At 53.7% G+C, this 230,686-nt stretch carries 203 protein-coding genes, 3 tRNA genes and 2 pseudogenes (2 of these 208 only partly in view); 135 read left to right on the forward strand and 73 right to left on the reverse strand.

What is annotated here, in order from left to right:
- From BLR00_RS02400 to BLR00_RS02415, 4 genes are all read left to right on the forward strand, one after another.
- Positions 1-480, forward strand: the end of a protein-coding gene (locus BLR00_RS02400) for an MFS transporter (RefSeq protein ID WP_074630639.1). The gene continues 750 nt to the left of window position 1, outside the view; only the last 480 of its 1,230 coding nucleotides appear in the window; its start codon lies off the left edge, out of view; the stop codon is at positions 478-480.
- Between the two features lie 138 nt (positions 481-618).
- Positions 619-1,275 (forward strand): REP-associated tyrosine transposase, encoded by a 657-nt coding sequence (locus tag BLR00_RS02405; protein ID WP_256324029.1) that lies wholly within the window; start codon positions 619-621, stop codon positions 1,273-1,275.
- Positions 1,276-1,327: 52 nt separating this feature from the next.
- Entirely contained in the window at positions 1,328-1,855 is a 528-nt protein-coding gene (locus tag BLR00_RS02410; RefSeq protein WP_081346621.1) for a peroxiredoxin, read from the forward strand.
- 73 nt (positions 1,856-1,928) lie between these two features.
- A complete protein-coding gene (locus tag BLR00_RS02415) occupies positions 1,929-2,324 on the forward strand; it encodes a TraR/DksA family transcriptional regulator (protein WP_074630641.1) in 396 nt (131 codons plus the stop codon).
- 35 nt (positions 2,325-2,359) lie between these two features.
- On the opposite strand, the gene BLR00_RS02420 is transcribed toward BLR00_RS02415, so the two are convergent.
- From BLR00_RS02420 to BLR00_RS02455, 7 genes are all read right to left on the reverse strand, one after another.
- Positions 2,360-2,959 (reverse strand): Smr/MutS family protein, encoded by a 600-nt coding sequence (locus tag BLR00_RS02420; protein WP_074630642.1) that lies wholly within the window; start codon positions 2,957-2,959, stop codon positions 2,360-2,362.
- A gap of 35 nt (positions 2,960-2,994) precedes the next feature.
- On the reverse strand, positions 2,995-3,945 hold the full coding sequence (gene trxB, locus BLR00_RS02425; protein ID WP_074630643.1) for a thioredoxin-disulfide reductase: 951 nt from the start codon (positions 3,943-3,945) through the stop codon (positions 2,995-2,997).
- Positions 3,946-3,994: 49 nt separating this feature from the next.
- Positions 3,995-6,598 (reverse strand): alanine--tRNA ligase, encoded by a 2,604-nt coding sequence (gene alaS, locus BLR00_RS02430; protein WP_074630644.1) that lies wholly within the window; start codon positions 6,596-6,598, stop codon positions 3,995-3,997.
- A gap of 47 nt (positions 6,599-6,645) precedes the next feature.
- Complete coding sequence (locus BLR00_RS02435) at positions 6,646-6,993, reverse strand: hypothetical protein (RefSeq protein ID WP_074630645.1); 348 nt, start codon at positions 6,991-6,993, stop codon at positions 6,646-6,648.
- On the reverse strand, positions 6,990-7,454 hold the full coding sequence (gene recX / locus BLR00_RS02440; RefSeq protein ID WP_074630646.1) for a recombination regulator RecX: 465 nt from the start codon (positions 7,452-7,454) through the stop codon (positions 6,990-6,992). The genes BLR00_RS02435 and recX overlap by 4 nt, the downstream gene beginning before the upstream one ends.
- Positions 7,455-7,475: 21 nt before the next feature.
- Positions 7,476-8,495, reverse strand: a complete 1,020-nt coding sequence (gene recA / locus BLR00_RS02445) for a recombinase RecA (RefSeq protein ID WP_074630647.1) — start codon at positions 8,493-8,495, stop codon at positions 7,476-7,478.
- Between the two features lie 220 nt (positions 8,496-8,715).
- Positions 8,716-10,083, reverse strand: a complete 1,368-nt coding sequence (locus tag BLR00_RS02455) for a tetratricopeptide repeat-containing S1 family peptidase (protein WP_081346622.1) — start codon at positions 10,081-10,083, stop codon at positions 8,716-8,718.
- Positions 10,084-10,208: 125 nt separating this feature from the next.
- Here BLR00_RS02455 and BLR00_RS02460 point away from each other — a divergent pair, with 125 nt between their 5' ends.
- Complete coding sequence (locus tag BLR00_RS02460; protein WP_074630650.1) at positions 10,209-10,847, forward strand: TIGR00645 family protein; 639 nt, start codon at positions 10,209-10,211, stop codon at positions 10,845-10,847.
- Positions 10,848-10,861: 14 nt separating this feature from the next.
- Here BLR00_RS02460 and BLR00_RS02465 read toward each other — a convergent pair whose 3' ends face one another.
- The 7 genes from BLR00_RS02465 to BLR00_RS02495 all read right to left on the reverse strand — a co-directional run bounded on the left by BLR00_RS02465 (position 10,862) and on the right by BLR00_RS02495 (position 15,871).
- A complete protein-coding gene (locus BLR00_RS02465) occupies positions 10,862-11,371 on the reverse strand; it encodes a CinA family protein (RefSeq protein ID WP_074630651.1) in 510 nt (169 codons plus the stop codon).
- 31 nt (positions 11,372-11,402) lie between these two features.
- The gene (locus tag BLR00_RS02470; protein ID WP_074630652.1) at positions 11,403-11,906 is read right to left on the reverse strand and encodes a phosphatidylglycerophosphatase A family protein; all 504 of its coding nucleotides are present in this window, start codon (positions 11,904-11,906) and stop codon (positions 11,403-11,405) included.
- Positions 11,887-12,858, reverse strand: coding sequence for a thiamine-phosphate kinase (gene thiL, locus BLR00_RS02475; protein ID WP_074634088.1), 972 nt, complete (start codon positions 12,856-12,858; stop codon positions 11,887-11,889). The genes BLR00_RS02470 and thiL overlap by 20 nt, the downstream gene beginning before the upstream one ends.
- Before the next feature lie 113 nt (positions 12,859-12,971).
- Complete coding sequence (nusB, locus tag BLR00_RS02480; protein WP_074630653.1) at positions 12,972-13,481, reverse strand: transcription antitermination factor NusB; 510 nt, start codon at positions 13,479-13,481, stop codon at positions 12,972-12,974.
- A gap of 10 nt (positions 13,482-13,491) precedes the next feature.
- Positions 13,492-13,974 (reverse strand): 6,7-dimethyl-8-ribityllumazine synthase, encoded by a 483-nt coding sequence (ribH, locus tag BLR00_RS02485; RefSeq protein WP_074630654.1) that lies wholly within the window; start codon positions 13,972-13,974, stop codon positions 13,492-13,494.
- 39 nt (positions 13,975-14,013) lie between these two features.
- Positions 14,014-15,135 carry a bifunctional 3,4-dihydroxy-2-butanone-4-phosphate synthase/GTP cyclohydrolase II gene (gene ribBA / locus BLR00_RS02490; RefSeq protein WP_074630655.1) on the reverse strand — a complete coding sequence of 374 codons (1,122 nt, stop codon included), beginning with the start codon at positions 15,133-15,135 and terminating at the stop codon, positions 14,014-14,016.
- A gap of 124 nt (positions 15,136-15,259) precedes the next feature.
- Positions 15,260-15,871 carry a riboflavin synthase gene (locus BLR00_RS02495; protein ID WP_074630656.1) on the reverse strand — a complete coding sequence of 204 codons (612 nt, stop codon included), beginning with the start codon at positions 15,869-15,871 and terminating at the stop codon, positions 15,260-15,262.
- 156 nt (positions 15,872-16,027) lie between these two features.
- Between BLR00_RS02495 and BLR00_RS02500 the strand changes: the two genes are divergently transcribed.
- Entirely contained in the window at positions 16,028-17,293 is a 1,266-nt protein-coding gene (locus BLR00_RS02500; protein WP_074630657.1) for an ATP-binding protein, read from the forward strand.
- Positions 17,290-17,859: a response regulator transcription factor gene (locus tag BLR00_RS02505; protein WP_074630658.1), complete on the forward strand. Its 570-nt coding sequence runs from the start codon at positions 17,290-17,292 to the stop codon at positions 17,857-17,859. The genes BLR00_RS02500 and BLR00_RS02505 overlap by 4 nt, the downstream gene beginning before the upstream one ends.
- Before the next feature lie 62 nt (positions 17,860-17,921).
- Here BLR00_RS02505 and ribD read toward each other — a convergent pair whose 3' ends face one another.
- From ribD to dnaA, 7 genes are all read right to left on the reverse strand, one after another.
- Entirely contained in the window at positions 17,922-19,019 is a 1,098-nt protein-coding gene (gene ribD / locus BLR00_RS02510; RefSeq protein WP_371130365.1) for a bifunctional diaminohydroxyphosphoribosylaminopyrimidine deaminase/5-amino-6-(5-phosphoribosylamino)uracil reductase RibD, read from the reverse strand.
- Positions 19,020-19,250: 231 nt separating this feature from the next.
- Positions 19,251-19,730: a transcriptional regulator NrdR gene (gene nrdR, locus BLR00_RS02515; protein ID WP_074630660.1), complete on the reverse strand. Its 480-nt coding sequence runs from the start codon at positions 19,728-19,730 to the stop codon at positions 19,251-19,253.
- A gap of 1 nt (position 19,731) precedes the next feature.
- A complete protein-coding gene (glyA, locus tag BLR00_RS02520; protein WP_074630661.1) occupies positions 19,732-20,982 on the reverse strand; it encodes a serine hydroxymethyltransferase in 1,251 nt (416 codons plus the stop codon).
- A gap of 150 nt (positions 20,983-21,132) precedes the next feature.
- Entirely contained in the window at positions 21,133-21,591 is a 459-nt protein-coding gene (locus tag BLR00_RS02525) for a hypothetical protein (protein WP_074630662.1), read from the reverse strand.
- Between the two features lie 353 nt (positions 21,592-21,944).
- Positions 21,945-24,371 carry a DNA topoisomerase (ATP-hydrolyzing) subunit B gene (gene gyrB, locus BLR00_RS02530; protein ID WP_074630663.1) on the reverse strand — a complete coding sequence of 809 codons (2,427 nt, stop codon included), beginning with the start codon at positions 24,369-24,371 and terminating at the stop codon, positions 21,945-21,947.
- 120 nt (positions 24,372-24,491) lie between these two features.
- Positions 24,492-25,601: a DNA polymerase III subunit beta gene (gene dnaN, locus BLR00_RS02535; protein ID WP_074630664.1), complete on the reverse strand. Its 1,110-nt coding sequence runs from the start codon at positions 25,599-25,601 to the stop codon at positions 24,492-24,494.
- Positions 25,602-25,801: 200 nt separating this feature from the next.
- Positions 25,802-27,175: a chromosomal replication initiator protein DnaA gene (gene dnaA / locus BLR00_RS02540; protein ID WP_074630665.1), complete on the reverse strand. Its 1,374-nt coding sequence runs from the start codon at positions 27,173-27,175 to the stop codon at positions 25,802-25,804.
- A 189-nt stretch (positions 27,176-27,364) separates the two neighbouring features.
- Between dnaA and rpmH the strand changes: the two genes are divergently transcribed.
- From rpmH to BLR00_RS02625, 17 genes are all read left to right on the forward strand, one after another.
- On the forward strand, positions 27,365-27,499 hold the full coding sequence (rpmH, locus tag BLR00_RS02545; protein WP_004175644.1) for a 50S ribosomal protein L34: 135 nt from the start codon (positions 27,365-27,367) through the stop codon (positions 27,497-27,499).
- Positions 27,480-27,884: a ribonuclease P protein component gene (gene rnpA / locus BLR00_RS02550; protein ID WP_256324030.1), complete on the forward strand. Its 405-nt coding sequence runs from the start codon at positions 27,480-27,482 to the stop codon at positions 27,882-27,884. Before rpmH ends, rnpA begins: the two co-directional genes overlap by 20 nt.
- The gene (yidD, locus tag BLR00_RS02555) at positions 27,872-28,081 is read left to right on the forward strand and encodes a membrane protein insertion efficiency factor YidD (RefSeq protein WP_074630666.1); all 210 of its coding nucleotides are present in this window, start codon (positions 27,872-27,874) and stop codon (positions 28,079-28,081) included. Before rnpA ends, yidD begins: the two co-directional genes overlap by 13 nt.
- Before the next feature lie 70 nt (positions 28,082-28,151).
- Entirely contained in the window at positions 28,152-29,861 is a 1,710-nt protein-coding gene (gene yidC, locus BLR00_RS02560) for a membrane protein insertase YidC (protein ID WP_074630667.1), read from the forward strand.
- Positions 29,862-29,952: 91 nt separating this feature from the next.
- Entirely contained in the window at positions 29,953-31,308 is a 1,356-nt protein-coding gene (mnmE, locus tag BLR00_RS02565; RefSeq protein WP_074630668.1) for a tRNA uridine-5-carboxymethylaminomethyl(34) synthesis GTPase MnmE, read from the forward strand.
- Between the two features lie 277 nt (positions 31,309-31,585).
- Complete coding sequence (gene mnmG, locus BLR00_RS02570; RefSeq protein WP_074634090.1) at positions 31,586-33,496, forward strand: tRNA uridine-5-carboxymethylaminomethyl(34) synthesis enzyme MnmG; 1,911 nt, start codon at positions 31,586-31,588, stop codon at positions 33,494-33,496.
- Positions 33,493-34,122 carry a 16S rRNA (guanine(527)-N(7))-methyltransferase RsmG gene (gene rsmG / locus BLR00_RS02575; RefSeq protein ID WP_074630669.1) on the forward strand — a complete coding sequence of 210 codons (630 nt, stop codon included), beginning with the start codon at positions 33,493-33,495 and terminating at the stop codon, positions 34,120-34,122. Before mnmG ends, rsmG begins: the two co-directional genes overlap by 4 nt.
- 174 nt (positions 34,123-34,296) lie before the next feature.
- On the forward strand, positions 34,297-35,079 hold the full coding sequence (locus BLR00_RS02580; RefSeq protein ID WP_074630670.1) for a ParA family protein: 783 nt from the start codon (positions 34,297-34,299) through the stop codon (positions 35,077-35,079).
- Between the two features lie 47 nt (positions 35,080-35,126).
- Positions 35,127-35,966 (forward strand): ParB/RepB/Spo0J family partition protein, encoded by an 840-nt coding sequence (locus BLR00_RS02585; RefSeq protein ID WP_074630671.1) that lies wholly within the window; start codon positions 35,127-35,129, stop codon positions 35,964-35,966.
- A gap of 486 nt (positions 35,967-36,452) precedes the next feature.
- Positions 36,453-37,265, forward strand: a complete 813-nt coding sequence (locus tag BLR00_RS02590) for a methane monooxygenase/ammonia monooxygenase subunit C (RefSeq protein ID WP_074630672.1) — start codon at positions 36,453-36,455, stop codon at positions 37,263-37,265.
- 234 nt (positions 37,266-37,499) lie between these two features.
- Positions 37,500-38,324, forward strand: coding sequence for a methane monooxygenase/ammonia monooxygenase subunit A (locus tag BLR00_RS02595; RefSeq protein ID WP_074630673.1), 825 nt, complete (start codon positions 37,500-37,502; stop codon positions 38,322-38,324).
- The gene (locus BLR00_RS02600; RefSeq protein ID WP_074630674.1) at positions 38,324-39,571 is read left to right on the forward strand and encodes a methane monooxygenase/ammonia monooxygenase subunit B; all 1,248 of its coding nucleotides are present in this window, start codon (positions 38,324-38,326) and stop codon (positions 39,569-39,571) included. The genes BLR00_RS02595 and BLR00_RS02600 overlap by 1 nt, the downstream gene beginning before the upstream one ends.
- 164 nt (positions 39,572-39,735) lie before the next feature.
- Positions 39,736-40,311, forward strand: a complete 576-nt coding sequence (locus BLR00_RS02605) for a hypothetical protein (protein WP_074630675.1) — start codon at positions 39,736-39,738, stop codon at positions 40,309-40,311.
- Positions 40,312-40,419: 108 nt separating this feature from the next.
- Positions 40,420-40,959 carry a hypothetical protein gene (locus BLR00_RS02610; protein ID WP_074630676.1) on the forward strand — a complete coding sequence of 180 codons (540 nt, stop codon included), beginning with the start codon at positions 40,420-40,422 and terminating at the stop codon, positions 40,957-40,959.
- Positions 40,960-41,062: 103 nt separating this feature from the next.
- Entirely contained in the window at positions 41,063-41,473 is a 411-nt protein-coding gene (locus tag BLR00_RS02615; protein WP_074630677.1) for a copper resistance CopC family protein, read from the forward strand.
- On the forward strand, positions 41,470-43,566 hold the full coding sequence (locus BLR00_RS02620) for a CopD family protein (RefSeq protein WP_074630678.1): 2,097 nt from the start codon (positions 41,470-41,472) through the stop codon (positions 43,564-43,566). The genes BLR00_RS02615 and BLR00_RS02620 overlap by 4 nt, the downstream gene beginning before the upstream one ends.
- 91 nt (positions 43,567-43,657) lie before the next feature.
- A complete protein-coding gene (locus tag BLR00_RS02625; RefSeq protein WP_074630679.1) occupies positions 43,658-44,158 on the forward strand; it encodes a hypothetical protein in 501 nt (166 codons plus the stop codon).
- Positions 44,159-44,366: 208 nt separating this feature from the next.
- Here the strand turns inward: BLR00_RS02625 and BLR00_RS02630 are convergent, their stop codons facing one another.
- Complete coding sequence (locus BLR00_RS02630) at positions 44,367-45,686, reverse strand: MFS transporter (protein WP_256324031.1); 1,320 nt, start codon at positions 45,684-45,686, stop codon at positions 44,367-44,369.
- Between the two features lie 671 nt (positions 45,687-46,357).
- On the reverse strand, positions 46,358-46,729 hold the full coding sequence (locus BLR00_RS02640; protein WP_074630681.1) for a thiol-disulfide oxidoreductase DCC family protein: 372 nt from the start codon (positions 46,727-46,729) through the stop codon (positions 46,358-46,360).
- A 193-nt stretch (positions 46,730-46,922) separates the two neighbouring features.
- Here BLR00_RS02640 and BLR00_RS17150 point away from each other — a divergent pair.
- The 4 genes and pseudogenes from BLR00_RS17150 to BLR00_RS02655 all read left to right on the forward strand — a co-directional run.
- Positions 46,923-47,237: pseudogene (locus BLR00_RS17150) on the forward strand (phage integrase central domain-containing protein); the annotation flags it as partial.
- Between the two features lie 259 nt (positions 47,238-47,496).
- Positions 47,497-48,585 (forward strand): phospholipase D-like domain-containing protein, encoded by a 1,089-nt coding sequence (locus tag BLR00_RS02645; RefSeq protein WP_074630682.1) that lies wholly within the window; start codon positions 47,497-47,499, stop codon positions 48,583-48,585.
- 199 nt (positions 48,586-48,784) lie between these two features.
- The gene (locus tag BLR00_RS02650; RefSeq protein ID WP_074630683.1) at positions 48,785-49,147 is read left to right on the forward strand and encodes a toxin-antitoxin system TumE family protein; all 363 of its coding nucleotides are present in this window, start codon (positions 48,785-48,787) and stop codon (positions 49,145-49,147) included.
- Positions 49,144-49,497 (forward strand): HVO_A0114 family putative DNA-binding protein, encoded by a 354-nt coding sequence (locus BLR00_RS02655; RefSeq protein WP_074630684.1) that lies wholly within the window; start codon positions 49,144-49,146, stop codon positions 49,495-49,497. The genes BLR00_RS02650 and BLR00_RS02655 overlap by 4 nt, the downstream gene beginning before the upstream one ends.
- A 28-nt stretch (positions 49,498-49,525) precedes the next feature.
- Here the strand turns inward: BLR00_RS02655 and BLR00_RS02660 are convergent, their stop codons facing one another.
- Entirely contained in the window at positions 49,526-49,795 is a 270-nt protein-coding gene (locus tag BLR00_RS02660; protein ID WP_074630685.1) for a hypothetical protein, read from the reverse strand.
- Positions 49,796-50,072: 277 nt separating this feature from the next.
- On the opposite strand from BLR00_RS02660, the gene BLR00_RS02665 reads away from it, so the two are divergent.
- The 6 genes and pseudogenes from BLR00_RS02665 to BLR00_RS02695 form a co-directional block, all read left to right on the forward strand.
- Entirely contained in the window at positions 50,073-50,594 is a 522-nt protein-coding gene (locus BLR00_RS02665) for a DUF3883 domain-containing protein (RefSeq protein ID WP_074630686.1), read from the forward strand.
- A 153-nt stretch (positions 50,595-50,747) separates the two neighbouring features.
- On the forward strand, positions 50,748-51,695 hold the full coding sequence (locus tag BLR00_RS02670; protein ID WP_074630687.1) for a hypothetical protein: 948 nt from the start codon (positions 50,748-50,750) through the stop codon (positions 51,693-51,695).
- 395 nt (positions 51,696-52,090) lie between these two features.
- Positions 52,091-53,047, forward strand: coding sequence for a hypothetical protein (locus BLR00_RS02680; protein ID WP_074630689.1), 957 nt, complete (start codon positions 52,091-52,093; stop codon positions 53,045-53,047).
- 395 nt (positions 53,048-53,442) lie between these two features.
- Positions 53,443-53,637, forward strand: coding sequence for a recombinase family protein (locus tag BLR00_RS17155; protein WP_371130394.1), 195 nt, complete (start codon positions 53,443-53,445; stop codon positions 53,635-53,637).
- Entirely contained in the window at positions 53,607-53,711 is a 105-nt protein-coding gene (locus BLR00_RS16795) for a recombinase family protein (protein WP_074634092.1), read from the forward strand. Before BLR00_RS17155 ends, BLR00_RS16795 begins: the two co-directional genes overlap by 31 nt.
- Positions 53,712-53,963: 252 nt before the next feature.
- Positions 53,964-54,287 (forward strand): annotated as a pseudogene (locus BLR00_RS02695) (replication endonuclease); the annotation flags it as partial.
- A 306-nt stretch (positions 54,288-54,593) separates the two neighbouring features.
- On the opposite strand, the gene BLR00_RS02700 reads toward BLR00_RS02695, so the two are convergent.
- Positions 54,594-54,669: transfer RNA gene (locus tag BLR00_RS02700), tRNA-Thr, on the reverse strand.
- A gap of 388 nt (positions 54,670-55,057) precedes the next feature.
- Between BLR00_RS02700 and aroQ the strand changes: the two genes are divergently transcribed.
- The 13 genes from aroQ to BLR00_RS02765 all read left to right on the forward strand — a co-directional run bounded on the left by aroQ (position 55,058) and on the right by BLR00_RS02765 (position 64,914).
- The gene (aroQ, locus tag BLR00_RS02705) at positions 55,058-55,513 is read left to right on the forward strand and encodes a type II 3-dehydroquinate dehydratase (protein ID WP_074630691.1); all 456 of its coding nucleotides are present in this window, start codon (positions 55,058-55,060) and stop codon (positions 55,511-55,513) included.
- A 199-nt stretch (positions 55,514-55,712) separates the two neighbouring features.
- The gene (gene accB, locus BLR00_RS02710; RefSeq protein ID WP_074630692.1) at positions 55,713-56,165 is read left to right on the forward strand and encodes an acetyl-CoA carboxylase biotin carboxyl carrier protein; all 453 of its coding nucleotides are present in this window, start codon (positions 55,713-55,715) and stop codon (positions 56,163-56,165) included.
- 86 nt (positions 56,166-56,251) lie between these two features.
- Positions 56,252-57,607: an acetyl-CoA carboxylase biotin carboxylase subunit gene (accC, locus tag BLR00_RS02715; RefSeq protein ID WP_074630693.1), complete on the forward strand. Its 1,356-nt coding sequence runs from the start codon at positions 56,252-56,254 to the stop codon at positions 57,605-57,607.
- A 46-nt stretch (positions 57,608-57,653) separates the two neighbouring features.
- Entirely contained in the window at positions 57,654-58,571 is a 918-nt protein-coding gene (gene prmA, locus BLR00_RS02720) for a 50S ribosomal protein L11 methyltransferase (RefSeq protein ID WP_074630694.1), read from the forward strand.
- A 28-nt stretch (positions 58,572-58,599) separates the two neighbouring features.
- Positions 58,600-59,322 carry a DUF3426 domain-containing protein gene (locus BLR00_RS16580; protein ID WP_074630695.1) on the forward strand — a complete coding sequence of 241 codons (723 nt, stop codon included), beginning with the start codon at positions 58,600-58,602 and terminating at the stop codon, positions 59,320-59,322.
- Positions 59,323-59,416: 94 nt separating this feature from the next.
- Positions 59,417-60,229 carry an ABC transporter ATP-binding protein gene (locus tag BLR00_RS02730; RefSeq protein ID WP_074630696.1) on the forward strand — a complete coding sequence of 271 codons (813 nt, stop codon included), beginning with the start codon at positions 59,417-59,419 and terminating at the stop codon, positions 60,227-60,229.
- On the forward strand, positions 60,222-61,019 hold the full coding sequence (mlaE, locus tag BLR00_RS02735; protein WP_074630697.1) for a lipid asymmetry maintenance ABC transporter permease subunit MlaE: 798 nt from the start codon (positions 60,222-60,224) through the stop codon (positions 61,017-61,019). The genes BLR00_RS02730 and mlaE overlap by 8 nt, the downstream gene beginning before the upstream one ends.
- Positions 61,019-61,519: an outer membrane lipid asymmetry maintenance protein MlaD gene (gene mlaD / locus BLR00_RS02740; RefSeq protein WP_074630698.1), complete on the forward strand. Its 501-nt coding sequence runs from the start codon at positions 61,019-61,021 to the stop codon at positions 61,517-61,519. Before mlaE ends, mlaD begins: the two co-directional genes overlap by 1 nt.
- 80 nt (positions 61,520-61,599) lie before the next feature.
- Positions 61,600-62,238, forward strand: a complete 639-nt coding sequence (locus BLR00_RS02745) for an MlaC/ttg2D family ABC transporter substrate-binding protein (protein ID WP_074634093.1) — start codon at positions 61,600-61,602, stop codon at positions 62,236-62,238.
- 110 nt (positions 62,239-62,348) lie between these two features.
- Positions 62,349-62,639, forward strand: coding sequence for an STAS domain-containing protein (locus BLR00_RS02750; protein ID WP_074630699.1), 291 nt, complete (start codon positions 62,349-62,351; stop codon positions 62,637-62,639).
- A gap of 145 nt (positions 62,640-62,784) precedes the next feature.
- A complete protein-coding gene (locus BLR00_RS02755) occupies positions 62,785-63,708 on the forward strand; it encodes an ABC transporter ATP-binding protein (protein ID WP_074630700.1) in 924 nt (307 codons plus the stop codon).
- Positions 63,705-64,460 (forward strand): ABC transporter permease, encoded by a 756-nt coding sequence (locus BLR00_RS02760; protein ID WP_074630701.1) that lies wholly within the window; start codon positions 63,705-63,707, stop codon positions 64,458-64,460. Before BLR00_RS02755 ends, BLR00_RS02760 begins: the two co-directional genes overlap by 4 nt.
- 205 nt (positions 64,461-64,665) lie before the next feature.
- Positions 64,666-64,914, forward strand: coding sequence for a BolA family protein (locus BLR00_RS02765; RefSeq protein WP_074634094.1), 249 nt, complete (start codon positions 64,666-64,668; stop codon positions 64,912-64,914).
- A 94-nt stretch (positions 64,915-65,008) separates the two neighbouring features.
- On the opposite strand, the gene rpoH is transcribed toward BLR00_RS02765, so the two are convergent.
- The 4 genes from rpoH to ftsY all read right to left on the reverse strand — a co-directional run bounded on the left by rpoH (position 65,009) and on the right by ftsY (position 68,833).
- Positions 65,009-65,854 carry an RNA polymerase sigma factor RpoH gene (gene rpoH, locus BLR00_RS02770; protein WP_074630702.1) on the reverse strand — a complete coding sequence of 282 codons (846 nt, stop codon included), beginning with the start codon at positions 65,852-65,854 and terminating at the stop codon, positions 65,009-65,011.
- 92 nt (positions 65,855-65,946) lie between these two features.
- On the reverse strand, positions 65,947-66,855 hold the full coding sequence (gene ftsX, locus BLR00_RS02775; RefSeq protein WP_074630703.1) for a permease-like cell division protein FtsX: 909 nt from the start codon (positions 66,853-66,855) through the stop codon (positions 65,947-65,949).
- Positions 66,852-67,505, reverse strand: coding sequence for a cell division ATP-binding protein FtsE (gene ftsE, locus BLR00_RS02780; RefSeq protein WP_074630704.1), 654 nt, complete (start codon positions 67,503-67,505; stop codon positions 66,852-66,854). Before ftsE ends, ftsX begins: the two co-directional genes overlap by 4 nt.
- A 341-nt stretch (positions 67,506-67,846) precedes the next feature.
- On the reverse strand, positions 67,847-68,833 hold the full coding sequence (gene ftsY, locus BLR00_RS02785) for a signal recognition particle-docking protein FtsY (protein WP_074630705.1): 987 nt from the start codon (positions 68,831-68,833) through the stop codon (positions 67,847-67,849).
- 345 nt (positions 68,834-69,178) lie between these two features.
- Between ftsY and BLR00_RS02790 the strand changes: the two genes are divergently transcribed.
- The 5 genes from BLR00_RS02790 (at position 69,179) to BLR00_RS02810 (ending at position 73,356) form a co-directional block, all read left to right on the forward strand.
- A complete protein-coding gene (locus BLR00_RS02790) occupies positions 69,179-70,594 on the forward strand; it encodes a M16 family metallopeptidase (protein WP_074630706.1) in 1,416 nt (471 codons plus the stop codon).
- A gap of 127 nt (positions 70,595-70,721) precedes the next feature.
- Positions 70,722-72,032, forward strand: a complete 1,311-nt coding sequence (locus tag BLR00_RS02795) for a M16 family metallopeptidase (RefSeq protein WP_074630707.1) — start codon at positions 70,722-70,724, stop codon at positions 72,030-72,032.
- 43 nt (positions 72,033-72,075) lie between these two features.
- The gene (gene rsmD, locus BLR00_RS02800; protein WP_074630708.1) at positions 72,076-72,621 is read left to right on the forward strand and encodes a 16S rRNA (guanine(966)-N(2))-methyltransferase RsmD; all 546 of its coding nucleotides are present in this window, start codon (positions 72,076-72,078) and stop codon (positions 72,619-72,621) included.
- A complete protein-coding gene (gene coaD, locus BLR00_RS02805; RefSeq protein ID WP_074630709.1) occupies positions 72,614-73,093 on the forward strand; it encodes a pantetheine-phosphate adenylyltransferase in 480 nt (159 codons plus the stop codon). Before rsmD ends, coaD begins: the two co-directional genes overlap by 8 nt.
- A gap of 14 nt (positions 73,094-73,107) precedes the next feature.
- Positions 73,108-73,356 carry a YfhL family 4Fe-4S dicluster ferredoxin gene (locus BLR00_RS02810; RefSeq protein WP_074630710.1) on the forward strand — a complete coding sequence of 83 codons (249 nt, stop codon included), beginning with the start codon at positions 73,108-73,110 and terminating at the stop codon, positions 73,354-73,356.
- A gap of 45 nt (positions 73,357-73,401) precedes the next feature.
- Here the strand turns inward: BLR00_RS02810 and BLR00_RS02815 are convergent, their stop codons facing one another.
- The 4 genes from BLR00_RS02815 to BLR00_RS02835 form a co-directional block, all read right to left on the reverse strand.
- Entirely contained in the window at positions 73,402-74,142 is a 741-nt protein-coding gene (locus BLR00_RS02815; protein ID WP_074630711.1) for a YggS family pyridoxal phosphate-dependent enzyme, read from the reverse strand.
- A gap of 388 nt (positions 74,143-74,530) precedes the next feature.
- Positions 74,531-78,085, reverse strand: coding sequence for a DNA polymerase III subunit alpha (dnaE, locus tag BLR00_RS02820; RefSeq protein ID WP_074630712.1), 3,555 nt, complete (start codon positions 78,083-78,085; stop codon positions 74,531-74,533).
- Between the two features lie 275 nt (positions 78,086-78,360).
- Positions 78,361-79,401, reverse strand: coding sequence for a YheT family hydrolase (locus tag BLR00_RS02825; RefSeq protein ID WP_074634095.1), 1,041 nt, complete (start codon positions 79,399-79,401; stop codon positions 78,361-78,363).
- Between the two features lie 332 nt (positions 79,402-79,733).
- Positions 79,734-80,867, reverse strand: a complete 1,134-nt coding sequence (locus BLR00_RS02835; RefSeq protein ID WP_074630714.1) for a PEP-CTERM sorting domain-containing protein — start codon at positions 80,865-80,867, stop codon at positions 79,734-79,736.
- Between the two features lie 678 nt (positions 80,868-81,545).
- Here BLR00_RS02835 and BLR00_RS02840 point away from each other — a divergent pair.
- The 3 genes from BLR00_RS02840 (at position 81,546) to BLR00_RS02850 (ending at position 86,617) form a co-directional block, all read left to right on the forward strand.
- The gene (locus tag BLR00_RS02840) at positions 81,546-82,673 is read left to right on the forward strand and encodes an efflux RND transporter periplasmic adaptor subunit (protein ID WP_074634096.1); all 1,128 of its coding nucleotides are present in this window, start codon (positions 81,546-81,548) and stop codon (positions 82,671-82,673) included.
- Between the two features lie 21 nt (positions 82,674-82,694).
- Positions 82,695-85,844 carry an efflux RND transporter permease subunit gene (locus tag BLR00_RS02845; protein ID WP_074630715.1) on the forward strand — a complete coding sequence of 1,050 codons (3,150 nt, stop codon included), beginning with the start codon at positions 82,695-82,697 and terminating at the stop codon, positions 85,842-85,844.
- A 452-nt stretch (positions 85,845-86,296) separates the two neighbouring features.
- Entirely contained in the window at positions 86,297-86,617 is a 321-nt protein-coding gene (locus BLR00_RS02850; protein ID WP_107797701.1) for a hypothetical protein, read from the forward strand.
- Positions 86,618-86,853: 236 nt separating this feature from the next.
- Here BLR00_RS02850 and BLR00_RS02855 read toward each other — a convergent pair whose 3' ends face one another.
- The gene (locus BLR00_RS02855; RefSeq protein WP_074630717.1) at positions 86,854-87,198 is read right to left on the reverse strand and encodes a GrlR family regulatory protein; all 345 of its coding nucleotides are present in this window, start codon (positions 87,196-87,198) and stop codon (positions 86,854-86,856) included.
- 423 nt (positions 87,199-87,621) lie between these two features.
- Here BLR00_RS02855 and BLR00_RS02860 point away from each other — a divergent pair, with 423 nt between their 5' ends.
- The gene (locus BLR00_RS02860; protein WP_074630718.1) at positions 87,622-88,422 is read left to right on the forward strand and encodes a type I restriction enzyme HsdR N-terminal domain-containing protein; all 801 of its coding nucleotides are present in this window, start codon (positions 87,622-87,624) and stop codon (positions 88,420-88,422) included.
- Positions 88,423-88,480: 58 nt separating this feature from the next.
- Positions 88,481-88,897 carry a nuclear hormone receptor DNA binding domain-containing protein gene (locus BLR00_RS02865; RefSeq protein WP_074630719.1) on the forward strand — a complete coding sequence of 139 codons (417 nt, stop codon included), beginning with the start codon at positions 88,481-88,483 and terminating at the stop codon, positions 88,895-88,897.
- Positions 88,898-89,635: 738 nt separating this feature from the next.
- Here BLR00_RS02865 and BLR00_RS02870 read toward each other — a convergent pair.
- Positions 89,636-89,711 (reverse strand) — tRNA-Lys (locus BLR00_RS02870).
- A gap of 142 nt (positions 89,712-89,853) precedes the next feature.
- Between BLR00_RS02870 and thiO the strand changes: the two genes are divergently transcribed.
- The 16 genes from thiO (at position 89,854) to BLR00_RS02950 (ending at position 102,734) form a co-directional block, all read left to right on the forward strand.
- On the forward strand, positions 89,854-90,969 hold the full coding sequence (thiO, locus tag BLR00_RS02875; protein ID WP_074630720.1) for a glycine oxidase ThiO: 1,116 nt from the start codon (positions 89,854-89,856) through the stop codon (positions 90,967-90,969).
- A 127-nt stretch (positions 90,970-91,096) separates the two neighbouring features.
- Positions 91,097-91,822: a YebC/PmpR family DNA-binding transcriptional regulator gene (locus tag BLR00_RS02880; RefSeq protein WP_074630721.1), complete on the forward strand. Its 726-nt coding sequence runs from the start codon at positions 91,097-91,099 to the stop codon at positions 91,820-91,822.
- Between the two features lie 35 nt (positions 91,823-91,857).
- A complete protein-coding gene (gene ruvC / locus BLR00_RS02885) occupies positions 91,858-92,376 on the forward strand; it encodes a crossover junction endodeoxyribonuclease RuvC (protein ID WP_074630722.1) in 519 nt (172 codons plus the stop codon).
- 119 nt (positions 92,377-92,495) lie between these two features.
- Positions 92,496-93,089, forward strand: coding sequence for a Holliday junction branch migration protein RuvA (gene ruvA, locus BLR00_RS02890; protein WP_074630723.1), 594 nt, complete (start codon positions 92,496-92,498; stop codon positions 93,087-93,089).
- A gap of 123 nt (positions 93,090-93,212) precedes the next feature.
- Entirely contained in the window at positions 93,213-94,256 is a 1,044-nt protein-coding gene (ruvB, locus tag BLR00_RS02895; protein ID WP_074630724.1) for a Holliday junction branch migration DNA helicase RuvB, read from the forward strand.
- Positions 94,257-94,373: 117 nt separating this feature from the next.
- Positions 94,374-94,823, forward strand: coding sequence for a tol-pal system-associated acyl-CoA thioesterase (gene ybgC / locus BLR00_RS02900; RefSeq protein ID WP_371130366.1), 450 nt, complete (start codon positions 94,374-94,376; stop codon positions 94,821-94,823).
- Positions 94,820-95,506 (forward strand): protein TolQ, encoded by a 687-nt coding sequence (tolQ, locus tag BLR00_RS02905; RefSeq protein ID WP_074630725.1) that lies wholly within the window; start codon positions 94,820-94,822, stop codon positions 95,504-95,506. The genes ybgC and tolQ overlap by 4 nt, the downstream gene beginning before the upstream one ends.
- A 21-nt stretch (positions 95,507-95,527) precedes the next feature.
- A complete protein-coding gene (gene tolR, locus BLR00_RS02910) occupies positions 95,528-95,947 on the forward strand; it encodes a protein TolR (RefSeq protein ID WP_254773464.1) in 420 nt (139 codons plus the stop codon).
- Positions 95,948-95,955: 8 nt separating this feature from the next.
- Entirely contained in the window at positions 95,956-96,816 is an 861-nt protein-coding gene (locus BLR00_RS02915) for a cell envelope integrity protein TolA (RefSeq protein ID WP_074634099.1), read from the forward strand.
- Between the two features lie 49 nt (positions 96,817-96,865).
- Complete coding sequence (gene tolB / locus BLR00_RS02920) at positions 96,866-98,164, forward strand: Tol-Pal system beta propeller repeat protein TolB (protein ID WP_074630726.1); 1,299 nt, start codon at positions 96,866-96,868, stop codon at positions 98,162-98,164.
- 39 nt (positions 98,165-98,203) lie between these two features.
- A complete protein-coding gene (pal, locus tag BLR00_RS02925) occupies positions 98,204-98,722 on the forward strand; it encodes a peptidoglycan-associated lipoprotein Pal (RefSeq protein ID WP_175443959.1) in 519 nt (172 codons plus the stop codon).
- A 2-nt stretch (positions 98,723-98,724) separates the two neighbouring features.
- A complete protein-coding gene (gene ybgF / locus BLR00_RS02930; RefSeq protein ID WP_074630727.1) occupies positions 98,725-99,579 on the forward strand; it encodes a tol-pal system protein YbgF in 855 nt (284 codons plus the stop codon).
- A 42-nt stretch (positions 99,580-99,621) separates the two neighbouring features.
- The gene (gene queE / locus BLR00_RS02935; RefSeq protein WP_074630728.1) at positions 99,622-100,314 is read left to right on the forward strand and encodes a 7-carboxy-7-deazaguanine synthase QueE; all 693 of its coding nucleotides are present in this window, start codon (positions 99,622-99,624) and stop codon (positions 100,312-100,314) included.
- Positions 100,315-100,356: 42 nt separating this feature from the next.
- Positions 100,357-101,043 (forward strand): 7-cyano-7-deazaguanine synthase QueC, encoded by a 687-nt coding sequence (gene queC, locus BLR00_RS02940; protein ID WP_074630729.1) that lies wholly within the window; start codon positions 100,357-100,359, stop codon positions 101,041-101,043.
- A 262-nt stretch (positions 101,044-101,305) separates the two neighbouring features.
- On the forward strand, positions 101,306-102,004 hold the full coding sequence (gene aat, locus BLR00_RS02945) for a leucyl/phenylalanyl-tRNA--protein transferase (RefSeq protein WP_074630730.1): 699 nt from the start codon (positions 101,306-101,308) through the stop codon (positions 102,002-102,004).
- A complete protein-coding gene (locus tag BLR00_RS02950; protein ID WP_074630731.1) occupies positions 101,988-102,734 on the forward strand; it encodes an arginyltransferase in 747 nt (248 codons plus the stop codon). Before aat ends, BLR00_RS02950 begins: the two co-directional genes overlap by 17 nt.
- Positions 102,735-102,782: 48 nt before the next feature.
- Here BLR00_RS02950 and BLR00_RS02955 read toward each other — a convergent pair whose 3' ends face one another.
- A complete protein-coding gene (locus BLR00_RS02955; RefSeq protein ID WP_074630732.1) occupies positions 102,783-103,718 on the reverse strand; it encodes a tetratricopeptide repeat protein in 936 nt (311 codons plus the stop codon).
- 267 nt (positions 103,719-103,985) lie between these two features.
- On the opposite strand from BLR00_RS02955, the gene BLR00_RS02960 reads away from it, so the two are divergent.
- The 4 genes from BLR00_RS02960 to BLR00_RS02975 all read left to right on the forward strand — a co-directional run bounded on the left by BLR00_RS02960 (position 103,986) and on the right by BLR00_RS02975 (position 106,914).
- Entirely contained in the window at positions 103,986-105,032 is a 1,047-nt protein-coding gene (locus BLR00_RS02960) for a quinone-dependent dihydroorotate dehydrogenase (RefSeq protein ID WP_074634101.1), read from the forward strand.
- Positions 105,029-105,709: an electron transport complex subunit RsxB gene (gene rsxB, locus BLR00_RS02965; protein ID WP_074630733.1), complete on the forward strand. Its 681-nt coding sequence runs from the start codon at positions 105,029-105,031 to the stop codon at positions 105,707-105,709. The genes BLR00_RS02960 and rsxB overlap by 4 nt, the downstream gene beginning before the upstream one ends.
- 50 nt (positions 105,710-105,759) lie before the next feature.
- The gene (gene nth, locus BLR00_RS02970) at positions 105,760-106,392 is read left to right on the forward strand and encodes an endonuclease III (RefSeq protein ID WP_074630734.1); all 633 of its coding nucleotides are present in this window, start codon (positions 105,760-105,762) and stop codon (positions 106,390-106,392) included.
- 93 nt (positions 106,393-106,485) lie between these two features.
- Positions 106,486-106,914: a DUF1841 family protein gene (locus BLR00_RS02975; RefSeq protein WP_074630735.1), complete on the forward strand. Its 429-nt coding sequence runs from the start codon at positions 106,486-106,488 to the stop codon at positions 106,912-106,914.
- An 83-nt stretch (positions 106,915-106,997) separates the two neighbouring features.
- Here BLR00_RS02975 and BLR00_RS02980 read toward each other — a convergent pair whose 3' ends face one another.
- The 9 genes from BLR00_RS02980 to ppc all read right to left on the reverse strand — a co-directional run bounded on the left by BLR00_RS02980 (position 106,998) and on the right by ppc (position 117,355).
- A complete protein-coding gene (locus tag BLR00_RS02980) occupies positions 106,998-107,324 on the reverse strand; it encodes a c-type cytochrome (protein WP_041513966.1) in 327 nt (108 codons plus the stop codon).
- A gap of 26 nt (positions 107,325-107,350) precedes the next feature.
- Complete coding sequence (locus BLR00_RS02985; RefSeq protein ID WP_074630736.1) at positions 107,351-107,680, reverse strand: c-type cytochrome; 330 nt, start codon at positions 107,678-107,680, stop codon at positions 107,351-107,353.
- Positions 107,681-107,771: 91 nt separating this feature from the next.
- Positions 107,772-109,697 carry an ATP-binding cassette domain-containing protein gene (locus BLR00_RS02990; RefSeq protein ID WP_074630737.1) on the reverse strand — a complete coding sequence of 642 codons (1,926 nt, stop codon included), beginning with the start codon at positions 109,695-109,697 and terminating at the stop codon, positions 107,772-107,774.
- Positions 109,698-109,810: 113 nt separating this feature from the next.
- Complete coding sequence (locus BLR00_RS02995) at positions 109,811-110,284, reverse strand: inorganic diphosphatase (protein WP_074630738.1); 474 nt, start codon at positions 110,282-110,284, stop codon at positions 109,811-109,813.
- A 72-nt stretch (positions 110,285-110,356) separates the two neighbouring features.
- Positions 110,357-111,199, reverse strand: a complete 843-nt coding sequence (locus BLR00_RS03000; protein ID WP_074630739.1) for an HlyC/CorC family transporter — start codon at positions 111,197-111,199, stop codon at positions 110,357-110,359.
- 86 nt (positions 111,200-111,285) lie between these two features.
- Complete coding sequence (ybeY, locus tag BLR00_RS03005) at positions 111,286-111,780, reverse strand: rRNA maturation RNase YbeY (protein ID WP_074630740.1); 495 nt, start codon at positions 111,778-111,780, stop codon at positions 111,286-111,288.
- Positions 111,764-112,744: a PhoH family protein gene (locus BLR00_RS03010; RefSeq protein WP_074630741.1), complete on the reverse strand. Its 981-nt coding sequence runs from the start codon at positions 112,742-112,744 to the stop codon at positions 111,764-111,766. Before BLR00_RS03010 ends, ybeY begins: the two co-directional genes overlap by 17 nt.
- Before the next feature lie 353 nt (positions 112,745-113,097).
- The gene (gene miaB, locus BLR00_RS03015) at positions 113,098-114,441 is read right to left on the reverse strand and encodes a tRNA (N6-isopentenyl adenosine(37)-C2)-methylthiotransferase MiaB (RefSeq protein WP_074630742.1); all 1,344 of its coding nucleotides are present in this window, start codon (positions 114,439-114,441) and stop codon (positions 113,098-113,100) included.
- Positions 114,442-114,541: 100 nt separating this feature from the next.
- Entirely contained in the window at positions 114,542-117,355 is a 2,814-nt protein-coding gene (gene ppc, locus BLR00_RS03020; protein WP_074630743.1) for a phosphoenolpyruvate carboxylase, read from the reverse strand.
- Between the two features lie 122 nt (positions 117,356-117,477).
- Between ppc and hemC the strand changes: the two genes are divergently transcribed.
- From hemC to BLR00_RS03040, 4 genes are all read left to right on the forward strand, one after another.
- Entirely contained in the window at positions 117,478-118,443 is a 966-nt protein-coding gene (gene hemC / locus BLR00_RS03025) for a hydroxymethylbilane synthase (protein ID WP_074630744.1), read from the forward strand.
- Positions 118,440-119,243, forward strand: a complete 804-nt coding sequence (locus tag BLR00_RS03030; protein WP_081346625.1) for a uroporphyrinogen-III synthase — start codon at positions 118,440-118,442, stop codon at positions 119,241-119,243. The genes hemC and BLR00_RS03030 overlap by 4 nt, the downstream gene beginning before the upstream one ends.
- Positions 119,240-120,301 carry a uroporphyrinogen-III C-methyltransferase gene (locus tag BLR00_RS03035; RefSeq protein WP_074630746.1) on the forward strand — a complete coding sequence of 354 codons (1,062 nt, stop codon included), beginning with the start codon at positions 119,240-119,242 and terminating at the stop codon, positions 120,299-120,301. The genes BLR00_RS03030 and BLR00_RS03035 overlap by 4 nt, the downstream gene beginning before the upstream one ends.
- A gap of 111 nt (positions 120,302-120,412) precedes the next feature.
- Complete coding sequence (locus BLR00_RS03040; RefSeq protein ID WP_074630747.1) at positions 120,413-121,618, forward strand: heme biosynthesis HemY N-terminal domain-containing protein; 1,206 nt, start codon at positions 120,413-120,415, stop codon at positions 121,616-121,618.
- A 29-nt stretch (positions 121,619-121,647) separates the two neighbouring features.
- On the opposite strand, the gene BLR00_RS03045 is transcribed toward BLR00_RS03040, so the two are convergent.
- A complete protein-coding gene (locus BLR00_RS03045; RefSeq protein WP_074630748.1) occupies positions 121,648-122,697 on the reverse strand; it encodes a CDP-6-deoxy-delta-3,4-glucoseen reductase in 1,050 nt (349 codons plus the stop codon).
- 59 nt (positions 122,698-122,756) lie between these two features.
- On the opposite strand from BLR00_RS03045, the gene BLR00_RS03050 reads away from it, so the two are divergent.
- From BLR00_RS03050 to BLR00_RS03065, 4 genes are all read left to right on the forward strand, one after another.
- Positions 122,757-123,662, forward strand: coding sequence for an SDR family oxidoreductase (locus BLR00_RS03050; protein WP_074630749.1), 906 nt, complete (start codon positions 122,757-122,759; stop codon positions 123,660-123,662).
- 68 nt (positions 123,663-123,730) lie between these two features.
- Complete coding sequence (cutA, locus tag BLR00_RS03055) at positions 123,731-124,060, forward strand: divalent-cation tolerance protein CutA (protein WP_074630750.1); 330 nt, start codon at positions 123,731-123,733, stop codon at positions 124,058-124,060.
- On the forward strand, positions 124,057-126,024 hold the full coding sequence (gene dsbD / locus BLR00_RS03060; protein ID WP_176759926.1) for a protein-disulfide reductase DsbD: 1,968 nt from the start codon (positions 124,057-124,059) through the stop codon (positions 126,022-126,024). The genes cutA and dsbD overlap by 4 nt, the downstream gene beginning before the upstream one ends.
- Before the next feature lie 227 nt (positions 126,025-126,251).
- A complete protein-coding gene (locus BLR00_RS03065; RefSeq protein WP_074630751.1) occupies positions 126,252-126,785 on the forward strand; it encodes a TlpA family protein disulfide reductase in 534 nt (177 codons plus the stop codon).
- Positions 126,786-126,805: 20 nt separating this feature from the next.
- Here BLR00_RS03065 and BLR00_RS03070 read toward each other — a convergent pair whose 3' ends face one another.
- The 3 genes from BLR00_RS03070 to BLR00_RS03080 form a co-directional block, all read right to left on the reverse strand.
- Entirely contained in the window at positions 126,806-127,345 is a 540-nt protein-coding gene (locus tag BLR00_RS03070) for a hypothetical protein (protein ID WP_074630752.1), read from the reverse strand.
- A 201-nt stretch (positions 127,346-127,546) separates the two neighbouring features.
- Positions 127,547-128,314: a DUF2490 domain-containing protein gene (locus tag BLR00_RS03075; RefSeq protein WP_074630753.1), complete on the reverse strand. Its 768-nt coding sequence runs from the start codon at positions 128,312-128,314 to the stop codon at positions 127,547-127,549.
- Between the two features lie 377 nt (positions 128,315-128,691).
- On the reverse strand, positions 128,692-129,672 hold the full coding sequence (locus BLR00_RS03080; RefSeq protein WP_074630754.1) for a sulfite exporter TauE/SafE family protein: 981 nt from the start codon (positions 129,670-129,672) through the stop codon (positions 128,692-128,694).
- Positions 129,673-129,996: 324 nt separating this feature from the next.
- Between BLR00_RS03080 and BLR00_RS03085 the strand changes: the two genes are divergently transcribed.
- Together BLR00_RS03085 and BLR00_RS03090 are read left to right on the forward strand one after the other, a co-directional pair.
- Entirely contained in the window at positions 129,997-130,386 is a 390-nt protein-coding gene (locus BLR00_RS03085; protein WP_074630755.1) for a DUF2784 domain-containing protein, read from the forward strand.
- 387 nt (positions 130,387-130,773) lie between these two features.
- A complete protein-coding gene (locus BLR00_RS03090) occupies positions 130,774-133,902 on the forward strand; it encodes a DUF748 domain-containing protein (RefSeq protein ID WP_074630756.1) in 3,129 nt (1,042 codons plus the stop codon).
- Positions 133,903-133,996: 94 nt separating this feature from the next.
- On the opposite strand, the gene BLR00_RS03095 is transcribed toward BLR00_RS03090, so the two are convergent.
- Entirely contained in the window at positions 133,997-135,670 is a 1,674-nt protein-coding gene (locus BLR00_RS03095) for an OprO/OprP family phosphate-selective porin (protein ID WP_074630757.1), read from the reverse strand.
- Between the two features lie 311 nt (positions 135,671-135,981).
- On the opposite strand from BLR00_RS03095, the gene BLR00_RS03100 reads away from it, so the two are divergent.
- The 7 genes from BLR00_RS03100 (at position 135,982) to prsR (ending at position 144,232) form a co-directional block, all read left to right on the forward strand.
- Positions 135,982-136,239, forward strand: coding sequence for a DUF2024 family protein (locus BLR00_RS03100; protein WP_074630758.1), 258 nt, complete (start codon positions 135,982-135,984; stop codon positions 136,237-136,239).
- Between the two features lie 63 nt (positions 136,240-136,302).
- On the forward strand, positions 136,303-137,094 hold the full coding sequence (locus BLR00_RS03105) for a S1 family peptidase (protein WP_074630759.1): 792 nt from the start codon (positions 136,303-136,305) through the stop codon (positions 137,092-137,094).
- 237 nt (positions 137,095-137,331) lie between these two features.
- Positions 137,332-137,817 carry an ANTAR domain-containing protein gene (locus BLR00_RS03110; protein WP_256324032.1) on the forward strand — a complete coding sequence of 162 codons (486 nt, stop codon included), beginning with the start codon at positions 137,332-137,334 and terminating at the stop codon, positions 137,815-137,817.
- A 25-nt stretch (positions 137,818-137,842) separates the two neighbouring features.
- Positions 137,843-138,508, forward strand: a complete 666-nt coding sequence (locus BLR00_RS03115; RefSeq protein WP_074630761.1) for a response regulator transcription factor — start codon at positions 137,843-137,845, stop codon at positions 138,506-138,508.
- 710 nt (positions 138,509-139,218) lie between these two features.
- Positions 139,219-140,574: a TIGR03013 family XrtA/PEP-CTERM system glycosyltransferase gene (locus tag BLR00_RS03120; protein ID WP_256324033.1), complete on the forward strand. Its 1,356-nt coding sequence runs from the start codon at positions 139,219-139,221 to the stop codon at positions 140,572-140,574.
- A gap of 22 nt (positions 140,575-140,596) precedes the next feature.
- Positions 140,597-142,681 carry an XrtA/PEP-CTERM system histidine kinase PrsK gene (gene prsK / locus BLR00_RS03125; protein WP_074630763.1) on the forward strand — a complete coding sequence of 695 codons (2,085 nt, stop codon included), beginning with the start codon at positions 140,597-140,599 and terminating at the stop codon, positions 142,679-142,681.
- Positions 142,682-142,858: 177 nt separating this feature from the next.
- Entirely contained in the window at positions 142,859-144,232 is a 1,374-nt protein-coding gene (gene prsR, locus BLR00_RS03130) for a PEP-CTERM-box response regulator transcription factor (RefSeq protein ID WP_256324034.1), read from the forward strand.
- Positions 144,233-144,277: 45 nt separating this feature from the next.
- Here prsR and BLR00_RS03135 read toward each other — a convergent pair whose 3' ends face one another.
- Positions 144,278-144,553, reverse strand: a complete 276-nt coding sequence (locus BLR00_RS03135) for a hypothetical protein (protein WP_074630764.1) — start codon at positions 144,551-144,553, stop codon at positions 144,278-144,280.
- Between BLR00_RS03135 and BLR00_RS03140 the strand changes: the two genes are divergently transcribed.
- From BLR00_RS03140 to BLR00_RS03240, 20 genes are all read left to right on the forward strand, one after another.
- Entirely contained in the window at positions 144,553-146,139 is a 1,587-nt protein-coding gene (locus BLR00_RS03140; RefSeq protein ID WP_074630765.1) for an acyl-CoA ligase (AMP-forming), exosortase A system-associated, read from the forward strand. The genes BLR00_RS03135 and BLR00_RS03140 overlap by 1 nt on opposite strands.
- Positions 146,136-147,371: a pyridoxal-dependent decarboxylase, exosortase A system-associated gene (locus tag BLR00_RS03145; RefSeq protein WP_074630766.1), complete on the forward strand. Its 1,236-nt coding sequence runs from the start codon at positions 146,136-146,138 to the stop codon at positions 147,369-147,371. Before BLR00_RS03140 ends, BLR00_RS03145 begins: the two co-directional genes overlap by 4 nt.
- 141 nt (positions 147,372-147,512) lie before the next feature.
- On the forward strand, positions 147,513-149,369 hold the full coding sequence (locus BLR00_RS03150; protein ID WP_074630767.1) for an asparagine synthetase B family protein: 1,857 nt from the start codon (positions 147,513-147,515) through the stop codon (positions 149,367-149,369).
- Positions 149,370-149,821: 452 nt separating this feature from the next.
- On the forward strand, positions 149,822-150,526 hold the full coding sequence (locus BLR00_RS03160; RefSeq protein WP_074630769.1) for a TIGR04282 family arsenosugar biosynthesis glycosyltransferase: 705 nt from the start codon (positions 149,822-149,824) through the stop codon (positions 150,524-150,526).
- Entirely contained in the window at positions 150,513-151,199 is a 687-nt protein-coding gene (locus tag BLR00_RS03165; RefSeq protein WP_074630770.1) for a TIGR04283 family arsenosugar biosynthesis glycosyltransferase, read from the forward strand. The genes BLR00_RS03160 and BLR00_RS03165 overlap by 14 nt, the downstream gene beginning before the upstream one ends.
- Before the next feature lie 22 nt (positions 151,200-151,221).
- A complete protein-coding gene (locus BLR00_RS03170; RefSeq protein ID WP_074630771.1) occupies positions 151,222-152,277 on the forward strand; it encodes a methyltransferase domain-containing protein in 1,056 nt (351 codons plus the stop codon).
- 9 nt (positions 152,278-152,286) lie between these two features.
- A complete protein-coding gene (locus BLR00_RS03175) occupies positions 152,287-153,234 on the forward strand; it encodes a radical SAM protein (RefSeq protein WP_074630772.1) in 948 nt (315 codons plus the stop codon).
- 39 nt (positions 153,235-153,273) lie between these two features.
- Positions 153,274-155,412 (forward strand): FAD-dependent oxidoreductase, encoded by a 2,139-nt coding sequence (locus tag BLR00_RS03180; protein WP_074630773.1) that lies wholly within the window; start codon positions 153,274-153,276, stop codon positions 155,410-155,412.
- Between the two features lie 12 nt (positions 155,413-155,424).
- Entirely contained in the window at positions 155,425-156,258 is an 834-nt protein-coding gene (locus BLR00_RS03185) for a phosphate ABC transporter substrate-binding protein (RefSeq protein WP_074630774.1), read from the forward strand.
- A complete protein-coding gene (pstC, locus tag BLR00_RS03190; RefSeq protein WP_074630775.1) occupies positions 156,212-157,105 on the forward strand; it encodes a phosphate ABC transporter permease subunit PstC in 894 nt (297 codons plus the stop codon). The genes BLR00_RS03185 and pstC overlap by 47 nt, the downstream gene beginning before the upstream one ends.
- Complete coding sequence (gene pstA / locus BLR00_RS03195; RefSeq protein ID WP_074630776.1) at positions 157,098-157,967, forward strand: phosphate ABC transporter permease PstA; 870 nt, start codon at positions 157,098-157,100, stop codon at positions 157,965-157,967. The genes pstC and pstA overlap by 8 nt, the downstream gene beginning before the upstream one ends.
- Positions 157,968-157,990: 23 nt before the next feature.
- Positions 157,991-158,845 (forward strand): phosphate ABC transporter ATP-binding protein, encoded by an 855-nt coding sequence (locus BLR00_RS03200; RefSeq protein WP_074630777.1) that lies wholly within the window; start codon positions 157,991-157,993, stop codon positions 158,843-158,845.
- A 365-nt stretch (positions 158,846-159,210) separates the two neighbouring features.
- Complete coding sequence (gene nirK / locus BLR00_RS03205) at positions 159,211-160,311, forward strand: copper-containing nitrite reductase (protein ID WP_074630500.1); 1,101 nt, start codon at positions 159,211-159,213, stop codon at positions 160,309-160,311.
- 320 nt (positions 160,312-160,631) lie between these two features.
- Positions 160,632-162,341 carry a multiheme c-type cytochrome gene (locus tag BLR00_RS03210; protein ID WP_074630778.1) on the forward strand — a complete coding sequence of 570 codons (1,710 nt, stop codon included), beginning with the start codon at positions 160,632-160,634 and terminating at the stop codon, positions 162,339-162,341.
- Positions 162,338-163,534: a hydroxylamine oxidation protein HaoB gene (gene haoB, locus BLR00_RS03215; protein ID WP_074630779.1), complete on the forward strand. Its 1,197-nt coding sequence runs from the start codon at positions 162,338-162,340 to the stop codon at positions 163,532-163,534. The genes BLR00_RS03210 and haoB overlap by 4 nt, the downstream gene beginning before the upstream one ends.
- A gap of 172 nt (positions 163,535-163,706) precedes the next feature.
- Positions 163,707-164,414 carry a cytochrome c-550 CycA gene (gene cycA / locus BLR00_RS03220; RefSeq protein WP_074630780.1) on the forward strand — a complete coding sequence of 236 codons (708 nt, stop codon included), beginning with the start codon at positions 163,707-163,709 and terminating at the stop codon, positions 164,412-164,414.
- A complete protein-coding gene (locus tag BLR00_RS03225; RefSeq protein WP_074630781.1) occupies positions 164,414-165,019 on the forward strand; it encodes a NapC/NirT family cytochrome c in 606 nt (201 codons plus the stop codon). The genes cycA and BLR00_RS03225 overlap by 1 nt, the downstream gene beginning before the upstream one ends.
- Positions 165,020-165,321: 302 nt before the next feature.
- A complete protein-coding gene (locus BLR00_RS03230) occupies positions 165,322-166,107 on the forward strand; it encodes a hypothetical protein (RefSeq protein ID WP_074630782.1) in 786 nt (261 codons plus the stop codon).
- Positions 166,108-166,468: 361 nt separating this feature from the next.
- Entirely contained in the window at positions 166,469-168,007 is a 1,539-nt protein-coding gene (locus tag BLR00_RS03235) for a DEAD/DEAH box helicase (protein ID WP_074630783.1), read from the forward strand.
- Between the two features lie 47 nt (positions 168,008-168,054).
- Positions 168,055-168,621: a cob(I)yrinic acid a,c-diamide adenosyltransferase gene (locus BLR00_RS03240; RefSeq protein WP_074630784.1), complete on the forward strand. Its 567-nt coding sequence runs from the start codon at positions 168,055-168,057 to the stop codon at positions 168,619-168,621.
- Between the two features lie 148 nt (positions 168,622-168,769).
- On the opposite strand, the gene lspA is transcribed toward BLR00_RS03240, so the two are convergent.
- The 3 genes from lspA to BLR00_RS03255 are packed head-to-tail and all read right to left on the reverse strand — an operon-like array spanning position 168,770 to position 173,097.
- Positions 168,770-169,231, reverse strand: a complete 462-nt coding sequence (gene lspA, locus BLR00_RS03245; protein WP_074634104.1) for a signal peptidase II — start codon at positions 169,229-169,231, stop codon at positions 168,770-168,772.
- 25 nt (positions 169,232-169,256) lie between these two features.
- The gene (gene ileS, locus BLR00_RS03250) at positions 169,257-172,082 is read right to left on the reverse strand and encodes an isoleucine--tRNA ligase (protein WP_074630785.1); all 2,826 of its coding nucleotides are present in this window, start codon (positions 172,080-172,082) and stop codon (positions 169,257-169,259) included.
- 25 nt (positions 172,083-172,107) lie between these two features.
- Positions 172,108-173,097 (reverse strand): bifunctional riboflavin kinase/FAD synthetase, encoded by a 990-nt coding sequence (locus BLR00_RS03255; protein ID WP_074630786.1) that lies wholly within the window; start codon positions 173,095-173,097, stop codon positions 172,108-172,110.
- Between the two features lie 328 nt (positions 173,098-173,425).
- Between BLR00_RS03255 and BLR00_RS03260 the strand changes: the two genes are divergently transcribed.
- Positions 173,426-173,501: transfer RNA gene (locus tag BLR00_RS03260), tRNA-Phe, on the forward strand.
- Between the two features lie 286 nt (positions 173,502-173,787).
- Here the strand turns inward: BLR00_RS03260 and BLR00_RS03265 are convergent.
- Positions 173,788-174,855 carry an acyltransferase family protein gene (locus BLR00_RS03265; RefSeq protein WP_256324035.1) on the reverse strand — a complete coding sequence of 356 codons (1,068 nt, stop codon included), beginning with the start codon at positions 174,853-174,855 and terminating at the stop codon, positions 173,788-173,790.
- Positions 174,856-175,149: 294 nt separating this feature from the next.
- A complete protein-coding gene (gene epsA, locus BLR00_RS03270) occupies positions 175,150-175,953 on the reverse strand; it encodes an XrtB/PEP-CTERM-associated transcriptional regulator EpsA (RefSeq protein WP_081346627.1) in 804 nt (267 codons plus the stop codon).
- Positions 175,954-176,440: 487 nt separating this feature from the next.
- On the opposite strand from epsA, the gene hemA reads away from it, so the two are divergent.
- The 4 genes from hemA (at position 176,441) to grxD (ending at position 180,088) form a co-directional block, all read left to right on the forward strand.
- Positions 176,441-177,694: a glutamyl-tRNA reductase gene (gene hemA, locus BLR00_RS03275; RefSeq protein WP_074630788.1), complete on the forward strand. Its 1,254-nt coding sequence runs from the start codon at positions 176,441-176,443 to the stop codon at positions 177,692-177,694.
- On the forward strand, positions 177,691-178,767 hold the full coding sequence (gene prfA, locus BLR00_RS03280; RefSeq protein WP_074630789.1) for a peptide chain release factor 1: 1,077 nt from the start codon (positions 177,691-177,693) through the stop codon (positions 178,765-178,767). Before hemA ends, prfA begins: the two co-directional genes overlap by 4 nt.
- A 54-nt stretch (positions 178,768-178,821) precedes the next feature.
- Entirely contained in the window at positions 178,822-179,682 is an 861-nt protein-coding gene (gene prmC, locus BLR00_RS03285; RefSeq protein ID WP_074634106.1) for a peptide chain release factor N(5)-glutamine methyltransferase, read from the forward strand.
- Between the two features lie 97 nt (positions 179,683-179,779).
- Positions 179,780-180,088 (forward strand): Grx4 family monothiol glutaredoxin, encoded by a 309-nt coding sequence (gene grxD, locus BLR00_RS03290; RefSeq protein WP_074630790.1) that lies wholly within the window; start codon positions 179,780-179,782, stop codon positions 180,086-180,088.
- Between the two features lie 117 nt (positions 180,089-180,205).
- Here the strand turns inward: grxD and BLR00_RS03295 are convergent, their stop codons facing one another.
- Positions 180,206-180,628, reverse strand: coding sequence for a YqaA family protein (locus tag BLR00_RS03295; RefSeq protein ID WP_074630791.1), 423 nt, complete (start codon positions 180,626-180,628; stop codon positions 180,206-180,208).
- 408 nt (positions 180,629-181,036) lie between these two features.
- Between BLR00_RS03295 and BLR00_RS03300 the strand changes: the two genes are divergently transcribed.
- The gene (locus BLR00_RS03300; protein WP_074630792.1) at positions 181,037-181,780 is read left to right on the forward strand and encodes a 4-aminobenzoate synthase; all 744 of its coding nucleotides are present in this window, start codon (positions 181,037-181,039) and stop codon (positions 181,778-181,780) included.
- 123 nt (positions 181,781-181,903) lie between these two features.
- On the opposite strand, the gene BLR00_RS03305 is transcribed toward BLR00_RS03300, so the two are convergent.
- On the reverse strand, positions 181,904-182,818 hold the full coding sequence (locus BLR00_RS03305; protein ID WP_074634107.1) for a LysR family transcriptional regulator: 915 nt from the start codon (positions 182,816-182,818) through the stop codon (positions 181,904-181,906).
- A 164-nt stretch (positions 182,819-182,982) separates the two neighbouring features.
- On the opposite strand from BLR00_RS03305, the gene metE reads away from it, so the two are divergent.
- Both metE and BLR00_RS03315 read left to right on the forward strand, forming a co-directional pair.
- Positions 182,983-185,289, forward strand: a complete 2,307-nt coding sequence (metE, locus tag BLR00_RS03310; RefSeq protein ID WP_074630793.1) for a 5-methyltetrahydropteroyltriglutamate--homocysteine S-methyltransferase — start codon at positions 182,983-182,985, stop codon at positions 185,287-185,289.
- The gene (locus tag BLR00_RS03315; RefSeq protein ID WP_074630794.1) at positions 185,286-186,029 is read left to right on the forward strand and encodes a 4-aminobenzoate synthase; all 744 of its coding nucleotides are present in this window, start codon (positions 185,286-185,288) and stop codon (positions 186,027-186,029) included. The genes metE and BLR00_RS03315 overlap by 4 nt, the downstream gene beginning before the upstream one ends.
- Before the next feature lie 46 nt (positions 186,030-186,075).
- Here the strand turns inward: BLR00_RS03315 and BLR00_RS03320 are convergent, their stop codons facing one another.
- The 3 genes from BLR00_RS03320 to BLR00_RS03330 all read right to left on the reverse strand — a co-directional run bounded on the left by BLR00_RS03320 (position 186,076) and on the right by BLR00_RS03330 (position 190,426).
- Positions 186,076-188,721, reverse strand: a complete 2,646-nt coding sequence (locus BLR00_RS03320; protein WP_074630795.1) for a [protein-PII] uridylyltransferase — start codon at positions 188,719-188,721, stop codon at positions 186,076-186,078.
- A 5-nt stretch (positions 188,722-188,726) separates the two neighbouring features.
- On the reverse strand, positions 188,727-189,527 hold the full coding sequence (gene map / locus BLR00_RS03325) for a type I methionyl aminopeptidase (RefSeq protein WP_074630796.1): 801 nt from the start codon (positions 189,525-189,527) through the stop codon (positions 188,727-188,729).
- A gap of 266 nt (positions 189,528-189,793) precedes the next feature.
- Positions 189,794-190,426: a hypothetical protein gene (locus BLR00_RS03330; RefSeq protein WP_074630797.1), complete on the reverse strand. Its 633-nt coding sequence runs from the start codon at positions 190,424-190,426 to the stop codon at positions 189,794-189,796.
- Between the two features lie 111 nt (positions 190,427-190,537).
- Here BLR00_RS03330 and BLR00_RS03335 point away from each other — a divergent pair, with 111 nt between their 5' ends.
- On the forward strand, positions 190,538-191,191 hold the full coding sequence (locus tag BLR00_RS03335; RefSeq protein ID WP_074634108.1) for a c-type cytochrome: 654 nt from the start codon (positions 190,538-190,540) through the stop codon (positions 191,189-191,191).
- Between the two features lie 74 nt (positions 191,192-191,265).
- Here the strand turns inward: BLR00_RS03335 and hemL are convergent, their stop codons facing one another.
- The 3 genes from hemL to thiD form a co-directional block, all read right to left on the reverse strand.
- The gene (gene hemL / locus BLR00_RS03340) at positions 191,266-192,549 is read right to left on the reverse strand and encodes a glutamate-1-semialdehyde 2,1-aminomutase (protein ID WP_074630798.1); all 1,284 of its coding nucleotides are present in this window, start codon (positions 192,547-192,549) and stop codon (positions 191,266-191,268) included.
- A gap of 104 nt (positions 192,550-192,653) precedes the next feature.
- Entirely contained in the window at positions 192,654-193,322 is a 669-nt protein-coding gene (gene thiE, locus BLR00_RS03345; protein WP_074630799.1) for a thiamine phosphate synthase, read from the reverse strand.
- A complete protein-coding gene (gene thiD, locus BLR00_RS03350; RefSeq protein WP_074630800.1) occupies positions 193,319-194,161 on the reverse strand; it encodes a bifunctional hydroxymethylpyrimidine kinase/phosphomethylpyrimidine kinase in 843 nt (280 codons plus the stop codon). The genes thiE and thiD overlap by 4 nt, the downstream gene beginning before the upstream one ends.
- Positions 194,162-194,242: 81 nt before the next feature.
- Here thiD and BLR00_RS03355 point away from each other — a divergent pair, with 81 nt between their 5' ends.
- A complete protein-coding gene (locus BLR00_RS03355) occupies positions 194,243-194,395 on the forward strand; it encodes a rubredoxin (protein ID WP_004178808.1) in 153 nt (50 codons plus the stop codon).
- Positions 194,396-194,785, forward strand: a complete 390-nt coding sequence (gloA, locus tag BLR00_RS03360) for a lactoylglutathione lyase (RefSeq protein WP_074630802.1) — start codon at positions 194,396-194,398, stop codon at positions 194,783-194,785.
- Positions 194,786-194,981: 196 nt separating this feature from the next.
- Here the strand turns inward: gloA and BLR00_RS03365 are convergent, their stop codons facing one another.
- Positions 194,982-196,247: a mechanosensitive ion channel family protein gene (locus BLR00_RS03365; RefSeq protein WP_074630803.1), complete on the reverse strand. Its 1,266-nt coding sequence runs from the start codon at positions 196,245-196,247 to the stop codon at positions 194,982-194,984.
- A 451-nt stretch (positions 196,248-196,698) separates the two neighbouring features.
- Here BLR00_RS03365 and BLR00_RS03375 point away from each other — a divergent pair, with 451 nt between their 5' ends.
- Complete coding sequence (locus tag BLR00_RS03375; protein ID WP_074630804.1) at positions 196,699-197,268, forward strand: PEP-CTERM sorting domain-containing protein; 570 nt, start codon at positions 196,699-196,701, stop codon at positions 197,266-197,268.
- A gap of 839 nt (positions 197,269-198,107) precedes the next feature.
- Here BLR00_RS03375 and BLR00_RS03385 read toward each other — a convergent pair.
- From BLR00_RS03385 to purM, 4 genes are all read right to left on the reverse strand, one after another.
- On the reverse strand, positions 198,108-199,388 hold the full coding sequence (locus BLR00_RS03385) for an RsmB/NOP family class I SAM-dependent RNA methyltransferase (RefSeq protein WP_074630806.1): 1,281 nt from the start codon (positions 199,386-199,388) through the stop codon (positions 198,108-198,110).
- A gap of 223 nt (positions 199,389-199,611) precedes the next feature.
- Positions 199,612-200,367: a DUF3108 domain-containing protein gene (locus tag BLR00_RS03395; RefSeq protein ID WP_074630808.1), complete on the reverse strand. Its 756-nt coding sequence runs from the start codon at positions 200,365-200,367 to the stop codon at positions 199,612-199,614.
- Positions 200,364-201,002 (reverse strand): phosphoribosylglycinamide formyltransferase, encoded by a 639-nt coding sequence (purN, locus tag BLR00_RS03400; RefSeq protein ID WP_074630809.1) that lies wholly within the window; start codon positions 201,000-201,002, stop codon positions 200,364-200,366. The genes BLR00_RS03395 and purN overlap by 4 nt, the downstream gene beginning before the upstream one ends.
- 44 nt (positions 201,003-201,046) lie before the next feature.
- A complete protein-coding gene (gene purM / locus BLR00_RS03405; protein WP_074630810.1) occupies positions 201,047-202,105 on the reverse strand; it encodes a phosphoribosylformylglycinamidine cyclo-ligase in 1,059 nt (352 codons plus the stop codon).
- Between the two features lie 115 nt (positions 202,106-202,220).
- On the opposite strand from purM, the gene hda reads away from it, so the two are divergent.
- From hda to BLR00_RS03425, 4 genes are all read left to right on the forward strand, one after another.
- Positions 202,221-202,904 (forward strand): DnaA regulatory inactivator Hda, encoded by a 684-nt coding sequence (gene hda, locus BLR00_RS03410; protein ID WP_074630811.1) that lies wholly within the window; start codon positions 202,221-202,223, stop codon positions 202,902-202,904.
- A complete protein-coding gene (locus BLR00_RS03415) occupies positions 202,901-203,563 on the forward strand; it encodes a histidinol-phosphatase (RefSeq protein WP_074630812.1) in 663 nt (220 codons plus the stop codon). The genes hda and BLR00_RS03415 overlap by 4 nt, the downstream gene beginning before the upstream one ends.
- Positions 203,564-203,650: 87 nt before the next feature.
- Complete coding sequence (locus BLR00_RS03420; protein WP_256324036.1) at positions 203,651-204,643, forward strand: FecCD family ABC transporter permease; 993 nt, start codon at positions 203,651-203,653, stop codon at positions 204,641-204,643.
- Between the two features lie 62 nt (positions 204,644-204,705).
- The gene (locus BLR00_RS03425) at positions 204,706-205,479 is read left to right on the forward strand and encodes a 4'-phosphopantetheinyl transferase family protein (RefSeq protein WP_143007621.1); all 774 of its coding nucleotides are present in this window, start codon (positions 204,706-204,708) and stop codon (positions 205,477-205,479) included.
- Between the two features lie 33 nt (positions 205,480-205,512).
- Here the strand turns inward: BLR00_RS03425 and BLR00_RS03430 are convergent, their stop codons facing one another.
- Positions 205,513-206,145, reverse strand: coding sequence for a class I SAM-dependent methyltransferase (locus BLR00_RS03430; RefSeq protein ID WP_074630814.1), 633 nt, complete (start codon positions 206,143-206,145; stop codon positions 205,513-205,515).
- A 10-nt stretch (positions 206,146-206,155) separates the two neighbouring features.
- The gene (locus BLR00_RS03435; protein ID WP_081346628.1) at positions 206,156-220,549 is read right to left on the reverse strand and encodes a non-ribosomal peptide synthetase; all 14,394 of its coding nucleotides are present in this window, start codon (positions 220,547-220,549) and stop codon (positions 206,156-206,158) included.
- A gap of 219 nt (positions 220,550-220,768) precedes the next feature.
- Between BLR00_RS03435 and BLR00_RS03440 the strand changes: the two genes are divergently transcribed.
- From BLR00_RS03440 to BLR00_RS03460, 5 genes are all read left to right on the forward strand, one after another.
- On the forward strand, positions 220,769-221,314 hold the full coding sequence (locus BLR00_RS03440; RefSeq protein WP_074634110.1) for a chorismate--pyruvate lyase family protein: 546 nt from the start codon (positions 220,769-220,771) through the stop codon (positions 221,312-221,314).
- Positions 221,311-222,183, forward strand: coding sequence for a 4-hydroxybenzoate octaprenyltransferase (gene ubiA, locus BLR00_RS03445; protein WP_074630816.1), 873 nt, complete (start codon positions 221,311-221,313; stop codon positions 222,181-222,183). Before BLR00_RS03440 ends, ubiA begins: the two co-directional genes overlap by 4 nt.
- The gene (ubiD, locus tag BLR00_RS03450; protein ID WP_074630817.1) at positions 222,180-223,643 is read left to right on the forward strand and encodes a 4-hydroxy-3-polyprenylbenzoate decarboxylase; all 1,464 of its coding nucleotides are present in this window, start codon (positions 222,180-222,182) and stop codon (positions 223,641-223,643) included. The genes ubiA and ubiD overlap by 4 nt, the downstream gene beginning before the upstream one ends.
- A 338-nt stretch (positions 223,644-223,981) precedes the next feature.
- The gene (locus BLR00_RS03455; RefSeq protein ID WP_074630818.1) at positions 223,982-225,016 is read left to right on the forward strand and encodes a DUF4062 domain-containing protein; all 1,035 of its coding nucleotides are present in this window, start codon (positions 223,982-223,984) and stop codon (positions 225,014-225,016) included.
- 482 nt (positions 225,017-225,498) lie between these two features.
- Positions 225,499-226,029, forward strand: coding sequence for an REP-associated tyrosine transposase (locus tag BLR00_RS03460; protein WP_074630819.1), 531 nt, complete (start codon positions 225,499-225,501; stop codon positions 226,027-226,029).
- A 26-nt stretch (positions 226,030-226,055) separates the two neighbouring features.
- Here the strand turns inward: BLR00_RS03460 and BLR00_RS03465 are convergent, their stop codons facing one another.
- Both BLR00_RS03465 and BLR00_RS03470 read right to left on the reverse strand, forming a co-directional pair.
- A complete protein-coding gene (locus tag BLR00_RS03465) occupies positions 226,056-229,250 on the reverse strand; it encodes an error-prone DNA polymerase (RefSeq protein ID WP_074630820.1) in 3,195 nt (1,064 codons plus the stop codon).
- A 3-nt stretch (positions 229,251-229,253) separates the two neighbouring features.
- A protein-coding gene (locus BLR00_RS03470) for a Y-family DNA polymerase (protein ID WP_074630821.1) crosses the window boundary here: on the reverse strand, positions 229,254-230,686 show its 3' portion. 79 nt of this gene lie beyond the right edge of the window; 1,433 of the gene's 1,512 nt are visible here — the last part of the coding sequence; the start codon falls outside the window, past its right edge — the gene reads right to left on this strand; the stop codon is at positions 229,254-229,256.

Below are 230,686 nucleotides of genomic sequence, written 5' to 3' on the forward strand. Positions count from 1 at the left end.
TTGCTGGGGCACCAATTAGGCGTAGGAGTAGTCGAATTATTGTTGCTGTGGTCGGCCTTGAATCTTGCCAAGGCGGCCACTTCCACCTGGGGCGGGCAATTGGCCGATAGCTGGGGGCGCGGCGCGTTGATACTGATCGGATGGGCAACATTCTCGATCTCGTTTTTGCTGCTGGGCACCGTTACGGATAGCATCGGGCTATGGACGGTGAGCATTTTTTACGGCCTTTGCGCGGGCATGAGCGAAGGTGCGGAACGGGCGATTATCAGTGATTATGCGGAACCTCGCGAACGCGGAACGGCTTTCGGCTGGTACCATCTGATGGAGGGCATTGCGGCGATTCCGGCGGGGTTGCTATTTGGTTCCATCTGGCAATTTCAAAGTGCGGAAATGGCATTCGTTTTTGCTGGTGGGCTGGCGGCTTTTGCGGCGCTGTTGTTGCGGTTTTGGGCTTGGCCGGTCAGGAAGTTGAATGAGTAAATGATGGGTTGCGCTTTGCTTCACCCATCCTACGAGAAGGTATGGGGGATTTATGAGAGTACTTTCAACATTTGCAACGTTGGTAGATGAGGCTGATAGATAAAAGGACGAGGGATATTAAGACTAACGGGATGATTGATGGGTTACGCTTCGCTCCACCCATCCTACGGAAGCTATGAACGTTCTCGGTTTGGGTTCTCATGTAGGATGGGTGGAGCGAAGCGTAACCCATCAAAACCATACACGATCACATATCGAATCATGACTGAATACCGGCGCAATTTCGTCAAGGGTGGGAGCTATTTTTTCACAGTGACGCTGGCCGTCCGTAGTCAGAAACTGCTGGTGGATCATATTGATGCTTTACGTGAAGCTTTTCGCCATGTAAAAACTGAACATCCTTTCGTTCTTGATGCCATGGTTGTTCTACCGGAGCACTTGCACTGCATTTGGACGCTGCCAACTGGCGATGCCAATTATCCTGATCGCTGGCGGCGTATCAAAGCCGCGTTTTCCCGCAGTTTGCCAGATCGCTATCCTCGCTCTCCCAGCAAAATCCTAAAGGGTGAGCGCGGTATTTGGCAGCGCCGGTATTGGGAGCATACGTTGCGCGACGAGGAAGATTGGCAGCGGCATATGGATTATATTCATTACAATCCGGTCAAACATCAGCACGTTAAGCAGGTTGCGGATTGGCCGTATTCGACGTTTCATCGTTATGTTGAAACCGGCACATACTCCAGAAATTGGGCTGGAAACGGTGAGTCAGGCGAGGTGGAATTTGGGGAGATATGAATGATGGGTTGTGCTTCGCTTCACCCATCCTACGAAAATGTATGGAGGATTTATGAAGATACTTTCGATACTTGCAACGTTGATGGCAATCGCTCTGTTTTTTGGAAGTCAGTCCGCACGTGCTGAGCCGCTTAAAGTGGGCCAGCCGGCGCCGGATTTCAATCTCCCTGATCAGAGCGGAAAAACTCATAAGCTTGCGGATTATCGCGGCAAGTGGCTGGCGTTGTATTTCTATGTCAAGGATGACACGCCCGGCTGCACCGAGCAGGCATGCAAATTTCGCGATGATATCCACCAGCTAACGGATCTGGGTGCGCAAGTTGTCGGCGTGAGCGTGGACGATAGCGCCAGTCATGCCAATTTTGCCAAGAAATATAATCTGCCTTTCCCGCTTCTGGCGGATGGCAAGGGCGAGATCGCCGCGCGCTACGACTCGCTGCGGGGCGATGGCGGGATGGCCAAGCGCAATACTTTCCTGATCGACCCGCAAGGCAGGATTGCCAAAATTTATTTGTCGGCCAGCACTTCGCGCAATTCTGCTGAAGTGATCGAGGATTTAAAGAAACTGAAGGGTTTGTGAACGGGCTTTATAGCTGATAAACGGAGCTGTACGGCTTTAGATTTCAGGATTCAATCATAAGGAAATAATCATCATGGCAAAACTGACCGAAGACCAGTTGACGCAACTGAAAACATCGCTGCAACAACGCTATCTGGATTTGCGGGAAGAAGTCCGTGGTGAACTGGAACGTTCGGGCGAGCAGCGTTATATCGACCTGGCGGGGAGCGTGCGTGATGCCGGCGACGGCTCGGTGGCGGATATGCTGCTGGATATCAATACCGCCATGGTGGACCGTCAGGTGCATGAGATGCGCGAGGTGGAGGCGGCCTTAAAACGCCTGGCGGAATTGAGTTTCGGCGATTGTATCGATTGTAGCGGCGAAATCGGTTTTGACCGGCTGATGGCTTATCCCACTGCGCAACGATGTGTGCAATGCCAGAGTCTCCATGAGAAAACCTATTCCCACGAAGGAACTCCAACCCTCTAGCAAGCTTGCGGCGATGGCGTCATCGCTGCAAGGCATTATCTCGCGGGTGCCGATGCCTTGAGCAGTACCAGCACCGCGCCGCTGCCGCCATCTTCCGGTCTGGCCTGACAAAAAGCCAGTACGTCATCGCGCTGCGAGAGCCAGCTTCCAATCCTGACCTTCAACACCGGCTCGTGAGATTTTGAGCCAAGCCCCTTGCCGTGTATCACTCGCACGCAACGGAAACCGCGTTTGTTACTGGTATCGAGAAAAGTCACCAGTTCCCTGCGCGCCTCGTCACGGGTGTATCCATGCAGGTCGAGTTGCGCCTGAATCCCCCAATGGCCGCGCCGCAGCCGCCGCAAGGTCTGGCGTGAGACACCGGGACGCAGGAATGACCACTCATCGCCCGCCTCCATCTCCAGCGAGATATGATCGGATAGCGAGTCATCCAGCGCGGTTTGTTCGTCATGTGGAATCTGACGCGGGATGGGTGGGGGTGGATTACCGGTCTGGGGCGTCTGGCCGGATTTGGGCAACGGCGCTACATCCCGAACCGCGTTGCGGAACAATGCAGTGTCGTCATCGACAGTTCCGGATGCCGCCGCATTACCGGTTGGAGGCTCGGTTGCAGACTTCTTGACCCGCCGTTTCATATGAGCTTCTCAAGCCGTGGTTGCTCAATGGCTACTCAACTCGAAGCATCGAGATACTTTTCTGCATCCAGTGCCGCCATGCAACCGGTTCCCGCGCTGGTCACCGCCTGGCGGTAGACGTGATCCTGCACGTCGCCCGCCGCGAATACGCCAGGGAGGCTGGTTGCGGTGGCGTTGCCCTCGTTTCCGCTCCGGGTCACGATATAGCCGTTTTTCATTTCCAGTTGTCCCTGGAAAATATCGGTATTGGGCTTGTGGCCGATGGCGATGAATACGCCTTGCAGCGCCATGGTCTTGCCGGAGCTGTCCTGGGTACTTTTAATGCGCATGCCGTTAACGCCGGAAGTATCCCCCAGCACTTCGTCCAGCACATGATTGAGCTCCAGCTTGACGTTGCCGTTTTTCACCCTGTCCATCAATTTATCGATCAGGATTTTTTCCGAGCGGAATTTGTCGCGCCGATGTACGAGCGTGACATTCCGTGCAATGTTCGAAAGATAAAGGGCTTCTTCCACCGCCGTGTTGCCGCCGCCCACCACCGCTACATCCTGCCCCTTGTAGAAAAATCCATCGCAAGTGGCGCAACCCGATACGCCTCTGCCCATATACGTCTCTTCCGAGGGTAATCCCAGGTACTGTGCGGAAGCCCCGGTGGCGATAATCAACGCATCGCACGTGTACGTGCCTTGATCGCCGATCAGCGTGATGGGTTTATCGGTAAGTTTGGCAGTGTGAATGTGATCGAAAATGATCTCGGTATTAAAGCGTTCCGCATGTTTCTGAAAGCGTTCCATCAATTCCGGGCCTTGCACGCCCATGGCATCCGCCGGCCAGTTATCGACGTCGGTAGTGGTCATGAGCTGGCCACCCTGGGCCATGCCGGTGATGAGTACGGGCTTGAGGTTGGCGCGCGCGGCATAAACCGCCGCGCTGTAACCGGCGGGGCCGGACCCGAGAATGATAAGGCGGGAGTGTTTGCTTGTCATAGTACGGTATGTAAGATTTATTTTTAAAAAAACAAGTTCCTGCCAGACGCTACAGCCGTTGTTCAACCCACCCGGCCACGCTCTCCAACGCGGCAGGTAAATTATCCGGCTGGGTTCCACCTGCCTGGGCCATGTCGGCGCGGCCGCCGCCCTTGCCGCCCACCTGCAAGGCAACAAAATTAATCAGCTCGCCTGCCTTGATTTTCGTCGTGAGATCGTCGCTGACACCCGCGATCAGCTTGACTCTTTCGGCTTCTATCGCGGCCAGCACGACGACGCAGGATTTGAGTTTATCCTTGAGCTTGTCCAGCGTTTCGCGCAGCGTCCTCGAATCCGCATCTTCAAGACAGACTGTCAGGACTTTTGCGCCTTTCACCTCCCGCGCCTTGCCGGCAAGATCATCGCCTTGCGAGCTGGCAAGTTTCGATTTCATGCGCGCGAGTTCTTTTTCCAGCTGTTTTACGTTATCGAGGATTTGGGTAATGCGTGCAGCAGCTTCCCGCGGCTGCACCTTCACTGCATCCGCCACGTGCTGCAATTGCGATTCCTGTTGCTGAATATAGGCCAATGCGCCCTCGCCGGTTACCGCTTCCACGCGCCGCACTCCGGCAGCCACCCCGCTCTCGGCAACAATCTTGAATAATCCGATGTCGCCCGTGCGCTTGACGTGTGTACCGCCACATAGCTCACGCGAGGAACCAATATCCAGCACGCGTACTTCGTCACCATATTTCTCACCGAACAGCATCATCGCACCGGTTTTCTTCGCATCCTCTATCGCCATCATGCGCGCCCCGGTTGCCGCGTTGGTCAGTATTTCCGCATTGACCAGAACTTCGACCTTGCGAATTTCGTCATCCGTCATGGGCTGATTATGCGCAAAATCGAAGCGCGTTTTATCGGCGTCCACCAGCGAGCCTTTTTGCTGCACATGGGCACCCAGTACCTCGCGCAGCGCCTTATGCATCAGGTGGGTGACGGAATGATTACGCTCGGTGCGGGCCCGCGCCTCCGGATTCACCTTTGCCAGCACCTTGTCGCCGATCACCAGCCGCCCGCTGCGCAACAGCCCCTTGTGACCGAACACATCCGCCTGAATTTTTTGCGTGTCGGATACGGCAAAGGTACCGTTTGCCGTCAGCAGTTCACCGCAATCGCCTACCTGTCCGCCGGATTCCGCATAAAACGGTGTCTGATCGAGGACGACCACGGATTCATCACCCGCCTCGATAAAATCCACGCGGCTGCCCTGCCGGTAGATCGCGAGAACCTGGCCTTCGTATTGCACGTTCTCGTAGCCGTGGAATTGTGTCGGGAGACCGCTGTAGGCGATGCCATCCTGCATGGTGAATTTACTTGTTGCCCGGGCCCGCTCGCGCTGACGCGCCATGGCTTGCTCGAAACCGGCGTGGTCGATGGCGATACCCCGTTCGCGCGCAATGTCGGCGGTGAGGTCCAACGGAAAACCGAAGGTGTCATAGAGACGAAACAGGGTTTCACCATCCAGGATGCGGCTTTCCTGGCCCAGCGCTGCTTCCAGTATCTGCATGCCATTTTCCAGCGTCTCGGCGAAGCGTTCTTCCTCCTGTTTCAGCACGGCTGCTATGCGAGCCTTGGCTTCAACCAATTCCGGATAGGCTGAACCCATTGCTTTCGCCAGATCTTCCACCAGCGCGTAAAAGAATGGTTGATTCTGGCCCAGTTTATAGCCATGGCGTATGGCGCGGCGGATGATGCGCCGGAGCACGTAGCCGCGTCCCTCGTTACCGGGAATCACGCCATCGGCGATGAGAAAAGAACAGGCGCGAATGTGATCGGCGATTACCTTGAGAGAGTTGCTCGACAGATCCTGCGCGCTACTGCCGTTGCCAAAGCATTCCCGCGCCGCCGCTTGGATCAGATCCTGAAACAAATCGATTTCATAATTGCTGTGAACCTGCTGCATTACCGCGGATATACGCTCCAGCCCCATGCCGGTATCCACGGAGGGCTTGGGCAGCGGATGCAATGTACCGGCGCTGTCCCGGTTGTATTGCATGAACACCAGGTTCCAGATTTCGACATAGCGGTCGCCGTCCGCTTCCGGCGTGCCGGGCGGGCCACCCGCAATCTCCGGGCCATGATCGTAAAAAATTTCGGAACAGGGACCACAGGGACCGGTATCGCCCATCTGCCAGAAATTATCCGTGGTGGCGATGCGCGTGAAGCGCGCCGAGGCAATTCCCACCTCGTTGAGCCAGATATCGGCAGCCTCGTCATCCTCGGCATACACCGTGACCCATAATTTTTCCTGCGGCACCTTGAGGGTAACCGTAAGAAATTCCCATGCAAACTTGATGGCGTTGCGCTTGAAATAATCGCCGAAGCTGAAATTGCCCAGCATCTCAAAGAAGGTATGGTGCCGCGCAGTGTAGCCGACGTTCTCCAGATCGTTATGTTTACCGCCCGCCCGGACGCAGCGTTGCGAACTTGCCGCGCGCGCATAGGCTCGCTTATCCTGGCCGAGAAATACATCCTTGAACTGCACCATGCCCGCGTTGGTGAATAGCAACGTGGGATCGTTCGCGGGAACGAGGGGGCTCGACGCGACGACCGTGTGGCCATGCGACGCAAAGAACTCGAGAAATTTTTGTCTTATTTCGCTACTTTTCATATCGGGTTCATCTGATCATAAGTGGGTAGTAGGCGTGGGGGTAGCGGCTAACGCCGTGATAGTTCCGTTACCGTCATTCCCAGCGATTCACCATTGATAATCGCAATATTCGCCACCTTCACCTTGATGGTGATTTTTTCGTTCATTTTAGGCAGATCGGCTTCCGTCAGGATGGTAACCTCTCCGCTATCGTCCTTTAACACGTAGGCCTTTGTATTCAATAACGGAATCCGCGTGGGATCTTTTGCGATACCCCGGAGCGTAACTTCCTTGCCGTCGAAATTGGCAGGAGATATATTGATTTCGTTAATGGGGGTTGCATTGATGGCGTCGCAACCACCGAGCAGAATCCCTATAATCGCCGCCACTACCGCCTGAGCGAGGCAATTCCTCACGCTTCCTCCTTGTCGGCGTGGCGCAATACCTGACGTATCACTTCCGCCGTAAATCCCCGTCCCATGAGGAAACGCATTTGCCTGCCAAGCTCTTTCGCATTGGCAGGCATCGCACCAAATTTTTTCCGCCATACTTCGCGCGCATTTTCCTGCTCGGTTTCCCTGATATTGGGCAACGCCGCGGCGATTAAATTCTCCGCGATACCCTTTTCACGTAATTCATGCACAATCCGTTGACTGCCAAACTTGTTTTTACGCATGTGTATTACCTGCTCCACCATGCGCACGGCTGACAGAAAGCCGCGTTGTTCGAGTGTGTCCAGCAAGGAAGAAAGTTCTTCGGGAGTTTGAGCATGGGGCGCGAGCTTTCTTTGCAGCTCGAGCCGGGAGTGCTCCCGCCGCGCCAGATAACCCAAGGCGCGGGTTTTCAGGTTCGGCTCGATACGCCGCGGCGCTTTCACGACAACATCATGCCAGCGCGATTATTCCACGTCGGCGGTTTCGGCCTGATTGGCGACTCCCACGGCCGCGCGGATCTTCGATTCGATTTCCATCGCCACGTCGTGGTGCTCTTTCAGATACTCGCGGGCATTGTCCTTGCCCTGACCTATTTTGTCTCCCTTGTAGGCATACCAGGCGCCGGATTTCTCGATCAGCTTATGTTGCACGCCCAGCTCGACGATTTCACCTTCGCGCGAAATCCCTTCGCCATAGAGGATATCGAATTCGGCCTGTTTGAATGGCGGCGCAACCTTGTTTTTGACGACCTTGACGCGGGTTTCGCTGCCGATCACCTCATCGCCTTTTTTGATGGAGCCGGTCCGGCGTATGTCGAGACGCACCGATGCGTAGAATTTCAACGCATTGCCGCCGGTAGTCGTCTCGGGGCTGCCGAACATGACGCCGATTTTCATGCGGATCTGGTTGATGAAAATCACCATGGTATTGCTGCGCTTGATGTTGGCGGTAAGCTTGCGCAACGCCTGCGACATTAATCTCGCTTGCAGGCCCATTTGAGGCTCGCCCATCTCGCCTTCGATCTCCGCCTTGGGTGTCAGGGCGGCGACCGAATCCACCACCACCACATCAACCGAGCCCGAGCGTACCAGCATATCGGCGATTTCCAACGCTTGCTCACCGTTATCGGGTTGAGATATCAATAATTCCTGCACATTGACGCCGATCTTTTGCGCGTATTGCGGGTCCAGGGCGTGCTCCGCGTCAATGAATGCCGCAGTACCCCCCCTTTTCTGCATTTCCGCGATGACTTGCAGGGTAAGGGTGGTTTTGCCGGATGACTCCGGACCATAAATTTCAATGACCCGTCCTCGCGGCAACCCTCCCACACCCAGCGCGATATCGAGCCCCAGCGAGCCGGTAGAAATTACCTGGATGTCTTTGGCAACATCGCTGGCGCCCAAACGCATGATCGAGCCTTTGCCAAACTGTTTCTCGATCTGGGAGAGTGCCGCCGCCAGCGCTTTGCTTCTGTTTTCGTCCATGGATTTTCCTCTTAAGAATGGGGCTGATTATCGCATATGTGACTCAGCGCGGGAAGGCAAGGGAGAATGACAATGTGTTCGCAATGGTTCACGGGAACGTCATTTCCCATTTCTACCCAATGGGGCATCTTGTTGAAAGGCGATTGAACCGTGAGCGGATGCATCAGGAAATATCAGGAAGACAAGGCGAATTAATCGAGGCCATTTATTCCCTGTGTATCTAAGGCAAAATATAAGTGTTGAAATAACGCTCCGCCCTGGCTGGATCAAGCTTGCGCAGGGCGTGATAAATTCCCCTCATCTTGCCGCGTTCGTTCAGTAGTGCGTAGTTCACGCCCAGGTTATACCAGGCATCGGCATTCTCCGGCTGTATACGCACTGTTTCCTGATAGGCCAGAGCCGCCTCTCCATGCAGATTCAGATTGTCATAGGTACTGCCCAGATTGAACCAGGCACCCGAATTCTCCGGCTGTATGCGCAGCGCCTCCCGATAAGCATGAATGGCGTGGGCGTAATGCTTGAGTTCATAGTGAGTATTACCCAGGTCGTACCAGGCCTCTGCATTCTCCGGCTGTATGCGCAGAGCGTCCCGATAGGCATGGATGGCATGATCGTATTCTTTGAGGCTGGCATAGGCAACACCAAGTTTATGCCATGCCTCGTCATACTCGGCCTGGTTGCGTATCGCCTCGCGATAGGCTTGAACCGCCTGGGTGTATTGTTTAAGATGGGCGGAAGCCGCCCCCACGCTATACCATGCTGCCGCGTTTGCCGGATCGCGCTTGACTTCCTGCTGAGCGAATCTTAACAGCGTCTGCCAGTCGGCTTTCTTCTCCAGCGCCATGGCACGGTTAAGCCAAGCCAAGCCAGTTATGGTTGTTATCGTTTGAACAGGTTGTGCCCGTTTCGATAATTCGCCGATCCACTCCACCGGCAGCGCAAATGTGAAGTTTTGACGTTCTAAAGACTGGAGCGAAAGGAGTCCTATCAGCCGCCCCTGGTCATCGACCAGCGCTCCACCGCTGGAGCCTGAAGAGACAGCGACAGAGACATGCATATATTGTGATCCCCCATGCGGCCGCGTGTTGGACACAACGCCTTCGCGCAGCACCAGTTCATGGCCGCCGGATACACTGATGGCATGAATGCGCTGGCCGGCTCTGATTTTTCCGGCTGAACCCAGCGTAATGGGTGTGCCTCGCAAATGGGGTACATTCAACTGGCAAAGATCACGAGCCGGGTCAGCGTATTGCAGCGTGGCTTTGAAAGTGCTGCCTGATTTTCGCACCAGGGTACTTTTTCCTTCCTTGGCGAGTTCCTTGACCACATGGCAGTCGGTCACCACCTGATCCGCGCCAACCACTACGCCGCTGCCCTGGAGAATGGATTTACCATGGGTATCCACCACGTCTACTTCCACCACGGAAGGTGACACCCGCATAACCATACGTTCAGGGGTCAATGGGATATGGGGAACATGGAGAACATCGGCGGCGGCAAATGACGAAAGCAAGGCCAGTCCCAAACCTCCCATCTTTACTGGCAGGATATCCTGTTTTTTTTGCCGGTTATTCGGACTCACAGCCATATCAACCCGTCAATTTGAATACGCATCGTAGCGCATTGACTCGATTTATGTGCGTCAGCAACAATAATCGCGTGCAATAAAAAAGTGTAAAATGCCGGATTATTTACCGAAAGCTGCGGAACCATATGGAAATCAAGGAAATTAACAAAGAGTCCGCCAATTATCCTGCGAGGAAACCGATCCAGCCGCTGGCATATTTCATCTTCGCCACACGCTGGCTGCAATTACCGTTGTACCTTGGGCTGATTCTTGCCCAATGCGTATACGTGTACCACTTCTGGGTTGAATTGACCGATCTGATTGGCGCCGTCATGGGTAACGCGGCGTCGTTACAGCATATTCTGGACGCGGTGGCTATTGAAGGCGCGCCCAGGCCTACCAAGATCAGTGAAACCACCATTATGCTGGTCGTGCTGGGTTTGATAGACGTGGTGATGATTTCCAATCTGCTCATTATGGTAATTATCGGCGGCTATGAAACGTTCGTGTCGCGTATGAATCTGGAGGGCCATCCCGATCAGCCGGAGTGGCTGTCGCATGTCAATGCATCGGTGCTAAAGGTCAAACTCGCTACCGCCATTATTGGCATTTCGTCTATCCACTTGCTCAAGACCTTTATCAATGCCAACGCATATGACGAAAAAACCATCCTCGCTCAAACGGGAATCCATGTCGTTTTCCTGCTCTCGGCTATTGCAATCGCTTACAGTGACCGCATCATGTCGAGTACGAGCGCGCACAGGGAGGCCCAGGAATCCCACTGAGCGATAGTACGTCCTCAAGCGGTCACAGGCGGGATCCCGTGCAGTAGATCTATTACACCCTGCAGTGCTCCCGCCACCGCTTGCCGCCTTATTGCCTCGCGGCTGCCGCTAAAATAGCGGGTTTCGGTAAGAGCAAGACCCTCTTTCATTAGCCAGGCGAAACATACCATCCCCACGGGTTTTTCCGCTGTGCCGCCGTCCGGACCGGCAATGCCGGTAACGGAAACCGCAACCTGCGCATGGCTGCGCGTGACGGCACCTTCGGCCATTTCATATGCAACCTCCCTGGATACCGCACCGTTTTGTTCGAGCGTCTTGCTGCTCACACCCAGCATTTCGCGCTTTGAGATATCTGCGTACGTGATAAAACCGCGTTCATACCAGGCGGAACTTCCGGCGATTGACGTGATGGTTTGTCCCAGCCAGCCGCCTGTGCAGGATTCGGCACTGGCAAGCATCAATTCCTGCCGGGCGAGCGCCAGTCCAACTTGCCGGGCGAGATCTTCCAGTTCCGGATCATCCATGATTTGTCCATCCTGAAATTTTTACGTCTTACTATATTACAAATGCTTTCCACGCCGCCAGACACAAAAGCGTGAAAAATGCAGCCAGCAGGTCATCAAACATGACACCGAAGCCGCCACGCAATTTGTTGTCGTAATATCGGATCGGCGGCGGTTTGATAATATCGAACAGACGAAACAGCAGAAACGCAAATGCCTGCCATATCAAGCTATGGGGCGTGAACACCAGCACCAGCAGAAAAGCCACGATCTCATCCCAGACCATGCCGCCATGGTCATGAGCACCAAGCGCTTTGCCGGTAACATTGCAAGCCCAGATGCCGATAAGAAACAGCGCGGCAATCAGCCACAGAAGTTTGGCAGGATCAAGGAAGTAATCAAGCAGCCAGAATAACGGGAAGGCGGCAAGCGTCCCCGCAGTGCCGGGTGCAGCCGGACTCAAACCTGCGCCGCCACCGAATGCGATGAAGTGCGCAACATGACGCCGTACAAACGCTTTATCGGGATGAAAGTCCTCAGACGTGGAAGTGGTCATATCCCTTCGTCTCCAGTGTGATGGTATTGCCCGCGGCATCCAGCACGACCAGACCTTCTCCTTCGTCAATTTCGCCAATGCGGGTCAACGGAATCCGCTGTTCAAGAGAGAGCATTTCGATTTTTTTGCGCCTGGACCTGGGTACAGTAAAACAAAGCTCATAGTCGTCTCCGCCTGCCAGCAGGCATTCCAGCGCCAGCGCCCGGGGAAGACATCGCTTCATTGCCGCAGAGCAATTTATTTCACTTATATTAATGACAGCGGCAACTTTAGAACTTTTCAGGATGTGCCCCAGATCCGCCAGCAGCCCATCGGAAATATCGATGGCGCTATCGGCAAGGCCGATCAACCGCTGCCCTAATTCAACCCGTGCCGTCGGGGTATGCAGCGCGGACAGGCATCCCGTGATTTCGCCAGGTTCAAGCACCATACGCCGCTGCACGTGAGCAAGCGCCAGGGCAGCATCGCCTAGCTGGCCGGATATCCAGATATCATCACCCGGCCTGGCGCCGCTACGGCGCAACGCTTTTCCTGTTGCCACTTCACCTATGATCGTTACGCTGATAGCGAGCGGACCACGCGTTGTGTCTCCACCGACAAGGTCCACCTGATGCGCTTGAGCAAGCCCAAAAAAACCATCGGCAAATGCTTCCAGCCATTTTTCATCCGTACGCACCGTAGGTTCCGGCAGTGCCAGCGAAAGTATGGCCCACCGTGGCCTGGCACCCATTGCGGCCATATCGGAAAGATTCACTGCGAGGGATTTGTGACCCAGCTTGCGTGGATCGGCATCGGCGAAAAAATGCTGGCCAGCTACCAGCATGTCGGTGGAAACTGCCAGTTCCATTCCCCTTGCGGGCTTGATCAGCGCCGCGTCATCCCCCACCCCCAATACTGCGCCGGGGCTCGGGCGGGTAAAATAGCGATCGATAATGTCGAATTCGGAGAGCATGGATACTACGCGGATGATCAACCTGAATCCGGTAGCCGGGCAGGGTGGAGTACGCGGTTTTTGCGGATCATAGCCTCGACTGAAAAATGAGCAGTCAACTGCCGGATTTAGGATTATATTTTCGCATTGATCTCAACCGTTCGCAGCTTCGCCGCCAATTTATCCAGCACGCCGTTCACGTATTTATGTCCATCGGTACCGCCATAGGTTTTGGCTAATTCCACGGCCTCGTTGATGACTGCTCGATAAGGCATCTCCAGGTGGCTGGCAAGCTCGTGGGTACTCAACAGCAGAATGGCAACCTCCACGGGACTGAGCTCCTTCAACGGCCGGTCGAGATGAGGCTGAATTTCCTTCTCCAGTTCGGAGACATTCGCCAGCACGCCTCGCAACAGAACGGAAAGATACTCTTCATCTGTCCTGGGAAATTCGTTGGTTTCACGGAGCTGCGCTTCGATGGCCTCAACGGTTCCACCCGCCACCCGCCATTGATAAAGCCCCTGCAAAGCCAGTTCGCGGGATCGGCGCCGCCGGGTTTTACGGCCCGGTTTGCCCGCCGGATGGCCTGTTAACTGTTTTAATGACGGGGTGGATGATTTACTTGCCGGTTTAGTCTGCGTCATTGGGTCGATTTCATTGGGTCACTTCGTCGAGCTCTCTTAGCAGATTGGCCATCTCCAACGCTACTTGCGCGACCTCGGCGCCTTTCTGGCTCATGCGCGCCAATGCCTGATCGTCGGTATCGGCGGTAAGTATGCCGTTGGCGACAGGGATGCCGGTATCAAGCTGCACTGCAGCCACACCACTGGCCGATTGATTGGCTACAACCTCGAAATGATAGGTGTCTCCGCGGATCACCGCGCCTAATGCCACCAGTGCGTCAAACTGGTCGGTTAAAGCCATTCTTTGCAACGCGAGGGGAATTTCCAGTGCGCCCGGAACTGTTACCAGCAACATGCCTGACTCCTGCACGCCCCTTTTCACCAGTTCCGCGGTGCAAGCTCCCAGCAGCCCCTCGCTCACATTTGCGTTGAAGCGGCTCATAACAATGCCGATACGCAGCTCCGTGCCGTCAAGATCCGGTTCAACTTCAAGAATGTTGTCATAACGTGCCATGTGTACTCCTGTTACAAAATTGAATCGCAAACAAAGGATTCAGGAAAGCTGTTGTTTCTGGTTTTTGTCTTCTGGTTCCAGATATCCCGTTACTTCCAGACCGAAACCCGCCATGCTCGGCATTTTACGGGGAATTGCCAATAGCCGCATCTTGCCTACATTGAGATCTCTCAGTATCTGCGCGCCAATACCGTAATCGCGCAAATCCGCCCTGGCGATAACCGGGGGCCTGGATTTCGCCGGCATGACGCGCTCCATCAACTCCGCCGGGCTTTCCCTGCGGTGGAGCAGCACGATCACGCCGCACGCCGCTCCCGCGATTATACGGAGGGTGTCATTCACATTCCAGGAATGGGTGTCATCATTTATGTCAAGCAAATCAATGACCGAAAGGGGTTCATGCACGCGCACGAGGGTTTCGGTGCCAGGATCGATTTTTCCCTTCACCAGCGCCAGATGCGTGGCGTTGACCGTCTTATCGAGGTAAGCCACGAGCCGAAACTCGCCATGAATTGTCTGGATAGAACGCTCAGCCATGCGTCTCACCAGGCTTTCGGTGCGACTGCGATAATGAATCAGATCCGCAATCGCGCCAATTTTAAGTTGATGCTTTGCGGCAAATTCGATCAAATCCGGCAGCCGCGCCATGCTGCCGTCCTCGGTCAGGATTTCGCAAATTACGGATGCGGGAGTTAATTCCGCCAGGTTCGCTAAATCACAGCCGGCCTCGGTATGGCCCGCGCGTACCAGCACACCCCCATTTTGCGCCATCAGCGGGAAAATGTGCCCAGGCTGGACGATGTCTTCTGGCCTGGTGTCCCGGTTTACCGCCGCCTGAACAGTACGGGCACGGTCGGCGGCGGAGATACCGGTCGTGACTCCGCTCGCCGCTTCGATGGAAACCGTAAAATTGGTGCCCAGCGGCGAACGATTGGTGGACACCATCAGCGGCAGGTTAAGCTGCCTGCAACGCTCTTCGGTCAGCGTCAGGCAAATCAGCCCGCGTCCATGCGTAGCCATGAAATTGATCGCAGCCGGCGTGACGAAATCCGCTGCCAGAACCAGATCGCCTTCATTTTCCCGGTTTTCCTCATCCACGAGGATGACCATTTTGCCGCTCTTGATTTCGGCAATTATTTCCTGGGTTGAACTGATGATCATGTTAAATTTTACCTATTATCCTGAATCCGGAGTTGTAGCACACTCATCAAGCAAAGCGGGGATGAAAGCGCGCAAAAGGCTCTGTGAAACATAACGTCCGGCTGAAAAATAACTGAAAAATGGGTCAACCAGCGGATTGGGGATTCAAGCGATCACCCATCAATCGCTCCACATACCGCGCCAGCATATCCACTTCCAGATTCACCTTTGCACCGGCTTCCAGCGCGCTCAGCGTCGTGACGGCCAGCGTATGCGGGATGAGATTAACCTCAAACTCATCTCCCGTTATCGCATTTACCGTCAAGCTTACGCCATTCACCGTAATTGAACCCTTTTTAGCAATATATTTTAATAATGAAGCCGGCGCCTTGATCGCCAGCAGATAACTTTCCCCATCAGGCTTAAACGTCACCACTGCGCCGATGCCATCCACATGACCACTCACCAGATGACCGCCCAGCCTGTCCGACAGGCGCATGGCTTTTTCGAGATTGACCCTGCCGCCCCGCTTATCCAGGCCTTCGGTACAACTCAAGGTTTCTCGCGAGACATCCACGGAAAACATACCATCCACCAGAGTAGTGACGGTGAGGCACACTCCATTTATTGCGATGCTGTCCCCCGTATTAACGTCGCGTAAATCCAGCATGCCGGGCGCGATATTCAAGCGCAGCCCGCTCTCCTGAGATGCAACGTGCTTTAACTCACCGACCGCCTGGACGATTCCTGTAAACATCAAACCGCTCCCACTTTCCAATACAATAAACACTTATTGTATGCGCGTATTGAGGACATGCGGCAATTTGCCGCATAGTCGTGAGTTGCAATATACGCTAATGTTCAAGGCTGCTCGATGACTTGTAAGGAAATAAGGCACGGATGAGCAACGAAAATGTTCAGTGATCTCAGTCAGTCGCCGCTGAGCAAGAATTTACAACGCTTGTTTCTGCTCCGGAATATCGTGATTGCCGCTCAATGCATGACCTTCGCCCTGGCGTACTGGGTGCTTGAAATGCAATTGCAGTGGACGGAAATGGTCACGGTGACGGCGCTGCTCGCGGTGCTGAATCTGGCAACGTGGCTACGCCTTCGCCGTAACTGGCCAGTGTCAAGCATCGAATTTTTTGCTCAGCTTTTGATTGATGTTTTCGCATTGAGCGCATTGCTGTATTTCAGCGGCGGTTCCACCAACCCTTTTATTTCGCTTTATTTACTACCGCTCACGATTGCCGCTGCGGCGTTGCCCTGGGCTTATACGTGGTTAATGGCGGCGATCACGATAAGCTGTTACACGCTGCTGCTGTTTTATTATGTGCCGTTACCGCATGATCATGAAGAGCACATCAGTGAGTTTAACCTGCATGTTTCCGGCATGTGGCTGGCCTTCGTGCTCAGCACGGTCTTAATCGCCTGGTTCGTTGTCAAGATGGGCATATCGATCCGCGAACGCGACAAGGATCTGGCATTGGCGCGCGAACAGGCATTACGCAACGAGCAGATTATTGCGCTGGGAACACTGGCTGCAGGCGCGGCGCATGAACTCGGGACACCCCTGGCGACGATGGCGATCGTAACGGGAGAACTGCAAAATGACTATACGGAAAATAGCGAGTTTCAGAATAGCATCAGAATATTGCGTGACCAGATCACGCATTGCAAGCATACGCTGACGCAATTACTGGCCGATGCCGGCCAGGCGCGTGCCGAAGATGGCAGCGGGCAGGCAGCCGATCATTTCCTGAGTCAGGTATTGGACAAATGGCAATTGATGCGGCCCTCGGTAAAATTTACTTATCAGGGGAAAGGGGTGCAACCTGCCCCGCAAATCCTGAATACCCAATTATTGAGTCAGTCCATTTTAAATTTATTGAATAATGCGGCTGACGCGTCATTAAAACATATCGAAATAGAAGCCAACTGGAATGATCATGAATTGCAACTCGAAATCCTCGATTACGGCGAGGGGCTTACCGGCGAAGCCGCTCAACGGGCGGGCGAGGCTTTCTTTACCAGCAAAGCGCCAGGGCAAGGTTTCGGGATTGGTTTATTCCTGGCAAACGCGAATATTGAGCGCTTTGGGGGTAGCGTTCGTTTGACCAATCGGGAAGGCGGCGCCTGTACCAAAGTTATTTTACCTCTGATACGGCAATCGACATGACAGATATGACAACACTCCCGGCAATGGAAACCGATGATCATCCGACTTTACTGATTGTCGATGACGACGCCACTTTTTGTGGCGTGCTCGCTGGCGCCATGACCAAACGCGGGTTTGACGTAACATGCGCGCATACGGTTGAACAGGCGCTGGAATGCGCCGAGGCATGCACGCCTGAATATGCGATTATCGATCTCAGGCTGCCGGGCACCTCCGGTCTCACCCTGGTTGAAAAATTGAAAACGCTTGATCCCGGAACCCGCATTGTCATGTTAACGGGTTATGCCAGTATCGCTACCGCGGTGGAAGCGATCAAACTCGGCGCCACGCACTATCTCGCGAAACCTGTCGACATCGATGAAATCATGCTTGCGTTTGAACGCACCTCGGGTGATGTGGATGTGCCGATCAGCGCGCATCCTTTGTCGGTAAACCGGCTTGAATGGGAATATATCCAGCGCGTATTAACCGAGAACAAGGGGAATGTTTCCGTCACGGCGAGAGCACTCAATATGCACCGCCGTACGCTGCAACGCAAGCTTACCAAGAATCCCGCGAAAATATGATCTGGAGCCTGCCGGACTTAAAGAATCAGGGCGAAAAAGAACAAGTGGGACAGGTTGCCAGGTTATGGGATACGGGCGATAACGCGAATATCCGGTCCCACCATGCGCAAATCGTGAATCATGAGCGCGTGTTTGCCCGCGAGATCTGTTAATTCCGGCAGCTTCAGCATACCCCGCGCCACGTCACCGATCAGATACGGCGCGAGATAGATCACCAGTTCATCCACCAAGCCTGCGTGAATGAGCGCACCATTCAATTTGCTGCCCGCCTCAACCATCACTTCGTTGATCTCGAAATCGGCAAGTGTCCGCATCATTCCAACGAGATCGATATTGTCATTTTTATCCGGCATTACGATGGAACGGGCGCCCACATCACGTAATGCTTCAATTTTTTCCTCGCTGGCGGTAGCGGTGAACACCAACTCGCCATCGCCATGCAACACCCTTGCGTCTACTGGAATTTCCAGGCGACTATCCACTATCACGCGCAACGGCTGTCTGGATGTTTCCACGTGGCGTACAGTAAGCTGCGGATCATCCGCCAGTATGGTACCGATGCCAGTCAGGACAGCGCAGGAGCGGGCACGAAACCGGTGGCCATCGCGTCTTGCCGCTTCACCGGTAATCCACTGGCTGCTACCGTTACTAAGCGCCGTCTTGCCATCGAGACTCGCCGCGATTTTTACTCGCACCCATGGGCGCTTGCGCGTATGACGCGCGACGAAACCGATATTGAGCGCCCTGGCTTCTGCTTCCATCAAGCCCGTTTGCACTTCCATTCCGGCCTGTTTCAACAGCTCGCAGCCGCCACCGGCTACCAGGGGATTCGGGTCTGTCATGGCGGTTACCACTTTCGCGATGCCCGCTTTGATGAGCGCTTCGGCGCAGGGGGGCGTGCGTCCGTGGTGACTGCACGGTTCCAGCGTGACATAAGCGGTTGCGCCCCGCGCGGCTGTTCCGGCGGCGTTAAGTGCGTTTATCTCGGCGTGAGGCTGGCCGGCACGCTCATGCCAGCCACTGCCCACCACACGGCCATCGCGCACTATCACGCACCCCACGCGAGGATTGGGGCTTGTGCCATATAATCCCTTTTCGGCAAGTTGCAGCGCTTGGGACATATAGGCGTGATCGGCCGATGAGAACATATGGGGTCTCATAATTCCAGGTGGCCAATGATCCGGTGAGAAAACACAATGAATTTCGTCATTCCGGGCTTGACCCGGAATCCAGCTTAAACCGGCAATAGCGTGTTTTAAACACCATTGGATACCGGTTTTCATTGGTATGACGTTTGGATTGTTTGTTCACAGGACTCTTAATGTCTTTTGCGAGGAGATGCTTGCTGCATTATCCTGGTGGAAACATGAAGGGATGCCGAGGTTTGCAATTCAAGGCTTTTTTATTTCTCTTTTTCGCTGCGGCCTCTGCGCTTCCTTGATCGCACTATGGAAATCATCCGCATCCTGAAAACTTCGATAAACCGAAGCAAAGCGGATATAGGCAACCTTGTCCAGTTTGTAGAGTTCCTGCATGACCATTTCACCGATCTTGCGCGAAGGTATTTCGCGCTCGCCCAAGCTCAGAAGTTTTTGCACGATACGATCCATCGCCGCATCCACATACTCGGTAGGAACCGGACGCTTGTGCAGCGCGCGCATAAAACCCGTAAGCAGTTTATCGCGATTGAACTCGGAGCGGTTGCCGTCCTGCTTTATCACCTGCGGCAAACGTAATTCCACTGTTTCATAAGTCGTAAAACGCTTGTCGCAGGTGAGACAACGGCGGCGGCGGCGTATTCTGTTACCTTCCTCGCTGACGCGGGAATCGATCACGCTCGTATCATCTGCGTTGCAGAAGGGACATTTCATCCTAACCGTTATAAACCGGGAATTTCGCGCACAGCGTCTTTGCCTGATGCGCCACTCGCGAAAGTACCGCCATGTCGGTAGGCGCATCCAGCACATCGGCGATCAGATTCGCCAGTTGTTCCGCCTCGATTTCCCTGAAGCCCCGCGTCGTTATTGCGGGGGAACCGATACGGATACCACTGGTAACGAAGGGCTTCTGCGGATCGTTGGGTATAGCGTTCTTGTTTACGGTTATGTGCGCCATTTCCAGAGATTCTGCGGCCTGCTTGCCGGTAAGATCCTTGGCACGAAGATCCACCAGAAACATATGGCAGTCGGTACGACCGGAGACAATGCGCAGGCCGCGTTCCTGCAATACCTTGGCCATGACGCGGGCATTGTCGATCACCTGTTCCTGATAATCCCTGAACTCCTTAGTGGCAGCCTCTTTGAAAGCGACCGCCTTGGCGGCGATGACATGCATCAGCGGGCCGCCCTGAGTTTGCGGAAAAATCGCCGAATTGAGGGCCTTCTCGTGCTCCGGCTTGGCCATGATGATGCCACCGCGCGGGCCGCGTAACGTCTTGTGAGTGGTACTTGTGACAAAATCGGCAATACCGACGGGATTGGGATAAAATCCAGCGGCCACCAGGCCGGCATAATGGGCCATATCCACAAACAAATAGGCGCCCACTTCATCGGCGATCTTGCGAAAACGCTTCCAGTCTATGACCAGCGCGTAAGCGGAAGCGCCGGCGACGATCATTTTGGGTTTATGTTCGCGCGCCAGTTGCGCCACCTGATCGTAATCAAGCTCCTCAGTTTCCGGTTTAAGCCCGTAGGAAATCGCGTTGAAAATTTTGCCGCTAAGATTGACCGAAGCCCCATGAGTCAAATGGCCGCCATGGGCGAGTGACATGCCCAGAAGCGTATCGCCAGGCTTCAGGGCGGTCAGATATACCGCGGCGTTGGCCTGGGAGCCGGAATGCGGCTGGACATTGACATACTCGGCATTAAACAGCGCTTTCAGCCGGTCAATCGCAAGCTGCTCCACGATATCGACATATTCGCAGCCGCCGTAGTAACGCTTGCCAGGATAGCCCTCGGCGTATTTGTTGGTGAGTACCGACCCCTGCGCCTGCATTACTGCCGGGCTGGCGTAATTTTCGGAGGCGATTAACTCGATATATTCTTCCTGGCGTTGTACTTCGCCCTTGATCGCTTTCCATACTTCGGGGTCAACATTTTCCAGGGTCAGTTTCGGGGACAACATGGCGGTTTATCCTCTGAATAATAGTCAATAAATTGTGCATTCTACCATCATCAGCAGGGCTCGCAGCCCGATGCAAAATGAAGGGGTTTGCCTGCATCGGCGGAACATGTATTCGCATTAAAACAAGAAAGACACTGTTTAAACGGTAGGTTAACCTTTTTCACCAGTACGCTTCATATTTAACAACATTTTCTCGTTGATCTTCACTCGTGTAACAAGTTGTTTTTCTGATAGATTTCTTTTTCGCATGGTATCTATGGTGAATTTATATTCCCATTCATTTATCCAGCTTTTTTCATATGCATGCTGAATAGCCTCCGCGTTTAATGATTTCTCGTTATCTTTCCTAACTCTTTTGACAGCTTGAAATATTTGGTCGGAAGGAAGGCCTATAAATTTTTTTACACAGCAATTACCCACTATTGCCAATTGATGGTTTATTTTGTTTTTAAGTATGCATATTTCAATGATTGGAAAATGCCCACATAGGCAAGTTTCCGGATCGTCGACTTCATAGATTTCGCTAAGCCTCCATTCAAGCTTTGCAACATCCCAAATATCTGATTGAGACAGTTCGATTATTTCTTTTGTCAGTCTATACTCGGACATCTCGCCTCTTGATAACTAAAGTTTATGCAAGTAGCGAAGAGCCATAAGAGCAAACGTAATTGTAAGAAAATTGGACACCCCAGTTTGAGTAAACCTCATCATAGATAGCTGAGTAGCAGTTCCATATTATTTCACTGAACGGTGCCACATATCCTGAAATATTAATTATGCGTCTTTCCAGACATCTAGATTTTTTGAATTCTTAAAAAAATAATAAAATTACTTTTACTCAATACACGATTGGAAAGAATTTATCTATTACTTTAACAATGGATTTAAAAGTAAAATTCCCACAAAAAATTTCTCAATTGTGGGAATTTTTTTACGTAATGTGCGAACCTACAACGTACCAGCTATACATCGAGATTTCTAACCCCCAATGCATTGTTCTCAATGAACGCGCGACGAGGCTCGACCACATCACCCATCAACGTGGTAAAAATTTCATCAGCGGCGATACTGTCTTCTATCTGAGCACGCAGCAGTCGTCGGCTCTTGGGATCCATGGTGGTTTCCCACAACTGCAAGGGATTCATTTCACCCAGGCCTTTGTAGCGTTGAGTGCCGATGCCTTTTTTAACTTCCTGCAACAACCAGTCGAGGGCCTGTTTGAAGTCGCTGACGGGGTGTTTCTGCTCGCCGCGCTGGACGTACGCTGTCGGTCCCATCAGACCGTCAAGTACTTGAGCAGTTTGCCTGATTTGTGCATAGTCGCCACTTTGCAGAAAATCCTGATCGAGGTAACTGGCGCGGGCGTTGCCATGATGCATACGGGATATCTTCAGCCGGTGCTCCTCCGTGACGATGTCATATTCCGGTGTTATTTGTACCGTAGTAACGTGTGCCGCTAGTTTGGCGGCGCTTTCGGCGGCATGGTCTTCACTACTCAAATCCACGCCTGGATGGCGGAACAAGGCATGCATCACCTCGCTGTCGATGAGACGGCTCATGCGCTCAATGACAGCTTCCGCCAGCAAGTATTCATTGGCGATGTTTTCCAGCGTCTCCCCGGTGAGCGGCGGCTTGTCTTCATAGGTATGCAGCTCCGCATCGGTCAGCGCCAACCCCAGCAGGTATTGCTTAAGTTCGTGGTCGTCCTTGACGTAGCGTTCCTGCTTGCCATGCTTGACCTTATAGAGCGGCGGCTGTGCGATGTAGATATGGCCGCGTTCGATCAACTCGGGCATCTGCCGGTAAAAGAACGTGAGCAACAAAGTGCGGATGTGCGAACCGTCCACGTCCGCATCCGTCATGATGATGATACGGTGATAGCGTAATTTGTCAGGGTTGTATTCATCCTTACCGATACCGGTCCCGAGCGCGGTAATGAGGGAGATAATTTCCTGCGATGAAATGAGCTTATCAAAACGGGCTTTTTCGACATTCAGGATTTTTCCTTTCAACGGCATGATCGCCTGAAATTTGCGATCACGTCCCTGCTTGGCGGAGCCACCCGCTGAATCGCCCTCAACCAGATAGAGTTCACATAGCGCAGGATCTTTTTCCTGGCAGTCGGCAAGTTTTCCAGGAAGTCCCATGCCGTCCAGCACGCCCTTGCGCCGAGTCAGTTCGCGTGCTTTTCGCGCGGCTTCGCGTGCCCTTGCCGCATCGATGATCTTGCCGCAGATGGTTTTGGCATCCAGCGGGCGTTCCAGCAGGAATTCCGCCAGCTTTAACGCCACGATTTCCTCTACCGCTGGACGCACCTCAGAGGACACGAGCTTTTCCTTGGTTTGCGAAGAAAATTTGGGTTCGAATAATTTCACCGATAAAATACAGGATAAGCCTTCCCGCATATCGTCCCCAGACGTTTCAATCTTGGCTTTTTTTGCCAGCTCATTTTTTTCAATATAATTATTGAGCGTACGCGTCATCGCTGCGCGCAAACCGGTGAGATGAGTTCCACCATCTTTTTGCGGGATATTATTGGTAAAGCATAAAACCTGTTCGGAATAACTATCGTTCCACTGCATCGAAACTTCCACCACGATGCTGTCCTTCTCTCCGCTAGCGTAAAAAATATTCGGATGAAGCACTGATTTGGTACGATTGATATATTCGACAAAGCTTTTCACCCCCCCGCTGAAGGCAAAATTTTCTTCTTTGGCATTGCGTTGATCAACCAGATGAATTTTTACGCCATTATTGAGGAAGGAAAGTTCGCGCAAGCGCTTTGCGAATATGTCGTAATGATATTCGATGTCACCGAAAATTTCCTTGCTGGCCAGGAAATGTACTTCCGTACCGCGACGCTCGGTCTTACCGGTAACCCCCAGAGGGGCAACGGGAACACCCATGCGAAACTCGATCTGATGGGTCGACCCATCGCGGCGGATAGTCAGGCGCAGCCATTCCGATAAGGCATTGACCACGGACACGCCCACACCATGCAGACCGCCTGACACTTTATAAGAATTGTCATCGAATTTTCCGCCCGCATGAAGCTCGGTCATGACAATTTCCGCGGCGGAACGTTTCATTTCATCGTCATACTTGATACCGGTGGGAATGCCCCGACCATTGTCCTGTACCGTTATTGAATTGTCCGGGTGGATGATGACGGAGATTTCATTACAGTGTCCGGCCAGCGCTTCGTCGATGGCGTTATCCACTACCTCGAATACCATATGGTGCAAACCTGTACCGTCGCTGGTATCGCCTATGTACATACCGGGACGTTTGCGCACCGCATCGAGGCCTTTCAGGATTTTTATGCTGTCTGAACCGTAATCAGCTGAATCGTCGATTTTTTTCTGCCGGGAGGAGTCTTTTTCGTTCATTGTCTGGCTACTGTGGTTTCACGTGAAACTAGGATTTGTCGAAAGTCGTATTTTACTCGCGGACATTGCTTGCCCGGACGAAATAATATTTAGTAATTTTCTATTTCAATACGGCACTTTTTATATTCTCATTGGCATCACAACATATTTGAAATCCTCGTTTCCGGGAATGGTGATAAGTGCACTGCTATTCGCGTCGCCAAAAGAACATCGCACAGTTTCGCTGGTTAAATTGTTCAACACGTCCAGCAGGTAAGTCACATTGAAGCCGATATCAAGCGCTTCACCATCATACTGGACTTCCAGTTCTTCCTCGGCTTCTTCTTGTTCCGCGTTGTTGCAAACAATGCGCAGGTTCCCCGTGGTCAAAATCAGACGAACGCCACGAAATTTTTCGTTTGAAAGGATTGAGGCGCGCTGAAGGGTTTGCAAAAGCAATAGACGATTTATATCAATCTGTTTTTGATGGTCGACCGGAATCACGCGATTGTAATCAGGGAATTTCCCATCCACGACTTTGGATATCAATATGACATTTGAGAATGTAAAACGTATCTGATTTTGTAGAATTTCCACCGTTATCGGTTCGTCACTGTCATTGAGTTGCTTTGCCAACTCGAGTACCACCTTGCGTGGCAAAATGACTTCTCTTTTTTCCTGCGGTGTTTCCAGCGCAAGTAAAGCGAACGCCAGACGATGGCCATCGGTGGCCACGGCTTTGAGGTGATTTTCTTCCATCAACAAAAGCAGGCCATTCAGGTAATAACGAATATCCTGTTGTGCCATGGCATATTGCACCAGAAATAAAAGATGTTTCAGTTCTTTTTGCTTTACTGTTATTTTTGCCTGGGATTCTGTATTTTCAGGAAATTTAGGAAAGTCTTCGACAGGAAGCGTTTGTAAACTAAAACGGCTTTTTCCGGCTTTTCCCTGAAGCCGGTTTTCTTTGGTTTCCAGCGTTACTTCGGTTTTGTCAGGCAGTGCACGTAATATATCCTGAAGCTTTTTTGCCGCAACGGTAACTGAATGTCCTTCAGTTACCGTGTTGCTATCCCGCGTGGAAGTCGTTATCTGAATTTCGAGGTCAGTTGCGATGAATGAAATTTCGTTGTTTTTCCGTTCTATCAGCACATTGGAAAGTATAGGCAAAGTATGACGGCGTTCAACAATTCCGGTAACCGTTTGCAACGGTTTAAGCAAGATATCCTTATCGGCTTGTATTAGTTTCATTTATTTAGAATCCAGATAATCGTTAATAGAGGTCGGGTAAGTCCGGTATAAATTAAAAAATACAAATAATATGCGTGAGTTAGTGATTATTTTCTGTCTGTATCAAGAGAGTATTGCCTGTGGATAGTTTGTGGACATAAATTCGAGTCAGGTACAAACGGCGAGTTATCCCCAAATCATACTATTGTTGTTCGTGTTGTTTAGCCCCGGAGAATATGTAATAAGGTATTGAAGTCCCGGTTAATCGATGGATCGGAAGCCCGCAACTCGGCAATTTTGCGATAACCGTGCAGTACCGTCGTATGGTCTCTGCCTCCAAAAGCTTCACCGATATCAGGCAAACTCAGAGGGGTGAGTTCTTTGGATATGGCCATTGCCATCTGCCGGGGTCTTGCGACGATGCGCGAACGTTTTTTGGAATACATTTCGGCAACCTTGATTTTATAGTAGTCCGCCACGGTTTTTTGGATATTTTCAATGGAAATCTGGCGATTTTGCACGGCCAGCAAATCCTTTAGCGCTTCCCGCGCCAACTCCAGCGATAACGAATGGCCCGTGAAGCGCGAATAGGCGAGTACCCGTTTTAGCGCACCCTCCAGTTCACGCACGTTGGATCGAATATGCTTGGCTATGAAAAAAGCGACATTTTCATCCAGGACAATTTTTTCCATCAATGCTTTTTTAAGTAGGATGGCAACGCGCATTTCCAGTTCCGGTGGTTCAACCGCTACGGTCAAGCCCCAGCCAAAACGGGAAATTAACCGTTCTTCCATGCCGGAGATTTCCTTCGGGTAAGAATCGCAGGTGATAATGACTTGTTTATGCGCTTCGATCAGCGCGTTAAAGGCATAAAAAAATTCTTCCTGCGTCCGGTTCTTGCCGCCAAAAAACTGGATATCGTCTATCAGTAGGAGATCCAGGGAGTGATAGTACCGCTTGAAATCATCGAACGCTTTATGTTGGTAAGCCCTTACTACGTCTGAAACGTATTGTTCTGCGTGGATGTATCTCACCTTGGCGGTGCTGTTGTGCTCCAGCACGGAATTGCCGATTGCTTGAATCAGATGGGTTTTTCCCAAGCCCACGCCACCGTAGATAAAAAAGGGGTTGTATGCGACACCGGGACGCTCGGCTACCTGGATAGCGCCTGCACGAGCCAGCTGATTGGCTTTTCCGGTGACAAAACTGTTGAAAGTGAAAGATGGATTGAGGCGGCTTGGATTTTTTTCCTTCGAGGTTTTCGGGGTTAAACGCACGGGCGCGCTAATAGCAGCCGGGATTGGCGTCACTGCGGCATTATTCACCGCTGAAGCGGTTTCTTTCGTGGAATCCTGGTTAGCGAGTGTTAATTGAAAATGTATGCTGCGCGAAAAATGCTTTTCAGCCATTTCTTCGATACGCGATAGAAAATGGTCTTTGACCCATTGCTTGACAAACCGGTTGGGAGCAACGAGGATCGGTTCATCGGCACTATGCGACAAGTCCAGGTGAAGAGGTTTGATCCAGGTATTGAATTGCTGGGCACTCAGTTCTTTTTCAAAATATCCGAGACAGGAAAGCCAAAAATTTTGCATTGCCGATATGATCTAAAAATGCGTAAGCGGGGAAAAAGCGGAATTCGGAAGCAGCATTGAGTACCCTATTCTAGACGCTTCCTACCCAGTTATCCACAGGGCCGGGAAAAAATATAGGTTGACACCACCCGCCGTAAAGAGTTGTAATGCGGGGTTTTATTTACCAGTCTCAAGGGAAAAGGGAAAACAATGAAACGTACTTACCAGCCTTCCGTGACGCGGAGAAAGCGGACACATGGCTTTCGGGTTCGCATGAAAACCACGGGTGGCGCAGCTGTTATCCGGGCGCGTCGAGCCAAGGGGCGTGTCCGTTTGGGGGTATAGATTTAGCCAAGCGCGAGAATCCGTTATTGAGGAGTCGACTATTCGCTTTCCGAAAAGTCACCGGTTGCGCCAGGCGGATGAATTCTCGTCGGTACTCCGGTTCAGATGTTCAGCCAACGGCGAATTTCTTCAGGTTTTTGCTAAGCCCAATAATCTTGTACATTTAAGATTGGGATTGATAATCGCCGGCAAGGTCGAGCGGCTGGCGGTAAACCGCAATCGGGCAAAACGTCTGTTACGGGAGATATTTCGCGCACGGCAGCAGGAATTAGCGGGGTTGGATCTAGTGGTACGTTTGCGTTGCCGCGTGCCCCAAAGCAGCATTGTGCGAATGGCAAGAGAAGCGGAAATGCTAATGATTCAATTACAGCGATGTCGCGGATAATTATTGGTTTTATCAAGCTCTATCAATATTGCCTGAGTCCGTTTCTCGGGCCATCGTGCCGGTTCAGCCCATCTTGTTCGCACTATGCGTGTGAGGCGCTGGCAAGGCATGGACTGCTGCGCGGGATGCGCCTCAGTGTAGGGAGAATATTGCGTTGCAATCCTTGGGGCGGCGGCGGCTATGACCCGGTTCCATAGGAATTGATCCGACCTGAATTATTTCCGGTACGGTTTATGCGTATCATAAAAAATAAAATTGCGAAGCAAGATGGACACACAAAAATTTGTACTTTTCCTGATTTTCTCAACATCCATGTTGTTCCTCTGGGACGCATGGCAGAAAGAACAGAACCCGCCTCCTCCAGCAGCGGTTACGGCGCAAGGACCGGGAGGGGAGTCATCTGTCCGCCGTCAGGAAGATACTCCGGTTCCGGGAGAAAAACTTGTTTCGACACAGCCCGGCAAGAGCGAACCCTCTGCGGAGAGCGCCGATTCGGTGAAAATTTCCGGCAAACTGGAGTCGGGAGAAAAAATTGTAGTCAAGACCGACCTGGTAGTAGCGGAAATCAATACCGCCGGAGGGGATTTACGTCAACTCGAGCTATTGGATCATCCGGATAAAGAAGACAAGAATAAGCCTTTTGCATTGTTGCAAAGCCAATATGACCACGTTTATGTGGCCCAATCAGGACTGATTGGGGAGGGTCTGCCCAGCCACAAGACGCGTTATACGACTGAGTCACACGCCTATGAGTTGGCGGGAGGCCAGGATAAAATCGAAGTGCGACTCGTGGCGCCGGAGGCGGACGGAGTGCGGGTAACCAAGATTTATACCTTTCATCGCGGCAGCTATCTTATCGATGTGAGCTTTGAAGTTACCAATCAGGGGACAGCGGCAATTCAGCCGTTCTCGTACTTTCAAATGCTGCGCGACAGCAAACCCCCCGTTGGCTCGGTTTTCATGATCCCGACCTACACCGGTGCGGCGCTTTACACCGAAGAGGAGAAATTCAAAAAGATTGAATTTTCGGCGCTGGACAAGGGTAACGCAAGCTACCCGAAAAACGCCGATAATGGCTGGATAGCAATGCTCCAGCACTATTTTCTCACCGCGTGGCTGCCAACAGACAAATCACAGCGCGAATATTATGCGAAGCGCCTGGGCGAAAATGAATATACCGCTGGGGTAATTGTGCCGGTGGGGCAGATTGAACCAGGGAATACAGCAACGGTTACCGTACCCCTTTATGCGGGTCCCGAGGAACAGAGCAAACTCGCGGCGGTTGCACCGGGGCTGGATCTCACAGTGGATTATGGCTGGTTGACCGTGATTGGGGCGCCGCTTTTCTGGTTGCTGTCGTTTTATCATTCCTGGACAGGAAACTGGGGAGTCGCGATTATTCTTTTGACCATGTCGGTCAAGTTGGCGTTCTTTCCCCTGTCGGCGGCAGGTTATCGATCGATGGCGAAGTTGCGGGTTGTGACACCCAAATTGCAGCGCTTGCGCGAACAGCACGGTGCCGACCGCCAGCGTATGCACCAGGCGATGATGGATTTTTACAAGACGGAAAAAATCAACCCGATGGGAGGCTGTTTGCCCATTGTGGTTCAGATTCCGGTATTTATCTCGCTTTACTGGGTATTGCTTGCCAGTGTAGAGTTGCGTTATGCACCGTTTGCGCTGTGGATAGAAGATATGTCTTCGCCTGATCCCTATTATGTGCTACCCGTCATCATGGGAATTTCGATGTTTGTCCAATCAAAACTCAGTCCACCGGCGACGGATCCGATTCAAGCCAAGGTGATGCAGATCATGCCCCTTGCTTTCAGTGTTTTCTTTTTCTTCTTCCCTGCCGGCCTGGTGCTGTACTCGTTGGTGAATAACATCCTTTCCATTACGCAGCAATGGCAAATCACGCGCATGATCGAACGTGCGGCGGCTAAATCCTCCAACACGCCAGCACTCAAGAAGAAGTGATTCGGCTGGAAATACAGTAATTCGCCTGACGGCGAAAGGCCAATCTGGATACTTGCGAGTGACTGATCTCTTCTCGGTGCAATTTGCCTGAATGGGGAGTACGGACCTCATTGCGGCCATCGCCACGCCCCCCGGACGGGGCGGCATCGGTGTGGTGCGGGTTTCCGGTAAGAACCTGTCATCCCTGGCAGTAAGGCTTATCGGGCATATCCCGAAGCCGCGCCATGCCAGCCTCAGCAGATTTCTGGATGAAGATGGGTCGGTCATAGATCAAGGCATTGCGCTTTATTTTCCGGCTCCACATTCCTATACGGGTGAAGATGTCCTGGAGTTGCAGGGTCACGGCGGCCCGGCGGTCATGAATTTATTACTGTCCCGTTGTCTGTCCGCAGGCGCCCGGCTGGCACAGCCGGGGGAGTTTACCTTGCGTGCGTTTCTTAACGGCAAGCTGGATCTTGCCCAGGCAGAAAGCGTCGCCGACGTTATAGATGCCAGCACCAGCGAGGCTGCGCGCTGCGCTATGCGCTCGCTGCAGGGGGAGTTTTCCACGGTTATACATAGCTTGGTGCAAGCGCTTACCGATTTGCGCATGCTGGTGGAGGCGACCCTGGATTTTCCGGAAGAAGAAACGACTGTTCTGAAACAGGCGAACGTTTGCGGCAGGTTGGAAGCGATGCAATCGCGATTGGAAGATGTGCTTACCTCAGCCAAGCAGGGCAGTCTGTTGCGTGAAGGCGTGAGCGTGGTTCTGGTTGGACAGCCCAATGTCGGCAAATCCAGTTTGATGAATCAGTTAGCGGGGGAAGAAACGGCGATTGTCACTGAAATCCCGGGCACCACTCGCGATGCTATTCGCGAAATGGTGGAAATAGAGGGGGTTCCGTTTTATCTGACCGATACCGCGGGATTGCGGGAAACAGATGACCCAGTCGAGAAGATAGGCATCGCTCGTGCGCGTTCAGTGATAGAAAAAGCGGATCTGGCATTGTTGCTGATCGACTGCCGGTTGGGAACCGTATCTGACGATCGGGCGATAGTTGACAGTCTTCCGGCTGAATTACCGGTGATCCACGTATATAACAAAATAGATTTGCTGGACGGGATTCCACAGATCAGCGATGGTGAAGACGGATCGCTGATCTACCTTTCGGCTAAAACAGGTGCCGGGATCGATCTGCTTCGCCGGAAACTGCTGGAGATGGCCGGTTGGCAGCCGCATTCGGAGGCGGAAGGCATATTCATGGCGCGCCACCGCCATATGGAGGCGTTGACAGAAGCCGGCGAATATCTGCGGAATGCAACGGAGTTGGCCAGACAAGAGACGCAACTGGATTTGCTGGCCGAAGAGCTGCGGGCCGCCCAGCGAAGGTTGTCGTCTATCACCGGCGAATTCAGCGCCGATGACTTATTGGGTCAAATATTTTCCCGTTTTTGTATTGGTAAATAGATTCAGCCTGGTTGTTTTAGGGTATCCGGGTCGTATGCCTTTGAACTTGCCCTCCCCCGCAGAGCTCTTCCCGGCTGTATTTTGATGTTGTACATTCACCGCATTGTTTCACGTGAAACATTCCGCATCCATCGCGCCGGATAATGGGCGATGCGATCGGTGTTTTTCTAGTATGGTGGAAGTACGCGCCCTTACACAACCTTTCGTTTTGCCGTAGAATGCTTTAGTGCTTTTTCCCATGCGTCGCCCATCCGGTGGTAAGCGCAACGAGGCTCAAATGATTTTTTCCGAGGATTTTGATGTAATCGTGGTTGGCGGCGGCCATGCCGGCACCGAGGCGGCGCTTGCGGCCGCGCGCATAGGGCAAAAAACGCTGCTGCTTTCGCATAATATCGAAACACTGGGGCAGATGTCATGCAATCCTTCCATTGGAGGCATTGGTAAAGGACATCTCGTAAAGGAAGTAGACGCATTGGGTGGCGCAATGGCCGCGGCTGCCGACGAGGCTGGCATCCAGTTTCGTATCCTTAATTCAAGCAAGGGGCCGGCAGTACGCGCAACGCGTGTCCAGGCTGATCGCGTCCTTTATCGCCAGGCGATTCGGCGGCGCCTGGAAAATCAGCCTAACCTTTGGCTGTTTCAGCAGGCTGTGGATGACCTTACGCTTGAGGGTGACCGGATTACGGGAGTGGTTACCCAGTTAGGAATAAAATTTTCCGCGAGAGCGGTAGTACTTACCGCTGGCACGTTTCTCGGCGGATTGGCGCACGTCGGATCATCCAGTTTTCAGGCGGGCAGAGCTGGCGATCCGCCATCCATCAGTCTCGCTATGCGCCTGCGCGAGATGAAGCTCCCAGCCGGACGACTAAAGACCGGCACCCCTCCGCGCATAGACGGACGCACCATCGATTATTCGGTAATGACCGAACAACTCAGCGATACTCCGGCGCCGGTTTTTTCTTTTATGGGCAGCGCCGCTCAGCATCCCCGCCAATTGCCGTGCTGGATCACGCATACGAATAGCCGCACGCATGACATTATTCGTGGCGGCCTGGATCGTTCGCCGCTATTTACAGGTGTTATCGAAGGTGTCGGGCCGCGTTATTGCCCTTCCATCGAGGATAAGGTGGTACGGTTTTCCGCCAAGGAATCACATCAAATCTTTCTGGAACCGGAAGGACTCAGTACCCATGAGATATATCCTAACGGGATCTCAACAAGTCTGCCATTCGATCTGCAGATCGAACTGGTGCGATCCATCAAGGGGATGGAAAAAGCCCATATCACGCGCCCTGGATACGCTATCGAATATGATTATTTTGATCCGCGCGGCTTGAAAGGCTCGCTTGAAACTAAAATGATCGAAGGACTGTTTTTCGCCGGACAAATCAATGGCACCACCGGTTATGAAGAGGCCGCGGCGCAGGGGTTGCTGGCGGGCATCAATGCGGCGCTCAAAACACTGGATCGGGATGCGTGGTGTCCCCGGCGTGACGAAGCTTATCTGGGTGTTCTGGTGGATGACCTCATCACTCGTGGCGTCACTGAACCTTATCGCATGTTCACCAGTCGCGCGGAATACCGGTTGCAACTGCGTGAAGACAATGCGGATTTGCGCCTGACGGAAATCGGACGCAGGCTCGGTGTAGTGGACGACGCACGCTGGTCCGCATTCGAAACCAAACGAGAAGCCATTGTTCGCGAGCAAGACAGATTGAAAGCCATTTGGCTGAGCCCGAAAACGAATTCAAGCGCACCGTCAGAAGCAGATGTGCTGCGAGTGCTGGGGAAAACGATTGAGCGTGATTATTCGCTGAGTGAGCTGTTACGCCGTCCCGGGGTGTCCTATGCGAGCCTCATGAGTTTGCCGGGTGTGGGCGATGCTGTCGCTGACCCGCTGGTGGCGGAGCAGGTTGAAATCCAGGCCAGATATCACGGTTATATTGCCCGTCAGAAGGATGAAGTCGCGCGCAATGCGCATTATGAAGAAATTCGTTTGCCGCAAGATCTTGATTATGCCACTGTACGCGGCCTTTCCAGCGAGGCACAACAAAAATTGAATCAACATAAGCCGGAAACCGCGGGACAGGCTGCGCGAATTTCCGGTATAACACCCGCGACGATTTCGTTACTGCTGGTACATGTGAAGCGTGGGTTTTCCAGCCAGAATAAAAAGAAAAGCGCGTGAATCTTGCCACGCAGCTCGCTGATGGACTTGCAGCGTTGGGAGTGTCGCTTCCGGACGAAACCCAAGCCCGTTTATTGCAATACCTTGCGTTAATCAGGAAGTGGAACCGGGTACATAATCTGACGGCAATGCGTGAGCCCGAAATGATATTGATTCGTCATTTGTTTGACAGCCTTGCGATCCTGCCGCACATTGCCGGATCGCGTATCGTGGATGTCGGCAGTGGCGCCGGTTTGCCGGGCATTCCCCTGGCTTTGGTGCGCCCTGAATGGCAGGTGGTATTGCTTGAAAGCAATCATAAAAAAGCTGTATTTCTACAACAGGCGCGTATTGAATTGAAGTTGAACAACGTCGAAATAGTCGCCGAACGGGTCGAAAATTTTCGCTCGGCAAGCGGATTCGACACGGTCATTTCACGCGCTTTTTCGGACTTGGCGGACTTTGTCAAACTGGCAGGGCATCTGGCCATCGAAGGTGGAGGCAGGCTCGCTGCCATGAAAGGCGTTTATCCGCACGAGGAGTTGGCGCAATTGCCGCCACCGTTTGTTATTGAAAATGTATTCCCGGTTGTGGTTCCCGGACTCGAAGCAAAGCGGCATCTGGTCATGATTAAGCCCGGGGTATAAATGTATTTCCGGCAATATCCGAATATCGCAAGGCGCATATCGCAGTGAGCGCTCACTTTCACATAATCTGTTTCGCGGGGCTGTTATCATGTCGATGCTATCACAGCCGGGTACTGTTTCGAGGCTGCTTAAAGAGCAGTCTGTGTCATTATTTGATCACCTGGGAGTAGCGCGGTGGTGAAGATTCTAGCGATAACCAATCAAAAAGGCGGGGTGGGAAAAACCACCACCAGCGTTAATCTGGCTGCGAGCCTCGCGGCGGCAAAGCGGCGTGTATTGTTGATTGATCTGGATCCGCAGGGTAACGCTACCATGGGAAGCGGTGTGGATAAACGTACTTTGCAACACACGGTTTATCAAGTTTTGCTGGGTAGCCAACGTACCGCAGACGTGCGCGTGGTTGCCACCAGCGGCAAATACGATCTGATTCCCGCCAATCGTGATCTGGCCGGTGCTGAAATCGAGATGGTGAATCTGCTCCAGCGGGAAACGCGCTTAAAAGAAGCGTTGCGGGAGGTGGAAGGCGAATATGATTTTATCCTCATCGATTGTCCGCCGGCACTCAACCTGCTTACGCTCAACGGGCTGTGCGCAGCCCATGCGGTAATGATTCCGATGCAATGCGAATACTACGCGCTGGAGGGTCTGAGTGATCTGGTCAATACCATAAAAAAAGTGCGCGCCAACTTGAATCCGGTGCTGGAGATCGAAGGATTGCTGCGTACCATGTTTGACCCGCGCAACATACTGGCGCAACAGGTATCGGAACAATTACAGCAGCATTTTGGCGATAAGGTTTACCGCACCGTGATTCCACGTAACGTGCGGTTGGCCGAAGCCCCGAGCTTTGGCATACCGGCGCTATATCACGACAAGTTATCGAAAGGTACACAAGCCTATCTGGCGCTGGCGGGGGAAATGCTTAGCAGAGATTCGACCAACGCGGCGCCTGTCTGACAGATGGAAACCAGCGGAATAGACGACATGCAGCGAGGCGGGAGATTATGAAATTGAAGGGATTGGGAAGAGGATTGGATGCGCTCCTAGCGGGGAACGACGATGGCGCCAAGATCGGAGAGTCGCTGCGGAATTTGAAAATAGCGCAGCTGCAACCTGGCAAGTATCAGCCGCGTACCCACATGGATCAGGAATCTTTGGCCGAGCTGGCCGAATCCATTAAAGCGCAGGGTGTGATGCAGCCGGTGCTGGTGCGGCCTGTTTCTCCCGAAGGTTACGAAATCATAGCCGGAGAGCGGCGCTGGCGGGCAGCGCAAATCGCCGGGCTTTTGGAAGTCCCCGCACTGATCCGCGAAGTGCCGGATGAAGCCGCGCTGGCCATGTCGCTGATCGAGAATATTCAGCGCGAGAATCTAAACCCATTGGAAGAAGCGATGGGTATCCAGCGGCTCATCAAGGAATTCGGCATGACGCACCAGGCCGCCAGCCAGGCGCTGGGCAGTTCACGCAGTGCTGTTTCCAATCTTCTGCGACTGCTTAACCTGCCTCCCCCTGTACAGGAATTATTAATGCGGGGAAAAATCGATATGGGCCATGGACGCGCGCTACTCGCTCTTCCTCCAGCCAAGCAAATACAAACCGCAAATCTCGTGGTACACAAACAGCTTTCAGTACGCGAGACTGAAAAGCTGGTGCATCGGATGGAACGTCCGGTAGTAAAGCCGCAACATCCCAAACACGACCGGGATTTACTGCGCTTGCAGGAAAATATATCGGCCAAACTGGGTACGCAAGTGGTCATAAACCCGGGGAAAAAAGGCACCGGAAAAGTGATAATTCAGTACAGTAGCCTGGAACAATTAGATGGAATATTGTCCCGCTGGTGAGTTTAAATTAAGAGGTTCTGCCGCGTAACCGGTTTAAAAAATGCATGCAATGCGCTTTCGAAACGGGGAACCCAAAAGCGTATTGCTTATAGATTATGTAATAGATATCCGATAGATACGTTCGTCAGTGCCTCTATTCACCATTTCCTCCAGCGTCTTTCAAGGCCATTTCATCTGAGCGGTTTCGCAGTACGAAAAACCCGGCCGGATACTCCCCAGCGGCGAATTCAGGGCGGTTCAGGGGGTATGTGCATCAGCGTAATCCACCCGTTTTGCACTTGTGTTTTCCCGACAAACTGCTTGACTTGGCGCATCTTCGGGGATAGTCTTTACGGGGTTGTGGGTATGTAATGGTTTAGTAATATGGCGGCGGCGCATTCTGTCTTCGTATATCTTCGTGTAAGGAAGGAGACGGGGAAGCGGCGGTGTCAGCGAAAGCATAGAGCAGCAGCGGGTACTTGATTAACGTAAGAGGAGATAAAAGAAATGGCAACAACACTGGGAACATCAGGCAGCCATGCGGGGTCGAGCGGACGCGACTACGACATGTCGCTGTGGTACGACTCAAGGTGGTACAAATTTGGGCTGATCACCATGCTGGGAGTAGCGATATTCTGGATCTGGTTTCAGCGGACGTTTGCCTACTCGCACGGCATGGACTCGATGGAGCCGGAATTCGAGAAGGTATGGATGGGACTGTGGCGGGTGCACATGATCGTCATGCCGATCTTTGCGCTGGTCACCTGGGGCTGGATCTGGAAGACACGCGACACCAACCTGGACAACCTGGACCCCAAACTGGAAGTCAAGCGTTACTTCTACTGGATGATGTGGCTGGGTGTGTACCTGTTTGGCGTGTACTGGGGCGGCAGCTTCTTCACCGAGCAAGACGCCTCCTGGCACCAGGTCATCATCCGCGACACCAGCTTCACCCCGAGCCATGTGGTAGTATTTTATGGTTCCTTCCCGATGTACATCGTCTGTGGCGTGGCCAGCTACCTGTATGCCATGACGCGTCTGCCGCTGTACGCCCGTGGGACCTCGTTCCCGCTGGTGATGGCCATTGCCGGCCCGCTCATGATCCTGCCGAACGTAGGCCTGAACGAATGGGGCCATGCCTTCTGGTTCATGGAAGAACTATTTAGCGCACCGCTGCACTGGGGCTTTGTGATACTGGGCTGGTCGGGCCTGTTTGCCGGCGGCATCGCGGCACAGATCATCACCCGCTACTCCAACCTGACCGACGTCATCTGGAACGGACAGAGCAAAGTCATCCTCAACAACCGGATCGTCCCGTAAGCGGCAGATCCTGACAGACCTGGCCGGGCGGCCGCCCGCTCCCGCAACACCGGAGAGCGGGGGGCAGCACCGGCCAAACACCTTCGAACCTGCGGCGAAGACCGGAAAAGGCACCCGGAAGACAGAAGGCGGATCACAAACAGCGTGCCACGGCACTCGAGTGGCACCAGGATTGAGCAGCAGCGGCACCCATTTTTCACGTTAAAGATCGTACATATTTGAGGGGAGGGCACGATGAGCAGAACAGACGAAATATTAAAGGCGGCCAAGATGCCGCCGGAAGCGGTAAAGATGTCGAGGATGATAGACGCAGTCTATTTCCCGATTTTATGCATACTGCTGGTAGGCACCTACCACATGCACTTCATGCTGCTGGCAGGCGACTGGGACTTCTGGCTTGACTGGAAAGACCGCCAATGGTGGCCGGTGGTCACCCCGATCGTGGGCATCACCTACTGCGCCACCATCATGTACTACCTGTGGGTCAACTACCGCCTGCCGTTTGGCGCGACACTGTGTATCGTGTGCCTGCTGACCGGCGAATGGCTGACCCGCTTCTGGGGCTTCTACTGGTGGTCGCACTACCCGATCAACTTCGTACTGCCCTCCACCATGATACCGGGCGCTTTGGTCATGGACACCGTCATGCTGCTCACCCGCAACTGGATGATCACGGCACTGGTCGGCGGCGGCGCGTTTGGACTCTTGTTCTACCCGGGCAACTGGCCGATATTCGGACCGACGCACCTGCCGCTGGTAGCCGAAGGCGTTCTCCTGTCCCTGGCTGACTACACCGGCTTCCTGTATGTCCGCACGGGCACCCCGGAATACGTACGGCTGATCGAACAAGGCTCACTACGCACCTTTGGTGGCCACACCACCGTGATTGCGGCCTTCTTCTCCGCGTTCGTCTCCATGCTCATGTTCTGCGTCTGGTGGTACTTTGGCAAACTCTACTGCACCGCGTTCTACTACGTCAAAGGTCCTCGCGGCCGGGTCACCATGAAAAACGACGTTACCGCCTATGGCGAAGAAGGGTTTCCGGAGGGGATCAAATAATGAACGCAAAAAACCTGTTCAAACTAGGGGTCGTTGGCCTCTACGGCATGGCCACACTGGCGCTGAGCACGCTTGACATCTCGCCGGCGGCAGCGCATGGCGAACGCTCGCAAGAACCGTTCCTGCGCATGCGTACCATCCAATGGTACGACATGAAATGGGGCCCTGACACCACCAAAGTCAACGACTTTGCCACCATGACCGGCAAATTCCACCTGGCCGAAGACTGGCCGCGTGCGGTGGGCAAACCGGGACGCGCGTTCTTCAACGTTGGCAGCCCCAGCCCGGTGTTCGTACGGCTCTCCACCAAGCTGAACGGCGAACCGACCTACATCTCGGGCCCGCTGGAAATTGGCCGCGACTACGCCTTTGAAGTCAAGCTGAAAGCCCGCATCCCGGGTCGCCATCACATGCACGCCATGGTCAACATCAAGGACGCAGGCCCGATTGCCGGCCCTGCCGCCTGGATGAACATCACCGGCAGCTGGGATGACTTCACCAACCCGGTCAAACTGCTGACGGGCGAGACCATCGACACCGAGACCTTCAACTACAACAACGGCGTCTTCTGGCACCTGCTGTGGCTGGGCCTGGGCATCTTCTGGATTGGCTACTACGTTGCGCGGCCCATGTTCTTACCGCGTAGCCGGGTACTGCTGGCCTATGGAGACGAACTGCTGCTGGACCCGATGGACAAAAAGGTTGCCTGGATCGTATTGATCGCCACCTTCGGCATCGTCTGGGGCGGCTACCGCTATACGGAAACCAAACACCCGTACACGGTGCCTATTCAAGCGGGCGAATCGAAAGTGCAACCGATGCCGGTGAAACCCAACCCCATCGCGATCAAAGTGACCCACGCCAACTATGACGTACCGGGCCGGGCGCTGCGCGTGACCATGAACATCACCAACAGTGGCGACACCGCTTATCGCATAGGCGAATTCACCACCGCGGGTGTACGTTTCATCAACAAGGTGGGCCTCAAGCACCTGGACCGCAACTACCCGAAAGAACTGGTAGCCACGGGCCTGTCGATGGACAACGACGCGCCGATCCAGCCTGGCGAGACGCGTGAAGTCAAGATGGAAGCCAAGGACGCGCTGTGGGAAGTGCAGCGGCTGATGGCGCTGCTGGGAGATCCGGAAAGCCGTTTTGGCGGATTGCTGATGACATGGAGCGATGCAGGTGATCGCAACATCAACAGCATCGCCGGCGCAGTGATACCGGTCTTCACCAAGCTCTAAGCAACCAAAGCATGACACCGGTCCGCCGCCGTCGCCAGACGGAAGGGTGGATCGGTGTTTTTTAATGTGCCAGTGAAATGAAACCACCCAACCTTCGCATCGGCGTGGTCGGGGGACGAAAGAAAAAGTGAATCATCGTCATATCCAAACGGGAGGACCTGCTCGTGGTTAGGCAAGTGAGACAGGCGGGTACTGCGGCTCTCATCCTGGTGACGGCGCTTTACGCCGGCGCGGTGGCGGCGCATGGGAAAGTCTCATTGGAAGAGGACAACTGCGTGCGCCGGATCGGCGACAGCATGGTGCACTTAAGCGCCTACCAGCCCCAATTTGAACCGAGCGCGCAATACTGCACGGAAATACCCAAGAGCGGAGACACCTATCTGGTGGTGGACCTGGTGGACCTGGCGCTGCGCGACATGCCGATCGGCATGCGGGTAATCAAAGGCACCAGCGAGACCGACGATGAAACCGTGACCTACCTGCGCCCGAGCATCCACCCGGATGGCGTCATCAAGGGAGAAACCAGCCTGGACCAGGGACTGTACACGGTCATCATCATCGCGGAAGGGCAGCCCCCGCTACGCTACCAGTATCCCCTGCGGGTACAGATGATCAACTATGCACACATATTCCGCACCGCGGTGGGGCCCTTGATCGCCCTGCTAGTACTGACCCTGCTGGGGTACAAGCTCATGAAATCCAAGCGCATGCAGCGCTGGCGCGCTTCGCGCCGCTCCTAGGCGAAGAGGCGGACCCAGGCGGACGGCAAGAATACACGATTCAACATTCCTTTATAGGTGATTTTGATAATGTCCTTACAAACTCTGAAACCTGCCCTGATAGGGCTAATGCTCACGATGATCGGCCTGCCATTTTCCACCTCGGTACAGGCGCACGGCGGACTGTCCCTCGCGGACGACATCTGCAAACTCACGATCGGCCCGTTTACCATGCACTTTACCGGCTACCAGCCGGAAGCCACGCAAGAAAAAGAATTCTGCGAAGACATCCCGGCGACGGGACGCACCGTAGTCGCCCTCGACTATATCGAAGAAGCGCTGCGCCCCCTGCCCACGGAAGTGCGCATCATCCGCGATACCGGCGCGCAGGCGGGCGCCGAAGGCAACCTCGACGCCATCACCATCCTGCACATCCCGGCCAAGGTTTACCCCAATGGCTCGATCAACTTTGAATACGACTTCATGCAGCCTGGCAAGTTTGTCGGCCTGGTGACCGTACGCGACAAGGAAGAATATGTCTCGCGCTTCCCCTTCTCGGTGGGTGAGCCCAAAGGCACCTCGCCCTACCTGATCGTCGCCATCGCGGCCCTCATCGGTGCGGCGGCGGTGTTCTTTTTACGCGGCCGGCAAAAATCCACGCCTGCCTGAGTCCCGGCCGGGCCGGAGGTCAAGCCGAACCATACGCCGGCAATACAGTCAAATGAATACTGTCGCCCCCCTTTGGGGGCGACAGACTGAATGAGGAGTCAGAATGGAATCATGGATGGTTTCCGCCCTCAAGCGGATCATGGCAGGCAGTGTGCTGCTGATGGCCATGGCGGCGAGCCTGCACAGCGCGCCCGCCCTGGCGCATGCGATGCTGGTCAAGGCGGAACCGCCGCGCCGGGCGGTACTCACCGTCACGCCGGGGCAAGTGCGGCTCTGGTTCAATGAAGAAGTCGAAAAGGACTACGCGGCGCTGACCGTACTCGACGCCGGCAAGACCCCCGTCACCGACGCCAAGCCCACGATTGCGCCCGACGACCCCCGAGCCATCGTCCTGCCCCTGCCGGAACTGGCTGCCGGCAAGTACACGGTCAAGTTCCGGGTATTATCGGTGGACGGCCACGTGGTTGACTCGTCCTACGACTTTACCGTAAAGAGCAAAGCGCAAGAGAAATGATCGAGGTCATCGCGACGCTCCTGCGCTGGTTACAGCTTGCGTCCAACATGATCCTGGTCGGCAGTTGCATCTTCCTCGCCATCGCCGGATCGTTCCACTCCCCCTGGGTGACCCGGCTGCAACGCGCCCTGCCGTGGCTGGGCCTGCTGCTGCTGCTGGGCCTGCTGGGCATCCTCGCCACCACCACGGCGCAGGCCACCGGCATAACCGAAAATGCCTGGCGGCCGGATGCCTGGTTCGCCCTCCTGCAGAATACCCGTATGGGCCACATCTGGGTGGGCCGCGCGCTCCTGGCCCTCCTGGTTGCCGCCATCGCCCTCTACATCCGCTACACCCCCGCAGCGCGCTGGCGCTACCTCCTGTGCGCGACGGTCGCCTCCCTCACGCTGGTAGTGGGCTCACTCGCGAGCCATGCCGCGGCCGAAGAACTCTCGGTGGTATCGATCCTGCCCTACGCCCTGCACATCATCCTGGCCAGCGTCTGGTTCGGCGCCCTGCCGGCTTTCCTCGTCGTCTGTTTCGCCTGCACCGCCCCGGCGGCCCATGCGGCGGCCGCCCCCTCCGGCCTCCAGAGCGACGCCATTGCCCGCATCCACGAACTGTTCCAATCGCGCGAAGAAGCGGTGCAAGCCGGCGCCCAGGCGCTCAAACGTTTCTCGGTCATGGCGCTGCCGGTCATGCTGGCCGTCATCGCCACCGGCATCATCATCACCGACCGCATGGTCGACACCACCTACGCCGCCATGGTCTCCACCCAGTACGGCTGGCTGCTCAACGCCAAGATCGGCCTGCTCATCGTGGTACTGCTGATTGCCGCGCGCGCGCGCGCCACCTGGCTGCCGCTGCTCTCCCAGATCTCGCCGCAGAATACGGACAAGGCCCTGGCGGCGGGGCAACGCCTGCGCAAATGGGTCAGCTTCGAATTCGTCCTGGCGCTGGGCATCGTGCTCTTGGCCACCATCGTGGCCAATACCGTCCCGGCCAAGCACGCCATCATCCAGAACTGGCCCTACACCTTCCGCTTCTCCCTGGCCGCCACCTGGGGAGAAGAGAGCGTCATGCTGCGCGCCTGGGCAGGCATTGCCCTGCTGCTGCTGGCCGGCGGAGCGCTCGCTTACGGGCGCGCCCGGCACTGGGACAAGAAGCGGCGCATCGGCCTGCCGGCGCTGGCCGCGGTGCTGGCCCTGGCGGTGGGACTGCCGCCGCTGGCCATCGATGCCTACCCGGAAACCTACCGCAAGACCCCGGTCCCGTTCGACACCATCTCCATTGCCAACGGCTCGACCCTGTTCGCCGAGAACTGCGTGGCCTGCCACGGCCTGCAGGGCAAGGGCAATGGCGTGCTGGCCAAGACCTTTGCCAAGCCGCCGGTGGACATGCTGACCGAACCGCACACCGCCAAGCATACCGCGGGCGACTTCTTCCACTGGCTGACCTTCGGCATTCCCGATACCGGCATGCCGGTATTCGCCGACAAACTCTCGGAAGAAGAGCGCTGGGACGTGGTCAACTTCCTGCACGCCATGTCGCGCGGCTACCAGGCGCGCCTGATGAGCCCGCGCGTCGTGCCCGACCAGCCCCAGCCCTCCCTGGGCCCGCCCAACTTCTCCTACACCGCGCACGACGGCTCCAGCGGCACCCTGAAAGACTTCCGTGGCCAGAAGAACGTGCTGCTGGTCATGTTCTCCTGGCCGGCCTCGCGCGAACGGATGGAGCAGCTGAGCGCGCTCAACGCCCAGCTCAATACCGCCAACACCGTGCTGCTGGCGGTGCCGGAGGATGATCCGGATTCGCAGGAAATCGCGCAAATGACCGCCCAGGTTCCCTTCCCAGTGATCACCCAGGGTGCGGCCGAGATCGTGCGCAGCTACACCCTGTTCCGGCGCACGCTGAATAAGCCCGACCTGCTGGGCGAGGGCAGCCTGCCCCCGCACCTGGAATTCCTGGTCGACCGCTTCGGCTACCTGCGTGCGCGCTGGATCCCCGAAGCCGACGGCCCCGGCTGGGACAATACCGGCATGCTGCTGCAGCAGCTCGCCCAGCTCAATCGCGAAAAGGAAATCCTCCCCCCGCCCGGCGATCATGTGCATTGAAACGCTCAAGAGATATGGGTGGCAATATTGCTTGTAAGTCAGGTGTTGTTTTTGAAAAATTGGTTAACAGTCAGTTAAGGAGAGTTAAAAAATGAACAAATCGATGGCCGCCGTTCTAATTAGTGCTACGTTGGCCGTGTCATCGCCCGCCGGAGCGCATACCGAAGCATATTTCGATTCCATCGCTGCGCCGCATGGCGGCCAGATGCGCATGGCGGGACCCTACCACCTGGAGCTCGTCACCAAGGAAAATGAAATCGTGCTTTATGTCATGGATCACGCAGATAATAAAATCAGCGCTGAAGGTGGCATAGGCAAGGCAGCTTTTCAAGTTGGAAAGGCGAAGCCCAAAACCTCGATCAAACTGGAGTCAGGAGGAGATAACACGCTCAAGGGTGCCGGAGACTTCTCCATCACTCCCGAAACGGTAGTTATCGTATTCGTCAAGCTGCCGGATCAGGAGGCCCAGTCCGCCCGTTTTACCCCGCTCAAGCCAAAGTCCAAGACAACCGCCAAGAAACCTGCGGAAAAGACTGGAACCGGCAAGGAATCAGCGGGTGAACACGGTGGCCACCATCATCACGATCATTGAGGATACTCCGGTTAGAAAGGGGGCGTCGTAGTCTGGAAGGGGTAAAAACCGACGGTGCACCACGCACGCAATATCGAAATTGATACCCATTTATCCTGAATCCGCTCCCTAGCGAACTCACCAAAAGAATGAGGTCAGGTAGCGTAAAGAATCTTTGTGGGTCATGGAATTAAAGTGACAAATGAGCGATTAATTCCCGGATTCAGGTTTATCTTTCCGGAGCTGTTTCGCCTTGTAGTGCGGCTCGTCGTCCCCGCTTAACGTCTACGCCCATTAGTATTATCAGCCCGATAATAAAATAGATGCCGGTAATCAGCATGGCAAGACGATGATCGCCGCTTGAAATCCAGCTTACCAGGCCATATGTCACAGGGCCCAAAATCGACGACAGCTTTACCGCAAGTCCCCATAGTCCGAAAAACTCCGCGCGGCGGGGGCCGGGGCTGAAGTACCCCACCAGCGCCCTTCCCGCTGACTGGGAGGCGCCAAGGCACAGGCCTGCAATGTTGGCTGCCAGCCAGAACATAGCGCTGCTATCTGCCATCCATGCCACCAGCACCATGATAATCCAACCGATGAGGGTCAGCGCTATGGTGGGAATATGGCCCATCCTGTCCTGGAGACTGCCGAACGCGAATGCGCCCGCCGCGGCGGTGATATTGACTACCAGGACCAGAAGCATGGTATCACTCGTGCTGAAGCCCATTGCCTGCTGAGCGTATATCGCGGCCAGCGTAATTACCGTCTGGATTCCCGCCTGATAAAATACCAGGCAGGCAAGAAATCTCCCCAGGTCACGGTAATCCCGTACATGGCTGAACGTTTCGCCCAGGCGGGAAAATGCTTCGCGCACCACGCTGCGTCCGGCAAGATGCGCCTGAGGTTGGGCTCTTTCCTTCAGATAAAGAAAGGTGGGGACGCTGGAGATCGCAAACAATCCAGCGGTTATCAGCATGGTTATCGGCACAAACTGTGCAGCCTGCATTCCCTCCCCCTGTGCCCACGTCACGTACGCAAGCGAACAACCCAGGCTCACCAATCCGCCGATATAGCCGAGACTCCACCCCCAGCCGGACACCTTCCCCAGCGCTTCACCCTGTGCAAGTTCAGGCAGAAATGCGGCGATCAAATTCTCGCCGCAACCGAAGAAAAAATTGGTAAGAATGATGAGTACCACCGCCAGCCACAAATCCCCCGGTCCCACCAGCGAAAGCATCGCGGTAAAGACGACACAACCCATGGTCGTAAGGAGAAGCAGGCGTTTCTTTGCGGCATATGCGTCAGCATAGGCGCCCAATGCCGGCCCCGTTAGCATGATTAGCGCATACGAAACCGCCAGCGCCACAGTCCAGGCAAATGTTCCCCATTCCTGGTTACCTGTTACCACCCCAACAAAATAAGCATTGAAAATCGCAGTGATGACTACCGTTGTATAGCCCGAATTGGCAAAATCAAACATTGCCCACGACCAAACCTCACGCCGGCTGACGCCCGCCGCAAGGTGCGATGATTGATCCTCTAAGGGCATGAACGCAGCCCCTTCAATAATCTTATTATGTTATCCCCCCATTTCGAACAGATTCTCTAGTCAGGTCGTTTTATAAGTTCGCTTGATGATTGCGCAGGATTTTTATTTCCCTGGGATTTTATAAAAGAGGGTGTAGTTATTCATACGCCCGATTGAGCAAAATTTCCATAGAAAACGAAAGACCAACGAGGCTGCGCGCCAATTTATGAACATCCGGTTAGTACTACGGTCCAATAGGCAACGCTCACAAAACCCGTAAGATGCAATCATGGCGTAAACCTATTTCAGGCAAGAACGTTAATATCACAAGTAGCTTGATTCTTTCCTGGTATTTCTTTAATCGGTTCGCTGGCACAGACAGCGACTTAAAAAGGAAACCCGATAATGCATACAATTTTCGAGTCGGCAGCTTCATATACCCTCAGCTTTTTGACCCAATGCATCAATATGATAGTGATGTGCTTCTGGCGGGAACGGCGTCTGTCCGCGGCGGCGACGCAACGGAAGGAAAATCCCCCCGCATAAGCCTACCGCTGGACTATTACCCGTTTACTTACCCGCTTACGCACCGAAATCCGGAAGCGGCAATTCTGCCCTGCGTTTTTGTTGTTGGTTAAGATGTGGAGCATTCCATACCGCAACACATTAGCGCAGGGCGTTTCAGAACATCGCTATAGCCGTTTGTCGCGCCGAAGCCTTCGATTAACTTGCCAATGATAAAAACGGCTAAGTAACGGCCGAATGAAGGGCAATCCAATAAACCAGGCCAGCGGCTTCAATACCGAGACCTTGCTCATGAGGACAATATAGGCATCCAGCTCGGAAAAAACTTTCTGGTTTTCGTCTTTGACGTGCAGCTCCGTTAACGCCTTGTGAGGATCGATGCCACACTGGCGCAACTCGTTGTCTTTGCCGGTAATGTCGACCCAGACCACATCATCCCCATTTCTGCCCGCGAGCCGTTCATAACTCCGCCTGTCCTTGACACAACTTGGGCAGGCGCCATCATAATAAACAGTAACCTTTCCTCGTTCCGTACTCACAGATCCCCATAATATATAGTTAATGCTGCAGAGATATTGCTCCGCAGTTCACTATAGCTATCAGCAGTGGCTAGAAATAAGTGGATGTTTCCGTTCTGTTCGCTGAATATCTTGAACGGCATTCTAAAAGAAACAAGCGGGTATGGAAAGAGGATGAGCCGCGGTACGTCAACCACCTTGCAAACGCTTAGGAAACAAAAAATTGTCCGTCATTGACCGCGCACATGTTGTTTCGATACGCGGCAGCATAACTAGGGCAGGTCATCCAAGCACTGCAAACCGGGTTAACGCGTTGATATCGGGCATATTTGGATGGGCGATATCTGCGGGGCTATGGGAGAAAAACTCCGCAACCGGTATTAAGCTTAACAGAGAGCATTCGCGTGACAGGTTCATTCAACGCGATGAGCATAGCCCATTTAGATTATGTACATTTGTCATTAATAAGTGTAGCGTGAAAAATGTTGGATATGGTAGGTTGACAGTTAAGCAAGCTCAGTTCGGTTAAAATCGTCTATGCTCCAAATTCTATCTGGCGATTTTTTCCCGAATAGATCAAACATTATTTGTGCTGTTATTCTACGCAAGACAGAACCCCGTGCTTTTTTACCGAGCTCCCGATCCCGTTTATCCTGTTCCCTCTCGCGCTTGCGTTGCTCTTTAGCCTCTCATACAGGGTGTATCGCCTCGTTATGTGGCTTTGATAGAAGTGCACGCAGACAAGATCCGGATCAAATCCACATGATCCTGTTCGGTAAAAAGGACAAATGCCTTCAGAGTTAATTGTGGAGACAAAGTCTCTCTTCGAGACATATTTCGGCGGTCCCGACCAGCCTCCAGGTTACCTGCGCAATATATTGGCAGAGCGTATCGCTGCGGTTCCATGCGGCGGATCGATCGATTGGGTTACCTACTATTTTCGTGATCTGAGGCTGGCCGAGGCGCTCGTTCAGGCTCACAGGCGGGGGGTAAAGGTTGGTTTGACCCTGGCAGGCAGGCCACGCATCCCCACTGCCAATGACGCGGTGATCGCTATGCTCTCCGGCCCTGATGGTCTGGATGAAGGACTTAGCGTGGTAACTCTGCCGGGTATACCAGCACCGCGAGGCAGATCGTGGAAACCACAATTACATGAAAAACTCTACTGTTTCTCGCACCCCAAACCCATCGCGTTCATCGGCTCTTTCAATCCGTTAGGAAACATGTCGGATGAAAAGCGGGAGATCAACCGAGAGATAGGCGACCAGGACAGGGGCCATAACGTGCTCGTCGGGTTCACCGACCCTATGCTGATTGAGCAACTGGTAAAACATGCTCGGCAGTTACAGCGGTTCCCTCCGGGACTCACTTACCGGTTCTCCACAGAGGCAAATCGGACGGTTAATGGCCCAGACACCGCTATTTACTTCTGGCCCCGGGTGCATCCACATCCGGTGGTGAAGTTCTTGAGCCAGGTGGGCGACAATGCTCGTGTCCGTATCGTAGCATCCCACATTAGAACGGAGAGTGCTGTAGATGTTATGCTTCGACTCGCCCATCGAGGCGTGGCATTGGAGATATTCGCAGACGCAGCGCCAAAGCGAGTCACTGCAAAGGTGGAGCAGCGGTTGCTCGCCGCCAACGTTCAGTTCAGGCGAATCAGAGATCCTGAAGATCTTCCAATGCACCTCAAGTTCGTATTAGTGGAGGATAACGATGAGGTCTGGTCCATTTTTGGTAGCTTCAATTGGACGAGGCCATCATTCTGGCTCAACCATGAAATTGCCGCCATTTCAAGCAATCCCATGCTTTTTAAGGCGTTTTCTGATCGATGCGATGTATTGGAAAATAAAAGAGGCTTAACCCCGTGCCTATAATTCAAACGCATTAATTTGAAATTTTGGGGAAATATAAAAAATTCTGCCTCAACTCTTATTATTCCCGTAGAAAATCAAGTTCGCGAATTAGACGAAATGCATGGGAGGCAGACTATCTGCGGAAGTGGTAGAGCTTGAATCGAAACACTTCATGACGATATAACATACAAAGATTATCATCAGATGATATTATTAAGCCATGCAGTCTGATGCTGGACTTGAGGCTCTACTTGATCTTGACGGCTATGTCATTGCTCAGGATTTGGGATGCTGGGTCAAGGTCGAGGCATGGCGAGTCGTGGCAACCCCGGAAATTCCGCATGGTATCCGCTATTCGCTCATGCTTCATGAACCCTATGGAAAACGGATCATGGGGTACGACAACAGCCATGCCATAAAGCCGCCGAAGAAATTCAAGTATGCGGGTCAGCGGCTAGCGTATGACCATAAGCATCGTCACATTGCGGATAAGGGAGTCCCTTATGAATTCAGGGATGCCTACCAGCTGCTTGCTGATTTCTTTAAAGAAGTGGATCGTGTATTAAAGGAAATGGAGCTATGAAAAGAATTGTGATCGGCATCATGCCGCAAGAGAAAATCCGTGAACGCATGTTGGCAATAGCCAAAGGCGCGTACAAGCCCAAACCTGGGGAACCAAAGGTATGGTTTACCTCGATGAAATCCCTTGCCGAGGTCCTGAGTGACGACAACCGTGCCTTGCTTACAATCATTCACGAATCTCAGCCTGAGTCGATTACCGGTCTTGCAGCGATTACCGGACGAAAGCCCAGTAATCTCTCACGCACTCTGAAAACCATGTCTCATTATGGGATTGTGGAAATGCGGCGCGAGAACCGGCATGTGCGTCCTATCGTCAATGCTACTGAGTTTCAAATATTGACCGCTCAATAGATCGGTGTGAATTTGAATACATTATCTTTCAGGAATGAATTAAATCGATGGGAACTAATTCCAAACAAGGCAAGTGATTTTGAGCACTGAACATCGCTTTAACATTTGGGAAATCGCACATCGCTGGCAACCTTGATCCCGAATCCACCGATCCCCAAAAGCTATACTCCTTGCTGTGAAAGATACCTTGCGTTCGCTGGCTGGCGCCAATCATTACGATGGCCTGATGATTGTCAATAGTAATGGCGTAGAAGACAAAGGGACTTACCATGAGCCAACCCAACAGCGTTATAAACATGAGGAAATCGAAAAAAGGACTTGGAGATTGCAATCAAAGAAAGATTTTCAATAAACTGCTATTGGAGTCGGTACTGTCGCAAGAGGTAATGAGCCTTCCTGCGTTTGAAACACTAGTGCTAATGAGAACCATCTTGAAACGCCGATCCGTGCTAGAGCCGCCGCATGGTTTAAAGATGCAGTAATGAAAAAATGGGTCGAAGAATCGCTCAAGCTTTGTAGTCCGGTCCCGTAGAAAGGGCTAGGATCGATTATTTAGTGATAGTTAAGAGGTAAGGATGGGTACTGTAGGTCGAATTTCAAATGAAAGGAAAAACCTAAATCGTCTAACTGGCGAATTTTTGGTTGCGTCGAGGCTCGCGCAACGTGGTTACATGGTTACGTTACAGTGGGGCAATGCAATTAGCTATGACATTCTCGCGTTTGATAAGAGCGGCAATGTCGCTTTTATCGAGGTTAAGTCAACGGCTTCTTACTCCCGCCGATGGATGCTCCAGAGCAAATATGCTCACCCCAGAGAAGACACGATTCCAATTGATAGGCGTTTTGTGTGTTGCGTAGATATATCGAGCAAAGAAACTGAGCCAATCATTCATGTTTTTCCAGCATCGATAGTGGCTGAAGGACTTCATTATTACTTCAGCAGTAAATTTCCTAACAGCACAAGTTACCATCTCTCTCTTGATTTCAAGCCACAGGGAAAATCCAGGCAAGACGTTCAGACCGTAGGGGAATTTATCGACGCAGAGAAATATGTGGAAAAGTTTTCAAGTCTTGGTCTTATCCCAGTTCTAAATTAAGCTGCCGAGGAATTTCCTGATGAATTTTTCAAGATCATCCCTTCTACTTAGCTCGCACTCCCATATGTCCGGCACGAACGATGCATAATTAAACCCCGCGGCGGCACGAGAAAAAGCGATAAATGATATCAAAGAGAGTATTTTGGAGAATATATGAAGCGATTAATTTCGAGCCTAATTATTTTGCTCAACCTAGCGGGTTATGCCTCTGCTAACGAAAAACCCGTAGGCGAATATATGCGAAACGCCGCAGCTGCCCAGGACCGAGGAGATTGGGATGAAGCACGCCGCATTTATGTTCGTGCATTCGCTGAGGCCAATCTTGCCCAAGCCGATTCCCGCTTTAAAGCTGTTATCCACTATGGATATGGCCGGTCCCTCGGCGTGACGTGCTTCTTCGAGGAAGCAGAGCGCCAACTTAATCTTGCTAACGATTTCGATAAGCATACTGGGGGTGTATTCTATCTTTCCTTGACCGAATTAGCGCGCCTGAACCTGGATCAAAGAAAATTCGCTGAAGCGGTGTCTTATCTTGAGCGCATTTTGGCTGAATTGGACCCTATAATCACCGCCAGAAAGCGGAAATTAGCTCAGGCTATGGCTAGACAAGTTGATTTTGAAAATACATCTCTTAGGCTTTTAGATACTATAGTAAAAGAAGGGAAAAAAAGAGATTCTAAGTTAGAAGAAATTCAGAGAATAAATGAAGGTAGTTTTCTTGAGCAAGTAGTTGGAATGTTTACCATTCCAGGTATTGCTGTGGAAGCACAAGTAGCCGCTGAAAGGCAACAGAATGCTGCTGATACTTTAGCCAAGATAAACCAGCAACTACAAGAATCTGCTAAAACATCCGCTGGAGTACAGGAAAGAATTACAGAAAGTACCATACTTAGTATGAGTAGCGCTATCGAAACAGATGTGTCCGCCTTTTATGCTAATGTACTTGACGATTACGCTTTGTCCCTTTCCGGCGCAGGGCGCATGCAGGATGCTGAAGCGGCAGCGAAGCGAGCCGCAGAGACCAGAGCAACCATACCGAAGGAGCAATCTATCTCTGACCGAACACCCTACGGCAAACACTGTGCCAAACAGCGCCTTTGAAAATGATTATAAACTGTTGCATAAGGCTTCCCTTTCGCCACAGAACAATCGCGATCTAATCTGCTCATATCTGATCGGTAAGATGCCTGATGTGGTTTTGCGCTTCATTGATCACAATTGGTTTTACAAGTTGACTGTCACTAGTCAAGGGCCCGCGATGGCAAACGTCATGCAGAACTAGCCAAGTTGTTCGCAGGTTCGAAACCGGCCTTGTTTATGTGACCGCATTCCCAACCGTTCAATAATGGGGCGCTATATAGGCGAAATCGCATGGGAAATCGAGGTGTGAGTGGCAGATTCTTCCTTGCATCTCATTCACTTCAATGGGATAAGATTCCTTGGCTCATACCCACTGAGAATGAGGGACGTTAATCAACATTGCATGGACCGGAGGCATGGTTAAGAAGATTTTCTTGTATTTTGGATTATGGGCATTTCCCTTTGCCGTGTCTGCTCAAGTAGATTGTTCGCTTCTTGATCCACGCGTTTCCGTTTCCTCGGAAAAAGAAGGGAAGATTAGCGTAGCTCTGAATACGTTGTACAAGATTGCGAAAATCGATTCTGGAATAGAGGGAAAACTCAAGGATGAGATTAAGAATCTCCAACAAGGGTCGGACACCGTCTCGGAGAGCCTTGCAGTAAAAGCTAGGACGCTATATCTATTCTGTGGGATGGTGGCCAACGCGAAGGACTTAAGCACGGAGCGAAAATTTGAACTATTCACTATTCTTCAAGGGACCACTCAAGATTCCCGAAATGAGCAAATAGTACCGAAACCAAGTGTAACCTCCCGCCCCTCAACCAACCTGTCAAGTTCGAGCAGTACAAAGGGGAGCCCCATTGTCTCAGAATGGATATTTGGTACTTCTACACTTGAACGCAGCTGCTATTACAGCTGGGATATATTTCCGCAAGGTGGCGCGAAACTCCAACTCGAAGCTTCGACGGCTGTTGTGAAAGGGTGGAGCTTTGGGGTCGTATTCCAAAACTCTTCACTTTTTGCTGGAAAATTCTTCGACATAAGAGATCTTCAAGTCGTGCTATCCCTTGATGGAGTGCCAACAAAACTAAACTGGCGACACGGCATTTCAGACGAAAATGGAATTATTAGTTCGAAATTTGACTATATAGTGAAGTATGACTTTAAAAATAATGTAAGTGACCCAAGCCCGCAATACGAAGCCCGTCGACAGAAACTAACCTCAGCGAGAGAGCTTTCGATCAAGCTTTCGGGATTTGGGAAATCTTACCCTCCCGTTAAAGTGTCGGCGCAATCTTTAAAGGAGCGTATCAAACGACGTGAATGCCCTTATACGGATGTTTCTGAAATACTTAACACGTTTGTGCGTTAGATTTTATAGGCTGCCCATACTCCGAGAATATTTGTCTCACCCTACGCCTAGCCTTCGTTCTGCGGATGCTTCGCCCCCTTAACTCAAACGTTCCTGCGTCCGCTTCCGGAAAGTTTGATCACCAGCATCAGTCGCGCTGCTAACAGAAACATGGCCCGCACCAAGGGTGTTGCACAAGGGGTCCCTTTTGCAACACTAAAATGGACAATACTAACGTATTGTTTTTTTGTTTCGCAATGTGGTGAAAGGCTGTGGCGAAACAATTGGGGGGTCAAGCATGAAAATCGGCTATGCGCGGGTATCGACCGACGAGCAGAATCTGGATTTGTAAAGGGACGCACTGAATAAATAAACCCGAGTGCGAAATAATATTTACAGATCATGGCGTAAGCGGAATCGCTAATAATCGCCCTGGCCTTTTTCAAGCAATTGCGGCGGTTGGTGCCGGTAATGTTCTCGTAGTGAAACTCGACCGGCTAAGCCGGTCCCTGAGCTTTCTAATTGAGTTAATTGATAAACTACGAAAAGACCAGGCGGGATCTGAAAGTCTCTCGATGGTATCAACACCACGACCACAAGCGGGAAACTAGTTTTTCATATCATGGGTGCACTGGCCGAGTTCGAGCGCGCACTGATTTCCGAGCGGTCAAAAGCGAAAATGTGAGCTGCAAAGAAACGTGGGTACAGGAGAGCCAGCACCTGTAACAGGAACCCATACCCAGCCAATTCCTGTAACGGTAACAGGAAATACCAGCGCTCCTGTAACGGTAACAGGAAAGAATAACCCTCCTATTCCCGTAACAGGAATGGGCGCTCTCATTGATCCTGTATCGGTTACAGGAATCCTGGCGCGTCTTGCGGATGAGTATTGGTGGTGGCGGGCATTGCGTAAGCTTCATGTGTCAGACACCTCGAGCATGGCGCTATCCGCTTGGGACTGGTCCATAGCCGCAAGGGCAAGTACGTCAGTGATGAAACGCTGCAAAGAGAACAGAAACAAAATCGCCGTAACCGGATCATTCTCGAACAGTGCATCGCCACTAATGAGCTGGGGCAGGAATATACCCTCCAGCAATTAGCCGATCTTTCCGTATCTAATCCAAGGATTCGTCGTGCAGAGTTGATGACGCGCATTGCCGGGCTTGATGCGGTGGCGCAATCGCTAGGGCATACGGGCGTGTTCTATACTGTTATGCATCAGTTCTTTTCACATCGTTATGTACAAGGGACATCAGCCTAGCGATAATTTCTCCGTATAGCAAAAAAGCCAAAAAGAAAGATGAGCACTGGGATTTCGCCTCAGTAACGGGTTTAGCGCGATCCATCCTGGAGACGCGGCTAGCATTCTTACCGCGAACCTATCCTCTGTTCGCAACGTGCTCGCATGCCGATGAGTTAAGGCGCACTGGACTTTAAACCCTCGGTTTCTCGGATGTCGGGCGAAAGTAGTGCCATTAATAACCAATTTATAGCACCGTCCTGTCTACACCATGTCTACATGAGTAATTCATTCTCAGTAGACAATTTATTAATAGCCTGATTATATTGGTGCTGTTGAGAGGAGTCGAACCTCCGACCTACTGATTACGAATCAGTTGCTCTACCAACTGAGCTACAACAGCCTCGAAGAAAAAATCGAATTTACGATTATAGAGGTTTGGGAAACCGCGGGCAAATTGGTTGACATCTGAAATCAAATGCATGAATGGCGTGGACGCCAGAGAGGTGCAGCCAGTTCGCAAACCCCTGGCTCAATCCGCGGAGATACCGCGCGCGCACTCCCGAAACAAGCCCGTATCCTTTCATCACTGATCGGACTTATCACCCCGATTTATCGAGAAGACAGGAAAGGACGCGCAAGGCAGCATGCGGCGAAGCCTTAATGCCATAGTGGCCGGCTTTCACACCATTTCTTTTATCAGCACGGTCAAGTATAGATATTTTCCTCTATTTTCGTCGATTGTCATCTAACATCTGGACATTTTTTACCGGTTGCGGCACACTTATCGGATGAAAACCAAAGAATCTCGGCCAAAAAATATTTTAGTGCTTCATGGTCCGAACCTGAATCTTTTAGGCAAGCGCGAGCCTGAAGTCTACGGATCCGTGACGTTAGAAGAAATTAACGAGAATTTGCTGAATTTAGCTAAAGAATCTGACATAAAATTAGTTGCTTTCCAAAGTAATGCTGAGGGCGAATTAATTGATCGTATTCAGCAGGCAATGGGTGACAACGTCGATTTCATTATTATTAATCCAGCGGCTTATACTCATACCAGTATTGCCATGCGTGATGCGCTTGCTGCTACAAGGTTGCCATTCATTGAAGTTCATCTCTCCAATATTTTTGCTCGCGAGTCTTTTCGCAAAGAATCGTATTTTTCTGATCTGGCGCTTGGCGTTATTAGTGGTTTGGGCGCCAAAGGCTATGAGCTGGCCTTGAAATATGCGCTGACAGCCCGTTAGTGCGCATTCCTCAAAATCGAAAAATTCTCTATGTTTTGACGGGTGCCTGTGTTCACTGAATGAAATTGACAGAAGATAGGATCCATTCTCGCCGGCTTTCTGGCTGATGGAATGCTGCAAGTAGCAGAATCCTATATTGATGATGGCAGGATTAGATGGTTAAAGATGCCCAAAAGGGCAGCGTTCCGGGGAGGTCTTTATGGATCTGCGAAAACTTAAAAAACTGATTGAGCTGGTGGAAGAATCGGGAATTGGCGAGCTGGAGATTACAGAAGGCGAGGAAAAGGTTCGCATCAGCAAGTCCGCGTCCTCTACTCAGACTTATGTCACCGCGCCACCCGTCATGCAGGCGGTCGCTCCGGCTACCGCTGCCGAGTCCGTGGCATCCACCTCGGCACCAACCGAGTTATTGACGCAAGGCCATGTGGTGAAATCGCCCATGGTGGGAACATTTTATCGTACCTCCACCCCTGGGGCGAACCCGTTCGTAGAGGTAGGACAGACGGTGAAGGCTGGCGATACCTTATGCATCATTGAAGCAATGAAGCTGCTCAATGAGATTGAATCGGACAAGGACGGGATTATCAAAGCGGTTCTCGTGGAAAACGGCCAACCCGTCGAGTACGGCGAGCCGCTATTTGTGATCGAATGATTTTAAGCGCTATCTTCCATCTTTCTTTACAAGGGATACCAATAGAACAGATGGCAGGCGCCCCTGTCGTTTAATAGGGATATCCCATGTTTGAAAAAATTCTAATAGCCAATCGAGGTGAAATCGCTCTGCGTATTCAGCGTGCTTGCCGTGAGATGGGAATTAAAACAGTGGCGGTGCATTCCGAGGCAGATGCCAATGCAAAATATGTGAAGCTCGCCGATGAGTCCGTGTGTATTGGGCCGGCGCCGTCGGCCCAGAGTTATCTCAATGTGCCCGCCATTATCAGCGCAGCTGAAGTAACCGATGCGGAAGCGATTCATCCCGGCTATGGTTTTCTCTCCGAAAATGCCGACTTCGCCGAGCGTGTGGAAAGTAGCGGTTTTGTCTTCATCGGCCCTCGCCCCGAAACGATACGCATGATGGGCGACAAGGTCAGCGCCAAGAACGCAATGAAAAAAGCGGGTGTTCCCTGTGTTCCGGGGTCCAACGGCGCATTACCGGAATCTCTTGATGAGATCCGGGCGATCATCCGTGCGATTGGCTATCCTGTCATTATCAAGGCATCAGCGGGCGGTGGCGGGCGTGGAATGCGCGTGGTTCACACCGAGGCCGCGTTGTCGAATGCGGTCATAATAACCCGCAACGAGGCACAGGCGGCGTTCGGTAATCCAACGGTTTATGCGGAAAAATTTCTGGAAAATCCGCGTCATATTGAATTCCAGGTGCTGGTTGATGAACACCGCAATGCAATCCACCTGGGAGAACGTGAGTGTTCAATGCAGCGCCGCCACCAGAAAATCCTCGAGGAAGCACCCGCCCTGGGCATTCCCCCCAGATTACGCGACAGGATGGGTGGCCGCTGCGCCGATGCGTGCCGGCGTATCGGTTATCGGGGAGTGGGAACGTTCGAGTTCCTGTTTGAGAAAAACGAATTTTATTTCATCGAAATGAACACGCGTTTACAAGTGGAACACCCCGTTACGGAGGCAATTACCGGGATAGATCTGGTAAAAGCACAAATTCGTGTTGCCGCCGGTGAAAAATTGACCATTCGCCAACGAGATGTTACATGGAAGGGGCATGCCATCGAATGCCGCATCAACGCCGAGGATCCTTATAAGCTTACGCCTTCCGCCGGTCGTATCACTCAGTATCATGCTCCCGGCGGCCCGGGCATTCGGGTCGACTCTCATATTTATCATAACTACGTGGTGCCGCCCTATTACGATTCCATGATCGCCAAAGTGATTGCTTATGGGGATAACCGCGACCAGGCAATCGCCCGAATGCGCATTGCGCTGTCGGAGATGGTGGTTGAAGGCATCAACACCAATATCCCATTGCATCTCGATCTATTGTCGGACGCAGCGTTTTTGACGGGCGGTACCAGCATCCACTACCTTGAGCAAAAGCTTGCCAATTACAATAAGCCGGGCTAAAAGCGGCCAGCCGTATTGCGGCGAGTTTTCCTGAGTATTGCGATATATGTCCTGGATTTCTCTCACCCTGGAGACCGATGACACGCATGCCGAAGCCCTGAGCGATGCGATGCTTGAACTCGGTGCGTTATCAACGGACATACACGATGCGGCTGCGGGCACTGAACGAGAGCAGTCGTTATTCGATGAACCCGGTGAGTCGGCTGGGGAAATCTGGTCCGTGTCGGAACTTACCGCCCTATTCGAAGCGGATGCCGACATAACGTCCATTGTGCAAGCTGCGGCGCAAGCGGCTCAGCTTCCCATTCCGCCCGTCTACCACCTGACGCATGTGGAAGAGCAGGACTGGGTGCGGATTACGCAATCGCAATTCGATCCGATACAAATATCGTCACGGTTGTGGATTGTCCCCACCTGGCATCGGGCGCCCGATCCCGCCGCGATCAATCTGACACTCGATCCCGGACTGGCTTTCGGCACCGGCAGTCACCCTACCACAAAACTATGCCTTGCCTGGCTTGACGAAAACCTGCAAGGGGGCGAAGATGTTCTTGATTACGGTTGTGGCTCCGGCATATTGGCTATCGCCGCGTCGAAGCTCGGTGCGCACCATGCGGTGGGCGTAGATATAGATGCGCAGGCGGTTGCAGCCAGTCGCGAAAATGCCATGCTTAATCAATGTGACGAAACAGAAATGGAGTTTCATACGGCACATTTTGCGACTTGGACAGATCCGGCACGCGAAGCCTGGGCGGATGTGGTTGTCGCCAATATTCTTGCCAATCCTTTGATCATGCTGGCTCCGATACTGATGCGTGCTACCCGGCAAGGGGGCCATATAGTACTTTCCGGCATACTTATGGAACAGGCGGAGGAAGTCAGTCATGTCTATCAGCAATGGTTCAATATGCATATTGCCGGGGTGCGGGAGGGCTGGGTGTTGCTGGCCGGGACCAGGAAGTGAATTTGAATTTTCTTGAAAAATAACGGCTATGGCGCTTATAACCCGTTGTCCTGACTGTGCCACCGCTTTTCGTATAACCCCCTTGCAGTTGCAGGCGCACGGCGGGGATGTGCGCTGTGGACACTGCGCGCATGTATTTAACGGTTTCGCCACACTGGCGACAATGCAAGAGCTGGAAGCTGTTGATTTATCCAGGAAGACGGTGCCGGACAAACCGGAAAGCCCGGAGATTCCATCCATAGGTGATTCGCCCATCACGGCTTTGACTGATCAAGAAGTGTCCTCTCAAGCGACCGGTAACGAAACAGTGCAGACCGAAGCAGCATTGGAGAGCCCACCTACTGAGGCGCCAGAACCGGAAGCGTCGGTGGTGAAAGAACCGGTCCTGCAAGTACCGCACGTAACCAGCGCACCGGAGAGCAACCCGGCAGAAAATTACCCACCGGACGACTATACGGATGAGTATGCCTTCAATGCGGCACCGCCGCGCAAGACTTCCCTCACATGGGGCTTTGCGAGTCTGTTTTTGCTTGTTGTGCTGGCCGCTCAGGCCATTTATTTTTATCGCGCCCAGCTTTCTGTTATCACGCCCGCTGCCAGGCCGTTTCTGGAACAATACTGCGAGCTATTGGGATGTACCATTCCACCGCCGCAAAAATCAGCATTGCTGAATAGCGGGTCAGTTCTTGTTTTATCCGGGATTGGTTTATACAACTTGAATCCACCGGAATCAAACGGTTTACGCCGATAACGGGATTGGACTCCATAAAATTATGGGCTGTATTCGCAGTGCATTTGAATTAAAATTGAAATCCCGTCAAATCCAGTAGTCGCCTTCAAGCAAAATGATCCCTGAGACGTTAATTGAAATCAAAGGTTTGAACTTCTCCTATGGGGAGCGTTCCATCCTGAAGGGGATCGACATGACGATGTCACGTGGTAAAGTCATCGCCATCATGGGCGGCAGCGGTAGCGGCAAGACCACGCTGTTGCGTCTTATCGGTGGAGCGGTTCGCCCATCCTCCGGCTATGTCAAGGTTGCCGGCAAAGTAGTACATGAGCTCAAAAGGGATGAGCTTTTCCAGATGCGCCGAAAAATGAGCATGTTATTCCAGTTCGGCGCGCTGTTTACCGATTTGTCGGTATTCGACAACGTAGCTTTCCAGATGCGTGAACATACCAATTTACCCGAATCGATGATTCGTGATCTGGTGCTGATGAAACTACAAGCTGTCGGTTTGCGTGGGGCGCACGATCTGATGCCCGCGCAACTTTCGGGAGGAATGGCGCGGCGGGTGGCGTTAGCTCGCTCGATTGCGCTGGATCCGCTACTTATCATGTATGACGAACCGTTTACGGGGCTCGATCCAATTTCATTGACTGTCATCGGAAATTTGATCCGTCGCTTGACCGATGCGCTCGGTATGACCTCCATTGTGGTAACCCACGATGTGCAGGAGTCCTTGAAAATTGTGGACTATGTTTATTTCATTTCAGGGGGCGTGATCGCGGCGCATGGTACACCGGACGAAGTGCGCGAATCGATTGCGCCTTTTGTCCATCAGTTCGTGCATGGCGAAGAAGACGGCCCTGTTTCGTTCCACTACTCTGCGGAAGCTTACGCGAGCGATCTGAAACTGGAGGGTAGTTTTGCCTAGGCGTATCGTTGTCGGTATTCGGGGTGTGGGTCATCGCGTGATAGACAGTATCTGGCGGCTGGGCTACGCCAGCCGCTTTTTTCTGTTGACACTGCTGAAGTCGGGTACCAGCTTTCGACGTTTTGGCCTGATTATCCGTGAGCTTTATTTTACGGGCGTGCTGTCGCTGATTATTATCGTTGTGTCGGGATTGTTCGTCGGCATGGTGCTGGGTTTACAGGGCTATGAAACGTTACAGAGATTCGGTGCAGAATCCGCTGTCGGTACAATGGTTGCGCTGTCGCTCGTTCGGGAACTGGGGCCTGTTGTGGCGGCGCTATTGTTCGCCAGCCGTGCCGGGTCTGCCATTACCGCTGAAATCGGCTTGATGAAGGCCACGGATCAATTGGCGGCGATGGAAATGATGGCGGTGGATCCGATTGCCCGGGTGGTGGCTCCCCGGTTCTGGGCGGGTGTAATTTCGATGCCGTTTCTGGCGGCGCTGTTTTCGGTGGTTGGCGTATTTGGGGGTTATCTGGTAGCGGTGGTACTTATCGGGGTGGATGAGGGTTCATTCTGGTCGCAGATGCAAAACGCGGTGGATTTCCGGTACGACATCGTCAACGGTGTCATCAAGACCTGTGTTTTTGGTGTAGCCGTAACGGCAATTGCGGTGTTCGAGGGTTATGATGCATCGCCCACGGCTGAAGGGGTGTCCGGCGCAACCACCCGCACCGTGGTGACTTCCTCGCTGGCGATTCTGGGATTGGATTTTGTTTTGACCTCGGTCATGTTCAGGGGAATGAGCTGATGCAGCGAACAACGATGGATTTGTGGGTAGGTGTATTTGTCATGGCCGGAATCGGCGCATTGCTGGTTTTGGCTTTGAAAGTGGGAAATCTGGGTACTTATAGCGAAGCAGAGAGCTATACATTGATTGGAAATTTTGAGAATATCGGCGGTTTGAAAGTCAGAGCCCCGGTAAAAAGCGCAGGTGTGGTAGTGGGACGTATAACGGATATTCAGTTCAACACCGAGACCTACGATGCCGCGGTGACCATGAACATAGACCGTCGCTATCAATTTCCCAGAGACACTTTCGCCAGCATTCTTACATCGGGTCTTTTGGGTGAGCAATACATTGGCCTGGCGGCGGGTGGCGACGAGACAGTACTGAAGAATGGCGATAAAATCATGAAAACCAACTCTGCAATGGTTCTGGAAGAAATGATCGGGCGATTCCTATTCGATAAAGCATCGGAGAACAAGGCGTCAGAAGACGGCGATAGCGACGATGACGGCAAGAAATAGCCATATATTCGCGGTGAGGCATGCGTTGGCTTATGATGCAGTTTAAAATGGATAGTTCAACTAATTTTAATGAGGAAATCATGAAAAAATACCTTGGTATCTTTGTATTGCTGGCGGTGTGGTTGCCTGCGCTGCCTGCATGGTCAATGGAGGCCACCAGTCCCGATAAGCTGGTGGATAACACCGCTCAGGAGGTGCTTACAATTGTCAGGCAGGACAAGAGCTTGCAAGGCAGTCACGCCAAGATTCTCGATTTGGTGGAGGCCAAGATACTGCCTCATTTCAATTTCAACCGGATGACCCGGCTGGCGATGGGCAAGAATTGGTCCAAGGCCTCGCCTGATCAACAGGAGCAATTGGTGAAGGAGTTCCGTACCCTCCTGGTTCGCACCTATTCCAACGCATTGACTGATTATCGTGACCATACTATCAAGGTTGAACCGCTCAAAGTCGCGGCGGATGATACCGATACCACGGTCAAAACGAAAGTGATGCAAGATTCTGGTCAGCAGCCGGTTCCCATCGATTACAGCATGGAAAAAACCGGCGATGGCTGGAAAGTGTACGATGTAACGGTTGCGGGAGTCAGTCTGGTAACCAATTACCGCAGCACCTTCAACAACCAGGTTCGCGACGGTGGAGTGGATAAACTACTTAAAACCCTGGTAGATAAGAATCGTTCGTTGATAGCTGCCGATAAAAAGGCCGATGCGCGGTAATCCGTGATCCTGATCCCGCCCGTTGACTTGCTCATTTTTCAGATGGGCGCCATGATTTACACCGATGTTTTGTACCATTTTGACTTTAAACTTCAACTACTGGATGCAGCATGGCCGAAGTAGTTCTGTCCAAGGACGGCGAACTGAGCGTCGAGGGATCAATCACCTTCGATAATGTGGTTGCGGTGGTCGAGCGGGGCATTGCGTTGTTTAATCATGATGATCTGGTAATTGATCTAACGCGAGTGGCTGAAGTGGACTCGTCAGCTGTCAGCCTGTTGCTGGAATGGCAGCGCGAGGCGGGCCGCCGCCACCACCGAATGTGTTTTGCCAACATGCCGCAAAACCTGCGAGGTTTGACTCAGCTGTATGGCGTTTCCGAATTGATCCTTCAAGCGTAATCATAAATGGGTGATGGCGGAATGAAGTGCCAGAAACTGGCGCTTTCCGGCCAATCGAGGGTAACTCACATGGGGCATACTTAAAAATCCCCTATCCAAGCCCGTTACGCATGCCCCTGATACTCCTTATCCTTGTTTCTTCCCGATGACACTGGCAATCGAAGTCAAGCAGATGCACAAACGCTTCGGCGCATTACAGGCGTTGTGCGGTGTCGATCTTGAAATCGGCACCGGTGAATTTTTTGCACTGCTCGGTCCGAATGGCGCGGGCAAGACCACTCTCATTAACATCATAGCGGGGCTGACTCTTGCGAGCAGCGGCAGCGCCAGAGTGATGGGATATGATGTCGTTGCCGATTACCGTGAAGCGCGGCGTATGCTGGGTGTGGTGCCGCAGGAACTCGTATTCGATCCATTCTTTACCGTCAGGGAAACGCTTGCGATCCAGTCGGGCTATTATGGCCTGAAGAATAACGGTTCCTGGATAGAGGAGATCATCCACCACCTGGATCTCACCGACAAGGCCGACGCCAACATGCGTACGCTGTCCGGTGGCATGAAGCGGCGCGTGCTTGTGGCCCAGGCATTGGTGCACAAGCCACCGGTGATCGTTCTGGACGAACCCACCGCGGGAGTGGATGTGGAATTGCGCCAGGCGCTTTGGCATTTCATCAAACAGTTGAACCGCAATGGCCACACCATCGTGCTCACCACGCATTATCTTGAGGAAGCCGAAGCTTTATGCACCCGCGTGGCGATGCTCAAACAAGGGAATATCGTCGCGTTCGACAGTATCAAAAATCTCGTCAATAGTATTTCCGGATGTTCGGTGCGATTGCGGTTGTCGCCCGATACACTCCCTTTGCCGCTACAACCCTTATTGAGTAGCCATGAGGACGGATACTGCATCCTGGCAATCGGGGAATATTCCCAGCTCGAAAATGTCATGGCGGCGCTGCGCATGGCGGACGTGCAAGTCCTGGAAATGCAGGTGTTGCAACCTGATTTGGAAGAAGTGTTCGTGAAAATCATGGGCCATACCGAAAATCCGCAGCCAGTATCCCGATGACCGGGTTCTTTACTCTGCTCCACAAGGAGCTGCTGCGCTTCTGGAAAGTCGGGTTACAAACCGTATTCGCGCCAATGCTTTCCACGCTGCTCTATCTGCTGATTTTTTCTCACGTGCTGGAAGAACACGTACAGGCATATCCGGGCGTGGCATACACCGTCTTTCTGGTTCCGGGTCTGGTGATGATGGCCATGTTGCAGAATGCTTTTGCCAACTCGTCATCCAGCTTGATTCAATCGAAGATCTCAGGCAATCTCGTCTTTGTCCTGTTATCCCCGCTTTCTTACCAGGAAATATTTTTGGCCTATGTACTGGCATCCGTCGTACGCGGCCTGGCGGTGGGGTTGGGGGTCTACCTGGTGACGCTCGGATTTTTCGAAATACCGGTAAGCTCATTTCTATGGGTATTCGTGTTTGCCCTGATGGGCAGCGCATTGCTGGGGGCGCTAGGCATTATTGCCGGTATCTGGGCGGAAAAGTTTGATCAGCTGGCCGCTTTTCAGAACTTTGTCATTCTGCCTCTGACATTTCTATCCGGGGTGTTTTACACGATCCACTCGTTGCCTCCCTTCTGGCAGGGATTGTCGCACTTGAATCCATTTTTTTACATGATTGACGGTTTCCGCTATGGTTTTTTCAGCGTGTCGGATATTTCACCCTATGCCAGCCTTGGGATTGTGGCGGCGTGCTTTTTGGCGGTATCATGGCTGACATTGCGGATGCTTAGGGCAGGTTATAAGATCCGCCATTGAGGCATCATAAAATCCAATTGTTGTGACGATCCGTTTCGCAGATTGATAAATCGCTTGCTTAGAGTGCGCACAGTCCACGGATCGAAGACGCATCACCAGAGTCGCAATTATTCGAAATCGGAATAATTGCCGGCATTGAACCCGAATCATCTTGTCTGCCTGCCGGATTTGGGTTGAAGAAATTATTAATATAAAGGAAGAAAAAATGGTCACATCGGAAAGCATAAAAAATCATATTGAAACCTCCATGCCATGTGAGCTGGTGCATGTGGAGGGCGATGACGGTCGTCACTTCAGCGCCATCATTGTCAGCGCTGAATTCCGCGAAAAGAATATGGTGCAGCAACACCAACTGGTTTATCGCGCACTTGGCGACAGGATGAAGCAGGAGATCCATGCCCTGTCCATGAAAACCTTGACACCGGAACAGTGGGCAGAAAATAGCCAGGCGTAGTATTACACCTGGCTGGCGTGTAGAGCACGGGCTTACCGGAAAAATGGCGGTAAGTTTTGTCGAGTAGATATTAGTTCCGCAAGCTTGCGCCGGTTTATGCGGCCGTTGCCATCGCCCCCCGCATTTTCTCCATTGCCTTGGCTTCAATCTGGCGAATGCGTTCGGCGGATACGCCCAGCTCGTCGGCAAGATCATGCAGCGTTGCGGTATCGTTTTCCCGCAGCCAGCGCGCTTCGATGATGTGCCGGCTACGTGCGTCCAGGCTCGCCAGCGCTTGTTCCAGCCCTTCTCCGCGCAAGCGTGTGGTTTGTTCGGCTTCCAGCAATTTTGGCGGTTCTGAGCCGTCGGTGAGATAAGCGATAGGGCTGAATGTCTCGTCCTCGTCTTCAGATAGCGGTTCCAGCGAAATATCACGTCCGTTGAAACGGGTTTCCATTTCTACCACTTCCTCGGCCTTGACGCCCAATTGCTTGGCCATGGCGTTAACTTCCTCAGGATTCATGGTGTCCAGAACCGGCTTCATACTGCGCAGGTTAAAGAACAATTTGCGTTGCGCCTTGGTCGTGGCGATCTTTACCAGCCGCCAGTTGCGCAGTATGAATTCATGAATTTCCGCCTTGATCCAGTGCACCGCGAACGATACCAGTCTTACACCGCGCTCAGGATCATAGCGTTTGACCGCTTTCATAAGGCCGATGTTGCCCTCTTGAATCAGATCTGCCTGGGGCAGACCATAGCCTTTGTAACCGCGAGCAATGGCGACCACTACGCGCAAGTGCGATAAAACCAGTTGGCGGGCCGCGTCGATGCTATCTTCATCCCTCAGGGATCGTGCCAAACGGACTTCTTCTTCCTGAGAAAGAATGCGAAAGCGATTAACAGACTGAATGTAACTTTCAATGCTGCCGCCAGCTGAGGGTATGGCTAAAGCAAAAGTCATATGTCCTCCTTGGATCCTATAAAAAATAACCTTTCCTGATAAGAAAGTCAATCGCCTGAAAAGTTCCCTGCGAAAATTCCTAACCTTATGAATTAACTTGGTTCTATCTGCCACAGATGGTTTGCCACCGACAACCACGCCCCCAGCCAGCCAAGACATGCCGACAGTAATAACAGAGTCAGGCTGTCCTCCGGGGAAAGATGATAGAGAGGAAAATCCACCACATAGAGCCGCGTCAAATTCCTCAGTTCATCATCTATCAGGTGGATTCCAAGGGAGATAATAAGCCATGCTGCCATCCCCCCGGCCATTCCCTGAATAGCGCCGAAGTACAGAAAAGGACGGCGGATGAAACCGTTAGTCGCACCGATCAACTTCGACACCTCTATTTCATCCCGTTTGGTGAGAATCTGCAGACGTATGGTGTTGAAAGTCACGGCGACCAGCGCGAAACTCAGTAATGCGGCGAGCATCAGCACCGCCAGACGACCCAGATTAATCAGAGCGTCCAGCCGCTTTGCCCACGCCGAGTCCAGTTGCACGTGTTCGATCCGGGGCCATTTTTGCAATTCCGCATGGAGTTCTTCCAGCGCCGCGGGCGAGAGGCTTCTGGCATTTATCACGAAAGCGTCGGGTAGCGGATTTCGTTCAAGACTATCCACGAGATCCGCCAATCCATTACTTTGCTTGAGCTGCTCCAAAGCGCTGTCTCTGGGAATGAACTCGAAGCTCGCTACCTGCGGATGCTCCTTAAGGCGTGCTGCAATTTGTGCCACCTCATCGCCATTCGTATCCAGCTCAAGAAACAGGCTCAGTTGCGGCGCACCCGAAACCTGAGTGGAGAATGCCTGAAGATTTCCCAGCAGCATGTAAATTCCAGCGGGCAGGCTGAAGGCAATCCCGATCACGATAATACTGAGCAGGTTTCCGATGGGTGCGCCCGCCAACCGCTTAAGCGCCAGGACGAAAGCGTACCAGTGATGAGCCAGCCACACGCTCATACCGTCAGTTCGCCGTGATTGAGCGCGAAAATACGCAGTGGCGTGTTGCCCAGCAATTCCACATCATGGGTGGCTATGAGGACGGTTACGCCCACTTGATGAAATGACTTGAACATCGTCATGATGTCTCTTGCATAATCCGCGTCAAGGTTGCTGGTTGGCTCATCGGCAATCAGTATGGAAGGCCGGTTTACGATAGCGCGGGCGATGCAAAGGCGTTGTTGCTCACCCCCGGAAAGTGTAATGGGCCGTGTTTTTTCCCTGTCCAGCAATCCTACCTTATCGAGCGCGGCGCGTACCCGTCCGGTTGCCGCTCGGGAATCAAACCCGCTGATTTGTAGAGGCAGCAGCACGTTATCGAATACGGAACGGTCAAACAGGATCTTTTGATCCTGAAATACCAGACCGAGATTACGCCTCAAAAATGGGATGGCGCCGCTCTTGAGCGCACTGACATTCTGGCCGTTAACAATAATACTGCCGGAAGTAGGGCGCTCGATAGCTGCAATGAGCCTCAATAGCGTACTTTTGCCCGCACCCGAATGGCCGGTGATTAATGCCATCTCGCCGGCCTCGAGCGTAAACCCGATATTCTTGAGCGCATTGAAACCATTGGGATAACGCTTGCAGACCTGATTAAAGCTGATCATGGAAAAGCCTTCACCGCAAAGGACTCATTTTAACCCGTCAAGCGTGCTTGCGTCCCTTGAGGATTGAACCTAAATCCGGCAATTGACCGGTCATTTTTCAGTTGGCACCATGATTCACCAAGATTTCTTGGACCCTTTGATCCTCACCTTTTATGGGGAGTGAGCTATAAGGCGGATCGAAAGGTTTTTGTGGCACAGGGCTGCGTTGTTCGTAACGCCTTGGAATGGGATGGCGATTGCAGTCATTGCGCCCTGCGCCGCACCCAAGAACCATGCACTCCATCCTGTCCAACTGCCGATTTCAGGTTGAAACAAATCCATGGCGTCGAGCCATATCGCGCTCAGTCAAACAGCGCCTCGACAAACTCACTCGCGTTGAATGGCCGCAAATCATCGATGCCTTCGCCTACCCCGATGAAGCGTATGGGTAATGACAGTTTTTGCCGGCGTTGTCTGGCAATCGCGGCAATCACCCCCCCCTTGGCAGTACCGTCAAGCTTGGTAATAATGAGGCCGGTAAGACCGAGCGCGTCATCGAAGGCCTGCACCTGATTGACCGCATTCTGTCCGGTGTTGGCGTCGAGCACCAGCAGCACTTCATGAGGCGCATCCGGCTCGGCTTTGGCGATTACGCGCTTCACCTTTTTAATTTCTTCCATCAAGTGCAGTTGAGTGGCGAGCCGTCCGGCGGTGTCCGCCAGTACAATATCTATCCCGCGTGCTTTAGCGGCGCTTACTGCATCGAATATCACCGCCGCGGGATCCCCCTTTTGCTGATTGCCGGTTTCCTGCGCGATAACGGCAATGTTGTTACGCTCACCCCAGGCCATGAGTTGTTCGCGCGCGGCGGCGCGGAAGGTGTCGCCCGCAGCGAGCAGCACCGTTTTCCCTTGTGACTGAAAATGATGGGCGAGTTTGCCGATTGAGGTGGTTTTACCCGCCCCATTCACACCTGTCAGCATAATAATAAAGGGTTTATTCGTGTCCGTAGCAAGGGGCTGCGCCAGCGGCGTAAGCAGGTCGACGAGTGCTTGCTGTAGCGCGCCCTTGAGTTGCGCCGCGTCAGTCAGGCCATCGCGTTTGACTTGCCTCCTCAGTTCGTCAAGCAGCCAGGTGGTCGCATTTACGCCGGTATCGGCTGTCAGCAGTATGGTTTCCAGTTCCTCGTAGAGAGCTTCATCGATCTTACCCCCGCCGAATAACCCGGATAACTGTTTGCCCAGATTATTTCGGGTGCGGGAAAGGCCTTGTCGAACCCTGGCTGTCCAATTCGCTGGCTGCACGCTGGCGGGTGCAGCACTATTTTTGGATTTGAAGAAACTTGGCATTCTGTTAGGCTGTCTACCTTTGTCGAAACACGTGGCGAAAACTTGTGAGCGGAATACTATCCTAAATCCGGTAGTTGACCGCTCATTTAATGGATCGGTGTTATGATCAATAACAATATTTCGTATTATTTAACGCTCACCTTTCGGACGAGGCTGCTGCGGGGTGAATAGCACCGTTTTTAGGCACATGACTGCGTTGTTCGCAACGCCTTGGAATGAAATAGTCATTCCGCGTCGTTGCGTCTTGTTCTGCATCCCAAACCGCGCATTTCACCGTCCAACTACCGGATTTAGGATTGATTCCGGAATTTTATTCCGTTTACCCGGATTTAGGTTATTAAAAAAATGAGAGTTCATTGTCGTGACGCCGCTCCTTCTTCCGTTTCGCGGCCGGTTGCAAAAATAGTAGCGCTACTAGCGTTCCTGGTTGCTTCGGGAGCCTCCGCCACTACACATGAGTTCACCCTTGCCAACGGGCTCAAGTTGATCGTCAAGGAAGATCATCGCTCTCCCGTGGTCATTTCACAGATCTGGTACAAGGCGGGCAGTATTGATGAGCTGAATGGGGCCACAGGGGTCGCCCATGTATTGGAACATATGATGTTCAAAGGAACTCATAAAGTTCCTGGCGGCGAATTCTCCAGGCGTATCGCGGCGGCGGGCGGGCGCGAAAACGCATTCACGAGCCGTGACTACACCGCTTATTTCCAGCAATTGCAAAAATCCAGGCTACCGCTGGCAATGGAACTGGAGTCCGACCGGATGCGTAATCTGGTGTTGACGGAAGGGGAGTTTGCCAAGGAAATCAAGGTAGTGATGGAGGAGCGGCGCCTGCGCACCGATGACCAGCCTCGCGCGCTGGTGCATGAGAAAATGACCGCCACGTCCTTTCAATCGCATCCCTACCGGCATCCCGTCATAGGTTGGATGAACGATCTGGAAAACATGAGTTTCCGGGACGCCAAGGAATGGTATGACCGCTGGTACGCGCCCAATAATGCCGTGCTGGTGGTGGTGGGTGATGTAAGCCCGAAGGAAGTATTCGTTTTGGCGCAAAAGTACTACGGCGCTATACGGTCTCGCCCGCTATTGCCGCTGGATAAGCGCAAGCCGCAGACCGAACCGCCACAAATCGGCATCAAGCGGCTGACGGTGAAAGCGCCCGCGCGGTTACCGTATCTTGCAATGGGCTATCATGCGCCGGTAGTACGCAATCCCGGCACGGACTGGGAGCCGTATGCGCTGGAAATGCTTGCAGGGGTGCTGGATGGCAACGAATCCGCCCGGCTCAATAAGGAACTGGTGCGCGAGCAACGCATTGCCAGTTCGGCAGGCGCGGGTTACGACTCCACCGCGCGCGGCCCGGGCATGTTTTATCTTGACGGTACGCCCAGTGAAGGAAAAACGGTGGGCGATCTGGAAACCGCGTTACGTGCGGAAGTGGAAAAACTCATACGCGAGGGAGTCACTGAAGAGGAGCTTGCGCGAGTCAAGGCACAGGTTGTGGCTGGGCATGTCTTTCAGCTCGACTCGATGTTCTATCAAGCGATGCAGATCGGCCAACTGGAAAGTATTGGTATGTCCCACCGCGATGTGGATACGATGTTGAAAAAACTACAAGCCGTTACCGCCGAACAAGTGCGCGAGGTGGCAAAAAAATATTTGAAGGATGACAGTCTGACGGTTGCGGTACTCGATCCGCAGCCGCTGGAACAACAGAAAGCCCCTTTTGCCGCGCCTCCTGGTGGACTGCGTCATTGAGCGGCATGATCCTGGCCTTGATTACGATTGATTGGAAAAGTATTTTCTTCTGTCGCCTCGATCGACAAGTAACGCCAATCGATCATCAAGTTCGAAAGGTAATTCAGAATTGTTCGGAGAGGTTTTAATGCAAGTGATACGTTGCGTATTTATTCTGCTTTTGGGCACCTGCTCCCAATGGGCATTTGCTACCCTGCCGATCCAGCATTGGCAGGCGGCCTCGGGTGCACAAGTGTATTTTGTCGAAAGCCGTGATTTACCGATACTCGATGTCAGCGTGGATTTCAGCGCGGGCAGCGGTACCGACACGCCGGATAAATCCGGCCGCGCCGGCCTCGCGCTGTATCTGCTGAGTCTTGGTGCGGGAGGGCTGTCCGAAGATCAGATTGCCAAAGCGATAGCTGACATCGGTGCCCAATTGGGCGCCCATTTCGATCAGGACCGCGCGGGTGTTACGCTACGTACCCTGAGTAGCGCGCGGGAACGGAAACAGGCACTCGATATACTCGGCCGTGTCATACAGCATCCTGAATTTGTAGTCACCGTACTGGAGCGGGAGCAGCAGCGGATAATTGCCGGGCTGAAGGAAGCCGACACCAAACCAGACATCATCGCTGATCGTGCGCTGATGAAGATGCTCTATGGCAGCCATCCTTACGGATTGCGAGGTTCGGGCGAGATCGAGACGGTGGGTGCATTGCGGCGCGATGATCTGATGGATTTTTACCGGTCTCGTTATTCCGCGCCGGGCGCGGTCGTGTCCATCATGGGCGACGTAAGCCGTGCGGAAGCGGCGGCTATTGCTGAATCACTAACGAGCGAACTGCCACAGAGCGTGCCCGCGTATGTTATACCGGCGGTGACGGAACCCGTTCCGGAAACCAAAAGAATTACTCATCCCGCAACACAAAGTCATATTCTGCTTGCCTATCCGGGACTGCGCCGCGATGACCCTGATTATTTTCCCCTGCTCGTCGGTAATTATGTGCTGGGTGGTGGTGGATTCACCTCGCGTCTAATGGAAGAGATTCGTCAGAAACGCGGACTGGCTTACAGTGTTAACAGCCATTTCTCGCCGCTCAGAGAAAAGGGGCCGTTTGAAATCAGTTTGCAGACCAGAAAAGAGCAGTCGGAAGAGGCGCTGGTACTCACGCGAAAAGTTCTGGCGGACTTTGTGGCGGGTGGTCCCACAGAAAAAGAACTTGTGGCGGCCAAACAGAATATTATCGGCAGTTTCCCATTGCGCCTAGACAGCAACAGGAAAATTCTCGGATATCTCTCCGTGATCGGGTTTTACGATCTGCCGCTCACCTATTTGGATGATTACCTGAAAGCGGTGGGGAATGTAACGGTTGCTCAGATCAAGGATGCTTTTCAGCGCCGTATCAAGCCTGAAGGGATGGTGGGTGTTGTGGTGGGAGCGATGGAAAAGAAATAGAAAAAGTACTTTTATTCAATTTATTGTCGCGTACTTGCCTGGAATGAGAAACAAAGTCCGCATCATCGGCGGCGAATGGCGCAGTCGCATTATTACTTTTCCTGATGGTGCGGATTTGCGGCCGACACCTGACCGAATACGCGAAACCGTGTTCAACTGGCTGGGACAGGATCTGAGCGGCAAAACCTGCCTTGACCTGTTTGCCGGCAGCGGGGCGATGGGCTTTGAAGCCGCATCCCGAGGAGCAGCGCAGGTGCTTATGGTGGAACTCGATCCCGAAGTATTGAAGGCGCTGAAAGCCAACTCGCAAAAACTGGGAGCGATCCAAGTCCAATTGATGGCAATGGATGCGTTAAAATTCATGGATTCCGATCGACAGCGGTTTGACGTGATTTTTCTTGATCCTCCTTATCGACTGGGTCTGCTGCCTGAACTGCTGGCCCTGCTACCCTCACACCTTGCGGAAGATGGACTGGTCTATGTAGAAGACGATAATTTTCTGGGGTCCGGTGAGGACTGGCTTGTTTGGCGCAAGGGACAGGCGGGTAAAGTATATTATCAACTATTGAAATCCGCAAAAAATGGATAAAGCGATATACCCTGGCACATTCGACCCTATCACGCGGGGACATGAGGATTTGGTCCGGCGTGCAGCGGGGTTGTTCGACCGGGTGGTGGTTGCGGTGGCTACAAGTAGCGGCAAGAAGCCGTTTTTTACTCAGGATGAACGAGTGAAGATGGGAAGCCAGGTGCTGGCCGATTGCCCCAATGTCGAGGTAATCGCTTTTTCGGGTCTCTTGATGGAATTCTCGCAACAGCAGAATGCGAGGGTAATTTTGCGCGGTTTGCGCGCAGTGTCCGATTTTGAATACGAATTTCAGATGGCGGGGATGAACCGTAGCATAAATCCTGGAATTGAAACCGTATTCATGACGCCATCGGAACAATACATGTTTATTTCCGCCACTATCGTGCGAGAAATCGCGCTGTTGGGCGGGAACGTGGACAGATTTGTGCATCCTTTGGTTGCCACACAGCTACGGATGAAAATCGAACTGTAATATTTGAGGTTGATATGGCCTTAATGATCACTGATGAATGCATCAACTGCGATGTATGCGAACCGGAGTGTCCCAACGATGCCATTTCGCAAGGGGAAGAAATCTATGTAATAGCCCCTGACCTCTGCACCGAATGCGTGGGGCATCACGAAGTTTCACAATGCGTGGAAGTCTGTCCGGTGGACTGCATCATCCTTAATCCGGATATTGTTGAGACTAAAGCGCAACTACACGAAAAGTATCTTGCCCTTGGCAACCTCTGAGCAAATCCTCCGCGTAGCAGGCAGGGTGTCAATTAAATCGGGGAGTTACTCAGGTTTTCCTTGCTGGATAGCAAGCTCCTCAGGGATAGCGTAGCGTCTTGGTCCAAAGATTGCCGTGCCGATGCGAACCAGGGTTGCGCCTTCTTCGATGGCAATATCCAGGTCTTCCGACATACCCATCGAGATGGTGTCAAGCTCATAGCCAGCCTGTTTAAGCTGATCGTACGTTTCTTTCAGCATGCGGAACTGGCTGCGCTGCAGAGCGGTGGCTTTGGTAAGCTCGGGAATGGCCATCACTCCCCGCAGTTTCAGGCGGGGCAACCCCACAATATGCGCCGCCAGATCGGCTGCCTCATCCGGTGCCACACCGCTCTTGCTGTCCTCTCCGCTCACGTTTACCTGCAAGCATACCTGAAGGGGAGGCAATGATTCGGGTCTATCCTTCGACAAGCGATCGGCAATCTTTTTCCGGTCTATGCTATGCACCCAGGAAAAATTCTCTGCGATGCGCTTTGTTTTATTGCTCTGTATGGGACCGATAAAATGCCACTCGATGGGTAAGTCGGCGAGCGCCGGGATCTTCCCCAGCGCCTCCTGAAGATAATTTTCCCCGAAAATCGTCTGTCCGGCGGCAAAGGCTTCACGCAGGCACTCGGCGGGATTGGTTTTGCTTGCAGCTAAAAGGGTAATGGCTTCGGGTTGCCGGCCCGTTTTGTCCGCAATCTCCCTTATGCGAGTTTTTACTTTCTCCAAGCCCGAGGCAATGGTTGTTCTGTTGGGTTCCATTTTTTACCTTTTTATGATGCTTCCATGTGATTTTCAGTAGGATGGGTGAAGCGAAGCGTGCAATCCATCATCTGACTTATCTTATTTTACAATCCCCATCGCTTCTTTACTCATTGCTTTTGGTCCAATCCAGCATGAGAAATAGCCCTCCGTGAGGAAATTGAGCCGGTGTGTTATCTATGTCCGGGTTTTGATGGTTGGTTACGCTTTTATCCATTCTACATAAGCACCCAACCGGGGGCTCATAGGTGGATCTTTAATTGGTCTGTAGCCACGCAATGTTCTCTACGAGGATACAAAAATATTGAGTGAGCGGAAGCATAGTAGAGCTACTGAACTATTCGGTCAAGAATAAAGGCACCCGGATAACGGCACCGGTACCATCCCGTCAGTAAATCACTTTGACATTTTCTGCCTTGAAATGCGCTGACAGGGATTGCAGCAAATTGTCCCGCAGGCTTACGCGCCACGCATCCCCCAACTTCAGTTCGCAAACCGTATCCTTATTGCGATAAATCACCGATACCGGACAGTACCCATCGCCATGTTGGCTATTGCCGGCATTGGCGGTGTTCGCATTCATACGATAGGGCGCAAGTAATTCCTTTAGCTTGGCCGCGTTTGCCAGCCCGTTGCAGTGGAGTCTCACGCATTTTGCGTAGCGTGAGCGAGCGCTGTCCAGATTATAGAGCTGATCGGCGGAAATACGCAGTTCATCGCCATTCCCGTCGTCCCCTCTTTTACTGCTCACCTTGGCTTCTACCAAAAGCAGCTGATCTTCCTTCAGCCAATTACGGACAGACTCGAATAACTCGTTGTATACAACTATCTCCATCCGTGCACTGGCGTCATCCAATACGATTACCCCCATCTTGCCACGTCGGGTCATCTGCGTGCGTATAGCGTAGACGATTCCCGCCAGAAGTTGCGGTTCTCGCTGGGGATTCAATCGATTCAGCCGCGTGCGCACAAAGCCTTTCAGCTCTTCCGCGCAGGCGTTGAATGGGTGGCCGCTCAAATAGAATCCCAGCGCCATTTTTTCATTCTTCAGTTGCTCCTTTTCCACCCACTGCGGCACGTTGATCAAACTCTGCTGTTCCATCGAGTCGTCAATCTCGCCAAATAAACTCACCTGATTGACTGCACGGCCCGCCTGTTCGGCCGATTCGAGTGCAATGCCAACCGATGCCAGCAAGCCTGCTCGATGGTTATTGACAGAATCAAACGCGCCAGCGCGGATGAGCGATTCCACCACGCGGCGGTTGACAATGCGCTTGTCCACCCGCCGGCAGAAATCAAACAGGTCGGTATAGGGCCCATCCTGATCACGTGCCTTGATGATTGCTGCAATCGCCGATTCTCCCGTACCTTTCACTGCTCCCAGACCATATCGTATGGTTTTTTTATCCACCGGAATAAAACGGTGACTGGAAAGATTGATGTCGGGCGGCAGGATGGAGAGTCCATTGGCAATGCCATCCTCAAAAAACACATGCACCTTGTCCGTATCGTCCATATCGGCGGACAGTGTGGCAGCCACGAATTCAGCGGGATAATGCGTCTTGAGATAGGCGGTCTGAAATGCAATCAGGGCGTAAGCCGCCGCGTGCGATTTGTTGAAACCGTAGCCCGCGAATTTTTCCATCAGGCTGAACAGTTCGGTCGCATCGCGCTCTGTCAAACCATTCCTGGTGGCGCCGGCAACGAAAATATCGCGCTGCATGGCCATTTCTTCGACTTTTTTCTTACCCATTGCACGCCGCAGCAGATCGGCACTCCCGAGACTATAACCGCCTATTACCTGCGCGATTTGCATGACCTGTTCCTGGTAAATCATCACGCCATAAGTGGGCTCAAGTATGGGTTGCAAACGTGGATCAAGATACTCCACGCGCTTGCCATGCTTACGTTCGGTAAATTCGGGAATCAGGGCCATCGGCCCCGGACGATACAGCGCCACCAGCGCGATGATGTCCTCAAAACAGTCGGGCTTTGCTTTCTGCAATAGATCTTTCATGCCACGCGATTCGAACTGGAACACTCCTATGGCGTTTCCCTGCCGCAACAGCGCGTAGGTAGCCGGGTCGTCCAGAGGCAGGTTTTCCAGGGAAAAGGATTTGACGATCCCGATTCCGGTTTCAGTAATATCTCCATCGACATCCGTTGCCGCGCGCCCGGAACCCTGTTCGGTGGGGTGTGCATTTCGCTGCCTGATATATCTGACGGTCCAGTCGAGTATGGTCAACGTCCGCAACCCGAGGAAGTCGAACTTCACCAGGCCGATTTTCTCCACATCATCTTTATCCAGCTGGCTGATTACCGAATCACCCGCGTCAGTGCAGTAAACGGGGCAAAAATCAGTAATCTTTCCCGACGCGATCAGCACCCCCCCGGCGTGCATGCCAACATTGCGTGTAAGTCCCTCGAGGCGTTCGGCCAGTTCCAGCAGATTGCGCACTTCTTCTTCCGCTTGCGCACGCTGATTCAGTTGTGGCTCTTCCGCACGCGCCTTCTTTAGCGTCATGCCGAGATCAAACGGTACCAGCTTCGCCAGCTGATCGACGAAGTTATAAGGCAAATCCATCACCCGTCCAACGTCGCGTACCACCGCTTTTGCCGCCATGGTGCCAAAAGTTGCGATCTGCGAAACACTCTCGGCACCATACTTCTGTTTGACATAATCTATGACATGTTCGCGCCCGTCCTGGCAGAAATCAATGTCAAAATCAGGCATGGAAACACGTTCCGGATTAAGGAAGCGTTCAAACAGTAAATCGTAACGAAGCGGATCGAGGTCGGTAATGCCCAGGGAATAAGCGACCAGCGAACCCGCGCCGGAGCCTCGGCCGGGGCCCACAGGCACGCCATTGTGCTTGGCCCAGTTGATGAAATCAGCAACGATCAGAAAATAACCGGCGAATCCCATCTGTACGATGGTGGAGGCCTCGAAATCCAGCCGCGCGCGATATTTTGGCATTTGCGCATTGCGCTCAGTTATATCGGGATAGAGTGCCTCCATGCGCTCTTCAAGGCCTGTCTCCGATTGGGCGCGTAGATACAGCTCCAGACTCTGGTTGTTGGGCGTCGGAAATAATGGGAGACGATTGACCCCCAATTCCAGCGTGAGATTGCAGCGCTTGGCGAGCTCCACCGTGTTGGCGAGCGCCGCCGGTAAATCGGCGAACAATGCCGTCATCTCTTCCTGGGTTTTGAAATACTGTTCTTCGGTGCAATGCTTCGGGCGGCGGCGGTCGCCCAGCACGTAACCTTCCGCGATACATACTCGAGCCTCGTGTGCCTTGTAATCATCGGGATTTAAAAACTGTACCGATTGTGTCGCCACTACCGGCAAATGCAATGCGGATGCCAGCGCCAGTGAGCTCTGCACAAGAGTCTCGGTATTGGGATGCCCTATTCGCTGCACTTCGATATAAAAACGGTCCGGGAACAACCCCGCCCATTCTCGCGCCAGCATTTCCGCCTGAACTAAATTATTCTGCATCAACATCAGGCTAATATCGCCAAGGTTCGCCCCGGACAGGGCAATCAGTCCCGTTGTTCCGCTTCCGCTCTCGGCAAACCAGGCCTTTTTGATTTCTGCCCGCCCCTGGCGCTGGTTTTCACGATAGGCACGTGACAACAGCCGGCACAACAAAAGGTAGCCCGGGTTGGACTGGCACAACAATAAAATACGTGCGGGCTTGTTCCTGTCATCTTCGTTACTTATCCAGACATCGCAGCCAATAATCGGTTTTATGCCTTTGGCGCGCGCCTCCTGATAAAATTTCACCATACCGAACAGGTTGGAAAGGTCCGTCAGCGACAATGCCGGCATACTATCGGACGCCGCTTTTGCCACCGCATCGTCGATACGCACAATACCATCCACGATGGAATACTCGCTGTGCATGCGCAGGTGAACAAAAGTGGGAGATGTAGACATGTTGCCGTGATCCTGACTTGATGTTTGGCATGAGCGGCTGGCCACGGAACTCAATTCCATGTAGCCCGGCTGCCGGCTCGACACTCAAACTAAATACTGAAAATCGGGAGTCGATTTTACACCAATTGCCCCATTCCCAAACTTGAGGGAATATCTAACCCGAATGCTTCATAAATTCGCGCATTTCCCGCTGATGTCTGTTTTTGGGAAATTTTATTCAGTCTGTCGCATGAATAATTAGGTCACTCTTTCACCGAATTTATGAAATATCCGGGTTAAGAGCTTCTGAGCTCGATTAAATCCATTTGGGAATTGCGATAAACTTCAGAACCTTGCTCCGCGAAAAAACTGATAATTCTTTCCGGGAGCCATGTCAGCCTGCCCGGAAAAGGCGCATTCAGAAATCCGGCGTGCCCCCCTTCTTCGGGAAATTCCAGCGTGACTGCGGATGACACCTCATGCGATTCAGGCAATACGGAGGCCGGCATAAAAGGATCGTTGAAGGCATTGATGACGAGAGTGCGAACCTGGATATGCCTGAGCCATGGCTTGCTACTGGATTGGTGCCAGTAGTCTTCGGCATCTCGAAAGCCGTGCAGCGGTGCCGTTACGAGATTATCGAATTGATATAACGTAGTGCATGCGGCTACTGCGGCTGCGTCAAACAGGCCGGGGAAGCGGCCAAATTTCTCCAGCGCCTTGCGTTTTAGCGTATCGAGAAAGTGACGGGTATAGAGCAGGTTGAAGCCCGACGCCAGAGCGCTCCCCGCGGCGGCCAGATCCAGCGGCACGGAAACCGCCGCGGCACCGTCGATCAACTGACAGGCTTGCTGACCTTGCTCACCCAGCCATTTCAGAAAAGCATTTCCGCCCAGTGATACCCCCACCACATAGAGCGGCGCGGAACCCGAAAGCTTGTTTTGTCCGCTTATCCTGCGCAGTATCCAATCAATTTCCATTGAGTCGCCGGCGTGATAGGCGCGCGGCAAGCGGTTGGGCGATCCCGAACAGCCGCGAAAATGCACTACCCCGGCGCGCCAGCCCAGATCCTGCAGTAAGCTCATCATACTCAGAATGTAATGACTGCACGAATCTCCTTCAAGCCCGTGAAACAGTATCACCAGCGGCGCATCGGCAGGATTATCCAGCCAGTCGATATCAATGAAATCGCCATCATCCAGTTCCCAGCGTTCGCGCCGGTAAGTAACCAGGGGGCGTGACAGCAGATAGGGATAGATGGTCTGCGCATGGCCCCCCCGCAGCCATGTGGGGGCCATGTAGGGTTTGGCGCGTAAAGGGAGGGTGGAGATTTTCACGCTAAGTCTTATCAGCATCAGACATTGGCAGATTTCAACCAGTGGCCAATAAAGATCAAGTTGATCAATGAGCTACAACACAATGAGCTGTTAGAACCGATTGCACATAATAACATGCGGAGCTCATTATCAGTTATGGCGAGCTGTTTTCAGCCGATTGCAAAGCCGGGTGCGGCGATGCAACGCAGCAGCTGTTCCGCTCTTCAGCTGACGGATATCCTCATATCTTTCCTATTTAGCGAGAGAATTTTGAGTGAAACATATCGTGCATACTCTGCCTGCTGCAAACAAAAACCCGCCGAAGCGGGTCTGTTTTAACGTGTAAATTGGTTTTACGATTTCTTGCGGCGGCTCAAACCCAGACCCACCAAGCCGAGGCCAAGAAGTGCAAGAGTGGCAGGTTCGGGTACCGCTTCGATCTGCGCTGGCGGATCCGGCAAATTATTTACCGTGCCAGTCAGGTTCAGGGTGAGACTATAGGCAGCCCGGCTGGATGCCGCGCCGACGTCCGCATCCGACAGGCTTAATAGGTAACTGGCGCTGAAAATTCCGGCTGAAGAGGTGTCCAGCATGGCCAGCCAGCCTTGGCTTGAACCTTGGCCCAAGCCGCCGAAGCTACCCAAGTCGGTTAACAGCGTGCCGATGTCGCCGCTACCGAAGATGCTGTCGAGATCAAGGCCGACCCGGTTGGCATCAGCCAGATTGAAGAGGCTGAATCCAAGGGTGGCAGCGTCACCCACGAAGAAAGTTCCGAAATCCAGATTCAGGGTGAGCATTGTTGAGGAACTGTCGAAGGACGGCGCGGCGTGCAGCTGGTAGTCATAAGTGGCGCTTACGTTGCCCGCCCAGGTGACCGTATATTGCGTCGTCTCTGTCCCGGTGAATAGGGCACTTGTCTGAGTTGCCGTCAGTGTCGGGGCTGTGCGCGCCAGTGTTACATCGCCGTTGCCGACATAACTATCCAGATTGGCGGAAGATACAGTTTGATTCAGGTTGGTAGTAGTAGCGGAACTTGTGGTAGCGGTCCCGGTGCACGCACCCCTGCGATTATCCGAACATGAATCGCTACCATTAATAGCCGGTAAGAAGGTGGCATTTACGCCCGGTCCCGAGATACTGGCGGTGCTGCTGCCGGTCCCACTCGTGGTACCCGTGGTGTTGCTGCCGGTATTGGCGCCATCTGTGGATCGAGTCCAAGTGCTTTGGGTCCGCGTCGAGGTGAGATTCAGGGTGGTGCCCATCAGCACACCCTGATTCGAGTTGAACTGACTGATGGCGCTGGTCCCGAGACTGGCGCCGTTGTTGTTGCTGGCGCTTCCACCCTCGGTATCGGTAGCGCTTGCAGAGTTGCTAAAGCCTGCCGGGGAAGTATTAATCAGCAGCGCACTGGCCGGCAGCGGGATTAGCACTAAAGCACTCAATGCGAAAGTGATTTTTTGGTGCAGCGTCTTGGGTGTGAATCTCATTTTTTATTCCTGTTTTTTAGAGGAGCGCTATAAACCCATCTCATTCATATTGTTTTATAAGCATTTTTCATGCCATAAATAAAATATCATTAATATTAAAAGAGTTGCACGTGCACCTTTATTCGAGGCGAACCATAGTGTAAAATTTTTCGACAATGAGATGGTCAAAGTTGAAGCCCAATTCGTTTAGATACACAGTTTCCAAGAAGGAGATTTCCACCTGAGGCAGGAAAAATTACTTGGTCGGCAGTGACCTGCTACCCTCAATTAACTGCGCGGCGCAGTAGGATCTCGGTTTGCAAAGGGTGTTGGGTGGAATCCGGCTAGCGTAAAATTGCCAAGCGAGCTATGCGGTCTTGTTATCACCCCAAACCTGACTGTTTCACTCCCTCTTAGTAAGTCCGCATCACATACTCCGCTTCGTGGATCATTCTGCTAACGTACGATTTTTTTCGTTTCGTGAGCTGACCCCTTTTGATTGTTTTATTACGTTCATTTGGCAACCGGTTTGTGCAATCATACTCATCAGCTACGTATGATTTTCAAATGTTGATAGGCAGGGGATAATCTTGACTCTGATAATGGGGGACAAGTTCCTACCTTGTCGCCTTGTTGCAATAGCCAAGAGGAATATGCATGCATCACTCTCAAATCGGTAGAGTGTACCGTACACGGTCGATGATGCCAGGCGTAATCATCGCATTGACGCTGGTGCTGGCAGGTTGTGACAGCGGGCAGGCGGGGGGTGAGCAGGCGCCACCTTCGCCGGAAGTCAGCGTTGCCCGGGTACTCTCCAGACCGGTACAGCAATGGAATGAATACACCGGCCGCGTCAGCGCGATCGATACCGTTGAACTGCGAGCCCGCGTGAGCGGCTATGTGCAGCGCGTCGCGTACAAGGAAGACCACAAGGAAGGGCAGGAGGTGAAGAAGGGCGACCTGATGTTCCTCATCGATCAGCGCCCCTATCGGATGGCGCTGGCCAATGCGCAGGCGCAGCTCGATCGTGCGCGCGTGGCGAAACAGCTCGCGGGCATGCTGGACAACAATGCCCGGCTGCTGATGGATGCTGAAGCAATCTCACGCGAAGAGGCGGACACGCGCCGCACTACGCACACGCAGACCGCCGCGGATATCGATGCTGCCGAGGCGGTGGTAGCCAATGCGAAGCTCCAGCTAGAATTTACCGAGGTGCGCGCGCCAGTCGCCGGGAAAACAAGCCGTGCCTTGGTAACTGTCGGCAATCTGGCCGTTGCCGACCAGACCATACTGACCACGGTAGTGTCGCAGGATCCCATGTATGTATATTTCGATGTCGACGAGAACAGCTACCTGCGCTACGGCGAACAGGCGCGCGATGGCGGAGGCGCGCCGGCAGGCACCTCGGTACGCGTCGGCCTGGCCAACGAGGAAGGCTATCCCCACGCAGGCACGATCGACTTCTTCGACAACCAGGTCAATTCCGCCGTTGGAACCATACGCGCGCGCGCCGTGCTCCCCAATGCCGATCGCATTTTTACCCCCGGCTTGTTCGTGCGCGTGCAATTCGTCAGCGGCAGGAAGGAAAATGTCCTGCTGATCGATGACAAGGCCGTGATGACAGACCAGGACCGCAAGTACGTCTACGTGGTGGACAAGGATGCCAAAGTCCAGCGCAGGGACATCGTGCCCGGCCGCATGGCGGAGGGATTGCGCGTGATACAGTCCGGTCTTGCGGCGGACGACAGGATCGTGGTCGCCGGCCAGCAGAAAGTCCACCCCGGCATGCCGGTCAAGCCCAATGAAATCCCGATGGCCGCGCTGTAGGGCGCGGTGAGGTAAACATCAGTGGATTTCTCCAGATTCTTTATCGACCGGCCGATCTTCGCGGCTGTGCTGTCGATTGTGATTTTTGCCGGCGGCCTGATTGCGATCCCCCTGCTGCCGAGCGGCGAATATCCGGAAGTCATTCCACCGACCGTTCTGGTACGCACCAACTACCCGGGCGCCAACCCGAAAGTGATCGCCGAATCGGTGTCCGTGCCGCTGGAAGAAGCCATCAACGGCGTTGAAGGCATCATGTACCTGAAGTCTATCGCCAGTTCCGACGGTACCCTGCAGATAGTGATCACCTTCACGCCCGGCGTGAACCCGGATATCGCCGCAGTGCGCGTACTGAACCGGGTGAGCCAGGCACTGCCGCGCCTGCCGGAGGCGGTCCGGCAATATGGCGTGACGACCCAAAAGCAATCCCCGACGCCGTTGATGTACATGAACCTGATCTCGACGGACGGGCGCTACGATTCGCTCTATTTGCGCAACTACCTGGTGCTGCATGTCAAGGATGAGCTATCCCGCCTGCACGGCATCGGCGATGTGCAGCTGTTCGGCTCGGGCGACTACGCGATGCGTATCTGGCTCGATCCGGATAAAGTCGCCTCGCGCGGACTGACGAGCGGCGACGTGCTCAACGCGCTGCGCGAACAGAATGTGCAGGTATCGGCCGGCCAGCTCGGCGCCGAGCCTTCGCCGAACAAACCGGATTTCCTGATTTCAATCAATGTGCGCGGCCGGCTGAGCACGGAAGCCGAATTCGGCGACATCATCCTGAAGAGCGGCCTGAATGGTGAGGTGGTGCGCCTGTCAAACGTGGCGCGCGTGGAACTCGGCTCCGGCAACTATACCGTGCGCGCATATAACAACAGGAACACCAACGCCACGGTAGGCGTCTTCCTCTCTCCGGGTGCCAACGCCCTGGCAGTGGCTGATACGGTGTATGCGAAGATGGATGAGCTATCCAGGCGCTTCCCGCCAGGCATCGTCTACGATCCGACATGGGATCCCACCGTTTTTGTGCGCGATTCCATCCGCGCAGTCCAGAACACGCTGCTGGAAGCCATAGCGCTGGTCGTGGTGGTCGTGATACTGTTCCTGCAAACCTGGCGTGCGTCGATCATCCCCCTGATCGCGGTACCCGTGTCGATAGTGGGTACCTTTGGCGTGCTGTACGTACTCGGTTTTTCGATCAATACCTTGACCTTGTTCGGCCTTGTGCTCGCAATCGGTATCGTTGTCGATGATGCCATTGTCGTGGTGGAGAATGTCGAGCGCAACATCGAGGAAGGGCTGATGCCGCTTGCTGCCGCGCACCAGGCAATGAAAGAAGTATCGGGTCCCATCATCGCCATCGCGCTGGTGCTGTGCGCAGTATTTGTGCCGATGGCCTTCCTGACGGGCGTAACCGGCCAGTTCTACAAGCAGTTCGCCGTAACGATCGCGGTTTCCACGGTGATTTCGGCCATCAATTCATTGACCCTGTCGCCGGCATTGGCTGCCTTGCTGCTCAAAAGCCACGACACGCCCAAGGATGCGCTGTCGCGCGTGATGGAGCGTTTGCTCGGCTGGGTGTTCCGTCCCTTCAACCGCTTCTTCCAGCGCAACTCCGAGAGATATCATCGTACCGTCGGGCACGCCCTGACAAAACGCGGGCTCGTGTTCGGCGTCTACCTCATGCTGCTCGCCTGCACCGCGCTTCTGTTCGGCAAAGTGCCGGATGGTTTTATCCCGACGCAGGATAAACTTTATCTCTTCACCGGCGCCAAGCTGCCCGAAGGCGCCTCGCTGGCACGCACCGACGAGGTCGTGCGCAAGATGATCGATATCGCCCTTGGCACCGACGGCGTGGAGAAAGTGGCGGCCTATGCGGGCCTCAATGCCTTGCAGCTTACCAACACGCCTAATTTCAGCGCCGCCTATGTCATCCTCAAGCCGTTCGACCAGCGCAGCCGCAGCGCCAGCGCCATCGTCGCGGAGCTCAACGAAAAATTCTCCTCCATCGAGGAAGGCATTACCTTCGCGTTGATGCCGCCGCCGATCGAGGGATTGGGCAACGGTTCCGGTTACTCGCTGTACGTGGAGGACCGCGCCGGCCTGGGTTATGGCGCACTGCAGGATGCGACCAAAGCATTCCAGGGCAAGATTGCGCAGACCCCGGGGTTCACCTATCCGGTCAGCGCTTATCAGGCAAATATTCCCCAGCTTGAAATCAAGGTCGATCGCACCAAGGCCAAAGCGCAGGGCGTGCCGCTGAACGAGCTGTTCGATACGCTGCAAATCTACCTGGGCTCAGCCTATGTGAATGACTTCAACCTGTTCGGCCGCGTCTATCGCGTTTTTGTCCAGGCCGACGCCAGTAAACGGCAACGCGTTGAAGACATCGAGAAATTGCGCGTACGCAACGAGAGTGGCGATATGATACCCATGAGTGCGATGACGACGATCACGCCGACCTACGGCCCCGATCCAGTGCTGCGCTACAACGGTTATCCTGCTGCCGATCTGATCGGCGATTCCGATCCGCGTCAGTTTTCCTCGGGACAGGCCATCACCCGGCTAAAGGAAATGGCCGGGGAAATGCTGCCGGACGGCATGATGCTCGAATGGACGGACCTGAGCTATCAACAGGTGACGCAAAGCAACGCCAAGCTGATCGTATTTCCGCTTGCCGTCATGCTCGCCTTCCTCGTGCTGGCCGCACTGTACGAAAGCTGGACGCTGCCGCTTGCCGTCATCCTGATCGTGCCGGTATGCATGTGCGCCGCCCTGCTCGGCGTATGGTTGACTGGTGGCGACAACAATATATTCGTGCAAGTAGGGCTCGTCGTACTGATGGGTCTGGCCTGCAAGAATGCGATCCTGATCGTCGAATTCGCTCGTGAACTGGAATTCCAGGGCAAGGGAATCGTTGAAGCGGCGCTGGAGGCCTGCCGCCTGCGCCTGCGGCCGATCGTCATGACATCCATTGCCTTTGTCGCCGGCTCGGTGCCGCTGGTACTTTCTACAGGTGCGGGTGCGGAAGTGCGCTCGGCCACGGGGATTACCGTGTTCGCGGGCATGATCGGTGTAACCCTGTTCGGGCTGTTCCTCACGCCTGTGTTCTATGTCGCCCTGCGCAAATTATCGGGGAGCGCGCTTGTCCGCCACGACCCGAAAACGTAGGGTGATGCGGGGAATACCCGAGACTAGCCGGTATTCGCCAAAGATAATGGATTTGTTGTCGCGGTTGCCAAAACCCGATTAGATTCTAAAATCATGGAGGCTGTCTCCTATTACCCTTACTGAGACGGTGCGGCGGTTTGCGCATGCTCTAGAGGCCGGAGTGTGAGGACAGCGTGTGCCGGACTTCAAGCAGTAGAAGGCGGGGGGCGGCAGGTAAGAAAGATTACAGTAATCTGAATTGCTGCCGTTATGCCAGATAACCGCTTTTATGTCGGTATATTTTCCACACTATTTTTAAGGCCATATGGATGTGCTTGAATAATCAGATAATCAACATCTGGTCCGATACTTGCTTACTAATCAGAAGGTATTATTCTGAGCCCGCATATACTTTAGTACAGTAGATTAAGGATGTACGCGTCCTATAATACAAATACTTTAGAAGGTCACACATGGAAACGAAAGTGGCGGTCATGGATGCAGAAATAAAAAATGTCGGCTCCAGACTGAGGGATCATTTAGATGACGTAAGAGCACTCAGGGGAAGTTGGACCATGGTCACGATTACCCTGGTTGCCTTGATATTTGGCATTGTAGGCGTCATGGTAACCGGTTTTAGCGGCGTCGCCACGACGCAAGCTGCGTTGATGAAAGAACAGGTCGAAATAAAGGCCGATATGAAAGCCAATATGAAACAAATAGACTCCCAATTAAAGATCCTGAATGCTTCTATGGAAGCGATTACTACAGATCACCAGAACCTTAAACCTTAAGCCTAAGCGCTGCATCCGCACCGGACCTGATTCGACTGGTTCGCTACCGCTGTATTTTTAGCACCTTTGTCTCATGGCAACATTTTAACAATCCCCTAATATATCTCGCGGGCGTCACGCCCCTTGCAAAGCAACACCCCGCCCCGGTCCAGGAAACTGCGCCGGGTTTTTCATTCCCAATCTGCCACGCAATTACCCTAAACCTGCCGAAGCGGGTTTTTATTGGTTTCTTGACGTTAAGGTAATTCTGCGCGCCGGGTAAATTTCACAGCAATTTTCATGGCGGGATTTTCAACCATATGTCCATTCATAATGAATGCTTGATGCTTGTTGTTCTCCTCCATATTGACCGTGCCGACTAGAGTAAATTTATCTATATTTCCAAAGATGCTGGTCAGTACCTTCCGATCATTTTCAACCCTTACGGTAGCTTTCAAAAGGCCATTTTCATAAGCATAACCTCCCACATAAATATAGCTACTATCTCCTCCAAATATCCGTCCGGTTTCTAGTATGACTACCCCGTATCCCATATCCCCCATATCTGAGCTGAATTCCACTCCATACATCGCTTCTAGCATTTTATTTCCTCATTATTAAAATTAGAAATCTGTAATCCATGCTTACGTACGTCATATCTCGATCGGACACGCGAAGGTTTCTATAAATTGCTCTGATTGAAATCTTTTTTGATGGGTTCAGGTTCTTTTTTTACAGCTGATCGGGGGAATAATTCCCGCCGTTGCGCATCTTACGCCCGCGGTGAATAGCTCAGCAATTAGACCAAGGTACACCTGAGTGCGAGTGTGGGTATTGACGACAGATCGGCCTCACCCCGCCTCAGGGCGAATACCCACACTGATTCTCTGGTGTACCTCGGGACAGTATTCAATACTGTTGAGTTCTGTACAATTCATTGAGCAGTGACAGCGTGCGATGCGACAAAACAGAGCATAGAGTAGCCTTCATGCGCTCCGAAAGGGCGCCACAAAAAGGGAGAAGAAATGGCATCAATACCGAAAAAAGTGATCGAACGACTCATTGCCGGAATAAAAAGATATCAGCCAATACTGGCCGCTGCAAAAGCTAGGGATGTGGGCGAGGCCGATACGGTAACTATTATTAAGGACATGCTTGCGGATGTATTTGGATATGATAAATATCTAGAAGTGACATCGGAATTTTCGATACGGGGAACATATTGTGATCTCGGGATAAAGCTCGAAGGGGCGTTGCAAATACTTATTGAAGTGAAAGCCATTGGGCTTGATCTCAAAGATCAGCATGTGAAGCAGGCTATCGATTATGCTGCGAATCAAGGGGTAGATTGGGTTTTGCTTACAAATGGTATGTGCTGGCGCGTTTACCGCTTAGTCTTCGCTAAACCAATTGATCAGGAGCTTGTGGTTGATATTGATTTCTCGGTTATGAATCCTCGATCAGACAATGATATCGAGGTACTTTATCTCTGGTGTAAAGAAGGGTGGCAGCGCTCGGTCCTAGGTGAGTATCACACTCAAAAGCAAGCTTTATCTAGATTCTTCATTGGAGCAATGCTGCAAACCGATCCTGTGCTTGAAATTATCCGTCGCGAGCTCCGGCGTGTTTCACCAGACGTACGTATTGATATTGATCAGATTAAAGGTGTTCTTTCTAACGAGGTGATAAAACGAGAGGTAATGGAGGGAGATAAGGCTGATGATGCCCGCAAGAAAATTTCCCGCGCTGCAGCAAAAGCTATTCGTGCGGCTAATCAGCGTGTAACTGTCAAGGAGCCGGAACCCGTGCAAGAATCGATGGAATAAATAATGTTTATGGGAATATTTACCGGCCCACCAATCTCCTAATACACAAGAAAAAATTATGGTTGATCTAACCTTATTTTCCTCTGCTTTAAGTGCTGTCAAGACGGCACGAGAAATTGCGCAACTACTTAAAGAGACCGATCTTTCACTGGAGAAAGCAGAGCAGAAAAGCCGACTCGCTGACCTCCTCTATGCCTTAGCTGAATTGAAAAGTGAGTTAGCCGAAATTCAGCACGAGGTAATTGATAGAGATGAGAAAATCAAACAGCTCCAGGAAGCGCTTCAGATAAAAAAGCATATTGTATGGGAGCAGCCGTATTATTGGTTACAGACAAATGACAATAAAGAAGGGCCGTTTTGCCAACGCTGTTACGATCAGGATGTGAAACTGGTTCGGCTTCAGGGTTATGGAGAGGGGCGATGGGAATGTAAAGGATGCAAAAGTTTCTATAAGGATAAAACATTTTATGAGTAATTTTCCGATACCGAAAGCGAGAAGCGCCAATGTATGGTGGCATATTTCTCATGAAGTTTTGCAAGCGCTTTATTCATGAGGTATATAAGCTTAATTCGATTGTCCTCGTCTCTGAAACTCTGGTTACTGTCACCCGGGTTATTCCCACATTTCTTGTAGCGATAAACCGGACCTAAATTAACCTTTCAATAATTCATAGCGCCACCCAAAGGAGTTTGAACCGAGCTCTGTAGAGATGGCCCGCCCATCGTGGCGACGGATCGTTTCTTACTAGGAGCTTGCGTGAAGGACGGCCTCCGACGTGTTCTAATGCAGGCAAAGGAAACCTGCGCATACGGTAAATTACGAGGTATGCATTAAGGAATGCAGGAATTGCGGGCCTAGCTAGGGTTGGAGAAATAATTTTGAATAGCGGTGGACACATCTCAGAAGCTTTTGGCTCAACAAAGGCCAGCTGAATTCGCGAATCCACGAACGGGTGAAGCATTTGATTGCTATTCGCGAGGATCCGGGAAAAGTTTTTATCGTCCAGTAAGTCCTCAGGGACGAAAATTGCATTTTATCCGTGTCAGATCGCTGACAGTTGGCGACCAAGCGACGAAGCGGCTCGCACCTTTCTTCAGAATGTTAGACTGAACTAAAGATACTTTGAAATAGATAAGTTGTGGTTATTGACTGGCGCATTCACCAGAAGAGATATAAGCACCGCCTGCCGAACACTTATAAATCTTTGAAAATTGGTAGGCCGTGCCAGATTCGAACTGGCGACCAACGGATTAAAAGTCCGCTGCTCTACCGGCTGAGCTAACGACCCAAAGATACGCAAAGGACGTGCATTATACCGACTCGCTCCCCCGATATAAAGTTTTTTGGATCAGGCTAGCCCGGCGATCGCCCACCGATCCCGTTTCGCCGCAAAATTTGCTTTAAACTGCCGGTATGCGAGGAATCAATTTTTGAACGACGTTATCGTCATAGGCGGAGGGATTGCCGGACTGGCCACGGCGCGCGAATTGTTACGGCAGGGAGCGCATGTAACCATACTGGAGCGCAATCGCTGCGGGGAAGAGTCATCTTGGGCGGGTGGAGGCATACTTTCGCCGCTATTGCCATGGGATTACTCCGATCCGGTAACGCAATTGACGCAATGGAGCAACCGCTTGTATCCCGGGTTTATCCAAGCATTGCACATGGAAACAGGCATCGACCCGGAGTTTCATGCGAGCGGCATGCTGGTGCTGCCCGGATTCTCTAACGGCCCAGAAGAAGTCGCGCGACAGGATGCTCGCCATCGTATAGCCGAAGCCTGGTGCGCTCAACATGACCTTGCCATGAGAATGGTTCGCTCTCACGAAATTGCGCCGGCACTCGCGCTCGACGAACCGGCGCTTTGGCTACCCGAAGTCTGCCAGGTGCGCAATCCGCGCTTGCTACAGGCGCTGGTACTCGCTGTGGAGATGAATGGAGGCACCATCATCGAACATGCTGAGGTCACCAGCTGGAAGATAGCGCAAGAGCGCATCCAGTCGGTCGCTACCAGCCGTGGCGAGGAGTATGCAGCGGCCAGCTACATCGTTACCGCCGGAGCATGGAGCCGTCAGCTTCTGCGCGAATATGCATTAAAGCTCGATATCTGGCCGGTGCGGGGGCAGATCCTGCTGTTCAAGGCGCAGCCTGGTTTGCTCGGCACGATTGTATTACAGGAACCCGATAATTTTTATCTGATACCACGCCGAGACGGTTATATTCTGGCCGGCAGCACGGTGGAGGAAGTCGCTTTCGATAAACACACAACCGCTCATGTGCGGAAGGAGCTGCTGGAAAAGGCGCATAGGCTGGTGCCTGCATTGACCGAAGAAATGCTAGCTGGTCACTGGGCGGGTCTGCGTCCCGGTTCGCCAGGGAATATACCGGTTATCGACAGTCATCCCTTCGTTACAAACCTGTATCTGAACAGTGGGCACTACCGTTACGGTGTTACCATGGCACCAGGCAGCGCGCGACTTGTATCCAACATGATTCTGAACAAGCCCCAGCCGCTGGATGTTACACCCTATCGATGGCCGGCATGAACAATAGAGAATAATTCCTTTAGGGGCATATGTTGCCTTGAGTAACGGTTTCCCCGCGCTTTATCCGCGGCATGCGGGATGGTAACATTGCACCCACTCCAACAAAGAGACATAAGGCATACGCATCATGGCTGGTCACAGCAAGTGGGCTAATATCAAACACAAGAAAGCCGCGCAGGACGCCAAGCGCGGCAAGATTTTCACCCGGCTTATCAAGGAAATTACCGTCGCCGCGCGGCTCGGCGGAGGGGACCCCGCCAGTAATCCCCGGTTGCGCCTGGCGGTCGATAAAGCATACGAGCAAAACATGCCCAAAGATAACGTAGAGCGTGCAATCAAGCGCGGCAGCGGTGATCTGGAGGGCGTGAATTATGAAGAGATACGTTATGAAGGTTATGGAATCGCCGGGGCGGCCGTATTGGTCGATTGCATGACTGACAACCGTGTGCGCACGGTCGCGGATGTGCGTCATGCTTTCACCAAGTATGGCGGCAATCTCGGCACCGACGGCTCGGTTGCGTTCATGTTCAAGCACTGCGGGCAACTGCTTTTTGCACCCGGCACCAATGAGGATAAGCTGATGGAAGCGGCGCTGGAAGCGGGCGCGGAAGATGTGGTCAGCAATGACGATGGCAGCATCGAAGTCATTACCGCACCGTATGAGTTCGTCGGTGTCAGGGCGGCGCTGGAGAAAGCCGGGTTCAAGGCGGAACTCGCCGAAGTGACCATGAAACCCGCCAACGAATCTACGCTGGCGGGCGACGAGGCGGTGAAAATGCAAAAACTTCTGGACGCGCTGGAAAGTATCGACGATGTGCAGGAGGTCTATACGACGGCGGTGATTGATGAATAGATTTTTATCCGGCAGGTGAAAAAGGAGTCCAGCGTATCCGTATTCTTGGCATAGATCCCGGCTTGCGTATTACTGGGTTCGGGGTCATCGATAAGACGGGCAACAAGCTAGCCTATGTCGGCAGCGGGTGTATCAAGACATTGGACGGCGAACTGCCGTCGCGCCTGAAGTCCATCATGGACCATCTGAATGAAGTCATCGCGCAGCACCGTCCCGATCAGGTCGCGGTGGAACAGGTGTTTGTCAATGTCAATCCAAAATCCACGTTGATGCTCGGACAGGCGCGCGGAGCCGCGATCTGCACGGCGGTATTGAATAATCTCGTTGTTGCCGAATATACCGCGCTACAGATCAAGCAGGCGGTGGTAGGCAAAGGTCATGCGAAGAAAGAACAGGTGCAGGACATGGTTATGCGGTTGTTACAGCTTGCCGGCAGCCCCAGCGCAGATGCAGCGGATGCGCTTGCCTGCGCTATCTGCCATGCCCACGGCGGATTGGGGTTGGGCGGGATTTCGACAGCGGGCTACCGCATGAAACGCGGGCGGCTCGTTTGATCCTAAACCCGGCGGCTGATCGCTCATTTTCCAGTTTAGCGCCATGATGTACAGAGATACTTTATGCTACTTGAATTTCACATTCATGATGAATTCCCTGTTCAGCCGCCGGGTTTAGGATGATCGGCAGAATAACGGGACTGTTGCTGGAAAAGTTTCCACCATTGGTGCTGGTCGACGTTCAGGGTGTGGGGTATGAAATCGACGTACCGATGAGCACGTTCTATAATTTGCCCGCCATCGGTGTGCAAATCACGCTGCACACTCATCTCGTAGTGCGCGAAGACGTGCATCTACTTTTTGGTTTCGCCACCGAAGCAGAGCGGCAAGCCTTTCGTCAACTCGTAAAAATTTCCGGTGTCGGCGCGAGAACTGCGCTGGCCTTGCTGTCTGGCTTGAGTGTAGCCGATCTGCATCAAGCGGTGGCAGCTCAGGATAGCGGACGGCTGATCAAAATCCCCGGTATTGGTAAAAAGACCGCCGAACGTTTACTGCTGGAATTGCGCGACAAGCTCGATGCCGGCATGACTGGCGCAACTGCGGCGGGAGGAGGGATCTCGGCGTCAAGAGATGGCAGCGACGTGCTCAATGCCCTATTATCTCTGGGATATAATGAGCGTGAAGCCAATTGGGCGACCAGGCAATTACCTGCGGGCGTTGCCGTCTCCGACGGCATACGGCAGGCGTTGAAGCTCTTATCGAAAGACAAGTAGTGTGCTTGCAGATCGAAGGTCGAGGTAGTCACGCAGGATGGATAAGCGTAGCGTGGGAAGCCCTCTTATTAAGAAGAATTTATTTATCCCCGATGTGCAAATCGGGCGAAACCTGCTACTTGAATGATTGAAACCGATCGATTAATCGCCTCTGCACCTGTTTCTCTTCAGGAAGAAGAGCTGGAGCGTGCGCTGCGTCCCAAGCACCTGAACGAATACGTCGGCCAGGAAAAAATTCGCGGGCAGTTGCAGATATTCATCGAAGCGGCGAGGCGGCGCCGGGAAGCGCTCGATCACGTGCTGCTGTTCGGCCCGCCCGGTTTGGGCAAAACCACGCTTGCCCATATCATTGCGAGAGAGATGGGCGTGAGTCTGCGTCAGACTTCCGGCCCGGTATTGGAGCGTCCCGGTGATCTGGCGGCGCTGCTGACCAATCTTGAACCCAACGATGTACTGTTTATCGACGAAATTCACCGTCTTTCACCGGTGGTGGAGGAAATTCTTTACCCCGCGCTGGAGGATTATCAGCTTGACATCATGATTGGCGAAGGCCCCGCGGCGCGATCGGTCAAGCTCGATTTGCCGCCGTTTACCCTGGTGGGCGCCACCACGCGTGCGGGCATGCTGACCAACCCGTTGCGTGATCGCTTTGGCATTATTTCGCGGCTGGAGTTTTATTCAGTGGAAGAGCTGACCAAAATTGTCACGCGCTCGGCGGGGTTGTTGAATGTTGAAATTTCTCCCGATGGAGCGGTGGAAATCGCGCGCCGCTCGCGCGGCACGCCACGCATCGTCAACCGCCTGCTGCGGCGGGTGCGCGATTTCGCTGAAGTGAAAGCCGACGGTTACATTACCCGTCCGGTGGCGGATGCGGCATTGATCATGCTGGATGTGGATCTCATCGGCCTCGACGTGATGGACAGAAAACTGCTGCTGGCCGTCATGGAAAAATTCGGCGGAGGGCCGGTGGGTGTTGATAATCTCGCCGCCGCCATCAGCGAAGAGCGCGGCACCATCGAAGATGTGCTGGAGCCCTACCTGATCCAGCAGGGCTACATGAAGCGCACGCCGCGTGGCCGCATGGCCACGGTCATCGCCTATCGGCATTTCGGCATGGCGCTACCGAAGAACGGGTTGAGCGGCGAGTTGTGGGAAGACAGTCAATAGCAGTCCTGGTCATCAGTAGAACGTGGGAATTGGTAAGAAAATATTTTAGAGATTCACTCTATTTATCCATTCCAGCATTCTTATTTGCGAATTCAGATTCGCAAATCTTTTGAAAATATGAGAACAACGGCAGAAGATGACAACTTGATGGTAAATTCGGACAAGACTATTTTCACCCTGCCGGTCCGGGTTTATTATCAGGACACCGACGCGGGCGGAGTGGTTTATCATTCAACTTATCTTGATTTCATGGAGCGCGCCCGCTACGAATGGTTGCGGGAACTGGGATTTGATATTCATTCATTGATTCAGACTCACAAGGTAATTTTCATGATACGTTCACTCAATATTGAATACTTCAAACCAGCTTTGCTGGACGATTTGTTACAGGTGGCCGTGCAGCCTACCGAACTAGGCAGAAGCCGCATAACACTCTCCCAGCATATGCTGCGTGGCGAAGTCACTTTGGCCAGTGCCACTGTCCATGCGGTATGTGTGGGCGCCGACAGCCTCAAACCAGTAAGCGTGCCCGCGCCGCTGCGTCATAAACTTGGAAAACTCTCATGAGCGCATCGGTAACGCAGGATATGTCCCTTTTCCACCTCATCGGCAGCGCCAGCCTGCCGGTGCAACTGGTGATGGCGTTATTGCTGGTGACGTCATTTTTGTCGTGGTGGTTTATCTTTCGCAAACTATTTGTCATCCGTCAGGCGATAAAGCAGAGCGATGAATTCGAGAATGTTTTCTGGAAAGGCCCCGATCTCAATGCGCTCTTCCAAAGCGCCGCCAGCGCGCGCCATACGGCAGGGAGTATGGAACGGATTTTTGAGGCGGGATTCCGTGAGTTCATCAAACACAAGCGCCAGCCGGGGATGGATATCAGTACCGTGATGGATGGTACACGCCGGGCCATGCGGGCCACCTATCAGCGAGAGATGGACAGTCTCGAGTCGCATCTTTCCTTTCTGGCGACGGTGGGGTCGGTAAGTCCCTACGTCGGCTTGTTCGGCACCGTCTGGGGAATCATGAATTCTTTCCGGGGGCTGTCCAACGTTACCCAGGCCACCATTGCTCATGTCGCACCGGGCATTGCGGAAGCATTGATAGCGACCGCGATGGGTTTGTTTGCGGCAATTCCCGCGGTCATTGCCTATAATCGTTATGCTAACAACATAGATCGGCTGGCGACCCGTTTCGAGAGTTTCATGGAAGAATTGTCCAATGTGTTACAGCGGCAAGCAACCGGATAAGGATTTCGAAGGACAGATATTGTGACCGAGCGCCGAGCCAAACGCCGTCTGATGAATGAAATAAACGTCGTGCCGTACATCGACGTAATGCTGGTATTGCTCGTGATATTCATGATTACGGCGCCGCTTATCAGCCCTGGTCAGATTGAATTGCCGCAAATTGGCAAATCACTCACGCCCCCGGTTGCGCCGCTGGAAGTGATCATCAAGGCCGACGGTAGCCTGAGATTACACGATCGCGCCACGTCAGGCGGTGAACAAAAAGTCAGCCGGACCGAGCTGGTCGATGCAATCAAACGGAAGCAGGCGCAAAACGCTGAGCAGGCGGTAGTGATCGCCGCCGACAAAAGTGTGCGTTACGAAGAAGTGACGAATGTGATGGATATTCTGCAACAGCAGCAGGTGAAGAAGGTGGGGCTGCTGGCCAGGCCGAAATCTTGACCGGCGGGATGGCATTGCGAGGCTCCTCGCACGTTGAGCCAGGGCGCATACCAGCAGGCGTGCTGGCGGTGCTGGTGCATATCATTTTTTTCGCGTTCATGATTTTCGGTCTCAACTGGAAAACTTATCCACCGGAAGTCATGATGGTGGATTTATGGAGTAATCTGCCCCAACCGCAGCCGCCGGTTATCCAGGCAACGCCGCCACCCCCGGCACCCGCGCCTGTCCAGCCGCCGCCCGAAGTAAAGCCGCTGCCGCCGGAACCACAGACGCCACCCCCGCCCCCCAAGCCGGATATCGCACTCAAGGAAAAGATTGAGAAACCTAAGCCCTTGGAAAAGAAGCAACCGGTAGAAAAAGATCAAAAAGAACTGAAAGAAAAAGAACTGAAAGCGCAAAAAGAAAAGGAACAAAAAGAAAAGGAGCAAAAAGAGAAAAAGGAGAAAGAGCAAGAACTGAAGGCGCAGAAAGAAAAGGAATTGAAGGACCAGCAAGCAAGGGTAGCCGCCGAGGTAGAGCAGCTTCAGCGAGAGCAGGAAGCAAATAACAAGCTTCAGGCACAGGCGGCGGCGCAGTCTCGCCTGGGAAATGAAATAGCGGAATACAAGGCCAAAATACTGGCTAAAATCAAAAGCCATATCATCATGCCGCCCGATTTACCAGGCAACCCGGTCGCGGAATTCGACGTTACACTGCTGCCCGGCGGTGACATTCTCGATGTCAAGTTGCGTAAAAGCAGCGGGTTTGCCGCTTTCGACAGCGCGGTGGAGCGCGCCATTTTTCTGGCCAAACCACTTCCCTTGCCACCCGATCCCGCATTATTTCCAAAATTCCGTAATTTAAGCCTCAAGGTACATTATCGTGAATGACTGAGGTATAATTCACCGCACCATCGCGAACTTCCTAAGAGTTATTTCTATGCAGATTCGCTCGCCTGAATTTTTCCCATATGTCCTTGTCTTGTTCCTGTGGCTGATTGGCACGCCCGCCCATGCCGCACTCGACATCGAAATTTTTGGCGGGGGTGCGACACAGATTCCTATCGCTATTGTTCCCTTCGCCGCGGAGGAAAAGCTCAATCAGGGTATCACACCGGTGGTGGCTGCAGATTTGCAGCGCAGTGGCTTGTTCAGAATGGTTGATCCGGCCGGCCTTGCGCCGCACGAACCCGTCGAAGTCGTTTATTCAGAATGGATCAATCGCGGCGCCAATGCGCTGGTAATCGGCAGCACCACGGCCCTGCCCGGCGGCCAGGTAGCCGTGCGCGTCCGTCTGCTGGACGTCGCAAAACAGGTGCAATTGGCCAGCTATACTGAAACCGTTCCCGTAGGGCAGTTGCGTGCCGCCGCACATCGAATAGCGGATCTGATTTATGAAAAATTAACCGGTGATGTAGGGGTATTCAGCACCCGTATCGCCTATGTGGTGAAAGAAGGTAAAAAATATTCATTACAGGTAGCGGATGCCGATGGGTTTAATGCCCAACCGGTGATTGAGTATACCGAGCCGATTATTTCGCCCGCGTGGTCACCGGATGGCAAGCAACTGGCCTACGTATCCTTCGAGAACAAGAAGCCAGTAGTTTATGTGCAGACCCTTGCAACGCGGACACGCAAGGCGGTGGCCAATTTCAAGGGGAGCAACAGCGCACCGGCCTGGTCGCCGGACGGAAAGAGGCTGGCGGTGGTACTATCTCTGGTGGGTGGCTCGCAGATTTTTTTGATTAACGCTGATGGCAGCGGCTTGCAAAGGTTCACCCAGAGTTCCGGAATCGATACCGAACCCAGCTTTTCGCCTGATGGCCAGTCGATCATTTTTACTTCCGATCGCGGCGGCAGTCCGCAAATCTATCGTATGCAAATAACGGGACGCCCATCGGGAATGGCGGAGCGCCTTACCTTCGAGGGCAGCTATAATGTCAGTCCCGATTACAGCCGGGATGGAAAAAGCTTTACCTTTATTCATCGCAATGGTGATAAATTCAATGTCGCGACACAGGATCTGGCAACCCGTCAGGTGCAATTGCTCACTGATTCGAGATTCGATGAGTCTCCCAGTTTTGCGCCCAACGGCAGGATCATTTTGTATGCGACCGAGGTAAAGGGCCGTGGTATATTATCCGCAGTATCAAGTGATGGCAGAACAAGGCAACAGCTTTCAACACAAGCTGGTGATGTAAGAGAGCCGGCGTGGGGCCCTTTGCCAGGGCTGCAATAATTCCGAATGCCATATCTAGTCAACTATAAAGGAATGCACATGAAAAACATATTTGGCGTGTTATTGATCAGTTTGCTGGTGGCATGCTCCAGCCAGAGTACGAAGCCCTCCGCTGAAGTGGAGGACAAGTCCATCGGCACCCAGTCGGGGGCGGTTGAAAGCGGCGGTCCTACAACCGGGGCCGTACCCAACCTGAACCCGCTTACCGATCCAAACAATATCCTCTCCAAACGCAGCGTCTACTTTGACTTCGATAGCTATGTCGTGAAGGATGAATATCGATCTCTGGTGCAGGCCCACGCCCAGTACCTGCGCGACAATGGAAATGCCAGAGTGCTGTTGCAAGGTAACGCCGATGAACGCGGCAGCCGGGAATACAACCTCGCACTGGGTCAGCGCCGCGCCGATGCGGTAAGGAATGCCATGACATTGTCGGGTGCCAAGGAATCCCAGATCGAATCCGTCAGTCTGGGTGAGGAAAAACCCCGGGCGACAGGCCATGATGAATCCTCGTGGGCCGAGAACCGCCGCACTGATATCCGCTATCAGGGCGAGTAACCGTGCGGTTGCGCGCTTTCTGGTTATCGTTACTGATCGGTTGTAATGCCAGTTACGCCGGACTATTCGACGACGAGGAAGCGCGTAAGCAGATCGCGGCACAGCAGGCATTGATTGGAGATCTGCGCAATCAAGGGCGCACGCTGGAAGCACGCATTGTCAAACTTGAAGAAACGCTCAACGATCAGCCGCTATTGGAACTCCACAACCAGATCGAGACGCTCAGGCTCGACATGAACAAGTTGCAGGGCCAGATTGAAGTACTGGTCAATGAGAATGAGTTGACGCAGAAGCGGCAGAAGGATTTTTACATTGATCTGGATAGTCGATTGAGGCGCTTAGAGCAGCCGGACGAATCCGCCGCTTCAGAATCTCCCGCTCCGCCCGCCACCAAGTCTGAGGCCGCACCGGAACCTAGTATCGAGACGCCTGCCAGGGTTGTCGCGGTGATTCCACCCCCGGCAAGTGCTGCAGCAACGGAAAGCGTGGAGAGCCGTGATTACGAGGCTGCCTATAGCCTTTTCAAGAATGCCAAGTATCAAGAGGCCATTTCCCAGTTCAAGCAATTTATCAAAAGCTACCCAGGGTCCAGCCTTGTGCCGAGCGCTCATTACTGGACCGGTAATGCTTATTACGCGAAGCGTGACTTCAAGAACGCCATCAGTACTCAGGAAAAACTGATCGCCACGTTCCCCGCTAGCTCCAAGGCTCCCGACGCGATGCTTAACATTGCCAGTAGTCAGCAGGAAATGAATCAGAAAGCTGCTGCCAAGAAGACCCTGGAAAATCTTATTGCCAAATATCCGGGGAGCGACGCGGCACAAAAGGCCAAGCAGCGGCTGGCCAGCAGAAAATAGCGCACCAGAATCCGCTTTCTTGGTGATGGCGCACCCTCTTAGATGGTTCATACCCCTTTTCCGTCGCAACACACCATTACGCAACCTGCCGATGCGGTAAATTTACGCATCAGCGAAATATTTTTTTCTCTGCAGGGAGAGACTAGCCGTGCCGGGTTGCCCACAGTATTTGTGCGCCTTACCGGATGTCCCTTGCGTTGCGGTTATTGCGACACCGGATATGCGTTCTATGGGGGCAAGAGCCTATCAATTTCCGCCATTCTGACGGAGGTTGCCAGCTATATGCCGCATTATGTTACGGTCACCGGTGGCGAGCCCCTGGCGCAGAAAGAATGCCTGACCCTGCTCAGACTGTTGTGCGATGCCGGTTACTCGGTTTCACTTGAAACCAGCGGCGCACTGGATGTTTCCAAGGTGGATGCGCGTGTTTCCCGAATTCTGGACATCAAAACCCCTGGTTCAGGGGAAGCGGAGAAAAACCTATGGTCCAATCTCGACCATCTTACCCGCCACGATGAAGTCAAGTTTGTACTGTGCGATGAAGCGGATTATCAATGGGCGGTTGAAGCAATACGTGGGCGTAAACTGGATCTCATCTGCCCCCTCTTATTCTCACCGGTTTACGACAAGCTTGCTCCCGCAACACTCGCGGAATGGGTGCTACGTGATCGTCTGCCGGTACGGGTACAGATCCAGCTGCACAAGCTGCTGTGGGGTGAAGGGCCGGGGCGATGATAAGCAGGCGGGTATGCTTCGTAAGCCCGTGTTCTTAACCTTATGATAAAGGCGGTGGTGCTTTTATCAGGGGGGCTGGATTCCGCCACCACGCTTGCCGTCGCCCGCAATAGCGGATATGAGTGTTATGCTTTAAGCGTGGACTATGGACAGCGCCACGGATCGGAACTGGCTGCTGCTGCGGCAGTGGCGCGGTTCCTTGGCGCTTGTGAGCATAAAATCATAAAAGTCGATTTGAGCACGTTCGGCGGATCGGCGCTCACTGATAAATCCATTGCTGTACCAACCGAAGGAACGAAAACGGGTATCCCCGTTACTTACGTCCCAGCCCGAAATACCATCATGCTGTCGCTTGCCCTGGCTTGGGCCGAGGTACTCAAAAGCTGCGATATTTTTGTTGGCGTGAATGCGGTGGACTATTCCGGCTATCCGGATTGCCGCCCGGAATACGTCGCGGCATTTGAAGAAATGGCGAATCTCGCCACCAAAACCGCAATCGAAGGTGCCAGGCTGAGTATTCATGCGCCGCTCATCAATTTGTCGAAGGCGGAGATTATTCTGCAGGGAATTTCGCTGGGCGTGGATTACAGCCTGACGGTGTCGTGCTATCAAGCGAATGAAGCAGGGCTGGCTTGCGGCGTATGCGATTCGTGCCGATTACGCCGAGCGGGGTTTGAATCAGCGGATATGCCGGATGTGACACGTTACAAACCCAAATCCGGCGGTTGACTGGCTATATTTTATTTTAGTATCATGATTCACAAAGATTTTTTCTTTATTTGATCTTTATTCCTTGATAAGTTTGCTACGATAGGAAACACGCCCCCGAAGGGAATAGGAGGTGCTGCAAAAATCTTTGCAGCTCATGGCGTTGAGCTGAAAATGAGGGGCCATGATTTGTTGCCCACCGTATCACCTGGCATTTAATTTGATTGATGACCGGAAATCTGAGAATTTCAGCGATAACTCGTACTGATCATTCCCCCCCTGCATGATTCCCTGGCTCACTCCTGAATCTCATTTTCCCCCGTTGGACACTGCGCTTCTCAAGCCCAGCGGCCTGCTTGCCGCAGGTGGAGATCTCTCGCCGCAGCGTCTGATCGAAGCCTACCGCCGCGGAATTTTTCCCTGGTTTAACGAGGGTGAACCTATTCTATGGTGGAGCCCCGATCCGCGCATGGTGCTGTTTCCAGGTGAGCTTAAAATCTCTCGATCGCTAAGAAAAACGCTGAAGAAGGATAACTATGAAATTCGTGTCGATAACGCTTTTAGCGAGGTTATGCAAGCGTGCGCCGCGCCGCGCGGGGAGCAACCCGGGACGTGGATCCACGCGGAAATGATCTCAGCCTACACTGCGTTGCATGAAATGGGGGTGGCCCATTCCGTCGAAGTTTGGATGCGCGGCGAATTAATGGGTGGGCTATACGGCGTTGCTCAGGGAAAGGTATTTTTTGGAGAATCAATGTTCTCCCGCATCCCGGATACTTCCAAAATTGCATTCGTGCATTTGGTAAAACAACTGGAACGCTGGGGTTTTCACATGATCGACTGTCAAATGAAAACCACGCATCTCGCTTCCCTCGGCGGGCGTGAAATTTCCCGGGAGGAATTTGGTCAGAAATTAAAAGAATTGGTAAACTATACCGAGCGAGTTGAAAAATGGTGCTTCGATCATGAGCCAATTGAATGATCTGCCTTCATCGGTACTACAGTTTTACACTACCGCGTCTTATCCGTGTAGCTATCTACCGGAAAAATTAGCACGGTCACAGGTGGCGACACCCAGTCATCTGATCGATACCGGTGTCTATGGCGAACTGGTAAAGGCCGGCTTCCGCCGCAGCGGCGCATTTACCTATCGTCCTTACTGCGATAACTGCCGCGCTTGTGTACCCGTACGGATTGCCGTTGATGAATTGGTTCTCAGGCGTGCTCATCGCCGCTCCTGGAAACGGCACCAGCACCTGGTTGCAACGCAGCACGATCTGTATTATCACCCGGACCACTACGCACTCTATCTGCGCTATCAGACGCAACGTCATTATGGTGGCGGCATGGATCGCGACAGTCGCGAACAATATCGCCATTTTCTGCTGCCAAGCAACGTCAATTCCAGGCTGGTTGAGTTCCACGAAAACGGGCAGCTGCGCATGATCAGCATCATCGACAAACTGCCCGACGGGATATCGTCTGTCTATACCTTTTTCGATCCGGATGTGCCGGGGGCGAGCTTTGGCACTTACAATATCCTGTGGCAAGCGCAACAGTGCCTTGCGCTAAGACTCCCCTATCTCTATCTGGGATACTGGATCAAGGAAAGCCGGAAAATGGCCTACAAAGCTGGTTTCAGGCCGTTACAAGGCTTGACCGACGGGCAATGGGAGCCGTTGAGTCACATACAAAGCAGAAGTTTCGCGTAGAAACTGCGCTATGCCATGTGCGATGATAATCGAATGTCTCATGGTGTTCTATCGTTGCATTTTCCGTATGGCTGCCGCACGTTTCTCCAAAGGCGTCGCTTTGCTTGCATAGCCAATATCACGATATAGCTGCGCCAAGTTTTCAAGGCTCGTCGCAACATTGGGATGATCCGGGCCAAGCGTTTTTTCAGAAATCGCCAGCGCGCGCTTGAAAAGCGGCTCCGCATGCGCGAATTTCCCTTGGTCTCTATACAATCCTCCCAGGTTATTCAGACTGAGTGCCACGTTCGGATGATCCGGGCCGAACGCTTTTTTTGAAATGGTAAATGTGCGCTTATAAAGCGGTTCGGCTTGCGCATATTGTTCCTGGGCCTGGTATAGTTGAGCCAGATTGTTCAGGCTTATGGCAACATTGGGATGATCTGGGCCGAGCGCCTTTTCTAAAATCGCCAGCGCGCGTTTGAGAAGCGGCTCAGCCTGCGCATACTGTCCCTGAGCTTCGTATAGCTGGCCGAGGTTGTTCAGGCTGATGGCGACATTGGGATGATCCGGGCCGAGGGTTTTCTCATCAATCGCCAACGCACGCTTGTAGAGCGGCTCGGCCTGCGCATATTGCTCTTGATTTCTGTACAGTGTCGCAAGATTATTCAGGCTCGCCGCGACTTCGGGGCTCTCCGGGCCAACCGATTTCTCAAAAATGGCCAGTGCACGCTTGAAAAGCGGCTCGGCCTGGGTATATTGACCTTGTGCACTATGCAATAAGGCAAGGCTATTCAAACTCGTGGCCACGTCGGGATGAAGGGGATCCCGGGTTTGTTCGGCTGTTTGCAGCGCCTTCTTCGCCACTGAGGTGGCCTGGATATAGTCTCCCTGCTGATAAAGGGATTCCACCTCCGAATTGAGCATTTCCCATTCCGCAGCGGCCTGAGCGTGTCCGCCAACCACCACGAGAATGAGAACAAAAGAAAAAATAGCCCGCTTCATAAGCGCATCCCCCTATACCATGCAGATAATAACGAATGATCCCTGACGACATCCGTGAATTCAATTCATCAGAAGAAATAGCTGGACCGGGTGCAACCGGATACTCTGGATGGTTTGCGATAACGTGTACCACGCAAGATCTTTGCGGATATCACCCGAGGTGCAATCTCCTGTTCCTTTCGGATAGACACTGTTTTACGGTTGTTGTTACCAATCCCGGAATATCGTTTAACAGACTCACTACAGTTCCGGGTTAAAATGGGTTCCATGCTCTATTCACTACTCCGTCCGTTGCTATTCAGTCTTGATCCCGAAACGGCTCATCGCTTCACGTTCAGCGCGGTCGAGAAAGTTCGCCGGCTTGGGTTGCTTACCGGTGGCCCGATACCCTGCCAGCCGCGCAGTGTCATGGGTCTCGATTTTCCCAATCCTGTCGGGGTGGCCGCCGGCATGGACAAGAACGGCGAGTACCTTGAGACGCTTGCCTCGCTCGGCTTCGGTTTTATCGAAATCGGCACCGTTACCCCCCGCCCCCAGCCGGGTAATCCCCAGCCACGTTTGTTTCGCGTCCCTGAGGCAAACGCCATTATCAACCGCATGGGTTTCAATAACCAGGGAGTGGACAACCTGGTGGCGAATCTCAGGCGATCGAATTACCACGGCGTACTCGGTATTAACATCGGTAAAAATTTTGATACGCCGGTAGAAAGAGCCGCGGATGATTATCTGATTTGTCTGAGCAAAGTCTATCGCCACGCCGGCTACGTTGTCGTCAACATTTCTTCCCCCAACACGCCCCATCTTCGTCAACTGCAAAACGCTGAGGAGCTCGATCATTTATTGGGCCTGGTGAAATCGAAGCAAATGGAACTCGCGGATGAGCATGCCAAATACACGCCCCTGGCGGTAAAGATTGCTCCTGATCTGGAGCCGTCGCAAATTGTATCCATCGCGGCCCTGCTGATGAAACATCAGATTGACGGAGTTATCGCCACGAATACCACGCTTTCCCGGGCTGGTGCGGAAGCATTGCCTCATGCCGGCGAGAAGGGCGGGTTAAGCGGTGCCCCGCTTAAAGAACGCGCCACAGCGGTTGTCCGTCATCTGCACGTTGTGTTGCAAGGGGCGATACCCATCATCGCCGCGGGCGGCATCATGTGCGCGGCGGACGCAAAGGAAAAAATCGATGCGGGGGCAAGCCTGGTGCAAATTTACAGCGGCCTGATTTATCGTGGTCCTCGTCTGGTAAGCGAAGTGGCACGTGCGCTTTGCGCATCGCCTGTGCCAGATCTTTTACGCTCGGGTTCAGGATGAACAGAGATTCGCTTATAGCGAAAATCGATGCCACCCTGCCGCAAACGCAGTGCCGCCAATGCGGCTTCTCTGGTTGTGAACCTTATGCGACGGCCATCGCGGAAGGCCGTGCCGCCATTAACCAGTGCCCTCCCGGCGGTGAGCAGGGGATACTCAAATTGGCGGAGCTGCTGGGAGTGAGCCCTATCCCGCTGAATACCAAGCACGGCATGACAAAGCCGAAGGCGGTAGCGGTTATCGACGAGCAGGCCTGTATTGGCTGCACGCTTTGTATCCTGGCTTGTCCGGTCGATGCCATTGTAGGTGCGGCCAAGCAAATGCATACTGTATTTGCCGCGGAATGTACTGGCTGCGAGCTGTGTATCGCGCCATGTCCGGTGGATTGCATCAGCATGATTCCCCTTAAGCAACCCGTCAGCAGCGCCAGGGCTGAATCTTGTGCGCCGATCGAGGACCTGCCGGCGCACGAAGATCAGAAAAGAAAGACCGCCGATCGCGCGCGCGCGCGTTACCGGTTCAGGCTACAAAGGCTTGAGCGCGAGAAACAGGAGCAGGAAGAGAGGCTTGCACAAAAAACCGGAGTAGTGAGATCCGTAAGCGGTTCCTCAAACAGTGATTTCAAGAAAGCCGCTATCCAGGCTGCGCTGGAACGTGCCAACGTTGGCCGGGCTGGGTAACTGAATCATATAATAGCACTGGTCGATAATAGCTTCTCCCCCAAAAACTCATGAATTCAACCATTCGCCGTGAAATTTTTACCCGTTTCAAGACAATTAATCCTCATCCCACTACCGAGTTGGAGTACAGCTCACCATTCGAGTTGCTGGTAGCGGTAGTGCTCTCTGCCCAAGCCACTGACAAGAGCGTGAATCTCGCAACCCGCAAACTGTTTCTCAAGGCCAATACGCCGGAGAAAATTCTCGCCCTGGGTGAAGCAGGTTTGCGAGATGCCATCAAGAGCATCGGATTATATAAAACTAAAGCAAAAAATATTCTGGCGACTTGCGCCCTGCTTATTGAGCATCACGGCAGCATGGTGCCGCAAACTCGGGAACAGCTGGAAAAATTACCCGGTGTGGGACGCAAGACGGCCAATGTAATATTGAACACTGCCTTCGGCGAACCCACTATCGCAGTGGATACCCACATTTTTCGTGTCGCCAACCGTATCGGAATCGCACCCGGGAAAACCGTGCTGGAAGTGGAGTTGAAACTGCTGAAACATATTCCAAAAGAATTCTGTCACGATGCTCATCACTGGCTTATTTTACATGGGCGCTACGTATGTGTGGCGAGGAAACCAAAATGCGCCATATGCGTCATTAATGATTTGTGCGAGTACAAGGACAAAAATCTTTAATGAAGAATATCCCTTATCGATCGGATGCTGCTTTGCCCCGTATTCCAAAGATTGAACACTCCACCCCTCGTCCAACTACCGGATTCAGGTTAAATGTTTAATCCTTCCAGAGAACAAGCGCGCCTATTTTTCTTCGATGCATGGCGCAAATACCGGCAGAGAGAAATGCTTTCCGCGATGGAAAATATAGCGCTTGAGGCCATTCTGCTGCATCCGGAATACCATGCCATGCTTGATGACACAGCGCGCTATCAAGACAAGGATTATTTGCCTGAAATGGGCGATACCAATCCATTTCTGCACATGAGCATGCATATCGCCATCAGGGAACAGCTTTCGATAGACCAGCCTGTGGGAATTCGCCAGCGGTTTGAGCGGCTGCTGACGAAAACCGGCGATGAACATGCCGTTATGCATCAAATCATGGAGTGCCTGGCGGAGATGATCTGGCAAGCGCAACGCAGCCAATCAGCGTTCGACTCTACCGTTTACTTTGAATGCCTGGATCGATGGGAGAATTAATCTATACTTGATAAGACGCTTTGTCTTGCTTATTACACGCTGGACAAGCGGACAGAAAAAAACTTTCCTGGCCGCTTACCTCATCAGTATTTGGTTTTCAGACCAGATTGACTGGCAAAATAGGCCGCCAGATTTTCAATGTCTTCTTTACTCAACGCCGCAGCCATACCGGCCATGATGGGATCTTTACGGGCACCTGACTTATACTCATTCAGGGATTTTTCGATATAGCTCGCATGTTGCCCGGCAATCTTGGGAAAAGCTGGAGCGGGACTGTTGCCGTCAGGGCCGTGACATGCGGCGCAAACTTCAGCCGCCTTTTTTTTCCCAGCCTCAATATTGGCTGCTATCCCCTGACCGGAAATCAGAAGCAATGCGCCGCTTACTGCGGCAATAATAAAATTTTTCATAAGACCTTCCTTGCGTAATGAATAAATTATTTTCCGGAACTGGCGTAATAAGCGGCCAGGTCTTCCATGTCCTGGTCGGAAAGGGAGGCAGCGATACCTTTCATGCTGGGATGACTGCGGGCATCGGTTTTATATGCCTGAAGAGCCTTGATCAGGTATTCAGCATGTTGGCCGCCCAGTCTCGGGACCTGATAAACTGTGGGATAGGATGTCCGGTATCCTTCTATACCATGACAACCGACGCACATGGCATTTTTCTGCTTGCCCGCCACCGGGTCACCGGCTGCTTGAGCGGCGCCAGTGAATGCCAGGAGCAGACCCCATGCCAATATATTCATTATTGCTGGTCTTTTCATTATGAGTGCCCTCTTTTCAAAAAGAGCGACTCTAAACGATGTACCATTCCTGGTCAACGAATAAAGTAGCAGAATATATGGGAACTTATCATTATTTCTTCTGTCTTGGGGTCGCTTGTTTCGCTTCCAGTTCCTCCCATCGGGCGAGATAGGTCAGGAGTTCCGCTTCAATGGCAGCAAGGCGTCCTTGCAGGGTTCTGGCTTCATCCGGGCAATCGCGGTAAATGGCCGGAGAACATAACTGGCGGGTAATTTCGGCTTGCTCACGCTCCAGCGTCTCGATTTTTGATGGCAACTCATCAAGTTCGCGCGTTTCATTGTAACCCAATTTGACGCGAGCGGCCGGTTCTTGCATTCTCTCCCTTGGGATCGCGGGTTGCTGTTTGTCTAATTGCGGCTTTATTACTGTTTTTAAGACATTTTTTGCCCGGATCCAATCTTCGTAGCCCCCCACGTACTCCCGCAATACGCCATCCCCTTCGAATGCGATCACCTGGGTTACCACATTATCAAGAAATTCCCGATCATGGCTTACCAGGAACAGTGTGCCGGAATAGTTTTGCAGCAATACCTCAAGCAGTTCCAGCGTTTCAATATCCAGGTCGTTCGTTGGCTCATCCAGAACCAGTACGTTAGCAGGGCGGGTGAACAAGCGCGCCAGCAACAGCCGGTTACGCTCTCCGCCAGAGAGCGATTTTACCGGCGAGCGCGTCCGTGCGGGCGCAAACAAAAAATCCTCCAGGTAACTGATCACATGCTTCCTAACCCCGCCGATGTCGATAAAATCGGAGCCCTGGCTGATAGTCTCGATCAGGGTCGCTTCCTCATTCAATTGTTCGCGCATTTGATCAAAATAGGCGACTGCGAGCTTGGTCCCCTGCCGCACATTGCCGGTATCAGGCTGCAGCTCACCCAGTATCAGTTTGAGCAAGGTGGACTTTCCCGCACCGTTGGGGCCCAGCAATCCGACGCGGTCGCCGCGCAGGATGCGGCAGGAAAAATCTTCGATGACAGTTTTATCGCCGTAGTTTTTGCTGACGTGCTCCAATTCGGCAACCATTCGCCCGGATCTCGCGCCCTCGTCCACGTTGAGACGAACGGCCCCTACTCGTTCGCGGCGAGCGGCGCGTTCCAGCCGCAATGTTTCCAGCCGCCGTACCCTACCCTCATTCCGGGTACGGCGCGCCTGGATTCCTTTGCGTATCCACACTTCTTCCTGTGCCAGCACCTTGTCGAATTTCTGATTATGGGTTGCCTCGATTTCCAGCAATTCCATTTTCTTCTGCTGATATTCAGCGAAATTACCGGGGAAAGCGGTTAAATTTCCTCGATCAAGCTCGATAATTCGTGTTGCCACGTTATTTAAAAAGCGACGATCATGGGTAACAAATAGTACGCTTCCGGTAAAATCTCGAAGGAGTCCTTCCAGCCATTCGATAGAGAGAAAATCCAGATGGTTTGTCGGTTCGTCCAGCAGTAGCACGTCGGGAGACACCACGAGTGCGCGGGCCAGCGCAACACGCTTTTTTAGTCCGCCGGAAAGCTGTCCGATCAACGCATCGGTGGGAAGATTAAGTTTATCAATGGCGGTTTCTACCCTTCCCTGGATGCGCCACCCATCCTGGGTCTCCAGCTCGGCTTGCAAATCCTGCAAACGGGAAAGAAGTTCGCTGGTATCTCCCGTGTCGTCGCTCAAGGCATGAGAAACCTCGTGATACTCGAATAACGTTTGACTGATTGCACCCAATCCTTTGGATACTTCCTGAAATACCGTGAGAGCCGTATCCAGTTCCGGCTCCTGCGGCACGTAAGCCAGCCTCAAGGCGGGTGCGCGCCAGATCTTGCCATCGTCCGGTCTGTTTTCGGCTGCCAGAATACGCAGCAGGCTTGATTTACCACCACCATTCCTGCCGATCAGGCCAATGCGCTCGCCGGAATCCAGCTGCAAATCCACGTGATCAAGCAATGTATGATGTCCGAAAGCAAGGCTGACTTTTTCGAGAGTGAGGAGAGGCATGATGGGGGAAATGCTACTTCAGCATAATTAACAGGGCGCGCAATTCTGCCATGCTTGGCAAGCCTTGGCAAAAATCTTCCGGTTGTGATTCGTTCGTTGCGGAGCAGGCTTCATCAGAAATCAAGCGGCGGCCCCTGCCACGTACCGTCTCGCGGCCGCGCGCGAGCGAGCGCCTGAACTGCGTCGCACCATCCCTCGCACGCGTTGCGTCCCGGCCGGCTTCGCCAGATATTCAACAACCCTTTGCACTTCGCGTAGAAATGGAAAAATTGTATGATCCGCTGGCGTTGCAGCAGGTCCGGAGATTGGTCACTACAGATGAGTTTATCGTCCGTCATGCCGCGGTCTGTCAAAATGATGGCCCCCCAGGCTTTGACTCGTATTCGCGTGCCATACGGCATGCGTGGTCCGAGCACCACTGCATCGAGCAGGTCACCCTCAAGGCCCACGTAATTCGGTACGGAGCCATAATTGAAGGGACATGGCAGGGGAGAGATAAAATCAATGCCGCCCGTGGAGCCACGTTTAAGGAAACTGCCTTGCGGAACCTCGATTACCACCTCCACTACCGGGGGTTCGGACGGCATCCCATGGTCTGCGTGCGGGGGGCAGTCGTCCGCTTCATTCACCGTCCGAATCCCCTGGACGCTGGCCGTATCTCAACCAGGCTCCCGGACCGCACCCTCATTTTTTTCCACCAGCAATGTATGCAACCTGCGACTGTCGGCGCGCAGCACGATGAATTTGAAAGTGCCGATGGTAACCGATTCACCCCGTTTGGGGAGCCGGCCGAATTTGTTCAGTATCAGGCCGCCTATGGTGTCGTAATCCACATCACTTAATTCTGCTCCAAGCCTTTCGTTAAAATCCGCAATTTCCGTCACCGCTTTGACACGGTAATGACCGCCGGGGTCCGGCACGATATTGTCTTCAACCTCGTCAAAATCGTGCTCATCCTCAATGTCGCCGACGATTTGCTCCAGTACATCTTCGATGGTTATCAGCCCCGCCACGCCACCGTATTCATCCACTACGATGGCGACATGATTGCGACTACTGCGAAAATCCTTGAGTAACACATTGAGTCGCTTGGATTCGGGAATAAATACCACCGGCCGCAGCATCTCGCGCACGTTAAATGTTTCCTCTCCGGCGTAATAGCGCAGTAAATCTTTCGCCAGAAGGATTCCGATCACATTGTTTTTATCGTTTTCGATGACAGGAAAGCGTGAATGCGCGGTCTCGATAATCGAGGGTATGAATTTTTCCGGAGGTTCGCTAATGTCGATCACATTCATTTGCGAACGCGGGATCATGATATCGCGCGCCTGTATTTCGGATACTTGTATTACCCCTTCGATCATGCTCAGTGCATCAGAATCGAACAGATTTCGCTCATAGGCGGAATGCAGTAATGCCGTCAGCTGTTCCCGATCCCCTGGTTCACGCAGAACCAGGGCACTGAAGCGTTCGAGCCAGCCTGGCTTGGGAGGGTCATCCATATTAGTGTGCCGGTAGGTAAGTAAGAAGTAAACTTGGGGGCCGCATGAATCAAGCAGTTATTTCGCCCAAAATCAGAGTCTTCAGTTTATCCGCTGATATCCTTGTATGGGTCGTCATATCCCAGCCTGATGACAACTTCAGTTTCCAGTTGTTCCATTACCATTGCGCTGGCATCATTGTCGTGGTCGTAGCCCTGTAGGTGCAAGACGCCATGCACGGTGAGATGAGCGTAATGTGCCGCCAGGCTTTTATTCTGCTGACCGGCTTCTTTTGCTATCACCGGAGCACACAGCACGATATCGCCAGACAGGGGCTGAGTATGGTTGTATACGAAAGTCAGCACGTTGGTAGCGTAGTCTCCGCCGCGAAAATCCTGGTTGAGGCTGTGGCCCTCGGGTTCATCCACAATGCGCAGCACAATCTCGGCATCTTGCATCAGCGCGGCTTTGACCCACTTGCGGAATTGCGGCCGGGCGGGAACGCTCCTGTCATGGGTTGCGTATTGTGTTGTCAATTTCAGCTTTGCTTCCTTGTGAGTCATTTCTTCGGAAAGCTCGGAAACGTTACTCCTGTCTTTCATATTTCTCGTAGGCGTTGACAATTCTTTGTACGAGCGGATGACGCACCACATCCTCGGCACCAAAATGGGTAAACGAGATGCCACGCACTTTTCCGAGAACCTGTTTGGCCTCTACCAGGCCGCTTTTCTGATGCTTGGCCAGATCAATCTGCGTGACATCACCCGTTATTACTGCCTTGGAGCCGAAACCGATACGAGTCAGAAACATTTTCATCTGTTCCGGCGTCGTGTTCTGCGCTTCATCAAGAATGATGAAAGATTTATTCAACGTGCGCCCGCGCATGAAAGCCAGTGGCGCGATTTCAATCGCGCTGCGTTCAAACAGTTTGCTGGTTTTATCGAACCCCATCAGATCGTACAGCGCATCGTAGAGCGGGCGCAAATAAGGATCCACTTTCTGCACCAGGTCGCCCGGCAGAAAACCCAAGCGTTCGCCAGCCTCCACCGCGGGGCGCACCAGGACAATGCGCGCCACCATGTCTCGTTCAAGCGCATCAACCGCGCTTGCCACAGCGAGATAAGTTTTTCCGGTACCTGCCGGACCAATGGCAAACGTAATGTCATACTTTTGGATTTGTTGCAGATATTGCACCTGACGCGGTGTTCGGCCGCGCAAATCACTGCGCCGGGTTATCAGCACCGGCACGGCGGGTTCTTCCGCCAGCGCGCCGGCAGCGGCATGTTTTGCAGAATGATGAGGATTCATCACCTCGATCAAGCCCAATTGAATTTGCTCAATACCCAGATGATGCTGTGCCTGACTGTAAAAATTTCGCAGCGCTTCCGCAGCAAGCAAGGTCTGGGCCGATTTGCCGCGCAAACTGAAACGTTCTCCTCGTCGTGCAATGATGACATCAAGCACGGTTTCGATCTGCTTGAGATTCTCGTCAAGCGCCCCGCACAGGTTGGCGAGGCGCTGATTATCGATCGGAGAAAATGAAATTTCGACAGGCTGGGGTTTCAAAGGCTCGGTGCGGCAATTGTAAGGGCTTAATTCTCGCAGTGAGCGGCACACTTTGCAAGGAATGAAAGTCTAGCCCGGATATTTCACCGGAAGCCGGCGATCCAAACTGGATTTCAACACCATTCACCCAATGCGATTACCTCATGCCGCTTACGATAATTTTTGGGCCGGGTGGTGAAATATCGGGGCTTGCAACCTGTCTGACTTAAAGGAAATCGGCTGCAAAAACGTCCGACCGGTCCATATTTCACCACTTTTTCGGTCAGTGAAGACAACTATTAGTCTTCAAAATCCTTAAAACCTATCCTTGCCCAGTCACTTTTCCGCTTTGATCCTTCAAGTCCCACAGGCTGCTAGCATTGACTATTCACGATTTCACCCCGCAACGAATGGGATAGCGTGGCAGTAATTTGAATGTTTATGAAATGACCGATTGTTACCGGATCTCCGGGGAAATTCACCATGCGATTGTTGTCGGTGCGCCCACAAAGCTCGTCGGCATTCTTTTTGGATACGCCCTCCACCAGAACGCGCTGTGTTGAACCAATCATGCGTTGGCTGATAGCTTGCGCCTGCTGTTCGATCTTCTCCTGCAAGCGTTGCAAGCGCTCCAGTTTGATTTCGTAGGGAGTATCGTCAAGCAGTCCCGCGGCCGGCGTGCCGGGGCGCGGGCTATAAACGAAGCTGAAGGAGTCATCAAAGTTTACGCTTTCAACCAGCTTCATGGTTGCTTCAAAATCGGCTTCAGTTTCACCGGGAAAGCCGATAATAAAATCGGATGTAAGAGAAATGTCAGGACGGGCGGCCCGGAGCCTGCGGATGATGGATTTGTATTCCAGCGTCGTATAGCCACGTTTCATTGCCACCAGTATCCGATCCGAGCCCGACTGAACCGGCAGATGCAAATGACTCACCAGTTTCGGCAACTTGATATAGGCGTCAATCAGCCGTGAAGTGACTTCTCTGGGATGAGACGTCGTGTAACGAATGCGTTCGATACCGGGAATTTCGCTGATATATTCCAGCAACAGTGCCAAGTCCGCAATTTCATCTTCTTCCGCGTGCTCTATTGCGCCTCGATATGCGTTCACGTTCTGCCCCAGCAGCGTCACCTCTTTGATTCCCTGATTTGCCAGTCTTGCAACTTCCACCAGCACATCGCCCAGAGGGCGTGAGATTTCCTCACCCCGCGTATAAGGCACCACGCAAAAGCTGCAATACTTGCTGCATCCTTCCATAATGGAAACGAAGGCGGTCGCACCTTCGGATCGTGCAGGCGGCAGATGGTCGAATTTTTCGATCTCGGGAAAGGAGATATCCACCTGTGGACGGCCGGTAACCTGGCGTGCTGAAATCAATTGTGGCAACCGGTGCAGGGTTTGCGGGCCAAATACCAGATCTACGTATGGCGCGCGCTTCACAATTTCGGTGCCTTCCTGGCTGGCGACGCATCCCCCCACGCCGATGAGTAAATTGGGGTTGGATTTTTTCAAATGCCGGACGCGTCCCAGATCATGAAATACTTTTTCCTGGGCTTTCTCTCTTACTGAACAGGTATTGAACAGGATTATGTCGGCATCGGCGGGATTATCGGTTTTCTCCATGCCTTGCGCAGCATGCAGCACATCCGCCATTTTATCCGAGTCATATTCGTTCATCTGGCAACCAAAGGTTTTAATGTAAAGTTTTTTTACCATGACTGTACTGAAAGTCTCGTCAATTTATTAAATGCCGCTGCTGGTGGGCGTGGCATCGTGGCTTCAACCGCGATAAAAACGTGGAGTATCATAGAATGGGTTAACCGCTGTTTCTCAACCCGGCAGCCACCCCGTTAATGGTGAGTTGTATGGCGCGCTTCACTGTATCAGCGGCATCCCCCGAGCGATAACGGCGTAATAGCTCTACCTGCAGATGATTCAGTGGATCAATATAGGGGGTGCGGTTACGAATACTGCGAGCCAGAGTAGGATTGTCCTGTAGCAATTCTGTGCGGCCCGTTACCGCGAATAACCATTTTACGCTGCGGTCCCACTCCGCCTGGATGCGGCCGAAAATTTCTTCACGTAGTTCAATATCGCTAACCAGTTCAGCGTAGCGTGAGGCAATACCCATATCTGTTTTTGCCAGCACCATGTCCATGTTGGAAAGCAGCGTTTGCATGAAAGGCCAGGTGCGGTGCATTTCCTGTAGAAATTCCAGTCCTTTTCCGCCCTGGTCTTCGCGCTGGAGAAACGCTTCCACGGCTGTGCCAAAGCCGTACCAGCCGGGAATCATTGCCCGATTGACGCTCCAGCTGAAAACCCAGGGAATGGCGCGTAGATCTTCTATCAGATCGGATTGCTTGCGTGATGGCGGGCGGCTGCCAATATTAAGCCCAGCGATTTCCCTTATCGGCGTGGACTCCTGAAAATAGCGTTTAAAGCCCGGTGTTTCATAGACCAGATTGCGATAAGCGGCGAACGCATCGCGCGCAAGCACCTCCATGATCAGGTAATATTCAGCGGCACGTTCGCCCAGGGGATCGTGGCTTAACAACGTGGCCTCGACCGTGGCGGCGACCAGCGTTTCGAGATTGCGCCGCCCGATTTCCGGGTCGGCGTATTTACTGCCGATAACTTCACCCTGCTCGGTGATGCGTATCTGACCATTGACGCTCCCCGGAGGCTGGGCCAGTATCGCTTGATAGCTCGGACCCCCGCCACGTCCGACCGTGCCGCCACGTCCATGAAAAAGGCGCAATTCAATCTTATGCCTGGCGAATACCTTGGTCAGCTCGGTTTCGGCTTTGTAGAGTTCCCAGTTGGCAGTAAGGAAGCCGCCATCCTTGTTGCTATCGGAATAGCCCAGCATAACCTCCTGAACATTGCCACGCGAATCCAGGAGCTTGCGATAGTAGGGCAGTGAGAACAAGTCGTCCATAACACGACTGCAATCGCGCAGGTCCGCGATGGTCTCGAACAAGGGAATGATATTGACATGAAGATGGGGTGTTTCCCCGGCTTGCAGCAGTCCTACCTCCTTCAACAGCAATGCGACCTCGAGTATGTCGGAGATACCGTCGGTTTTGGAAATAATGTAATTGGGCAGCGCGGCGCGGCCGAAGCGGCGTTGAATTTCCGCGGCTGCTTGCAGTATGCATAGTTCGCTCTGGATAAGCTCCGAATAATCCAGATAAGGCGAACGCAAGGGGCGAGGGCTACTGATTTCGCTCAGCAGCCACTGTATACGTTCCGCCTCGGTCAGCCCGGAATAGCCTTTTTGATGTGCGCCGTACTCGAACAATTCCGCCACCACTTGTTCATGCACATTGCTGTGCTGGCGCATGTCAAGCGGGGCGAGATGAAAACCGAAGACCTCCGCGGCGCGGCGCAGATGACGTAAATCCCCGCGTGCCAATAAGTCCGACTTGTGCCGCTTGAGCGAGTGAATAACGATATCAAGATCATGAACAAACTCCATGCTTTCCGCATAAGGTGCGGCGGGCCCCACGGGGCGCCTTTGCCTGATGACGTGGCCAAGCTCCTGACTGGTAGCGGCAAGACGCGCATAAATACCAATTAGTGCCCGCCGATAGGGCTCGTCGACGCGGCTGGGAGCACGGTCCGGAGATGTCTCGGATAATGCCGCCAGCTCGTCATCCACGCCTACCAGGCGCTCTGTGAGGCTTAGTCGGCGGCCGATCTGGTGCACTTCACCCATGTAATAATCCAATGCCAGCGCCGATTGACGTTCAGCCGCGTGCAGCATTACCTCATGGGTAACGAAGGGATTGCCGTCGCGGTCGCTACCTATCCAGCTGCCGATGCGTAAAAACGGCGGGATATGCGGTACACCCGCGCCCATCCGGCGTTCAAGCAAATCCTCAATCTCCGCGTAAAGACGCGGTACCTCGGTAAGAAAGGTGTATCGGTAATAGGCCAGACCGTTCTTGATTTCGTCATATACTGAAAGGCGTTCCGGACGCAGCATGCGAGTTTGCCATAATATCTGAATGGCACAGCGCAACCCTTCTTCGTTGCTGCGAAATTCGTCGGGCGTAAGTTGTATGCGATCACGTTCATTCAACAGGTGCGCAATGGTCAACTGACAATCAAGTATGCTTCTGCGTTGTACTTCGGTGGGATGGGCGGTCAAAACCGGCGAAACCACCGCTTTGGCAAAGAATCTGGTTAATGCGGCACCATCGGTTCCGCTGGAGAAGACTCGATCAAGCGCCAGTGCCACACTGCCCGCCTGAGGCGGCGATCCTGCTCGCAGATGGGTACGGCGGCGGCGATTGTGATGCATGTCCTCGGCAATGTTGGAAAGTTGAGAGAAATGGCTGAATGCGCGCACGACCGCCACAGTAGCCTTGTTGCTCAACTGATTGAGTATCGTGTCCAGTTCCTGTCGCGCCTTGGGATCCTGTTCGCGGCGGAAGCGAATCGCGGTTTGGCGGATATTTTCGACCAGATCGAAAGTAGGCTCCCCTTCCTGCTCACGCAATGTGTCGCCCAGCATACGTCCCAGCAGGCGGATGTCCTCGCGCAAGGGATCATCCTTTACCGGTCTGTCTTTTTCATCGGTAGGATTTTTATCGACACCCCTATTCTGGGTAGCAGGAGATCTCATAACTCAATTTCTCCCTGCGACACACGGGCGAACGGATGCCCTAAGCACTTCAATCCAGGCCGCGGCCGGCATGCTAAAATAAACATTGGAAATGATCCCGTAATTTACTTACTGTAATAATAATGTCCAATTCATCCAACCCCGCAAAAATCGTTATCGCTACACGGGAAAGTGTTCTTGCCTTGTGGCAGGCAAATTTCATCCGGGAGCGGTTGTCGAAATTATACCCACAAACCGAGTTCAACATATTCGGGATGACTACTCGTGGCGACCAGATACTTGATATATCCCTCTCCAAGATCGGCGGCAAAGGATTGTTCATTAAGGAACTGGAACAGGCGCTGGAGAATAACAGTGCAGATATTGCCGTACATTCGATGAAAGACGTACCGATGAATATGCCGGAAGGATTTGTGCTGGCCGCCATCGCCGAACGCGAAGATCCGCGTGATGCCTTTATTTCCAGTCAGTACGCCAGTCTCTCCGAGCTTCCTCCTGGCGGCGTGGTGGGGACTTCCAGCCTGCGGCGCGAAAGCCAGTTGCGCGCACACTTTCCGCATTTGCAGGTGCAGCCCCTGCGTGGCAACGTGCAGACCCGCTTGCGCAAGTTGGATGAAGGACAGTTTGCGGCGATTATTCTGGCCGCGGCAGGACTAAAACGACTGGGACTGGCCGATCGCATTACCGCACTATTGAGCCCTGAACTAAGTTTGCCGGCCGTGGGCCAGGGAGCGTTAGGAATTGAATGCCGGGCTGATCGAGCGGACTTGATCAAGCTTGTGCAGCCATTACATCATCCTGAAACCGCTCAGTGTGTGGAGGCTGAACGCGCCATGAGCCGGGCGCTGGGTGGGAGTTGTCAGGTACCGCTGGGTGGTTTTGCGGAAATCACTGCTGGAGTATTGCGGCTGCGCGGGTTTGTCGCGAGCCCCGATGGAACCCGCATGATAAGTAATGAATTAAGCGGTGAGCCTGACGCGGGCACGGGCATGGGCGCACAACTGGCGCGAAATCTGAAGGAGCAAGGAGCGGCAGAAATTCTCGCGGCGCTGGAATCGACCATGGTTGCACCCGTGAGCCACCCGTGAGCAAGCCGCTGACCGGGATCAGTATCCTGGTCACGCGTCCGGCGCACCAGGCGGATGGTCTTGCCGCCAGGATTCGTTCTGCAGGGGGTAACCCGGTCTTATTTCCGTTACTTGAAATCCTCGACATAGGGGACCAGCGTCCGTTACTGAATCTGATTGCGCGCCTCGACGAATTTGATCTGGCGATTTTTATCAGTCCCAACGCGGTCAACAAAGCGATGAGCCTGATCCGGGCAAAACGGTCATTGCCGCCAGCCCTGAAAGTCGCGGCGGTTGGCCAGGGAACCACCAGGGCGCTAGGAAATTTTGGCGTCACTGAGGTGATCGCGCCAGCCTTACGTTTTGATAGCGAAGCGTTACTCGAAATGACCGAATTGCAACATGCTCAAGGCAAACGCGTCGTCATCTTTCGCGGAGACAGCGGCCGTGAGCTGCTGGGGAATAGCCTGCTGAAACGGGGTGCCATGCTGGAATATGCGGAATGTTATCGTCGTGTCAAGCCTGGTACCGATACTGCCCCGCTACTGCGAGCCGGGGCAAGAGGCGAGATAAATGCAATTACTATAACCAGTAGTGAAGGGCTGCGTAATTTATTCGATATGGTTGGCGAGCAGGGTCTAATATGGCTCAGGAAAACACCGTTGTTCGTGTCCCATGAGCGCATAGCACAAACTGCAAGAAAACTCGGACTGGATCAAGTAATTCTTACCGCTGCCGGAGATGAAGGGCTGCTGCAAGGTTTGTTAAATTACTTCCAGCCAGAAGCCAGCGTCGGCGATTGTCCTTCAAGAAAACCATGAGTGCGGAAACTCAACAGGCCGAGACCGATAAACCGCGGGGATTGCGCGAGGGAATGCCTAAGATATTGCCAAAGCGCATCAATCCTGTTTTGATTTTTATCCTGATTTTTACCCTCATTGTAGCGTGGCAGTGGTACGACACCCGTGATCAGATTGCGGGTTTGCAACTTGAGTTGGCAAAACGTCTGGCTGAGGCGAATACTTCGGGTAAAGAGTCGCGCAATCTTGCAACCGAAGCGACCGAGGCAGGGCGCCGTGCGGAAACAAAACTCAGTCTGCTCGAAGCCAAGTTGGCCGAATCGCAGAGTCAGCAACTCGCCCTGGAGGCGCTTTACCAGGAGCTGACACGTAATCGTGACGAGGTGACGTTGGAGGAAGTGGAGCAATTGCTGCTTATCGCCAGTCAACAGCTGCAGCTGGCAAGTAATGTCAAGGCCGCCCTGATCGCGATGCAAGAGGCCGATGCCCGCCTGCAACGTCTTGACCGCCCGCAGTTATCCTCCTTGCGTAAAATCCTGGCAAAAGACATGGATCTCCTGAAAGCAGCGCCATATGTCGATACCGTAGGAATCAGCCTGCGTCTGGATAATCTCGCTGCCGCATCCGAAACATTGCCATTGGCGATGGAGCTTCGTCCGCCGGAAACCGGCTCCTCCCTGGCTCAGGTTCCGGCAGTGGAAAATGCATGGCTCAAGTTTCTGCATGAAGCATGGGAGGACATAAAGCGGTTAGTGCGTATCCAGCGCATGGATAAGCCGGACGTTGCGCTGTTATCTCCCTCCCAGGCTTATTTTTTGCGTGAGAATTTAAAGTTGCGCTTATTGTCTGCCCGGCATGCGCTACTTGCCCGCGATGGGACCAGCTTCAAGGTTGATATCAACACCTCCCTTGACTGGATCAACCGGTATTACGACAGCAAATCGGAAGCGGTCGTCAATATGCTGGAAGTATTGCATCAATTGCAAGACAGTCAAATCGGCATTGAATTGCCTCGTATTTCTGCGAGTCTCGATGCGGTGCGTAATTATCGTCTTGCGCACGAACGGGGAAATAGATGATCCTGAACCCGGCGCTCGATCGCTTTTTTATCAGATTAACATTATGACCCACAAAGATTTTACACGTTACTTGACCTTCACTGACGTGATGAGTTCGCTGCCGGATTTAGGATGAAGTGGGTGCTCTGGCTACTGGCGTTGTTTGCCGTGGCGGTAGCGATAACGCTTGCAACCCGATACAACACTGGTTATGTGCTGGTGGTGGCGCAGCCTTATCGTGTCGAGCTATCGCTCAATCTGCTGGCGGTTTTGCTGGTAGTGCTGGTTTTCATTGCCTATTTTGTAGTACGGCTGGCGATCATCGCCCTGCGACTGCCCACCGAGGTAAGCGAGTTCCGCTTGCGCCGGCGCCGCGAAAAAGCACGAGAGATGTTGCTGGATGGTCTTAAGGCCTTCCTCGAAGGCCGTTACGCCAAGGCGGAAAAAGCGTCCGCTATCGCGTTGGAGCTGCGAGAGTCGCCCATGGCGGGTGCGATCAATGCCATGGTCGCCGCGCGTTCTGCGCATGAACTAAGAAAGTATTCCCAGCGTGATGAGTTTATTGCCATCGCGGAAAATATTGCGCCGGAAGAAGTAGTGCTGCGCCTTATGACGCAAGCTGAACTACTGCTGGATGAACGCCGGCCGGGAGAAGCGCTGAAAATACTGCAATCCCTGCGTGCCACGGGTGCGCGTCAACACACTGCCGCACTGCGGCTGGAATTGAAAGCGCAGCAGGGGTCGAAAAACTGGGATGCGGTATTGGATCTGCTCCGGCAACTGGAGCAGCGTAATGCTTTCGATAAGGCGCTGATACAACAATTACGATGCAGCGCCCATGTCGAAAATCTCAAAAGCAGGATATTGAATCCGCACGCATTGAAAGAGTATTGGCAAACGATATCTTCGGTGGATAAGAAGGACAGCAAAGTGGCCGCCACCGCGGCCCGTGCGTGTACGGCGATAGGCGACTGTGTAACCGCTCATCAGATTATCGAGCAAAGTCTGGATAGACAATGGGATTCCGAATTGGTAGGGTTATATGCGGAATGCCTGGAAACCGATACAATCAGGCAGATTGAGCGCGCCGAGACATGGCTTGAGTCTCACCCTAATGACGCGTGTCTGCTGCTTGCTCTCGGCAAACTTTGTGTCTATTGCGAATTGTGGGGTAAAGCCCAGAATTATCTGGAAGCGAGCTTGTCGGTGGAACCCAGCCATCCAACCCATCTCATGCTGGCGCAATTAAATGAGAAGATCGGCAGGCCCGAGCTGGCAAAGAATCACTATAGTAAAGGATTGGAACTTGCGTTGAAGCGGCTGGAGCATATGGGATAAGTCCAGCGGAATACGAGCGAGCTAAAAACTTAGGATCCTGGTGTGCCTGTCGAAGCAGTGGAAGCGGTAAACGCATCGGAAAAAAATTCATCTTCCGGCAGGCCGCGCAGTCTGGTGAAATCCTCATGGGCGGCTTCGACCATTGCCGGCGCGCCGCAGGCGTATACCTGGTATCCGGCGAGATCCTCGAAGTCTTGCAATACGGCTTGATGCACCAGGCCGGTTCTTCCGGGCCAGTTGTCCACCGGCAGTGCTTCCGATAGCACCGGGATAAAAGTAAAATTGTCGTGCTCCTGCTGCCAGCTTCCTGCCAGATTCGCCATATACAGATCGGCTTTTGTGCGATTGCCCCAGTAAAGTACCATTTGCCGTTCGCTGCCACGCAGATTCCGCACGTAGAAGGCGTGTTCAAGTATGCTTTTGACCGGTGCGAAGCCGGTACCGCTGGCCACGAATATAATCGGTTTGTCTGAATCTTCGCGCAGAAAGAATGTACCGAGTGGTCCTTCAAAACGAAGGATATCCCGTTCCTTCATGTGTGTGAACACATGTTCGGCGAACGTGCCACCGAAATAGTTGCGGACATGCAGCTGCAGCAGTTCATCATCGTGAGGCGCATTAGCCAGCGAAAAACTCCGGCGTTTTCCGTTTTTCATGAAAATATCGATATATTGCCCGGCGAGAAACTGCAATCGTTCGTTGGTGGGAAGCTTTAGGGAAATAACCATTACGTTAGGCGCGACGCGCTCCAGCTTGTGTACGCGGCATGGCAGGGTTTTAACCTTGATATCCTTGATTGCCCCGATTTCGCGGCACTCGATTACCAGTTCCGACAACGGTACGGCGCAGCAAAACAATGCCATGCCCGCCCGCTTCTCTATTTCCGTCAGTGTGTCGTCATTATGGCTGCCGAAATCGACTGTTCCCTGTATGATTTTGCCCTTGCAAGTGCCGCAGGCTCCGTTGCGGCAACCGTAGGGGAGCGGGAATCCTTCGCGTAGCGCGGCTTGTAGCACTGTTTCGCCAGGTTGGGCAGATAAAACGTGCCCGCTGGGGTTAATGGTTATCCGATGCGACATTCGGTTACGAGTGAGTCAAAAAAGATAAAAAATTACGGGCAATAAATAAAATAAATACGATGAAACGAACACTTTTAATTGTGGGTTGCGGCGATATTGCCTTGCGCGCGGCGTCCTTGTTGCAGGCGCAGTACCGGTTGCTGGGCCTTTGCCGGAAACCGGAAAATCGTGCCGCGTTGCGTTTGCAAGGCATTACACCCGTGTCCGGAGATCTCGACAACTCCGGCAGCCTCGGAAAGCTTGCGGGAATGGCGCATGCGGTACTGCATCTGGCGCCCCCGCCTGATTATGGTGAACGAGATACCCGCACCGCGAATCTCCTGGCAGCATTGACAAAGCGGCCAAAGAGAAAGGGGGCAATGTTACCACAACGGCTTATTTACATCAGCACCAGCGGGGTGTATGGCGATTGCAATGGAGCCTGGGTGGATGAGACTCGCTTGATCAATCCTCAAACCGGACGTGCATTGCGTCGTGTTGACGCGGAGAGGCAGGTGCGAAGCTGGGGTCTGCGCAATCATGCGAATGTCTCGATCTTGCGGGTACCCGGCATTTACGCATCGAACCGTCTTCCGCTTGGCCGTTTGCGCGACGCTTCCCCGGCGCTATTGCCGGAAGAGGATAGTTATACCAACCACATCCATGCTGACGATCTTGCCCGCATTATTTTTGCCGCCCTACGCCACGCGAAACCCGGCAGAATTTATCATGCCTGCGATGATTCGAACTTGAAAATGGGCGAATATTTTGATTTGATAGCGGATCGATTCGATCTGCCGAGACCACCACGTATTGCCCGCGCCCAGGCCGAAGGCTCAATATCCCCCGGCATGTTATCGTTCATGCGGGAATCGCGGCGGCTCGCGAATACCCGCATAAAGCATGAGTTGCATGTAAACCTGCGTTATCCCACCGTGGCCGGATGTATTGCGAGCGGCGCAGCAATGGTTGCGGAAAGTAGGTAAAATTCCGCCTGCCGATTGATTCCAACGAAATCGTTTAATGACCGCTGCCGGTAAAATTTTGCCCTGCCATGGAATTCATACTTATCATTACCCATTTGCCCGATAAAGAACGGGCCATGGCACTGGCTCACAGGCTGATAGAGGAGCGACTGGCAGCTTGCGTCAATGTGATGGCAGATTGTACTTCCGTGTACCGCTGGCAGGGAAAAAACGAAACCGCCAGCGAGGTGCCGGTTCTCATCAAAACCCTGGCGCAGCATTACGCCCGGTTAGAGCAGTTGATAATGTCGATGCATCCTTACGAACTACCCGAAATCATTGCTGTCCCAGTAACGAATGGTTTGCCCGCTTATTTGAAGTGGATTGCCGACGAAACGTTGGTCTCAGATAAAAAATGAACGCTGCCAGGTTACCCGTGCGCTTGATCCGGTATATCTTATTATTGCTCTGTTTTTTCGGTATGAATGCCTTCGCCGAAGAGAGGGCATCGTCCGGCTTCCTTTCGGGGTTGAAGCAACTCGGCGCAAGCTTCGATCAGGACGAACAGGAATTATTGCCGCCGGATCAGGCTTTCAAGCTGACGGTCAGGGTGCGCGACGAGAATACGCTGGTGGCACAATTCGAGCCGGCAAAAAACTATTATCTTTATCGGGATAAGGTTGCGTTCAAACCGCAAGATGCTGAAACTTCAATCGAGAAAATCTCGCTGCCTCAGGGAGCCGTAAAAAGCGATTTGACTTTCGGCCAGGTGGAGGTTTTTCATAAGCCGTTCGAAGCGGTAATTTCGTTGAAGCGGGGTGCGGCCTCAACCAATAAATTGACCCTTGTCGCCACTTATCAGGGCTGTAATGAACCTATAGGTGTCTGTTATGCGCCTATCAATAAAGTAATCGAACTGACGCTCCCTGTTGCAAAGGCGGCGGTAGGAGCCGTCGCCAGCGCGGTAAGCAATGACGCGGTGGCGGCAGCCCCTTTTTCGGCTGCAAAACCCGACGCCGCTGCGGACCTGTTTGCGTCCCCGGATCGATCCCCCGCGATTGAGACCGAATCTCTCAAAATAGAGCGAATGTTCGAAAGCGGCAACTTCTGGCTGATTCTGACCGGTTTTTTCGGCATCGGCCTGCTTCTGTCATTCACGCCTTGCGTCTTTCCGATGTTCCCCATTCTGTCGGGTATTATCGCCAAGCAGGGTGAGCACATTACCAAGACCCGCGGGTTCATTTTATCGCTAGCCTATGTCATGGGGATGGCGATCACTTATGCTGCCGCAGGTGTCGCAGCCGGACTTTCCGGTGCGATGCTGTCAGCGGCTTTGCAAAATGCCTGGGTACTGGGCACCTTTGCGCTGGTCTTTATAACACTGGCTTTTTCCATGTTCGGTTTCTACGAACTGCAATTACCTACTTCGCTTCAAAGCAAACTCTCCGTGGAGGCGGGGCATCTAAAGGGGGGGCAACTGACGGGTGTATTTGGTATGGGAGCGCTGTCCGCATTAATTGTCGGACCGTGTGTAGCCGCTCCGTTGGCCGGAGCGCTGCTTTACATCAGCCAGACCCGGGATGTGGTGCTGGGTGGTTCGGCGTTATTCGTCATGGCCTTGGGTATGGGCGTGCCGCTGTTGCTGCTGGGGGCATCCGCCGGGGCCCTGTTGCCCAAAGCGGGGCCCTGGATGGAGTCAGTCAAACAATTTTTTGGCGTATTATTGCTGGGGGTGGCCATATGGCTGATATCGCCAGTCATTCCGGCGGTTGCGCATATGCTATTGTGGTCGGCGCTATTGATTGTCTCGGCCATTTATTTGCATGCCGTTGATCCGCTACGGCCCGATGCTTCGGGTTTTCGGAAGTTTCTGAAAGGCCTGGGCATGATCGCGCTGCTGACCGGTGTTGCCCTGCTGGTCGGTGTTTTATCTGGCAGCCGCGACATTTTGCAACCTCTCTCAAAATTGAATGTTTCGAATGTTGATGGGGGTGGAATGAAGAAGAGCATGGTGCAAACCGGGCATTTGCCATTCCAGCGAGTGAAATCGGTAGCGGAGCTTGAACAGCATATCCTCCAGGCGCGGGATAAGTATGTGATGCTGGATTTTTACGCCGACTGGTGCATTTCATGCAAGGAAATGGAGCGCTTCACATTTACCGATGAGAGAGTGCAGTCCCGGCTAAAAGATGTGGTATTGCTGCAGGTTGATGTCACCGCCGGTACATCTGATGATACGGCGCTGCTTAAACGTTTTAAGCTATTCGGCCCTCCCGGTATCCTCTTTATCGATCGTCAGGGACGTGAAATTTCACGCATCAGGCTTATTGGATATCAGGACACAGAAAGTTTTCTCTCGGTGCTCAATGCAGTATTGATTTAGGGTCGACGGATCCAGCTTGTTCCTGTCAGCTCATGAAGGGCGTGTTTGCGCGCTTTCCCGAGATAGCCTGATATCTCATAGCCCGGGTCGATGGTTAGAGACGCCATGGCATGCCCGTCAGCCGACCGTTCGTTTCTTATGTTTAGTGCTATGATCAACCAGACTTTTTGCATTACTTGGTCTTCACCTCTATGGTGAATTCGCTACCACTACCGGATTTAGGTTAAATGACGAAATCGCAGCAGGTGATCATGTACATGGGTGTTGCAATAATGGCAGTGACGGCCGGTTTATTGTTGCGTGCGCAGCTAACCAGTAACCCTCAATCTGCTGAAAATGGCGGAGCCGAGACATTATTCGCGGCGAGCTTGCCCGACCTGCAAGGCAAGAATCAATCTATCTCACAATGGCGTGGCAACGTTATGGTGATCAATTTCTGGGCGACCTGGTGCGAACCGTGCCGCGACGAAATTCCTGAGTTCATTGAACTCCAGGAAAAATTCCGCGCTAAGGGATTGGTATTTATCGGTATTGCTGTAGATCAGCAAGAAAGAACAGCCGCTTTCAGTAAGGAGATTGGCATCAATTATCCGGTGCTGGTGGGTGATATGAGAGCCCTCGATCTGGCTGGCGCGGCAGGAAATCGCCAGGGAGCGCTGCCTTTTACCGTCGTTATCGACCGTGGCGGAAATATCATCGGCACTAAATTGGGCCGCCTCAGTCGCAGCAAGCTTGAGTCCATGATCAAGCCGCTGTTGTAAAGATAAAGCTGGTCGCGAAATTATCGGGTTTTATAGCCGCGCGCTTTCACTACCTTCCATGAGTACTCCAGCGTATTGTCCGATGGAATCAGCATCGAAAGCGCACCCTTGCCAAGCGGTTGCACGGTTAATTTAATATTATATTCCTTGCCGTTTACAGATGCCTCAGCCCCTTTCGTTGGGGCTGCGGGTGCGATAAGAACAGTAACTTGGGTGACCGTATAATCACCGTTGCCATTGTAAATGCTGCCGCTGAAGGCGCCATAACCAAAGCCGGCATGGGTGACGAGCTTACTGAAAGCATCGGCCGGGAGGTCGGCTTCGGTGAGCTCGCCTTCCGGCGACTCCTTGCGGCAAGCGCGCATGGCGATGGCGGCAGCGCGATCGCTGGTTATTCCCTTCATGGATTCCCGAACACACAGATCGTAACCGCCTGGATCAGGTAAGTTCCCGGCAGGTAGATTCGTTGATACCAGAAGCATCAACAGAGTCCCTCCCCGAAGAGTCAGCGTGATGCGGGGATTTTTATTTTTCGATGAGAGCAGGAGCTGTGGATACATATGAACTCATAAAGTGTACCCTTTTTAAATTCTCAGATACCAGTCCTATTGGGATACTTTTCCGCGACAGTCGAGCTGTGCGAACCACGCCTCACACTGGCGGAAATGGATGAAGCCAGGGTTATAAGTTTACTCAATAGGTAAAAAGAGAGAGGAAGAATAAACTTCCTCTCTCTTTGAAAACTCCGGTGAAAGCAATGTTCAAAAATTCATAAGCAGGTTAACCGACAAAATATGTCCCATATAATTGGCCCCTCGCCGGATAATGTATTGATTCATATAGCCCACCTCGCCTGTAATTTGCTTAGTGAAGGCATAGCCAAGCCCCGTAAAGAACCGGTTTTGATCAAAACCTCTCCGCGGAACCCAATCGGTATCGTTAAGGCTCACGAAAGCTTCATCCTGGATTATGTAGCTGAAGCCTGGCGCAAATGAGAGGGGGATCGATGCTTTTATCAATTGCCGATAACGTGCAGCCATCTTGGAATTTGAGGGAGATGGATCCCCTGGGTTGGACGCTGTCCCTATATGGTCGGGAACAAAACGTTCTTCCAGGCGGCTGCGGGCGGTAAGTCTTCCCCATGAAAATTTATCGCTCCATAGCACTTGTTGCCAGACTCGGTGCTCATCGTACGTATTCTTGACATACGGAGTTGTGGTCGGTGTCCATGCGTACCCTACCCATATACTGGTAGTTTCGGTAAGCTGGTACCCTACGCCAGGACGTACGATTGCCTGGGAAAATTTCGATGCATCGTCGGCAAAGCGTCCCTGTCCTTCCGCCCACCATTTGACTTTTGCCAAGGTCGGGTTGTTTGGATTGAAAGCACCAAAATTTCCCGTAGCCGTGATGTTTCCCCATACCGCAAAATCCGACACATCATCCGCAAACTGTTGAGCCGTAGCTGGACCTGAAAGTACTAAGCCTGATAGCACTAATGCCGTTGAGATACGTATTTTATTCAGCACCTGATTCTCCCCTTCTCTATTTGATATCAAAAAAATTTCATTAAAAGGATGGGAGTTTTAAGCTCCCGTTATTCCGCCAACGCCTCATGCTGTTTCCGGCGCCTGTATGTTTACTTAAAAATGACACGAATGAATTCATGCAGGAAAACTAACATAATACATGTCAAGAAAACATTGTGTAGATGTGGGAATTTTGTGAAGACGACCCTATCGCTTCTCGCGTACTTAAAGTACTTGTTTTAATGAATAAGAAGCGTCCTACTTGATTTGGCCGTAATTTGAAGCTCAACCCGGAATATACTTGAGCAACGGTATTTATTCTACTTTAATCAAGGACCGGTTATGAAGATCGTCTGTTTACGGTTAGCTGCCTTTGCCTACACAGCAATCGCCCGGTAAAGATTGTAAAGACTGGTGATGATGATCAATGTTCCCACCAGTATTAATAACGTTCGTGCGTGAAGTTTCTTGCATAGCACCGCCGCGAACGGTGCGGCAAAGAGTCCTCCAAATACCAGGCCCACGATGATGGGCCATGTGTTGGTCTCCATCAACAATGTAAAGACCGCTGCGCTCGTTAATGTCAGGAAGAATTCCGCGAAATTGACCGAGCCGATGGTGGTCCGCGGATCGTTACCCGAACTCACCAGAGTTGACGTTACTACAGGTCCCCAGCCGCCTCCGCCAGCGGCGTCGACGAATCCCCCAAATAACGCGAGCTTTCCCACATGCCTTGGGGCGTGTGTGCGCAGACGCAGCGGCCGAAATGCTTTGCTGAGGATATATATTCCCAATAGTAATAGATAAACGGAGATATAGGGCTTGAACATGGCGCCGTCGATCTGGGTCACCAGAATGGCCCCTAATATCCCGCCCAGAATACCCGGTACCAGCAAGCGTATAAACAGCTGTTTATTCACATTGCCGAATCTGGCGTGGGCGAGGCCCGAAACTCCGGTTGTGAATATCTCCGCAATGTGAACGCTGGCACTTGCTGCCCCCGGGCTGGCGCCCGTTGCCAGTAGAAATGTGGTCGCCGTAACGCCATACGCCATGCCCAAGGCACCATCTACAACTTGCGCAAGAAATCCAACCGTTACCGCGCTCCAGAAGATGCTTCCACCAAGCGTCTCGCCGATAATTTGCCAGCCACCCAACCAATTATTGGAAAGAAAAAAGCGGCCTGTCAAAAACAGTATCAGCGCCATTAATACCAGAACGATGAACCACATTGCGGTACGGAGAAGCGGGTGTGTTCCCGCAGGATGAGAGATGGGTTCTTCAACCGGGGGAAGCCCCAGTTGCTCATGTTCCAGATTGATAGGATTTTGTGTCAGATCCAGGTTGCGAATTTTCATAGACCGTGTTTCGTCCCCATTTATTTGCGGGGAACTATACCGGCAGGCGAAAACAAATCGAAATAACCTAATAGAATATGCTTATTCTTTATTCTTTTTGATTAAGGGAGATTCCGGGAAGAGCAAACACGCATGTGGTATTTCACGCGAATGAGTTTCCGGCAAGTTTTGTATAAAACTAATAATTCTGAATCCGGCGTTCACCGTTCATTTTTCAGTTTGGTGTATGATCCAGAAAGATTTTTACGTCACTTGGGTTTCATTTCTTTGGTGAGTTCGCTACCGTCGGATTTAGGCTAATCCGGACAAATCAGGGGGACTGTCATGCCGCTCGCCGACATCATACTAATCATTCATTTTGGGTTTGTAGTGTTCGTTGTTGGCAGCTTGCCATTAATCTGGATCGGCGCGTGGATGGGGTGGGGTTTTGTGCAAAATCTTCGATTTCGGCTTGCGCATCTGGCAGCTATCCTGTTTGTCGTTGGCGAATCCCTCATGGGTATGGCGTGTCCGCTTACCTTATGGGAAGATTCGTTGCGTCGCGCGGAAACCGGTGATAATTTCATTCAGCGGTGGCTGCATCGCATCCTTTTCTACGATGTTCCGGAGTGGGTGCTGACGACCGTCTATGTGCTATTTGCGCTTCTGGTCGCAGTGACTTTCAGGCTATTTCCACCGCGCCATCGCAAGTCCTGGTCCTCCTCTTCGATCTGATTCCTTTCGTGGTCATTGACCCATTCTCCCGCTGCGCGTAAAGTTGAAAAAATAGAAGAGGTGAAGTTCCTATCCCTGCACGCTGCCTAGGGCCTGTTAACACTTATTTTGCACCCGCGACGGCGACGGGTTTCATCCGGCACGAGGCATGAGCCGCGCGGCGGAGCAGGCCTCCGTAAGCGGCGAGTAACGAAGAGCTGGATGAAATCCGTCCCGTCCCTTCGGGTTGCTACACAAAAAACGCGGATGCCGCGTTACGAAGCTTGGCCATAGGTTACTATGGCCAAGCTTCGCGCCTTGCCTCCGCGTTTTTTGTGTAGCAACGCGGGTGCGAAATAAGTGTTAACAGGCCCTAATCACTCATTCCAACAAGAAAATTGCACGACCATGACTTCATTTCTCCGTCGCTTCGCTTCCAACAAACGTTTGAGAACGGGTCTCGGTGTCCTGGCCGCGATCATCATTCTCTTCGGGCTGCTTGGTTATTTGTGGCTGCCGGGTTACGCCAAGACCAAACTTGAAACGCTGCTGTCAGAGACTGTGCAGCGGCCCGTGACGGTACAGTCAATTGATATTCAGCCCTATACACTGGAACTGACGGTACGTGGTTTCCGTGTGGGTGAAAAAGAGGCGAGTGTTGACGCCGGCAAAGCCTTGTTGTCCATCGACGAACTGTATACCAACCTTAGCATCGCCTCTATCGCCCGGCGGGCTCCGGTGATCAGTGCTTTGTCGGTGAAGGGACCCGCGGTGCGTATCGTCCGTGAAGGCGAGCAACGTTTCAATATCACAGACTTGATAGAAGATCTCAAGAAACGTCCAGACGATGGCGGTAAGTCGATGTTTTCAGTGAGTAACATCACCATTGAAGGCGGCCGTTTCGAATTCGTCGACCGGGTCAAGAACAGCCATCAGGAAATTTCCGAAATCCGTGTGGGGATACCGTTCGTTGCTAATTTTGAAAGCGATGAGAAAGCCTGGGTCGAGCCGCATTTCAGCGCCCGGATCAATGGCGCGCCGCTTGCTCTCAACGGGAAGGTGCGTCCGTTTACCAAGAATCGCGAAGCGACACTTGAACTCAAGCTCAATGATATCGATCTGACCCGGATCGACGAGTATTCGCCGATCCCGGTGGGTATCAGCCTGCTTTCGGGACGTTTTGACAGTGATCTGTTACTGACATTTTCCCAGGTGGATGGTGAACCGCCAAGTATGGTTCTGACCGGCAGTGCTGCGCTGCGCAAGTTCGAGATCGAAAATCAGACGGTAGAAGTACCCTATGCCGCAAAATTTGATCGGCTCGATGTCAAACTGACCGAGATCAATTTGAACGGCCGGAAGCCCTCGCTGGCCGGACTGGTTCTGGCGGATGCGGCATTGATCCGTAAGAGCGATTCAGAGGCGGCACTAAGCCTGCCGAAACTAAGCGTGGAAGACGCTGTGATCGATCCCGCGCAGCAAAGCGCCGTGGTCGGCACGGTAACGTTCGACCGGTTTAAAGCGTCAGTGCGCCGCGAAGCCGATGGCCGCCTTGATCTGGTTAAATTTTTTGCGCCGGCTCCTGAGAAGATCGTACCGGTATCGGCAGCGACACCTGTCGAGGCGAAGGCTGCCAGCAAGCCATGGGTAGCCCGGCTTGGAACACTGAAGCTGGTGGCCGCCGCATTGCGTTTTGAAGACAGTACGCTGACAAAAGTTGCACCAATGGTGGTCGATCCGCTGGATTTAACCGTGGACGATATTGATCTCACCGGCGCCAAGCCACTGAAGCTGGTGCTAAAAGCCTTGGTAAATCAGAAGGGCAGTCTTGAAACAAATGGCTCCCTGGCCTGGGCACCGCTGGCGATTGATCTTGCTGTAGATGCCAAGGACATAGAGCTTGTCGCGTTGCAGGGTTGGGCCGGTGACCGGTTCAATGCCCTGCTCACGCGTGGCGCCGCATCCTTCCAGGGCAAGGTCAAGATGGACGGGTCGCCCTTGAAGGTGGCGTTGAACGGCGACACCCGATTTACCAATTTTAGCGTTCTCGACAAGGTAACCGCGACGAATCTTATGCGCTGGCGAAGTCTTGACATTAGCGGTATCGAGTTTGTCAACGAACCCATGCGCGTCAACATCAATTCGGTCGCGATTGCTGATTTCTTTGCCTATGTCATACTTACCCCGGAAGGCAAACTCAATCTCCAGGATATCGTTCCGCAAGACAATGAGGGAGGACCACCCGCGAAAACCGCATCAGTCGCTCCATCCACAGTTGATCAAGAAACTGCTTCCACCGTGCAGCCTGCGCCCACCCCCACAACTTCTCGTCCGGTGCCGGCAGGCAAACCCATGCCTGCTCGTATCGGCCAAATAATGATGCAGGGTGGGAATATTATTTTCAACGATCAATTCATTAAGCCCAATTATCGAGCAAATTTGACGGGTCTTGCCGGGCGCGTGGGGCCACTGGATCCGAAAAAGCCGGGAGAAATTGATATTCGCGGGGCGGTGGACAAAACCGCTCCGCTGAAAATTGCCGGCAAGATCGATACGTTAAGCAGCGAGCTTTACCTTGACATCACCGCGAGTGCAAAGGGCATCGATATGCCGACCTTCAGTCCATATTCGGGCAAATATGTCGGTTACGCCATCGAGAAGGGCAAGTTATCGGTCGATATTCATTATCACGTTGAAAAAGGTGAGCTGAGAGCCGAGAACAATATTTTTCTTGACCAGCTGACCTTGGGCGAAAAAATTGAAAGTCCGGACGCACTGTCGATCCCGATAAACCTTGCTTTGGCATTGCTAAAGAACAGGCATGGTGAAATCGATGTCCATCTGCCGATCAGCGGTTCCATCAACGACCCGCAATTCAGTATTGGCGGACTTATTATCAAGGTGATCCTTAACCTGCTGACGAAGGCGGCTACCGCGCCTTTTGCATTACTGGGTTCCCTTCTCGGCGATGGTGAAGAGTTGTCGACGATAGACTATTTATCCGGCAGGGCACAAATTACACCCGAAGCCGAAAAACGCCTCCAGGCATTATCCAAGGCACTGACAGACCGGCCGGCGCTCAAGCTTGAGATTACGGGCAGGGCTGACCCGGAACACGATCCTGAAGGGCTGAAGCGCACGATACTTGAGCGCAAGGTAAAAGCCCAAAAGCTGTCGGAAAATGTAAAAAAAGGTGAGGCGAGCGGCTCGCTGGAAGATATCGAACTGAAACCTGAGGAATATGCAAAATATCTGACACTTGTCTACAAAGATGAAAAATTCGCTAAACCAAAAAATGTGGTGGGTCTAACGAAAAGCCTGCCGGTGCCGGAAATGGAGCAATTGATACTGACCAACATCAATGCCGGTGACAGCGAACTGCGAGATCTTGCCAGGCGTCGTGCCGTGGCCGCACAGGTTTGGCTGGTCGAGCAGGGTGGTGTGCCCGCTGAGCGCATGTTTATACTGGAGCCCAAAGTAGAGGCTGAAGCCGGCGGCAAGAAATCCGGTAGCCGCGTGGAATTTTCGCTCAGGTAGAAATTCCTTTGACTTTGAGGAGATATCCAGGCATCGGCCGGAAATCTCCTCAGGCTCAGGTTAGGCTAGTCTCGGAAGTGCCAGTCCTACTGTCTTAAAAGTCGACTTGAACCTGTGTCAGGAAGGAGCTTAAGTCAGCGTTATTAAAGCCGGCCGTACGAGGAATGGGGGATCCGCTTGTATCCACGTTCAAGACGTAGGTAATGTTGTTCTGGATTTTGACATGCGTATGGGGGTACCAGTTCAAGCCAAACCGGACCATATCCATCTTTCCTCCTCTAACCACCCCGCTATTCAGATTAATATAATCATAGCCTCCGGCGATTTCCCAAGCCCCCCAGCCCGAGCCATTCCATTGAAAATTCTGCTTGGGTTTTATTCGGTTCGCGGCGCCATTTCTAACGTGGTAGGCTTTGGATTCGCCGGTTAAAAAGTAACTGAGAAAACCATAATAGCCGGTAAAATGTTCGCCGTCATAGCCCTGCCCATTTATGTTGGTTCGCAAATATTCCGCCTGAGCCGAGAAGGGGCCGTGAACCAGCCAGCTCTCCGCACCGAAGCGGTCATAACTGTCTATCCGGCGCGAGCCCGGTGCGCCCTTATTTCCGATGCTCAGGTTGCCGGTATTCAGCACGTTGGTACGGTCTACATTCGTTCCGGGAAAGGCAAAGAATGCCATTCCACCGCCCCCACCAGTTTGATTGGGCCCTACATTGATCGTGCCATTAGCTAGGTATTGGGTATTGACGTGGGTATGTCCCGCTGAAATACCTACGTGCAAAAATTTGGTTTCATCTTCCATCCACGGTCTTCCCGTTATCCGGCCGATGCCTTCCCAACCTTGATCACCCGAGCCGTTGTTACGGCTATTATTACCGGCGGCATTGACCGTGGTGGAAGCGGCGGACCAGGCGCCAACCGGCTCGGTCTGAAAAGCGACTCCAAACTGGAAACGCGGCACCGCATAGTTGGCGCCTATGCCGGTTTTATAGGTATTGGGATTGTCAACGAACGAATTAACCGACATGTGACGTTCAATGAATGTAAGAAAGCGATTGCTGGCGGCTTCTTCCAGGCTGAACGGTTCCTTGAATGAGCCGACTTTTACCGAAAATGGCTTGGTGACATTCATCCGCAGGAAAGCATCGGTTATTCCGGACTCCACCGAACCATTACCCCGGCTGAAGTCATACTCGAATTTGTAATCCCAGATCTTGTAAAAAGTCCCTTCAACACCAAGACGGGCCCGGCGAAGTGTTACGCCGCTATTCAATTCGTTAGGCAGGTTGGCGCCAGTGGCGGGTAAAACGTCATTGATGAAATTATATTGCGAACCCACCTGCATTCGACCATTGATTGCAAACGTAAAATTGCCATCTTTACTTGCAAAATGCGGAGCCCCCTCATGGAATTCAATATGGACTTTTTCGGTTTCCTTGACTCGTTCTTCGAGTGATGCCAGATCACTGGTAAGCCGCGCGCCCATCATCTTGGCTTTCAATTCTATATCTCGGCGCACCGCGGTTAATTCTGCCGCATCGGTTTTGTCCACGGGGATAACCGCCGCTGCACTGTTCGCCGTGTTGTCTGGCACCTTCGCTTGCGCGTCCTGTCTCACAAAAGAACCCATATGGACGCGGCCAGGCCCGGGTTTTGCATAAATTTGTTCAGTTTTGGTATCAACATACAGGTCGATGGCATAGGCCCCGAATGACACACCCGCGCCTAAAATGGCTGCTATCGCTACCGCAAGCTTGGATAACTTCATCTGATTCACTCTCTTCTCGGTTGTTTATGGAACCAAACCAAGACTAATGGAACCAGATGTAACTTTTATTGCAATTTTGTAACAGTTTTATGACAGGGATGATGCGATGGAACTAGCAGACGCCCAGCCATTATCGGGATTTCGCTCGTGCAGCAAGTCGAATGGATTACCCCATGCCGCTATCCCTATTAGCAGCGTCTGCATTCCACTTTTTCCGCCGCCGTGATAGTCTATGTATGGGTTTATTTGAATTATTGAGAAGCTCCCTTAATTTCTTCCAAGACCTCTCACCGTTAAAAAAAGGAATCGTTATGGAAATTCATGTATACGACACTTACGTCAAGGCAAAAGATGGCCACACGATGCATTTTGATGTGTTTACAGCGGTAAAGGATGATAAGAAGGCGGTCGAGTATGCGAAGCAATGGCTGACTTCAATTGGTGAAGATGATGCGACCGTTACCAGTAAAGAATGTAGTTTTTGCCACAGTCAGAGTGCACCCAATAACGTTGCCGATGCAATAAACAAGGACGGTTATTTCATCTACAAGATGGAAGGCTGCAAATAATCCTGATCTCGTATCCAGGAAAAAAATTATGCCGGTGAAAGTGGAAACGGATATTAAAAGACCATGAATGCCTGGCGCACGTTCTCGCCTTTCTCCCCTGCTCGTATCAAAAGTTTTTCAATTTTGGGGTTAATGTTCGTTACTCCACTTTGGGCCAGCGACCTTGTCAAGACTATCGAATACACCAAACCATCGATTGTGGGGGTAGGAACCGTTCAAAGAACGCGTTCACCGCCGGTTAATATCCTGGGCACCGGTTTTGTGCTGGACGATGGTCTTCATGTCATCACCAGTGCTCATGTTATCCCCGAGGTGCTGGACGTCGCGAACAAGGAGTCGTATACGGTGATTACCGGCAAGGGAAAAGAGCCGGAACTCAGAAATGCGATTATTGTTGATGTCGACAAGGAGCATGATCTGGCTTTGCTGAGAATCAGTGGTCCGGCATTACCCGCCATGAAGATCGGGGACGCCAGCGCAGTCCGGGAGGGGCAGACTCTGATTTTCACGGGATTTCCGATTGGGATGATTCTGGGATTTTATCCCGTTACGCATCGCGCCATGGTTTCCTCAATTACGCCCATTGTATTGCCCGCGCACAATTCAAGGCAACTCAATGCAAAATTGATCGGACAGCTACAAAAATCCGCTTATGCGGTCTTTCAGCTCGATGGCACCGCCTATCCGGGTAGCAGCGGGAGCCCTCTCTACGACCCCGCAACCGGGCTTGTATACGGTGTTGTCAACATGGTATTTGTAAAGGGGAAGAAAGAAGCGGCGCTCAGCAATCCAAGCGGCATAACCTATGCTATTCCCGGAAACTACATTCTTGAATTGTTGCGGCGCAAACAGTAATAAATGGAAAATCCGAGCTTAATCCGCAAGGCGCTTTTATAATTAATCTGACCGGCGCAACCTCGATCCGCCGGTTATCAAAATCTCCGGCATAAGGTACGATATCATTGTGTCGAAAGCGTTAAAGACCATCTTGTCGATTGGACAAGAATAACTGGAAGCTGACTGCGAAAAAATGGAACTGGCTTAACTGCCTTTATAGCGATGATAACGATGAATGAGCGGGGAGGAGAATCCATGCAAACGGTTACTGTGGCAATCGCCGATACGGATCCGGGAAGACGCGCAAAACTGGAACATTCCCTGCAAGGCGGGCAAGGCATAAAGGTGCTTAAAAATACTATACTGGATGAAAGCGATGCATCCGCAAACCCTCAACTTGAGTCTCATGCAGGTATGACATCCGTTGAAGAAGTGGTTGCAAAAATCCGTCAGCTCAACCCCCGTATTCTTTTTATCAATTTTGACCAGTTGACCGAGGACAACTTCGCCCTGTTAGGGACCTTGCAGCGCGAATGTCCTGAAACGCTGGTAGTATTATTAACCGATAAATCGGCCCAGGACGAGCAGATTCTACAGGCGCTGGCTAATGGCGCACGCGGTTGTCTGAACCATGAAGCGGATCCGCTTTACTTCTTAAAGGCGGTGCGTGTAATTGATCAAGGCGAAATCTGGGTGACCCGCAAAATGCTTGGTAAAATCATGGATAAGGTACTGCACTAATCATGAACATTGATGGGAGACATACTTGATCTTGCTAGCGAGCCCATCTCAGGATGACCTGTTTCGCTGGGAGCAGGGCGTACGTGGTCTTGCTCCTGTTTTCTGTTCAACCAATCTGGATTCGGTCAGGAGTGAATTGGTGCGGATAAAGCCGCAAGTTCTCCTGCTTGATCATGATTTACCTAAGCTGGATGGGCCGAACGGGATTTCGGGTCTGATGAAACTGAATCCGGAAACCAAAGTGATTGTTTTAAGTCATGTCATTTCTGATGAGATCGAATGGGGGTTATTCAGGACGGGTATAAGAGGCTGTTGCAGAGGTGACATTGAGCCGGGGCAACTTAAAAGCGTGGTTGAAGCTGTCCAGCAAGGTGAATTATGGATTCGGCGTACACTCAGCTGGCATCTCCTGAACGAACTGGTGGTGATTACGCAGGAGAAGAACAAAATCAAGCAAGCTGTCAGCGATTTGCTTGCAAATCTTACGCGGCGTGAATATGAAATCGCCACGCTTGTCGGGGACGGCGAATCCAACAAACAAATTGCACGACGGCTGGATATTACCGAGCGTACGGTGAAGGCGCATTTGACCGAAGTTTTTCGTAAGCTGGACGTTGCTGATCGGCTCAAGCTCGCATTAATTGTGAAGGGCTCCATGCCACCTCGGGATTCGACAAGTATAGGACACTGATCCCGGTTTTTCATTTCCGGCCATATCCAAGTATTCAGCTGTTCAAATGTCCGAAACTTTTTTAGTTTAAACTGCTTTTTTCCTGCCGTCCGGCGAATTGTATTGAGCGTCACCCATTCCCGATCATTGCTCGATAACACTTATCCAGTCCTTGATCGGCGTACTAAAGTCCAATTGTTCTTGCCGACGAAATTGATATGATGCGGATACGGTCGGTCGCAACGAGGGCTGCTCCTTAAAGGATCATTCAGTATGGAGTATCTAATATGGATGACTTATCCCGAAATCGAAGTGTGCTTATTTGTAGCTGACGTAATTCTTGAAAATGCGCAATAGGGGAAGCAGATGATCATTGCAGCAGCTTATCCGCCCGATTGCATAAATGATGTGTTGGGGTGCGTTAAACAATTTTTTCCGAGGAAAAAATCCGCATGGGTTTACATGAGCAGGGTATGCATTAATCACTCTTTGCGTGATTGGCGGGCGCACGTCAGCAACAAATGCAAGAATTTTAGGATCGACTATTCCACAGATTGAAGAGTTGAATCTCACGCATTGCCTGCTAGCGGGCCATGTGTCGAGTACTTCATTTTGCGGCTCGCCGATAAGAATACCAGAATGTGGCAGTGGTGCCTTATTGTCTGCAAGGTACCAGGAGGGGCCCAAAATTGTTTCGTATTTATAATCATTACGTTTCCAGAACCACAGTCTTGCTTATCAGTACAGAAGTTTTTGTGCTGATGGTGGTGTTTTACCTGGGTACTGGCCTTCGGTTCTTTAGTCAAATCGACTTGCTGCCTTTTTCCCTCTCCTCCTTGTTTCCAGTGGCCGGTACTTTCACTTCCGTCATGATTCTGAGCATGGCGGCAATGGGAATGTATCAACTGGATTCCCGGCCGGATATCAAAGACACTTTATTCCGTCTCATGCCGTCGATGCTGCTGGGATTTGGAATCATGACCTTGATTTTTTATCTGCTGCCCGATCTTTATTCCGGTCGCGGCATACTCGGGCTGGTGATGCTACTTGCTTTGTCCGGGATTCTTCTGACACGAGCAGCATTTCTTAAATGGTCCAGTCTGGGAATTCTGGAGTCGCGGGCCATCGTGCTCGGTATCGGTAATAAGGCAAAGGAGTTCATCAGTCAGATCAAAAAAGATCCTCACCGCGGGGGATTCAAAATCATTGGTTTTGTTCCGCTGCCGGATGAAGATCTCCAAGTGCCATCCTCCGCAGTCTTGCCGAAGGTGGAGCCTTTGATATCCTTGGCTAACCGATACGGCGCGAGTGAAATCATCATTGCGATTCAGGAGCGGCGTGGCGGCTGCTTTCCTATCCAGGATTTGCTGGAATGCAAGTTGAACGGGATCAAAGTGACAGATTCAGCGGCTTTTTTTGAGCGGGAACATGGCCAGATTCGAGTAAATTCCCTTTACCCAAGCTGGCTGGTTTTTGGCGGAGGGTTCGATCAGAGCCCTCTTAGATCGGGCATCAAGCGAGCTTTCGATTTGATCGCAAGCGGGATCCTTCTGGTCATTACGTTACCTGTCATGCTGGTTACCGCCCTATGCATTCTTATTGAGGATGGTGCTCCTATTTTTTACCGGCAGGAGAGGGTCGGCAAAGGAGGGAGAACATTCATGGTTCTAAAGTTTCGCAGTATGAGAAATGACGCGGAGAAGAGTGGAAAACCCCAATGGGCGGCCGCAGACGATCCTCGAACAACCCGGGTGGGCAGGATTATCCGGAAGCTGAGAATTGATGAGCTTCCCCAGATATTCAACGTTTTGAATGGCGAAATGAGTTTTGTCGGTCCGCGTCCGGAAAGACCCTATTTTGTGAATCAGCTCTGCACGGAAGTTCCTTATTACAATGTAAGGCACAGCATTAAGCCGGGGATAACCGGATGGGCTCAAGTTCGCTATGGGTATGGCGCCTCGCTGGAAGATGCCCTAGAAAAGCTTCAGTATGATCTGTACTATGTAAAGAACCACAGTTTGTTCCTTGATATCATTATCTTGATAGATACCATTGAAGTTGTGGTTCTCGGCAAGGGCGGGAGATGATTCCTGGAAGCGGCAACAAGCCATGCTGACCACTATCGCGACAGCCAGTTACACAATGTCCGCTGCGGCATATTTTTTTCTGGCCGTGCTTTTGTTAACTCGCTGGCGGGGCCGGTTACACGGAATCATACTACCCGTCGCGTGCCTCTTTTCCGCTCTTTGGGCGGCAACGCTTGCTTATCAGGCCAATCAGCCGCCTTCCCTTTCACTTCTGACAGATATTGTGGAGATCCTCAGAAACGCGGGCTGGACTGCTTTTCTGATAGTACTGCTGGGACCTTATCGGCAGGTAGAATCCTCCTCCATTATTTCAAGGATCAGGCCGGCCATAGCGGTTATCGTAGTGCTTTACCTGGCGTGCCTCGCCGTGGCTCTCTACGCTCACGGAGACTTCAATCTTTCGTCGCATCAAACCATCGATTTTAATAATAGCATTGCTGGAAGCGTGGCAATGGCAATTGTTGGCATGATCCTGGTGGAACAGCTTTATAGAAATACCCCGATAAAACAGCGATGGGGAATAAAGTTCGCCTGCCTCGGAATCGGCGGAATTTTTGTCTATGATTTTTATCTGTACAGCGATGCATTGCTGCTCAAACATGTGAACCCCGAGATCTGGACGGCGCGTGGCATCGTCAACGCATTGGTTGTTCCGCTGATTGCCGTGTCGGCCGCGCGAAATCCACAATGGTCATTGGGTATCACGGTATCGCGCCGTATTCTGTTCTATTCAGTGGCACTGTTTGGCGCTGCGGCCTATTTACTGGCGATGGCTGCAGCCGGTTACTACCTTCGTTTTTTTGGTGGAAGCTGGGGCACGGTCATGCAGGTCACTTTCTTGTTTGGTGCTGTGGTCCTGCTGTTGCTCGTGATGTTCTCCGGTACCTTACGCTCCTGGCTCAGGGTCTTCATCAGTAAGCATTTTTTCAGCTATAACTACGACTATCGGGAGGAATGGCTACATTTTACGCGTACGCTTTCGAGGGGCGAGCATGCGCTGGGTGAGCGTGTCATCCAGGCTCTGGCCCAATTGGTGGAAAGTCCTGGCGGTGGCTTGTGGATCAGCCGGGAATCCGGCGATTGCGAACCTGTGGCTCATTGGAATATGCCCATGGCAGGAGGGCTTGAACCTATTAATAGTTCATTCTGCAAGTTTCTGGAACAGAAGGAATGGGTCATCGAATTACAGGAATATGCGACTAATCCGGAAAAATACTTGGCAATCACCTTGCCTCAATGGTTACAGGCCATTCCCAAAGCACGGCTGGTAGTACCGCTGATTCAGCACCGGAAATTACTTGGCTTTGTCGTGCTGGCTGAGCCCAGAAGTAGCGTTAAGCTGAACTGGGAAGTGAGCGATCTGCTTAAGGTTGCCGGTAATCAGGCGGCAAGTTATCTTGCACAACACGAGGCGGCCAACGCGTTGCTGGTGGCGCGTCAATTTGAATCCTTTAATCGCATGTCAACCTTTGTGGTGCATGACTTGAAGAATCTGGTTTCCCAGTTATCGCTCTTGCTTTCCAATGCTGAAAAACATAAAAAAAATCCGGAATTTCAAAAGGATATGCTCGAAACGGTATATTTATCCGTGCAGAAAATGAAGCGCCTTCTAGAAAAATTAAGTAGTGGTGATTCCTCGGAAAAAGCCGCCCCGCTGTTTATTGCCGGTTTACTGCAAGAGGCGGCAAAGAGTAAATCCACTACCGAACCCAAGCCAATTCTTGAAATATTGGATTCCAGCGTGGCGGTATATGCCAACTCGTCGCGTCTTGAGCGAGTCATCGGCCATCTCATACAGAACGCAATTGAGGCTACCCCGCGAGACGGCGAGGTTCGGGTTCGGCTCAGAAGAGAAAAAGGTTTTGCGATAGTTGAAATAAAGGACACAGGGCACGGCATGAGCGAAGAGTTCATTCGCGAGAAGCTTTTCAAGCCTTTTGAGACAACCAAGTCAGCAGGCATGGGGATAGGAGTGTTTGAAAGTAAGGAGTATGTGTCTGAACTGGGAGGAGAACTTGAGGTTGTCAGTAGTGAATCAGGGGGCACTATTTTCCGTGTAATCCTGCCTCTTCATCAAAACGACCGTGCGGCTGAAGTCATTACGTAAGATCAACTTTTATTCAATTTCCAGTGTTTAAGTTGAAACTGGATAACTTCCGGTGGCAGCAAAGGTGAGTTTTCCCATGACTGTCAATTCTGGAAAAGCGATGGTATTGCGTGGCTTCTCTGCGGATAGGCGCTCCGAAATTATGGCAAGATTGAATTCATGCAATGAAGTCCGAAAATGAACGAACGAGAGGCGCAAGTGAATCAGGATAAGAGAAGTTTGCTGGTGATCGAGGATGATCCCGGTTTGCAGAAACAGCTCCGCTGGAGCTTTGATGGCTATGAAGTATTGGTGGCGGGAGATCGTGAAAGTGCGCTTGCGCTGGTTCGACGGCATGAGCCAGCGGTTGTCACCATGGATTTGGGACTTCCCCCCGACCCGGATGGGGCCTCCGAAGGATTGGCTACGCTAAAACAGATACTTGAGCTTGCGCCGGATACCAAGTTGATTGTTCTTACGGGTAATCAGGATCATGGGAATGCGTTAAAAGCGATTGGTCTGGGCGCTTACGATTTTCATCAAAAACCTTTCGACCCCGAGATGCTGGGCCTGGTAGTCGAAAGAGCTTTCTATCTGTATGCATTGCAGCAGGAGAATCGAAGGTTATTGCAGATTCAGACAAATTTACCCATAAATGGCATTATCACCCGTGATCCGGGAATGATTAAAGTATGCCGCAATGTGGAGAAAGTGGCTTCATCGGACGCTACGGCAATCCTGCTGGGCGAGAGCGGAACGGGAAAGGAAATTCTGGCAAGAGCTCTTCACCATTCGAGTGCCAGGCAGGGGAAACGTTTCATGGCCATCAATTGCGCGGCGATCCCCGAAGCACTTTTAGAAAGTGAATTATTCGGCTATGAAAAAGGCGCTTATACGGGCGCAGCCAAGCTGACGCTGGGTAAGATCGAGCTTGCCAACGAGGGCACTTTCTTTCTTGATGAGGTGGGTGATCTGCCCATGTCGCTTCAGGCAAAACTTCTCCGTTTCTTGCAGGAGAGAGTGATTGAAAGAGTTGGCGGACGAAAAGAGATCCCGGTGGACGTACGTATCGTATGTGCAACGCACCAGAACCTGAAGAAATTGATAGAGGAAGGGCGCTTTCGTGAAGATCTTTATTATCGCCTGAGTGAAATCGTCATTACCATTCCTCCTCTGCGGGAGCGAGTGGGTGACGCCGCGTTGCTGGCGCATCACTTCAAGAATAAATTCTCTGTTCAGGAAAAACGCCCCTCATTGAATTTCAGTCAGGAGGCGCTCGCCGCGATTGAAGGCCATCCGTGGCCAGGCAATGTCCGAGAAATGGAGAACTGCATCAAGCGTGCCGTTATCATGGCCGATGGTCCCGTGATCAACGCGGAAGATCTCGGGTTGCAGGCTTCAATTACTCCGATGGAACCCATTAACCTTCGCCAGATCCGTGAAAAGGCGGAATGTGATGCCTTGATGAAAGCGCTGGCAAGAGTGGATGGCAACGTTGTCAAGGCGGCGGAATTATTAGGTGTCAGCCGTCCCACCATTTATGATCTAATGAACCGTTACGGGTTAAAGTAAGCAAGCTTCCCCTGATCAGTAATCCTGGATTCGGCAGTTGGTCGCTTAATTTTCACTCATTTTGTCAAGCTCGGCGCTATGATACACAAATACTATTTGCATCACGTGCCCTTCACCTTTATGGCGGGTTCGCTCCAGGCCGGGTTTCAAGATTTTTTCGGCATATGGCGCATTGTTCGCAATGCCCTGGAATGGAATAACCCTATTCCACGTCGTTGCGCCTTGCCCGGCAACCTCAAAAATCGTACCCTCCACCTGCCCGGCTACCGGATTTAATATAATTTGTTCCCCATCACTATTTGATAGACAGGCTTTTTTCAATGGCAGATCTTGTTCATAAGCTCATTTTTAAGTCCGCAGATCACTTCTCTGACAGCGAAGCGCTGGTTTATCACGGTACGCGGATAGACTATGCGGCTCTGGCCAGGACGATCGACTCGGCTGGTAAGGCTATGCTTGCTTTGGGACTTGATCGAGGGGAACGCGTCGCGGTTTATCTTGAGAAACGTCCGGAAACAGTTGCCGCACTGTTCGGTGCCGCGGCCGCTGGAGGTGTTTTCGTACCCGTCAACCCTCTTCTTAAGCCGGAACAGGTGGCCTATATCCTGCGCGATTGCAATGTAAGAATCCTGATCACGTCGGCTGACCGGCTGAGATTGCTTGCCGCGGCTCTATCGCAGTGCCATGATCTGCATACCGTGATGGTGGTCAACGCAGGGGCGATTGCGCCGGCTATCGCCGGCTTGAATGTCATATCCTGGGATGATGCCCTCACTGCCGGCGGGCATGGCAAGGCGCATCACAGTATTGATAGCGATATGGCTGCGATTCTTTATACTTCCGGCAGTACCGGTAAGCCGAAGGGTGTGGTCCTCTCCCATCGCAACCTGGTAGCCGGGGCGGCGAGTGTGGCTCAGTACCTGAGAAATGATCCCGATGACCGGATTCTATCAGTACTGCCGCTGAGTTTTGACTACGGGCTGAGTCAGCTTACCACCGCTTTTCATGTAGGCGCGACGAGCGTTCTGATGAATTATCTGTTGCCGCGGGATATCATCGAGATTGTCGAGAGGGAGCGTATCACGGGCCTCGCCGCGGTGCCCCCCTTGTGGATTCAACTGGCCCAGTTGAATTGGCCAGCGAACATTTTGTTACGCTATATTACGAATTCGGGCGGAGCAATGCCGCGAGCGACTCTTGATTTGCTGCGCAGCAAAGTTTCCAATACCCAAGTATTTCTGATGTATGGCCTCACCGAGGCGTTCCGTTCAACCTTTCTACCTCCGGAGGAAGTGGATAAGCGCCCCGATTCCATCGGTAAGGCCATACCCAATGCCGAAGTGCTGGTACTACGCGAGGATGGCTCGCTGTGCGCGGCTGGAGAGCCAGGGGAGTTGGTGCATCGTGGAGCCCTGGTTTCCATGGGATACTGGAATGACCGGGAAAAGACCGCCGAGCGTTTTAAACCCGTCCCTTCCCGTCAGTCGGGGCTACCCATTCCGGAATTGGCGGTATGGTCGGGAGATACGGTGCGCATGGATGAAGAAGGCTTTCTTTATTTCATTGGCCGCCGTGATGAAATGATCAAGACATCGGGTTATCGTGTCAGTCCCACCGAAGTGGAAGAGGTGATTTACGCCACGGAACTCGTAGGAGAAGCTGCCGCCATTGGAATTCCTCATCCCGTGCTGGGTCAGGCCATCGTTCTGGTCGTAACGTCGCGCAACAATGCAACGCTGGACCATGATGCATTGCTGGCTGCCTGCAAACTTCAGCTTCCTGCTTTCATGCTGCCCAGCCGGATCGAGTCCAGGGAAGGTAATTTGCCGCGCAATCCCAACGGCAAGATAGACCGTAAACTGCTTGCTCAGACGCTACAAAATGTTTTTATGGAAAATGGCACATGAGTAATACCCGTCCAAAGCATGCTCCCGTGACGCAGTTTCCGATTCATGACAACTGTCTCCAGATTGGCGGCATGTCCCTTACGCGTCTGGCGCAACGGGTTGGCAGAACACCTTTCTATGCGTATGACCGGCAGCGGATTACCGAACGGGTTGCTTTCCTGCGTCAGCATCTGCCTGCCGAGATTCACCTTCACTACGCCATGAAGGCAAATCCCATGCCTGCAATCGTACAGCACATGGCGAGCCTGGTGGATGGGATTGACGTGGCATCGGCAGGCGAAATGAGGGTTGCGCTTGATACGCCCCTGCCGCCGCATCTGATCAGTTTTGCCGGGCCGGGAAAGGGCGAAGGTGAGCTCTCTTGTGCGATTGCCGCGGGCATCGTCCTGAATATGGAGTCCGAGCAGGAAATGGAACGTATTGCGAGTCTGGGCGCTCATCTCGGCATCCGTCCGAAAGTGGCGGTTCGCGTCAACCCTGATTTCGAGCTCAAGTCCTCCAGCATGAAGATGGGTGGAGGACCTAAGCAGTTCGGTGTGGATGCGGAGCGCGTCCCCGCCATGCTCACCCGGCTCGGTAAACTCGAACTTGATTTCGAAGGATTTCATATCTTCAGCGGTTCGCAAAACCTGAAAGTGGCGGCCATCCAGGAGTCTCATGAAAAAACCTTCCAGCTGGGTATTTCTCTGGCTCGGTATGCGCCCGCCCCGGTTCGTCTGCTGAACATCGGCGGCGGCTTTGGTATTCCTTATTTTCCCGGCGACGAGGCTTTGGATGTCGCAGCGGTGGGCGAGAACTTGCGGCGTCTGCTACCCGAAGTAAAACGGCAACTTCCCGAGGCACGCATTGTAATCGAACTGGGGCGATATCTGGTTGCAGAGGCCGGTATCTATGTGTGCCGTGTGCTGGAGCGAAAAGAGTCGAGAGGACAAGTATTCCTGGTGACGGATGGAGGGTTGCATCATCACCTCGCCGCCTCGGGTAATTTTGGCCAGGTAATCCGCAAAAATTACCCGGTTGTTGTCGGCAACAAGGTGCACGGTAATGAACGTGAAATTGTCTCGGTGGTGGGCCCGCTCTGCACCCCGCTGGATCTCTTGGCGGATCAGATGGAAATGTCCAGGGCCGAGATGGGGGACCTGATGGTTGTCTTTCAATCAGGCGCCTACGGCCTGACCGCAAGCCCTACCGCATTCCTCAGCCATCCCGTACCCATTGAAGTGTTGGTCTAGGCTGCTAAGCTGTCCGTAATAAAATGTTTGCCTATCTGGAAGATAATGCATGTTGTATGCCGTGGCCGCAAAGTGTGGCATCAAATAATCATTAACCAAAAATAATGGAACGGTAATGCTGAGGAAAATGAGGGGATTATTTTGAGCGGGTTGTGTGGCTGGATAGGCTACGGCACCCACATCAATGAGAACTTGCAGCTTGTCCAGCGAATGGCTGGACCGCTGACCCGTTTTGATGGCGGCGAGGCTCGAACATTGGCCGGGGGGAATAGCGCCCTGGCGGTTGCTGCAACCGGCGATGGCGCGCAGGTTTATCAGAAGGAAGGGCTTCTCGTGGCAATATGGGGACGAGCCGGCTTTAACGACCCCCGTCTGAACCAGCTTGCGCGTACTGATGGCATGGCAAAAATCCTGGCTGACAACTGGCGGGAAAAAGGAGAGAAAGTCTTAGAGAGTCTGACAGGGGCATTTTCCCTTTGTATCCTGCATGAAAGGGAAAATGAAGCCATTGTAGCCATAGACCGCATGGGTATTCACCCGCTTTCCTTCCAGATCTCAGGTGGATGCCTGGTGTTCGGTTCATCGGCGGATACCATCATTTTGCATCCGCAAATAAAGGCCGAAATTTCCCCGCAGGGCATCTATAACTATGTTTATTTTCACATGGTGCCCGGTCCCGGGACGATTTATCAGGAACAAAAGCGTCTTTTGCCTGGTGAATACCTGGTCTACCGAAACGGGCGCATAGAGACTCATAAATACTGGGAAATGCGATTTCTTGAGGATGAGAAGCGTCCCTTTCAGGAACTTAAGCAGGATTTTCTGACTGTATTGCGCTCAAGCGTGCGGGAGGCAATTGGGGACGAGGAAGCTGGAGCTTTTCTGAGCGGTGGGACCGACAGTTCGACGATCGCCGGAATATTAGGAGAAGTCAGCGGCCAGCCAGCCCGGACTTACTCCATTGGTTTCGATGCCTCGGGTTATGACGAAATGGAGTATGCGCGTATTGCGGCGCGGCATTTCTCCACCCGGCATAAAGAATACTATGTCACTCCCGATGACATCGTGACAGCTATTCCGCAGGTTGCAGCGATTTTTGATCAGCCTTTCGGTAATTCCTCCGCCATACCCGCTTTCTATTGCGCCCGCATGGCTAAAGAAGACGGTCTGAGCCGAATACTGGGTGGCGACGGGGGAGATGAGTTATTCGGCGGCAATGTGCGCTACGCTAAACAACATCTTTTTTCCCTTTATGAACAAGTGCCTTCAGTGATGCGCAAGGGAGTGGTCGAGCCGCTGGTTTTTGGCATGCCCGGCGGAGCTGCCCTGCCTCTGGTGCGCAAGGCCCGCAGCTACATCGAGCAGGCATCAATTGCAATGCCGGCGCGCACAGAAACTTATAACCTGCTGGAGCGTTATGGTCATGGGGAAGTCTTTACCCGGGAGTTCCTGGCTACTGTCAATGCGGGCTATCCCGCTAGCCTCCTGGATGAAATCTATCATCAGAGCGATGCTAACAGCCTGATAAACCGTATGCTTGCTTTTGATCGCAAGTTCACGCTTGCCGACAATGATTTGCCTAAAGTGGCAAAAGCTTGCGAATTGGCGGGAATAGACGTGGGGTTCCCTCTTATCAGCGATGAGATTACCGCGTTCTCTGTACGACTTGAGCCCCAGCTTAAGCTTAAAGGCACGAAGTTACGTTATTTCTTCAAAGAGGCGTTGCGAGGATTTCTGCCGGAAGAAATTATCGCCAAGCAAAAACATGGTTTCGGCTTGCCCTTTGGTGTGTGGCTCCAGCATCACAAACCATTGCAGGCCCTGGCTTCCGATAGTTTGAGCGACCTCAAGTCACGAAATGTCATACGCGCCGATTTTATCGACAGGCTGCTTGGACATCATCTGGATGAGCACGCAGGTTATCACGGCACCATGGTTTGGGTCTTGATGATGCTGGAGCAGTGGTACCGGCAGCGGCAAATTCACAAACAGTCATAGCTATTGACTTTTCATCCAAATCCTTAGTTTGACACCCGTTGGTTGAGCTTCCGGCGTCCTGCCATTACGTGGACTGTAGCCTGCGCCGGCGGCATCCCATGTATTCGGGAGCCAGCACCGGTCGCCGCCATACTCCTTGGTGAACTTGGGAACTCATTCAGCGTCTCCCGAATAATTGCCAGCGTTAGCCTCAATTCAGCCGTGCGAGGGGCGCCTCTGTTTTGTGCTTACTGATATGTCTTGGGAATACCGGCATGGATCCAAGGCCAAAGGAAAAAATTCCGTGCTTCAGGGGAAAATGCTGTCTATCATGTAGGAAACCTGCGATTCACCATAAGGCATTCATATGATTCTGACGACACCCATGTAGTGGGGAAGGAGACTCATGAGAGATCCATGCTGTCGATCAACGGCTTTATTTACTACGTCAAGCTCATCAACAGGCAACTGACGTGACTGAGGTTGCTCTGATACTCGTTTGCAAGCGACCGGCATCAGGCATCGCGAAGCAACGGCTCGCCGCAAGCTTGGGGAGGGAGGCAGCGACGCGAATCGCCGAAGCACTCCTCGCCTGTGCGCTGGAGGATGCGGGCGATTGGGCCGGTCCGGTGGTTATTGCCCCGGCGCATCCTTCGGATCATGCCTGGGCGGATACGCTTTTGCCGCGGTCGCGACAGAGCGTGCGCATACAGCCGCAAGCGGCGGGTAACCTGGGACAACGGCTGAACATTCTGGATCGCGAATTGCGCGGTATGGGACTCGAACAACTGGTTTATATCGGCAGTGATGCGCCCGCGCTTATGGCGTCCGATTATGCCGCAGTCAACGAAGCCTTGCCTTTCCATGACAGCGTGCTGATACCAGCGGACGACGGTGGCGTGGTGCTGATGGCAAGCCGCCATGAGTGGCCGATGCTGGGTGGTTTGCCGTGGAGCACTGCCCGCCTGGGTACAGCACTGGCAGACTGTTGCCGTGCGGCGGGGCAGTCCGTTGCTATCCTTGGGTGTAGTTTCGATGTAGACGAACACGACGATCTTGTTCGATTGGCGGTGGCGCTGAGGACGGATCAACGTCCGGCACGGCGTATATTGCACGCGTTGGCTTGTGATTTCGTCCAACAAGGCCAACAGAGGGAAGCGGACCATGTCGAGTTTTAGTGCGATCATCCCCTGCTACCACGACGAGGCGAAACTGGGCGATCTGCTCAACCAGCTGCGGAGCCTGCCACATCGGCCGCTGGAAACCGTGGTGGTGGATGGCGCCGGCAACAAGGCATGCCGCAAAGTGTGCGATCAATATGGCGCACGCTGGCTGGCTGGCGAACCCTGCCGGGGGCGGCAACTACTGGCGGGAGCGGCGCTGGCCCAAGGTGACGCACTATGGTTTTTGCACGCTGACAACCGCTTGCCACCCGATCCGGTGATGGCAATGGACCTCGCTATCAAGCGTGGCGCAGTGGGAGGTTATTTTCGATTTCGATTCGATTCTCCTCGCGCCTGGCCAGCATTCCTGCTGGAACCGGCTATCGCATTCCGTTGCCGGTTTGGTGTTCCTTATGGGGACCAAGGGCTATTCATGACACGTCAGGCCTATGCCGATGCTGGCGGCCATTCGCCCTGGCCCTTGTTCGAAGAGGTATCCCTGGTGCGCGGGTTGCGTCGCCTGGGGGGCTTTTTACCCTTGCGTGAGCCGCTCTTTGTCGATCCGCGCCGCTGGCATCGCGATGGCTGGTGGCGTCGTACCTGGGTAAATCGCAATCTGGCGCTGGCCTTTGCGTGCGGCGCCGCACCTGATCAACTTGCAGCTCGCTACCGCTCTACAACGACCTGATTTCCATCACGAGGCGATTACCATGCATGACATTGTCCAACGATATTACGGCGAAACCCTGACCAGTTCGCATGATCTCCAGACCGGCACCTGCAAGCCCGACGCGGGCTTGCCCGATTATGTGAAGCCGATACTGGCGCAGGTGCACAATGAGGTGCTGACGCGCTACTACGGCTGCGGTTTGGTGCTCCCCGAATTGCTGGAAGGTCTGACCGTACTCGATCTGGGTTGCGGCGCGGGCCGTGATGTCTACATGATATCCAAACTGGTGGGGGAGCGTGGCAAGGTAATTGGCGTGGATATGACTGAAGAGCAGCTGACAGTCGCACGCCGGCATGAGGAATATCATCGCAAGGCGTTTGGTCATGCCGCCGGTAATGTGCTTTTTCTGCATGGCTATATCGAGCGCCTGTGCGAGCTCGAGCTGGCGGATAGCAGTGTGGACGTCATCGTGTCCAATTGCGTGATCAACCTTGCGCCCGACAAGGCGGCGGTGTTACGCGAAGCCTGGCGTGTCCTCAAGCCAGGTGGTGAACTGTATTTTTCCGATATTTATACCGACCGTCGCGTACCCGAGGGGCTTACCCGCGACCCGGTACTCTACGGCGAATGCTTGAGTGGAGCGCTCTACTGGAATGACTTTAACCAGCTTTCCCGTGAGCAGGGCTTTGCCGATCCGCGCCTGGTGGATGATCGTAAAATTACCATTGGCAAAGCGGAACTGGCGGCGCGCACCGGGAACATCCGCTTCTATTCCGCCACCTACCGGTTATTCAAGCTGGACAACCTTGAGCCGGCCTGCGAAGACTATGGCCAGTCGGTGGTTTATCGCGGCACGATACCGCATCATCCCCACTTGTTTATATTGGACAAGCACCACCGTATAGAAACCGGAAAGCATTTCCCGGTCTGTGGCAACACCTGGCACATGCTGCACGATACCCGGTTTGCTGAACATTTTGAGTTCTACGGTAACTTTGAGCGGCACTATGGCATTTTCGCCGGCTGCGGTATGGGACTGCCCTATAACGATACCGTAAACGATGCCGAAAATAATCGTACGGGCGGATGTTGCTAGCCGTAAACCATGAAAGTCATTCCCACCAGCGCCGCACAGCCCGGCCGGTCTGAATACTGGCAGCGTACACCAGGCGATGAACCGCGCGGTTTCATCCAGCCGTATGCGCTGGAGGAATTGTGGTTTCACACGGGTACCGCCTGTAACCTCGCCTGCCCTTTCTGTCTTGAAGGCTCAAGACCGGGAGATGATCGCTTGCAGCTGTTGCGGCTTGACGACGCCATCCCGTTTGTGGACGAGGCGTTCGATCTTGGTGTCAAGCAATTTTCCTTCACCGGGGGCGAACCTTTCATCAATAAGGACATAATAGGTATTCTCGATTACGCATTGATGCATCGGCCTTGCCTGGTGCTGACCAACGCAACCGAACCGTTACTCAAGCGTCTGCAACAATTGGAATCATTACGTGAGCGGCCGCATGCGCTGAGCTTCCGCATTAGCCTGGATTATCCTGACGCCGCAAGGCATGACGCGGGGCGCGGCAAGGGAATGTTTGCAAGCGCGCTGGAGGGCTTACGAAAACTTCATGACATGGGGTTCCGGGTATCGGTGGCGAACCAGCTCTTGTCTGGCATTACGCCAGATGTGGCTACGGCGCGTTTTGCCGGCATTTTTCGCGCTGCCGGTTTACCCGAGGATCTGCCGCGTATCGAATTCCCCGAATTTCACCCGCCTGGCGCGCGCGTGACCCCTCCAGAAATTACTGAACACTGTATGACGGCCTTCCAGACCGAGGAGACACGGCGCTCATTCATGTGTGCATTCAGCAAGATGGTGGCAAAGAGTGGCGGCCGGATGCGGGTTTATGCATGCACCCTGGTTGATGACGATCCGGATTACATCCTCGGTGAAACGTTGACGGAAGCTCTGCAAATACCTGTGAGCATGAAGCACCATCGCTGCCATAGCTGTTTCAAATATGGCGCCACCTGTAGCGAAATGAAAACGGGAAAATGAATTGCTGTCCGCGAATTTTGATTTTTAGAGACGCCCAAGATGAAACATTGGTGGCTACTCATCGTGCTGGTGCTATTGGCTGGATTGTTCTTTGCCTTTGATCTCCAACGGTTTCTCAGTCTCGAAATGCTCAAGAGCAGCCGGGACGAACTGCAACAAGCCTTTCAGGTGCGGCCATTTCAGGTTATTGGCCTCTATGCCGCAGTTTATATTGTCATAACCTCGCTTTCCCTGCCCGGTGCAACGTTGATGACGTTGGCCGGCGGTGCTGTCTTCGGGCCGTGGGTGGGGATTCCAGCGGCAGTCATCTCCGCCAGTATCGGTGCAACCGTGGCTTTCTGGACGGCGCGTTATCTTTTTCGCGACGCTGTACATCAGCGCTTCGGCGGCCATATGGCTGCAATCAATGCCGGCATTGAGCGTGACGGCGCATTTTATCTTTTCACCTTGCGTCTGGTACCGGTATTTCCTTTTTTCGTGATCAATCTCCTGATGGGGCTGACCGTCATCCGGAGCGGTACGTTCTTCTGGGTCAGCCTATTAGGGATGCTTGCCGGCACCGCGGTTTATGCTAACGCCGGGACCCAGTTGGGCACACTCACAAGTTTGTCCGGCATTTTGTCGCCATCGCTAATCGGATCGTTTATTCTGCTGGCTGCCTTCCCGTGGCTGGCACGGCTGGGGCTGGAGCGTGTCAAGGAGAGCAGAGTGCGCGGACATTGGTCCAGGTCGTCCAGGCCAAGCCGATTCGACCGCAATCTGGTGGTTATCGGGGCCGGTGCGGCGGGCTTGGTAACCTCATACATAGCAGCCAGCACGCGCGCCAAGGTGACATTGATCGAAGGCTACAAGATGGGGGGCGACTGTCTCAATTTCGGGTGTGTACCTTCCAAGTCACTGATTCGTTCGGCCAGCTTTCTGCGACAGGCTCGGCACGCCAAAGACCTTGGCATCGCCAGTGTAACCGTCGACTACAATTTCGGCGACGTGATGGCGCGCGTGCATCGAATCATCAGCACGGTTGAGCCGCATGATTCAGTGGAGCGCTATACGGAACTGGGAGTGGAAGTCATTCATGGCAATGCGCGCATTACTTCGCCCTGGACGGTGGAGGTCAATGGACAGACCATAACCACTTGCGCTATCGTTATCGCCACCGGCGCCTCTCCCGCTATCCCTTCGATTCCGGGGTTGGAGCAGGTGCGCTATTATACGTCCGACACCATCTGGTCACTTACTGAACGCCCGGAGCGGCTCGTCGTGCTAGGAGGAGGACCGGTTGGCTGCGAGTTGGCGCAGGCGTTTGCACGCCTTGACTGTCAGGTCACGCAAGTGGTGAGAACGGGTTTGATGGAGCGTGAAGATGCGGATGCCGTTGCGCTGATTGAAGCGGCGTTGTGCGCCGATGGCGTGCGTGTACTGACTCAAACCGAGGCTATTCGTTGTGAACGCGACTCCGGTCAGCAATGCTTGATGGTGCGTTACCAGGATGGAACCGAAGAAATGCTTCCGTTTGATGCCATGCTGTGCGCAGTGGGAAGAACTGCCCGGACCGAGGGTTTTGGACTGGAGGAATTGGGAATTCCAATTTCACCCAAGCGTACCATTGAAACGGATGCGTGGCTGCAGACGCTTTATCCCAACATCTACGCTTGCGGCGATGTGGTGGGGCCATACCAGTTCACCCATGTTGCGGCGCACCAGGGCTGGCATGCATCGGTGAATGCGCTGTTTGGCGCCGTGAAACGCTTTAAGGTGGATTACTCAGTGATTCCCCGGACCACATTTACCAGCCCGGAAGTTGCCCGGGTCGGGTTATCGGAGGATGAAGCGAAGAAGCAGGGTATTTCCTATGAGGTGACACGCTATGGGCTGGAGGACCTCGACCGCGCTATTGCCGATGAAGCGGCACATGGCTTTGTCAAGGTGCTCAGCGTGCCGGGTAAAGATCACATTTTAGGTGTGACCATTGTTGGCGAGCACGCCAGTGACCTGCTGGTGGAATTCGTGCTGGCGATGAAACATGGTCTCGGCCTCAACAAAATACTCGGCACGATCCATACTTATCCAACTTGGTCGGAGGCCAACAAATACGCCGCAGGCGAATGGAGGCGTGCACATATGCCACATCGCCTGCTTGATTGGGCGGAAAAATATCACACTTGGCGGCGAGGTTAGCAGGAGGGGGGCATGAAAATATTGTCAACAACGCAGTATGTGATGTTAGCGGCGGCGTTACTGCTGGGATCTGGCTGGAGCCTGTCCAGTAATGCCGCTTCACAAAAACTGGTTTTAACCGGTGCCAGCACGATTGCCCCGTTAGCGGGAGAGATCGCCCGGCGCTTCGAGTCACTGCATCCCGGCCTGCGAGTGGATGTGCAGACCGGTGGTTCCGCGCGTGGCATTAGCGATGCCCGCAACGGAATTGCCAGCATTGGCATGGTATCCCGGACTTTGAAACCGGAAGAGAATGATCTTCATGCGCATACGATTGCGTGGGATGGCGTCGGAATCATCCTGCACGCGAACAACCCGGTCACCGCGCTAAGCCGGCAGCAGCTTATCGATATTTATACCGGAAAGATCACCACATGGAAGACTGTAGGTGGGCGAGATGCGCCCATCACCGTGGTCAACAAAGCCGAAGGACGCTCAACACTTGAATTGTTTTTGAGTTATTTGAAATTAAGGAACAGTGATATCAAGCCGCAAGTGATCATCGGCGACAACGCACAGGGGATAAAGACCGTGGCAGGCAATCCGAATGCCATCAGCTACGTTTCAATAGGTGCGGCCGAATATGAAATAACACGCGGCACGGCAATCAAGCTATTGCCGCTTGACGGCATTGCGGCTACGGTGGCTAATGTGCGTAAGGGTACTTTCCCCCTGTCGCGGCCGCTTAATCTGGTAACGCGGGAAGTGCCGAGAGGATTGATTCTGGATTTTATAGAATTCGCCCGCTCGGAGTCGGTATATGGTCTGGTCGAAGCACAATATTTCGTCCCCGTCAGCATCCGCTGACACAGTGCGGGTGGATAAGTTGATACTCTGGCTTCTGCGCGGTGGAGCAGGCATTGCGGCGGCTCTGGTACTGCTGATTTTCTTATTCCTGGCGGTCGAGTCCTGGCCTGCGCTACGGCATATATCGGCTGGGCGCTTTCTCACCGATCCCTCATGGAACCCCGGGGAAAGCATGTACAACCTGGCGCCAATGCTGTCGGGTACGCTCTACACCGCAGGCGGGGCGCTGCTGGTGGCAACGCCGTTGGGTATCGCTTCGGCGCTGTTTATCGCCTATTACGCACCGCCCCGCACTGCCGGCATTTACCGGCGATTGATCGAGCTGTTGGCAGGCATTCCTTCTGTAGTCTATGGGTTTTGGGGTCTGATCACGCTCGTGCCGCTGATTAATCAATTACATCCGCCGGGGGCCAGTCTGCTGGCCGGAATCCTGGTACTTACACTGATGATCCTGCCCACCATCGCGTTAACCGCGCATGCGGCGCTATTGGGTGTTCCCGGAGAATATCTGCGCGGTGCGGCGGCACTGGGCTTATCACGCTGGGGCATGCTTCGCGGTGTCGTCCTGCCGGCGGCAAAACCGGGGATCGTGGCCGGCATCATGCTTGCTACCGGCCGCGCCATCGGTGAAACCATGGCCGTGCTGATGGTTACCGGCAATGTAGTGCGGCATGCAGATAGCCTGTTTGATCCGGTGCGCACGCTTGCCGCCAATATTGCGCTGGAAATGGCCTATGCGATGAATGACCATCGCGCTGCCCTGTTTGTATCAGGTCTGACGCTGATGCTGATGGTTATGATGCTCTCAGGCGTAGCGGGTTGGCCGGCGAGAAATCGTCATGTCTGAAGCAATTTCTGTGAAATTGGCGCATATTCATCGGGATCGCTTCGCGCAGCTGGCCATCTGCCTCGCTGCATTCCTGGTCTGTGCGGCGTTTGTATGGATAGCCGGTGATCTTGTGCGCGGCGGCCTGGGGCATCTTTCCTGGGATTTCATCGTTGATTCGCCGCGGGATGCCGGCCGTGCCGGCGGCATCGGCCCGATCCTGGTTTCCACCATTCTTATCTTGCTGGTTGCCCTCATGGTGGCGCTACCGCTGGGATGGGCGACGGCCGCGCTGCTCGCCGAATATGTATCCGCCAGTGGTGGTTTCGGCTCCGCGGTACGCTACAGTCTGCAGGTGCTTGCCGGTGTGCCTTCCATCGTTTTTGGCCTGTTCGGCAATGCCTTCTTCAGCATTTATCTGGGCATGGGATTTTCCATCCTGTCCGGCGGCCTGACCTTGGCGTGCATGCTGTTGCCCATTCTCGTCAGTACCGCCGAGGCGGGTTTACGCGCCGTCCCCGACGCGTACCGTCTGTCCGCCGCTGCATTGGGCATGTCGCGCGCAACAACGCTGTTCCGGTTGTTATTGCCGGCCGCCGTACCGGCACTGGCCGCAGGCCTGCTGTTGGGGATCGGACGCGCCGTTGCCGAAACCGCGGCGCTATTGTTCACCAGCGGCTATGTCGGCCGTATGCCGGGTTCGTTGTTGGATTCCGGGCGTTCCCTGGCGATACATATCTTCGATTTATCCATGAACGTATCGGGAGGCGATACGGCCGCGCACGCGTCGGTATTGGTGCTGATCACGCTGCTACTATTCATCAATATGGCTGCCATGCGGCTCACCGCCAGTTGGCAGCGTAGAAAGATAGTGCCAGAATGAACTCAACAGGCACTCCAATTCCCATGCACGCAGACGCTGAGCAATCCATAGGCAGGGGCAACAATACCTATACGCTCGGACCAATGCAGGCGGGTCCGGCTTGTTGCGACCCGCAACCCTTGATCCAGGTCGACAATTTTTCCCTTCATTATGGTACCAAGCCCGCGCTGGCCAACGTTACACTGAATATTTACCGTGGCTGCATTACTGCCTTGATCGGCCCTTCCGGCTGCGGGAAAACCAGTTTCCTCTCGTCGATCAACCGGCTTACGGATTTGATTCCAGGCTGCCGGATTGCCGGTCGTATTCGCATTGACGGTACTGATATTCATGATCCCGCCCGCAATGTGCAGGCGTTGCGGCGGCAGATCGGCATGGTGTTTCAGAAGCCAACACCGTTTCCTCTCTCGATTCATCGTAACATCGAGCTGCCCCTGCATGAGCATGGCATTACGCGGCGTGCCGAAACAGAGGCCATTATTGAACAGGCATTACAGGATGTCGGGCTGTGGGACGAAGTGCATGACCGGTTGGGCGCTTCCGCGCTGAGCCTGTCCGGCGGTCAGCAGCAGCGCCTTTGCATTGCTCGCGCACTGGCATTGAATCCACAGATTCTTCTAATGGATGAGCCATGCAGCGCGCTCGATCCCATCGCTTCGGGAGTGGTCGAAGATCTGATCAGCCGATTGCGCGGCCGCTACACCATCGTCATTGTCACTCATAATCTGGCGCAAGCGCGCCGCATCGCTAACTATGCGGCATTTTTTTGGGTCAAGGAGCATGCCGGGCGCCTGGTCGAATTTGGTCATTGCCGGCAGATTTTTGAATCGCCTGCCCACGAGCTTACCGCCGCTTACGTAAATGGAGCGAGAGGGTGATGGAATGAAAAACCCTTTTGCCGTCATGCCCATACGAGGATAATTTAGCATGGACAGGTATATGTTAAAGCTGTATAGTTGCCGAGCCTTCGCTCTTTAGGGCATCTCTAAGAATTCGAAACTTGCCGCAATGGGTTGTTGCTCCTCGGTTGTCAAATGAGAATATTTCCTGCCTGCCGGACAGGTGCGGCAAGATGTTGTGTGCGCCGCATACGGGCACTTGTGGCCAGCGGTGGAGAGTCTGCCGGGACATTGAGTTTTTAGAGATGCTCTTCAGAAAAGGATGGGATGTTAGCCATTGAATGCCGGGCGGAAAGAAATGGCGCATGCATATGCGCGGTAAATAAACATTTATGGAGGGAAACATGAACAAAGTTGTTCAAGGGGCAGTCGGGTTCGGATTGCTGTGTATGAGTGCGGGTGCCGCCATGGCGGCGACGGACATTTCCAAGTTGCCGGTGGTCACCCAGGAATTGGTGGCGCCGCCTTTTTTGCCCAAGCATGACCAGGTGGCCAAAGGGGGTCCCAAGGTCGTCAAGGTGCGCATGGAGACCATAGAGAAACTGGTGCAGGTTGCACCGGATGGCACCAAGATGTGGGCACTGACTTTCAACGGCACCGTTCCGGGTCCGCTGATCGTCGTGCATGAGGGCGACTATGTCGAGCTGACACTGGTCAACCCCAAGACCAGCACCATGGCGCACAATGTTGACTTTCATGCGTCCACCGGTGCGCTGGGTAGCGCCGGCCTGACGCTGGTGGCACCGGGCGAAGATGTGGTCGTGCGCTGGAAGGCGACCAAGGCAGGCGTATTTGTCTACCATTGCGCCCCGGGCGGAACCATGATCCCGTTCCACGTCATTTCGGGCATGAACGGCGCCATCATGGTATTGCCGCGCGATGGCCTGAAGGACAACAAAGGCAAATCGGTGCGCTATGACCGTGCCTACTACATAGGCGAACAGGATCTGTACCTGCCTAAGGACAAGGACGGAAAGTACAAAGTGTATTCCCAGCCTGCCGAAGGCATGGCTGAGATGCTCGAAGTTGGCAAAGGGCTGATTCCGACCCATGTCGTCTTCAATGGCGCGGTCGGTGCGCTGACGGGCGACAATGCGCTCAAGGCCAAAGTCGGAGAGAAGGTACTGTTCATTCACTCGCAAGCCAATCGTGATTCCCGCCCGCACTTGATCGGCGGCCATGGCGATCTGGTATGGCAGGGTGGCAAGTTCAGCGATCCTCCCATGACCAATCAGGAAACCTGGTTCGTCCCAGGGGGCGGTACCGGAGTGGCCTTGTATGAATTCAAGCAACCCGGCCTCTATGTCTACCTCAGCCATAACCTGCTGGAAGCCGTATTGCTGGGTGCCGCAGCACACATGAATGTCGAGGGCAAATGGGACGACGATCTCATGATCCAGCTCAAGAAACCGAATGAGAATTCAACCCCGGCGATGGATCACTAACAAGAATCCATTAACAGCCTTTCCGGCGCGGCTTCAACGTTACGTTGAAGCCGCGTTTTTTATGGGTGAATGCTTCTCGGAATATTTCATAGGATCGTTTGATGGTTTCTGAACGATTCCGCAAAAATGATGCCCAAGGCGCGCAATTTTCTTGACACAGTGCTGCTGCCGCGTTAGGCTAGGCGGTGTTCGTCAAGGTAATTCTGTGCTGCTTTCGGGTTATACAGAATTAAATATTAGGGTAGGCTATTTAGCGTGACGCAATAGTCTAGGCGGACCAGGCATCAAAAAAACAATTAATACGGATAAGGAGAAGAGAGATGGTTGTCAAGCTTGGGCTGAGGCTCATAACGCTGACATGCGGGGCGCTGCTGGCGGCGTCTTCATGGGCGAACTTTCCCAGCGTCCCGAAGGAGATGTACAAAGCGCTGAACCTGGAACAAACGGCCACGCCCAAGGAACTGCATGAAGCGGTGACCAAGCGCTACAAGGACCCGGCACAAGGGGCGGGACGTGGGACGTTGGCGCAGTACTGGGAACCGGTACCGTACAGCATGTACATGGACCCGGCCTCATTCTACAAGCCACCGACCTCGATGAAGGAAGTGGCGGAGCGCCAGGAATGCGTCAAGTGTCACACGGACGAATCGCCGGTGTGGGTGAATGCGTGGAAGAAGAGCACGCATGCCAACCTGGACAAAGTGCGCAACCTCAAGCCGGACAGCCCGATCTACTACAAGAAAGCCAAGCTGGAAGACGTGGAGAAGAACCTGCGCTCCATGGGACGGCTGGGCGCGACCGAGAAGCTGAAGGAAGTGGGCTGTATTGACTGTCACGTCGACATCAACACCAAGAAAAAAGCCGACCACATGACTGAGCTGCGCATGCCCACGGCTGACGTCTGCGGCACCTGCCACCTGCAGGAATTTGCCGAACGCGAATCCGAGCGCGACACCATGATCTGGCCGAACAAGCAATGGCCGTCGGGACGGCCCTCGCACGCGCTGGACTGGAAAGCCAACGTAGAAGTTGCGGTATTTGCCGCCATGCCGCAGCGCGAGATCGCTGAAGGCTGCAGCATGTGCCACACCAACCAGAACAAATGCGACTCCTGCCACACCCGTCACGAATTCTCCGCGGCCGAATCGCGCAAGCCCGAAGCGTGCGCCACCTGCCACAGCGGGGTTGACCACAACAACTGGGAAGCTTACTCCATGAGTAAGCACGGCAAGATCGTCACCATGATGGGCGACAAATGGAACTGGGAAGTCTCACTCAAGGACGCCTACTCCAAGGGCGGCCAGACCGCCCCGACCTGCGCGGGCTGCCACTTCGAATATGAAGGCAAATACAGCCACAACGTCACCCGCAAGATACGCTGGGCCAACTACCCTGCCGTACCTGGCATCGCCGAGAACATCAACAGCGAATGGTCGGAAGCGCGCCTGGACTCCTGGGTCAAGACCTGCACCTCCTGCCACTCCGAGCGTTTTGCCCGCTCCTACCTGGAATTCATGGACAAAGGCACCCTGCACGGCCTGGCCAAATTCAAGGAAGCGCACAACGTCGCCGAGCAACTCTACAAGGATGGCCTGCTCACCGGGCAGAAGACCAACCGTCCGGCGCCGATGGCACCGGATAAGGAAATGTTCGCCGGCTTCACCCAGCTCTACTGGTCCAAGGACAACAACCCCGCGGCGATCGAACTGAAAGCGCTGGAAATGGGAGAAAACGACCTGCCCAAACTGCACGTCGGCCTGGCCCACGTCAACCCGGGCGGCTGGACCTACACCGAAGGCTGGGGACCGATGAACCGCGCCTACGTCGAAATCATGGACGAAAACACCAAGATACGCGAAATGGCGGCACTGCAGGCACGGGTAGCCAAAATGGAATCGAAACGCACCAGCCTGCTGGATCTTGACAGCAAGGACGACAAGCTCTCGCTGGGCGGTCTGGGCGGCGGCATGCTGCTGGCCGGCACCCTCGCGCTGGCTGGCTGGCGCCGGCGCGAGAAAAGCGGGCATTGACCGCCTCCTCCGCCACAACCCCCTCCCCCGCAGCACGGGGAGGGCTGGGAACTAAACTCCTCCCGTCACTGGGCATCCTCCTGGTGACGGGAGGTTTACTTTTACTCATCTGGTTTGCCTGGCTCTGGTTCAACCCGGCGCCCGCACCCTACCGCTACACCCTGGTCAAGGAAGGAGCTAGCACCCAATTTGGCCCGCTGGGCCTCGATGCCTGGCCGGACCTCACCGTCGCCCAATATGAAATCCACGCCGACGGCGTGAACGATCCCATCGCCCTGGCCACCACCGCCCGGCGCGGTGCGACCCCGCCCATCCTCATCAGCTGGGAGAACCGCAGCAGCGAACTGCTCATCTCCCTCGACAGCAAACTCAATGAACTGACCGCGCTGGCTGCCGCCATCGACAAGTATGCGGCCAAGGACGCGCGCATCCTGGCGTGGTGGGACACCTCGCGCCAGATCAAACTGCTGGCCGGGCGCGACACCCTGTTTACCCGGCACCTGGGCGAACCCCTCATCCTCCCCTTGCCCTGGCAGGCCTACAGCGACGCCGTCCGTCACTACGAAGACCAATTCTGGGGCGCCCCGGCCTCGGCTGACGAACAGCGTAACTTCCAGCACTTCGTCGACGCCCTCATCGCCGAGCCCGTCAAGGGCGCCGCCCTCCTGCGCCAACTGGCCGGCCTGCAGGACAGCGCGGGCAAGACCCCGGACCAGGCCCCCTCGGAAGCCTACATCGTCATCCACGTCACCGACCTCTATAAACTGGGACTGATGCGCCCCGAGCAATTCGACATCACCTACAAGCACTTCCCCATGGAAGGCAACATGCACGGCATGATCGGCTACCTCAAGAAATGGATGCAGGAAAACAACTTCGCCACCTACACCCTGCAATCCCTCTCCGACAGCATGGTGCGCGGCTACTTCCTGCGCGACGAAAAAAGCAGCCACAGCCTCCTGGCGCAGATGCTGCCCTTCACCAACTCCATGCCGCTGGACCTGACCGTCCTGCAACTCATCTACCAGCAGGGCGGCTACTGGGTCTACAAAATCCCCTCCGCCGCGGACGCCGCGGCGGCACCCTCCACTCCCGCCCCCGCTGACGCCGCCGGCGCCCACACCGCTCCCCACTCTGACACCGCCCCCGCCCCGGCCGCTCCCGCCCCGGCCGCTCCCGCCCCCGCCTCCTGAGGCGGGCCAGGCTGGTTGACCGAGGGCGCACGCGCGGCGGTACCAGTGGTACCACAAAGAGTGATGGTACTGGTGCTACCCGTTTAGCGCAACCAGCGATACAGTACCGGCATAATTGGGTTTTATACATATAACAACGATCAACGGATATATTTGCCCGAAGGAGAAGACCATGCGCCATTCCCTGACACTTGCCCTCGCCGCTGCCGCCATGTTTGCGCTGCTATCCGGCAGCGCCTCCGCACAATCATTTGAAGGCCGCAAGAAGTGCAGTTCCTGTCACAAGAGCCAGGCCGAATCATGGAGCCAGACGGCGCACGCCAAGGCCATGGACTCGCTCAAGCCCAACACCAAGGCTGAGGCCAAGAAAAAGGCCAAGCTCGACCCCAAGAAGGACTACACCAAGGACAAGGACTGCGTAGGCTGTCACGTCGACGGCTGGGGCAAGGAAGGCGGCTACACGGTTGAGGACCCCAGCAAATTCACCAGCGGCGTCGGCTGCGAATCCTGCCACGGCCCGGGCGCCAAGTATCGCGGCATCCACCGCAAGGCGGGAGCGGCCTACGAGAAATCGAAGAAGACCGCGCCGCGTTCGACCCTGGCGGAAGCGGGACAGGACTTCGCCTTTGAAGAATCCTGCAACGCCTGCCACCTGAACTATGAAGGCTCGGGCTGGAAGGGTACCAAGAAGCCCTACACCCCGTTCACCCCGCAAGTGGACAAGAAATACACCTTCAACTTCGACAAATACGTCAAGGACGTCAAAGCCATGCACGAGCACTACAAACTGGACGGCACCTTCGAAGGCGATCCGAAGTTCAAGTTCCATGACGACTTCCAGTCCACGGCCAAGGTCGGCGAGAAAGGCTCGGAGGACTGATGGGAATACGCGCGGGCGGCACCCTGCTCACGGGTGCCTTGCTGGGGGTAGTCATGGTAGCGGTGGTATTCGGCGGCGAGGCCGCCGTCTCCACCACCGAATTCTGCACCAGCTGTCACTCCATGTCCTATCCGGCGGAGGAGCTCAAGACCTCCTCGCACTATGGCGCCCTGGGCGCCAACCCGGGCTGCAAGGATTGCCACATCCCGCAGGGCTTCAAGAACTTCCACCTGGCGGTGGCGACGCACGTGGTGGATGGGGCGCGCGAACTGTACCTGGAATTTGCCAACGACTACTCCACGCTGGAGAAATTCAACGAGCGCAGGCTGATCATGGCGCACGATGCGCGCATGAACCTGAAGAAGTGGGACAGCAACACCTGCCGCGAATGCCACAAGAACCCGCAGCCGCCGGGGGCTGATGCCAAGGCCGCGCACAAGAAGATGGAGACCGAAGGGGCCACCTGTATCGACTGCCATCAGAACCTGGTGCACAAGGAAGTCGCCGAGACCGACCTCAATGCCAGCCGCAAGGAAGGCAAAATGGTCCTCAAGCCTGAAAAGAAGGATAAGGACGACGAGGAGGAAGAAGAGGAGGAAGGATGATCCGGTGCTTCTCCGCGGATTTTTCCTTAATTGGCTAGACTGATTCCCTACATAAGCCGCCGTTTCCAACTTATCTATTGGAACGGCGGCTTTAATCGCTTAAAATACCCCTATATAGCGGCAGGCATTACTTGAAGACCACCGTCTTTTTCATAGAAAAAAGAACGAATATCCAACTGAACTACCCGGATTTCAACGTTGCTAAGCTATTCCGTGTGAGCATAGGCAAGTGATTGATTTGCCGCATTGCCAGAACCGAGAGCAGGTCCGAATTTCCCACCCAAATAAGATCCGCATAGACCATGCTGCGTAATTTTCCACCCGTCAATGTCACCTGTTCGCATAGAGTGCGCGACTATTTTATAGCGGGGCTGACTTTCTTCTGCGTGGCGATCAGTCTGGTAATGGACGCCAGCGGGAGCATGGAACAGCAAAATTTCATGGGGATCATCGCCTGGACATTTCTACTGGGATTACTTTTTGGAGAAAATAAAGAAGTACGGATGCAGGTAATCATAGCGGTGGCATTTGCCACGCTGGGTGAGCATTTCGCCTCCATTTATATGGGCGGTTATACTTACCGGTTTGGGAATGTACCAGCCTATGTCCCACCTGGTCACGGGATGGTTTATTTAACGGCTGTTGCGCTTGCGCGTTCGGGATTTTTTTTGAAATATGCCCGAAAAATAGCTGCGTTTGTCGTACTGGTGTGCGGAACATGGTCAATCTGGGGGATTAGCGGCTACCCGGCGCAGGGCGATCAGGTGGGTGCGATACTATTCTGTGTTTTTCTCATCTACCTGTTTAAGGGCCGCTCGCCCATGGTTTATCTCGCCGCCTTCTTTATTACCACTTGGCTGGAATTGATTGGTACAGCAGCCGGAACATGGCAGTGGGCAACCATAGAACCCATTTTTGCATTGTCTCAGGGAAATCCACCCAGTGGTGTTGCGGCGTGGTATTGTTTGGTCGACGCGGTGGCTATTGGTGGCGCTCCGCCGTTACTCAGGGCTTTGAAAAAAGGTGGCGAGTGGTTTAAAGCTGAAAAACCACAAAAGGATGTCCATCAGGGCGTAAGAAATGATTAGGCGCTATGCTCTGCCAAACTTGAAGAATCGAGGTGGGAAAGTAAGGGGCGAGGATAGATTTTGACGATTTCGAAGCTTAGCAGTTACTCTATTAGTCCAAAGAGCAGCGAAATGTGGACTGGTCAGGCGCTTTTGCAGCTGATCTACTTTCGATCCATCAGGCTGCTCAGTTGATACAAGCTGTTGTTCTGGCGACATTTCCCAATGTGTTGTATGATGCCTGCTGATAGTTGCGGCATAATATTCCGGTTACCGTCGCAACCAGCGGCTGTGTTCTTTTGTCTTACAAATCCTCTCCCTATTAACTCTTTTGTCTGGACCGGTCCCAACAAGTGTTGGCAGACGGTTTACGAGTCTAAATATGTCGTTTGATCAACTCAATCTATCTTCCGAGATCCTGCGCGCTATCGCCGATCAGGGCTACACAGAACCTACCCCCATTCAGGCACAGGCAATTCCGCCCATTCTTGAGGGCAAGGACATAATGGGAGGGGCGCAAACCGGCACCGGCAAGACTGCCGGCTTCACTCTCCCCATGCTGCATCGATTGCAGCGCCATGCCAACACCAGCGTATCGCCCGCCAAGCATCCGATTCGCGCATTGATCCTGGTTCCCACGCGGGAATTGGCGGCGCAGGTGTATGAAAGTGTCAAGACCTACGGCAAATACCTGCCGCTCAAATGCGCGGTGGTATACGGCGGCGTGAATATCGACCCCCAGGTGAAGGAATTGCGCGCGGGTGTGGAGATCCTGGTAGCGACACCAGGACGCCTACTGGATCATGTCGAGCAGAAAACGATGAATCTTTCCAAGATCGAGATTTTGATATTGGATGAGGCTGACCGCATGCTTGACATGGGTTTCATGCCCGACATAAAACGTATTCTTGCGCTGATACCGCCGCAACGTCAAAGCCTGATGTTTTCCGCCACTTTTTCTGACGAAATCAAAAAACTGGCGGATAAACTATTAAAACAACCCGTATTGATCGAAGTGGCACGGCGTAATTCCATTACTGAATTGGTGACGCACGTGGTATATCCGGTTGAGCGTGATCGTAAACGCGAATTACTGATACATCTCGTCAAATCGCAAGACTTGAAACAGGTGCTGGTATTTGTCCGTACCAAGCATGGTGCCGGCCGTTTGGCTCAGCAACTGGAGCGCGATGGTATCACCGCAACCGCGATTCATGGCGACAAGAGCCAGCCTCAACGCACCCAGGCGCTGGCGGAATTCAAAGAAGGGATGGTACGGGTTCTAGTGGCAACCGATGTTGCCGCGCGCGGGTTGGACATCGAGGATCTGCCGCATGTCGTCAATTTTGAATTGCCCACCACGCCGGAAGATTATGTCCATCGGATCGGCCGTACCGGCCGCGCCGGCACCAAAGGCGACGCAATTTCGCTGGTATGCGAGGATGAGAACGAATTGCTCGAAGGTATCCAGAAGCTTCTGAAAATCAAGCTTAATACAGAGGTGATCGCCGGATTCGAGGCGGAAACACCGCATCACCAAAAAGAGTCGGTGGATACTCGTCATAGGCTCAATCGGAACGAGCCTGCCAAACCGGAACAGAAGAAACAATCCGAATCCCGCAAACGTCCTAACGAAGCGCATCCGGTTTCCCGCTCCAAGGATTTCAATAAACATGAAGGACATGGGGAGCACAAGCGCGTACAGGGAGGGCGCGTCAAACCGCCAGAGGATCCCTTGTTTACGCAGCCCTATACACCTTCGGTAAAACCCCCGGATACTCCCTCCGCACTCTCCAGCGCGACGGCACCCTCCTCCACCGGAGATAGACTGTCTGGCCATCTCCGCCGGGGGCAGCAAAATAAGCCCCTGCCTGCGCTATTCATGCCGCGAGTTCCTCCTAAACCCCAACAGGACGAGTAGCGGGGGTGTGATCCGCTGCCACATTATTCCATTAATAGGAAGTAGCAATGGGTAAACGGCTAACAAAGATCTATACCCGCACGGGCGATGACGGTACCACAGGCCTGGGTGATGGTACGCGATCCGCCAAAGAGAGTTTACGTATCGAAGCTATCGGCACCGTGGATGAGCTTAACAGCTGCATCGGCGTGCTGCTTGCAGAAAATATCGAGGAAGGAGTGCGCCTAAAACTGGAAAATATCCAGCATGACTTGTTCGACCTGGGGGGCGATCTAAGCATTCCCGGGCGGAGCAGCATGAGTGAAGCGCAGGTAAGCCGGTTAGAGAACCAACTCGATGAGTACAATTCCACACTGACCGCCCTTAAGGAATTCATACTTCCCGGTGGCGCTCGCGCAGCCGCCCTTTGTCACGTCGCGCGCGCCGTATGCCGTCGTGCGGAGAGATGGTTGGTCAGGATGGCTCGAAGCGAAGCAATGATCCCATTTCACATCCAGTATCTCAACCGCCTGTCAGACTTTCTATTCGTGCTGAGCCGTGTTTTGAATCGTCAGCAAGGGGTGGAAGATGTGCTATGGCAACCAGGAAAGAATCGTGTGCCGGATCCTGTCTAAATCATCCTGAATCCGGTAGCGGACTCATCCCAACGATGAGAATCAAGTCGCAAGAGAATTCTTGCAAATTAGAACGCCAGGCTGATAAATAAGCACGCGGTTGCCGGATTCACGAAGCTCCCCTAGCGCATTTCCAATCCATTCTGCGCTATTCCTTACGCCGGAAACTATCGACGATCAGCAACATGGCGCCGATAAAAATCGCGGAATCCGCTACGTTGAACGCGGGCCAGTGGTAGCCGCCGACATGAAAGTCCAGGAAATCCACCACGTGACCCAGCGTAATGCGATCCCACAAGTTACCCAGTGCCCCGCCCAGCACCAGGCTTAGCGCAACACAAAATAGCTTCTCGGCCGCATGTTTGCGCAGCAGATAAACAATCAGCACCGAGGCCCCCGTTGCTATCGCGCTGAAAAACCAGCGCTGCCAGCCGGCTGCGTCACTCAGGAAGCTGAACGCCGCGCCCGCGTTATACGCCAGCACCAGGTTGAAGAAACTGGTCAATGGAATATGCTCGCCATAAAACAAAGCGGATTCCACCCAGCGTTTGGTGACAAAATCCAGCACCAGTACGATCGAAGCCACGATCAGGCTGACTCGAAGTTTCATCGTACCCGCTGCTCCCTCATCCCGCTCAGGCATATCGCCGAGCCTCGCCCGAACCAAAAAGATTGGATACACACCGGCCGCAGATCGTGGGATGGCCGGAATCGATTCCCACATCCTGGCGATAATGCCAGCAACGCTCGCATTTTGGATGAGTGCATGGGGTGACAGCAACTTCTGCATTCTGCGGCGTCTCCGATCTGATCACGCGCGCCTCGGAGGTGACGATGACAAGTCGAAGATCGTCACCCAGCGAATCGAGCAGCAGAAAATCCTCTCCGCCGATATGAATCTCTACCGCGGCAGCAAGCGATGAACCGATTTCCCCCCGGCCGCGCGAGTCCTCCAATTGTCTTTGCACCAGCGAGCGCAGTTCGCGAAGCCGGGTCCAGCGCTCTATCAATACCGTTTCATCCGATTGCGATGGGAATTCATGCCAAGTGTGCAGCAGAACACTGTCGGCGGCGCTGCCTGTCAAATGCTCCCATACTTCTTCAGCGGTGAAGCTGAGGATGGGCGCAAATAAGCGAACCAGGCTATGGGCGATGTGATACAGCACACTTTGTGCCGAGCGACGCGGGATACCTTTGGCGGCAGCGGTATATAGCCGATCCTTGAGGATATCCAGATAGAAACCACCCAAATCCTCGGAACAGAAATTATGCAGGCGGTGAACCGCCAGGTGGAATTCGTAACGTTGATAACACTGCGTCAGTTCATCCTGAAGCTCTTTGGTGAAAGCCAGCATATAGCGGTCTATCTCCAGCCATTGTTCCACCGCCACCGCATCCGTAGCGGGATCGAAATCAGCCAGATTGGCGAGAAGAAAACGCAGCGTATTACGTATGCGCCGATAACTCTCCACTACTCGTTTCAGGATTTCATCCGAAATGGAAAGCTCGCCGGAATAATCGGTGGATGCCACCCATAGCCGCAGAATATCCGCTCCCGAGTTATCCATTACCTTTTGCGGAGCGATGACATTCCCTTTGGATTTACTCATCTTGTGACCATGGCCATCCACCACGAAACCGTGGGTGAGCAATGCATCATAAGGTGCGCGCGCATCAATCACGCAACCCGTCAGAAGCGAGGACTGGAACCATCCGCGATGCTGGTCGGAGCCCTCCAGATAAAGGTCAGCCGGGTATTTGAGCTGGGCATTGGGCTTCAGAACCGTATCGTGCGTGGTCCCGGAATCAAACCACACATCCAGCGTATCCGGAAGTTTCTTGTAGTCTTGCGCTTCTTCCCCCAGTAACTCCGCCGCATCCAGGCTGAACCATGCCTCTATCCCATGTTCTTCGACACGCTGCGCAACTTGCTCCAGCAATTCTTCAGTGCGCGGATGCAAAGCCCCAGTTTCCCTATGCACGAAAAATGCCATCGGCACGCCCCAGTCCCGTTGGCGCGACACGCACCAGTCGGGCCGGTTCTTGATCATCGCTTCCAGGCGGGCCTTACCCCATGCGGGATAAAATTGCGTGGCTTCCACGGCATTTAAAGCGAGTTCCCGCAGCGTTTTCTCCTGAGGAGAACTGCCCGCCCAGTTGTCCTGGCCCATACCAATGAACCACTGCGGCGTGGACCGGAAAATGATGGGGGTCTTGTGCCGCCAACAGTGCGGGTAGCTATGCTGGATCTTTTCCATATGCAGCAGGTGCCCGCTATCCCTGAGGGTATCGATCACCACATCGTTGGCTTTCCATACAAATAATCCGCCAACGACCGGTGTGGCGGCGATGAATTTGCCGTCGTCATCCACCGGGCTATCATTGGAAAGGCCGTACTTCTGGCCGATAAAATAATCGTCCAGCCCATGTGCCGGCGCCGTGTGCACCAGGCCTGTCCCGGCTTCCAGGGTTACGTGCCCGCCACAAATAATAGGTACCTCCTGTCCGTTGAAGGGATGATTCAACGGAGTGCCCTCCAGCGCCGCGCCTTTGCACGTTGCGAGCGTTTCCCCGTGCAGCCCATAGCGTTCAAGGCAGGCTTGTGCCATATCGGCGGCCAGTATGAGCAATCCGCGAGGCGTTTCCACCAGCGCATAGTCAAAATCGGGATGTACCGACACCGCCTGATTGGCGGGTAGCGTCCACGGCGTGGTAGTCCATATGACTGCGTATACCTTGGTGTTCTCCGGCAGGGATATGCCAAAAGCCGCAGCTAGCGGGTGCGGGGGAGGATCTCCGGCATTTTGAGCATGGGAACCAATGACCTCAAAGCCGACATCAATCGCTGGCGACGTCTTGTCTTCATATTCGACCTCTGCCTCCGCCAGTGCGGAGCCGCAATCGATGCACCAGTTGACGGGCTTCTGGCCCTGGTAGAGAAACCCGCTTCTTTGAATCTTCCCCAGCGCACGGATAATGCCTGCCTCGGTGCGATAATTCATGGTGAGATAAGGATTATCCCAATCGCCCAGCACACCAAGCCGGATAAAATCCGCTTTCTGCCGTGTCACCTGCTCCTGCGCAAAAGCGCGGCACAGCGCGCGTACCTTATCTGCCGGCAGATTTTTGCCGTGTTTTTTCTCAATCTGGTGCTCGATCGGCAGCCCGTGACAATCCCAGCCCGGTACATAAGGGGCATCGAAGCCAGCCAGCGTTTTGGTTTTGACGATAATATCCTTGAGGATTTTGTTGACCGCATGGCCGATGTGTATATCGCCATTGGCATAAGGCGGTCCGTCATGCAGCACGAATTTGGGACGGCCCTGGCAGGCTTCGCGGATTCTTTGATAAAGCTTCTTCTCCTGCCAGGCTTTGAGCATGGCGGGTTCACGCTTGGCAAGATCGCCGCGCATGGGAAAAGGCGTGTCAGGCAGGTTTAGCGTCTTTTTATAATCGGTCATGGAATATAGCCAACATCAATTCGATCTATGTAAAAGGTTTTTCAATTCCAGCGGAAAACGTGGAAGGGTGCAAAGTAAAGTAATGTTTTGCTTCCTCCACGTCTCGCGCTATCTGTTGTGTGAGCGTTTCCAGATCAGGAAATTTTTCCTCATTCCGCAGTTTGTGCAGAAAATGTACGCGCAAATGACGGCCGTAAATTTCCTGATCGAAATCGAACAAGTGGACCTCCAGTACCGGCCTGCCATCTTCATGCACGGTCGGGCGGACGCCCAGACTGGCTACACCCCTGATTGCTCCCGGCAAAGATGAAGCCGCGGCGCCACGGAGTCCCCCTTCGACTTCTACCGCGAAGATGCCCGACAGCGGAGGCCGATTGTGCTTCAATTGGATGTTGGCGGTGGGGAAGCCAAGTTTCTTGCCAAGCCTGTCGCCACTCACCACCCGTCCGCTGATACCATAGGGCCGTCCCAGCAGACGCCCAACAAGGTCCAGATTCCCCTCCGCCAAAGCCTCCCGAACCGCCGTGCTCGAAACCCGCAATCCATTCACGGTGTAGGCGGGCATTTCTTCTACTTCGAAACCGCATTCGGCGGAAAACGATTTCAGCATAGTGAAATCACCGGCGCGGCGTGCGCCAAAGCGAAAATCATCGCCCACCAGAATCCATCTGACGGCAAGCCCCTGCCGCAGGATGCGGACAATGAAATCCTCCGCGCTGATCCTGGCGAAATCAAAATTGAAACGGCATACCTGCACCCGATCCACGCCTGCCGCCGCCAGCAACTCCAGCTTCTCCCGCAGACTGGTAAGCCGCGTGGGCGCCTGATCCGGCGCGAAAAACTCGCGCGGATGCGGCTCAAAAATCATCACACAAGCGGTAAGATCAAGCCGGTTAGCCGCTTCCTTCAGCCGAACGAGCATCGCCTGATGACCCAAATGCACCCCATCGAAATTGCCTATGGTCAGCGCAACGGGAGCTTCTGCCTGAACGGGGATGCCTCGGGAAACACGCATGACAAGATGCTACTAAAAGCTTGAATTGTAGCCTGTTGCGGGCAAGTGGGTCTATACGGTGGTTACATAAATAACGGATTCGCTCGATCGGAAGTGGAGATCAACGATACCGGCGCAAGGGCTCGCGTAGTCGCGCTCGTGTTCTTCGGCAGACCGTTACGCGGTGTGTGCTTGTGTTCCAATGAGTTTTGCGCTGTGCTAGAATTGCGGACTCCCGAAAGCATGATTGGTACCCGCTGGAGGCGTAGGTAAATTTCATATTGTGTATTCAGGATAGCGTAGCTTTTGAAGCTGCTATCCTTGTGTCACGGAATGAATAGGTTCAAATGGCCAAGTAGCTCAGTCGGTAGAGCAGAGGACTGAAAATCCTTGTGTCGGTGGTTCGATTCCGCCCTTGGCCACCAATAAATCAAAGGATTAGCTTAATCGCTAGTCCTTTTTTATTTTATTGGGGTAACGCGAGTTCTCGGACTAATTTATGAATTTAGTATTTAGTTGAAAATTTAACACCGAATTTAATCGCTCGACTCTTAGCATAAGCCTCTGAGGATATATTTGGGGGTATAAAGAGAAAGCCATGTTTGAGAGCTGTTATCTGCTTGGGCTTTTCAAGAGTTATTCGAGTATGCCCTTTCCAATAATCAATTAACTATAAGAACCCTTGCTTCATCTCCTGGGGATTACGTCGGGCTAGCCCACAGAAACACCCCTCTCCTTACTTCTCCTCCAGAAATAAGCAGGCCTGTTCCATCCGCTCTCCACCCACTTGAAAAATAGAGCGCCACCCAGGATGCTAATGCATAAGGCCAGAATCATCCCGAATGCATTCATGACAGGTTGATTCGGGAAAAGGCGAAAGAATGTTGCATTGACAATCAGGCACAGGGGGAAGTGAACCAGGAATATCGAGTAGGAAATACGTCCGAGAGTGCTTAGAAAATTCGGCAAGGGAAAATTTTCCAGTACGGAGCGATATTGCCTGGCAAGGCCCAACGTCAGCATTACAATCCCTGCAACTGCTATCCGGGAACGGAAGTCCACCAGCAAGGCCGCTACCACGATCACAATCAGCAGCAGGAGGAGCCAGAGAGATTGTTGTCTGCTCGAAGCCCAATAAATCAGAATGCCGAGACCGAATGACCCGAAGAAATAGAAAGCGGTTTCATCCAGGGACGTATCCCGGTTAAATGCGAACAGTGAGGCTAAAGTTAAGCCGGTAATCAGGATCGGACCAGCTGCTTTCAGGTTCGGGTATCCGGACTGGATTTTCCCTGATAGCCAGAGCAGAATCACGGTAACGGCGAACAATTGAAAATCGATCGCCACGTACCAGACACCTGCCGATAGCGCCTCCTGGTCGAGCAAATCGTGCAGCAAAAATGCATGTGCCAGAAACTGGAAGGGTTCAGCCGCGTCCGGGATGGAGTCGTGGACCATCCAGCTTCTTGCAACGGCCGCGCATCCGATCGCCAGGATTAAGGCGGCGAGATAGGGTACGACCAGTCTGAAGTAGCGTTGTTTGATGGCTTGAACGGGGCGGGCCACAAGTAATGTCCCGCCTGGCGCATGTTTCCCGGCAAACAAAAAGCCCGCAATGACAAAAAAAACTTGTACAGCCATTCTTCCATATTCGTAAAGCCCGTCGATCAGACCAGGAAACAGCGGATATGCGATCTCCGACATGGGGCCATAGGCCGCCAGGTGATGCAACACAATTAATAAGCAGGCGATGGCCTTGAGGGCATCCACAAGGGGCATCCTCGTAATATCAGCGCGCATGTAGCGTAGGTTTACTCAGAGAGATTTTGCGGGGGACAGGATGAGATTCGCAGAACAGATGCCAAGCCTCTCATTGACCCATGGCGATGCATGGCGGGGAAAAGAGAAACAGGATTTCGGCACGGTATTGGCTCAGATTTTCGGCCGGGATTGGTTTTCTCCCGACAGCGCTAGTCCATTTATGGAGTGTGGTTATTTTAATATAATTTTGTAGTCCGTAGAATATAAATTCTATCGGCTGATTAATGGGCTTTAACTATTTGTGAGCGGGCTTCAGCTATCCCGCTTGCGGCCCTCTGTAACCTTTATAACAGCTTGCATTCGAGTAGCGACATTAAGTGCTTTGAAGATATGCTGCAGGTGATTTTTAACCGTAGATACGCTTATGCCTAAAATAGCGGCAATTTCCAGATTGGTTTTGCCTATCCTTACCCAATTCATAATCTCTATCTCGCGCTTACTCAACCCCCAGTATTCTCCATCTTTCGGCTGAGCTGTTAATACCGGCGCATTAGACTCGGGATGAACAAGGGGCGTAACCTGGCTTAACGCCGTGTCAAGATAAGGCAGCAGAATTTGCATTGCGCCAAGCGAATTGTGAAGTTTTCTTTCCAGGCTGAAGATGACATAAAGGCAGTCCTGGTTTGACCGCTCGTCCGTCAGGCCATGTACCAGTAAAGATCGCATGCCCTGCAATGCTTTGCCGAGGGAACACTGAAGATCGCCTTCTTCCAGCAGGAAACCGGAGTCACCGGCGCCGAGTGTATACGGCGATTTTCCCAGTTCGACCCAGCGATTAAACAATCCTTGCAGCAGCGGCGTGAGTGTTCGCGGGTCGGAGTATTCGGTTCTGACCCCGGGCAATGCTGAAACAATGTCATAACAAATCAGATTTTCCGTGAAATTACCCCACGCGGCAATCAAGATTTCATGCGGCAGATAGTGTTGCAGTTCTCCCTGTAACCATGCCAGCAACTCGCTGTGCCGACGTATGCCGATCGCTTCCGTAATGATCCGCTGGTAACGGTTGAGATGTTCGGCGGATAAAGTGGAGAGATGATCCATTCTGTAGGTCATGCTTTACGCCTGATGTTCAGACAACATCCGGCGCGAGACTTTTGAAACCCTCTCGCTGTAGGATATCGCCAGTATCATGACTTATTGTATGCAAGACTTGGCCTATCATGTCTCGGTGGTATGAAGTGCTGACCACCCATGCTTCATACACGCTTCTTGCTAAAGCAAGTTTCGTTCCCATCATTAACCCTGCTTATAAACAGGAGCTTAACCGAAGCCAAAAAGAGAGGTTGGAGAATATGTAAATAATTGCGACAACAATGACGATCCCCGTGAAAAAGCGTATCAAGAATCGGAGGCGATCTCCATGGAGAGATGCGCGGCAGACAGCCGAAGCAGACGTAACATTCCCATCAGGCGCCTCATATTTTTCTGTAAACCGGAAACTCTTCCACGCAAAAATCCTTCTAATTAATGGTATTCAAACGCTTGTAATACTATAATCAGCAAATTTTCAGATTCTTCCCGGTCGCTTACATTGTCTTCCATGCAGCTATTTGCCTTTGGCATTAATCATCAGACCGCGCCGCTGGATGTCCGCGAACAGGTTTCGTTCCCGGAAGATGCGATGGAGCGCGCGCTGCAAGATTTTGTGGGCCGCCGTCCGGTAAGAGAAGCTGCAATCGTTTCAACCTGCAATCGCACCGAGGTTTATTGCAGTACCGAGAAACCGGAAGAGGCAACGCACTGGCTGGCGGATTTCCATCACTTGCAGGCGCGCGAACTGGAACCGTATCTCTATAAGCTGCCGCGCGAAAAAGCGGTTAAGCATGCCTTTCGGGTGGCCAGCGGACTGGATTCCATGGTGCTGGGTGAACCGCAGATACTCGGCCAATTAAAGAGTGCGGTGAAGTCCGCCGAGCACGCCGGCACGCTCGGAATGCTGTTGCACAAGTTGTTTCAGCGTACTTTCTTCGTCGCCAAGGAAGTTCGCAGCTCTACCGAGATCGGCGCGAATTCCGTTTCCATGGCCGCGGCCGCTACGCGGCTGGCGGAGCGGATTTTTGGCGACATCGGTGAGCAGCGCGTATTGTTTATCGGAGCGGGGGAAATGATCGAGTTATGCGCCAGTCATTTCGCCGCACGCCATCCGAAGCGCATCACCGTAGCCAACCGCACGAGTGAACGCGCACAGGTTCTGGCGCATCGTTTCAATGCGCAGGCCATTACTCTGAATGAGCTGCCTGAGCAATTGGCACTGCACGATATTGTGGTGACCTGTACCGCGAGTACGCTGCCCATACTGGGTAAGGGCATGGTGGAGCGTGCGATCAAAGCGCGCAAGCATCGCCCCATTTTCATGGTGGACTTGGCAGTGCCGCGAGATGTGGAGCCGGAAGTGGCGGAACTGGATGATGTATTTCTCTACTCCGTGGACGATCTGGCCGACATTGTCAAAGAAGGATTGGATTCACGCCAAGGCGCGGTAGCCCAGGCCGAGGCGATTATCGACTCGAACGTGATCAATTTCATGCACTGGCTGGAGTCGCGCGAGCTGGTTCCCACCATCCGCGCATTGCGTGATCAGGCCGAACGATATCGGCGCCATGAGCTGGAGCGGGCCAGGAAGCTTCTGGCCAAGGGCGAAGACCCGCAAAAAATCATGGAATCCCTGAGTAATGGCCTGACCAACAAATTTCTGCACATTCCCTCTTACGCGCTCAATCATGCCGCGGCGGAAGAACGTGACGATCTCGTCGATCTGATCAACCGCCTGTACCACCTCCACCGTCCAGAATGAATAAAAGTATCGCTGCCAAGCTCACGCAGCTCAGCGTGCGCCTGGAAGAGTTGAATCGTCTGCTGAGTAGCGAAACCATCACCGCTAATCTCGATAATTATCGTAAGCTCACGCGTGAGCGTGCGGAGATCGCGCCGGTGGTGGAGCTTTACGACGCCTACCTCCAGAGCGAGCGCGATATTCAAACCGCGCAGGAAATGTGTGGCGACGCCGAGATGCGCGACTTTGCCGACGCCGAAATGCGCGAGGGTAAAGAGCGGCTCACACAGATCGGGGCGGAACTGCAGAAACAATTACTGCCCAAAGACCCTAACGACGAGCGCAGTATTTTTCTGGAAATCCGTGCCGGAACAGGCGGGGACGAGTCCGCATTATTCGCGGGCGATTTGTTTCGCATGTATGCGCGCTTCGCGGAGCGCCAGCGCTGGCAGGTGGAAATTATTTCGCAAAGTCCGTCTGAAGCGGGCGGGTACAAGGAAATTATCGCCAAGATCATCGGTAACGGCGCCTATTCCAAACTCAAGTTCGAATCAGGCGGTCATCGTGTGCAACGTGTGCCTGTTACCGAGACGCAGGGCCGTATCCACACTTCCGCCTGTACCGTCGCGGTAATGCCCGAGGCGGACGAAATCATGGACGTGGTACTGAATCCGGCGGAATTAAGAATTGATACCTACCGCGCCTCCGGCGCGGGCGGCCAACATATCAACAAGACGGATTCCGCGGTGCGCATCACTCACTTGCCGACCGGTATCGTGGTCGAGTGCCAGGATGGACGCTCGCAGCACAAAAACAAAGCGCAGGCGATGAGCGTTCTGGCCGCGCGAATCCGCGATAAGCAAACGCAGGAACAGCAGAGCAAACAGGCGGCTACCCGTAAATCGTTGATCGGCAGCGGCGACCGCGCGGGACGCATTCGTACCTATAACTTTCCGCAGGGTCGAATAACCGATCACCGCGTCAATCTCACGCTTTACAAGATCGAACAGATCATGGATGGAGACTTGAGTGAACTGTGTTCAGCGCTCATGTCCGAGCATCAGGCGGAGCAATTGGCGGCGATGGGCGAGTAGGCGGCTTCTGTATCAACCCCTTACTTTTGTGCGATTATCCGGTTGAATCCCATGATGCAGCAAATCACCATATTGCAAGCGCTCCATCAAGCGCGACGAGACATTGGCGATACCGACGCACGCATGTTGCTGCAAAGTGTGCTCGCCGCCAGCCATGCCCATCTTGCCGCCCACCCCGAGCACGAGCTTACCGCGGAACAAGCGCAATCCTTTCGCTTATTGACGGCACGCCGTGCTCATGGCGAACCGGTCGCCTATCTGATGGGAAAACGTGAATTTTACAGCCTGGATTTCGATGTTACACCAGCGGTACTCATTCCCCGGCCTGAAACCGAGTTACTGGTGGATTTGGCGTTGGAACGGCTTCCTCCGGATCATCCTTGCAAAGTTCTTGACCTGGGGACCGGGAGTGGCGCCATCGCACTGACCATCGCCAAACATCGCCCGCTTGCTGACATCGTGGCGGTGGATTCCTCAGCCGGTGCCGTGGCTATCGCCAAAATAAATGCCAGGCAGCTCAATGCAAGCAATGTACGCATCATTGAAACCGACTGGTTCGATGGAGTGTCCGGGGAAAGGTTCGATCTTATCGTTTCCAACCCCCCGTATGTCGCCGATGGTGACCCTCATCTCACTCAGGGCGACTTGCGTTTCGAGCCTCGCATGGCGCTCACGGAAGGAGCGGGTGACGACGGTCTTGACTGCATTCGCTTCATCATTACGTCCGCTCCCCGTTATCTGGCTGCGGATGGTACGCTGCTGTTCGAACATGGCTACGATCAGGCGGAAGCATGCAGGCATCTGCTGGGTGAAGCGGGTTTTCATAGCGTGCTTTCCCGTTCCGATCTGGCAGGCATACCGCGGGTCAGTGGCGGACGGTTTGGAAGTTTCTCGCAAGAAACTGCTAGAATGTAATTCTGGGATACATTAACCGAGATGCATCATATTTCTGAAGACGGTTTTATTTCCCATGATCAGATTTCAGATTGATTAAATTGACGAGGAGCTCTATATGAATACGCAAGAAACCATCAAACAGCAGGTGACCACTCATCCCGTGGTGCTCTATATGAAGGGTACGCCGCAAGCCCCTCAGTGCGGCTTCTCCGCCCATGCCGTGAAAGTTCTGAATGCATGCGGGGTGGATAATCTTTTCTCGGTGGATGTGCTTACCGAGCCGGAAATCCGGCAGGGCATCAAGGAGTATTCCAGCTGGCCGACTATTCCGCAGCTTTATATCAACGGTGAGTTTGTCGGCGGTTCCGACATCGTGACAGAAATGTACCAGAGCGGTGAACTACAGAAGTTACTTCAGAAATGACGGGGATGGATTGATCTTGCGCGAGAATCGATAGAAGACCGATATAAGTCGACAAGAACCGATAAGCCGGCCGATAAGTCAGCAGCCGGCTTTTTTATTGGGCAACAGTCAATTGAACTACGGGCTGATAGCCGCCGCGATTGCCCAGTAACGCGCAAACTTTCCGGCAGCCATGAACAGCATTGCCAATATCCAGTTGATCCGAAGCCACCCCGCGGCAACACACAACAGATCGCCGATAATCGGCACCCACGCTAGCAAGAGTATCGGACTGCCGTAGTTACGCACCCACGCCAGGCCGCGCAGATTACCCCCGGATTTTTCAAAAAATGCTTTCTCATCGGGTAAAAAGAGCCCGATAGCGTACGAACTCATGCCACCCAGGGTATTGCCCACCGACGCGACTCCCAAAGCAGACCAGTAAAGCTCGGGATAAGCGGTCAGAACGCCGAATAGGACAGCTTCCGAGCCACCGGGGAGCAACGTGGCCGCAAGAAAACTGCTGGTGAATAGCGCCAGCAGGCTGGCTTGCTCATCCATAAAGTAACCCCGAATCCGGTAGTTGACCGTTCATTTATCAGTTCAATTCTATGATTAATAACGATTCTATGTGCCACTTGACGCTCACGCTCCAGGTGAGTTCGCTACGGGGTGGATTGCACGATTCTCGCGACACCGGACTCTGCGTTGCTGCGCCTTGCCCTGTCCTCAAAAACCGCACACACTTACCCGATCCCACTATCGGATTCAGGATAATCCGAAAGCAGATAAAGCAGCAGTGTAGCCGTTAATACGCCGCAAGGGGATGCCGGTAAGGAATGGTTTTACGGGCACGGCTACGGTCACTAATTAATGTCGACGGAAATTTAGTCGCCAAAATTTGACTTCACGATATTATTTCGCGATGATATGCTGTCCGATTACCCATCTCTGTTAAAGAGGAAAACCATGACAACCAATGTATCTCTTAAGCAAAGAATAGACTCCATCATTGATGCGCGGCATCTGCTGAAGCATCCTTTTTATGTCGCGTGGACAGAAGGCAAGCTTTCCAAAGAGCAATTGCGCCACTACGCGGAACAGTATTTTCATAACGTGCTGGCTGAGCCGACCTATCTGAGCGCGGTGCATTTCAATACGCCGCATCTTCACACCGAAACCCATAGCGGCGACATCAGCGTGCGCCAGGAAGTACTGAAGAATCTGATCAGCGAAGAGCACGGCGAAAAGAACCATCCCGCCTTGTGGAAGACTTTCGCTCTGGCGCTGGGTTCCACCGACAAGAGCCTGGCCAATGCCGCCGCCCTGCCAGGCACGGCGAGGCTGGTATCGACCTACCGGGACATCTGCCTGAACCAGCCGTTTTATGCGGGACTGGCGGCGATGCACGCATTTGAATCGCAGGTACCGGCAATTGCCGCTGTAAAGATTGACGGTCTGGCGAAGTTCTATGGGATGAATGATCCGGACAGCTATGAATTCTTTACGGTACACCAGGAAGCCGACGTGCACCATTCACAAGCGGAATGGGCGTTGATCGAGCGCTTTGCCGATACGCCGGAGAAGCAGGCCGAAGTGCTGGCGGCAACCACCCGGGCATGCGATGCGCTATGGGGATTTCTCGATGGCATCTACGAGAATTACTGCCAGGACCTTGCCTGCGAGGAAGAAGCCGCGGTTACGCTACACTAGGCACTCATCGGCACATTAACGGTGAGCAAACGATGGTTCGTTTGTTCACCGGATTTAAATCATTACCTTCCCTGATTTACTCCCTTCCGTTTCTTCCGTGTTAACAGGCCCTAGTGAAAAACCTCATTCCAGCGGGATAATTCCGTCCAGTGTGGCGAAACAGGTATTCCTTGCGGTTGTCAGGAAGTCCCGCAGATAGGGACGGGATGCGGTTTCCTTGAGTGTTGATGCATACAGGTCGCTCCATAGTCCATTGGTCCCGATGCGGCGGGCAATCACATAGTCGTGATCCACATAGTTTTTGATGCCCCAACTGGGTAGCGCGGCGACACCACGGCGGCTGGCCACCAGTTGCAGGATGGCGACGGTCAGTTCCGCCGTACGCCGCTGTGGCTGGATACCGGCGGGTTTCAGCACGTTGAGGATAAGATCGATGCGATCTTCCGGCACCGGATAGGTAATAAGCGTTACATCGGCGAAGTCAGCCGCATGCAGTATCCGCTTTGCGCGCAAGGGGTGCTCCGGTGCCAATACCGCGAGAATCTCGAAACGGAATAACGGGTGATGGACAATACCCCGCTGCCGCTTGTGTTCCGATCCGATGACCACATCCGCGCCTCCTTCCTCCAGCAGTTTGACAGGATCGGCATGGAATCCGGAAACGAGATCCAGCTCCACGTCCGGCCAGTGCAGGCGGAATTCATCCATGAGCGGCATCAGCCAATCAAAGCAGGTGTGACATTCCAGTACGATGCGCAAGCTTCCTGACGCCTGCTGCGAGATTTTAGCGAGATCCCGTTCAGTTTCCTGAATCTCTTCCAATACCTTTCCGGCAAGTGCCACCAGGTATTTCCCGGCATCGGTGAGTTCGATGGACTGTCCCCGGCGCTGTATGACCGGCAGGCCATAGTGGCTTTGCAGTGCCTTGATCTGATGGGACAACGCAGACTGGGTCAGGTGTACACGCTTGGCGGCACGCGACACGCTGCCGGTTTCATGCAATGCCGCCAGCGTGCGCAAGTGGCGTAACTCAAGCATGATCTTGGTTATAATTATGAATATCATTCATAGTTTCTTTAGAACATTTCATTTGATTCATAGCGTAGTCTGCCACACAATAGGCGCTTACTGCAACTAAGCTGGTACTTGAGCCGGCTTGAGCCAACAACTGAGCCGACAACCGGCAAGAATGAGGAGCAATCATGGCTTTGACACATAATCTCGGTTTCCCGCGCATCGGCGCGCGCCGCGAGCTGAAACAGGCGCTTGAGGCGTGCTGGCGCGGCGATATCGACGAACAACAGCTGCAAATCAGAGCGGCCGAATTAAGGAAACACCATTGGATCACACAGCGGGAAGCGGGCATTGACCTGATTCCCGCTGGGGATTTCGCACTTTACGATCAAATGCTGAATATGACGACGCTGCTGGGCGCGGTGCCCGCACGATTCAACGCGGGCAGTGACGAAATCGGACTGGATCTGTATTTCGCAATGGCGCGTGGAACGGCGAGTCAGCCGGCGATGGAGATGACCAAGTGGTTTGACACCAACTATCACTACATCGTCCCTGAATTCGATGCACACACAAGATTCCGTATCGCATCATCAAAACTTTTCCGGGAAGTGGCGGAAGCCAAGGCGCTGGGCATTTCACCGAAGGTGGTACTGATCGGGCCGCTGACCTATTTATATCTCGGCAAAGAGACAGAGCCCGGCTTCAACCGGCTCGACTTGTTAGCGCATCTGCTGCCGGTTTATCGTGAAATTCTGGCCCGGCTCGCCTCTCTCGACGTGGAATGGGTGCAGATTGACGAACCTTTCCTGGCGCTTGATTTGGAGGATGACTGGTTGAGCGGTCTGGATCAGGCATACGCTGCCTTGGCCGGGACCGGAACAAAACTGCCGAAGTTGTTATTGGCCACTTATTTTGAAGCGGTGGATAACCATGCTGCTCGCTTGAAAAACCTGCCGGTGGATGGTTTACATATTGATTTGTGCCGCGCGCCGGATCAGCTTGATATTTTTCTCGAAGGCTATCCAACCGGAAAAGTTCTGTCGCTGGGCATCATTGATGGACGCAATGTATGGCGCGCCGATCTGGCACAGGCGTTGGCGATTCTGGCGCACGCGCAGTTGACCCTGGGTGAGCGGTTATGGATTGCGCCCAGTTGTTCGCTGCTGCATTGTCCGGTGGATCTTGAGCTGGAAACCCGATTGGATAGCGAGATAAAGAACTGGCTGGCGTTCTCGGTACAGAAGCTAAAAGAGGTATCGATTCTCGGACAGGGTCTGAACCAGGGAGAGAACGCCATACGCGAGAAACTGGATGCCTCCACCAGGGCAAGACAAGAGCGCCGTGAGTCACCCCGCAACCATAACCCGGTAATGCAGGAACGCCTGCAACGCCTGACGCAGAATGACAGCCAGCGCACGAGTCCGTTCGAAGTGCGTCAGGTGCTGCAGCAGCAGCGTTTTCAATTTCCCGACTTGCCCACCACAACGATCGGTTCATTTCCGCAAACGCCGGAGATTCGGCAGGCACGTGCCGCGTTCAGAAAAGGTGAGCTCGGCAATTTGCAGTATCTGGAAGCGATGCGCAGGGAAATCCAGCTGGCAATCAGGAAACAGGAAGAGATCGGATTGGATGTGTTCGTCCATGGCGAAGCCGAGCGTAACGACATGGTGGAGTATTTCGGCGAGCAATTGTGCGGCTATGCCTTTACCGAGAACGGATGGGTGCAGAGCTACGGCTCCCGCTGTGTCAAGCCGCCAATTCTGTACGGCGATATCTTTCGTCCCGAACCCATGACGGTGGACTGGATTCAATATGCGCAGAGTCTGACCACAAAGCCGGTGAAGGGTATGTTGACCGGTCCCATTACCATGCTGATGTGGTCGTTCGTGCGTGACGATCAACCACGCTCAACCACGGCGCTGCAACTCGCTCTAGCCATCCGCGATGAAGTCGCCGATCTGGAGCGTGCCGGAATCGGTATCATTCAGATTGACGAGCCGGCGTTTCGCGAAGGGCTGCCGCTCAAAAAAGCCAATTGGAATGAATACCTGAAGTGGGCGGTGGAAGCATTCCGCGTATCCAGTTCCGGTGTAAAGGATGATACGCAGATACACACTCATATGTGCTACTCGGAGTTCAACGACATTCTGCCAGCTATCGCCGACATGGGTGCCGACGTTATTACCATCGAAACCTCGCGTTCACGTATGGAGTTGCTGGATGGGTTCGGTCAATTCAAGTACCCGAATGAAATTGGGCCCGGCGTATACGATATTCATTCGCCAAGAATTCCAGAGACCGGCGAGATGCTGGAATTATTGGAGAAAGCCTGCCAGGTGATCAATTCAAAACAATTATGGGTTAACCCGGATTGTGGCTTGAAGACGCGCAGCTGGCCGGAAGTCGTCACAGCGCTGGAACGCATGGTCGAAGCCGCGCGGCAGCTACGCGCCCAAATAAATACTTCTCAAACGGAAACCTTGCCAGCATGAAAATAACTTCGTCATTCAAAACACAAGTCACCTCCATCATTGATGCGCGGCATCTGCTGAAGCATCCTTTTTATGTCGCGTGGACAGAAGGCAAGCTTTCCAAAGAGCAATTGCGCCACTACGCGGAACAGTATTTTCATAACGTGCTGGCTGAGCCGACCTATCTGAGCGCGGTGCATTTCAATACGCCGCATCTTCACACCGAAACCCATAGCGGCGACATCAGCGTGCGCCAGGAAGTACTGAAGAATCTGATCAGCGAAGAGCACGGCGAAAAGAACCATCCCGCCTTGTGGAAGACTTTCGCTCTGGCGCTGGGTTCCACCGACAAGAGCCTGGCCAATGCCGCCGCCCTGCCAGGCACGGCGAGGCTGGTATCGACCTACCGGGACATCTGCCTGAACCAGCCGTTTTATGCGGGACTGGCGGCGATGCACGCATTTGAATCGCAGGTACCGGCAATTGCCGCTGTAAAGATTGACGGTCTGGCGAAGTTCTATGGGATGAATGATCCGGACAGCTATGAATTCTTTACGGTACACCAGGAAGCCGACGTGCACCATTCACAAGCGGAATGGGCGTTGATCGAGCGCTTTGCCGATACGCCGGAGAAGCAGGCCGAAGTGCTGGCGGCAACCACCCGGGCATGCGATGCGCTATGGGGATTTCTCGATGGCATCTACGAGAATTACTGCCAGGACCTTGCCTGCGAGGAAGAAGCCGCGGTTACGGTGCATTAAATCTAAATCCGGTAGTTGACGTTTATTTAATAGATCAGTGTTATGATTAATGACGATTTCCCGGGTTGGCGCCGGATGTTTCGCTCGAGGTCCGTAGTGCCTCTAGCAGCATTGTCTCAAGGCGGATCACGGTTCGCGTCTCATTCAGTATTTCTCCCGTAATCAGGAATGTGTCTTCGGCGCGTTCACCCAGGGTATTTATCCTGGCGCCGTGTACATTGACACTGAAGCTCACCAACACCTGCGCGATGCGCGTCAGCAGTCCCGGCTGATCTCCCGCTACAATCGACAGAACATGGTACATACCCTTTTCATCCGGTTCGATATCGACTTCCGGCGTAATCGGAAAATGTTTGAGATGGCGGCTCAGGCGTCCTTGCAGCGGGGGTTTTAAGGGTACCTGCTGCTTTAATTGCTGTGCCAGTTCATGCTCCACAATACCGACGACATCGCGCTGACGCTCCACCACATTGAAGGGATCCAGCACCAGGAAGCTATCGAGCGCATAGCCGTCGCGGGTGGTATGAATTCTGGCCTCGACGATGTTGTAATCCAGACCATCGAAAAAGCCGCAGATACGTGCGAACAAATCCTTTTGGTCAGGTGCGTAGACCAATACCTCAATGCCTGTCCCGGCGGGTGCGATACGTGCCTTGACCACCGGCGTGGGCGATTTCATCCGGTGGCTCAAGTGGCGCGTATGCCAGGCGATTTCCTGTGGATCATGCAGCAACAAATAAGTGGGATCGAGTGCCGACCATAGCTGCTCATGCGCACTGGTGGGAATGCCGGCATGTTGCAGCAATTCCAGCGCCTTGTTTTTGCGGTTTTTTAGCGTTCCATCCGCATGGATGGACTCGCCGTAAAAATGCCGCCGCGTTATCCAGAACAAATCTTCCAGCAGCTTGCCCTTCCAGGCATTCCATACTTTTGGACTGGTACCTCGAATGTCCGCAACGGTGAGCAGATAAAGCGCGATGAGATGACGCTCGTCGCCGACACGCGTGGCGAAATCCTCAATCACGCTCGCATCGGAGATGTCTTTTTTCTGGGCCGTCATCGACATTACCAGATGATTTTCCACCAGCCACATAACCAGCTCCGTATCTTCCGCCCGCATCCCGTGTCGTTCGCAGAACTGCTTGGCGTCGGTTTTTCCAAGCACCGAGTGATCTCCATTGCGCCCCTTGGCAATGTCATGGAACAGTCCCGCAAGATAGAGTACCTCCGGGCGTTCGAATTCGCCGATGAGCCGGCTGCATAGCGGATATTCGTGAGTGAATTCCGGCGCCATGAAACGACGCAGGTTTCTCACCACCATCAGGATATGCTCGTCCACCGTATAAACGTGAAACAAGTCATGCTGCATCTGGCCGACAATACGTCCAAACGCCGGGATATAGCGCCCAAGGATGCCATAGCGGTTCATAAGGCGCAGCTCATCTGTCAGTCCGTGTGGTTGCCGCAGGATTCTCATGAATAGGGCGCGATTGCGCGGATCGCGCCGGAAGGCTGCATTGATGAGAGGTGTGGCCCGCCACATCGCTCTCAGTGTCGCCGCGCTGCGCTCCTTTAACTCAGGATGCTGCTGCAGTAGCAGGGTACTCTCCAGGATCGTGCCCGGCTCCCGCCGGAAAATATCTTCGTCGCAAGCTTCCAGCAATTCGCCGCGCTTCTGAAAACGTTTGTTGATGATGACCGGCACGGTATCCGTAACAGGAAAAATCTCCGTGCGTAGTGTAGGTAACAGGATCGTATTGATCTGCGTCACCGCCTTGGCGGCACGATAGTAGCGTTGCATCAGTATTTCACTTGCACGACGCGGTGGCTTGCCGATTATGTCGAGCTCTTCAGCGAGAGAAGTCTGATAATCGAACAGTAAACGATCCTCGCGCCTTCCCGCGAGGTAGTGCAGCCGGATGCGCAGGTTTTGCAGGATAGTTTGATGACGCTGGGCAAGGCGAGCTTCCCGTTGCGTAATAACCCCCCCCTTGGCAAGATCCGGCCAGGATTTTCCCAGTTTCGCGGCATGGCTGACCCATAGAATGTTCTGTAAATCCCGAAGCCCGCCGGGGCTTTCCTTTATATTGGGTTCAAGGTTGTGCGTGGTATCGTGATATCTGCCGTGACGCTGATGTTGCTCAAGCTGCTTGGCGATAAAAAAAGCGCGCGGCTCAAGCATTGCCTGCATGGCTCGCGAAAATTGACTGAACAGCGGACGGCCCCCGGCAAGTAGACGGGCTTCCAGCAGACTGGTTTGCACGGTGATGTCCTTGTCCGCCTCTTCCGCGCATTCAGCGAGCGTGCGGACACTGTGTCCAACCTCCAGGCCGATATCCCATAATAATCTTACCCAGTGTTCCAGCCGGGATTCGATAGCGTCGTTCACCGCCCCGGACTTGTTTTTCCCTGCGGGAAGCAGCACCAGCAGGTCGATATCGGAATAGGGAAAAAGCTGCCGGCGTCCATAACCGCCTACCGCCAGTAGCGCTATGGAAGCCGGCATGGCCATGTCACGCCAGGCCTGGCGCAAAACGTCGTCCACCAACCGGCAATGGTCACGCAGAAGGGCTGCACCGTTCTTGCTCATGTAATAGTGCTGACGCAGTGCTTCGCGGCCTTGAAGAAGCGCTTTCTTGCCTACTTCGATATCGGAAGGATTCCGCGGTGAGCTGGCACCGGGGGGCTTCATGACGTTCAGGAACGAAAAGCAGGCTTCTGTGGCGCACCGGCGGACAGGGTCAGCACCTCGTATCCGGTTTCGGTGACCAGCACGGTGTGTTCCCATTGTGCCGACAGGCTGTGATCCTTGGTGACGATGGTCCAACCGTCGGCCATTTGGCGTATGGGCGCTTTCCCGGCGTTGATCATGGGCTCGATGGTAAAAATCATCCCCGTTTTGAGCTGCAGCCCGGTACCGGCACGGCCATAGTGGAGTACCTGAGGGTCTTCATGAAATTTTGTGCCGATCCCATGGCCACAGAATTCCCTCACCACACTGCATCCATGACCTTCGGCGAAATGCTGGATGGCATGGCCAATATCCCCCAATTGTTTTCCTGCCTTAACTTCCTCGATACCACGCCACATGGATTCATACGTAATTTCGCACAAGCGTCTGGCCTGGATTCCCGGTTCGCCGGCATAATACATGCGGCTGGTATCGCCGTGATACCCATCCTTGATGACGGTAACATCGATGTTGACGATATCTCCGGATTTCAGTGTTTTCTCCCCCGGCACACCGTGACACACCTGATGATTGACCGAGGTACAGATGGATTTTGGATAAGGTGAATATCCCGGCGGTGCGTAATTGAGTGGAGCGGGAACGGTATGCTGCACATTGACCATATAATCATGGCACAAGGTATCGAGCTCATTGGTCGTGACCCCCGGTTTGACAAAGGGGGTTATATAATCAAGTACCTCCGACGCCAACCTGCCCGCTATACGCATTTTCTCTATTTCTTGCGGGGATTTGAGAGGTACGGTCATGGTCGCTTCCGATGAGTGAATAAGAACGTATGATGGCGGTTGAGTGAATGCATTGCAAGAGTGGTATCGCGTGGCAATTGGCAGAGAATTGCAGTAAGGGGCGGGGGGAGAAAATCAGCCCGGGATTCATTCCGGAGCCTTCTTTGGGAACCCCTCAACAAATCATCCGGGTTTGCCAGCGACACGCTCCACGGCCGCCCCGAGATTCCCTGGGTTACGCGTGATCATGAAAAGGACCTGGCATGTTTGCGCAAGGATTGCACTTGTTATTTATCATTGGTACCCATCAGCTCCTGCTCCGATGCATTGCATTCGGTCCTCTTCAGCTCGCTGCCGGGGAATTCGCGCTCCAGGTCCGTCATCCTCCTGACAATATCGTCCGATGGCGCTTGCACTACGAATTTTATCTGCTCCAGGTTGCGTGCCCCGATAACCGCCGATCTTACGCCTTTGCTCCTGAGCGATACCATCATATTCTGGGCTTCATCTATGTTATGGAAAAACCCCATGGAAATAGCGTTATTCCATTTGCTATCGTCTTGAACGTGAGAAAAATTGGTTAACTTCAACCTTCCAAGCTCCCCCATCTTCTTTATGGCATGATATTTACTTCTGAGAGGAGGGATATGTATCCAAAAGACCGGAGTCTTGCCCATTGGTTGCCGGCTTATCTTATCCCCCAGCTCCTGCCTGGCTATCGCGGCCTCGACCTGCTCCAGATCCGCCTCAAAAAAGGAGGCCCATTCCAGGCAGTTGGCAGACGCAGCTAACGGCTTGGTTCCTTCCGGCTGAAGTTCCGGCAATGGCTGTACGTGGCTACCGGATAACGGTCTCGGCATCTGAATATAAAATGCGAAAACAACGTTGACAAACAACAGCAGAAAAAATAATGTTTTCATTTGCTGGCGGTTTATGGTTTTATGGTTGTTAACCGGCTTTCACCTTGTTAAAATACAATGTTGATAGCATGGTTATATTTATTTTTCCCGGAGCGTCATGAAATGCATGGCATGAAATCAGTTTCGAATGTGGTGTTGTTATTTGCCGCACTGGCGCTATCCAATCAAGTCTCCGCTGAAACTGCTCCCGAGGTCCATAAGAGCAAGGGCGACGCAGCTAAAGGCCAGCAAATTGCCACACAAATTTGTGCAACTTGTCACAACCCCGACGGTAACAGTGTCATACCCACAAATCCCAGCCTGGCTGGCCAGCATGCCGAGTATATCACCAAGCAACTGGAGAATTTCAAGCCGCAAGATGGCAAACCCGCAGAGCGCGAAAGCCCGATTATGGGTGCCATGGTGGCCCCGCTCTCCGCGGAGGATATGAAGAATCTCGGTGCCTATTATGCCCAGCAAACTTCCAGGTCTGGTGGCGCCAAGGACAAAGCACTGGCGCAACAGGGTGAGAAGATCTATCGTGGTGGAAATCTGGAATCCGGCCTGCCCGCCTGTGCCGGCTGCCACTCTCCCAATGGCGTCGGCATTCCACCTAACTACCCGCGCCTTGCGGGCCAGCATTCGGAATATGTTGCGGCGCAACTACGAGCGTTCCGAACCGATCAGCGCACCAAAGATCCCAATAACGTGATGCACATGATTGCTTCTCGCATGAGCGAACGGGAAATTCAGGTGGTATCGGAGTTTATTTCCGGTTTGCGCTAAGCCCTCGAATTTGAAATGACGCCCATCAAAATAAAACAGCCTGATCCAGATTGATCTGGCCGTTTCTTATTTCTTTATTTCAGCGCACCGAATACCCGGTCAGCCGCATCCAGCGTTTTATTGATTTCGACATCACCATGTGCTGTCGAAACGAAGCCCGCCTCGAATGCTGACGGCGCAAAGTAAATCCCCTCTTGCAGCATGGCATGGAAAAAACGGTTAAAAGATTCCTTATCGCATTCCATCACTTCAATATAGCTTGCCGGCAAGCCTTCCCGGAAATAAAGGCCGAACATGCCTCCCACCGCCTGTGCGCAAAAGGGAATACCGTGTTTTTTTGCGGCTGCAGCCAGACCCTCAATAAGTTGTTGAGTCCTGGCAGCAAGCTTTTCGTAGAATCCCGGCATTTGCACCAGCTTCAATGTGGCAAGCCCCGCGGCCACTGCGACAGGGTTGCCGGAAAGCGTACCGGCCTGATACACGGGCCCTAACGGGGCCAGGCACTGCATAATGTCACGTCTACCGCCAAAAGCAGCCATCGGCATGCCGCCGCCGATCACTTTGCCGAGCGTGGTAAGATCGGGTTTGATGCCGTAGAGCCCCTGGGCGCATTCCAGTCCAACACGAAAGCCGGTCATCACCTCATCAAAGATAAGTACGCTGCCATGTTGTGTGCATAACTCGCGCAGGGCGGGTAAGAAGCCGGGTTTCGGTGCTACCAGATTCATGTTGCCCGCCACGGGTTCGACGATGACAGCGGCGATTTCGTCGCCAAATTGGCTGAACGCCCGCTCCACGCCGGCGAGGTCGTTGTAATCCAGCACTACGGTGCTGGATGTGGTTCCGGCGGGAACCCCGGCGGAACTAGGATGACCGAAAGTAAGCGCCCCGGACCCTGCTTTCACCAGCAGGGCATCATCATGGCCGTGATAACACCCTTCGAATTTGATAATGCGGTTCCTCCCGGTATACCCGCGTGCCAGGCGAATGGCGCTCATCGTCGCTTCGGTTCCCGAGCTTACCAGTCTCACCTGCTCGATCGATGGAACCAGTGTGCACAGCAACTCCGCTATTTCGAGTTCAGCCTCCGTGGGTGCGCCAAAAGTCAAACCGTTTTGCGCCACTGCCTGGACCGTCTTAATCACCTCGGGATGGGCATGGCCAAGAATCAGCGGCCCCCAGGAACCGACGTAATCTATATAAGGCTTATCGTCCGCATCCCATACGTAGGCGCCCTGTCCCCGACGGAAGAATATCGGCGTGCCGCCCACCGACTTGAAGGCACGTACAGGCGAATTAACACCGCCTGGAATATATTTCTGGGAGAGCTCAAACAATTGCTGATTACGTGAAGTCATTTGATAACCTATGTTTATTGGGAATGGAATACGGAGAGTGAGTCCGCAGCTGGCGAACTCATAAAAAAGAATATCAAGCGATGCAAGGTATTATGGGCCACGCGTTATACTGAAGAATGATCTGGAAATAAGCAATCAGCCGTGGGATTAGGTTGAAATAACCGGGAAAAATTCTCGGCCGCGGATCGAATATACCCAGTCGCAAACAGAGCACTGCTCACCGCCACTGCATTGGCGCCCCGGCTTATCAGTTCTCCGGCATTATCCGAAGTAATGCCTCCAATAGCCACCACAGCAACATGCAGTTTCCGCCTTGCATGATCCAGCAAATCCATGGGTGCCGCCGCCGCACCCGGTTTGGTGGGAGAATCAAAAAAAGCGCCGAATGCGACATAATCCGCACCGTCACGCTCGGCTTCGACGGCAAGCTCCAACCGGTTGTAGCAAGAAACTCCAATAATTTTCCCCTTCCCCAGCCTGCGTCGGGCTTCGGCTACGGACGCGTCGTCCCGTCCCACATGTACACCATCCGCACCGACCTCAACGGCAAGATCGAGATAATCATTGACGATAAAGGGTACGCCGAATTTTCGGCAAAGATGTGCAAGTGAATATGCCTGCTCCAGTCGCAGTGCGGTACCCGCCGTCTTGTTACGGTATTGAACCAGACGTGCTCCACCTGTCAGCGCCTGTTGCGTCATCGTAACCAGGCCTGAGGTGTCGATCATCTCCGGTGTGATGGCGTATAGCCCTCCGAGTTCTGGCCGGGTCATTTCACTTTATCCTCGGCCACGGCATCTATCTCATCGCGGGCCCAGAATAGCCGGTCGGGCAGAAACTGTCCCATTCCCGGACGAAAACCGGCTTTAAGCGACTGCCAGGTATATTCCTGCGCTTCATATACCCCCTCGGCAATGGGTAAGCCATTCGCAAGCGCGGCGGCAATGGCCGAAGCGAGCGTGCAGCCGGAACCATGGTAGGAACCCGGCAGGCGTTGCCAGGAATCCGATCGGATAACGCCATCGTTTCCATACAGATGGTTGACCACCTGTAGCGTATTTTCATGGGTTCCCGTGATAAGCACGTATTCGCAACCCATCTGTAAAAGACGGCCGGCGCATTGACTCAGGTTCTGTATGTCGTCATCATCGTCTTCATCATCCTGGGCGAGCCGCCGCGCTTCCAGGCTATTGGGAGTGATGATGGTCGCCTGGGGAAGCAATAATTCGCGCATCGCGATCAGCATATCTTCGCTGGCGAGTTCGTCGCCGCGGCCCGAGGTAAGCACCGGGTCCAGCACCAGCGGGATATCAGGATAATCTGAAATCACTTCAGCAATGGCCGTGATAATCTCCACGCTGCCCAGCATTCCGATCTTGAAGACATGTACCGGCATGTCTTCAAGAACCGCGCGCGCCTGATCCGCCACCCATTCCGGGTCCAGCGCCATGACATCATCCACCCCGGCCGTGTCCTGCACGGTAATAGCGGTAATCACCGACAGCGGATGACAACCCATGCTGGCAAGAGTGAGGATGTCGGCCTGGATACCGGCGCCGCCGCTGGAGTCGCTGGCGGCGAAAGAAAGTACTATAGGGGGTGGCTGAGACATGGACTAATACCGTAAAATGGCATTTTAACCCAAATCCCTGTCATCATGCCCACTACCGAAACTCGCGCTTACCGTTGTTACATGTGCCTCATTTGCGGCTTCATATACGACGAAGCCGAAGGATCGCCGCAAGAAGGTATTCCCCCCGGGACACGATGGGAAGATGTACCAATGAACTGGACTTGTCCCGAATGTGCCGCGCGCAAGGAAGATTTTGAAATGGTGGAAATTTAAATGCGTATTCTGCATACCATGCTGCGAGTCGGCGATCTGGAAAAATCCATTGCTTTCTACACGGGTGTGCTGGGAATGAAAGTATTGCGCCGGCGGGATTACCCCGAGGGAAAATTTACGCTTGCGTTTGTCGGTTATCAGGATGAGGCGGATGGCGCGGTACTTGAATTAACCCATAACTGGGATGTAAAAAAATACGACCTGGGCACCGGCTATGGACATATTGCCATAGAAGTGGATGACGCCTACAAGACCTGTGAAGAAGTAAAAAAGCGTGGCGGCAACGTTACACGGGAAGCAGGACCCATGAGACATGGCGCCACCGTGATTGCATTTGTCGAGGACCCGGACGGTTACAAGATCGAGTTCATACAAAAAAAGACAGTATGAGCGTTAAACCCGGATAATCCATCAGGCGGCTCTCCGAGCCTACCCGAGTGAGGGCGGTCAGTTTTCGGCCATTTTCGTTGCTTGCCCAGCGTCCATAGACCGCGGCTATGGACTTTTCCCAAACGCCAGAGCTGTCTCGCAATCTGCCCCGCCATCATCTCGCAGCCTAATGGATTCTGCTGTTAAATTCCTGCCATTAATTTTCCAATTTGGCTGGCCGGACGAGCCGCACTTCCCGCTGCGGGAAGGGAATCTCGATACCGTGTTTTTGAAATTCAGTCCAGATTTCAAGGTTCAGGCTGGAACGTAAGCGGAGTGCTCCGCCCTCTGGATTCTCCACCCAGATGATCAGTTCCAGATTGATTCCACTGTCGGCAAATTCCTTGAGAATTACCACGGGTTCGGGTTCCGTTAATACTTGTTGCTTTTTTTTTGCAATGTCCAGCATAAGGTCCATGGCGGCTTCAACAGGGCTTGCGTATCCGATCTGAATTGGAAGAATCAGACGTATCCGGTGATCTGAGTAGGTCTGACTGATAACCGTTGAAGTGATGAAGGTATCATTGGGGATAAGGGCTTCGGTACCGTCGTCAACTTTGAGTACCACGTACCGCGTGGTAAGTAAAGTGACTTCACCTTTACGGTTATCCACCGTTACGATGTCGCCGATATGCAGGGAGCGATCCAGAAGTATGATAAAGCCGCTTATGTAGTTGCTGGCAATTTTCTGCAAGCCCAATCCCAGACCGACGCCGAGCGCGCCGCTGAATACGGATAAAACGGTAATGTCCACTCCAACCATGGACAATGCGAACAGAACGCCAAAAAGGGTCAGCAGAGTGCTGGTAATTTTTGACAGGATTACACGCTGATTGATATTCAGCGCATCGGTTTGCATGATACGAGCTTCAAGCGAGCTGGCGAGCCAGAGCGCCAATAGCATGCTGAGCGAAAATGCAAGAATTCCTTCCACGATCAGCAATAATGAAAGACGTTGTTTGCCGATATGGAATGAGATGTCATCAAGGAGGGTAAGGATTCCCGGCAACAGGCCTGTTACATGGAGCGCCAGTCCAATCCACACTACCCAGCCGATGCGCCGCTCCCAGGGACGCAACCACTCTTGACTGGAAAAAACCCGGCGCAGCATGTAGACGGTCGCGCGGATCAGCGCAAGCGCCAATAACAGGGGGACAGCGATATTGAGAAGATGAGTTGAATACAAGTGACTAAGCACCCATCTGCCGGGAAGGATCAAGGCAAGCGCAAGGAGTGGAAATAACAGCAGCCTGCGGCTTGCACCTGCTGGCGGAGAGAATTGTTGCCTGAGTCTTTGCAACAGCCATGCGAAACCCAGACCTGCAACCAGCACAGCAATCTGCCACAGGACGCTGATCTCCTGCGCATCGGTGATCAAACTGCGTAGCAAACTCTGGATTTGGATTTCGTTATCGGGTTGCATGAGTAGATTGGAACCAAGCGTGCGCTGTAATAAATTCTAGCACGAGCAACAGGTTGCGAGTGTTCGTAGCAGTCGTGCCAATTGGCTGGATACCTACTCAGTCACCCTTAATTGTGTGCGGGACGGCAAACTGGCCGCCGTGGTTGACCATATAAAGGCTCATCGAGGCGACCAGGAGCTATTCTGGGACAAATCGAATCATGCCGCGATGTGTGCGAATTGTCATAGCTCATACAAGCAAAGATTAGAGAAATCAGGCTGGATCGCTGGTTGCGATGATTTCCGGCCGACCACTGGATCAAAAGCATCATTGGCGAAAGTCCTGACGAGACAGGACGCAGCCAATTATGTAGTGCTCATTAGCACTTCCGTCCAATAGTAAAAGTAGCCAGAGTCTATAGCATATCAATTTAGACGGTTCCTGATTCTGGTCTCTTTATTGGAGAAATTCATGTTTTCAACTAAACAATTTGCAAAGGCGGCCCTTGCATCGATCGTTTGGGCTATAGGCGGAGTCGCGCATGCGGGCCTCATTGGCACACAAATGGAGGTTGGTTACTACACGCCCAACACCAGTTCGCCCTACGCATCGGCCATTTTTACGCCGTCGAGCTTTACGGTTGGCGCGGGCCAAGAAACGGTTGGAAACGTCGAGGGCGTAACCAACCTTTTCATCGACTTTACCGACAACACGCTTTCGGTCACCTTTGGCACAATCCTCGGTAGCCCCACCTGGAACTCGAACGATTTTAATGGGGTCATCTTTACCGCGATGAGTCCTTTCGATTTCGAGAGCCTGCTAGTGATTCCCTCCACCACGATGTCTGGATTCGATAACTCTCGGGTGTCTTTCACGGATAATCAGATCCTGCTAAATTGGCAAGGACTGAGCTACATCGACGGCACCACCGTAAACATCAGCTTCACCTCACCATCATCGCCGTCGGCAGTACCCGTGCCCGGCACACTCGCGTTAATTGGTCTCGGCATAGTCGGCCTTGCCTGGCGTCGGCGCAAATAAATAATAACAAATATGACGTTGATACAAGCCAGTTCAGGCCCCTGGCATTCACTAGTACGAAAACCAGACAAAACGTAATACTATTTATTTTCTTTACTTTGACTGCCGGCCTTCGCGTGTTGCTGTGAAGTTCCGCCGTGGGTTGAATGAGCGCGAGATCCCGCCGGGTTACTCATGGCCTTCTGTTTTGGGCTTACAGCTTTATTGCCGTCCTGATCAGCCTTTCCGTGTCTCGGGGGATCCGTGGGTAAATCACTGGCTGGATCTCTGCGATAGTGGAGGCTTCCCCGGGTAGGATCAGGAGTGAAGGGTTCGGTGGGAGGACGTATTTTTTCTTTGGTCATAGTAATCTCCTGGCAAATCAATAATGGATTAAAAATGTTCAATCTCCCGCCCCGTAGGAGCGGAAGCGTACCATGACGAAATTTTTAAAAGAATTCGGTGCGGAGCCGCACCTATTAATGTAGTCACTTTAGGAGTTCACCTGGCATTAATTCTCCACCCGAGTGGGTGGTTTCTAGTCCATATGTCCCATAGTAAAATTGCAGCAAGCCCGTAATATTATGTTGCGGGGCTCTGCTCCCCCCTTGCAGCGTAGCGCACCGCCCCGGCCCAGGAAACTGTGTCGGGTTTTTCATTCCTCCCGATCCGCCATGCAATTATCCCAAACCTGCTGAAGTAGGTTTTGTTGGGGTCTTGACGGTAAGGTAATTCTGCGCGCTGGGTAAATGTTACAGTAATTTTCATGGCTAGATTTCAACCATATGTGCACGCTTCCCCGCCAAGTAGAGAGTTCAGAGTTATAGCGGAGGACAATCAGACAGCCAACAAGGGAAGCGCTACGGATTGGGAATGTCGTCTTCCTGCTTTACCAGTGCCATCGCGGCGGCAAAAAAACCATCCGTACCGTGTAAACCGGGCGATAACTGCAAATATACGCCGGTATCGAGCGGAATTTTCTGTTGAGCCAAAAGTTCGGCGCAGTTCAGCAGTATGAGCCGGGGATGGCCAGCGAGAAAGCGCTCGACAATTTCCTGGTTCTCCTCCGGCAGAAAGCTGCAAGTGGCATAGATCAGCCTGCCACCCGGCTTGAGCAGGTTCGCCGCGGAGGATAGAATCGCCACTTGCTTGCGCTTGAGTTCTTCGATGCTCTGCGGTGACTGCCGCCACTTCAGATCCGGATTGCGGCGTAATGTTCCCAGCCCGCTGCATGGCGCATCCACCAGTACCCGGTCAATCTTTCCCGTCAGACGTTTTACCTTGATGTCGTTTTCGTTGGCAATACGCTGCGGATAAAGATTGGATAACCCGGAACGCTTGAGGCGTGGCTTCAGGTTATTCAGCCGTTTTTCGGAAATATCGAAAGCATAGATGCGTCCCTGTGAGCGCATCAGTGCACCCAGCATCAGCGTTTTGCCTCCCGCTCCCGCACAGAAATCCACCACCATGTCGCCGCGCTTTGGGGCGAGCAAATAGCCCAGCAGTTGGCTGCCTTCGTCCTGTACTTCCACCTTGCCGGTAAGAAACAGTTCATGGCGGTTGATAGCCGGCTTGCCGGTCAGGCGGATGCCGATAAGCGAGTACGGCGTGGCATTGCCTTCAATGCCGTCCTTGTTCAGCAACGCAAGGACTTCATCGCGATTCGCAAGCAGCGTATTGACGCGCAAATCAAGTGAAGCGGGGCGTTGCAGCGAACGTCCCAGATCGAGAATCTCGTTATCCGGCATGAAGCCACGCAGCTTCTCCATCAGCCATTCGGGGAATTCGGCCTGTATGGCAAGCGACTGCGATTCCGGGGTCACTGCCTTGATCCCGGTAAGCCATTTTGCTTCAACCTCGCTGACGAGCGGCAGCAGCTCGCGCAAATTCATACCCTGAAACCTGGCCAGATAGGCAAGCAACAAGGAACGGGGCGTGGAAGTGCCGGATACGCTTTCAAGAAAAAAACGGTGGCGCAAAATGCCGAATACGCTTTCCGCGATAAATGCCCGGTCATTTGCCCCAAACGCCGGATTCTCGCGAAAAAAATGCCGCAGTATTGAATCGGCAGGGTGATCCAGCGGCAGCACGGTACGCAGTGCAGCGGTGACCATGTCCAGGTGAGCAGGAGTAATACGCATCTATGTCGATACCGCGAAAGTAGGAGTGAGGGAGACGTGGCACATCCGCACAATGGGGTACAACATATATCCCAAACTGTGGAAGGGTGACAAATTCTCAGGCTTTAAATTATTCCAAATTCGGCCTGTCGCGAATTCACCATGGGAAAGTCAAGTGGCGCACGAGATGGTTGTCGATCATACCGCCATACCGCACAAAAATGGTCCGCCGCCGAATTCAGGATTACTGAAGGCGTCCCTGTTTTAAGCTATTCGCGGGCTCTCCATAGCTTATTTTCGTAACCATCTGATCCGTCACAATACCCATTTTCTCGGTGGCCACGATGCGTACCGGGAGCATATGGTGGTCAACGGCAAGCCAGATTTTCCTGTCGCGCTCGCCATCCGTTTCAGTCTGTTTTGTGAGCACGATGGTTTCGAGCTTGCCCATCGGCGTATCCAGCGTTTCCTTGCCAACGGCGTAGCGAACCGATTCGAGCCGCTTGCCGTCGGTTACGTGCAGATTTAAAACTTTGCCGGGAACAGGCGAGAACAAGAAGCTATAATGCAGGCTCAGTCTATCCTGGATGTCGGCAGGCAGGGCTTTCTGCTCTTCCCCGCGTTTATGCTGAAGGGTCAGCAATTTCTTGTTCCAGTCAAAAATAGCTACTTTGGGTATTTTCTTGCCGTGCTGATCGGAAAAGCGGCTGGGTCGCAGTGATCCCTCCGCTGTGATACTCCCCGCACTATCAAGCATAATAGGGTCCGGTTGTGTCAACGCCAGCATACCCTTGGCACGGGCTTCGCTGCTGATGGCATAGCTGCGCATGCCTCTTTCACGTTTGATTTGCAGCGTATCATTCACTTCTCCTTCCAGGCCGCCGGATGTTATCGAGTAGCTGATGTCGACACGAGCGGGAATATCGGCGGCCAGAGCGGACGAGGTGAAAAAAGCGGAAAAGTATAGTCCGCATGACAGGGCAACAGATAGAAGTTTCATTGGTGTAATTCCGGTGAGAATAAAATTGAACCATCAGCCACGGCATCGCTCACTTCCACACGATTATCGGCGACTTTCAGTCGGCCTTCCATAAACCAGCGTATCGCTTCGGGGTAAATGCGGTGTTCCTGTTGCAATACCCGTGCAGCGAGCGTTTCTTTGGTGTCGCCGGGCAATGTCTGGACCGCCGCCTGAATGATGATCGGGCCGTGGTCCACCTGCGAGGTTACAAAGTGCACGGTGCAGCCATGTATCTTCACGCCTTCCTTCAGGGCCCGGGCGTGGGTGTCGAGGCCGGGAAAGGCGGGCAGCAGTGAAGGGTGAACGTTCATCAGCTTTCCACAATAACGGTTAACAAAGCCATCTCCCAGAATGCGCATGAAACCGGCGAGTGCGATCAGGTCCGGTTCGTAAGCGTCGATTGTTTCCGCCAAGGCGGTATCGAATGCCTCGCGAACTGGATAAGACCGTTGATCCAGTACTTTTGTTTCAAATCCATGCATCCTGGCAATTTCCAGCCCCGCCGCATCCGGCCTGTTACTGATAACAGCGGCTATCCTGACCGGGAGTTTTGCGTCGATCAGCGCTTCCATGTTGCTGCCGCGGCCGGAAATGAGAATAACAAGGGACTTCATTATGTCAACATCAACAGGATGACCAAAGACAATCTTTGTCTCGATTACTCAATGATCGTCTGCGATTCATTCGCATCCCGTTGCCGGATGATGCCGATACGCCAAACGGTTTCGCCCCCAGACTGCAATATTTTCACCGCGCTATCGGCAAGTTCCGGCGCCACGATCAGCACCATGCCAATGCCGCAATTAAACACACGGTGCATTTCACTTTCGGTCACGTTGCCCTGCTCCTGCAGCCAGCGGAAAAGCAGCGGGATTTCCCAGTGGCCTTTTTGCAGTACCGCAACGACACTTTCTGGCAGGATACGTGGAATATTTTCCACCAATCCGCCACCCGTAATGTGAGCGAGCCCTTTAACCGGCAGATGCTTCATCAGTTCGAGCACCGCTTTTACGTAAATACGGGTCGGTGCCATGATTACATCCATTAACGCTTTACCCCCGAAATCGGTCGACAAGTCTGTGTTATTTTTTTCGATAATCTTGCGGATCAGTGAGTAACCATTGGAATGCGCACCGCTGGAAGCCAGTCCAAGCACCGCATCACCCGCCCGGATAGTTAAACCGGTGATGATATGATCTTTCTCCACCACGCCTACCGCGAAACCCGCAAGGTCGTATTCACCCTCCGGGTACATGCCCGGCATTTCGGCGGTCTCACCGCCAATCAAGGCGCAACCCGCTTGTTCGCAACCCGCCGCGATACCCTTGACCACCTGGGTGGCGGTATCCACGTCCAATCTGCCGCAGGCGAAGTAGTCCAGGAAGAACAATGGTTCCGCCCCCTGTACCAGAATATCATTGACGCTCATTGCCACAAGGTCTATCCCAATGCGGTCGTGCCGGTTCAACTGGAATGCGAGCTTCAATTTGGTGCCCACGCCATCGGTACCCGATACCAGCACCGGATTGCGGTAATTCCTGGAGATTTCGAACAACGCCCCAAAGCCGCCTATGCCCGCGAGCACCTCCGGACGCATGGTACGTTTGGCATAGGGCTTGATGTTTTCTACCAGGCGGTCACCCGCATCAATATCCACGCCCGCATCGCGGTAGGAAAGCTGGATAGCGTCGGGATTTTCGGGATTGGATGAAGTCAAGTTGAGTTCTCGCTCAGTTGCAGATAGAGTGCCGCTTTTCAGGAAGCACAATTTTACCGTAAATGATCCCTAAACACTTCCGACTTCCGCGATCTGCACGATATAAAGCTCGTAGATGAAACAACTGGTGCTGGACATCGCCCCATCGCCACCCCCAACGCTGGCAAATTTCGTGCCGGGCCGGAACGCCGAACTGTTACAGACCCTGGGTAATATCCTCGCCGGACTGGAGCGGGAGCATTTTGTTTATCTATGGGGCGGTAAGGGATGCGGCAAAAGCCACTTGCTGCAGGGGATGGCAGGACTATGCATGCACGATAAAATGAGCACAGCATATTTTGCATGTGATGCGAATACCAGTTTCAGCGCGGGTGGCGATGCCGATTGCGTGATGGTGGATGACGTGGATCGCCTTAATGCCGATGCGCAAATTGGCTTGTTTAATCTCTATAATGGTATTCGTGAGGAGGGCCGTGCGCTCCTCCTGGTAAGCGGCTCCGCCGCTCCGGCGCAATTGAAGTTGAAAGTGCGTGAAGATCTTGTTACCCGCTTGGGATGGGGTTTGGTATATCAGATGCATGAATTGACTGACGAGGAAAAAGCAAAAGCCATGAAAAGTCACTCCGCCAGCCGCGGACTCGATCTGTCGCAGGAGGTGTGCGACTACCTGCTTCGTCATGGACGGCGCGATTTACCGTCCTTGATGGCTACGCTCGATGCGCTTGATAGTTATTCGCTGGCGAACCGGCGTAAAGTCACCGTTCCATTGGTACGCGAGTTATTGCAGGTGGCATCATGAAACTTGCCTTGTTTGACCTCGACAATACCCTCCTGGCCGGCGACAGCGATTTCGAGTGGGCGCAATTCCTTATCGAGCAGCACGTGCTGGATCGGGAAGTATATGAAGCACGCAATGTGGAATTCTATGAGCAATACAAAGCCGGTACGCTCGATATCCACGAATTCCTGGATTTTCAGTTAAAGCCATTGTCGCGCCACCCTCGCACGCAGCTCGATGCCTGGCACCGTGAATTCATGGAGAAGAGGATTCTGCCCCTGATAGCGCCCGGTGCGCGCGAACTGATTAACAGGCATATGCTTGGCGGTGATCTATGTGTCATCATCACTGCCACCAATCGCTTTGTTACCGCACCGATCGCGCGGACACTGGGTATAAGCAATTTGATCGCCACCGAGCCGGAGCAGAAGGATGGCGAATTTACGGGCCAGGTTTCAGGATTACCCTGTTTCAGGGAAGGCAAGATAGCGCGTCTGGAAAGCTGGCTGGATGAGCACAATCTGACGTGGCTGTCGTTCCTGGAAAGCTGGTTTTACAGCGACTCACTGAATGATCTGCCGCTGCTCAAAAAAGTTACCCATCCTGTCGCGGTGGATCCTGATGCAACGCTCAAGGGCTATGCCGAAAAAAATGCGTGGCCCATCATCAGCCTGCGATAACGTTGCAGGAACGTTCCACCGTGCGCGGGAGGGGCTGGAACAAACAGTCCGTGCTGCCTGTATGCCCTCGCCCGGGATTCTGAGTGTTTGCGTTCTGGTGTGACTTCCGCCAGACATCCTTTACGGTTGCTGATCCTGTTTTCGGTGCTTGCACTCGGCAGCCTGTTCGCCGGATTGCTATTCGGCAGTGTGGACATCCCTGTTTCCGGCATTGTCAGTGCACTATTTTCGCCAGCTGACAGCGTTTCCCATCAAATAGTCTGGCAACTGCGCCTGCCGCGCGTATTGGCGGCATTTGCCTGTGGCGGCCTGCTCGCCCTGGCGGGCGCGCTACTGCAGATTTTATTGCGCAATCCACTGGCTGATCCCTATATTCTGGGCGTATCCGGCGGGGCGGCGGTGGGCGCGCTTGCCGCCATGCTGCTGGGATGGGGACTCCTGTTGACCAATCTGACATCACTGGCGGGCGCATTGGCAGCGATTGCCATCGTGTTTGGCCTGAGTTTTCGCGCTGGTGACTGGAATCTTTACCGGCTGCTTCTGACAGGCGTCGTGTTGTCCGCTGGCTGTACCGCCCTGACCACGTTGATTCTGACCCTGGCGCCGGCCAGCGATGTAAAAGGTATGCTGTTCTGGCTGATGGGCGACGTTTCCCGGGCCGAAGGATTGCTGCCTGCGTGGATCACCCTGATCATGGTAGCGGCCATGAGCCTGCTATTTTCCGGTAGCCTCAATGTTCTGAGTCTCGGCCAGATGAAGGCAAAAACGCTGGGTGTGGCCGTGCTGCCATTGCAGATTGGGGTCTACTTTGGCGCGTCATTGGCGACTGTGGCGGCGCTGATGCTGGCGGGCGCCATCGGTTTTGTCGGGCTGATCGTGCCCCACGCCGTCCGCCTGCTGGGGGTGAGCGACTTTCGTTGGCTATTGCCCTTGTCGGTGTTGCTGGGGGGCGGCTTTCTTACGCTGGCCGATACCCTGGCGCGCACCTTGTGGGCGCCCCAGCAATTGCCGGTCGGGGTGTTGACAGCATTATTGGGCGTACCGATGCTGTTGCTGCTGCTGTCGAAAAAACATTCGTAGTTTTGTGGCAGACCGCCGGTTTGCTCCGTAGCCTTCGATAAGGCTGGCTCCAGGAATTAGAATTGCAAGTCAGGCAATATCATCACCCGCACTCCATGACTTCCGCATCGGCCACCGAATTACCCGCAGGGACGGTTCACCTCTGGTATACGTCCGTACCGCAGGCGAGGATTCCGCTCGATCAATATCTATCCATTCTTGATGAGGAGGAGCGATGCCGCGCAGCCCGATTCCATTTCGATCGCGACCGGGAATCCTTTATCCTGGCGCGCGCCTCCCTGCGTTGTTTACTGGCGCGATATACGGGTGCCGATCCCGCTCAGATCCGGTTCAAGCAGGATCCATACGGAAAATTGTATATCCATCATCCGGTTAGTTTGGTGCGGTTCAATGTCACCCATTCCGGCGATTGCATCGTCCACGCAATCGCTCAGGGGACCGACGTTGGAGTGGATGTCGAGATCCTTCGCAATTCCGTTGAGCTTGCTTCGATTTCATCGTATTTTGCCGCTGGCGAACAAGCATGGCTGCTTGCGGCTGACGCTCAAGCGCGGGATACCCGGTTTTTCACTCTCTGGACATGCAAGGAAGCCTATATCAAGGCTCTTGGACGGGGATTGTCAAAGCCCCTGAACAGCTTTGAGATCAGCTTCGCAGAAGGAGGGGAGCCGAAAATTCTCTCCGATTCCGAGGATGGCGCTCACTTGAGTTCATGGCAGTTGCTGCTTTTCGAGCCCCGCCGGAACGTATTGGGCTGCGTCGCCGTGGACGTTGCGTCAACCCGGGTCGAGTTGCGTGATTACGACTCAGGCGTGTTGCTGCGGCGTATCGTCTGAGTGGGATAGCTGTGGCTGTCGTATCGCCGGTTCTCATCGGGTTCGAACGAAGCACTGGATATATGCGTCGCCGGTATCCTTCTTGACGTAATCCGTGGTTTCGTATGACGCATAGGAGCGGCGCTCGACAACAATACGATCGAAGTGATGGACGAACTGCCACCGCAGCACCGGGCGCGTGGAAAAGCAGGGGATGAAGACTCCGCCTCGACGCAGGGCGCGCGTCACGGCCGGCATTACTTCCATCCACAAGGCTTCGTCGTCCCACAGCGAAACCGGTACGAGATAGGGATCGAAGAAGATGCCGTCGAGGCTTTCCGGCTCCATCCGCTGGATATACTCGAAAAAATCCGCATGAACAATCTCCAGCGCTGGCGGCGGGGACGGGTTGCGTTCGCGAAAAAGCTCGATGACCCGCGGAAATTTCTCGATGACGGTATGATGGCGCGTGGCCGGGTTGGCGGCGATGCGTAACGCCGAAATGCCCAGACCCAATCCCACTTCCAGAAATTCCGAACCGTAGCCGCAAAGGATGTCGGCGGATTCCCACATCAGCGCGCTTTCCCATCCTTGCATTGCCTGTCCATCGTCTATGTAGAGCGTGACCTCCTCGTTATTTTCGACGAGCTTTATCTCCGGGTTTTCCCGTTGCTGTATTGCGTCCATAGCGCTCTCCTCAAAATGGCGTCGCGATCGTGCCGCCGGTGGCGGCAAATCGATCCAGCATCGCCTTTAGATCCTTGGAAAATACAAGCTCCCCGAGCGGGGAAACCGTTGCCCGATGCCGCCAGCGCGGCAGCGGGTCAATCTTTGGCAGCGGCGCGCTTTCAGCCTGCGCGGCGGCCACAGCCAGCGCCAGGCCGGCGATGGTGGGCATCTCAAAAATCTGCTGTAGCGGCAGTTCGACCCCGAATTCATCGCGTAACCGGGAGATCACCTGGGTCGCGAACAGCGAGTGTCCCCCGATGGAGAAGAAATTATCATGAATACCGATGTGCTCGATGGCGAGTACCTGCTGCCAGATTGCGGCGAGTTTTGTCTCGGCGATGGTACGCGGTGGAGCAAAGCTGTCGTCCGAAGTTTCCGGCACCGGTAATGCCAGGCGATTAATCTTGCCGCTGGGGGTGATCGGCAATTCTTCAAGCACGACGAATACCGCCGGTATCAGATAATCAGGCAATCGCCGGTCAAGATGCCGCCGTAAGCCATCGGACGCCGGAGCCTGCTCGGGTCTTGCCGAAACATATGCGACAAGCCTTTGGCCATCGGCGTATTCCTGCGGGATAACCACCGCTTGCTTCACTCCAGGATACTCCAGAAGCTGTTTTTCGATTTCTCCCGGTTCGATGCGGTAGCCCCGAATCTTCACCTGGAAATCCCGCCGCCCGATGAATTCGATGCTGCCATCCGGAAGCCGGCGGCCGAGGTCACCCGTACGGTAAAGCCGCCCTCCTCCGCCATCCGGTGGAAATGCCGCGATTCCGCCTTGCCGCCAATAGCCCATGGCGATAAAGGGACCGCGCAACACGATTTCCCCTGGGCAGTAGACGTCCACCGGTTCTCCGGTGTCGCCCAGCAATAAAAGCTCGACACCGTCGACCGGGTAGCCGATGGGTACAGCGTCGCGCATCAGCGTGGCTCCAGTATCAATAAAATATTGTAGCGCCAAGGTCGATTCAGTCAGGCCGAAACCATTGACCAGCAGGCAGTCCGGAGAAAAATGGGTGCGGAAAAGATCGACATCGCGCCGGTACACGGCTTCGCCTCCGAGCGCGACAAGGCGGATTTTTTCCAGACGCGTGATTCCAGGCGCTGAATTGGACAGTGCATGGATGAGATGGCGGAATAGGGTCGGCGCGCAATGAAAAACCGTAATTTCTTGTTCCACCAGGCAATCGACGAGCGCCTGCATGCCATTCTCCCGCACCGAAATAGGATAAACCGCCGCGCCGTTAAGCAGGGCACCGAATATGTCCTGAACCGCGGCATCAACGCTGTACGAAGAGACAAATGTCAGCCGGTCATCGGCGCATAAATGCAGGTTATTGCTGTAGGTCCGGACATGCCCAAGAACGTTGCGGTGAGTTTGCACGACACCCTTCGGTTCCCCCGTGGATCCTGAGGTATAGAGGATGTAGGCGATAGCGCCAAGAGACACGGGGGGTGGCGGGTTTGTCTCGAAGCGTTCGGTCTCGCCAAGCCGGATCACCTGCGCATATTCTGTGGAAAAACCGTCGATATCGGTCAGGACCGCGGCCGCCCCGGAACTGTCGATAATCCGCTCAGTCCGGGCGGGAGGATGAGCGGGATCAAGAGGGACGTAGGTTTTGCCAGCTTTCAGTATGCCAAATATGGCGGCGATCATCGATGCGTCGTGGCGAAAGAACAGGGCTATGCGCTCCACGCTTTCGCCACGCAAGGAGAGAATCGCATTGGCAATTCGGTTGGAAAGCGCTTCCAACTGCTTATAAGTCCATCGCTCGTTTTTTACCTGGATGGCAATGCGATCGGGGTAGCGCTCCGCCTGCTCGCGAAAACGGCTCCCTATCGATTGCTCGACCGCTTGTTCGGGGAATTCGTTAAAAGAGGTCGCAGGCGCGATCCCGTTTTTTCCGGATGGTATTTGATGAGTGAGCCGCAAATGCGAGAGTGGTACGTCAGGATGGGTAGCTATGGCTTCCAGGAGTGTTGTGAAATGGCCGAGTATGCGTCTTACGGTCCCGGACTCAAAAAGATCTCGCGCATACACCGCATGGAGCCGGATGGTCCGGTCATATTCAATGGCATAGAGTGTGAGGTCAAATTTTGCCGATTCTTCCGATTCTTCCGGCTCGGCCGGTTCACCGGAGTCGCCATCCCGTTCAGCATCCGGCCCGGCATCCGGCGTTTGCGCTGCATCGCCGGGGAGTCGACCATCGATATTCAGCAGATTGAACATCACCTGAAAGAGCGGCGCCTGGCTGAGATGGCGGGCGGGAGCGAGCCTGGCCACCAGCATCTCGAAAGGCATATCCTGATGCGCATACGCCTCGGCTGCCACGGTACGTACCCGCTCAAGCAGGGTGGCAAACGAGGGATCACCCGCAAGATCGATGCGCAAGGCGAGCGTATTGACGAAGAACCCGATCAATCCCTCCAGCTCGCTGCGAGTGCGGTTGGCGATGGGCGTGCCGATCACCAGATCGGATTGCCCGCTGTAGCGCGCCAGCAGCGCGCCAAAGGCGGCCAGGAGCGTCATGAACAAAGTGGCACCCTGGGCTTGCCCGAGTGCGCGCAAGCGCGCGGTAAGCGATGCATTCAGCCACACCCCGCAACGTCCGCCGCGATAGCTGGACTGGGCCGGGCGCGGCCGGTCGGTGGGCAGGGAAAGCTCCACCGGCGCATCCTGCAGCTGCTTTTGCCAGTAGGCGAATAAGGCATTCAGCCGTTCGCCCTGTAGAATGCGCCGCTGCCAGCAGGCAAAGTCGGCGTACTGGATCGGCAGCGCCGGCAGGGGCGGCTCGCCGCTGACCCTGCCGGCATAGAGCGCGCGCAGATCGCGATGCAGGATCTCCAGCGACCAGCCATCGGCCACGATATGGTGGAACACCAGCACCAGCCAATGATAATCCGCCTCAAGGCGCAACAGGCTGGCACGCAGCAGCGGACCGTGCACAAGATCGAAGGGTGCGGCCAGGGCGGCGTTGGCGGCGGCGCGGGCGCGTTCCAGACAACCGGCCGCCGGCTGGCTGACATCCACCAGCGGCAAGTCGATACGCAAGCCTGGTGCAACGAGCTGCACCGGCACGCCGTCGAGGGCGGTGAAGGTGGTGCGCAGCGCCTCGTGGCGGTCGAGCAGATCGCCCAGGCTGTCTTCCAGCGCCTTGCGGTCCAGGGGACCATCGAACGGCAGCACCGTGCTCAAGTGATACACCGGACTGCCCGGATACAACTGCTCGAAAAACCAGAGCCGTTGCTGGGCAAAAGATAGCGGGCAGGGATCCGTCCGCAGCCCGGCAAGAATAGCCGGCTCGGCAGTGGCCTCGCCTGTTTCCCGGCCCATGGCACGCACGAGACCGGCCACTGTTGGAGACTCGAAAAGCTGGCGCAAGGGGACTTCCATGTGGAAAGTGTCCCGAATCCGTGAGATTACGCGCGTTGCCAGCAATGAGTGCCCACCCAATTCAAAAAAATTATCCTCCACGCCGACAGCATCGAGACCGAGAACCTGCGTCCATATTTGCGCAATTCGTGTTTCGTCGTCCGTACGGGGAAGAATGGGGGCGCGCCCGAGATCCGGACGTGAGTGATCCGGGGCCGGAAGCGCTCGCCGATCGATCTTGCCGCTTGGTGTGAGAGGGAGACTGCCGAGAAAGACATAAGCCGGGGGCACCAGATACTCCGGCAGCCGTTCGAGTAGAAACCGGCGCAGATCGCCAGCCGCAGGCGGTGTTTCCATCCGGGCCACTACATATGCGGCCAGCCGGCGGTCGCCAGGTTCATCCTCCCGCGCCATCACGACGGCCTCACGCACTGCGGGATGGCTGGTGAGTACCGCCTCCACCTCGCCTGGCTCAACTCGAAAACCGCGAATCTTGACCTGGTGATCCAGACGGCCAAGAAACTCGATATCGCCACCGGGAAGATAGCGGGCGAGATCACCGGTTCGATAAAGACGTGCACTTGGACAATCAGGGTCGGCAACGAATTTTTCGGCGGTCAGTTCATCCCGGTTGAGGTAGCCCCGCGCAAGGTTGTCCCCGCCGATATACATTTCTCCTGGCACCCCAATGGGTACGAGGCGCTGGCCGGGATCAAACAGGTGAATGCACGTATTGGCGATCGGACGGCCGATGGGGGGCAGAAGAGGCCAGCCGCTGGGCGGACCTGCAAGCGTGTAAGCGGTGACCACGTGGGTTTCCGATGGACCATAATGATTGTGCAATTGGCATCCGGGGAGATTCCTGAACAGGTTGCGGATCTGGGGCGTGACCTGCAACTGCTCCCCGGCAGTGATGATCTCTCGCAAGGTTGCCGGGAGCGGTTCGACGTGAACGGCAGCCTCCGCCAGTTGCTGTAGTGCAACAAAGGGAAGGTATAACCTGTTAACTTGTTGTTCGCTGATCAGCCGCCATAACCCCATCGGGTCCTGCCGCAACGTTTCGGGGGCCAGGATGAGGGTCGCGCCGGCACAAAGGGTCGAGAAAAGCTCCTGAAACGAGACGTCGAAGCTTAATGGCGCAAATTGCAGCGTGGTGCCACCTGGACCGAGCTCCCCATGCTGCCAGCTTATCAGATTAACGAGTGTCCGATGTGGCAGAGCCACTCCCTTCGGCTGGCCGGTCGACCCCGAAGTATAAATAATATAGGCCAGATTTTCCGGTTTTGGCATCGACTTTGGCACGATGGGTGGCGGGTCGTCCGGCAGTGGTGGAAACGACTCATCCATGCACAGCGCGTGATGGGCTGGCAGCCGCTCAAGTAGCGCACGCTGGGTAAGCAGTAAAAGTGCTCCGCTGTCTTGCAGCATGAAGGCTAACCGCTCTCGCGGGTATGCCGGATCGAGCGGCACGCAGGCGCCACCGGCAAAGAGAACGGCAAGTACCCCGCTCACCATCTCCGGCGAACGCTCCAGACAAAGCGCCACCGGTGTATCCGGATGCACGCCGAGGCGGCGCAAATGATTGGCAATCATGTGGGCACGATCACTGATCTCACGATAAGTGAACCGGGTGATGCCATGGACCAGGGCAACTGCATCGGGCGTGCGTGCCGTCTGTTCCAGAAAGAGCTCGTGAATGCAGCGGTCGCGTGGATACTCCCGCCGGGTGTGGTTCCAGTCCGTAAGCTGCCGCCGTTCGGCGGCTGTGAGCAACGAAAGATCCGCGAGACGCGCGGCGGGGTTCGCCGTTATTGCTTCCAGCAGCGTGCGCCAGTGATTGAGCATGCGCATGATGACGGCATCGTCGAAATGCGCGCGGTCATATAGAAACCTGAGTAGAAGTTCCTCGCCCGGCGCTGCAATCGCTGTCAGGGGATAGCTGGTGCGTTCCACAGCCCGGGTTGCGCTGGCGGCTTTGCTTTCTTCTGCAATTCCGCGACGGGGATAGTTTTGAAAAACCAGCAGGCTTTCGAAAAGCGGCTGGCCGGAGGGAATCTCACTTAAGCGTTGCACCTCCGCGAGCGAACTGTATTCGTATTCCCTGTCCTTGAGCTGACGGGCTTGCAGATCCTGCAACCAGTCAAGTAGGGGGGCATCTTCTGCCACGGAAACGCGTAACGGCAATGCATTGATGAAAAGTCCCAGCATCGACTCGACGCCGGCAATCGCCGCGGGGCGTCCCGACACGATGACGCCGAACACGATATCGGTTTCACCGCTGTAGCGGCTCAGGAGCAGCGCCCAGGCCGCCTGAATCAGCGTATTGAGCGTGAGCTGGTGCGTGCGCGCGAAAGTTTCCAGTGTGGCTGTTGAAGCGGTTGACATACGGATATATCGTTCCTCATGTTCCCCTGCTTCCCCTACTGCTCCCGCCCCTCCCGTCCCCGAATGCGGCCGGTCCACCACCAGCGGCGTGGCGGCGAAAAATCCCTGGAGCGCCTGCTTCCAGTAAGCCTGGGCGGCATTCCGGTCCTGCTCATGCAACCAGGCGATATAATCCCGGTAAGGGCGCGGTGGCGGCGGTTCATGGCGGACGCCGCGCTGGATCGCGTCGTAGAAATCTCCCAGTTCCGAGAAGAGAATCGGCACGCTCCATCCGTCAAGGAGGGCATGGTGATGGCTCCAGACGAATTCAAACTGATTGTCGCCGGTTCGGATTAGAAAAATTCGCATTGGCGGCGCTTTCGGAAGATCGAAACCCCGTTTCCGATCCGCGTCAAGAAAATCATCGAGCCGTTGATTTATCCGGGAAGATTCACGCCAGTCAAGGTGGACACAGTCCAGTTGCGCGTCGCGGTGGACAACCTGTAGCGGCGCGTCGAGACCCTTCCAATGGAACGTCGTCCGCAGCGCCGGATGGCGCATAACCAAGCACCGCCAGCTTTGCTCAAATGCTTCGATATCGATATCGTTTGCGAAGGAATGGAGAAGTTGCTCGACGTAGATTCCGGAATCCGGATCGAGGAGGGTGTGGAACAGCATTCCTTCCTGCATCGGCGACAGAGGATAGATGTCCTCAAGGTCAGGGTTGTCACGCAAGAGCTCGTCCAGCTGCGCCTGGTCAAGATTCGAAAGCGGGAAGTCCGCCGGCGAAAATCCCATATCCCTGGAGGATGGGTGATGATAGGTAATTATTCCGCGCAATTCTTCCAGGAATGCCGCCGCCAGCATTTCGATCGTGGCACGGCGATGTATCGCCTCGCTGTAAATCCAGGAAAGGTGCAACCGGTCGGAGAAAACGCCCCCATTGATGTCAATAAGATAGCGCCGCCTGTCGCGGTCGCTGAAAGCTGGCCCTCGTGGATCGTTCCCATCGGCATCACCGGGATCGACGGAATGCTCGAATTGCCCGAGGTAATTGAAGCTCATTTGTGCTTGCGGGAGCGCTTGCAGACGGTCTCCAGCCTCACTCTTGCTCATGTATCGCAAGAGACCGTAACCGATACCGCGCCGTGGAATCGCACGCAGCTTTTCCTTGATTCGCCGCAGCGCCGCGCCAGGGCTGACACAATCCCTGATATCAAGAGCTACCGGAAAGATCGTCGTAAACCAGCCGACGGTTCGGGATAAATCGACGTCATCGAAAATGGTTTCCCGGCCGTGGCCTTCCACGTCAACCAGCGTCTCATCCGCCCCGCTCCACCGGGCAAGGGCGAGAGCCACGGCGGTAAGCAGTATCTCATCAATACGGACGCGATGAGTCCGTGCGATGTCCCTCAGCAAGCGCGCGGTTTCTTCCGTGCTAAGAGAAACCACCACCGTGCGGCTTGATCCGGCGGTGTTGGCTTCCAGCGGCGCCGGCAAATCTTTGGGGAGTGGTGCCGTTTGCATGGGCAACGCTGCGAGCCAGTATTTCGCTTCCTCCATGAGGTCTGCCGAGTTTGCGTGGGCCGCCAGTTTACCGGCCCAGGAGGTGAAAGCCGTGGTCTTCGGCGGCAGGGCGGCGGGAGGGTCCATCCGGGCATTGGCGGTATCCAGATCCTCGAGCAGGATGCGCCATGAAACTCCATCAATCGCCAGATGATGGATCGCGATCAGCAAGGAAGCTTCTTCCCCCGGTCCGAAATCGAATAGCGCGGCGCGCAGGAGCGGTCCGCGGGAAAGGTCGAGGCTCGCTTGTACCTGCGCTGCTTGCTCCTCTACGGCCGCCATGCGCTGCGATCGGGCAACCCCGGATAGGTCGATGCGGCGGTAAGGTGTCGCCGAGCCCGGATCGGCAAGCGTCTGGATCCATCCATCGCCGGTGCGAAAAAAACGCAGCCGCAATGCGTCATGGTGGGCCAGAAGCTGGTCAAAAACGCGTATCCAGCGATTGTCATCGATGTCCCGCGAGACCGTCAGCAGCACTGCCTGATTGTAATGCTGCGGATCTGCCAGTTCCTGTTCAAAGAACCAGCGCTGAATCGGGGTGAGCGGCGCGGTTCCGGTCACTATTCCCTGCTCCGCCGCAATGGAACCGGTGTTTGCAACAGTCAGCAATCCGGCGATGGTGGGCTGCTCGAAAAGCTGGCGGGGTGTGAACCGCAGCCCCTTGCTACGTGCGCGGGCGACAATCTGGATCGCCAGAATCGAGTCCCCGCCCAGTTCGAAGAAATTATCGTGGATGCCGACCTGGCCGAGCCGCAGTACCTGGGCGAATATCTCCGCCAACCGCTGCTCGTCTTCGGTGCGCGGCACCACGGCTTTGGCTTCCCTTGCCACCGTCGGCACCGGCAGGGCCGACCGGTCGATCTTGCCGTTGGCGGTCAGCGGCAAGGCCGGCAATGTCATGAATGCCGAGGGCACCATGTAGTCCGGCAGGCGTGCCTGCAGGAAACGCCGCCACTCGCTCGCCGAAGGCGATTTATCCGCTACCACATAAGCGGCCAGGCGCTTGTCGCCGGGCGTGTCTTCGCGCACGGTTGCCACCGCCTCGCGCACGCCGGGGTATCCGCGCAGCGCCGCTTCCACCTCGCCCAGTTCGACGCGGAATCCGCGCACCTTGACCTGCTGATCGCGCCGCCCGAGAAACTCCAGATTGGCGTCGGGAAGATAGCGTACCCAATCTCCGGTCCGGTACACGCGTGCACCGGACCGGAAGGGATGGGGAATGAATCGCTCGGCGGTGAGTTCCGGTTGATGGAGGTAGCCGCGTGCCAGGCCCTCGCCGCCGATATAAAGCTCTCCCGGCACTCCGATGGGTACCGGCTGCAGCCGGTCGTCAAGCACATAGATTTCCGTATTCGCAATCGGCCGGCCAATAGGGACGGATGGTACAGACGGAACGGGAACAGGGCCGACAGAAGCCGGGACGCCGGTCTGATCCGCGGGAACCGCAAACCGGGCGATCTGGCAGAGGGCTGCCGTGATGGTAGTCTCGCTGGGGCCATAAGCATTGATCAGGCGGATTCGCCCATGTGTGTGCCGCATCCAGTCGTTCAATCGCGCAGCAATCATCGGTTCGCTGCCGGCGATCACCAGCCGCAGACTTTCCGGCAGCCGCAACGTTGCAAGTTCCGCCACCCATCCATGCCAATAGGAAGCGGGAAGATTCAGGATGCTGAGGCGACGGCTTTCCACGAAGTCCAGCAGATCCGAAAAGACCGGAGGACCGATATCGGGCCATACGACGACGGTTGCTCCGCACAGCCAGGGGGGAAAAATTTCCTCTGCCGCCACATCGAACGCGGGAGACGCAATCTGCAATACACGATCCGCCGCACAGAGTTCATAAGCGCCGGAGACCGCAGTGGCATGATTGACCAGCGCCCGGTGCGAAACCATTACCCCCTTCGGCAACCCGGTAGAGCCGGAGGTGTAGATGATGTATGCAAGACCGTCCGGCGTGACACTTGCCGCGGCGCAGCCCGCCGGGGCATTGCCTGTTTCGTCCAGAGTGGCGGCATCCATGCAGATGACGCGCCCGCGGTAGCCGCTGAGCCGGCCGGTAAATGCGCTGCGGGTCACCACCGCTGGTGCGCCGGTATCGGAAAGAATGAAAGCAATGCGTTCCTCCGGAAACGTGGCATCGATGGGAACATACGCCGCGCCGGCCTTGAGGATGCCGAGGGCGCCAACGGCCAGTCCTGTGCCGCGATCGGTCAGCAGTCCTATCGGGGTATCGGCACTGATCCCGCGCAAGTGCGCGGCGAGTTGATCGACCCGATGATTGAGTTGCGCGTAGGTGAGCTGTTCATCGACCGTTTCAAGCGCAATGGCTTCCGGCGTTCGCGCTGCCTGGATCTCGAACAATGTATGGATGCAGCAATCGCGCGGAAAGATGGCTTCGGTATCATTCCATTCCACCAGAAGTTGCTGTCGTTCCGCTTGGGAAAGCAGCGGCAGCTCGGATATGCGCTGTTCAGGGTTGGCAATGACGCTTTCGAGCATCACGACGAAATGACCGAGCATTTGACGTATGGCCGTCGAATCAAAGAGGTCCGTGGCATATTCGAGGGTTGCCGTAATTCCGTCATTGAACTCGGCAATTACCAGGGTGAGATCAAACTTCGCCGCCCCGCGCGTTTCGACGATATCGCCCATGGCCCGGCCGTTCGTGGGCGATAGCGTTTCCTCGGCATGATTTTCCAGCGCGAACATCACCTGAAAGAGCGGCGTATGGCTCAGATGGCGCGCGGGAGCGAGCCTGGACACCAGTACCTCGAAGGGCATGTCCTGGTGTGTATACGCTCCCGTTGCCACAGTGCGTACCCGCTCAAGCAAGGCGGTAAACGAGGGATCGCCCGAAAGGTCGAGGCGCAAGGCGAGCGTATTGACGAAAAACCCGATCAATCCCTCCAGTTCGCTGCGGGTGCGATTGGCGATAGGTGTGCCGATCACCAGATCGGACTGCCCGCTGTAGCGCGACAACAGCACGCCAAAGGCAGCCAGAAGCGTCATGAACAGGGTTGCACCTTCGTTGTGCGACAGGGTCCGCAGCCCCTCTGTCAACGCCGAGGGGAGCGTTGCCGACAGCGAAGCGCCATGGAAGGTCTGCGCCGCTGGGCGCGGCTGGCCGGTGGGCAGGGAAAGCTGCGCCGGTGCGTCCTCGAGTTGTTTTTTCCAATAGACGAATAAAGAGTCCAGCCGGTCGCCCTGAAGAATGTGCCTTTGCCAGCAGGCGAAATCGGCATACTGGATCGGCAATTCCGGTAATGGCGAAGGCTGGCCAGCTGAATTGGCCTCGAGAAGGATTTCCAGTTCGCGCTGGAGAATGCCGAGGGACCAGCCATCGGCGACGATATGGTGCATCGTCAGCACCAGCACATGATCCGCTTCGCCTGTGCGCATTAATGTAGCCCGCAAGAGTGGACCCCGCGCAAGATCGAATGGAGTCGCGGTGTCGGAATTGGTCATCCTGCGCGCCTCGCCTGTCGGTGCATGGCGCAGATCCACCACAGTGAATGCTGGCGGTGAGGGCGGCATGACCACTTGGGTTCCTTGTCCGTCGATGGCGATGAAGATGGTGCGCAGAATTTCGTGCCGGCGAACGATTTCAGCTAAGCTTTTTTCAAGGGCCGTCGTATTCAGCGGGCCGGTAAAGGAGAACGTTGTGCAGAGGTTGTAGGCGGTGCTTTGCGGTGAAAGCTGATCGAGGAACCAAAGACGCTGCTGGGCAAAGGAAAGGGGGGAGCTGTCCTGTTCGTGGCTGCGGCGCGGGATTGGCTGTAACATCGAGCGAGGGCCCAGGCGCAGCGCGAGTTCCGCGACGGTGGGTGCTTCAAAGAGAGCATGCAGAGGCACTGCCGCGTGCAGAACGTCGCGGATGCGCGAGATGGCTTGCGTGGCGAGCAACGAATGCCCGCCCAGTTCGAAGAAATTATCGTGGATGCCGACCTGGCCGAGCCGCAGTACCTGGGCGAATATCTCCGCCAGCCGCTGCTCGTCTTCAGTGCGCGGGACCACGGCTTCGGCTTTTCTTGATACTGTCGGCACCGGCAGTGCCGACCGGTCGATCTTGCCGTTGGCGGTCAGCGGCAAGGCCGGCAACGTCATGAATGCTGAGGGCACCATGTAGTCCGGCAGGCGTGCTTGCAGGAAGTGTCGCCACTCGCTCGCCGAAGGCGATTTATCCGCCACCACATAAGCGGCCAGACGCTTGTCACCGGGCGTATCTTCGCGCACGGTTGCCACTGCCTCCCGCACGCCGGGATATCCGCGCAGAGCCGCTTCCACCTCGCCCAGCTCGACGCGGAATCCGCGTACCTTGACTTGCTGATCGCGCCGTCCGAGAAACTCCAGATTGGCGTCGGGAAGATAGCGTACCCAATCTCCGGTCCGGTACACGCGTGCACCGGTGCGAAAGGGATGGGGAATGAATCGCTCGGCGGTAAGTTCCGGCTGATGGAGGTAGCCGCGTGCCAGGCCCTCGCCGCCGATATAAAGTTCTCCCGGCACTCCGATGGGTACCGGCTGAAGCCGGTCGTCAAGCACATAGATTTCCGTATTCGCAATCGGCCGGCCAATGGAAATGGGAATGTGGATTTTTTCCGCAGGCGGCACGCGATAGCAGGAGGTAAATGTGGTGTTCTCGGTGGGGCCATAAGCGGCGATCAGCAGACATTGTGGATGTCGCTCGCGCATCTTGCGGATGTAGTCCGGCGACAGCACGTCGCCGCCTGTAAGGAGCTGGCGCACACCACCCAGGCGTTCGCAATGGCTATCGACCATCTGGTGAAAGAGCCCTGTCGTCAACCAGAGCGTACTGATCCGGTGTTGCTCTATCACATCGGCGAGTTCTTCAAGCGACGGTGCGATGGGTGGCATGATTACCAGCCGCCCGCCGTTAAGCAGACATCCCCAGATCTCGAATGTTGAAGCGTCGAACGCTATCGGCGCGAACTGAAGGAATACGTCATCGGGTGTGAATGTCGTGTAGCCAGCTTCCTTTATCAGCCGCACCACGGCACGTTGCACAACTGCCACCCCCTTGGGGACGCCAGTTGATCCCGACGTGTAGCAGACATACGCGAGGTTGTCCGCCACTACTCCGCTGACAGGATTATCCGTGGATTCGTGCCCGATTTCCTCCCTCGCATTGTCAAGGCAAACCAGCTTTACAGTCTTTCCCGGAAGTATCCTGCAAAACCGGCGGTGGGTCAGCAACACCGCTGGTTTCGCGTCGCTTACCATTGCCGATAGCCTGGCAGGCGGGTCGCCGGGGTCCATCGCCAGATAGGTCCCGCCAGCTTTGAGAATACCGAGAAGGCCAATAATGAGATCAAAGGAGCGTTCAACGCAGATCCCAACCAGAGTCTCGGAACCCACGCCAAGCCCGCGCAAGCGATGAGCAACCTGGTTGGCGCGGGCGTTGAGTTCACCGTAGGTGAGGCGGTGATCCTGAAGAATCAGGGCAATCGCGTCCGGACATACCGCCGCGTGCTGTTCGAATAGTTCGTGAATGCACGATTCCCGGGGATATTCGCTCCGCGTGGCGTTCCATTCGAACAAAAGCTGTGCTCGCTCGGCCTCGGTGAGAATCGGCAGGCTGGAGAAGCGGCAGGCCGGATCGGCAGCGGCAGCTGCCAGCAGCGCCTCGAAATGACCTGCCATCCGATTGATGGTGCCGGAATCGAAAAGATCGGCGCTATATTCAAAATACCCTGTCACCCGGCGCCCATCGTCCACCAGGGAAAGCAGGAGATCGAACTTGGCTGTCGCGGACTCGTCCCATTTGCGGTCGGCTTGCGCCGGTGCCTCTTTTGTTTCCGCTTCTGTTTCCTGCTCTCCGGAAGGGACGTTTTGCAGCGCGAACATCACCTGAAAGAGTGGCGCCTGGCTGAGATGGCGGGCGGGAGCGAGCCTGGCCACCAGCATCTCGAAAGGCATGTCCTGATGCGCATACGCCTCGGCCGCCACGGTGCGTACCCGCTCAAGCAGGGCGGCAAACGAGGGATCACCCGCAAGATCGAGGCGCAAGGCGAGCGTATTGACGAAGAATCCGATCAATCCCTCCAGCTCGCTGCGAGTGCGGTTGGCGATGGGTGTGCCGATCACCAGATCGGATTGCCCGCTGTAGCGCGCCAGCAGCGCGCCAAAGGCGGCCAGGAGCGTCATGAACAAGGTGGCACCCTGCGCTTGCCCGAGTGCGCGCAAGCGCGCGGTCAGGGATGCATCCAGCCACACCCCGCAACGTCCGCCGCGATAGCTGGACTGGGCCGGACGCGGCCGGTCGGTGGGCAGGGAAAGCTGCAGCGGCGCATCCTGCAGCTGCTTTTGCCAGTAGGCGAATAAAGAATTCAGCCGTTCGCCCTGCAGAACGCGCCGCTGCCAGCAGGCAAAGTCGGCGTACTGGATCGGCAATGCCGGCAGCAGCGGCGGCTCACCGCTGACCCTGCCGGCATAGAGCGCGCGCAGATCGCGATGCAGGATCTCCAGCGACCAGCCATCGGCCACGATATGGTGGAACACCAGCACCAGCCAATGATAATCCGTCTCGAGCCGCAACAGGCTGGCGCGCAGCAGCGGGCCGCGCACAAGATCGAAGGGTACGGCCAGGGCGGCGCGGGCGGCGGCGCGGGCGCGCTCCAGACAACCAGCCGCCGGCTGGCTGACATCCACCAGCGGCAAGTCGATACGCAAGCCTGGTGCAACGAGCTGCACCGGCACGCCATCGAGGGCCGTGAACGTAGTGCGCAGTGCCTCGTGGCGGTCGAGCAGGTCACCCAGGCTGGCTTCCAGCGCCTTGCGGTCCAGGGGACCATCGAACGGCAGCACCGTGCTCAAGTGATATACCGGGCTGCCCGGATACAACTGCTCGAAAAACCATAGCCGTTGTTGGGCAAAAGACGTGGGGAAGAGGAATGCTTCACTGTTAGCCGATCGAGACGATTCTACGGCGTCTTCGATCATGACCGTTCCCTCGGCGTCATTCCCCGATCCCGTACATTTGTCGTATGCGTCGGCTTCGAGTGCTCTCGTGCTGTAAGGAACAGTATTTCTCCTCGCCATAAATCAAACCCGGATTAAAAGGCCACTTTAAACTTAGGTCAGTTCCAGGGAGATTTCAACCCGGATCGGCGTTTGGATGAGGTGAAGCGCGCAGCCTTCAGGGTGCGTACAAGACGTTATAGAAATACAAGTTGGGCTCTGACTGATCGCCTTCAGGGATAAAGGATTCAGCCACGCTGGATTATGCGGCATAATTCACCCTTTTCAGTTTTACCCCTGATGAACGCTGCCGAGTTGTCCGCATGGTATCCCGCACCTCCCTCCTTATCGCCTCGTGCGCGCGGCTGGTTGCAGAATCGTGGTTCTTTGACCCAGCTTATCCAACAGCGCTGCCGCGGCGAATTTCGCGTAAAACCGGTGTTCCAGTCGCTGGCCACGGTGTGCGGAGATGAGCTTGCCCTAATGAACTTGCGTCAAAACGAGCTGGCGCTGGTGCGGGAGGTCTATTTGTATTGCGGCGACACGCCCGTGGTATTTGCGCATTCGGTGGTGGCGAGAAAAGATCTTCGCGGCGCCTGGCGCAGTTTGAATGGCTTGGGTAACCGGTCGCTGGGCACCGTATTGTTCACGAATCCCGTGGTTAAACGCACCCCGCTTCGATTCAGGAAGTTGAATTCAGCGCACCCGCTTTTTCGCCGTGCCTGTCAGAATTTGCAGGCAAAGCCCCTTGGTTTGTGGGCGCGCCGTTCCCTGTTCAGCTTGCGGGGACAATCCATACTCGTCACCGAAGTATTTCTCCCTTCCATTCTGGAGCTGTCGTCGTGACACTCACACAACGCCTCGGCCATTATGAAAGGCTGATGCGGCTGGATAAGCCCATTGGCATTCTGCTGCTGCTGTGGCCGACATTGTGGGGCTTGTGGCTTGCCGCGGACGGCCTGCCCAGCATGACTGTTCTGGTGATATTCATATTGGGTACGGTGCTGATGCGCTCTGCCGGTTGTGTCGTCAACGATTATGCCGATCGCAATTTTGATGCGCATGTCGAACGCACCAGGAATCGTCCCCTGGCAACGCGCGTGGTGAGCACGAAAGAGGCGCTGCTGCTGGCGGCCGGATTAAGCCTGTGCGCGTTTCTGCTGATACTGCCGTTGAACCGCCTTACCATTGAGCTGTCGGTATTTGCATTATTTCTGGCCGCAAGCTATCCCTTCACCAAGCGCTTCTTCGCGATGCCGCAAGCCTATCTCGGCATTGCTTTCAGCTTCGGTATCCCGATGGCATTTGCCGCGCAAACCGGCGAGGTACCATTCATTGCCTGGATATTGATGGTCGCTAACCTGCTCTGGGTCATTGCTTACGATACCGAGTATGCGATGGTGGATAAAGTTGACGATCTCAAAATCGGCATCAAGACTTCCGCCATTACTTTCGGCCGTTTCGATGTCCTGGGTGTGATGCTATGCCATGCCATTTTTCTGGGCATCATGACCATCGTGGGGATGATCCAGAAACTGGGCGTCATGTATTATGCGGGTCTGGCGGTTGCGCTGGGACTGATGATTTATCAATACCGCCTGATTCACGATCGTGACCGGGGGCGCTGCTTCAAGGCTTTTCTGCACAACAACTGGGTCGGTGCAACGATATTTGCCGGCATCGCGCTTGACTATCTGATAGGCAATCTCCCATGAAATACAAGGACCTGCGCGATTTTATCGCGCAACTGGAAAGCCAGGGCGAACTGAAACGCATCACGGCGGAGATCGATCCCCATCTGGAGATGACCGAAATCTGCGACCGGGTATTGAAAGCGGGCGGCCCGGCGATTCTGTTTGAGAAACCCAAGGGTCATACCATTCCGGTGCTGGGGAATTTGTTCGGCACACCACGGCGCGTGGCCATGGGCATGGGGCAGGAATCGGTGGAAGCGCTGCGCGAAGTAGGGAAACTTCTTGCCTATCTGAAAGAACCCGATCCACCCAAAGGCTTGAGAGATGCATGGGAAAAATTTCCCGTGCTGAAGCAGGTGCTCAACATGGCACCGAAGGAGCTTTCGCGTGCGCCTTGCCAAGACATCGTATGGGAAGGAAAAGACGCGGACCTCGCCAGATTGCCGATCCAGACATGCTGGCCAGGGGATGCAGGGCCGCTGATCACATGGGGGTTGACCGTCACCCGAGGGCCGCACAAGATACGGCAGAACCTCGGCATCTACCGCCAGCAGGTGATCGGGCCCAACAAACTGATCATGCGCTGGCTGGCCCATCGTGGGGGCGCGCTGGATTTTCGGGATTTTTGTCTCACTAATCCGGGGCAGCCTTATCCGCTGGCGGTTGCGCTGGGAGCGGACCCCGCAACGATACTCGGGGCGGTGACGCCGGTACCGGACAGCCTGAGCGAATACCAGTTCGCCGGTTTGTTGCGCGGCGCGAAAACCGAAATCGTCAAATGCCTCAGTCATAACTTGCAGGTTCCAGCCAGTGCCGAGATCGTGCTGGAAGGGTATATCCATCCCGGCGAAACCGCCCTTGAAGGCCCTTTCGGCGATCACACCGGCTATTACAACGAGCAGGAAACTTTCCCGGTATTCACGGTCGAGCGCATCACCATGCGGCGCGACCCGATCTATCACTCCACCTATACGGGCAAGCCGCCGGACGAGCCAGCCATACTCGGCGTGGCGCTGAATGAAGTATTCGTGCCATTGCTGCAAAAGCAGTTCACGGAAATCGTCGATTTTTATCTGCCTCCTGAGGGCTGTTCCTATCGCATGGCGGTAGTGAGCATGAAAAAGCAGTACGCAGGCCATGCCAAGCGTGTCATGTTCGGCGTATGGAGTTTCCTGCGGCAGTTCATGTATACCAAATTCATCATCGTCACCGACGACGACGTCAATATCCGCGACTGGAAGGAAGTCATCTGGGCCATTACCACGCGTGTTGATCCCGCGCGTGACACTCTGATCGTGGAAAATACGCCGATCGATTATCTCGACTTCGCTAGCCCGGTATCCGGCCTGGGCGGGAAAATGGGGCTGGATGCGACCAACAAGTGGCTGGGAGAGACCAATCGGGAATGGGGTACGCCTATTGTGATGGATGCGGCCGTGAAAGCGCGGGTGGATGAGGTTTGGAAGGATCTTGGATTGTGACTGGCTCAGTTTGCCATCGGCCTGATGGATGATCGGTAGCTGGTTAAAATCAGGCCGATATAATTTGTATTAGCTCAATACTCAATCTGACAGATGCTGTCCGATTGAGTCAATTCTAGTGCAATCAATACGATTTCTTCCCGGCGCTAATTAGTTGAATTCGACTAGGAGTCGTGATCACGTAAATACCTTTTTCCTTGGGAATCGCACAGCCGGTCTGCTGTCTGGGGCATAATCGATACTTACGGAGCTTAGTCAATTTTAACATTCAGATTAAAGAATGTCTGGGCGGCCTGTTAACTGGCCATCTTATAATTTATCACAAGTAAGGTTCTCATATGGCCAAGCCAAGAGTCTTTGTAAGTTCGACTTATTATGATCTCAAGCACATTCGTTCCTCGCTAGACCTATTCATTGAATCTCTAGGGTACGAGTCGGTTTTATCTGAAAAGGGCGATATCGCATACTCGCCTGATCACCCTCTAGACGATTCATGCTACCGCGAAGCTGGAAATGCTGACTTGTTCGTGCTGATCATCGGTGGGAGATATGGTTCAGAAGCAAGCGTCGAGAGCAAGAAACCGCCAAAAACCTTCTTTGATAGATATGACAGCATCACAAAGAAGGAATATGAGAGCGCAGCAAGCAAAGATATACCTATCTATATTTTGCTTGAAGCGGGTGTCTATTCGGAATATCAAACGTTTCTGAGAAACAAGGACAACACAGGAATTAGGTATGCCCATGTGGACTCAGTAAATATTTTTCATTTGATAGAAGAAATATTGGTTAGGCCACGCAATAATCCTCTGCGAGCGTTTGAGCGTTTTTCAGAAATTGAAACTTGGCTTAGGGATCAATGGGCCGGCATGTTTCGAGAGCTACTCACAAAACAGTCACAGCAACAGCAGTTGGCAGCTCTCACAACTGAGGTTGGTCAGTTGAAGGAAATTAATGAAACGCTTAAGAAATACCTTGAAGCGGTAATGACTGGCGCTCCTGCGGATGTTTCGACTAAGCTGATTCGATCTGAAGAAAAGCGACTTGAGGAACTCAAGAGACTCGATTTGCTTCGATCCAGTCGGTGGTGCGAATATGCAATGCGAGAGGCTAACATTTCATTTGGTCAGTTTATGGAGGCTATGAAGCGCGCAGAATCTTTCAAGGAGTTTGCTGAATTGGCAAGTGGTAATGACGATCGCATATCAGATGTCATATTGGGTACGCTTATGGAATATGAGTTGGCTAGGCAACACTTTAACGAGGCTAGAAAAATACTCGATTTACCACCTATACGTAAGCGCGCTACAGACGCTAAATCAGGATCAACACTACGCTCGACCCGAACCTCCCGCAAGCGGACGGACGGTTAGCCAACGCGCGTAAGGTGTAGGACGTAATAAAAGCTGTAGGGCGACAATAAGCAAAGCGCATTGCGCCGGATGAAGTTTTCGGCAACCGTTCCTTGAAAGCCATTCTTTCGAAAGCTATAGTTCAAGTGACCAAAGATTTTGAGGTGCCAGGAGAAGCAGGTTCATGAAAATATTATCGAAAGAAGATTTAAAAACACTCCGATGGATAAAAAGCTGGAACTGATGGATCTCTTCTTATCGGAGAGCCTTGGGCAGGATCGGATCCCCCGTATCTCCAGAGGTTGAGTATGAAGTCAAGTCTCGCCTCAAAACCTTTTCTCAGGACAAAGTAGCATCAGTCGCCTGGAAGGAGGCGAAACGGCGATTGATACATTGAAATCATGCTTGCCGCATTCAACGACCTCATACGGCGCAATGCGCTTTGCTTATTGGCGCCCTACGGCTTTACGCTGGTTCAATAGAATTTTCTAGATGCTATTGCCATGCCTGATTATCGACGCGCCTGGCAACCGGGCGGCACGTATTTCTTTACGGTCAATCTGCTGCAACGGCAGGGTAATGACCTGCTGATCCGGCATATAGACCTGCTGCGTGAGGCGGTGAAGGTAGTACGTCAACGTCATCCTTTCATCATTCATGGTTGGGTAGTATTGCCGGAACATCTCCACTGTGTCATTGAACTTCCACCCAATGACGCCGACTTCGCGACCCGCTGGCGATTGATCAAAATTGCATTTTCCAAGGCATTACCCATTACGGAACGGCGCTCACGGGTTCGCATGGCGCGCGGTGAACGGGGCATATGGCAACGCCGTTATTGGGAGCATTTGATTCGTGATGACGCGGATTTTTGTGCGCATATGGATTATGTTCATATCAATCCGCTCAAGCACGGCTTGGTTAAACGAGTGAGTGAGTGGCCATATTCGACTTTTCATCAATTGGTTAAGAAGGGTGTTTATCCGGCGAATTGGGCAGGGGGTGATGAAGACAGGCTTGAATATGAAGATTGACATAGGCATACTACTAATGTCTTGGGTTAATGAAAATCCCGGCTCTCCACCCTGAGATCACCCAGCAAATGACTATGGTCTACCAGCCGCTTGGCAATCAGATGTTTGACTTCACCTTCACATTGCCATACGCCATACACCGTCAAAAGCTTTGAGTTCAATAGCTCGCGGCGTTGTTTTAGTACGAGCAGGTTCCAAACCACAACATTTATTATTCCGGTCTCATCTTCCAGCGTTACGAATACGACGCCGCTGGCAGTTCCGGGGCGTTGCCGGCATGTCACGATGCCGGTCGTCCGCACCAGTCGCCCGGTCGGGTAATTATCCAGCTCGATTGCCGAGCGCAAGTTCATTCTGGCCAGTTTCGGCCGCAGCAAGGCGAGTGGATGCCTGCGCAGGGTGAGTTCCATGCTGGCGTAATCAGAAACAATTTCTTCTCCTTCAGGCGCAGCAGCAATGGCGTGCAATGTCTCTTTTACCGGAGCATCTCGCATCAGATCCGATTGCTTGATATGTGAGGCGGCCCCCCATAGGGCTTCGCGCCGGTGGCCTGCCAAAGTTCGTAAGGCATCTGCGCTGGCGAGGGCGCGTATTTCAATAGCATTCAGAGAGGCGCGGTTCGCCAGATCGATCGTGCTTTCAAAAGAAGCGGTTTTTCTTGCCTCAACGATGCGCATGGCGGCTTTCAAGCCGATTCCTTTCACCCTGCTCAAGCCCAGTCGCACATTGGGTGGGGCGGGTCGAGAAGCCTTGGTCATTTGCTCTTCAAGTGTGCAATCCCACCCGCTGATTGTTACGTCCACCGGCTTGATTTGAACGCCATGCCGTTGCGCATCCTGGATCAGTTGCGAGGCGCCATAAAACCCCATCGGCAAGCTGTTGAGCATCGCGCACAGGAATGCGGCGGGCTCGTGACATTTAAGCCAGGACGATACATACACCAGCAGTGCAAAGCTGGCGGCGTGAGATTCCGGAAATCCGTATTCGCCGAACCCCTCGATCTGCCGGAAGATCCGCTCGGCAAATTCCCGGTCATAACCCCGGTCGACCATGCCGTTGATCAAGCGCGCATGAAAAGAGCCGAGCCCCCCTTTTCTTTTCCAGGCGGCCATGGAACGCCGTAGCTGGTCCGCCTCGCCTGGACTGAAGCCAGCGGCCAGGATTGCTATTTGCATGACTTGTTCCTGGAAGATGGGGATACCGAGTGTGCGCTCCAAGGCGGTTTCGATTTCATCGCTTGGATAACTCACGGGTTCCAGCTTTTGGCGGCGGCGCAGATAAGGATGCACCATGCCGCCTTGAATCGGCCCGGGTCGGACGATGGCAACTTCTACTACCAAGTCATAGAAAGTTCGTGGCCTCAAGCGCGGCAACATTGACATCTGTGCACGGGATTCGATCTGGAAGACGCCAATGGTGTCGGCTTTGCAGATCATGTCGTAGGTTTTTTCATCTTCCGCCGGAATATCCTGCATCTGGAATGGGAGGCCGCGCCGGGCGGAAACCAGATCGAGTGTGCGGCGGATCGCCGATAGCATGCCCAGCGCGAGCACATCAATTTTCATCAGCCCCACCGCTGCAAGGTCGTCCTTGTCCCACTGGATGATGCGTCGATCCGGCATGGCGGCGTTTTCGATGGGCACGATGCGGCACAATTTGTCGCGCGAGATGACGAAGCCGCCTACATGTTGGGACAAATGACGCGGAAACCCGTATAGGACCGGAATCAATTGCATCAGCTTCCGGATAACCGGGCTGTCGGGATCGAAGCCATTCTCGGCCAGTCGATTACGAATGTCCGAGGTTTTATCCCACCAGGCCAAAGAAGCGGATAGCCGCTTGATGCGCTCAATATCAAGCCCCAGCGCCTTGCCGATATCCTGAATCGCCGAACGGGTGCGGTAGGTGATGACCGTGGCGGCGATGGCGGCACGATCGTGGCCGTATTTCCGGTAGATATACTGGATCACTTCTTCCCGGCGCTGGTGCTCGAAATCGACATCGATATCGGGCGGCTCATTGCGTTCCCTGGAAATAAACCGCTCGAACAGCAAATTGCTGCGTTCCGGGTCGATCTCGGTAATACCCAGGCAATAGCAGACCGCGGAATTGGCTGCCGAGCCGCGCCCCTGGCAAAGAATGCCCTCCGACCGGGCGAACCTTACGATATCGTACACCGTTAAAAAGTAGGGTTCATACTCAAGCTCGGCGATCAATTGCAACTCCTGCTCGATCTGCTTTTCGACCTTGATCGAAGTGCCGTTGGGAAAACGTCTTGCCATGCCCTCCTCGACCATTCGCCGCAGATAATCCGTATAGGTTTCACCCGCCCTGGCATCCATACCAGTTAATTCCTCGGGATACTCATAGCGCAGCTCATCCAGCGAAAAAGTGCAGCGTTTTGCCACTGCAATGGTCTCTTGCAGGAGTTCCGGCGGGTAGAGTTGGCTCAATTGCGAACGGGTGCGCAAGTGCTGCTCCGCATTGGGCTGCAATGCATAACCGCATTCGCACAGCGGCTTGCCGAGGTGGATGGCGGTCATCGTATCCTGCAGGGGCTTGCGGGAAGGGGCATGCATATGCACATCGCCGGCGGCTACCAGAGGCATTCCCATAGCCTTCGCAGACTGCCGGATTTTCTCGAATAGCAGGCTTTCGTCCGCATGTAACAACAACTCGACAGCAGTCCAGCAGCGCCCGGGGAAAAGGCGCAGCACCCAACGCATGTCATCCATGAGGGAATCGCCTTCCTGGTGCGGGCGGGGGATCAGCAACATCAGGCAATCCGGAAGCAAAGCCAGATGGGGAGCTTCAGCGCAGGTTTCGAAATCCGAGCGGCCTATGCGATAAGTCCCCTTCTCGGCACGTTGCCTTGCCAATGTTATCAATTCGCACAGATTACCGTAGCCGTTCCGGTTCATCGCGAGGCAAACAAGCCGTAATCCATCCTCCAGAATGAACTGGCTGCCTATCAAAAGATGCAGGCCGGTTTTCTTAGCCTCCGCATGCGCTCTTACGACGCCGGCCATGGAACATTCGTCCGTAATGGCCAATGCGGTATAGCCTAAAGTCACTGCACGTTTCACCAGTTCTTCCGGAAAGGAAGCGCCCTGCAGGAAGCTGAAGCTGGAATAGCAATGCAGTTCAGCGTAGGCAGGAATTGAGGAGTCTATGCTAGACAAATACTGGATAGCCTGGCCCCGGGATGTAGGCAAAGTCATGATTTATCCAAAAAGCCCCTGCAAATACCAGCCATTGCCATTGTTTCCTGTTGCCGGGTTATGTTCGCAGTAGATCCATAACAATTGGCCGAGCGCATTTTCCGCAATAAAATAATCGCGGGCGATCGGCGCATCATCCCACCAGCCTGCTTCGATTCGCTCCGGTCCCGCAATCAATTTCAATGGCGAACCATAAACCGGTTGGTAACGTTGCAACTTCAATTGCAGTGGCGCTGCCATTAACCATGCCGGACGGACCAAGGGACAAGCGGATGCCGATGGAGTTGCTTTTCGGCATGAAGCATGACTTTCCTTGCTCATTTCCAAAGGCCGAGACCTTTGGCTGTATTCCGGCCGATGGTCGGAGATAGGATTCAAACCGGTGATGGCTTGCGGCCCGAGGCGGGAAGAAACTTTTTCGATAAACCGGTTCAGTGAAGTTGCCTCCGATTGCGAGGTGGGAAACAGCTCCAGATGAGGACTTGTCCCAGCCGTTATCTGATCCGCTATCAGCCCCAGTCCGCAAACCGGGGCCACTATTTCTATGCGTTCCAGCCGTTCACGCAACAAGAGCATCAGGTGCTCCGCGTCGTCGCTTTGTTCGGAAAGTTTTATGTGGAGTGGCGTGGATTTATGCGGCTGCCGCAGCGAATATTCGTGATGAAAAATGAATGAGAATTCCAGGACTGCGGCATGACGCAAAGACAGCCAGCCGCACATTTGCCCGATCATTCTCTGCACGGGAACCCATATCAACTCGACACTTTCAACCTGTGCCATTAATTCCATTCTTTGTTGAAAATATTCCGGTACCTCAAGCCACTGTTGCGGATCTGGCGAGTCGCCGCAGGCACGATCCAGTTCTGTCAGCAAATCCGGACCAAACCGGCGTGCCAGGCCGCCGCGAGGCAGTTGCCGTAAATCAGCCAATGTCTTGCAGCCTATGCCGCGAATGACTTCAAGATAAGGCTGGACCGATTCCAGTAAATAAATGGGCAGGGAATCCAGCAACGATCGGAACCTGGAGCCCGCGCCATTGATGACGGTTTTCAGCGGGGCGGATTGCGCAAGCAGCCATGCCCCCTTGGCGGTGGGGGCAATCCCCACGCAGAGCTGCAAGCCTTGCGCGGCCACTGCCTGGTTGAGTAGCCGGCATAATTTTTTCAAGCCACCAAACAACTTCAGGCTCTTGGAAACTTCAGCGATCAGGCCGCTGCCTTGCATGACAATATGGGGCGTGAAACGAAACGCGGCATACGCAGCTTCCCGCAATGCTTGCATTTCTTCATGCGGATCATGTTCCACCACTACCAGACCGGGAAAAAGAGACAACGCAGTGGCCAGAGGCTGGTGCGCCGCAACTCCCCACTGTTGTGCCGGCTTATTGGCTTGCCGGATGTAAACCTGATTTCCCTTGTGAATCGTTGCCGCCATTG

The organism is Nitrosospira multiformis (assembly GCF_900103165.1).
GTDB lineage: Bacteria > Pseudomonadota > Gammaproteobacteria > Burkholderiales > Nitrosomonadaceae > Nitrosospira > Nitrosospira multiformis_D.

Coding starts and splice junctions, on each gene's coding strand:
- dnaN (WP_074630664.1), bottom strand. CDS start 25,601: ATGAAACTAATACAAGCCGATAAGGATATCTTGCTTAAACCGTTGCAA.
- BLR00_RS03175 (WP_074630772.1), top strand. CDS start 152,287: ATGAAAGTCATTCCCACCAGCGCCGCACAGCCCGGCCGGTCTGAATAC.
- BLR00_RS03430 (WP_074630814.1), bottom strand. CDS start 206,145: ATGGACGCAATACAGCAACGGGAAAACCCGGAGATAAAGCTCGTCGAA.
- BLR00_RS02590 (WP_074630672.1), top strand. CDS start 36,453: ATGGCAACAACACTGGGAACATCAGGCAGCCATGCGGGGTCGAGCGGA.
- BLR00_RS16580 (WP_074630695.1), top strand. CDS start 58,600: ATGGCGCTTATAACCCGTTGTCCTGACTGTGCCACCGCTTTTCGTATA.
- metE (WP_074630793.1), top strand. CDS start 182,983: ATGGCTTTGACACATAATCTCGGTTTCCCGCGCATCGGCGCGCGCCGC.
- BLR00_RS03440 (WP_074634110.1), top strand. CDS start 220,769: ATGAACGCTGCCGAGTTGTCCGCATGGTATCCCGCACCTCCCTCCTTA.
- BLR00_RS02865 (WP_074630719.1), top strand. CDS start 88,481: ATGGTTGATCTAACCTTATTTTCCTCTGCTTTAAGTGCTGTCAAGACG.
- BLR00_RS02625 (WP_074630679.1), top strand. CDS start 43,658: ATGAACAAATCGATGGCCGCCGTTCTAATTAGTGCTACGTTGGCCGTG.
- BLR00_RS03165 (WP_074630770.1), top strand. CDS start 150,513: ATGTCGAGTTTTAGTGCGATCATCCCCTGCTACCACGACGAGGCGAAA.
- BLR00_RS02915 (WP_074634099.1), top strand. CDS start 95,956: ATGGCATTGCGAGGCTCCTCGCACGTTGAGCCAGGGCGCATACCAGCA.
- BLR00_RS02650 (WP_074630683.1), top strand. CDS start 48,785: ATGCAGTCTGATGCTGGACTTGAGGCTCTACTTGATCTTGACGGCTAT.
- ubiD (WP_074630817.1), top strand. CDS start 222,180: ATGAAATACAAGGACCTGCGCGATTTTATCGCGCAACTGGAAAGCCAG.
- BLR00_RS02960 (WP_074634101.1), top strand. CDS start 103,986: ATGCTCTATTCACTACTCCGTCCGTTGCTATTCAGTCTTGATCCCGAA.
- BLR00_RS03415 (WP_074630812.1), top strand. CDS start 202,901: ATGAAACTTGCCTTGTTTGACCTCGACAATACCCTCCTGGCCGGCGAC.
- aroQ (WP_074630691.1), top strand. CDS start 55,058: ATGAAAACCAAAGAATCTCGGCCAAAAAATATTTTAGTGCTTCATGGT.
- BLR00_RS02760 (WP_074630701.1), top strand. CDS start 63,705: ATGACCGGGTTCTTTACTCTGCTCCACAAGGAGCTGCTGCGCTTCTGG.
- ribD (WP_371130365.1), bottom strand. CDS start 19,019: ATGAGACCCCATATGTTCTCATCGGCCGATCACGCCTATATGTCCCAA.
- BLR00_RS02835 (WP_074630714.1), bottom strand. CDS start 80,867: ATGAGATTCACACCCAAGACGCTGCACCAAAAAATCACTTTCGCATTG.
- thiE (WP_074630799.1), bottom strand. CDS start 193,322: ATGACCCGGCCAGAACTCGGAGGGCTATACGCCATCACACCGGAGATG.
- BLR00_RS02840 (WP_074634096.1), top strand. CDS start 81,546: ATGATGCCAGGCGTAATCATCGCATTGACGCTGGTGCTGGCAGGTTGT.
- BLR00_RS02790 (WP_074630706.1), top strand. CDS start 69,179: ATGAGAGTTCATTGTCGTGACGCCGCTCCTTCTTCCGTTTCGCGGCCG.
- miaB (WP_074630742.1), bottom strand. CDS start 114,441: ATGGTAAAAAAACTTTACATTAAAACCTTTGGTTGCCAGATGAACGAA.
- BLR00_RS02985 (WP_074630736.1), bottom strand. CDS start 107,680: ATGAAAAGACCAGCAATAATGAATATATTGGCATGGGGTCTGCTCCTG.
- BLR00_RS03090 (WP_074630756.1), top strand. CDS start 130,774: ATGACTTCATTTCTCCGTCGCTTCGCTTCCAACAAACGTTTGAGAACG.
- pal (WP_175443959.1), top strand. CDS start 98,204: ATGAAAAACATATTTGGCGTGTTATTGATCAGTTTGCTGGTGGCATGC.
- gloA (WP_074630802.1), top strand. CDS start 194,396: ATGCGTATTCTGCATACCATGCTGCGAGTCGGCGATCTGGAAAAATCC.
- BLR00_RS03170 (WP_074630771.1), top strand. CDS start 151,222: ATGCATGACATTGTCCAACGATATTACGGCGAAACCCTGACCAGTTCG.
- BLR00_RS02730 (WP_074630696.1), top strand. CDS start 59,417: ATGATCCCTGAGACGTTAATTGAAATCAAAGGTTTGAACTTCTCCTAT.
- BLR00_RS02860 (WP_074630718.1), top strand. CDS start 87,622: ATGGCATCAATACCGAAAAAAGTGATCGAACGACTCATTGCCGGAATA.
- purN (WP_074630809.1), bottom strand. CDS start 201,002: ATGAAGTCCCTTGTTATTCTCATTTCCGGCCGCGGCAGCAACATGGAA.
- BLR00_RS02660 (WP_074630685.1), bottom strand. CDS start 49,795: ATGTTTATAACGCTGTTGGGTTGGCTCATGGTAAGTCCCTTTGTCTTC.
- prsK (WP_074630763.1), top strand. CDS start 140,597: ATGCTGACCACTATCGCGACAGCCAGTTACACAATGTCCGCTGCGGCA.
- accB (WP_074630692.1), top strand. CDS start 55,713: ATGGATCTGCGAAAACTTAAAAAACTGATTGAGCTGGTGGAAGAATCG.
- ybgC (WP_371130366.1), top strand. CDS start 94,374: ATGAGAACAACGGCAGAAGATGACAACTTGATGGTAAATTCGGACAAG.
- BLR00_RS02470 (WP_074630652.1), bottom strand. CDS start 11,906: ATGACCACTTCCACGTCTGAGGACTTTCATCCCGATAAAGCGTTTGTA.
- BLR00_RS03255 (WP_074630786.1), bottom strand. CDS start 173,097: ATGCGTGTTTCCCGAGGCATCCCCGTTCAGGCAGAAGCTCCCGTTGCG.
- queC (WP_074630729.1), top strand. CDS start 100,357: ATGATAAAGGCGGTGGTGCTTTTATCAGGGGGGCTGGATTCCGCCACC.
- BLR00_RS03465 (WP_074630820.1), bottom strand. CDS start 229,250: ATGACTTTGCCTACATCCCGGGGCCAGGCTATCCAGTATTTGTCTAGC.
- gyrB (WP_074630663.1), bottom strand. CDS start 24,371: ATGAACGAAAAAGACTCCTCCCGGCAGAAAAAAATCGACGATTCAGCT.
- BLR00_RS03355 (WP_004178808.1), top strand. CDS start 194,243: ATGTGCCTCATTTGCGGCTTCATATACGACGAAGCCGAAGGATCGCCG.
- ribH (WP_074630654.1), bottom strand. CDS start 13,974: ATGGCACGTTATGACAACATTCTTGAAGTTGAACCGGATCTTGACGGC.
- BLR00_RS03235 (WP_074630783.1), top strand. CDS start 166,469: ATGTCGTTTGATCAACTCAATCTATCTTCCGAGATCCTGCGCGCTATC.
- nusB (WP_074630653.1), bottom strand. CDS start 13,481: ATGACGCAGACTAAACCGGCAAGTAAATCATCCACCCCGTCATTAAAA.
- BLR00_RS03435 (WP_081346628.1), bottom strand. CDS start 220,549: ATGGCGAGGAGAAATACTGTTCCTTACAGCACGAGAGCACTCGAAGCC.
- BLR00_RS02995 (WP_074630738.1), bottom strand. CDS start 110,284: ATGCCGTCCGAACCCCCGGTAGTGGAGGTGGTAATCGAGGTTCCGCAA.
- ppc (WP_074630743.1), bottom strand. CDS start 117,355: ATGAGATCTCCTGCTACCCAGAATAGGGGTGTCGATAAAAATCCTACC.
- trxB (WP_074630643.1), bottom strand. CDS start 3,945: ATGACAAGCAAACACTCCCGCCTTATCATTCTCGGGTCCGGCCCCGCC.
- BLR00_RS02975 (WP_074630735.1), top strand. CDS start 106,486: ATGTTTAATCCTTCCAGAGAACAAGCGCGCCTATTTTTCTTCGATGCA.
- mnmE (WP_074630668.1), top strand. CDS start 29,953: ATGGGGAGTACGGACCTCATTGCGGCCATCGCCACGCCCCCCGGACGG.
- queE (WP_074630728.1), top strand. CDS start 99,622: ATGGTTCATACCCCTTTTCCGTCGCAACACACCATTACGCAACCTGCC.
- BLR00_RS03335 (WP_074634108.1), top strand. CDS start 190,538: ATGAAATCAGTTTCGAATGTGGTGTTGTTATTTGCCGCACTGGCGCTA.
- BLR00_RS03050 (WP_074630749.1), top strand. CDS start 122,757: ATGAAACGAACACTTTTAATTGTGGGTTGCGGCGATATTGCCTTGCGC.
- accC (WP_074630693.1), top strand. CDS start 56,252: ATGTTTGAAAAAATTCTAATAGCCAATCGAGGTGAAATCGCTCTGCGT.
- ruvB (WP_074630724.1), top strand. CDS start 93,213: ATGATTGAAACCGATCGATTAATCGCCTCTGCACCTGTTTCTCTTCAG.
- hemC (WP_074630744.1), top strand. CDS start 117,478: ATGTCCAATTCATCCAACCCCGCAAAAATCGTTATCGCTACACGGGAA.
- BLR00_RS03000 (WP_074630739.1), bottom strand. CDS start 111,199: ATGGATGACCCTCCCAAGCCAGGCTGGCTCGAACGCTTCAGTGCCCTG.
- hemA (WP_074630788.1), top strand. CDS start 176,441: ATGCAGCTATTTGCCTTTGGCATTAATCATCAGACCGCGCCGCTGGAT.
- BLR00_RS02600 (WP_074630674.1), top strand. CDS start 38,324: ATGAACGCAAAAAACCTGTTCAAACTAGGGGTCGTTGGCCTCTACGGC.
- BLR00_RS03320 (WP_074630795.1), bottom strand. CDS start 188,721: ATGAAGCCCCCCGGTGCCAGCTCACCGCGGAATCCTTCCGATATCGAA.
- BLR00_RS02415 (WP_074630641.1), top strand. CDS start 1,929: ATGGCAAAACTGACCGAAGACCAGTTGACGCAACTGAAAACATCGCTG.
- epsA (WP_081346627.1), bottom strand. CDS start 175,953: ATGACCTACAGAATGGATCATCTCTCCACTTTATCCGCCGAACATCTC.
- BLR00_RS02460 (WP_074630650.1), top strand. CDS start 10,209: ATGGAAATCAAGGAAATTAACAAAGAGTCCGCCAATTATCCTGCGAGG.
- lspA (WP_074634104.1), bottom strand. CDS start 169,231: ATGAAACTTCGAGTCAGCCTGATCGTGGCTTCGATCGTACTGGTGCTG.
- BLR00_RS02610 (WP_074630676.1), top strand. CDS start 40,420: ATGCTCACGATGATCGGCCTGCCATTTTCCACCTCGGTACAGGCGCAC.
- BLR00_RS03095 (WP_074630757.1), bottom strand. CDS start 135,670: ATGAAGTTATCCAAGCTTGCGGTAGCGATAGCAGCCATTTTAGGCGCG.
- rsxB (WP_074630733.1), top strand. CDS start 105,029: ATGAACAGAGATTCGCTTATAGCGAAAATCGATGCCACCCTGCCGCAA.
- glyA (WP_074630661.1), bottom strand. CDS start 20,982: ATGTTGTCCCCGAAACTGACCCTGGAAAATGTTGACCCCGAAGTATGG.
- BLR00_RS02980 (WP_041513966.1), bottom strand. CDS start 107,324: ATGAAAAATTTTATTATTGCCGCAGTAAGCGGCGCATTGCTTCTGATT.
- cycA (WP_074630780.1), top strand. CDS start 163,707: ATGCGCCATTCCCTGACACTTGCCCTCGCCGCTGCCGCCATGTTTGCG.
- nirK (WP_074630500.1), top strand. CDS start 159,211: ATGAACAAAGTTGTTCAAGGGGCAGTCGGGTTCGGATTGCTGTGTATG.
- BLR00_RS02810 (WP_074630710.1), top strand. CDS start 73,108: ATGGCCTTAATGATCACTGATGAATGCATCAACTGCGATGTATGCGAA.
- BLR00_RS03300 (WP_074630792.1), top strand. CDS start 181,037: ATGACAACCAATGTATCTCTTAAGCAAAGAATAGACTCCATCATTGAT.
- BLR00_RS03295 (WP_074630791.1), bottom strand. CDS start 180,628: ATGGATGAGCAAGCCAGCCTGCTGGCGCTATTCACCAGCAGTTTTCTT.
- BLR00_RS02955 (WP_074630732.1), bottom strand. CDS start 103,718: ATGAAGCGGGCTATTTTTTCTTTTGTTCTCATTCTCGTGGTGGTTGGC.
- BLR00_RS02465 (WP_074630651.1), bottom strand. CDS start 11,371: ATGGATGATCCGGAACTGGAAGATCTCGCCCGGCAAGTTGGACTGGCG.
- BLR00_RS03200 (WP_074630777.1), top strand. CDS start 157,991: ATGCACGCAGACGCTGAGCAATCCATAGGCAGGGGCAACAATACCTAT.
- BLR00_RS03305 (WP_074634107.1), bottom strand. CDS start 182,818: ATGCTTGAGTTACGCCACTTGCGCACGCTGGCGGCATTGCATGAAACC.
- grxD (WP_074630790.1), top strand. CDS start 179,780: ATGAATACGCAAGAAACCATCAAACAGCAGGTGACCACTCATCCCGTG.
- BLR00_RS02645 (WP_074630682.1), top strand. CDS start 47,497: ATGCCTTCAGAGTTAATTGTGGAGACAAAGTCTCTCTTCGAGACATAT.
- ileS (WP_074630785.1), bottom strand. CDS start 172,082: ATGACCGATTATAAAAAGACGCTAAACCTGCCTGACACGCCTTTTCCC.
- BLR00_RS02585 (WP_074630671.1), top strand. CDS start 35,127: ATGAAATTGAAGGGATTGGGAAGAGGATTGGATGCGCTCCTAGCGGGG.
- nth (WP_074630734.1), top strand. CDS start 105,760: ATGAATTCAACCATTCGCCGTGAAATTTTTACCCGTTTCAAGACAATT.
- BLR00_RS02815 (WP_074630711.1), bottom strand. CDS start 74,142: ATGGAACCCAACAGAACAACCATTGCCTCGGGCTTGGAGAAAGTAAAA.
- BLR00_RS02505 (WP_074630658.1), top strand. CDS start 17,290: ATGACAGATATGACAACACTCCCGGCAATGGAAACCGATGATCATCCG.
- BLR00_RS03330 (WP_074630797.1), bottom strand. CDS start 190,426: ATGAAAACATTATTTTTTCTGCTGTTGTTTGTCAACGTTGTTTTCGCA.
- rsmD (WP_074630708.1), top strand. CDS start 72,076: ATGAGAAACAAAGTCCGCATCATCGGCGGCGAATGGCGCAGTCGCATT.
- BLR00_RS02410 (WP_081346621.1), top strand. CDS start 1,328: ATGAAGATACTTTCGATACTTGCAACGTTGATGGCAATCGCTCTGTTT.
- ruvA (WP_074630723.1), top strand. CDS start 92,496: ATGATCGGCAGAATAACGGGACTGTTGCTGGAAAAGTTTCCACCATTG.
- BLR00_RS02405 (WP_256324029.1), top strand. CDS start 619: ATGGGTTACGCTTCGCTCCACCCATCCTACGGAAGCTATGAACGTTCT.
- BLR00_RS02655 (WP_074630684.1), top strand. CDS start 49,144: ATGAAAAGAATTGTGATCGGCATCATGCCGCAAGAGAAAATCCGTGAA.
- prsR (WP_256324034.1), top strand. CDS start 142,859: ATGAACGAACGAGAGGCGCAAGTGAATCAGGATAAGAGAAGTTTGCTG.
- BLR00_RS02670 (WP_074630687.1), top strand. CDS start 50,748: ATGAAGCGATTAATTTCGAGCCTAATTATTTTGCTCAACCTAGCGGGT.
- BLR00_RS02850 (WP_107797701.1), top strand. CDS start 86,297: ATGGAAACGAAAGTGGCGGTCATGGATGCAGAAATAAAAAATGTCGGC.
- BLR00_RS02500 (WP_074630657.1), top strand. CDS start 16,028: ATGTTCAGTGATCTCAGTCAGTCGCCGCTGAGCAAGAATTTACAACGC.
- BLR00_RS03065 (WP_074630751.1), top strand. CDS start 126,252: ATGACGAAATCGCAGCAGGTGATCATGTACATGGGTGTTGCAATAATG.
- BLR00_RS02855 (WP_074630717.1), bottom strand. CDS start 87,198: ATGCTAGAAGCGATGTATGGAGTGGAATTCAGCTCAGATATGGGGGAT.
- thiD (WP_074630800.1), bottom strand. CDS start 194,161: ATGTCTCAGCCACCCCCTATAGTACTTTCTTTCGCCGCCAGCGACTCC.
- tolQ (WP_074630725.1), top strand. CDS start 94,820: ATGAGCGCATCGGTAACGCAGGATATGTCCCTTTTCCACCTCATCGGC.
- BLR00_RS02615 (WP_074630677.1), top strand. CDS start 41,063: ATGGAATCATGGATGGTTTCCGCCCTCAAGCGGATCATGGCAGGCAGT.
- BLR00_RS03100 (WP_074630758.1), top strand. CDS start 135,982: ATGGAAATTCATGTATACGACACTTACGTCAAGGCAAAAGATGGCCAC.
- BLR00_RS02750 (WP_074630699.1), top strand. CDS start 62,349: ATGGCCGAAGTAGTTCTGTCCAAGGACGGCGAACTGAGCGTCGAGGGA.
- BLR00_RS02630 (WP_256324031.1), bottom strand. CDS start 45,686: ATGCCCTTAGAGGATCAATCATCGCACCTTGCGGCGGGCGTCAGCCGG.
- BLR00_RS03315 (WP_074630794.1), top strand. CDS start 185,286: ATGAAAATAACTTCGTCATTCAAAACACAAGTCACCTCCATCATTGAT.
- rpmH (WP_004175644.1), top strand. CDS start 27,365: ATGAAACGTACTTACCAGCCTTCCGTGACGCGGAGAAAGCGGACACAT.
- BLR00_RS02420 (WP_074630642.1), bottom strand. CDS start 2,959: ATGAAACGGCGGGTCAAGAAGTCTGCAACCGAGCCTCCAACCGGTAAT.
- BLR00_RS03365 (WP_074630803.1), bottom strand. CDS start 196,247: ATGCAACCCGATAACGAAATCCAAATCCAGAGTTTGCTACGCAGTTTG.
- BLR00_RS03240 (WP_074630784.1), top strand. CDS start 168,055: ATGGGTAAACGGCTAACAAAGATCTATACCCGCACGGGCGATGACGGT.
- BLR00_RS03070 (WP_074630752.1), bottom strand. CDS start 127,345: ATGTATCCACAGCTCCTGCTCTCATCGAAAAATAAAAATCCCCGCATC.
- BLR00_RS02795 (WP_074630707.1), top strand. CDS start 70,722: ATGCAAGTGATACGTTGCGTATTTATTCTGCTTTTGGGCACCTGCTCC.
- map (WP_074630796.1), bottom strand. CDS start 189,527: ATGACCGTACCTCTCAAATCCCCGCAAGAAATAGAGAAAATGCGTATA.
- BLR00_RS03110 (WP_256324032.1), top strand. CDS start 137,332: ATGCAAACGGTTACTGTGGCAATCGCCGATACGGATCCGGGAAGACGC.
- BLR00_RS03210 (WP_074630778.1), top strand. CDS start 160,632: ATGGTTGTCAAGCTTGGGCTGAGGCTCATAACGCTGACATGCGGGGCG.
- BLR00_RS02755 (WP_074630700.1), top strand. CDS start 62,785: ATGACACTGGCAATCGAAGTCAAGCAGATGCACAAACGCTTCGGCGCA.
- BLR00_RS02950 (WP_074630731.1), top strand. CDS start 101,988: ATGAGCCAATTGAATGATCTGCCTTCATCGGTACTACAGTTTTACACT.
- BLR00_RS03395 (WP_074630808.1), bottom strand. CDS start 200,367: ATGAAACTTCTATCTGTTGCCCTGTCATGCGGACTATACTTTTCCGCT.
- hda (WP_074630811.1), top strand. CDS start 202,221: ATGAAACAACTGGTGCTGGACATCGCCCCATCGCCACCCCCAACGCTG.
- BLR00_RS03265 (WP_256324035.1), bottom strand. CDS start 174,855: ATGCCCCTTGTGGATGCCCTCAAGGCCATCGCCTGCTTATTAATTGTG.
- recA (WP_074630647.1), bottom strand. CDS start 8,495: ATGGACGAAAACAGAAGCAAAGCGCTGGCGGCGGCACTCTCCCAGATC.
- BLR00_RS02665 (WP_074630686.1), top strand. CDS start 50,073: ATGGGTACTGTAGGTCGAATTTCAAATGAAAGGAAAAACCTAAATCGT.
- BLR00_RS02880 (WP_074630721.1), top strand. CDS start 91,097: ATGGCTGGTCACAGCAAGTGGGCTAATATCAAACACAAGAAAGCCGCG.
- prmA (WP_074630694.1), top strand. CDS start 57,654: ATGTCCTGGATTTCTCTCACCCTGGAGACCGATGACACGCATGCCGAA.
- ftsY (WP_074630705.1), bottom strand. CDS start 68,833: ATGCCAAGTTTCTTCAAATCCAAAAATAGTGCTGCACCCGCCAGCGTG.
- dnaE (WP_074630712.1), bottom strand. CDS start 78,085: ATGTCTACATCTCCCACTTTTGTTCACCTGCGCATGCACAGCGAGTAT.
- ybeY (WP_074630740.1), bottom strand. CDS start 111,780: ATGAAAGACAGGAGTAACGTTTCCGAGCTTTCCGAAGAAATGACTCAC.
- alaS (WP_074630644.1), bottom strand. CDS start 6,598: ATGAAAAGTAGCGAAATAAGACAAAAATTTCTCGAGTTCTTTGCGTCG.
- BLR00_RS03035 (WP_074630746.1), top strand. CDS start 119,240: ATGAGTGCGGAAACTCAACAGGCCGAGACCGATAAACCGCGGGGATTG.
- BLR00_RS03040 (WP_074630747.1), top strand. CDS start 120,413: ATGAAGTGGGTGCTCTGGCTACTGGCGTTGTTTGCCGTGGCGGTAGCG.
- BLR00_RS03180 (WP_074630773.1), top strand. CDS start 153,274: ATGAAACATTGGTGGCTACTCATCGTGCTGGTGCTATTGGCTGGATTG.
- tolB (WP_074630726.1), top strand. CDS start 96,866: ATGCAGATTCGCTCGCCTGAATTTTTCCCATATGTCCTTGTCTTGTTC.
- BLR00_RS02525 (WP_074630662.1), bottom strand. CDS start 21,591: ATGTCCGAGTATAGACTGACAAAAGAAATAATCGAACTGTCTCAATCA.
- prmC (WP_074634106.1), top strand. CDS start 178,822: ATGCAGCAAATCACCATATTGCAAGCGCTCCATCAAGCGCGACGAGAC.
- BLR00_RS03375 (WP_074630804.1), top strand. CDS start 196,699: ATGTTTTCAACTAAACAATTTGCAAAGGCGGCCCTTGCATCGATCGTT.
- mnmG (WP_074634090.1), top strand. CDS start 31,586: ATGATTTTTTCCGAGGATTTTGATGTAATCGTGGTTGGCGGCGGCCAT.
- dsbD (WP_176759926.1), top strand. CDS start 124,057: ATGAACGCTGCCAGGTTACCCGTGCGCTTGATCCGGTATATCTTATTA.
- pstC (WP_074630775.1), top strand. CDS start 156,212: ATGGTCTGGTCGAAGCACAATATTTCGTCCCCGTCAGCATCCGCTGAC.
- hemL (WP_074630798.1), bottom strand. CDS start 192,549: ATGACTTCACGTAATCAGCAATTGTTTGAGCTCTCCCAGAAATATATT.
- dnaA (WP_074630665.1), bottom strand. CDS start 27,175: ATGCAAAATTTTTGGCTTTCCTGTCTCGGATATTTTGAAAAAGAACTG.
- BLR00_RS03145 (WP_074630766.1), top strand. CDS start 146,136: ATGAGTAATACCCGTCCAAAGCATGCTCCCGTGACGCAGTTTCCGATT.
- BLR00_RS03225 (WP_074630781.1), top strand. CDS start 164,414: ATGGGAATACGCGCGGGCGGCACCCTGCTCACGGGTGCCTTGCTGGGG.
- BLR00_RS03105 (WP_074630759.1), top strand. CDS start 136,303: ATGAATGCCTGGCGCACGTTCTCGCCTTTCTCCCCTGCTCGTATCAAA.
- ftsX (WP_074630703.1), bottom strand. CDS start 66,855: ATGAGCGTGTGGCTGGCTCATCACTGGTACGCTTTCGTCCTGGCGCTT.
- pstA (WP_074630776.1), top strand. CDS start 157,098: ATGTCTGAAGCAATTTCTGTGAAATTGGCGCATATTCATCGGGATCGC.
- ftsE (WP_074630704.1), bottom strand. CDS start 67,505: ATGATCAGCTTTAATCAGGTCTGCAAGCGTTATCCCAATGGTTTCAAT.
- nrdR (WP_074630660.1), bottom strand. CDS start 19,730: ATGAAATGTCCCTTCTGCAACGCAGATGATACGAGCGTGATCGATTCC.
- BLR00_RS02620 (WP_074630678.1), top strand. CDS start 41,470: ATGATCGAGGTCATCGCGACGCTCCTGCGCTGGTTACAGCTTGCGTCC.
- BLR00_RS03230 (WP_074630782.1), top strand. CDS start 165,322: ATGCTGCGTAATTTTCCACCCGTCAATGTCACCTGTTCGCATAGAGTG.
- BLR00_RS02765 (WP_074634094.1), top strand. CDS start 64,666: ATGGTCACATCGGAAAGCATAAAAAATCATATTGAAACCTCCATGCCA.
- rpoH (WP_074630702.1), bottom strand. CDS start 65,854: ATGACTTTTGCTTTAGCCATACCCTCAGCTGGCGGCAGCATTGAAAGT.
- BLR00_RS03385 (WP_074630806.1), bottom strand. CDS start 199,388: ATGCGTATTACTCCTGCTCACCTGGACATGGTCACCGCTGCACTGCGT.
- yidC (WP_074630667.1), top strand. CDS start 28,152: ATGGACACACAAAAATTTGTACTTTTCCTGATTTTCTCAACATCCATG.
- BLR00_RS03045 (WP_074630748.1), bottom strand. CDS start 122,697: ATGTCGCATCGGATAACCATTAACCCCAGCGGGCACGTTTTATCTGCC.
- mlaD (WP_074630698.1), top strand. CDS start 61,019: ATGCAGCGAACAACGATGGATTTGTGGGTAGGTGTATTTGTCATGGCC.
- BLR00_RS03455 (WP_074630818.1), top strand. CDS start 223,982: ATGGCCAAGCCAAGAGTCTTTGTAAGTTCGACTTATTATGATCTCAAG.
- BLR00_RS02680 (WP_074630689.1), top strand. CDS start 52,091: ATGGTTAAGAAGATTTTCTTGTATTTTGGATTATGGGCATTTCCCTTT.
- BLR00_RS02595 (WP_074630673.1), top strand. CDS start 37,500: ATGAGCAGAACAGACGAAATATTAAAGGCGGCCAAGATGCCGCCGGAA.
- BLR00_RS02990 (WP_074630737.1), bottom strand. CDS start 109,697: ATGCCTCTCCTCACTCTCGAAAAAGTCAGCCTTGCTTTCGGACATCAT.
- prfA (WP_074630789.1), top strand. CDS start 177,691: ATGAATAAAAGTATCGCTGCCAAGCTCACGCAGCTCAGCGTGCGCCTG.
- BLR00_RS02455 (WP_081346622.1), bottom strand. CDS start 10,083: ATGGCTGTGAGTCCGAATAACCGGCAAAAAAAACAGGATATCCTGCCA.
- coaD (WP_074630709.1), top strand. CDS start 72,614: ATGGATAAAGCGATATACCCTGGCACATTCGACCCTATCACGCGGGGA.
- BLR00_RS03185 (WP_074630774.1), top strand. CDS start 155,425: ATGAAAATATTGTCAACAACGCAGTATGTGATGTTAGCGGCGGCGTTA.
- BLR00_RS03080 (WP_074630754.1), bottom strand. CDS start 129,672: ATGAAAATTCGCAACCTGGATCTGACACAAAATCCTATCAATCTGGAA.
- aat (WP_074630730.1), top strand. CDS start 101,306: ATGATTCCCTGGCTCACTCCTGAATCTCATTTTCCCCCGTTGGACACT.
- BLR00_RS02495 (WP_074630656.1), bottom strand. CDS start 15,871: ATGTTTACAGGAATCGTCCAGGCGGTCGGTGAGTTAAAGCACGTTGCA.
- cutA (WP_074630750.1), top strand. CDS start 123,731: ATGGAATTCATACTTATCATTACCCATTTGCCCGATAAAGAACGGGCC.
- thiL (WP_074634088.1), bottom strand. CDS start 12,858: ATGCTCTCCGAATTCGACATTATCGATCGCTATTTTACCCGCCCGAGC.
- BLR00_RS03460 (WP_074630819.1), top strand. CDS start 225,499: ATGCCTGATTATCGACGCGCCTGGCAACCGGGCGGCACGTATTTCTTT.
- ribBA (WP_074630655.1), bottom strand. CDS start 15,135: ATGATCATCAGTTCAACCCAGGAAATAATTGCCGAAATCAAGAGCGGC.
- BLR00_RS03140 (WP_074630765.1), top strand. CDS start 144,553: ATGGCAGATCTTGTTCATAAGCTCATTTTTAAGTCCGCAGATCACTTC.
- BLR00_RS02745 (WP_074634093.1), top strand. CDS start 61,600: ATGAAAAAATACCTTGGTATCTTTGTATTGCTGGCGGTGTGGTTGCCT.
- BLR00_RS03085 (WP_074630755.1), top strand. CDS start 129,997: ATGCCGCTCGCCGACATCATACTAATCATTCATTTTGGGTTTGTAGTG.
- yidD (WP_074630666.1), top strand. CDS start 27,872: ATGTCGCGGATAATTATTGGTTTTATCAAGCTCTATCAATATTGCCTG.